The organism is Lactobacillus gasseri ATCC 33323 = JCM 1131, assembly GCF_000014425.1.
Taxonomy (GTDB): Bacteria; Bacillota; Bacilli; order Lactobacillales; family Lactobacillaceae; genus Lactobacillus; species Lactobacillus gasseri.
Window position 1 is genome coordinate 743,725 of record NC_008530.1, and the last position, 230,686, is coordinate 974,410.

Sequence of the window (230,686 nt, forward strand, 5' to 3'; positions counted from 1 at the left end):
TGGACATATAAAAATATTAAGAAATGGCAACACTATTTTAGATGAGGACGTTAATAAGTAATGAATAAAGCACAGGGAACTATTGTTAGCGCTATTTCTGGTTATTACGACGTTGAAATTGAGAACGAAGTAGTTAGAACTAGGGCACGTGGAGTTTTTAGAGATCGTAAGCAAAAGCCATTGGTAGGTGATAGAGTAGTAGTTCAATTAGATAATCAAGGGATGAATTACTTAATAGAAATACTACCTCGAACCAATGAGATTGGACGTCCTGCAGTTGCCAATGTATCAAAAGTATTATTAGTCATTTCAGCAGTCGAACCAGATTTTTCGCTTGAATTGCTAGATAGATATCTAACCTTTTTTGCTTGGAAAAATGTGGGAGTAGTCATTTATTTATCAAAAGCTGATATTACGCCTACTGAAAAATTAAAAGCAATCAAATGTAAGTTAGATTATTATCAAAAAATTGGCTATTCTGTTTTTGAAGATGCAGAAGAATTAGAACGTCAATTGCCTACTATGATTCAAAAAGATCAAATTTGGACTTTAGCAGGGCAATCTGGAGCAGGAAAGTCAACTTTGCTGAATAAGCTGGAAAACGAGGCAAATCAAGAGACAGGTGCAATTTCAACAGCTTTAAACCGTGGTAAGCATACAACAAGACAAGTTAAACTTTTTAAATATTCATCTGGGTTTATTGCAGACACTCCTGGATTTTCAGCAATTGACTTATTCAAAATTAAAGTTGATGAACTAGAAAATTATTTTTATGATTTAAAAGATGCAAGCGTTAAGTGCAAGTTTAGACGATGCCAGCATATAAAAGAGCCTGGTTGTGAGGTTAAAAAATTGATTGAAGAAGGAAAAATAGCTAAAAGTCGCTATGATTCCTATTTAAAGATTAGACAGGAAATTTCTGAAAACAGAATGCCTGAGTATTTAAAGAAATAGGTGAAAAAATGATAGCACCATCAATCTTAAATGCAGATAATATGCATTTAAGTCGTGATATTAAAGCAGCCATTGAGAGTGGCATTGAAAGGTTCCATATTGATATAATGGACGGCCATTTTGTTCCTAATTTATCTTATGGTCCAGAATTAGTAAAAGATTTTAAGCGTTCATTTCCTTTTACTAAGGCGGAAATCCATCTAATGAGTAATAATTTAGATACTACATTGCCGCTTTTCGTTGAAGCTGGAGCTGATATTCTAGAGTTTCATTATGAAGCCACAAATAAGCCTGATTACTGGTTAGATTATCTAAAAGACCATAATGTTCGTTGCGGAATGGCAATTAATCCTTCGACACCAGTTAATAAATTAAAGCCCTTTTTAAACAAATTAGACCAAGTTCTACTAATGACTGTGAAACCAGGTTTTGGTGGTCAGAAGTTTGAAGAAGCAGCAGTTGAACGTTTGGCTGAACTTCAAGATATGATTAAAGATGAAAATCTGGATTTACCAATTGAGGTAGATGGCGGACTAGATCGTGAAACTTTAAAATTAACGCGCGATGCTGGGGCTAAAATTTTTGTCGCTGGATCTTATATTTTTAAAAATGGCAGTATTGAAGATCAAGTAATCAAGTTGAAAAAAGAAGATAAATGAAAGCAATTGCATTATTAGGTGGCCCAAAAGAAGAATGGCCGCAAAATTTAGCCAATAAAATAAAATTAGCACAAAAAAAAGGCGCCCTAATTATGGCTAGTGACCGGGGCAGCCTTTTTTTGTTAGAACTAGGGATAGTTCCTGATGTTGCATTAGGAGATTATGATTCATTAACTAATCATGAAAGACAATTAGTGGAGAGTAAAGTAAAAGATATGCGCTACTCAAATCCTGTTAAGGATTTTACAGACTCAGAAATGCTGTATTATGCCGCATTTATTGATTATCGGGTCGATGATCTAATTGTATATGGTGCTACAGGTGGAAGATTAGATCATTTTTTAGTTAATATGTATGCTGTGTTAAAAGCTCCTTTTGACCAATTTAAGGAACAAATTAAGTTTGTTGATAAACAAAATATTGTGCGCTTTTTTGGTAAAGGAAGACATCTAATTTCTTATAATTCTGACTACAAATATTTGGGAATCGGGACTTTAACAGAGGTAAAAGATTTTAGTATTAGAGATGCTAAGTATGATTTAGCTCCGGTTGATTTGAAGGTGCCAACTATGTATTCTTCAAATGAATATTTACGTCAGCAAGCAGTAACAGTTTCTTGTAAATTGGGTGTTTTAATTGTAATTAATAGCCGAGATAAAAAATAAAAGGGATCAAGAATTAACTTGATCCCTTTTATTTTTTACTTCTTAATTAGGCACGTTTAACCTTACCGGATTTCAAAGCGCGAGCAGATACCCAAACACGCTTTGGCTTACCGTCAACAAGGATGCGAACTTTTTGAAGGTTTGGCTTCCATGAACGCCGCACGGAGTTCAAAGCCTTTGAACGCTTGTTACCAAAGACCGTCTTGCGGCCAGTAATAATGTCTTTTGCCATTTGTGCTAAACCCTCCTTTATTTGTGTTGTAGTACTTATCTAATTTATCACAGCTTTCAAATTTGTGCAATATTGTCTTTTCATTTTCTTAAAACTAACATTGTTGATATAAAAGCTTGCTGTGTTAAAATAAATTGAGAAAAAATTGTTCTTCGTTAATGGAGGAATACGATGGCTGTTAAAATTAAAACAAAGTATGGCTTAATTGATATTTCAAATAGTGTGATCGCTACTGTCGTTGGTGGCGCAGCAACTTCTAACTATGGTGTAGTTGGAATGGCTTCAAAGAACGCTTTGCGAGATGGAGCTTACACTATTTTAAATCGCGAAAATTATCGGCGCGGTGTAGTAATTAAAACTAATGATAATCAAATAGTCGTTGATGTATATATTATTGTGGGTTATGGTCTAAAAATTTCAGAAGTAAGTCACAATGTACAAGATAGTGTAAAATACAATCTTGAAAATCTTTTAGGCATTAAAACAAAATCTGTTAACGTCATTGTTCAAGGCGTAAAGATTTTAGACGATTAATGCAATCTGGAGGAGCTAATTGTGGTTTTAACTGAAATTAATAGTGATCAATTCAGAGATATGGTTCGTGCAGCAACTCATCGCATGGGCAAAAATGCTGAATTTGTGAATAAATTAAATGTTTTCCCAGTACCTGATGGTGATACTGGAACTAATATGAACTTAACCATCGAAAGTGGAGCTAAGGCAGTTAATGAAAACCTTAGTGAATCTGTTGGCGACTTAACCGAAAGTCTCTCAAAAGGAATGTTAATGGGGGCTCGTGGTAACAGTGGTGTTATTACTTCCCAACTCTTTAGAGGCTTTTATAAAGCTACAGAAGGTAAAAAGACCTTAACTGCACAAGATTTAGCTGATGCTTTTGCTAATGGTGTTTCAACTGCTTATAAGGCAGTTATGAAGCCTGTTGAAGGAACTATCTTAACTGTTGCTCGTGTTGCGGCTGAAGAAGGTAAAAACAAGGCAAATGAAACTGATGATGTCAGTGAAGTAATGAGAGCAGTAGTTGATGGTGCTAAAAAAGCTTTAAAGACTACACCAGATTTATTGCCAGTTTTAAAGCAAGTTGGAGTAGTTGACTCAGGTGGTCAAGGACTCGTATTTATTTATCAGGGCTTTTTAGAAGGAGTACTTGGTGAAAAAGATAATGATGATTATCAACTTGATGAAGGTGAAATGGATGAGTTAATTAATGCAGCTCACCATCAAGCTGAATCTGCACAAGTTCAATTGTCAACGAGTGATATTAAGAACGGTTACTGTACTGAAATAATGGTCGACTTGACTGCGGACATTCCAAACAAAGAGAAGTTTGACCTTGATCAATTCAGAGAGCATCTTTCTAATTTAGGTGATTCATTATTAGCAGTTTCTGATGGCGAAGTTGCTAAAGTTCACGTTCATACTGAACACCCAGGAGATGTCTTTACTTATGGCAAAAAATTTGGCCAATTAGGCAAAATTAAGATTGATAATATGCGAATTCAACACGAAACTATCTTAGAAAATAACGAAGAACAAGAAGAAAATGTTGATTTTGCAGTTATCGCAGTGGCTTCAGGTCACGGAATTCGTGAACTCTTTAAGAGTGAAGGCGTAAACAGAATCATTTCCGGTGGACAGACGATGAATCCATCCACTAAGGATATTATGGACGCAATCACTAAGTCAGGTGCTAAAAAAGCTATTATTTTACCAAATAACGGCAATATCATTATGGCAGCTAAGCAAGCTGCTGAGGTTAGCGATATTCCAGTTGGAATTGTGCCAACTAAGACAATTTCTCAAGGTTTAACTGCGATGCTTTCATTTGACCCTGACGCTTCAGTCGAAGAAAATGTTGAAGCAATGTCTGAAGACTTAGATACTGTTAAATCTGGTGAAGTTACGAAAGCAATTCGTGATACTAAGATCGATGATATCCAAGTTAAGAAAGATGATTATCTTGGAATTGTTGATGGTACAATTAAGGTTGATAATCCAGATCTAGTTGATACTACTGTATCGATGATTGAAAAGATGTTAGATGAAGATAGTGAAATAATCACTATTATGTATGGTAGCGATGCTACTAGAGAAGAAGCTGATGCAGTAGTTAAAAAACTAGAAGCAAGCCACGACGATTTAGAATTTGAAATTCATGATGGTGGCCAGCCAGTTTACTACTTCTTGGTATCCGTGGAATAAAATATGAATAATAAGCAGAGTAAGTTATTTGAACCAGTAACTGAGCTAAAGGGCGTAGGAGCTAAAACTGCTACGGCTTTAGCTGGTCTTGGCATCAATACAATTTATGATTTACTATTTTATTTTCCTTTTAGATATGATGACTTAGAGACTATCCCTCTTGATCAGATTGAAGATGGTCAAAAAGTCTTATTAAAGGGAATAGTGGTAACAGATCCGTTTGTTAGCCGATTTGGTTATCGAAAAACAAGGCTCAGCTTTAAAATGAAAATTGATCATGACATAATCATGGTCAATTTTTTTAATCAGCCTTGGTTAAAAGATAAGGTTGAATCAGGCAAGGAAGTTGCCGTTTATGGTAAGTATCAGGTGGCTAGACAATCACTAAGTGGCTTTAAGTTAGTAGCAGAAAAGAAAGAATCAGGCTTTGCCCCAATTTATTCTGTTAATCGGCATTTGAAGCAAAATAAGTTGCAAAAATTAATTGATCTTGCCTTAGAGGAAGTTTTACCTGAAGTTGGAGAAACAATTCCAGCAGCCTTACGAGAAAAGTATCGTCTGCTTTCTGACCAAATTTTAGTAGAAAAAATGCATCATCCTAAAAATGGTAATGAAGCAAAATTAGCGCGTAGAAGTGCTATTTTTAGGGAATTTTTTCTCTTTCAAGTGCAGCTTGCACAGCTTCTTTCTCAAAGGGATGAAGATGTGCCTGGGGTAGAAAAAAGATATGATTTAGCTGCTGTAAAAGAATTGATTCAAGCTATTCCTTTTGAATTATCAGATGATCAAAAAAAGGTAGTTAATGAAATTTTTGCTGATCTTCATTCTCCAAGGCAAATGAAAAGATTGCTTCAAGGAGATGTTGGTAGCGGTAAAACAGTTGTAGCAGTTTTTGCTATTTATGCCACAATTACTGCTGGCTTTCAAGCAGCTTTGATGGTTCCTACAGAAATTTTGGCTCAGCAGCATTTCGCTAAAGTGGACGAATTATTAAGGCCTTTGGGAGTTAGAGTTGCCTTATTAACTGGTGATACTAAAGAATTAGAAAAGAAAGAAATTTATCGTGAATTAGCTGACGGAACAATCAATGTAGTAATTGGAACACATGCTTTAATTCAAAAGGATGTCCATTTTAAGAACCTGGGTCTTGTAATTATTGATGAACAACATCGTTTTGGTGTTAATCAAAGAAATACATTAATCAAAAAGGGAGTTGCGCCAGACGTCTTAGCAATGACGGCAACGCCGATTCCGCGTACTTTAGCCTTAACAGTATATGGTGATATGGCAGTTTCAGAGATTCGTCATTTACCTAAAGGACGTAAACCTGTGGTTTCTTCATGGGCAACGTCGAGTAAGCTAAAAGAAGTTCTTGAATTAATGCGCTCACAGCTTGAAAAAGGTTTTCAAATTTATGTTGTAACTCCTTTGATTAGTGAATCAGAAAAAAGCGATTTGAAAAACGCTGAAGATCTGCAAGCTAGACTTGCTCATTACTTTAAAGATGAAAATGTAGTTTTACTTCATGGTCAAATGAAGGGCGATCAAAAGAATGAAATCATGGATAGTTTTGCAGCTGGAAAGATTGATATTCTTGTTACGACTAGTGTAATTGAAGTTGGCGTCGATGTTCCGAATGCAAATATGATGGTAATTTTTAACGCTGATCGCTTTGGTTTGAGTCAACTGCATCAGTTGCGTGGACGAATTGGGCGAGGCCAGACGCAAAGTTTCTGCGTTTTTGTGAGTGATCCTAAAACTGAAATTGGTAAAAAGCGGATGAATATAATTACATCTACCAGTAATGGTTTTAAACTAGCAGAAGAGGACTTGAAGCTACGAGGTGAAGGAGACGTTTTTGGTAAAGCGCAGTCTGGTTTACCTCAGTTTCAGGTTGGAGATGTGGTAAATGACTATAATACTTTGGTTACAGCTCAAAAAGAAGCTCGTGCATTAGTTAAAGCTGATCCTAATCTAGAAAGACCAGAAAATAAATTTTTACTAGAAGTGCTAAAATATAAGAAAGATTTGAATAATGATTGAAATTAAACGGAGTAAGTATGAAAAAGATTGCAATTGATGCGATGGGCGGAGAAAATGCCCCTAAGGCCATTATTGATGCTGTTTTAAAGGCAAAACCTAAACTAAAAGATATAGAATTTATTTTATTTGGGGATGCAGAGAAAATTAATCAATTGATCCCTAATGAGCAAAAAGAACGGATCGAAGTTGTCGCTACGAGTGAAGTTATTGTCGACAGCGACGAGCCTGTAAGAGCTATTAGACGAAAAAAAGACTCCTCGATGGTAGTTGCAGCTAACTATGTTAAAGCAGGAAAAGCAGATGCATTATTTTCATTAGGAAATACTGGAGCACTGCTTGCTTGCGGAATTTTTATTATTGGCAGAATTAAGGGTGTTGAACGTCCAGCGCTAATGCCAACGCTACCTAGTGCTAAGAGTGAACAAGGCTTTAATATTATTGACGTTGGTGCTAATGCGCAGAGCAAGCCTGAATATTTAGTCCAGTGGGCTCAAATGGCTAACTTTTATGCTCAAAAAGTTAGAAATATTCAAAATCCTACTGTTGCTTTGCTAAATAATGGTGCAGAAGATGATAAAGGAGATCCGCTTCATCAAGAAGCCTATAAGCTCTTAAAAGAGACTAAACTTAACTTTATTGGCAACGTTGAAGGAAATGACTTAATGGAAGGTAAGGCTGATGTAATTGTGACTGATGGCTTTACTGGAAATGCTACTCTTAAAGCTATTGAAGGAACTGCTAGTGTGATTCTACGTTTACTCAAAGATTCACTCTTAAATAATGGCTTACGTCCAAAAGTTGGCGCCTTGCTTGCTAAGCCAGGATTAACTGCCTTAAAGAAAAGATTTGATACAGCGAGATACGGTGGTGCGGTTTTATTAGGCGTTAATGCGCCTGTTGTTAAAACACATGGAAGATCTAATATTCGGCCCATCTACTACACTTTGTTACAAATTGATAAAATGCTTAGTCAAGATTTAGTTGGTGAATATAAAAAATACTTTAGTGAATCTCGCTAGACTTTAATAAAAAAATGCCTTAGAATTAAACTAAACTTTTTTGGAGGTTAAAGAAATGACCGAAGAGGAAATTTTTAATAAAATTGCTGATATGATTTCAGAACGTTTTAGCATTGATCGTGATAAGATCACTAAAGATTTGAATTTTCAGAATGATTTAGATGCAGATTCAATTGATTTCGTTGAGTTAGTAATGGATCTTGAAGATACATTTGGAGCAGAAATTCCAGATGATGACGCAGAAAAATTACAAACTGTTGGTGAAGCAGTAGAGTATATTAAGAATCACCAAAATTAAAATTTTAATCATTGAAATTTCAGAAGATACTGTCATTTTTCATTTACTTTTATAAAAGTTATTGAAATAGCAGTATCTTTTGTTTATAATAATGACATTAAATTGAAAATCTAATTGACTTTTAATAATGTCGTAAGGCTTGAGAGGAGAATGGCCTTTGGAAAAGCAAAGTGATCTTTTATTAGATATCGAACACTTGCATACCGCATATCGTTTGCACGGTAAGTTTTATGATGCCGCTGATGACATTAACTTAACCTTGAAACGAAATGAGATCTTGGCAGTTGTTGGTGAATCTGGTTGTGGTAAAAGTACAATTGCTTCAAGCATTATTGGTTTGTATGACCACAAAAATACGAGAGTAACCGGAGATATCTTGTACAATGAATTAAACTTAGTTAACTTAAATGAATCATTGTTTAACAAAATTCGTGGAAACAATATTGGAATGATTTTCCAGGATCCATTGGCATCTCTTAATCCTTTAATGAAGGTTGGAGATCAAGTTGCTGAGACACTTTACTACCATACTGATATGGACGAGAAAGCTCGTCATGCACGCGTAATTGAGCTCTTTAACCAAGTTGGTATGCCACGTCCTGAAGAAATGTATGAGATGTATCCACATGAATTATCTGGTGGATTGCGTCAACGTGTGGTAATTGCGATTGCAATTGCATGTAAACCAGAAATCATCATTGCTGATGAGCCAACTACAGCTTTAGATGTTACTATTCAGGCACAGATTTTGGATTTACTTAAGGAAATTCAAAAAGAGTCGCGTTCAGGAATTATTTTGATTACTCACGACTTAGGTGTTGTTGCTGAAACCGCTGATCAAGTGGCAGTTATGTATGCTGGACAAATTGTTGAAAAAGCAGATGTTAAAACAATTTTTGAAAATCCACTTCATCCATATACACGTTCACTTCTTCATTCAATGCCACAGACAGATGATGAAAGCCAAGATCTTCACGTGATTCATGGAACAGTTCCTTCGCTAATCAATATGCCTAGAACTGGTGACAGATTTGCCGCAAGAATTCCTTGGATTCCAGCTAGTGCTCATGAAGAGAACCCTAAGATTCATGAAGTTGAACCAGGACACTTTGTAAGATGTACTTGCTGGCAAAGCTTCCATTTCCAAGATGAAGAAAAGAAAGGATAGGAAATTATGGCCGATGAAATAATCGAAATAAAAAATTTAAAAGTTCACTATCCAATTCGTTCTGGCTTCTGGAATAGAGTTACTGGATATGTCAAAGCCGTAGATGGAATTAATCTTTCTATCAAAGAAGGAGAAACTTATGGCTTAATTGGTGAATCAGGTTCAGGTAAATCAACAACTGGTAAGGCAATTGTTGGGGTTGAAAAGGTAACCAGTGGACAAATTTTATACAAGGGCGTTGATGTAACTAAAGCCTCAAACCGTAAGAGACTTAACTATAACAAAGATGTTCAAATGATTTTCCAGGATTCTATGTCTAGTTTGAACCCTAGAAAACGTATTGAAGATATTATTGCTGAGCCAATTAGAAACTTCGAAAATTTAACTACTGATGAAGAAAGAAAGAGAGTTCAGGAACTCTTAGATATCGTTGGAATGCCTAGTGATGCAATTTATAAGTATCCACACGAATTCTCTGGTGGCCAACGTCAAAGAATTGGTGTAGCACGTGCTGTTGCTACTCATCCTAAGCTTATTGTGGCTGATGAACCAACCTCAGCCTTGGACTTATCAGTGCAAGCACAGGTTTTGAACTTTATGAAGCATATTCAACAAGAATACAATATTGCTTACCTCTTCATTTCACACGATTTAGGTGTTGTAAAGCACATGTCAGAAGACATTGCGATTATGCACCGCGGACGCTTTGTCGAAATAGGTAAACGTGATCAAATTTACAAGAATCCAATGCATATTTATACTAAACGTTTACTTTCAGCAATTCCTGTTGTTGACGTTGAACATAGAGAACAACACAAGGAAGAGCGTCAACGTGTAGAAAAAGAATTCTTGCAAGATCAAGACAAATGGTACGAAAAAGATGGTCGTGTCTTACCACTTCAAAAAGTTGGCGATCGTCATTTCGTTGCATTGCCTAAAGAAATGATTAAGCAAGAATTGAAGGAGGGAGAATAGGTATGTGGAAAACGGTTTTACGTCGAATCCTGATTATGATCCCCCAGTTACTTATCTTGAGTTTACTAGTCTTTATTTTGGCTAAAATGATGCCTGGTGACCCATTTACTGGAATGATTAATCCGAATTCAGACCCTAAGGAAATTGCAAGATTAAGACAAGAATATGGATTAAATGATCCAGTTTGGGTGCAATATACTCGCTGGCTAGGAAATATGTTCCATGGTGATTTAGGGCAATCATACATTCAGAAGGTTCCAGTTACTTCTTTAATTTGGGATCGTGCAGTTAATACCTTCTGGTTGTCTTTAATGACTGTTGTTTTAACTTACTTAATCGCAATTCCATTAGGTGTTACAGCAGGTCGTCACCAAGATGAATGGCAAGATCACGGTGTACAAATATTTAACTACATTACTTACGCTGTGCCTCCGTTTGTTTTCTACATTTTAGGTATTTGGCTATTTGGATTTACATTAGGTTGGTTCCCAATTTCTGGTTCCGTTAGTGCTGATGTTAATCCAGGAACTTTGGCTTACTTCTGGAGTAGGTTCTATCACTTGATTTTACCTTCAATTCTTTGTGCTTTGATTTCTACTACAGCAATCGTTCAATACTTGAGAACTGGTATTGTTGACAACAAGGTTGAAGATTACGTAAGAACTGCTCGTAGTAAAGGTGTTCCAGAAAATGTTGTCTTTAATAAACATATTTTAAGAAACTCACTTTTACCAATCGCTGCTTTCTTTGGTAACACTATTACTGGTTTATTGTCAGGTTCAATGGTTATTGAATCAGTCTTTAGTTACCCTGGTATGGGTAAGTTGTTCCTAGACTCTATTGGACAACGTGACTATACTACTTTGACAGCCTTAATTTTATTATTTGGTGTGTTAACTTTAATTGGTAACTTATTATCTGATATTATCATGAGTATCATTGACCCAAGAATTCGGATCAAGTAGGGAGGAGTAGAAAATTATGGCTAAAGATAAAAATACATCGAAAAAAGATCAAAATGCTAAAACCTCTCTACCACCATCTGGATTTAAGATTATCGTTCGCGAGGTTTGGCGTGATAAGGTAGCATTTGCTTCATTTTGTATTATCGTTGCTATCTTACTATTTACTTTTGTTGGCTCATTGTTCCTAAACAAGAGCCAAGTAACAGAAATTAATATTGCTGAGGCATATTATGGATGGGGTGAATCAGGTCACATCTTTGGTACTGATGACGGTGGTCGTGACATCTTGAAGTTATTAATGATGGGTGGACGTAACTCTATTTTAATTGGTCTATCTGTTACTGTACTTTGTGAAGGTGTTGGACTTTTAGTTGGTTTATTCTCTGGTTACTTTGGTGGAGTTACTGATGCAGTTATTATGCGTATTGTAGACTTTATCCAAATTTTGCCACAATTCCCAATTATCATTGTTTTGACTACTGTTATTCCTAACTACAATGCCGGAACTTTAGTATTATTAATTTCTATGTTTGGATGGACATCGACTGCTAGATACTTCCGTGCCTTTGTTCTTTCACAGAGAGAACGTGAGTATGTTTTAGCTTCAAAGACTTCTGGTTCGTCTAATTTAACAATTATTTTCCGAGAAGTTTTGCCAAACATTACTTCAGCGTTGGTTATCGATGTCGTATTGATGATCGCTGGTAACATTGGTATTGAAACTACCCTATCTTTCTTGGGATATGGACTACCAACTACTACGCCATCACTTGGTACTTTAATTGGATTTGCTAACGACCCAGTTAACGTTACTACTCGTCCATGGTTATGGATGCCAGCAACATTTTTATTGCTAATTATTTCATTGAGTATTAACTACGTTGGTCGTGCTCTTCAAAGAGCTGGAGACGCTCGTCAACGTGAAAATTAAATTTAATTGTATCAACATTAAAAAGCAACTCATAATTGAGTTGCTTTTTTTGTATATATAGCTAAAAATGCAGCTAATATACTAATTTATTTATTTAAATAATGGGCATAAGCTTAATTTTTGACTTTGAAAATAAAATTTTTATGGAATTGATAACAATTGCTTAACGTTGATATATCAAGATGTGTGGCTGAAAAGAATAAATTAAAATGAAGAAATATTAAAATTAATTGAGCAAAAGCGTTGTATTATGAGTTTGATGATGATACTATTAAACCATCAACTTGTCCCAAATAGATGGAGGAATATAACTATGAAGAAAGCCAAACTATTTGGAAGTTTAACTTTACTTTCTGGTGTTGCTTTAACATTAGCAGCATGTGGTAACAATTCAAATTCAAAAGTAGATAACCCAACTAAGAGTTTTAAAGAAGCTACTCCTAAGAAGGCCGTTAAGAAGGGCGGTACTGTAAGTGTAGCTCTTGAAACTGATACTCCAATTACCGGTATCTTTTTAAATGAACTTTCAGATACTCAAACTGACTCTGATGCAATGGCTCCTGGTAATGAAGCTTTATTTGATACAAATGATACTTATCAAATTAATGATAAGGGACCTGCTACCTTAAAATTAGATAATAAAAATAAAACTGCTACTATCACCGTTAAAAAAGGTGTAAAGTGGTCAGATGGCAAGCAAGTAACTGCTAAGGATATTGAATATTCTTATGAAATTATTGCAAATAAAGCAACAAAATCTTCTCGTTATACTGAATCACTTCAAAATATTGTTGGTTTAAGTGAATATCACGATGGAAAATCTAACACTATTTCGGGTATTGAAATGCCAGATGGTGAAAATGGTAGAACTGTAGTACTTCACTTTAAGGAAATGAAACCTGGTATGAAGTTTAGTGGTAATGGTTATTTCTGGGAAGCTGCAGCACCATACCATTACTTAAAGGATGTTCCATTTAATAAGTTACAATCCTCTGATCAAGTAAGAAAGAACCCACTATTCTTTGGCCCATATAAGATGAGTAAGGTGGTTCGTGGTCAAGCCGTAACCTTTGTACCTAATAAGTATTACTGGAGAGGTACTCCAAAATTGGATAAGGTTACTATTCAAGTTTTGAACCCTAACTCTGCTTCTCAAGCTATTAAGAGTCACAAGTATGATATTGCGGGTGTTGTTAACTCGCAATGGAAGAATGTGGCTAATACCAATAACGTTAACTGGATTGCAAATATTCCATTAGCTTACAGTTACTTAGGCTTTAAAGTAGGTAAGTGGGATGGAGCTAAAGGCGAAAACGTAATGAATAAGGATGCTAAGATGAACAATAAATCATTACGTCAAGCTATTGCTTATGGTATGAATGTTTCTGCTGTAACGAAACGTTATACTAATGGCTTAACTTTCCATATTCCAACTTTAATTCCAAAACAATTTGGTAAATATTACGATAAGAATGTTAAAGGTTACGACTACAATATCAAGAAAGGTAATGAAATTCTTGATAAAGCAGGCTACAAGAAGAAGGGTAAATATCGTGTACAACCAAATGGCAAACCTTTAACTATTCGTTTAGCCGCTATGACTGGTAACTCTACCCAAGAGCCAATCATTCAAAACTACATTCAACAATGGAAGAAGTTAGGCTTGAATGTTAAGTTAACTGGTGGCCGTTTGATGGAAATGAACTCCTTCTATAACAAGGTTCAAAATGATTCTAAAGACGTTGACATGTTCATGGGTGCATGGTCATTATCTTCAGAACCATCACCAAATGACTTGTACAGTGTAAAGGCTCCTTACAACTTTACTCGTTTTGTAACTGCTAAGAATACTAAGTTACTTCAGGAAATGGATTCTGAAAAGTCATTTAACACAAACTACCGTGTCAAGAAGTTCCATGAATGGCAAAAGTACATGAATGATGAAGCTTATGTTGTTCCAGTATCTAACAGTTACAATGTAAATGCTGTTAACAGCAAGATTACTGGTTACTCATTGAAACCTTCAGCTGCCAACAGTCTTTGGTACAATGTTGGAATTGCAAAATAACAATTTAAAAAAGATTTTCGAAAAGGTCGTCAAGTTGACGATCTTTTTTGTGATTTGTTAAAAATTTTTTCAGTGCTAAAATTAAATATATCAACTTGTCCAATATTATTGGAGGAAAATTTAATGAAGAAAGGCAAATTAATTAGCACATTAACTTTGCTTTCAGGTGTTGCCTTAACTCTAGCAGCCTGTGGTAATAACAATCAAGATACGAGTCACCCTAATTTTAAGGAGTATACTCCTAAGAAAGCAATTAAGAATGGTGGTAGCGTTAGTGTTGCTGTAGTTACGGATACACCTTTTACAGGAATTTTTAACGATGAGTTATCGACTAACAATACCGACTCAGAAGTTATGCAATATGGTGATGAGTCATTGTTTGCAACTAACGACACCTATAAGTATATTAAAGGTGGAGCTGCTGATATTAAGATTAATAAAAACGCAAAAACTGCAACAATTACTATTAATCCAAAAGTTAAGTGGTCAGATGGCCAGCCATTAGTTGCTAAAGATTATGAATATGCCTATGAAATTATTGCTAACAAGGCAACTCATTCTCAACGTTATACGTCAAGTTTGGCTGAACTTGAAGGATTAGAAGAATATCATGAAGGAAAATCTGATACTATTTCTGGTATTGAAATGCCTGAGGGTGAAAATGGTCGTACAGTAGTACTTCACTTTAAAGAAATGAAGCCTGGCATGAACCAAAGTGGTAATGGTTATATTTGGGAGGCAGCTGCTCCTTACCATTACTTAAAAGATGTTCCGTTTGACAAGCTGATTTCAAGTAATAAGGTTCGTAAGAATCCATTGTTCTATGGCCCTTACAAGGTAAATAAGGTTGTTCGTGGACAATCAGTATCATGGGTTCCAAATGAACATTATTACAAGGGTAAGCCACACTTAAATAAGATTACAGCTTCGGTAATTACACCAGCTTCAGTTGCTCAATCAATTAAGAGTAATAAGTTTGATGTAACTCAAGTAAGTAATTCGCAATGGCCAAATATTAAAGGAACTAAGGGAGTAAACTTCATTGCAAATATTCCACTTTCATATTCTTACTTAGGCTTCAAAGTAGGTAAGTGGGATTCGGCTAAGGGCGAAAATGTGATGAACAAGGATGCTAAGATGAATAACAAAGCATTGCGTCAAGCTATTGCCTACGGCATGAATGTTGATCAAGTTTACAAGAGATATTCATATGGTCTTTCATTTAGAATTCCTACTTTAATTCCAAAGCAATTCGGTGATTACTTCGATAAGGATGTTAAGGGTTATACTTATAACATTAAAAAGGGTAACGAATTACTTGATAAGGCAGGCTACAAGAAGAAGGGGACTTACCGTGTTCAACCAAATGGCAAGCCTTTGACTATTCGGTTAGCTGCGATGACTGGTAGTAAGGTTCAAGAACCAATTATTCAAAATTACATCCAGCAATGGAAGAAATTGGGCTTGAATGTTAAGTTAACTAGTGGTCGTTTGATGGAAATGAACTCTTTCTATGATAAAGTTCAAAATGACTCTAAAGACGTTGATATGTTTATTGGTGCATGGTCACTTTCTTCAGAACCTTCACCTCAAGATTTGTATGGTACTAAGGCTCCATTTAACTACAGTAGATTTGTTACTAAAGAAAATACTGATTTATTAAACGATATTGATTCTCAAAAAGCCTTTAATAACAGCTACAGAGTTAAGAAGTTCCACCAATGGCAAGCATATATGGACAAGGAAGCTTACGTTGTTCCAGTTTCAAATAGTTACAGTATTTATGCTGTTAACAACAAGTTAACTGGTTATTCATTAGCTCCATCTAAGAGTATGGGTGGCGGATTCCCTAACTGGTACTACGTTGGTTATGCTAAATAAATCAAATAAACAAAGGTGCGACTGATGATCGCGCCTTTTTCTTTAGCTTTTTTTAATAGCAGAAAATAGGTATAATTAAAGGGTTAAAGAAAGGAAGCAACTATGGTTTCAGTAGCTTTTAAAAAAAACTTAAAAGAAAAATACGGAATAAAGTTTAATAACGAAAATTTACTTGAAGATGCATTTACTCATTCTTCTTATGCAAATGAACATCCTGGAAGAAAAGATTATGAAAAGCTAGAGTTCTTGGGGGATGCTGTTCTTGAATTAGCTGTATCTGATTATTTGTATCGGCATTTTCCCAGATTAAATGAAGGCGAATTAACGAGAATGCGTTCTAATATTGTTAGAACTGAGGGATTTTCTGAATTTGCGATTGAATGTGGTTTCCCTGCAGAAATTAATCTGGGTAAAGGAGAAGAGAAGGCTGGCGCTAGAAAACGTAAGACCTTACTTGAAGATGTCTTTGAGGCCTTTAATGGAGCCTTGTTCTTAGATCAAGGAATGCCAGCTGTACAACATTTTTTGCATTTAACAGTTTATCCTTTGATTGCCGAAGGAGATTTTAATGCTTCACGTGATTATAAGACTGAGCTTCAAGAACGTCTGCAAGTAAATGGGCCAGTGAAGATTGAATATCAAGTAATTGCCGAAGATGAATCAAAGCCATCCTTTAAAGTACAATTACTTGTTAATGATAAAAAGATTTCTGAAGGACAAGGCCGCAATAAAAAAGCTGCCGAGCAGCAAGCAGCACAAGCTGCATTAGATAAAAATAAATAAGAAAAGGTGAGTCTGTGCCACTACAACAATTAGTTTTAAATGGGTTTAAGTCTTTTGCTGATAAGACGACAATTAGATTTAATAATGGTATTACGGGAATCGTTGGTCCAAATGGTAGTGGAAAAAGTAACATTACTGAAGCAATTCGCTGGGTAATGGGTGAAGGTTCTGCCAAATCTTTACGTGGCGAAAATATGAAAGATGTTATTTTCGCTGGTAGTCAAATGCGTGCGCCGATGAATCATGCTGAAGTTGAGCTGGTTTTTGATAACCGTGACCATCAACTTGCTTCTGATGACGAAGAAGTTGTTGTAACTAGAAAAATTTTGCGTAACGGCGAAAGTGATTATCTTTTGAATCATCATCCCGTAAGATTAAAAGATGTTAGGACCCTTTTTATTGAGTCGGGGATGTCCTCTGACAGTTTGGGTATTATTTCTCAAGGAAAAGTTGACGAGATTCTTAATTCTAAGCCGCAGCAGCGTCGCGGAATTTTTGAAGAAGCAGCTGGTGTGCTTCATTTTAAGCAACAAAAAGAAACTGCTTTAAAACAATTAGATAAGACCAATGCCAACTTGATTAGAATTAATGATTTAGTTAAGGAATTAGAAGGCAGAATTGAGCCACTTCATGAGCAAAGTTCTTTAGCCAAGGAATATAAGTTCCAAAAGGAACAATTAGATCATAAGTTGAAACAACTTTTAGGCTTAGAAATTGAAAGTCTAAATGAAGAGAAAAAAGATGTTGCTAAAAAAGCAAAGGCTAATCAGGCAATACTTGATAAGTTAGACGATGAAGTTAAGCAGTCGCAGGCTGACTTAGAAGAAAAACGTAAACAATCAAATGAACGTCATGCTGAAAAAGATGAAAAGCAACAAGAATTATTGTCTTTAACGCAAAAACTTGCTGCCCTTAATACTGATCTTCAGATGCATCAACAATCAAGAGAATATGATGTTGCTACCCAGAAAGAATATAATGCGCAGGCTGAAGAATTAAAAGAACGGCAAAAACATTTATCTAAGCAACTTACAGCTAATGAAGAAGATCTAAAGAGTCAGAATCAAGTTCTTGCAGAGTTTTTAAAGAAACAAAAGGAATTAAAGCAGGAGCTTAAACAAGGACCAGAGCAATTAAATAATCAATTAGAGAAAGTTCGATCTGACTATATTCAAACTTTGCAAGATCAGACTAGCAATAATAATGAAATTGTTTACCTAAAAAATGAATTGACGCGAAGCCAAAACTCAAGCAATAATCGTCAGCAAGAGGTTGAAGAGCAATTAGCAGCAACGCAAAAAGTTCTTGCAGAACTAAAGAAACAAGGACATGATCTTGTTTTAAAGCGTCAACAATTAAACGAAACTATTGCGTCCCTTGATCAAAAGATCGCTCAAGCAAGTAAGCTTAAAGATCAAAATGAACAAACGTATTTGAGTGTTAGAAATAAGTTACAACAGATTTCTGCACAAGTAGAAGGGCTAAAACGAATTAGAGATCGCCATGAAGGTTATTATTACGGAGTTAAATACGTTTTAAACCATCAAAGTGATTTTCATGGAATTGTTGGTGTTATTGGCGAGTTAATTTCTTTCCCAGCTGAATTAGAAGCAGCCTTATCAACTGCTTTAGGCGGTGGAGCCCAAGATTTAGTAACTATTGACCAGAATAGCGCAAGAGATGCAATTAATTTGCTGAAACAAACTCGAAGCGGGAGAGCTACCTTTTTACCTCTAGATGGCTTACGTCATAATGAAATTGCAACTTCTACATTAAATTCTCTTCAAAGCATCGAAGGATTTAAAGGCGTGGCAGCAGATTTAGTAACTGCTAAAACTAAAGTTAATATTTCAAATGCAATTTCCTATCTTTTAGGAAATGTTTTAGTAGTTGATACTATTGATACAGCATTACGTGTTCAACGCCGAATTGGTCGTTACTATCGGATCGTTACTTTAGACGGAGATATTATTAGTCCCGGTGGAAGTATGACGGGGGGAACGAGAAATACCAGAAATAATTCTCCACTTGCAACGAATGCAGAAATTGATAAATTAACCAAACAAGTTAAAGTTGGTAAAGAAAAATTTGCTGAATTAGAAGTGACTTTGAATGAGCTAAATCACAAATTATCTGATTTACAAACTGAATTAGCAGCCAAAAATACTGAATTGAGTTCTTTAAATCAAAAGATTAGTGAACAGACAATTAAGTATGAGAATGAAGAAAAGGAAGTAAAGCGGTTAAAACAGTTAAACGATCTACAACAAAAAGCTGAGCTTGAGAAAAAGCAAGAAGAAGCTGAACTTACTGGTCGTCTTGAAAAGGAACAGACTAAAAAAGTTCAACTTGAAGAGCTAGCTCAAAAACAAAGATCAAAGATGGATCAGTTAAAGCATGATTTGCATGATTTTGATGAAGCTTATCAAAAACTTCAGACTAAATTAAGTAACTTAAATTCTGACTTAGCTGTAGTCAAGAACAAGCTTGAAAATCTTAATGCTAAAAAAGCAGAATTAGCTGAACAATTGGTAAACACTAATTCTAGACTTAAAGATATTGATGAAAAAATTAAGGCTCTTGCTTTATCTCAGAATGGTCAAAGTGAATCTGAGATAGAAGAACAAGTCGCTAAATTAAGTAAAAAGAAAAAGCAGATGCAACAGGCTTTAGCTGAAATAAATCAGGATTTAGGTAAATTTGATGCCCAGATAAATAATCTTGATCAAGTAGCAACTAGAAACTATAACTTACGTAAAAACACAGCTGCTGAGCAAGAAGAATATTCTGCAAAACTTGGAGAATTAAAATCTCAAATTAACCAAAAACTTGGTACGTTGAGTGAAGAGTATTCTTTGACATTTGAAGCAGCTTTGCAGTTGTCTAAGGGACAAAATACAACAGAATTGCGTAAAAAGTTAGAACGTGAAGTTCACTTACATAAGATGTCATTAGCAGATATCGGCGAAGTAAATCTGAATGCTATTGAAGAATATGAAGATGTTAAAACTCGGTATGATTTCTTAAATGGGCAGCAAACTGACTTATTAAAGGCTAGAAAAGATATTGAGGAATCGATGTCTAAACTGGATGACGAAGTAAAGAATCGCTTTAGTACAACTTTCCATCAAATAGAAAAGAGCTTTTCAAAGATCTTTCCAATTATGTTTGACGGAGGACATGCAAGATTAGAACTAACTGATCCCAAGAACTTGCTTGAAACAGGAATTGAGATTATTGCCCAGCCGCCTGGCAAAAAGTCACAAAAATTAACTCTTTTGTCTGGTGGTGAAAGAGCCTTAACTGCTATTACCTTGCTATTTGCAATGTTACAAGTCAATCCGGTGCCATTCTGTATTTTAGATGAGGTAGAAGCAGCTTTAGATGAAACAAATGTTGATCGCTTTGCTCAATTCTTGAATCACTATGATATGAAGACTCAGTTTATTGTAATTACTCACCGTCGTGGGACAATGCAAAAGGCAGATAATTTATATGGAATTGTAATGCAGGAATCTGGTATTTCAAAGGTTTTATCGGTATCATTAAACGAAATTAAGAAAGAAGTGAATTAGCAGTGGGATTATTTGATAAGATTAAAAAATCTCTTTTTGGTCATAAGGATGAAGACCAAGAAGAGAAAGAAGAACATAAAGTAGATGAAGAAGCGACTAAGGAAACTCAAGATTCTGAAATAAATACTGAAACTGAAGTATCTGAAAATGAGTCAGACCTGGCTTCAAAAGAAACTAATAAGACCGATAAAGAAGAAACTGAAAGCTCTGACGAAACTCCTGGCTGGAGTGATGCTGGTAGTGCTTTTGAAGAAAGTCAAAATGAAGTAGCAGAAAAAACAGCCGAAGCTGAAGATACTTCCTCAGAAGAAGAGCAAAAATCTGAAGAATATGAAGATAAGATTTCAGAGTCTGAGACAGGAACTGAATTAGCTGCGAATACTGAAGAAGAATCCGATGAAAAAGTAGCTGAAAAAGAAGATGAGCAAGAGCGATATGATAAGGGTTTGGAAAAGACGAACCATTCTTTTGGAGCTCGTCTGAATGCATTTTTCGCTAAGTTTAGAACAGTTGATGAAGACTTCTTTGATGACCTTGAAGACTTATTGATTGAATCAGATGTCGGTTTTGAAACTGCTGAAGAATTAACCGATTCTTTGAGGGATGAAGCAAAACTTCAAAATGCTAAAAGTCATGACGATTTAAAACAAGTCATTGTTGAAAAATTAGTTGATATTTATGACAAGGGCGGCGAAGGCGAAGATTCAAAACTAGCTGATGATCCAGATGCAAAACCAAATGTCTACTTGTTTGTAGGGGTTAATGGTGCTGGCAAAACAACGACAATTGGTAAATTGGCTAAGAGAATCAAAGATTCAGGTAAGTCTGTCATGATGGTAGCAGCCGATACTTTTAGAGCTGGTGCTGTAGAGCAATTAGTTGAATGGGGACGACGTGATGGCGTTGAGGTAGTCACTGGACCCGAAAAAGCTGATCCTGCTTCTGTAGTTTACGATGGTGTTAAAAAAGCTAAAGACAGAGGAATCGACTTTCTATTAGTTGATACAGCTGGTCGTCTTCAAAATAAAGTAAACTTAATGAGCGAACTTGATAAAATTAAGCGTACAATAAAGAAAATTTTGCCAGATCAACCTAATGAAGTTCTTTTGGTTCTTGACGGTTCAACTGGTCAAAACGCATTGCTTCAAGCAAAAGATTTTGATAAAACTACAAAACTTACGGGTCTAGTTTTAACCAAGCTTGATGGTTCATCTAAAGGTGGAGTAGTTTTAGCGATTAGAAATGAAATGGATTTACCAGTTAAATTAGTTGGTTTAGGAGAAAAGGTTGATGATTTAGCAAACTTTGACGCAGAAAAATTTGCAATCGGTCTCTTCCAAGGATTAATCTAATCATAGGTGAAGCTATAAGTAATATAAAAGGAGTAAATAATGAAGCATTTAAGTGCATGTACAACTATCTTAGTTGGTAAAAAAGCCTCAATTGATGGCTCAGTAATGATTTCACGTAATGATGATACAGCAGGTGCAATTACACCACAAAAATTTATTATTGAACCAGCTGCTCATGGTGAAAAAGGACGTAAAATTAAGTCTTGGCTTAATAAATTTGAAATGGATCTTCCCGAAGATGCTCAACGAGTACCAGCTGTTCCAAACGTTGACTATAAAAAATTAGGTTACTATGACGAAAGCGGTATTAATCAAAAAAATGTCGCCATGTCATGTACTGAATCAACTTATGGTAATGAAAGAACTTTAGCCTTTGATCCATTAGTTAAAGATGGCTTAGATGAAGATTGTATGCAAACTGTAGTTTTACCATACATTGATTCTGCTAGAGACGGTGTTAAGCGTCTTGGTGTTTTAATTAAGAAATATGGATCTCCTGCTGGGAACTCAGTTTTATTTGGTGATAAAGATGAAATCTGGTACATGGAAATTGTTACTGGTCACCACTGGGTTGCTCAACGTATTCCAGATGATTGTTATGCAGCAACAGGTAACCGTGTAGCTATCCAACAAGTTAATTTTGATGATCCTGATAACTTTATGTGGAGTGAAGGAATTCAAGAATTTGTTGAAAAGCACCACTTAAATCCTGACCACGAAGGTTGGAATTTCCGTCATATTTTTGGAACATATACTGAACAAGACCGTCACTACAACACTAGTCGTCAATGGTATATTCAAAAACTTTTCAACCCAGAAATTGAACAAGATCCTGAAGATCCAGATATTCCTTTCATTAGAAAAGCTTCTAAGAAATTAGCTAAAGAAGATATTGAATTTGCACTAGGTTCTCATTATCAAGATACGCCATTTGATCCATTTGGTCATGGAACTGAAGAAGAAAAGCACCGTTACCGTCCAATTGGATTAAACAGAACTCAAAACTCACATATCTTGCAAATTAGAAGTGATGTTCCTGAAGAAATGGCGGGTATTATGTGGTTATGTATTGGTGGACCAACATTTACTCCATATATTCCATTCTTTGCTAATATGAATGAAACTGATCCATCATTTAACAATACTTCAATGACTTACAACAAAGAAGATGCTTGGTGGTATTACAAGTCTCTTGCTGCTTTGGTTGAAAGTCATTATCCACAATTTGTTCAACTTGACACTAAATACCTTGAAGAACTTAACCGTTATTACCGCGGTAGAGTTGAAGAGATTATTGAGAATGCCCAAGGTTTGAATGGTGAAAAATTAACTGACTACTTAACTCGTGAGAATCAAAAGACTGTTGCTCATACTAAGAAAGACAGTGAAGAATTGATGGGTCAAATGTTCACGGATGCTATTAAGATGTCTAAGTTAACATTTAAGATGGATCCAAATCTATAATTTTAGATCATTAGCTAAAGAAGGTTAGGCGATAATAGGTGCCTAACCTTCTTTTTTGAAAGAAATAAGCTAAAAGTTGATTTAAAAGTACATTGCTTTTATTTTAGAAAAACATTTTTTTTGCTATACTTGTTCAAGGTGAGGCAAAATGGATGAACTTGAAAAAAATGAAAGATTAGGCGACTTATTTGCTTACTATGGTCCATTATTAACTAAGGGCCAGCAAGATTATTTTGAGGATTATTATTATAATGATCTATCTTTAGGTGAAATTGCTGATAATCACCATGTCTCTCGTCAAGCTGTTTATGATAATTTAAAACGAAGCAGTAAGGCTTTAGAAAAGTATGAAGATAAACTTCATATGAAACGTGATTATACCAGAATAGAAGAAAAAATTACTGAAGCAGTGTATGAACTTGAACATGGCAAAATTAACCGAGCTCAGATTGAACTTTTAAAATTATTAAAACAAATGGGAGTAGAATAGTATGGCTTTTGAAAATTTAAGTGAAAGACTTCAAAAAGCATTAAAAAATTTAACAGGTAAAGGGAAAATTTCTGAAGCTGATATTAACGATGCAAGTCGTGAAATTCGATTGGCTTTACTAGAAGCAGATGTTAACTTCAAAGTTGTAAAAGACTTTATTAAAAAGATTAAGAAAGAAGCTTTAGGTAAAGAAGTTCAAGAAAGCTTAAACCCGGGACAACAAATTATCAAGATTGTTGATGACGAGTTAACTAAGATGATGGGAGAAGAGGCTGTTTCTCTTAATAAGTCTCAACATATTCCTACCATTATTATGATGGTTGGTTTGCAAGGTACTGGTAAAACTACTACCGTTGGTAAACTTGCAAATTATCTAATGAAAAACGAAAAAGCTCGGCCTTTGTTAATTGCAGGCGACATTTATCGTCCAGCTGCGATCGATCAGTTAAAGCAAATTGGTCAGCAGTTAAATGTACCAGTTTATAGTGAAGACAATCAAGATGTAGCAGAGATTGTCAAGCATGGTCTTGAAGAAGCAGATAAGAATAAAAATGATTATGTCTTAATTGATACGGCTGGTCGTCTTGAAATTGATGAACAGTTAATGGATGAATTAAAACGTGTAACAGCTGTTGCTCATCCAGATAATACTTTACTTGTTGTTGATGCAATGACCGGTCAAGCAGCTACTCAAGTTGCTGAAGGATTTAATAATGATTTAGATTTAACTGGTATTATCTTAACTAAACTTGATGGTGATACTCGTGGTGGTGCAGCTCTTTCAATTCGTGCTGTTACTGGGCTACCGATTATCTTTACTGGACAAGGTGAAAAATTAACTGATCTTTCAACTTTCCACCCTGATCGAATGGCGTCACGTATCTTAGGTATGGGGGATATGCTGACCTTAATTGAAAAGGCCCAACAAGACTATGACGCTAAAGAAGCCGAAAAAATGGCTGAGAAGATGCGTGAAAATACCTTTGATTTCAATGACTTCATTGATCAAATGGATCAAGTGCAGAAGATGGGCCCATTAGATCAAATTATTAAAATGATTCCCGGCTTAGGAAATAACCCTGCTTTAAAGAATATCCAAATTCCAGAAAAACAAATTTCTCATATTAAAGCTATTGTTTACTCAATGACTCCTGAAGAGCGTGAAAATCCTGATATTCTTAATCCATCAAGAAGACGCAGAATTGCTGCTGGTTCTGGTAGATCAATTGCCGAAGTTAACCGCATGATTAAACAATTTAAGCAATCAAAAGAAATGATGCAAAAGATGACTAAGGGAGATATGGGCGAATTTGCTAATTTGCCAGGCATGAATTCACCAATGGGTAAGATGGCAATGAGATCAATGAATAAACGTTTTAAGAAAAATAAAAAGAAGCGCATGAAGAAGATTAAACGCTATCGCTCAAAATAATTTTTAACTGTTAAGGAAAAACACTTTACACTTATTTGGCTTTATGCTATATTATTTAAGTCAAGAAATTTAGGAGGAATTAATTAATGTCTGTTAAGATTCGTATGCGCCGTATGGGCTCAAAGAGAAAACCTTTTTATCGTATCGTAGTTGCTGATTCACGTATGCCACGTGATGGTCGTTTCATCGAAGAAGTTGGTTACTACAACCCACTTACTAATCCTGATGAAGTTAAGCTTGAAGAAGACAAGATTTTTGAATGGCTTGAAAAAGGTGCTCAACCATCAGATACTGTAAGAAGCTTACTTTCAAAAGCTGGTTTGATGACTAGATACCACGACGCAAAGTACGGTAAGTAATTTACTATTGCAACTTAGAAGTTTGGGAAAGCTTTTCCCAAACTTTTTTTATTAGAAAGAACAAGTACAATGACTGAGTATTTTGAAGTTGGAAAGATATTATCTCCTCATGGCTTAAAGGGAGAAGTTAAGGTAAATGCGACAACTGATTTTCCTGAGGAAAGATTAGCTAATGGGAGCAGATTATTTATTAAGAATAGTGATCAGTACCAAGAATTAATTGTAGATGGTGCGCGTCGTCATAAACAGTTTTACTTAGTTAAATTTGAAGAAATTGATGGTATAGATCAAGCTGAAAAAGTTTGTGGTAAAGAATTATATGTAGCAGAAACAGATCAACAAGAATTACCCGAGGGTAGCTACTATTTCAAAGATATTTTGAATTGCCCAGTCTATGATGCTGAAACTGGTGAAAAGCTTGGAGTTTTAGCAAACATTGAAACCCCTGGTGCTAACGATATTTGGGAGATAAAACCAGAACATGGCAAAAGTTTCTGGATTCCAAATATTGAATCAGTCGTTAATAAGGTTGATCTAGCTAATAAGAGAATAGAAGTAACTTTACTTGAGGGATTACGAGATGAAAATTAATGTTTTAACCCTATTCCCAGATATGTTTACGCCTTTGCAAGTATCAATGTTAGGAAGAGGATTAGAAGATAAAAAATGGGAGTTAAATTTAGTTAATTTCCGCAATTTTACTACAGATGTCCACCATCATGTTGATGACACTCCATATGGAGGAGGGGCTGGCATGGTGTTACAAATTATGCCGATAAAAAAAGCATTGGATTCTTTAACTAATAAAGGAAAAGTAATTATTACAGCTCCTCAAGGAAAGACTTTTAATGAAAAGATGGCGCAAGATTGGTCTAAAGAAGAAAATCTAACATTTATTTGTGGCCACTATGAGGGATTTGATCAAAGAGTATATGACTTAGCTGATGAAACAGTTTCGATTGGTGATTATGTCCTTACTGGAGGCGAGTTACCAACGATGAGTATGATTGATGCAACTGTACGTTTATTGCCTGGGATTTTAGGAAATGCTGCTTCCCCAGTTGAAGAAAGTTTTTCTCATGGACTTTTAGAATATCCTCAATATACTCGTCCGGCTGATTTTGAAGGGCAAAAGGTGCCTGAAGTGTTAACATCTGGAAATCATCAAAAAATTGCTGAATGGCGCCATAAAGAAGCATTACGTGCAACCTATCTTCATCGTCCAGATATGTTAGCTGAACGAATACTAACAGATGAAGAAAAGAAGATGCTTGAAGAAATTAAACTTGAAAAAGAGAATTAGTATTTACAAGTTTTTTTCTATTTGGTAAACTAGTCGTTGTGGCATAAGCCACTTATTTATGGGTATTCCGCTGGCACTGAGTGTTGATGAATGCCGTAGAAGGAGAGAAAATAATGGATCCATTAATTCAAGAATTAACTAAAGAACAATTACGTGATGACATGCCTGATTTCCGTGCAGGTGATACTGTTCGTGTTCACGTACGTGTTGTTGAAGGTACTCACGAACGTATCCAGATGTTCGAAGGTGTCGTAATCAAGCGTAAGGGTGCTGGTATTAGCGCAACTTACACTGTACGTAAGATGTCATCTGGTATTGGGGTTGAACGTACTTTCCCAGTAAATGACCCACGTGTTGCTAAAGTTGAAGTTCTTCGTCACGGTCGTGTACGTCGTGCTAAGCTTTACTACTTACGTGAACGTCATGGTAAAGCAGCTAGAATTGCTGAAAAGCGTCGCGGTTAATTCGATTAATCAAAACAATATTAAGAGCTATCTCGAAAGAGATAGCTTTTTTTGTATAAAAAATAAGAGTTTCAAAAATGAAACTCTTAATTATTAATAAAATGTAATATGATTTAATGGCCAGTACCGCATTTTTACTACGCCAACAATTTTGCTTCTCGGAATTGTTCCGATGTAACGACTATCTTTTGAAACGCTTCTATGATCTCCCATTACAAAATAAGTATTAGCAGGAACTTTGTTAGTTTTCTGCATCTCTTTTAGCTGCTTAGAGGTATAGAATTGGCGGTAATCTTGTGTTTTAGCTAAAGAACTGAGGGTAAAGTTTTGGGTATTGGTATATTTAGTACCAGAAATGCCATCTTCACCATTGTCAATTAGTTTTTGACCAGCCTTCAACCAAGGTTGGTTAATTTTTTTACCATTGATATAGATTTGATTATTTTTACTTACAACGGTATCTCCTGGTAGTCCAATAACTCTTTTAATATAAAGAGCTCCAGGCTCATCAGGAGCATCAACAATTACAATATCGCCTTGTTTAATCTTAGCATGCCGAAGTGCAATAACACGGTCATTATTTTCAAAAGTTGGCTGCATTGAAATTCCAGATACTGTTAAATTAGCAAAAACAAATTTATTTAGTACAAAGAATATACCAAAAAATATCGCTACTAAAATTAGTACTTGGAGAATCCACTGCCCCCAACTTTCAGTTTGTTCTTGTTTTTTCAATTTTTTCACCTTATTTAATCTATTTCATCATAAAGTGTAACCTTAAATTTGCATTTTGTCGATTAAACTAAAAATAAGAGAGAAAAAATAGAAAAGTAATAAATCTCCAAAAGGTTTGAAATGATAATTTAGCTTATAATAAAGTAAACTGCAAATTAAAAGGAGGGCACATAATGAAGACAGTGCATGAGTACTCAGCAGGCAGCATTATCTATAGAATTAATAAGAATGAAATAGAGTTTTTACTAGTTCAAAGCATGCTAAATCGTACATGGGGCTTTCCTAAAGGACATCTTGAAGCTGGAGAAAATAATGTACAAGCGGCAAAAAGAGAAGTTTATGAAGAAGTTGGATTAAGGCCAAACTATGATTTTAGTTTTGAAGAAAGTCTTACTTATAAAATAGCTCGTGATCGTTTAAAGACAGTAACTTTGTTCTTAAGTGAATTTATTCCGAGTCAGAAAATTAAATTACAAAAAAGTGAAATAGGTGCTTTTAAATGGGTAAATTTAGAAGCGGCTAGTAGTTGTTTGCATTATGAAGAATTGAATGAGCTTTTAAGAAAAGCGCAGGACTATATTAAAAATGAAATATCCAGATAAGTTATTAGCTGAAGTCAAGGAAAGATCAAAAGGGATGAGATTAGAAGGAATCAATTTTGGAGCTGGTCCAGCTCATCCTAAATTAATGATTATTGGTGAAGCGCCAGGAAGAGAAGAAATAGAGTCACTGATTCCTTTTCATGGTGCTTCCGGAAAAGAATTAATGAAGTCGTTAGCTTCAATTGGCTTAAAACGAGAAGATGTCTATATTACTAGCGCAGTAAGAAGTCGACCTTATAGCGTGAAGAAGGTATTTAGTAAGAAAGAAAATAAAGAAGTCACAAAATACCCTAATCGAAAACCAACTAAAAAAGAAATTTTAGCGCATGCTCCTTTATTAGATTTCGAGTTGCGATATGCTCAACCTAAAGTTATTGTAACCGTGGGTACGACTGCTTTGAGCCGATTACTTGACCATAAATATGAAATTAGTAAAGTACATGGTAAAATTATTAAAAATACCTCGATTTTAGAATTAAACGATAAAAAGGATGGCTATGTTTGGTCTAAAGAAAAGTATACGGTAGTACCGCAGTATCACCCGGCAGCAGTTTTTTATAATCGAAAACTTACCGATATAATTGCTCAAGATTGGTTAAATGTAAAACCTTTAATTTAAGTTAGAAAAAATAAAAACTGGTAGGAATTAATTTCCTGACCAGTTTTTTTAATCAATATTGTTACGATATAGACCGACAACTTTACCTAAAATTTGAACCACAGGTAAAATAATTGGATCCATAGTGTCATTCTCAGGTTGTAAACGGTAATATCCATCCTCTTTAAAGAACCTCTTAACTGTTGCTTCGTTATCTTCAGTCATAGCAACCACTATTTCGCCATTATTTGCACTAGATTGCTTGCGCACAATTACATGATCACCGTTTAGGATCCCAGCATTAATCATTGATTCACCATGAACGCGTAACATGAAAAGTTCGCCAGCATCATTTTCAAGATCGGGTGGAAGAGGAAAATATTCATCGATATCCTGAACCGCTAAAATTGGCTGACCAGCAGTCACTACGCCAACAATTGGAATATCTTTAGGTTTAATTCCTAAAGCTTCTCGTCCTTTTTCAGTTACTTCAATTGCTCTTGGTTTAGTGGCGTCTTTTAAAATATATCCTTTCTTTTCAAGGCGAGCTAAATGACCATGAACAGTTGAAGTTGATGAAAGATCAACTGCACTACAGATTTCTCTAACTGTAGGTGGAAAAGCTCGTTCTTCAACAGTATCGTAAATAAAACGTAAAATTTCTAATTGTTTATTTGCATGTGGTTCAGTCATAATTTTTTCTCCATATAGTTACTTACTAGTATTCTAACAAAAAAACTTTATCTCAGCAAACAGGCGTTCTTGGTAGTTGAGTCTTTTTTTATTGCTATAATTAAGGTAAACTAACATTGTTTAGTGAGGTGTTTATTTATGGATAAAAAAGAAGAGGAAAAGCTGATTAAAAGAATTAATGAGCTAACTAAAATTAGTAGAGAACGTGAATTAACTCCTGGTGAAGTGGAAGAACGAAAGAAATTAAGATCCGCTTTTCTAGAAAACTTCCGTGCAGGCTTTAGACAGCAATTAGAAGACACGGTAGTTATTGATGAAAATGGTAAAGAAGTAACCTCAGAAAAAGCAAAAGAGGCACAACGTCGTAAAGGATTAAGAAAAGATTAATCTTCTACTTTAAAAATAGCTGTTTTTTTGGTATGCTGAAAAAGTACATTAATTTTCGGAGGTTTTTGGGAAATGAATTTAGGTTTAGCAATTTTTCTTATTATTATCGCATTATTAATCGGTCTTGTCGGCGGATTTTACGGTGCTCGTGCATACATGAAGAAGTATTTCCAAGACAATCCTCCTATTAGTGAAGATATGATTGCAGCTATGATGGCGCAAATGGGACAAAAACCATCCACTAAGAAGCTTAATCAAGTTATGAATATGATGAAGCATCAACAACAAAAGTAGTAGCTTACTTTACTAATATTTGGTAATAGACAGAGGACCGGTTTCCTCTGTTTTTTTGTATATTGTGAGGTGAAAAGATGAATATTTTCAGCAAATTGGGCTGGTTTTTTAAGCAAGAAAAAAAGAGATATATTATTGGAATTAGTTTTTTGGCTTTAACTTCGATCGCAAATTTAGTACCTCCGAGAATTTTAGGATTGATGGCGGATCAACTAGATAAGGGATCAATTAGTTGGGGCGAATACGGCGCTCTAATTTTAGCGGTTGTTGCAGCTGCAATTGTTTTGTATTTATTACGTTACTTTTGGCGTAAGCAGATTTGGGGTGGTGCTGCTGAATTAGAAAGGCAAATGCGGTCACGTTTATTTAAACATTTTATGGTAATGGATCGAACTTTTTATCAAAGACACCGGACTGGTGACTTGATGGCGCATGCAACAAATGATATTAATTCTATTCAAAATGTTGCGGGAGACGGTATTTTAACTTTAGTCGACTCATTAGTCACTGGTGGAACAACGATGATTGCAATGATTATCTTTACAGACTTTCGCTTAACAATTATTGCACTTTTGCCGCTTCCTTTTCTTGCTTTAGGTGCTTGGAAATTAGGAGATAAACTTCATTATAGTTTTGATAAGTCACAGGCGGCATTTTCTCGTTTAAATAATAAAACTCAAGAATCTGTTTCTGGAATTAAAGTATTGAAAGCATTTGGCGAAAGTAAGCAGGATTCTGCCGCCTTTAACAAAATGGTAGATGAAACTATTCAGATCAATAAGAAAGTTTTTAAATGGGATTCAATGTTTGATCCACTAGGAACCTTAATTATTGGGGCCACTTATGTAATTACAATTATTTATGGTGGTTTATTAGTAACAAATCATACTTTATCGGTCGGACAGTTAGTCTCATTTATTGCTTATATTTCCAATATGGTTTGGCCAATGTTTGCGATTGGTTATTTATTTAATATTTTAGAAAGAGGATCAGCTTCTTATGATCGTGTTGAACGTCTCTTATATGAAAGACCGCAAATTACAGATGAAAACGCTGATCAAAGTTTAACGGCTAAAGATATTCAAGGTGATCTGAAATATGATATTCAATCTTTTTCTTATCCTGATGAAAAGGAAATACCCGTCTTACAAAATATTGATTTCACCTTAAAACCAGGACAAACATTAGGATTAGTTGGTAAGGTTGGAGCTGGTAAAACTACAATTATTGAGCTTTTACTTAGAGAATTCGATCGCTATCAGGGCAAAATAACTTTAGGCGGACATGACATTCGAAATATTCCGCTAAAATTATTGTTAAATGAAATTTCTTATGTACCGCAGAATAACTTTTTATTTTCTACTTCAATTGAAAAGAATATTGCATTTTCAGATCAAGACGCAGCTAAAAGTAAAATAGAATCTGCAGCTCAAAAGAGTGATTTACATGATGATATTATGCAGATGCCAGCGGGTTATCAAACTTTAGTTGGAGAAAACGGTGTTTCCTTGTCTGGTGGACAAAAGCAACGGTTATCAATTGCTAGAGCATTATTAAAAGAAAGTCCGATTTTGATTTTGGACGATGCTCTTTCAGCAGTTGATGCGAAAACAGAAACTGCTATTTTGGATTCACTTAGATCTGAGAGAAAAGGAAAAAAGACATTGATTGCGGCACACCGTTTAACTTCAGTAATGGATGCTGATTTAATTCTAGTTCTAAAGAATGGAAAAATTGTTGAAAGAGGAAAGCATGATGAGCTACTGGCCCAAGATGGTTGGTATGCTGAAATGTGGCGTAAACAAGAATTACAAGCAAAGGTGGGTGAAGTAGATGGGCAATAATGAAGAAACTAAATCAGTTTGGTCAAAGGCAATACCGTTTAAAGAACAAGTTCAGATTTTTAAACGTGTTTTAAAATATGTTAAACCTTTTAAAGTTGAGATGGGGATCGCCGTTTTTGGGGCTTTCTTAGTAAGTGTAATTAATATGCTTTTGCCGAGAGGGCTGCAATTTTTCTTAGATAATTATTTGATTAAACAAAAAGCAACAGTTCAAATTATTATTTGGGCTGGCTTGTTGTATGGGCTAGGAACAATTATTAAGGCGCTTCTTCAATTCGTGTACCAGTATTTGTATGCCCTTGGTGCTGAAAAGACGCTTGAGAGTGTCAGAAAAGATTTGTATCATAAGCTTCACAGCCTAGGGATGCGATATTTTGATCAGACTCCAGCTGGTTCAATTGTTTCAAGAGTTACTAATGATACGATGACTTTGAGCGATTTCTTGGGAGTACTTTGTCAGGTAGTTATTGGGGTCTTCTCATTAGTAACTGCTTTTGTAGCAATGTATGTGACCAATAAAGTTGCCGCTTTGATCGTGCTATTATTTTTGCCAATTTTAGGTTTTGTTTTTTGGATTTATACGCAGAAAAGCTCAAAATTATATCGTGGTTTTCGTGAACGCTTAAGCCGGATTAATACGAATTTAAATGAGTCGATAGAAGGTGTATCCTTAATTCAGCAATTTAAGCAAGAAAAAAGAATGACTAATCATTTTGAAAATGAAAATGGCACATTGATGAAAACTCGCTTTAACATGATTAGGGTCAACTCACTATTGTTGTCTCCAATGACTAGTTTGCTTTATTCTTTAGCATTAGCACTAGTCTTAATGTACTTTGGCTTTCCACTTCAAAAGACCTTTGTTCCAGCTGGAATTGTTTATGCATTTTCTCAATATGTACAGCAGTTCTTTAATCCAATTTCTACTATGATGGATCGAATGACTTTCTTTCAAGATGGAATTGTGGCCGGAAAACGTATTTTTCGAATTATGGATGAAACAGAATATGAGCCTAAGCAAGAAGATGATAAAAATGCAGTAATCTCTAAAGGCAAGATTGAATTTAAAAATGTTAGTTTTTCTTATGATGGCAAGCATGAGATTTTGCATAATGTATCTTTTGTAGTTAATCCTGGTGAGACTCTAGGAATTGTTGGTCATACTGGATCAGGAAAAAGTTCGATCATCAACGTGATGATGAGATTTTATGAATTTGGTAGTGGACAAGTCTTAATTGATGATATTGATATTAGAAAGTTTTCGAAAAAAGAATTACGCAAAAAATTAGGGTTGGTTTTACAGGAACCGTTCATGTTTTATGGCGATATTTCTTCAAATATTCGTTTATATAATGATCAAATTACTGATCAACAAATTAAAAAAGCAGCTAAAGCAGTTCAAGCTGATTCTTTTATCGAAAAGATGCCTGGTAGGTATCATGCTAAAGTGATTGAAGGCGGATCAGAGCTTAGCCAAGGCCAAAGGCAGTTAATTTCTTTTGCTAGAACTTTAGTAACGGATCCTAAAATTTTGGTTTTAGATGAGGCAACAGCGAATGTTGATACTGAAACAGAAAATTTGATTCAAGAAGGGTTGAAGAAACTTCGTCAAGGAAGGACAACATTAGCAATTGCTCACCGACTCTCTACAATTGCAGATGCTGATCAAATTATTGTTTTAGATAAAGGAAGAATTGTAGAACGAGGAACACATACAGAGTTACTAGAAAAGAAAGGTTACTACTACAATCTTTATAAGCTACAACAAAATAGTAATAAATAAAATGCTCGGTCAACTGACCGAGCATTTTTACTGTATATTTTTTAAGTTATTATTTATCGTTTAACATGTATTGACGAGTCATTGGTAAGCTTTTACCTGATGGGCCTTTAGTTAAATAGATATTGAATAACATCAATGTTTCCTGATTCAAAAGATGCTGCACAAGCTTGAAGGTACATGTCCCACATTCTTGCAAAACGTTCACCCATCATTCCTTCAACTTCAGAACGGTGGTCATTAAAGTTCTTATCCCAGATTTCAAGAGTTCTTTGATAGTGACGACGAAGCATTTCCATATCAGCAATTTGCAAGTTAGCTTCTTCAATTCTTGAAACAATTTCTACTAAACCAGGAATGTAGCCACCTGGGAAGATATATTTATTAATCCAAGCATTAGTAGCACCGCCTTGTTGACGAGTAATACCGTGGATCAAAGCAACACCATGTGGTTTTAAATACTTAGCAACATCTTTGAAATATTCGCCTAAATTTTCTGAGCCAACGTGTTCAAACATTCCTACAGAAGTTACATAGTCAAAGTTACGATTACCTAATTCGCGATAATCTTCAAGTAAAACTTCTGCTTGGTCTTCGAGCCCCATATCTTTGATTTTTTTGTTAACTAGATCAAATTGTTCTTGACTCAAGGTAACACCAGTAACTTTTAATCCGTATTCTTTAGCTGCAGTTAACATTAGAGTGCCCCAACCACAGCCGATATCTAACAAGGTCTTACCTGGCTTGGGATCTAGCTTTTGAAGAATATGATGAACTTTTGCAATTTGAGCAGCTTCAAGGTCATCTGTATTTCCGTTAGTGAAGTAAGCGCATGAGTAGGTCATAGTTGGGTCAAGCCATAATTTGTAGAAGTTATTTCCAATATCGTAGTGGCTTTGAATATCTTCTTGACTTTGTTTTTCAGTATGCTTTTGCTTAGGTAAAAATTTTCTGAACTTTGAAGCACGCATGAAGGATTCGCTACTTTCATAAGCAGCTTCAATTAACTGTTGAATACTTCCCTTGATTTCAAGGTCCTTATTCATATAAGCTTCACCTAAAGCTAAAGATGCATTACTTGTAATATCTTTAAAAGGAATCTTTTTGTTAAAAATAACCTCCACTTCCGGTGTGCCATTTCCATAAACTTCTGATTTTCCATCCCAGTAAGTAACTTTTACTGGAATATTGAATGAATGACTAAGCATCATTTTATATAAAGGTTTTTCTAACATTACTGATTCTCCTTTTCTACATTAGACTATGTTATTCTAACACTAAAAATCTTAAATAATAAAAAATTATTTTGCAATATAATGAAAACTAGGGTTTTGTTCCTTATCTAGTTTATCCCATGCATCTTCTAATTGCTGATACAAGGCTGGCGTAGTTTCTTTGTTGACTTTCTCTTTACGCGGAATATAAATGGGATCGCCAAAACAAACCTCTAATGGTTGTCTTTTAAGTAATCCTTTAAAAGTGAGAGGCCCTTGATAGACAACAGGAACTAAGGGCTTATTGGCCATTTTAGCAATCACGAAGGCGCCACTTTTAAGTTCCTCAGAATGACGAGTTCCAGACGGAAAGATAATTAAAGAGAGGTCACTTTTTCGTAGTCCTTTAACTGGAATTTTAATTGCAGAAGGTCCGGGATTATCTCTATCTACTGAAAAAGCATGTGCATGAACTAAAATAAAGCGCAATACAGGGTTTTTAAAAAGTTCTTTTTTTGCCATAAACATAAATTCCATTGGGCTAGCAGCTAGAGCAAAAAGAATTGGCTCCCACCAAGTTCTATGCGGTGCAACTAAAATATAATTTCCTTTTGGAATCCGATCTTTGTGATGGACATGCAGATGTCCATTAAGTACCCATACAATAAAACGTGCAATTGGGCGAATAATTTTATAAAACATATTGTTTCCTCCAATTTTATGTATAGTATTATACAATACAGCAAAGAATTTTTAGAAGGGTATAGAAAATGGATCTATTAAAACCTAATGAACGAATTGACTATATGTATAATGATGATTTACGCATTATTCAAGAAAAAGATGCTTTTTCTTTTTCTTTAGATACACTTCTTCTTGGCTACTTTGCACAGATAAAAATACATGATAACTATAAAGTTGTTGATTTATGTAGTGGAAACGCCGCAGCCAGTATTTATATGTCTTATTTTAATCGAGCTCATTATGATGCTGTAGAAATACAAGCAGATATGGCTGATCAAGCAAGCCGTAGTATTAAGTTGAATAAGTTGGAAAATCGGATCGAAGTGCACTGCTTAAATGCTTTAGAGGCGCCTAAGAAGTTAGGCAAAGACAAATATGATATGGTGGTTGTTAATCCACCTTATTTTAAAGTTCCTAAGGGACATGTTATTAATCCAGATGAAAAGAAGGCTTTAGCAAGACATGAACTAGCAATTAATCTTGAACAAATAATAAAAGTTTCAAGCGATATGTTAAAGATGAAAGGAAAAATGTTTATGGTTCATCGCCCAGAACGTTTGGGTGAAATCATGCATTATTGCTTAGAAAACCATTTAAGTGTGAAATGGGTACAGCCATTTGTTTCAAAGAGAAATGCAGATGCAAATTTAGTGGTAGTTGAGGCAATTAGAAATACAGCTAGCGATGGTTTAACTTTAAGGGATGCAATTGTTGTTCACAATCCGGATGGATCATTTACACCTGAGATAGAGCAAATTATTTCTGAAAATAAAAAACAAAAGAAAGAAAGATACTATTTTTATTGCTTATTATGTAATGATGGCAGTTTCTACGGCGGTTTTACAAACGATTTAAAGCACCGATTAAAGATGCACAATGAGGGAAGGGGTGCTAAGTATACAAAAGCACGCCGACCGGTAAAGATGATTTACCATGAAGAGTTTGCTGATAAAAGGCTGGCTTTAAAAAGAGAATATTGGTTTAAGCATCATTCAAGAAAGTGGAAAGAAGAATTTTTAAAAGAACATAATGTAAAATTTTAATTGCATTTAAGAACTTTATTCGTTACAATATTCGAGTATGCATTTTGCATATTTAAATTTATATCACATCAAGAGCGATTAAATTCCTAGGTGCCAATTTTTGGTCAGAATTTAATACGACCTCTTGAGAGGAATTAACCAGGAGGAATTTTTTATGACAGTTGTTACTATGAAGCAATTGCTTGAAGCAGGTGTCCACTTTGGTCACCAAACTAGAAGATGGGATCCAAAGATGGCTCCTTACATTTTCACTCAAAGAAACGGAATCTACATCATTGACTTGCAAAAGACTATCAGGATGTTAGATGACGCTTACAACTACGTTAAGGCAGTTGCTCAAGACGGCGGTGTATTCTTATTCGTTGGTACTAAGAAGCAAGCACAGGACGCTGTTAAAGAAGAAGCTACACGTGCAGGTCAATACTATGTTAACCAACGTTGGTTAGGTGGTACTTTGACTAACTGGACTACTATCCAAAGCCGTGTTAAGAGATTAAAGCAATTAAAAGAAATGTCAGAAGACGGCACTTTCGATGTATTACCAAAGAAGGAAGTTGCTCTTTTGACTAAGGAAATGGAAAAACTTGAAAGATTCTTAGGTGGTATCGAAGATATGCCTAGAATTCCAGATGTTATGTTTGTTGTTGATCCTAAGAAAGAAAAGATCGCTGTTCACGAAGCAAACATTTTAGGTATCCCTGTAGTAGCTATGGTTGATACTAACACTGATCCAGATCCAATCGACGTTGTTATTCCTGCAAACGACGATGCAATTCGTGCAATTCGTTTAATTTCAGGTGCTATGGCTGACGCAATTATCGAAGGTAAGCAAGGTCAAGATGACAGCGAAGACGTTGAAAAAGAAATGGCTGACAAAGCTGCAGCTGAAAACGATGACGAAGAATCTATCGAAGAAGTTGTAGAAAAATCAGAAGACTAATTTGTTTTTACTGTTAGTTCTGTAGGAGGACATATTAATGGCAAAAATTACTGCTCAATTAGTTAAGGAATTACGTGAACGTACTGGTGCTGGTGTTATGGACGCTAAGAAAGCATTAGTAGAAGTTGACGGTGACATGGATAAAGCAGTTCAATATCTTCGTGATAAAGGCATGGCTAAAGCTGCTAAGAAGGCTGACCGTGTTGCAGCTGAAGGTTTAACTGGTGTTTACGTTGATGGTAATGTTGCAGCTATCACTGAGGTTAACTCAGAAACTGACTTTGTTTCTTCAAACGATAAGTTCGTTAACTTGGTAAATGCAGCTACTAAGACTATTGCTGAAGGTAAACCTGCCAACATGGAAGCAGCTGAAGAATTAAAGATGGCTGATGGTACTACTTTAGCTCAATCTTTTGTAGATGCAACTGCTACAATTGGTGAAAAGATTGTTTTGCGTCGTTTCGCTTTAGAAGAAAAGACTGATGATCAAGAATTTGGTGCTTACCAACATAATGGTGGCCAAATTGGTGTTATCACTGTTTTAGAAGGTGCTGATGCTGCTACTGCTAAACACTTAGCAATGCACATTGCTGCTATGAGTCCTAAGGTTATTTCACCTGAAGAATTAGATGATGATTTCATTACTGATCAATTGGCTGTGATGAACCACAAGATTGATCAAGATAATGAAAGTCGTGCTTTGGTAAACAAGAAACCATTGCCATACCTTGTTTATGGTTCAGAAAAGCAATTAAGTGATGAGATTTTAGCTAAGGCTAAGGAAGACATCAAGGCTGAACTTAAAGAAGAAGGTAAGCCTGAAAAGATTTGGGATAAGATTATTCCTGGTAAGATGCAACGCTTTATTGACGATAATACTCAAGTTGATAAGCAATTCGCAGTTTTATCACAAAACTACATTATGGACGACAGCAAGACTGTTGGTGAATTCTTGAAGGAAAAGGGAGCTAAGTTAGTTGCTTTCCAACGTTATGAAGTTGGCGAAGGTATTGAAAAGAAGCAAGAAGACTTTGCTGCTGAAGTACGTGAACAAATGAAGTAATTATTTACTTAAAAGGGAGTAACGCTAAAGCGCTGCTCCCTTTTTTTCTGTATAATATATTACAGTGATTTTATGGTAAAATGATAAAAGCATATGAGGAGGTAAATTTATGAGTCAAATTAAGTACAAGCGTATCATTTTAAAAGTTTCAGGTGAAGCTCTTGCTGGCGAAAAAGGTACTGGCATTAATCCAGAAGTTATTAAGCACTTAGCTGAGGAAATAAAGTCTGTACATGATATGGGCGTTGAAATCGGTATTGTTTGTGGCGGTGGAAACATGTGGCGTGGTGAAACTGGTGCAAACTTAGGTATGGAAAGAGCTCAAGCTGACTACATGGGTATGTTGGCTACAATTATGAACGGCTTAGCTTTGCAAGATGGCTTAGAAAATTTAGGTGTTCCAACTCGTGTTCAAACATCAATTGAAATGCGTCAAATTGCGGAGCCTTATATTCGTCGTAAAGCTATGCGTCACTTAGAAAAAGGTCGTGTAGTTATTTTCGGTGGTGGTACTGGTAATCCTTACTTCTCAACTGATACTACTGCTGCCTTGAGAGCAGCTGAAATTGATGCTGATGTCATTTTAATGGCTAAAAATGGGGTTGACGGAGTTTACTCAGCTGATCCAAAGGTTGATCCAAATGCCAAGAAGTATTCTGAATTAACCCAACTTGATTTGATTTCAAAGAACTTAAAGGTAATGGATAGTACAGCTAGTTCACTATCTATGGATAATAATATTCCTTTAGTTGTCTTTAATGTTAATAAGCCTGGTAACATTAAGAAAGTTGTTATGGGCGAAAATATTGGTACTGTAATTAAGGGTGATAAATAATGGCTAATGAAGTAATTGAAAAAGCAAAAGATAATATGAAAAAGTCTATCGCTGTCTTTCAAAAAGAATTAGGCGGTATTCGTGCTGGTGTTGCAAACGCAAGCTTACTAGAAGGAATTAAGGTTGATTATTATGGTGTTCCAACCCCTCTTACACAAATGTCTAGTGTAAGTATTCCGGAAGCACGTGTATTAATGGTGACTCCTTATGACAAGTCAAGTTTAGATGATATTGAACATGCTATTTTAGCTTCTGATCTTGGTATTACACCAGCCAACGATGGAACTGTAATTAGAATTGTTATTCCACAATTGACTGGTGAACGTCGTCAAGAAATTGCTAAGCAAGTAGGTAAGCTTGCTGAAAAAGGAAAGATTGCAGTTCGTAATGTTCGTCGTGACGCAATGGATACTTTAAAGCGTCAAGAAAAAAATGGCGATATTACTGAAGATGAACAACGTAGTTTAGAAAAACAAGTTCAAAAGGTAACTGATGATGCTACTAAAGAAATTGATAAATTAGCAGATCAAAAGAGTCAAGAAATTACTCAAGGTTAATCTAGGGCTTGATAAACTATGTCAGAATCAAAAAAATCACTTAATCATTTAGCCATAATTATGGACGGTAATGGCAGATGGGCAAAAAAAAGAAATTTACTTCGGTTTGTTGGTCATCGTCATGGAATGGATAATATTCGAAATATTGCTCTAGCAGCAAATGAGATGGGAATCAAAGTCTTAACTCTCTATGCCTTTTCAACTGAGAATTGGGCAAGACCCACGGATGAAGTAAATTATTTGATGCGTTTGCCAATTGACTTTTTTGATAAGTTTATGCCTGAATTAATGGAAAATAATGTTCGGGTAAATATCATGGGCTTTTTAGATGAATTACCTGAGAAGACTTATCTAGTAACACAAAAGGCAATGGCAGAAACGGCTAATAATACCGGTATGGTCTTAAATTTTGCCTTTAATTATGGATCTCGACGTGAGATAACTGCTGGTGTCCAAGAAATTGCTCGTCAAGTAAAAGCAGGAAAAATAAATCCTAGTGATATTGATGAAAAGATGGTTTCTGATCATTTATTAACTCATTCCTTAACTCCATATGACGATCCTGATTTATTGATTAGAACCTCAGGAGAGGAACGTTTATCAAATTTCTTGTTATGGCAGATGGCCTATACTGAATTTAGTTTTTCAAATAAATTATGGCCAGATTTTGATAAAAATGATTTGGAAAACTTAGTTAAAGATTACTACGGACGTAATCGTCGATTTGGAAAATTGTAAAATTATTAGAACTGTAGATTTTTAAATGAAACAACGTGTAATAACAGCTATTGTAGCTTTAATTTTATTTATTCCGATTGTTTTAATGGGAGGCATCTGGATTGATGTCCTTGCCTGTGCCTTTGCAGCAGTTGGAATTAGCGAAATTTTTATCATGAAGAAACAGATTATTGTTTCTTGGGATTTTATCTTGGCATTATTGGCCACTTTGACTATGGCAGTGCCTGACTCATTCTTTAAGTTTTTACCAGCTTTTTTGAATAAGTATAATGTTTTTTATATTTTTGTAATGCTAATGCTGGTAAGAACAGTTTTATCTAAGAATAGAGTAACTTTTGATGACGCTGGTGTTTATACTATTGCAGCGTTATATATTGGTACTGGTTTCCACTTTATGGCAGCTATTAGAAATGCTCATCTTGGATTAGCAATCTTAGGTTATGTATTTGCTGTAGTTTGGTCAACAGATATTGCGGCTTATATGGTCGGTCGTAAGATTGGAAAGCATAAGTTATGGCCAGTAATTAGCCCAAATAAAACTTGGGAAGGTTCCATTGGCGCAGTTATCTGTGCAGTAATTGTTGCAGCAGTTTATGTCGCTTTAGTTCCTACCGGTAGAAATAATGTTTTAATGATTATCTTGGCCTTTTTCTTGTCAATTATTGGACAAATGGGAGATTTAGTTGAGTCTGCCTACAAGCGCTTTTATGGTGTAAAAGATTCAGGAAAAATCTTGCCCGGTCATGGCGGAATCTTAGATCGTTTTGATAGCATGCTTTTCGTTTTACCTGTTGTTGCATTTATGGGTATTTTATAGGAGAACTGCTAAATGAAAGGTATTTTAATCTTTCTAGTTGTTTTTGGGATACTTGTTTTTGTTCATGAATTTGGACATTTTATTGTTGCAAAGAAATGCGGTATTCTAGTTCGTGAATTTTCAATTGGTATGGGGCCAAAACTATTCCAAAAAATGCGTGCTAAGACCACTTATACGATAAGATGGCTTCCATTAGGGGGATATGTTCGCTTAGCTGGCCCTGATGATGCTGCTAAGATTGATCCCGGTACTACCGTAGTTTTGCAGTTAGATAAGCAAAATAAGGTAAAGCGAATCGATGCTTCCGGATCTCAAATGCCTATTGAAGGTATTCCTGTGCAGGTTAATTCAGCGGATTTGGTAGATGATCTAACTATTCAAGGTTATGAAAATGGAAATGAAGATCAACTTAAAACATATGCTGTTGATCATGATGCAACGATTATCGAACAAAATGGTACTGAATTATTAATTGCGCCACGTGATACGCAATTTCAAGAAGCAAGTGTTGGAAAAAAACTAGCTACTAATTTCGCTGATCCCTTTATGAATATTATTTTGGGCTTTATTGTATTTATTATTTGGTCTTTAGCAGCTCCTGGTGCTCCGACTACAACAGTAGGAAACACAATTGCTAATCAACCAGCTCAGATTGCTGGTATTAAAGCTAATGATCAAATTATTGCAATTAATGACAAGAAAATTAGTAATTTCAATCAAATTGCTTCTGAACTTGCAAAAAGCAAGGGAAAGACTGTTGAAGTGACGGTAAAGAGAGAAAACAAAGTTAAAGATTTCTCAGTAAAACCCAAAGCTAGAAAAATAAATGGTCAAAGAATTTATCAATTAGGATTTTATGGCAAACCCGATAATAGTCTTGGAGCTAAGCTAAAGCGGGGCTGGGATACAAGTATTAGTACTACTGGTTTAATATTTAATGCAGTTGGAAATTTGTTTAGACATTTTAGTTTAAATAAGCTTTCTGGTCCAGTTGGAATTTACTCACAAACAGTTCAAGTTTCAAATATGGGTTTTACTTATTTGCTAGCATTTTTAGCAATGATTTCTATCAACTTAGGAATTGTAAACTTAATTCCAATTCCAGGACTAGATGGTGGTAAGTTGTTACTTAACCTAATTCAGCTAATTATTGGAAAACCAATTCCTGAAGATAAAGAAGCTATTGTAGATGTAATTGGTTTTGTCATTCTATTACTATTAATCGTTGCTGTAACTGGAAACGATATTTATCGATATTTTATTAAGTAAATTTTTGGAGGAATAAATGCGTCAATCAAAATTTTTTATGCCAACATTAAAAGAGGCACCTTCTGATGCTGTAGCAAAAAGTCACCAATTAATGCTTAGAGGTGGTTATATTCGTCAGGTAACTGCTGGAGTATATGCATACTTACCATTAGGTTATCGTGTATTACGTAAGGCAGAAAATATTATTGAAGAGGAAATGAACAATATTAATGTGCCTGAAATGATTATGCCTCATTTATTGCCTGCTACTTTATGGCAAGAATCTGGTCGTTATAAAAAATATGGCGCAGAAATGTTTAAACTTCAAGATCGTCATGGTCGTGAAAGTTTGCTTGGACCGACACATGAAGAAACTTTTACTGAAATTGTTGCCAAGAATTTGAAGAGTTACAAGCAAATGCCACTTGCTTTGTATCAAATTCAAACAAAATTCCGTGATGAAAATCGTCCTCGTTTCGGCCTTCTTCGTGGTAGAGAATTTGTGATGCTTGACGGATACAGCTTTGCTGCAACTCGTGAACAATTAGATGAACAATTTGATGATCAAAAGAGTGCATATTTAAAGATCTTTAATCGTGCTGGTGTGACTGTTCACCCAGTTATTGCTGACTCCGGTACAATGGGTGGAAAGAATTCAACTGAATTTCAAGCTCCTGCTGCAATTGGTGAAGATACAATTGCTACAAATGAAAAAGGAACATATGCCGCAAACCTTGAAATGGCTAAAAGTATTGATACCTTTAAGCAAGATCCAGAAGACGCAAAGGAATTAACTAAAGTCGCTACTCCGGGTATGGATACAATTGATAAATTGGCTGAATTTCTTAAAGTACCTGCTACCAGAATTGTTAAGAGTATTTTATATATTGCCGATGATCAAAAAGTCTTAGTTTTGATTCGTGGTGATAAAGAAATTAATGAAGTTAAATTGGGACACGTTTTAGATGCTGATGAAGTGAGAACTGCAAATGCAGATGAACTAGTAGAAATTACTGGTTCTGAAAAAGGTGGTGTAGGACCAATTGGTGCTGACTGGGCCGATAAGATTGTTGCAGACGAAACAGTTAAGGGCTTATACAATGTAGTTGTTGGTGCCAATGAAACTGATTATCAATATCAAAACGCTAATTTAGATCGTGACTTCAAGGTTGATGAATTTGCTGATATTCGTACAGCAAATGAAGGTGAACTAGATCCAGTTGATCATTTACCATTGAAATTTACTACAAGTATCGAAGTTGGTCACATTTTCAAGTTAGGTACTTACTACACGAAGACTATGGGCGCTGATTTCTTAGACAACAATGGTAAGGCAAAACCCGTAATTATGGGTTCTTACGGAATTGGTGTTACAAGAATGCTTTCCGCAGCGGTTGAACAACATTTAACTGAAAACGGAATTGCTTGGCCAAAAGAAATTGCTCCGTTTGATGTTCATTTAATTCAAATGAAGATGAAAGATGAAGCTCAAACAGAATTGGCTGAAAAACTTGAAAAAGAACTTTCAACTAAGTATGATGTTTTATACGATGATAGAAATGAACGTCCAGGTGTTAAGTTTAATGATGCAGATTTAGTCGGTGCGCCATTAAGAATTACAATTGGGCGTAAGGCAAAAGATGGAATCGTAGAAGTTAAGCGTCCAACTGATGAAAAGGCTATGGAAGTTAATATTTCTGATTTGGATGCGATGATTACAAAAGAGTTAGGATAATTTTTGTGGCAAATAAAAACGAACTTTTCAAAAAACTATTAGATCAAATCAAGTTTCCTGATAAGTTTGAAGATAACGATATTGTCCAAAATGGTGAAATTGAAAACGTGGATGTATACGCTAATGAAAGAAAGTGGAAAATCCACGTTTTTTTTGATACACCACTAGATTTTGAAACTTATCGTTCTCTTAATGAACTTATTCATCAGACATTTGAACCTTTTGTGAATGTTGAATTAATAGTCCGGACCAAGGATGGAAGTAGTAAGAATTTACCAGAATATTGGACATATGCAATTCAAAATTCGACTAATTTGAAACCTGCAGTTCGGGAATTTTTACAAGGACAAGCCCCATATTTAGAAAAAGAAAAATGGTTGATTCCAACTCAAAACAATGTTGTGAATGGGCTTCTTTCCGAGCAAGTTTTAGCAGAACTTAATAGTGAATTTAGAAGATATGGCTTTTTTAATATCAAGTTTACTACCAAGGTCGATGAAACAAATATTGATGAAAATCTAAAAAGCTTAGAACAAGTGCAGGCTCAACATGAATCAGCAATGCAAGAATTCTATGAAAAACAACCTGCTGAACCTAAGAAAAAGATGCCTGTTAAAAGTACAAGAATGGGTAGTAATAAAGTTGATAAAAAGGCTAAGTTTATTCAGATTAAAGATTTGGAAGATGGAAGCGGCAATGTAGCTATCGAAGGTCACATCTTTAATACCGATATTCATGAATTAAAATCCGGAAGCGTAATTTTTACAGGTGAAATAACTGACTATACTGATTCAATCAGCTTTAAAAAATTTGTTTCTGATAAGGAGCAGATTGATTATCTAAAAGAAATCAAGCCTGGCGTTTGGGCTCGTATGCAAGGTTATGCAGCTGACGACCAATATCAGCACGATGTTGTTTTTAATATTCGTAACCTAGAATTAATTGAACATAAGGGTCGAGAAGAAAAGTATGAGGGAGAAGAAAAACGAGTTGAACTGCACCTTCATACAAATATGAGTCAATTAGACGCAACTAGTACTGCTAGTGATTTTATTAAAACCGCTAAAAAATTTGGTCAAAAAGCAATTGCAATAACTGATCATGCTGATGTTCAAGCATTCCCAGAAGCATATCATACCGGTGCAAGTGAGAAGATGAAGATTCTGTATGGATATGAAGCTAATATGATTGATGATCATGCTTTGCTCGTGCTTAATCCTACTGAAATGGATTATCGTGATCGTGAATATGTGATTTTTGATGTTGAAACGACAGGTCTTTCATCTGTCTATGACACTATTATCGAAATTGGTGCTGTTAAGATGAAAAATGGTGAGGTGCTTGAAAGATTTGATGAGTTTATTAATCCTCATCATCCTTTAAGTGATACTACTATTAATTTGACATCAATTACCGATGAAATGGTTGGAGCAGCTGACGATGAAAAGGATGTAATCAAGAAATTCAAAGATTTCTATGGAGACCGTCCTTTATGTGGTCACAATGTTCAGTTTGACGTAGGTTTTGTAAACGCTGCTTTACGTCGTGCAGGCTTAGATGAAATTTCTCAACCTGTTGTTGATACCCTTGAAGTTTCAAGACTGTTGCATCCTGAGCAGACTCGACATACTCTTGATTCGCTAGCCAAAAAGTATAATGTTGTTTTGGAACATCACCACCGAGCTAATCAAGATGCCGAAGCTACAGGATATTTGATGTTTAAGTTACTTGATGCTTTTAATGCTCGCTTCCATGAAGCAGATTTAGGTAAAATGAATGACTATGCGAAGTATGGTCAAGTATACAAGAGAGCTAAGCCTAGCCATATGAGTGTTCTTGCTTTGAATCAAGAAGGCTTAAAGAATATGTATAAGCTTGTTTCACTAGCAAGTACGAAATACTTTTATCGTATACCTAGAACGCCTAAATCCGAATTAAGAAAATATCATAAAGGACTATTGTTTGGCAGTGGCTGCTGGCAGGGCGATGTGTTCATCTCAATGATGCAAAAAGGATATGATGAGGCGCGTGAGAAAGCCCGCTTTTATGATTATCTTGAAGTGCAGCCACCTGCAGCTTATCAAACGCTAATCGACGATGATTTGATTAAAGATGAAGATGAATTGCATGAGATTATTCAAAATATTTATAAATTAGGTAAAGAATTGAATAAGCCAGTTGTTGCAACTGGTGACTCGCATTATGTTGAACCCCATGAGGCCATCTATCGTAAAATTTTATTAGCTGCGCAAAAGTCAAATCCTAATCGTAATAAGAAATTACCTGATTTGCATTTTTATTCTACGCAGGAAATGTTGGATGCTTTCAGCTTTTTAGGAGAAGATGTTGCTAAAGAGATTGTAATTGAGAATACAAATAAATTAGCAGATCAAATTGAAGAAATTGCTCCTATTAAGAGTGGTTTATATCCGCCACATATTGAGAATGCAGATCAAGAAATGAAAGACCTGACTTACAACAAGGCTTATGAATTATATGGAAAACCACTACCTAAGATTGTAGAAGATAGAATTGAACTCGAATTAAATTCGATTATTTCTAATGGATATGCTGTTATTTATCTTATTTCTCAGCGTCTTGTTGCCAAATCAAATAAAGATGGTTATTTGGTAGGTTCTCGTGGATCAGTTGGTTCTAGTTTGGTAGCAACAATGTCTGGAATTACCGAAGTAAATCCTTTGGCTCCACACTATCGTTGTCCTAAATGTAAATATTCTAAATTTTTTGAAAATGGGGAATATGGTTCTGGCTACGACTTACCTGATAAAAATTGTCCGAAGTGTGGAACTCCTTTAGTAAAAGATGGGCAGGACATCCCCTTTGCCACTTTCTTAGGCTTCCACGGAGATAAGGTTCCGGATATCGATTTGAACTTCTCTGGAGACTATCAGCCAGTAGCTCATAACTATATTCGTGTGATGTTTGGTCCAGATAATTCATTTAGGGCTGGTACAATTGCGACTGTTGCTGATAAGACAGCTTATGGATATGTAAAGCATTATGAAGATGAAAATGAATTGCATTTAAGAAATGCTGAGCTTGATCGTTTAGCTGCCGGTGCTTCCGGGGTGAAGAGAACAACTGGTCAGCACCCAGCTGGAATTGTTGTTGTTCCCGATGATATGGATATTTATGACTTTACTCCTGTGCAGTATCCTGCTGATGATTTAAGTGCAGCTTGGCTTACAACGCACTTTGATTTCCACTCTATTCACGATAATATTTTGAAATTTGATATTCTAGGGCATGATGACCCAACTATGATCAGAATGCTGCAAGATTTATCAGGAATTGACCCATTAACTATTCCGCCTGATGATCCAGGAGTAATGTCCTTATTTTCAAGTCCCAAAATTTTAGGTGTTACTCCTGAGCAAATTCAGTCAAAGACTGGTACTTTGGGTGTTCCAGAATTTGGTACAAAATTTGTTCGAGGAATGCTTGAAGAAACAAAGCCAACCACTTTTTCAGAATTGTTGCAGATTTCAGGTTTGTCTCACGGGACTGATGTATGGTTAGGAAATGCAGAAGATTTAATTAATAACGGAACTTGCAAGTTAAAGAACGTAATTGGTTGTCGTGATAACATCATGATGGACTTAATTCACTGGGGAGTAAAACCAGAAGTTGCTTTCTTTACAATGGAATCTGTACGTCATGGTAAGGGAATTAGTGATGAAAACATGGAAATTCTGAAGAAAAATGATAAGATTCCTGACTGGTACATTCCTTCTTGTTTGAAGATTAAGTATATGTTCCCTAAGGCCCATGCTACAGCCTATATCTTAATGGCACTTAGAATTGCTTGGTTTAAGGTATATTATCCAGTAATTTATTATGCTTCTTATTTCTCAGTTCGGGCTGATTTGTTTGATTTAGTTGCAATGAGTCATGGAAAGAACACAGTAAAGGCTGCAATGAAGGAAATCCAAGATAAAGGAATGGACGTTTCTGCTAAGGATAAGTCGTTACTTACTGTTCTTGAAATTGCAAATGAATGTTTAGAACGTGGTATAAAGATTAAGATGGTCGATGTGAATGAATCTGAAGCAATGGACTTTAAGATTATTGATGATCATACTATTCTAGCTCCATTTAATGCAGTTCCAGGTTTAGGTGATAATGCTGCTAAGCAAATTGTTGCTGCGCGCGCAGAGCAGAAGTTTCTTTCAAAGGAAGATCTTGCAACACGAGGGAAAGTATCACAAACAATAATGGAATACTTTGAGAACAATGGAGTTCTTGAAGGGATGCCAGATCAAAATCAATTATCACTATTTTAGTGTGTTAATTTACAAATATTAGTAAATATGCTATTCTAAGAACGAAGTTCGAATAGCAAATTCGAGTGAGCAGTAATGCTCACTCTTTTTATTACGGAGGAAGAGATTTGACAAAGGTTACCGAATTGGTGGCAGACGTAGTTACGCCTTTAGCTGAAGCAAGAGGTGATGAACTGGTCGATGTTGAATATGTAAAGGAAAAGAAGCAATATTATCTTCGCATTTATGTTGATCGTCGCCCAGGCGGAATCGATATTGAAGAGATCGCAAATTTGAGTGAATTGGTATCAGAAAAGCTAGATGAATTAGATCCTGATCCTTTTCCTGAGCCGTATATTTTAGAGCTTTCATCTCCTGGTTTAGAGCGTCCAATTAAAAATGAAAAAGATTGGGAGCGCGCCAAAGGATCATACATTCATGTTAGTCTTTATCAAAAAATTGATGGAGAAAAGACTTATGAAGGTACTTTAAAAGATCTCAATCAAAATCAGATCGTCTTAGAAGTAAAGATCAAAACACGACGCAAAGAAATAACAATTCCTCGAAAGGTAATTGCTTCTAGTCGCTTTGCAGTTGAATTTTAGAAAGGATGATCAAAAACTTATGTCTAAAGAAATGGTGGAAGCTTTTGCAACCTTAGAAAAAGAAAAAGGCATCAAGCAAGAAATTATTGTTGATGCAATTAAGGCTGCCTTAGTAGCTGCATATAAGAAAAATTATAATCAAGCTCAAAATGTTGAAGTTGTTTTTGATGAAAAGAAGGGTAACTTCAAGGTTAATGCAATTAAGACAGTTGTTGATGAAGTTCAAGATAGTCGTCTTGAAGTAAGTCTTAAAGATGCACTTGAAATTAATCGTGCGTATGAAGTTGGCGATGAAATTCGCTTTGAAGTAACTCCTAAAGATTTCGGTCGTTTAGCTGCACAAACTGCTAAGCAAGTTATTATGCAACGTTTGCGTGAAGCTGAAAGAGAACATATTATTAGTGAATATTCTCAATATAAGGATGAAATCGTTACTGGTACGGTTGAAAGACGTGACAATCGCTTTGTTTACGTAAAGATCGGTAATGTTGAAGCCGTAATGACACATAATGATCAATTACCAGGTGAAAATTACAACCCTCAAGATAAAGTTCGTGTTTTAGTAACTAGAGTAGGGTCAGATTCAAAAGGAGCTCAAATTACAGTTTCTAGAACTGCACCTGATTTAGTAAAACGTCTCTTTGAACAAGAAGTTCCAGAAGTTTATGATGGAACCGTTGAGATTGTATCAATTGCTCGTGAAGCTGGAGACAGAACTAAGATTGCAGTTAAGAGTAATGATCCTGATATTGATCCAGTTGGGACCTTAGTAGGACCAAAGGGTACTCGTGTTCAAAATATTGTTAATGAATTAGGCGGAGAAAATATCGACGTTGTAAAATACGAAGAGAATCCATCTGATTTTATTGCCAACGCTTTGAATCCTGCAGAAGTAATTGCAGTTCAATTTAGTGGTGATGATGATGACAAGAATGCCCTAGTAATTGTTCCTGATTACCAATTGTCTTTAGCTATCGGAAAACGTGGACAGAATGTTCGCCTTGCTGCTCGTTTGACAGGTTATAAGATTGACATTAAGCCAGAATCTCAAGTTGAGTTTGTCGATTCTGAAGGCGATGACGTTGAAACAGATCAAGATATCGATGATAGTAATGTATCAAATGAAGAAGCAACAGAATCTACTGCTGAACAACTAGAAGAAGATTCAAGCGAAGATTTTCCAAATGGGGAAGATGTTGATTCAGCATTAGATGATGATGCAGATAAAGATGAGGAATAGGTGACTTTCTTTGAAAAAAAGAAAAATTCCAATGCGTAAGGATCTATTGACTAATACTATGCAACCTAAAAAAGAATTAGTCCGCGTAGTTGTTGACAAGGATAAAAATATTTCAGTGGATCCAACTGGAAAGAAGTCAGGTCGAGGAGCCTATGTATCTTTAGAGCCCGATAAGATCGCAGAAGCGAAAAAAAATCAGGTTTTAGAAAAGAGCCTAGGTGTTAAAGTTTCAGCTGACTTTTATGATGATCTTTATGCATATGTTGATCATCAAAAAGCAAGAAAAGAATTGTTTGGTGATAAATAATTTTGCACAACAAACAAAAAACTTTGAATTTACTTGGATTAGCGCAAAAAGCTGGAAAGCTAGCAACAGGATTTGATGCAGTAAAAATATCTTTAAGCAAAAATCAAGCAAAGTTAATTTTTGTTGGTAGTGATGTGAGTCAGAATACTAAAGATAAGCTTGCTTTTTTGATGCGTAAAAAAGATGTTAAATTAGTTGATGTATTTTCTAGCGCTGAAATAACACAGGCACTTGGAAAAGAAAGAAAATTAGTTTCTGTTACAGATGCAGGCTTCAGCAAAGCAATGATAAAGAATTTAAACGAAGGAGTGTGATTTGATGGCTAAAAAGCGTATTTATGAAGTAGCGAAAGAATTAGGCATTGAAAACAAAATTGTTGTAAAAAAGGCACAAGATTTGGGTTTTGATGTAAAGAGCCACATGTCCTCCCTAGATGATAAGCAAGTCTCTAAGTTAGTAGATAGTTTTAAGTCTGCTAATACTACTAAGCCATCTACTGAAAAGGATTCGAAAAATTCAAGTCGTAAAGAAAAAACAAAAATAAAGGTTTCTGTAGGTGCAATTCGTCGTCGTGATAATAAAAATGATCACGATAATCGCCATGGTAATAATAAACGCAGAAACAATAAATTTAAAAAACAACAAAATGATCGTCGTGCTGAACGAAATAAACCGCAAACAGAAGCTAAATCTGCAGCACGTGATTTATTGAATAAATTTAAGAAAAAGCAACGAGCTGAAGCTAGTGAATTAAACGCTCAGACTGAAGCTTCCCGCCGTAAATGGCATCAAGAACAAAATCCTCAAAGATCAAAGGTTAAAAAAGTGGAAAATACTCGTAAGCCAAAAGAAGAAAAACTTGAAGGAGCTGCAGCTGTTAAAGCTCGTGTACAAGCTTCACAAAAACCAGTTGGTCCAAAGATTATTAAACCATCGCCGGCAAGAAATAAGGCAAAGAGACCTACTGTGAAGAAGGTAGAACCAATTGCTCCAGTTGTACCTGCTCCTCAAAAAGAAGAAACAAAACCAACTCGCAAAAAAGACTTTACTCGTAAGAAACGTGAAGTGCCAGATTATGAACGCGAAAGAAGCGAACATTCTGATAAGGCACGTCGCCGTAGAAATAAGAAAAATAAGCGTATTAATCAAAGTAAAGAAATTAAAAAGCAACCAACGCAAAGAAAGGAACGTCCATTGCCAGAAACATTGGTTTATGAAGAAGGCATGAATGCTCAAGATTTAGGAAAACTTCTTCATAGGGAGCCTGCTGAAATTGTTAAGAAGCTCTTTATGCTTGGTGTCATGACTAACCAAAATCAGTCTTTGGACAAAGATACTATTGAACTCCTAGCAGCTGAATATGGTATTGAAGCACAAGAAAAAGTGCATGAAGATATTTCAGATATTGATACTTTGTACACTAAAGAAATGGAAGAATCAAAAGCTTCTAAGCATCAAGAAAAGCGTCCTCCAGTTGTTACAATCATGGGTCACGTTGACCATGGGAAGACCACTTTACTTGATAGATTACGTCATACTAATGTTTCTGAACATGAAGCAGGTGGTATTACTCAAAAGATTGGTGCTTACCAAGTACGAATCGATGATCGTTTGATTACTTTCTTAGATACTCCAGGACACGCAGCCTTTTCTAACATGCGTGCTCGCGGTGCTGAAATTACTGACATTGTTGTTTTAGTAGTTGCAGCAGATGATGGTGTAATGCCACAAACAATTGAAGCTATTGACCATGCTAAGAGTGCTGGTGTGCCAATTATCGTTGCTGTTAACAAGATTGATAAGCCAGGTGCAAATCCAGATCATGTAATGGAACAACTTATGAAATATGGCTTAGTTCCTGAAGACTGGGGCGGCGATACAATCTTTGTTAAGATTTCTGCTAAGACAGGTAAAAATGTTGAAGAACTCTTGCAAATGATCTTGCTTCAAGCCGATGTTATGGAACTTAAAGCTGATCCTGATCAAAAGGCGATTGGTACTGTAATTGAAGCTCGTCTTGATAAAGGACGCGGTTCAGTTGCCGATGTTTTGGTTCAACAAGGTACTTTGAAGGTTGGAGATCCAATTGTTGTTGGCGATACGTTTGGTCGTGTTCGTGTTATGACTAACGATAAGGGACGTAGAGTCAAAAAGGCAACTCCATCTGCTCCTGTTGAAATTACTGGATTGAATGATGTTCCAGAAGCAGCTGATAAGTTAGTAGTCTTTGAAGATGAAAAGACAGCTAGAAGTGTTGGTGAGCAACGCGCTAAGAATGCTTTAGAGAAACAACGTGAGAATGTCCAACATGTTACTTTGGATAATTTGTTTGACACAATGAAGAAAGAAAACATGAAGGAAGTTGACATCGTTCTTAAGGCCGATGTTCAAGGTTCAGCTGAAGCATTGCAACAATCTCTTGAAAAGATTGAAGTTGAAGGCGTAAGAGTTAACATTATTCACTCTGGTGTTGGTGCAATCAATGAATCTGATGTTACCTTAGCTGGTGCTTCAAATGCATTTATTGTTGGATTTAATGTTAGACCAACTAATACTGCTAAGAGTCAAGCAGATGCTGAAGGTGTAGATATTCGTCTTTATAACATTATTTACAAGGTTATGGACGATGTTGAAGCTGCTATGAAGGGTATGCTTGAACCTACATACGAAGAAAAGGTTACTGGAAACTTAACTGTACGTGAAACTTGGAAGGTATCTAAGATCGGAACAATTGCTGGTGCTTTTGTTGATAATGGATATGTTACTAGAGATTCCGGTATCCGTGTAATTCGTGACGGTATTGTTAAATATGATGGAAAAGTTGCATCTCTTAAGCGTTTCAAGGATGACGTTAAGGAAGTTAAGCAAGGATTCGATTGTGGTATCACCATTGAAAACTTCAATGATATCAAGGTTGACGATCAACTTGAAGCCTACGAAATGCAAGAGGTACCTGTTAAATAGGCATCTTTTTTCACAAAAAGGAGCTTAATTATGAAACATAGAATTGGTCGTGTAGAAGGCGAGATCTTACGTGAACTAACTAAAATTTTACGTAAAGATATTCGTGATCCACGTTTAAGTGATATTACTATTACAGCTGTAGAATGTACAAATGATTTGTCATATGCAACTATTTATTACAGCTTGTTGACCGAAGATCCAGCAAAGGAAAAGGAAGTAGCTGAAGGACTTGATAAGGCAAAAGGAATGATGCGTCACTTGCTTGGTCAAACTTTGACTGTTTATAAAGTTCCTGAGTTGATTTTTAAACGTGATACTTCTGTTGCTTATGGTTCAAAGATTGATAATTTAATCAACCAAGTAAAGAAGCAAGATCAAGAACGTGAAAATAAGAATAAGTAAAAAGGCGCCGAAAGGCGTCTTTTATTTTGGAGATTAAGATATGCTAAATGGAATTGTAGTAGTAAATAAGCCACGTGGAGTAACAAGCAGTGATTGTGTTTATAAATTAAGAAAGATACTTCAAATTAGAAAAATCGGACATGCTGGGACGCTTGATCCTGAAGTTAATGGCGTATTACCAATTGCTATTGGTCAAGCGACGAAATTGATTGAATTAATGCATGAAAAACCTAAATCCTATATTGGAAGCGGAATGTTTGGGCGAGCTACTGATAGTTATGATTTAGATGGTAAAACTATTGCTGAAGAAAAAATAAATACTCCGTTTACAAGTAATGAAATTATTGCTGGCATGGAAAAGTTGACAGGAAAGCTTGAGCAAGTACCGCCAATTTATTCAGCTGTAAGAGTAAATGGTAAAAGGCTTTATGAATATGCTCGGGAAAATATTCCAGTTGAACGTCCCAAGCGAAAAGTCAATGTTTATAGCTATGAATTAACACAAGATCCAGAATATGATCCATTGGAAAAAACAGAAAGCTTTAATTTTGCAATTCGCTGTTCTAAAGGAACCTATGTCAGGTCATTAGTAAATGATTTAGGTGAAGAATTAGGTGTACCTGCTGTAATGACTAGTCTTACGCGAACTAGTAGTTCAGGCTATGACTTAAATCAAGCTGTAGATTTAGAAACAATTGAAGCAGAAATAGATACTCCAGGAAAATGGCTTCAGCCAATTGATAGCTTTTTTGCTGAATTACCTCAACTTCAACTTTCGCCAGATCAATTTAAACGGGTTTCAAACGGTGCAAGCATTAGTTTAAATACCAGTTATGCTAAGGTCGCTTTGGTTTATAATGGTCATATAAAAGCTATTTATCGGCGACAAGGAAAAATCTATCGCCCTGAGATGATGCTTTTAAAAAATGAATAGCGAGAGTAAAAAATGAAAGTAATAACATTAGATTATCCGATCTCTGCACCTATCACAAAGCAAAAGGTAATCTTAACGTTAGGTTTTTTTGATGGGGTGCATATTGGACATCAGAAACTTATTAAGGATGCAAAATTAATAGCCAAGGAGAAGAAGTTGCCGTTAATGGTAATGACTTTTGATAAGCATCCTAAAGAGATATACAAAAATGATCATAAATTTGTCTATTTAGAAACAGCCCGCGAAAAAGAACAAAAGATGGAAAAGCTGGGGGTAGATTATTTAGTAATTATTAAATTTACTAAAAAATTTAGTCAGCTTAAACCGCAAGATTTTGTTGATCAAGTAATTATGAAACTCAAAGCAGATACAGTTGTTGTAGGTTTTGATTATACATATGGTCCAAAAGATATTGCTAATGTAGAAAATCTACCTAAGTTTGCACAAGGCAGGTTTCAAATTATGGTGGAGCCTAAGCAATCAATTGATAAGATTAAAGTTGGTTCCACCTATATTAGAAAGGCCATCCAACATGGAAATGTTGAATTAGCTGCAGCTTTACTTGGCCAGCCATATGAAACCTCAGGTATCATTGTTCATGGTTTTAGAAGAGGACATAAAATTGGATTTCCAACGGCCAATCTCGAAATTTCTGGTGCTAAAGTTTTACCTGCTGAAGGGGTTTATGCCACTAGAGCTAAAATAAATGGAAAATGGCATGATGCAATGACTAGTGTTGGCTATAATGAAACTTTTAAAACAAATCACGGCTTAACAATTGAAACCAATATTTTCAATTTTGATGAAGAAGCCTATGGTAAGCCATTGACTTTATCTTGGTACAAGTTTATTCGTTCAAATAAAAAATTTTCTGGAATAGAAGAATTATCACGTCAACTGGATCAAGATAAGCGAAATATTAAGCAGTATTTTTATGATTTAGAAAAATAATTATTTAAATTATAATTGATGTGATATAATATCTTTATCAATTGAAATCTAATATTGAAAGAAGGTTACGCCATTGCGTTTTTAATCTTGCAAAATAGCATAGTTGAATTTTAATAAATATTTTCTCTTTTATAAGGGACGACTGTGCGCTTTTGACAAGATTAAACGTAGATGGGATATCTTCTTTTTTGCTTAATGAGGAGAAAGTCTACACTTGTCAAGAGTGTAGGCTTTTTTCGTGAGGTGATTATATGAGCAATATTAAGATTTCAAACCTTTCTTTTAAGTATTCAGATAGTATTGAAAATATTTTTAATAATCTAAACTTAGATTTGGATAGTAGTTGGAAATTAGGGCTTGTCGGCAGAAATGGTAGAGGAAAAACAACTTTTTTGAATCTGTTACAAGGAAAACTGCAAGGAACAGGAGCAATTCAATCTAAACTTGAATTTAATTACTTTCCTCTTAATGTGAAAAATAAAGAACAATTGACTCTCTATGCTTTAGAAGAACACGTTCAATTTGACCAATGGGAACTTGAACGTGAATTGAATTTAATGCAAGTAGACACTAATCTTATTTGGCAACCTTTTAATACTCTAAGTGGAGGAGAACAGACCAAGGTGTTGTTAGCTCTATCTTTTATTAATAAGGATGCTTTTCCTCTTATTGATGAGCCAACTAATCATTTAGACGAAAAGTCGCGAATACAAGTGGTTAGATATTTGCAAAAGCATTCACAAGGCTATATTGTTGTAAGTCATGATCGAGATTTTCTAAATCAGATAACTAATCATATTCTTGCAATTGAACATACAGAGATTCATTTATATCAGGGAAATTATGCTAGTTATGAAGATACTAAAGAAAAGCGTGATAAATTTAATCAGGAGAAAAATGAAAAACTTCGTGGTCAAATCAAAGCTTTAAATGAAAGTAGACAGCGCATTAAAGGATATTCACTTCAATCAGAGAATAATAAAAAAGCTAGTGCCCATAAAAATGAGATTCATGCAGATATTAATAAAGGTTTTTTTGGTCATAAAGCGGCTAAAATAATGAAAAGATCTAAGAACATTGAAAGAAGAATGGATAAAGATATTCAGGATAGAAAGGGCTTAATGACAAATGTTGAATCTGTACCAGAATTAGAGATGAATTTTCAACCAAATTATCATTCGACTTTATTAGAGACTCGACATTTAGATCTAAAAGTTAAAGATAAAAAGTTATTTAAAGACTTAAATTTAATCATTAGAAATCGAGGGATTGTTTCCCTTGAAGGTAAAAATGGAGCCGGAAAGTCTACTTTTTTGAAAAGCATTTTAAATAAGAGTACAGATGTAACTTATCAAGGAATTTTAAATTTAACTAATGGCTTAAGGGTTTCCTATTTACCACAAGACTTCGTAGAGTATTCAGGTACTTTGGCAGAATTTTCTCAAAAGGAACATTTGTCTTATGAGAAAATACTTAATGTACTTAGGAAAATGGGCTTTCCTAGATCAAGTTTTGAGACGAGAATTGAAGAAATGAGCATTGGTCAGCAAAAAAGAGTATCCATTGCTAAGTCATTAGTTGAAGAGGCAGACTTTTATCTATGGGATGAACCAGCAAATTACCTGGATGTGTTTAACCAAGATCAATTAATTGATGTTTTAAGAAAGACAAAGCCAGCAATGTTGTTAGTTGAACATGATGAGTATTTTATTAGTCAAGTAGCAAGTAAACGGATAGAATTAAAGATAGTTGATTAGTAAACGATATAGAGAGAATAAAAATGGCATTTGATTATAAAAAAGAATATAAAAATTTGTATCATCCTAAAAAGCAGCCTGAAATTATTAGGGTCCCTAAAATGAATTATATTGCAGTTTCAGGAAGTGGAGACCCTAATCAGGAAGATGGGACTTATCAAAAGGCTTTAGGATTACTTTATGGACTTGCTTATACTATCAAGATGAGTAAAAAAGGTGAGCATAAAATTCCAGGATACTTCGATTATGTAGTGCCACCACTTGAAGGATTATGGTGGTCAAAAGATCAGCAGAAGATTGATTATGCTCATAAAGAAAATTTTGCCTGGATATCAATGATTCGATTGCCGGATTTTGTTACAAAGAAAGAATTTGATTGGGCAATTAAGACAGCTACTGAGAAGAAAAAACAAGATTTCTCTCAAGCCAAATTTTTTACTTATGATGAGGGACTTTGTGTTCAGATAATGCACACCGGTAGTTATGATAATGAGCCTGCCACAATTGAAGAGATGCATCAATTTGTAAAAAAAGAAAATTATCAGATAGATATTCAAAATCCACGTTATCATCATGAAATATATTTAAGCGATCCAAGAAGAACTAAGACTGAAAGGCTTAAAACTGTAATTAGATTACCAATTAAATAATTAAGGCAAGCACTTGTTGCTTGCTTTTTTTATAAAAAATAAATTTAATTAGCACTCTACTTGAACAATTGCTAAGTTATGGTATCATATTAATTGTTAGCACAAGAGAAAGAAGAGTGCTAATGATGGGGGCGAGAAAATGTTGACTGAACGGCAAGAACTTATTTTAAAGACTATTATCATGGACTTTACTCAGTCTCATGAGCCGGTAGGTTCTAAGACCGTGATGAATCAACTGCCTGTCAAGGTCTCAAGTGCTACAGTTCGAAATGAAATGGCGGCACTAGAAGAAAAGGGACTGCTTGAAAAGACTCACTCTTCAAGTGGGAGAATTCCTTCGACTGCTGGTTATCGATATTACTTAGATCATTTGATTAATCCAGTAAAGATACCAGCATCCGTCTATAACCGAATTATTTATCAATTAGACCAACCCTTTCAACAAGTTAATGAAATCGTACAAGAAGCTGCAAAAATTCTGTCTGATTTAACTAATTACACTGCTTTTGCCGCAGGTCCCGAAACTCGTTCGGTTAAAGTAACTGGTTTTAGGATCGTTCCTCTTTCAAGCCATCAAGTGATGGCAATATTAGTTACGGATGACGGTAATGTAAAGAATCAAATCTATACTTTACCGCATCATACAAATGGGGAAGAGATTGAAAAAGCAGTTCGACTAATTAATGATCAATTAGTTGGAAAGCCACTTAGTTCAGTTAATGAAGTGTTACTTAAGAGAATTGCAGATCATCTGGTTGCTGGAGGCTCAGCACCTGAAATTTTGGATTTGCTTCAAGATGTTATTAAGGATGCTGCTAGTGAGCAAATGTATGTAGATGGTCAGATTAATCTTTTGAGTAATTATGAGAGCGATGATTTAGCTAAAGTTAAATCTCTCTACAAATTAATTGATCAAAATGATGCTATTTCAAGCTTGATTGGTTTTAATCCTAAAGATGAAATTAAAAATGATTCAAAGTCGAAAGTTCAAGTTAAGTTAGGCTCTGAATTGCAATCAGATTTACTTGAAGATTATAGTTTGTTGACTGCACAATATAGCGTTGGTAAGTACGGTAAAGGAACAATAGCACTACTTGGACCAACTAACATGCCATACTCGCAGATGATCGGATTACTCGAGTATTTTAGGAACGAACTAGCAAAGAAATTGTTAGATTATTATGGTAGATTTAAGTAAGGAGGTTAGCTGTGAGTAAAGAAGAGTTTCCGCATGAAAAAGATTTAAAAGACGAGGTGACCCCGGATAAGGCACCAAAGAAAGATCCCAAAGCAGCTTCGAAAGAGGAAGTTAAGGAAGATCCAGCAAAAGATTATGAAAAAGAAATCGCTGAATTAAGTGCTAAGAACAAGGATCTTGAAGATAAATACCTACGTAGTGAGGCTGAGATCCAGAATATGCAGGCACGTTATGCAAAAGAGCGTGCACAATTGATTAAATATGAATCTCAAAGCCTTGCTAAAGAAGTTTTGCCAGCAATGGATAACTTAGAACGCGCGTTAGCTGTTAAGGCAGATGATGAGGCAGCTAAGCAACTCCAAAAAGGTGTTCAGATGACGCTCGATTCATTAGTTAAATCAATGAAAGATCAGGGAATCACTGAAATTAAAGCCGAGGGTGAAACTTTTGATCCTGCACTCCATCAAGCTGTTCAAACTGTTGCAGCAGAAAACGATGATCAGAAGGATCACGTAGTTAAAGTTTTACAAAAAGGATATCAATATAAAGATAGAACATTAAGACCAGCAATGGTTGTAGTGGCTCAATAAGAAAGGAAGTTACATATATGTCAAAAGTTATTGGTATTGACTTAGGTACGACTAACTCAGCTGTTGCCGTACTTGAGGGTAAAGAACCTAAGATTATTACTAACCCAGAAGGTAATCGTACAACTCCTTCTGTAGTTGCCTTTAAGAACGGTGAAATTCAAGTTGGTGAAGTTGCTAAACGTCAAGCTATCACTAACCCTAACACCATTGTTTCAATTAAGAGTCATATGGGTGAAGAAGGTTACAAAGTTAAGGTTGGCGACAAGGAGTATACTCCACAAGAAATTTCAGCCTTTATTTTGCAATACATTAAAAAGTTTTCTGAAGATTACTTAGGCGAAAAGGTAACTGATGCAGTTATTACAGTTCCCGCTTATTTCAATGACGCACAACGTCAAGCTACTAAAGATGCCGGTAAGATTGCTGGTTTAAATGTTCAAAGAATTATCAACGAACCAACTGCTTCAGCTTTAGCATATGGTCTTGATAAGGATGAAAATGATGAAAAAGTTTTAGTATACGACCTTGGTGGTGGTACTTTTGATGTTTCCATCTTGCAATTAGGCGATGGTGTCTTCCAAGTATTATCAACTAATGGTGATACTCACCTTGGTGGTGATGACTTTGATAAGAGAATTATGGATTGGTTAATCCAAAACTTTAAGGAAGAAAATGGCGTTGACTTATCTAATGATAAGATGGCATTACAACGTTTAAAGGATGCCGCTGAAAAGGCTAAGAAAGACTTATCTGGCGTTTCATCAACTAACATTTCACTTCCATTCATTTCTGCTGGAGAAGCTGGCCCTCTTCACCTTGAAGCTGATTTAACTCGTGCTAAATTTGATGAGTTAACTGATGACTTAGTTCAAAAGACTAAGATTGCTTTTGACAATGCATTGAGTGATGCTGGATTAAGCGTAAGTGACATCGACAAAGTTATTTTGAATGGTGGTTCAACTCGTATTCCTGCAGTTCAAAAAGCTGTTAAGGAATGGGCTGGAAAAGAACCTGACCACTCAATTAACCCTGATGAAGCTGTTGCTTTAGGTGCAGCCATTCAAGGTGGTGTTATTTCTGGTGATGTTAAGGATATCGTTTTACTTGATGTTACTCCATTATCACTTGGTATTGAAACTATGGGTGGAGTCTTCACTAAGTTAATTGATAGAAATACTACTATCCCAACTTCAAAGAGCCAAATCTTCTCAACTGCAGCAGATAACCAACCAGCTGTTGATGTTCACGTTCTTCAAGGTGAACGTCCAATGGCAGCAGATGATAAGACTTTAGGACGTTTTGAATTAACTGATATTCCACCAGCACCACGTGGTGTTCCACAAATTCAAGTTACTTTTGATATCGACAAGAACGGTATTGTAAATGTATCTGCTAAGGATATGGGTACTGGTAAGGAACAAAAGATTACCATTAAGAGTTCTTCTGGTTTATCAGATGAAGAAATCAAGAAGATGCAAAAGGATGCTGAAGAGCATGCCGAAGAAGACAAGAAGCGTAAGGAAGAAGTTGATTTACGTAATGAAGTAGATCAATTAATCTTCACCACTGAGAAGACTTTGAAGGAAACTAAGGGTAAAGTTCCTGAAACTGAAACCAAGAATGTTCAAGATGCTTTGGATGCTTTAAAGAAAGCTCAAAAAGATAATAACTTGGATGAAATGAAGGAAAAGAAAGAAGCTTTATCAAAGGCTGCCCAAGATTTAGCTGTTAAACTTTACCAACAAAATGGTGGTGCTCAAGGTGCTGCTGGTCAAGCAGGTCCTCAAGGAGCACAAGGTGGTCAACCAAACAATGATAACGGCTCAAGCAACGGTCAAGGTGGTTCAACTGTTGATGGAGATTTTCACAAGGTAGACCCTGATAAGTAAAAAGATTTATAATTGAATCAAACAAGAAAAGAACTGCGTGATTGTAGTTCTTTTCTTTTATGAATGAAGGAGTTTTCAGATGGCACAACGTGATTATTATGATGTGCTGGGTGTTGATAAGAATGCTAGTGAAAGCGACATTAATAAGGCCTACCGCAAACTGGCAAAAAAGTATCACCCGGACTTAAACCATGAACCTGGCGCTGAAGAAAAATACAAAGAAGTAAATGAAGCATACGAGGTTCTACATGATAAGCAAAAAAAGGCTCAATATGATCAATTTGGTCAAGCCGGCGTAAACGGTCAAGCTGGTTTTGGCGGTCAAGGTTATGGTGGCTTTGGTGGCCAAGGTGGCTATTCATCGCAAGGATTTGGTGATTTTGGTGATATCTTTGGTGATATCTTTGGCTCAGCCTTTGGTGGTGGACGAAGTCGAGTAGATCCAACTGCTCCTCAAAAAGGTCAGGACCTAGATTATACAATGACAATTGACTTCATGGATGCAATCAAAGGTAAGAAAACAGATATTACTTATACAAGAAGTGAAGTTTGCCCAACTTGTGATGGTTCAGGTGCTGAGAAAGGTACTCATCCAATTACCTGTGATAAGTGTCACGGAACTGGTGTCATGACTGTAACTCGTCAAACGCCACTTGGTGTCATTCAGCAGCAAACCACCTGTGATAAATGTGGTGGACGTGGCACGATCATTAAACATCCATGTCAGACTTGTCATGGCAAAGGAACCATTGATAAAAAGCAAACCCTCGAAGTTAAGGTCCCAGCTGGTATTGATAATGGGCAGCAAATTCGCTTAAGTGGCCAGGGTGAAGCAGGTAAAAATGGTGGTCCTTACGGTGATTTGTATATTGTCTTTAGAGTTAAACCAAGCAAGGAATTTAGAAGAAATGGTACTACTATTTATAGTGAAGCACCAATTTCTTTCGCTCAAGCAGCTTTAGGTGATAAAATCCGCGTAAATACCGTTCATGGACCGGTTGATTTAACCATTCCAGCTGGTACCCAACCTAATACTAACTTTAAGTTACGTGGTCAAGGTGTGCCTAAGATTAATGGTACTGGAAATGGAGATCAAGAAGTAACGGTTAAGGTTGTTATTCCAAAGAAGATTAATGATAAGCAAAAAGAAGCTTTAGTTGATTATGTTAAAGCCGGTGGAGGAAACATTTCACCTCAAGAAAAGAACTTTTTTGAACGTTTAAAAGATAAATTAAACGGAGAATAAAAGTTAAAAGCGTATATCTCTATGAAGGATGAGATATGCGTTTTATTTTTAGTAAAAATTATCTTCAAAAATATTACATTAAGAATTTTATCTAAGTATCAGCCTTTGATATAATTAATAGAGCGAAAAAGGTGAGAACATGGATATCAAAAAATTACAAGACTATCAAAAACATATTCGAAATTTTTCAATCGTTGCTCACATTGATCATGGTAAGTCAACGATTGCAGATCGTATTTTAGAATTAACCGATACTGTATCTGAACGTCAAATGAAAAACCAATTACTTGATGATATGCCATTAGAACGTCAACGTGGTATTACCATTAAGCTTAATTCGGTAGAAGTAAAGTATCATGCTAAAGATGGTGAAACTTATATTTTTCACTTGATTGATACACCAGGACACGTGGATTTTTCTTATGAAGTTTCACGTTCACTAGCAGCTTGCGAAGGAGCACTTTTAGTAGTAGATGCAACACAAGGTGTTCAAGCGCAAACTTTAGCTAACACCTATTTAGCAATTGATGATGATTTAGAGATTTTACCAGTCATTAATAAGATTGACTTGCCTTCTGCTGATCCTGAGATGTGCAAAAATGAAATCGAAGAAATGATTGGACTTGATGCGTCTGATGCTGTTGAAGTATCTGGTAAGACTGGTCAAGGTATTCCTGAACTACTTGAAGAAATTGTTAAAAAGGTACCAGCACCAAATGGAGACTTGAATGCTCCTTTGAAGGCCTTAATTTTTGATTCAAAATATGATGATTATCGCGGGGTTGTTTTATCGGTTCGAATTGAAGAAGGAACTGTAAAGCCAGGTGATAGGATTCGCATTATGAATACTGGAAAAGAATTTGAAGTGACAGAAGTTGGTGTTTCAAGCCCGCATCCTGTAAAAAAAGATATGCTTATTGCAGGTGACGTAGGATACTTGACTGCTAATATCAAGTCTGTTCGTGAAACACGTGTTGGGGACACGATTACTAGTGCTGAAAATCCAACTGAAAAACCACTTCCTGGTTATCGTCAAATTCCACCAATGGTTTATTCCGGTATGTATCCAGTTGATAATCAAAAATATGATGATTTAAAAGAAGCACTGCAAAAATTACAGTTAAATGATGCGGCCTTAGAGTTTGAACCTGAAACTTCTCAAGCCTTAGGTTTTGGTTTCCGCTGTGGCTTTTTGGGATTGCTTCACATGGACGTGGTGCAAGAAAGACTTGAGCAAGAATTTGGGATGGATTTAATTATGACTGCACCAAGTGTAGACTACCATGCAATTATGAATGATGGCTCAACTAAATTGATTGATAACCCAGCAGATTTGCCAGATGCTGGCGAATATAAAGAAGTTCAAGAACCTTATGTTAAGGCAGAAGTCATGGTGCCAAATGACTTTGTTGGTCCAGTAATGGAATTATGTCAACGAAAACGCGGAGAATTTGTAACCATGGATTATTTAGACAAATACCGTGTTAATGTTATTTACAATATGCCATTGGCTGAGATTATCTATGACTTCTTTGATGAATTGAAATCTTCAACGAAAGGTTATGCTTCTCTTGATTATGAGATAACAGGTTATCGTGCCACCGATTTGGTTAAGATTGATATGCTTCTTAATAAGGAACCAATTGATGCTCTTAGTTTCATTGCTCACCGTGAAGAAGCACAAAATCGTGCTCGTCAAATGACAACAATGCTTAAGAAGTTAATTCCTCGTCAAAACTTTGAAGTAGATATTCAAGGTGCTATCGGTGCTAAGATTATTTCTCGTGCAACAATTAAACCATATCGTAAAGATGTTACCTGGAAAATTCATACTGGTGACCCTGATAGAAGAGCTAAATTACTTGAAAAGCAACGTCGTGGTAAGAAGAGAATGAAAGCTGTCGGAAAAGTAGAAGTACCTCAAGACGCATTTATGGCTGTTCTTAAAATGAACGATGACGATATAAAAGGTAAATAATTGTAACTTCTAGACGTACCAAGTATTATTGGTACGTCTTTATTTGTTTTTTTAAATATATAGTAGTCTCTCAATAAATTATAGCTAACTTGATTTAGTATTTTTTTTGCAAAATGTGATAGAATTTATAACAGCATTAATAAAATTGAGGACAAAGACAATATGGCAAAAGAAACAAGAAATACTTCTAAAAAAGCTTGGATAGTTCGAATTGCTGCAATTATTTTATTAATCATTGGTTTAGGGATGATTTTTAATAGTCAAATCCGAGATTTGATGGTTCGACAAAATCAGACTACTGCTTTGAAGAAATTAAACAAAGAAACTGTTAAAAAAAATCAAGCAAAAAAAGGAATGTTCGATTTTTCAAAAGTTGAAGAAATTGATTTTGGAAAGGTAACTAAATCAAGGGTCAATAATACTGCTGATGCAATTGGCGCAATCGCAATTCCAAGTGTAAAAATGTATCTTCCAATTATGAAGGGACTAAGTAACGATGCCATGTCAACTGGTGGTGGTACAATGCGTCCAGACCAAGTCATGGGAAAAGGAAACTATCCGTTAGCAGGTCACTATATGACGGCCAAGGGTGTTTTATTTTCGCCACTTGAAGATACTAAATTGGGTGAAAAAGTATACTTGACTAATCTTGATAAGATTTATGTTTATCGAATTTATATGAAAAAGGTTGTAGACCCAACTGCTGTTTGGCTAGTTGATAATACTAAGCAAAATATTGTTACTTTAATTACTTGTGCAGATGGTGGTGTTAATCGCTGGGCGATTAGAGGAAAACTAATTGCTGAAAAGCCTGCAACAGATAAGAATTTACAAGTTTTCAAACTTAAATAAAGAGGATTTGCTTTTGTTGAAGAAGTAAATCCTCTTTAACTTTTGCTATAATAGAAACTTAGATGTTATAAATGATTTAGGTGAACTAAAAATAATGAAATGGCAACAAAGACAAGCAAGTAATTTAGATCAAGAATTAATTGAGGATTATGGATTAACAGATATTCAAGCTAAACTCTTTGCATTAAGAGGTATTAATACCGCAGAGAAGCTAGATTTTTGGTTAAATGCAGATGAAAATGATTTGGCTGATCCTTTTTTAATGCATGATATGGAAAAGTCTATTAATCGTATTAATCAGGCAATTGATAATGGTGAAAAAATAACTATTTATGGTGATTATGATGCTGATGGAATTACAGCAACTAGCATTATGATGGATACCTTAGAAATCTTAGGTGCCGATGTTCACTTTTTTATTCCGGATCGTTTTAAAGATGGATACGGTCCAAGTATGAGCCGTTACCAAGAAATAGTAGAAGATGGTACAAAATTAATTATCACAGTTGATAACGGTGTGACTGGCGTTGAAGAAGTTAAATACGCCCAAGAACATGGCGTTGATGTAATATTAACTGATCACCATACATTTCAGGATCAAAAACCAGCCTCTTTTAGTACAGTTCACTGTAACTATCCTGGTCAAAAATATCCTTTTGATGATTATTGCGGAGCCGGAGTTGCTTATACAATGTGTCGGGCATTAATGCAAGATGCAATGCCAGAACTATTAGACTTAGCCATGATCGGAACTATAGGAGATATGGTTAAGGTTACAGGTGAAGGACATATTATCGTTAAGCGTGGTTTAGATATTTTGAACCAAACAGAGCGTCCAGGCTTACGTGCTTTAATTAAGCAGGCTGGTTTAACCATGGGGCAAATTACAGCAACTGATGTCGGTTTTAATATCGCTCCTAGACTAAATGCTGTTGTTCGTCTGGCAGATGCTAGTTTGGCGGTTGAACTACTTTTGAGTGACGATGAAGAACAAGCTGAAGAAATAGCAACGAAAATAGAAGAATTAAATAATGAAAGAAAAGAGCTTACAGCTGAAGTTTATGAAAAATGTTTAGCCCAAGTTAAAGAAAAAGTTTGGCAGCATCGAAATACGCTAGTATTATATAGTCCAGACTTTCATGAGGGTGTGTTAGGCTTAGTAGCTAATAAAGTTGTTGAAAAGCTTCATAAACCGACTCTTGTTCTTACTAAGGATGAAAATGGTGAGTTAAAAGGCTCAGGTCGGTCAAGCAACGGCTTTAATTTATTTGATACTTTAGAGCCAATGAAAGATGATTTTTTAGATAAATTTGGCGGACATGATTTTGCCTGTGGCTTATCTTTGAAAGCTGATAAACTTGAAGAACTGCGTTCACGTTTTGAAAAAAGCTTTAAGCCAAATACGGATCTTGAAGTAAAAGATTTCGATTTTGAATTAAATTTAAGAGAAGTTACGCCAGATACATTAACGGAAATTAATTTGGTCGGTCCCTTTGGAACAGGAAATCCCGAACCAGTATTTAGTATCAGCGAACCGCACATCAAGAGCCTATTTAAGATGGGAAAAGATAAGAATCATGTGAAGTTTACTGCAGAAAAAAATAATGGCAAACTAACAATTGTAGGTTTTAATAAAGGTTTTTTGAATCAGAACTTGCTTCCGTTTATTAAAGAATTATATGTAACTTTATCTCTCAATAGCTGGAAAAACGTTTCTACTGTTCAAGGAATGCTGGCTGGAATTGAATATGGAGCACCTAAACTAGCAGTTTTTGACCAAGTGATTGACATGAGGCAAGAAGATTATGTGATGGGATTTGCTGACAGGTATTTGATTTTTGATAAGAATACTATTTCTTGGGCTAGAAATGGTTTAGGAATTCCAGAGGAAAAGCTTAGCCTTGCTAAAGATTATCATGGAAATTCTGAGATTGTAGCTTTATTAGATACTCCGCGTAATCAACTTGAATTAAACACAGCTTTAGAAAATAAATATCATCAGCTCTACCTACGTTTTTTATTTGATAAATTACCAATTAATAATTTGCCTAGTAGGGATGCTTTTGGTAAAACATTGAAATATATTTATGCTCACCCTAACTTGACTATTGATGATTATCAGGTGGTATCTTCTTATCTTGGTTTGGATTATCAAGCTATTTTGTTTATTTTAAGAGTATTTTTTGAATTACGTTTTGTTTCATTTATTGATGGAAAAATTATTGGCAATAAGAGTCCTGAAAGCAAAAAATTAACAGCTTCAAGATATTTTACTAGTGTAGCATCACAGATTAAATTTAAAAATCAGCTTAGAACAATGCCTAGTGATCAACTAATTAGTTACGTTAAACAATATTTAAAGTGATCATTACTAGTCATAAATTAATAAAAAGTTCGGTTTAAAACTGATTTTAATTTGAAAATTTGGTAAAATATACAGGTCAAAGGCCGTTAGGTCTGATTTTTCAATGAAAGTCTAAAATGGAGGTTTCTCTTTAAATGGCAATTGATTTTAAAGAACACATTGCAAGTGTAAAGGATTTTCCAAATAAAGGAATTATCTTTCGCGATATTACCCCAATTTTGCAAGATGGGAAGCTATATCGAGCTGCTACTCATGAATTAGCTGAGTATGCTAAGAGTCGTGGAGCAGAAGTAATTGTTGGTCCTGAAGCTCGTGGATTTATTGTTGGCTGTCCTGTTGCAACAGAATTAGGGATTGGTTTTGTACCGGCACGTAAGCCTCATAAGTTGCCACGCGAAGTAGAAAGTGCTTCTTATGATTTAGAATATGGTTCAAATGTCTTAGAAATGCATAAAGATGCAATTAAGCCAGGACAAAAAGTTGTTATTTGCGATGATTTGATGGCTACTGCAGGTACTTTACATGCAACTAAGGAATTAATTGAAAACTTAGGTGGAGAAGTAGTTGGTGCAGCATTTTATATTGAATTAACTGACTTGAAGGGAAGAGAACAATTCCCTGATTTAGATATTTACAGTCTTGTTAAGTACCACGGTGCTTAAGAGCTAAGAAGGCCAATTAAGGCCTTTTTATTTTGCTCAATTTTAATCGGTTTTGTATTAATTTAATAAAAAGCGCATAATAGTTAATGTTTGTTTGAAAGAGGGAGTGTTTTAGTTTTTTATGAAAAAAGACAAATCCGTCAAAATTGGATTAAAAACTCTAGTTTTGATGATCTTTTCAGCCATTTTTGGCTTTAGCAATTCATTAACTGCCTATTATCAAATGGGGTATGCAAGTATTGTTTGGTATATTATAACCGCAATTTTATTCTTTTTGCCTTCTGCACTTATTTTTGCGGAATATGGAGCAGCTTTTAAGGGAGTTAAAGGTGGAATTTTTTCTTGGCTTAAAGGATCAGTTAGTGAAAAAACTGCATTTATTGGTACTTTTATTTGGCTAGCTGCGTGGGTTGTTTGGCTGGTGTCATCGACTCAATTTTTCTTGGTATCAGTGTCGACTGCAATTTCAGGTCATGATACAACGCAAAATTGGCATTTTTTAAACTTGTCATCGACACAATTATTGGGAATTTTAGAAGTAATATTTTTAGTAGTAGTGACTTTTTTTGCCGCTAAAGGTGTCGATAAAATTGCTGCTGTAAGTAATGTTGGTGGCTTTTTTACTTTAGCTATTACAATTGGCTTTACTTTAGTATCTATTTTAGTTTTCTTTTTGAATCAAGGACATCTAGCAGAACCGTTGACTGTGCAATCATTAGTTCATTCTCCTAATCCGGCTTTCCAGTCTCCAATTGCTGTGGTGTCATTCATTGTTTATGCATTATTTGCTTATGGCGGTTTAGAAACTTCAGCGGGAGTAATTGATTCTGTTGATAAACCTGAAAAGACTTTTCCTAAAGCTTTGATTACAGCTATGGTCTGGATGACAGCTTTATATGTCTTGAATATTTTAATGTGTGGAGTTGCTGCAAATTGGAGTAGCGAATTAAGTGGCAAAAATGTTGATTTGGCCAATGTGGAATATGTTTTAATCAACAATTTGGGAGTAGAAACAGGAAAGGCTTTTGGACTTTCTCATTCAGCTTCCCTAACACTGGGTGCTACATTTTCTCGTTTTGCCGGATTAGCTGATGTATTGGCTGGAATTTCAGCAGCATTTTTAATGGTTTATTCACCTGTTAAATCGTTTATTGAAGGTTGTGATCCTAAACTTTTACCTAAAAACTTGGTTAAATTGAATAAACATGGCATGCCAGAACGTTCAATGTGGGTTCAGGCGGTGATTGTTAGTGTTATTATCTTATTTATTTCTTTTGGTGGTAATGCAGCAGGTCAGTTTTATACTATTTTGATGGATATGATGAATGTTTCATCGTCAGCACCTTACTTATTTTTGATTGGAGCTTATCCTTTCTTTAAGATGAAGCAAGGAATTGATCGTCCATTTGTATTTATTGAGGGAAAGAAGCGTGTCTGGACGGTAACAATTGTAGTTTGGCTTGTAGTTGCAATTGGTATTATCTTTACTTGTGTTGAGCCACTCTTTACTGGAGATTATGCAACATCCTTCTGGACTGCTATTGGACCAGTAGCCTTTGGAATTATTGCTTGGGTATATTATTCATATCAAGAAAGAAAAAGCATTACTGTAGTGGATGAAGAAGAATAACAAAAAAAGAAGCATCTATAGTTTAAAAACTAAGAAGCTTCTTTTATTTTGGTCATTTTTATAAAATTGGTGATAGTAATCTTGAGAAATATTGTTTAAACTTACGCCAATGAGATTGTTTATTAAAGTATTGCTTAGTTAATAATGTTGACTCTTTTAGATCTTTTTCAAATATTTCTTTTAATTCAGTTGCAAGGGCAGGATTGTATGTAAAAGCATTTACCTCAAAATTAAGCTGGTAACTCCGAAAATCTTGATTAGCCGAACCGACTGAGGCAATATTAGAACCACTTACAATAGTTTTAGCATGGATGAAGCCATTATCATACTTATATACTTTTACGCCATGATTAACTAAGTACTTAGCGTAATATTCGGTTGCTCGATAAACGAAAGCATGATCTGGCATAGATGGAATCATGATTCGAACGTCTACACCACTCTTTGCAGCAATAATTAAGGCCTCTAAGATGGAGTCACCTGGAATTAAATATGGTGTTTGAATGTAAACGTAGTTTTGTGCTTGCGCAATTATTTCTTCATAAGCTCGACGAATACCAAAATTACTGTTGTCAGGACCTGAAGAAACAATTTGCATTGGAACTAAATTTTTTTCCTGGACAACTTTTAATCTGAATTTTTCAATTAAATTATCGACACTATACGTAGGAAGATGGGATTTACGACAACTTGTATTCCAATCCATTGCAAACCTAATTTCCATCAGGAGAGCAGCTTGTCCTGTTACTCGTAAATGCGTGTCACGCCAATGACCGAATTTTTTGCTTCGATCAACATACTGGTCTCCAATATTAAAACCACCAATATAACCAATTTGATTGTCGATGATAACCAGTTTTCGGTGTAAATGATAGTTAGCACGAGGGGTAGTAAAGAAACGATTACCAGCTGTTGAAATGAATGGTTGAGCGTTTCCACCTAGTTGTCGAAGTTTATTGAAAAAAGAAGGTTTTGTACCGCGAGAGCCACTAGCATCGTACAGAACTCTAACTTTAACACCGCGATTAGCAGCTTTTTCTAGTGCTTTTAGAACTTGGTTACCTAATTGGTCATCATAAAAAGTATAAAATTCAATATTAATACTACTTTTTGCTTGGTCGATATTTTTGATAAGATTTTTAAATAAAACTTTTCCATCAATAAAAGTTTCTACTTCATTGTTAAAGGTCAGGAGGGCATCATCATTATTTAAATTTAATTCAACAAGTCTTCGTGCCCGGGGATTTTGATCTTTATTAGGTAATAGATCGTGTAATTTTAATAATTTATTTTGCTCATTTAAGAATTGGTCTCGGAATTTTTGCTGTTCAGCTTTAATTGAAAAAATATCATCATGAGATAGTTGACGACCAGTGAATAAATATAGAATAAAACCAATATATGGTAAGAGCGATAGAATTAAAAGCCAAGCCCAGGTTGAGGCAATATCACGATGGCTGCGAAAAACTGTCCAAATAGCTAAGCCAACATTAATTAACCAAAGTATTTCAATAATGCGTCTTATGATATCCCAGGTTAAAATCATTAAAATCCCTCCAAATTGTATAGATAATTAATTCTACCATATCTTAAAATATACAAAATATAGTATTTGTATTTACCAAAGCACTAAATATATGATAATTTAAGGTATAATATGCGCAATAGAAAGAAGAAAGATAATGGCAACTTTAGAGCAACCATACTTGGATTTACTAAATAAAATTATGATTGAAGGTCATGATAAGGAAGATAGAACTGGCACGGGGACAAGAAGTATATTTGGAGCTCAAATGCGGTTTAATCTGAGTGAGGGTTTTCCTATTTTAACTACTAAACGAGTTCCTTTTGGTCTTATTAAAAGTGAATTGTTGTGGTTTTTAAGAGGAGATACTAATATTCGGTTTCTATTAGAACACAATAATCATATTTGGGATGAATGGGCGTTCAAAAACTGGGTTGAAAGTGATGAATATCATGGCCCTGATATGACTAATTTTGGACTCAGAAGTCAAGAAGACGCCAAATTTAAGCAAGTCTATCAAGAAGAGATGAAGAAATTTGATGAGCGAATCTTAGCTGACCGGGATTTCGCAGTCAAATTTGGTAATCTTGGAGATGTTTATGGCGCTCAATGGCGTCACTGGCAAAAGCGAGAGGGTGGTTTTATTGATCAAATTCAAAATGTGATTGATCAAATTAAAAAGACGCCATATTCAAGAAGATTGATTGTTAGTGCCTGGAATCCAGAAGATGTACCAAATTCAGCACTCCCACCTTGTCATGTTTTATTTCAATTTTATGTTAATGATGGTCGTTTAAGCGTTCAGCTTTATCAGCGATCAGGAGATATGTTTTTAGGAGTTCCCTTTAATATTGCGAGCTATTCTTTACTAGTTAATTTAATTGCTCAAGAAACTGGTCTTAAACCAGGTGAATTTATTCATACTTTAGGGGATGCGCATATTTATCGAAACCATTTTGATCAAGTAAAAGAATTATTGACTAGAAAACCATATGACTCGCCAAAGCTTTGGCTAAATCCTGATAAGAAAAAGATTGAAGACTTTGAAATGTCAGATATTAAACTCGTTGACTATAAGCATCATGGTACTATTAAAGCTCCCGTAGCTGTTTAGTTTATATAATTGTGAGAGGGGAAGGATGAGAATGATAAGGTTTATTTGGGCTGAGGATGAAGATGGACATATTGGTTACCAAGGGACATTACCTTGGCATTTGCCTGCTGATTTAAAACATTTTAAGGATTTAACTTCTAATCATATAATTGTTATGGGAAGACGGACCTTTGAAAGTTTCCCTGGACTGTTGCCTAAAAGACAACATATTATTCTCTCAACTAGTCCAACTTTACAACGTAAATATCAAAATAACGCACATGTTAAAATTTTTTCTCAACTTAAAGAACTAAAGAATTGGATAAAGGACCATAGTGAACAGACAATTGATATTATTGGTGGAGCAAGAGTTTTTGAAGAATTCATGGATGAGGTTGATATGATTGAAAAGACTAAGATTCACCATGTCTTCAAAGGTGATACTTTGATGCCAAAGATAAATTATGAAGATTTTGAACTAATCAATACTAAAGCTCACCAAGCAGATGAGAAGAATAAATTTGCCTATGATTTTTTAGAATATGAAAGAAAAGAGAAATAATAGGCTTATAAAAGAGGCTGATAATCATTATATAGATGTAATGATTTTTGGCTTTTTTTGATACATTTAGTTACCGGTAACACTTTATTTACCGTTGAAAGCAGTTTCACCCTCACTTAATATAAAAATGTTGAAAGCGCTTGTGCGCTAATGATGAGGGAGAAAACTATGAATGAAAATGATAAAGTAGCGGGTTTACCAGAACTTGCTAAAAGCGTGATTTGGATGATTAATTTTGGATATTTAGGTATTCAAATTGCTTTTACGCTTGAAACATCGCAAATGAGTCGTATTTTTCAAACTTTAGGTGCAGATCCTACGAAGTTAGGCTGGTTCTTTATTTTGCCGCCTTTGGCTGGCTTAGTTGTTCAACCAGCCATTGGATCACTTTCTGATAAAACTTGGGCACCTAAGCTTGGGGGAAGAAGATTACCATATTTATTAATTGGAATGATTTTTGCGGTAATTATGATGCTACTCTTACCAAATATCGGAAATTTTGGCTTAGGCTATGGATCGGTTGAGGCTCTAGTTTTTGGTGCTATTGCCATTGCTATTTTAGATGTATCTGCCAATATGGCTATGCAGCCCTTTAAAATGATGATTGGTGATATGGTTAATGATGAACAAAAATCATATGCATATGGCATTCAAAGTATGCTTTCAAATTCTGGTGCAGTAATTGCAGCATTTTTCCCATTTTTATTAACAATTTTGGGAGTTGCTAATACTGCTAAAAAGGGTGTGGTACCACAATCAGTTGTAATCTCTTTTTATGTAGGAGCTGCAATCCTTGTTATTACTAGCTTGTTAACAGTAACAAAGGTACATGAATATGATCCTCAAACTTATGCACGTTATCATGGTATTAATGAAGAAGATAATAAAAAAGATGGAAATTGGTTTGTCTTATTAAAAAAAGCACCCAAAGTTTTCTGGGAAGTTTCATTAGTTCAATTATTTTGCTGGTTCTCATTTCAATATTTATCAACTTATGCTACTGGCGCAATTGCAGCTAATGTATGGAAAGCATTTGATCCAGCTTCTGTTGGTTACCAACTTGCAGGTAACTGGTTTGGCGTTTTGACTGCTGTACAATCAATTGCTGCCGTAATTTGGTCATATATTTTGGCAAAAGTACCAAATGACCATCATAAGTTAGGGTATGGAATTAGTTTATTGCTTGGAGCTGTGGGATATGGCTCGATCTTTTTTATTCAATCTCAAAATTTGCTTATCTTGTCATTTATTTTGATTGGAATTTCTTGGGCAGCTATGAATACTTATCCTTTAACTCTGGTTTCGAATGCTTTATCGGGCAAACATATGGGGACGTATTTAGGATTATTTAACTGTTCAATTTGTTTACCGCAGATTATTGCTTCATTATTGAGTTTCGTACTATTTCCACTCTTAAAATGTTCAATGCCAGCCATGATGCTGACGGCAGGAATTTCTGGAGTGTTGGGGGCAATTTCCGTTTTATTTATTAAGGAAACGTATGGAAACTAATTTAATTTATTGTTTTTCATTAAAAATTTATACTTAGAGAGCAAAAAAGAAGCAGCCTACTAAAAAATGGTAGACTGCTTCTTTTAATTATTTATTTTTCATAATTGGTTGATAGAACAAATCAATTATAATAGCAGCGATTAAAGCTACAATTATTGTTAATCCAAGATTGGCGAAGTTGATTTTAGTCATTGCTAAGCCCAGTATTGCGAGAGCGAAAGTTAGTAAAACATCAATAATTTGAACAGTCGCAACTGACTTTGATGGAGCTGATTGCCAGAAAAATTTTCTAGTTCTAGTGATTAAAACAATTAACATTGCGCTTAGAACGAGGTAAACGTAAACCATTGTTGATACTGTCCCTTGAGCATAATTATGAGAGACAAGGTACCAAACAAAGCCAAAACCAATTACAGTCCAACCAGCTGCTAACGAGAAAGCAATTTTAGCTAATTTCAGCATATTCCAGCTTTCTGGTTTATAAGTAATATAATATGCGTGTTATCGGTACCAATCATCATCGTTACCATGTTATTCATGATCGTGTAAATAACCATTGCATTTAGAGCCATTGGGATGTAGTTGAAACATAAGTAGCCAAATGTCAAAAGCATGGTTAATTCTGCTGTACGAGATAATTTGGTTAAAGACCAAGTTGTCATTCTTTGATAAACGCGGTGACCAGCATCTAGAATTTTAACAATTGGAGTAAGCCCATCTTCTAGGAGCACCATCTTACCACTTCGTTTGGCAACGTCGGCGGCATTTGAAACGGCAATTCCAACTTCAGCTTGTTTTAAGGCTGGTGCATCATTGACACCATCCCCAGTCATTCCAACAATATAACCATCTTGCTGGAAGAGTTTAACCATTTTTAATTTATCTTCAGGGAGTACATCAGCAATTCCAGCTAGGTCATTAACATCAGTTTTGTCATTAAAATCATGAATTGAAATAACTTTTCCGGTTAAACCGACTTCTTTTGCAACTGCTTCAGCTGTCTTGCGATTATCTCCAGTCAGCATAATTGGTTTAATTCCGCGTCTCTTAAGCTCCTCTAGAGCTTTTTTTGAATCTGATCTAACTTTATCGCGTAGGATAAATACACCTGCAAGTTTATTATTGATCAAAACAGCAACTGAGCGTCCAGCTGTAAAGTCAATATCTTTTGCCTCTTGATCAGCATTTTTATCGATTAAAGATAGTTGTTTAAAAGAGCCTAATTTAATGTTGTAGTTTTTAATCTCAGCCATTGAATAACCAGTATTAGAAGTAAAAGGCGTAAAAGAGTTAGGTGTATCAGGAGTAATTCCTTTTTCTGCTAGATATTCGTCAATAGCAGTATCAATAATGCTTGGACTACGCTTATCTGTTGCAGCTCCTACTAGAGCTAAGACCTCTTTATTTGGGAGGCTACTTAAGTTGTCCCATTGAGAAACAGCGGTTTTATTTTCAGTGATAGTTCCAGTTTTATCAAGTAAAAGTAAGTTTAAGTTAGCAGCATCTTGAATTCCTGTTAAGTCTGAAGTTAGAACTCCTTCTTTACTAAGGCGCGTTGCTTCAAAGGAATTAGATAGGGCAAAAGTAGATGGCATTGCAACTGGAATAGAAGCAATAAACATCATAGCCAAGAATGGTAACATTTCAATGACATTTTGTCCTCTAATTAAAGCTGCAATTACCAAAATTAAAGTTAAAACTCCATCTAATAAACAAAGGTAGTAAATAATTCTGGTAAGGAGTTGTTGCAAGTGACCAGGAGCTGCAGAATTGTTAATTAAATTGATAGTTTTACCTGAGCGAGAATTACTTCCAGTTGCAGTTACTGTAGCTAAAGCATCACCATCAACTACAGTTGTTCCAGCATAGGCAGTATCGCCAATAGATTTTTTAATAGCCTTTGACTCACCTGTGATAGAGCTTTCGTCAACTGTAATTTGACCTTGAACAATTTTTACATCAGCAGCTAAAACATCTCCGCGCTTTAAGCTAATTAAATCTCCCACAGCTAAAAACTTTGAATTAAGTTGTTTCCATTTTCCGTTTCGTTTTACTGAAACTGTAGGAGTTAATTCGTGAGAAATTGTATTTAAAACTCGGCGAGATTTTTTCTTTTGAGTTGCACCGTTAAAGGCCGCAAATAAAAGCATTAGTAAAACAAATAGGGACTGGATCCATTTGCCCAAAATACATTCTAAGATCAACGCAGCTTCTAAGATCCAAGCAGATAAGTTCCATAATTTTGACATGAATTCTTTAAAGAAATTGAATTCAGGTTCAGGTACCTCATTGAGACCGTCTTTTTCTAGACGTTCTTTTGCCTGGGCATCGGTTAGTCCGTGCAAGTCTTTAGTTTCCATGAAAATCCTCCATTAAATCTTTTTCTTAAAGTATTTTAGCGCAGTTCTTGCTATTAAGAAAATATCAAATTAAGATATAAGATATTAAAAAAATAGATATCAATTAAGAAGATGAACGATAATGAATCTAAAACAATTAAAATATTTTCTAGTGGTAGCTGAAGAAAGACAAATTACATCTGCTGCTAAAAAATTGTTTATTGCGCAGCCACCTTTAAGTTATCAGCTAAAACAATTAGAAAAAGAAATTGGAGCACAACTTTTTATTAGAAATGCTCATGGGATGGAATTAACTGAAGAGGGAAAGGTATTTCAAAAGTATGCTGAAAAAATTGTTGACCTTAGTTTGACTGCAACAAGCCAAATTCGGCAAATTAAAGCAGGCGAATTAGGTAAAATTCGGATTGGAGTTATTTCTTCCTGTGGAGGAGTTGTACCAAATAAGCAATTTAAGAAATTAATTAACTATTATCCAAATGTATCTTTTGAAATACACGAAGCAAATACTTTTGGAATTATTGAACAATTGCAGGATGGTATTTTAGATTTAGGAATTGTAAGAACTCCGTTTAACCTTGAAGGATTAAATTTTAAAGATTTTCATCAAGAACCGATGGTTGCAGTTACAAATGAAAATGATTTTGAGGGAGAGAAGATTGAACATTTAAGTCAATTAAAAGATAAGCCGATTATTTTATATCGTCGTTTTCAAGAAATATTCAATCGAAGTTTTCGTCATCAAGGGATTCGACCTTTCTACGCAGTAACTTGCGATGATGCTCGAACAGCAATTCACTGGGCTGATGAAGGACTGGGAGTTGCATTAGTTCCTAAATCAATAGCACAGGCATACGCAAAAAGTAATATTGTCTCAATTAAACATGCTCACTGGATCACGCATTTAAATATTGTATGGCGTAAAGATAGACAAGTTACACCATTGATGGAAAGAATTATTGAAATGTTTTAACTAAAAAAGCCAACCAAAACGGTTGGCTAGAAATTTAATTGTTTTTAATAATTTTATGGTTTAGGTAACGCTCAATAGCCTGGCGCATTAATTTGATTTTGCGGGGCTTGTAAATAATGATCTTTGCCATAATACGAGTCCTTTCATTGTCAATCAGTATATTTTTAAGATACAGGAAAAATATGAAAGAATAGTGACTTTTTAAAGACTAATTTTAGAATTGGCATTTTTTTATTTACCATTTATTTCTTAATTGCTATAATAAGAGCGTTGTAATTGGAGAGTTGGCAGAGTGGTAATGCACCGGACTCGAAATCCGGCGAACCGGCTTATACCGGCGCGCAGGTTCAAATCCTGTACTCTCCTTAATTTTATGTAGCTTTACGGTATATTAGTATTACTTAATATTGATATACCGCTTTTTTTATCTTAATTTGTTAAATAAATTTTAAAAACGTATGTCTTTTATTTATTTGCTGTTACAATGATCATTAGCACATTTGATTGAGGTTAGATAAAAGTGAAATTGCATTGTTTAATTCAATTAATGATTTCAGCAATAATTCTATTAGGATTAATATTTAATATTAGAAATTCGCGTCTCTTTAATTTTTATGATCATCTATTGCACCATAAACTTGTTAGAAATAGAGATAGCAAAATTTGGAAGATTATTACAGTTTTAAATGAACCTAAAGTGATTGTAGTTTGGGATTTTTTGCTAGCTGGACTTTTAGTTTTGCTTGATCATCCCTGGTTAGCAGTCTGGGCACTTGGTACTTTAGCTGTAACTGATGCAGTTGGCATTTTTTTGAAGCATTCAGTGAAAAGACAAAGACCTTTATCAATGAAAACTTATCGAGATGGATATAGCTTTCCGAGTGGCCATGTTTTAAGTGCCACGATAATGTCGTTGATGCTTTGGCAGATTTTCGGACATACTATGGGGATTTGGTTGCTAATTACTTTGATAATTGCTTGGGGACTAGTGGTTATTTCACGTTTAAACATGCGAGCACATTATCCATCTGACGTTTTAGGAGCGACTAGCTTAGCTCTATTTTGTTTTACAATTGCACAACAACTTTTGGGATTGGCCTTTTAAGGGTCAATCTTTTTTTACAAAAAAATAATTGCTTCTTTAGTTTACATACTCACAAAGTTGCTTTAAAATAAATCTGTAGTCAAAAGGGCTATGCCTAAAAGCGACGAAAGACACTGACTAGTGCCAATTCGGTTAGTTTGTATTTTTCGCCACAAATTTAAGGAGGATTTTTTTAATGCTCAAATCAGTTATTGAGAATGTACATGCACTTGAAATCTTTGATTCACGTGGTAACCCAACTGTTGAAGTTTTCGTTACCCTTTCAAACGGTGTCGTAGGTAAGGCTGAAGTTCCATCAGGTGCTTCAACCGGTGAAAACGAAGCTGTTGAATTACGTGATGGTGGTTCACGTCTTGGTGGTAAAGGTGTTATGAACGCTGTTAACAACGTTAACACTGAAATCAATGATGCTTTAAAGGGATTAGATCCACACGATCAACCAAACATTGACGCAACTATGATCGCTTTAGACGGTACTCCAAACAAGGGTCGTCTTGGTGCTAACGCTATCTTGGGTGTATCTATGGCTACTGCTTGTGCAGCTGCTAAGGATAACCACCAACCATTGTACCGTTACCTTGGTGGTACTGACCTTGAAATGCCTCAAACTTTCCACAACGTTATTAACGGTGGTGAACACGCAGACAACGGTATCGATATTCAAGAATTCATGATTACTCCAGTTGCTAAGACTTCATTCCGTGATGGTTTTGAAAAGATCGTTAACGTTTACCACACTTTGAAGAAAGTTCTTGAAGACATGGGTTACGAAACTGGTTTAGGTGACGAAGGTGGTTTCGCTCCTAACATGAAGAACTCAGAAGAAGCTTTAAAGGCATTACATGAATCAATCATTAAGGCTGGTTACAAGCCAGGTGAAGATATTGCTATCGCATGTGACTGTGCTGCTTCATACTTCTACAACAAAGAAGACGGCAAGTACCACCTTGAAGGTAAAGTTCTTACTGACGAAGAATTGGCAGATTACTACGACAAGTTACTTGATGAATTCCCAGAATTAATTTCTATGGAAGACCCATACGATGAAAACGATGTTGAAGGTATGGTTAAGTTCACTGAAAGCCACAAGGACCGTATTCAAATCGTTCTTGACGACTTCATTTGTACTAACCCTAAGCTTTTGAACAAGGCTATTCACGAAGGTGCTGGTAACGCTTCATTAATCAAGTTGAACCAAATTGGTACTGTTACTGAAACTCTTGAAACTATTCGTCTTTCACGTAAGAATGGTTACAACACTATGATTTCTCACCGTTCAGGTGAAACTGGTGATACCTTCATCGCTGACTTCGCAGTTGCTGTTAACGGTGGCCAATTGAAGTCTGGTGCTCCAGCTCGTTCAGAACGTGTTGAAAAGTACAACCGTTTACTTGAAATCGAAGAAGAACTTGGTAAGGGTGAACGTTTAGCATTCTTCCCAGACAACGTTGACTTAGATTAATTTAAGTTAATATTTCTTTAAAAAGAGATTGATTTTTGATCAATCTCTTTTTTTATGCTTGAGATAGTTATGGAAAGTAAGTAAACTAGATACTATAGTTATAGAAAGGAAGATTAGTTGAAAAAGAAAATTAAATCTTTTGATAATAAAACTGTATTAACAATTGGACGAATTGGATCTGTATTGTCTGTTTTGATGTATGTTTCTTATATTCCTCAAATTATGAATAATTTGCAAGGAAACTATGGAAATCCAATTCAGCCATTGGTCGCGGCTATCAACTGCCTTATTTGGGTTTTATATGCTCTTTTAAGAGAGAAGAAAGATTGGCCGTTATTTGTAGCTAATTTTCCAGGAATCTTATTTGGATTAACTACATTTATTACTAGTTTGCATTAATTCTTCAGTCGATCGCTTTCTATAAGAAAAATTAGATGTAAGAGGGGAAAATAATTTGATTACTGTCTCAGATTTAAGTTTGAATTTATCTGGTCGTACTTTATACGAAGATGTTAACTTAAAATTTACTCCCGGTAATTGTTATGGAGTAATTGGCGCTAATGGTGCAGGTAAGTCGACTTTTTTAAAACTTTTAGAAGGTAAAATTGAACCTACAACGGGAAATATCTCTATTGACGCTAATGAAAGAATGTCTAGTTTAAATCAAGATCACTTTGCCTTTGAAGATTTTACTGTTTTAGATACTGTGATTCAGGGTCATAAAGAACTTTATCAAGTAATGAAGGACAAGGATGAACTTTATTCTAAGCCAGACTTTAGCGATGAAGATGGGGTAAAGGCAGCAGAATTAGAATCAAAGTTTGCAGAACTTGATGGTTGGAATGCGGAAGCTGATGCGTCTAAGTTGCTGCAGTCTTTAGGTATTCCAGAAGACTTGCATCAAAGTAAAATGAGTGAGTTGCCAGAAGCCGAAAAAGTTAAAGTTTTATTAGCGCAAGCCCTGTTTGGTAATCCTGATATTCTTTTGCTTGATGAACCAACTAACGGTTTGGATGTTCATACTGTAAACTGGCTTGAAGATTTTTTGGCTGATTATCCAAATATTGTCATTGTTGTATCTCACGACCGTCATTTTTTAAACCAAGTATGTACGCAAATGTGTGATGTAGATTATGGCAAAATTCAGCTATATATGGGAAATTATGATTTCTGGTATGAATCAAGTAAACTTGCATCTGAATTAGCAGCTAACCAAAATGCTAAGAAAGAAGAAAAAATCAAAGAGTTGCAAGAATTTATTGCACGTTTTTCGGCAAATGCATCTAAGTCTAAACAAGCTACTTCAAGAAAGAAGCAGTTAGAAAAAATTACGCTTGATGATATTAAACCATCTTCTCGTAAATATCCTTATGTCAAGTTTGAAATGCACCGGGACTTAGGAAATGACTTATTGAAAGTAGAAGATGTGTCCTATAGTGTTGACGGTGAAAAGATTTTAGACCACGTTTCATTTATCGTTCGTCCTGGTGATAAAGTTGCTTTCTTGTCACGCAATACCTTGGCAACTACTGCTTTAATGGATATTATTGCTGGTAAAGTAAAGCCAGAAAGTGGTACTGTAACGTGGGGACAAACAACTGCGTTTAACTACATGTCTCGCGATTTGAATGCTAACTTTAACAATGATGAATTAACGATTTTAGATTGGTTGCGTCAATATGCTACTAAAGAACAAGACGATAACACTTTCTTACGTGGTTTCTTAGGCCGAATGCTCTTTTCTGGAGAAGAAATAGATAAAAAAATTAAGGTACTTTCCGGGGGAGAAAAGGTGCGCTGTCAGCTCTCTAGGATGATGTTAGAACCAGCTAATGTATTGGTAATGGATGATCCTACTAACCACTTGGATTTAGAGTCAATTACTTCCCTTAATGACGCATTAAAGGACTATCAAGGATCGATTCTATTTACTTCTCATGATCATGAATTTATTCAAACTATTGCTGATCATATTGTGGAAGTTGGACCTAAAGGAATTGTTAGCCGTGCTGATACGAGCTATGATGAATTTTTAAATAATCAAAATATTCAAGATCAAGTTGAAAAAATTTACTAATATTAAATAAAAGAAAAAACTTTGACAAATAGAACACAAAATTGCAATTCTAAATGTCAAAGTTTTTTATTTATCTTCTTTAGCAAAAGTATTAATTATAGTAATAAAACTCTTAGCTAAAGCTTCTTCCTGTTCAACAGGAAGTTTTTTCATATCATTTGTAAGCTTGTCAAGAAAAACACGGTCATTACTTAACTTATTTACAAATGTCTGTGATTCAGGAGTTTTTGAGGATTCATCAATTAAAGTAATTACGGATGTTTGTAGTGCCTTTGCAATCGTATCTAATTTTTGAATACTGATATTTTGGTTACCTGTTCTTTCAATTTTAGAGATGAAATTTACTGATAGACTACTGAATTCCGCCAGGTCTTCTTGAGTCATTCTCAAACTCCTGCGTCTTTTTTTGATCGCAGCTCCTAAGTTGTCTATCACTTCAATCACAATTCCTTTCACACAGATTTCTGCCTGCGCTTTTTAGAATAAAGTTAAACTGTAATTAAATGAAGAATTTATAATATTATCTTCCTTCATTTAGTATATTCATACACCAAAACCTGTTGGACAAACGCTAACCATACTGGCGCTATGAGCTATTAAAATATATTTAAACTTAGGAAATTTGAGAGAGGCGAAAAGCAGTATAACAAATATCAAAATTTTAATGTAGTTATTTTATTAAATTTTAAGAAATTTTGCTATTTCCAGTAGCATAATCTAGATTTACCCCATCTTGTACATTGAAAATATAAACATGAAAATGAACATCATTGGAATTAATCGATTGTCCTTCCATTTCGACTCCACGGGCGAGTAATTCATTATTTCTAAAAATTGGTGTTACGCGGTAGCGAACATAATTAGCCGGCGAGGATTTTAAGTAAGTGGCTACTTCATTTTCATACATTAGCATGTCGGGATCATTTAAGTGTCTAGTTCCAGTCATTAAGTTTTTCCAATTATTATTTTGACCGGTTAATTGGTAGCCAATTAAGTGTGAACGATTAAAGAGCCAATGGTGGTTAATCTTTTTATTGTGCCAGCCAGTTGGGTTAACATGAAGAGCTTCTCTTTTAGCCTTTGGCATTAATGATTTGTTTAAAAGTGCATTGGCAGCTGTTACTCGATTTTGAGAATCAAGATCACCATATTTTTGCCAAGCGCCATGGCTGGTATCCAAATCTTCTTTTGAAAAATCAGGATTATTATTATCAACATTAATAATACTTTTACCCTCGTAGTTGAGAGTAGATAGTTTTTGTTTACTTAAAGACTCAACAGCATTGGGGTTGGTGTAATGTTTTAATTGTTTTTGAAGATCAGCTATTTTTTTGTCCAAAGAGCTAATTTTCTTTTCAACTTTTTGGTTTTTATTTTTTAAGCGACTAACTTCTTTTTGATTACTATAGTCATACTTATATTTTTTAACAATCTTGATATCACTAGCTGAACTTGTCTGTGAGATATATGTTTGACTTGCACCTAACGAAAATAAGAGGGCAGCTGCTAAAAATTGAGTAAATTTTTTATTTATCATTATCTTTTTGCCTTTCTATAACCAGCATTAATAGCATCTTGTTCGCTGTTAAAATAGACTGCATTAGCTGAATGCATGTGGTAGCCTGCTTGTCCGGGAACGTGATAGATCATTGAATTGCGATTTCCGACAATTGTACCTTGATTTGCCGTATATAGATCGCCTTGACTGGATGAGCTATCATTATTGGTTTCTTGATTTTGCTGAGCTTTTTTCTGGGCTTCTTCAATTTCTTTCTTTTTAGCAGCAGCTTCTTTTTGAGCTTGGACTTCTGCGGCTTTTCTTTCTTGTTCAGCTTCTTGTTTTTGTTTTTCTTCTTTTTCTTGATAGTTATCAAGTTGCTTTTTTAATTTATCATATTCAGCTTGCTTGTTTTTTTCTTCCTGTGTGAGAACTTTAGCTCTAGCTTTTTCTTTATTTAGTTCATCCGTTCCCACTTTTTTAGTAATTGTCTCAGTAGCAGTCTTATGGGCTACTTTTTTGCTTTTAGTTAAAGTGGTTTTTTGAGCGGATTGATGGCTTGTAGTATGTGTATTAGGAGAGGTAGCCAGCCCTAATACGAAGAATAGGCCAAGCGTGACGCAATTTGCCCAAAGAATTGGGTGAGAGGTCTTTTTAAATAAAAATTTTTTAACAAGATAATATGGAATTAGGTAGAACCAAAAGAGGATCCACATGATTATTTTGACAACTTTATTTTTCATCTTACTTTCTCCATTCATAAATATCCTCATGTATCAGGATAATATAATGGTTTCGATAAGAAAATAAAAAATTAAAAAAAGACTTGACGAAAATTGCTTAAGATTATAATATATTTTTAACAATTAACTTAAACATTTTGCTAGTTGAGTAAATTAGGAATGTTCTTTTAGAGAGTCTACGTGTGGTGGAAGTAGATAGGACAGCTAATTGAAGATGGACTAGAAATTAAAATGGTGGTAATGAATTTTAATAATGAGTTATCAACGGAGTTGCGATCGTTAACAACGCAAGGTAATTCCTATTTGATTGTAGGAGCTACTTACTAAGGTTATTTATGTGAGTAAATAGCAAATTAAAGGTGGTAACGCGAGCACTCGTCCTTTTTAAGGATGAGTGCTTTTTTGTTTAGGAGGAAAGCACGATGCATAAGAAGAGAATTAGAAATCGGATAATTTGGTCAGTGGTAGCAGTTTTAATTGTCATTGCTGGTTGGTTTAGTTTTGGCCCCACGAGTACTAATACAAAAGATCAAAAAGAAGTAGTTGTTGGGGTAGTTGGTCAAACTAAACAAGACGCAGAGATTTGGAAAAGCGTCGCAGAAATTGCAAAAGAAGATTATGGTATAAAGATTAAGATTAAGAACTTTACAGATTATAATCAGCCAAATAAGGTTCTTCAAAATGGCGATATTGATCTAAATGCCTTTCAGCACTATACATTTTTAAACGCTTGGAATAAGGCAAATCATGGTTCACTAGTTGCAATTGGAAATACTTATATTGCTCCAATCAGATTGTATTCAAAGAAATATCAGAATATTAATGAGTTGCCACAAGGAGCTACAATTGCAGTTCCAAATGATGCTTCTAATGAATCAAGAGCTTTATATGTATTAAAGAATGCTGGTTTAATTAAATTAAGAAAAGGCGTTAAGTTAGCTACAGTTGCTGATATTACGTCAAACCCTAAGGGATTAAAGATTAAAGAAGTCAGTGCTGAGCAAACAGCAAGAGTAATTGATGATGTCGATGCAAGTATTGTTAATAATACCTACGCAGTTCCAGCTAAGTTAGGTGACAAGCAGACAATTTATATTGAGCCATTAAATAAGGATTCCGAACAATGGATTAATATTATTGTCGCAAATAAAAAGGATAAGAATAACAAGGTCTACAAGGATTTAGTTAAGGCATATCAAACTGAAAAAACTAAGAAGCTATCTGAAAAGCTTTACGGTAAAACTGAAGTTGCAGCTTGGGGATTGAAGTTGAAGTAAGAGAGGAGAAAGTCTAATGACAGCACAAATTAATTTAAAAGATATCACTGTTCAATTTGGACCAAATAAGGCAGTTAATAATGTGAATCTAGAAATAAATAAGGGCGATATTTATGGTGTGATTGGTTTCTCCGGTGCGGGAAAATCCACCTTGGTTAGAACAATTAATTTACTACAATATCCTTCGGCTGGTTCTGTCGAAGTTAACGGGACAATTTTATTCAAGGAAGGTAAACTTCAGGTTTCTAAAAAGCAGCTTCAAGAAAAAAGACGGAAAATTGGAATGATTTTCCAAAATTTTAATCTTTTAAATGAAGAAACCGTAATTGAAAATGTTGCTTTTGCGTTGCAGCATACGCATTTGTCTGACAAAGAATTAGAAGAAAAATCACTTCATTTATTAGAATTGGTAGGTTTAAAAGATAAATCTGACTTTTATCCAGCACAATTATCTGGTGGTCAAAGACAACGTGTCGCAATTGCGCGTGCTTTAGCTAATGATCCTGATATTTTGATTTCTGATGAAGCAACTAGTGCCCTTGACCCTAAAACTACTAATCAAATCTTAGATTTGCTTTATGATTTGAATAAAAAATTAGGATTAACGATTGTCTTAATTACACATGAAATGGATGCAGTAAAAAGAGTTGCAAACAAAATCGCTGTCATGGAAAAAGGAAAAGTAATTGAAAAGGGAGATTTGAGAGAAGTCTTCTTGCATCCTCAAAAGCAGCTTACACGTCAATTTGTAGGTGGCGCTTTGCAGGCTCAACATATTTTAAATACGTACAACTTTGATAAATTGGCAGATAATGCAGAATTATATCAGTTGGTTTATAGCATTAATGATGTTACTAAGTCAGTAGTTGCCGATTTAGATGTTTCATTAAATACTAAAGCAAGTATTTTGTATGGAAATGTAGAAGTCTTAAGTGGTGAACCAATTGGCACACTTGCTATTTTATTGAACCTTGATGAGCAGAAACAAAAAGAGGCAATTAAATTTTTAGAGAGTAAAAACGTTGTAGTAACGAAATTAGATAAAGGAGTGCTGACTAATGATTAGTTTTTTGACTAAAAACTTTCCTAATGTTGTGGCCCTAGGTTGGGGTGGAGATGCTGGTTGGGGAACAGCTATTTTCCAAACCTTATTTATGACTTTTTGGTCAGCTATTTTTGGAGGAATCCTTGGTTTGGTTTTTGGCTTACTTCTTGTTTTGACGAAACCAAAAGGAATTTTAGCCAATAAAGTTGTTTATTGGATCGTTGATAAACTTGTATCTATCTTCAGAGCCGTTCCATTTATTATTTTGCTGGCTTTCGTTGCTCCAGTTACTCAGAAAATCGTCGGTACTCAAATTGGAATGAAAGCGGCTTTAGTACCATTAACTTTAGGTGTTTTTCCATTTTTTGCTAGACAAGTTCAAGTTGCGCTTGAAAGTGTCGATAATGGAAAGATTGAAGCAGCTGAAGCTTTAGGTGCTTCAACTAAAGATATTATTTTTGATGTTTATTTAAGAGAAAGTAGATCCGAATTAGCTAGAGTGTCGACAGTAACTTTGATTAGTTTAATCGGCTTGACAGCAATGGCAGGTGCCGTTGGAGCTGGTGGTCTAGGTAATACAGCTATTTCTTATGGCTATAATCGATTTAATAATGATGTTACTTTAGTAGCAACATTATTAGTCTTATTGTTAGTGCTAATTGTACAAGTAGTTGGTGATTTAGTAGCAAAGAAATTGAATCACCAGGAACGTTAATCAGATGGCATTGAATAAGTATTTTTAGTATAATTTAATACAATTATATTAGCGAAGAATTATATTCTCCGCTTTTTGTATGCCCTTTCATTTAAATGTAGCTTATAATGAAGATAATGAAAACGGAGGACAAAAAATATGGTAAAAAAAGGTTATCGTGTTGAAAGTGATACATTAGGTCCAGTGGAGATTCCAGAAAAAGCATTATGGGGTCCACAAACTCAAAGAAGTAAAGATAATTTCCACACTGGAGCATTAATGCCAATTGGTATTATTCGGGCACTTCTTCAAATAAAACTAGCTGCGGCTCAAGCTAATATTGAAGCTGGTACTGAAACGGAAGAAAAGGGACGCGCAATTATTGAAGCAATTCATCAATTACTTGATTTAAATAATGAAGAGTTGCAACCATACTTTCCACTTCATGTTTATCAAACTGGATCTGGTACTCAGACCAATATGAACGTTAATGAAGTTGTAGCCAATTTAGCTAATCAAAATCATCCTGGCTTAAATATTTTACCTAATGATGACGTGAATATGGGACAATCTTCAAACGATACTTTTCCGACTGCAATGAATTTAGTTGCTACGCAAGCTCTGGATGATTTAAAGCCATCTGTCAAACACCTAATTAAAGAATTGAAGGCTAAGCAAGATGAATACTGGACTACAGTTAAAGTAGGTAGAACACACTTACAAGATGCTGTTCCATTAACTTTTGGTCAAGAACTATCCGGCTATGTTGCTGCGCTTAATCATGATTTGGCTTATATTAATGAACTGGAAGAAACTTTATATGAATTGCCAATTGGAGGAACTGCTGTTGGTACTGGACTTAACGCAGCTCCAGGTATGGCTGAAGATATTTCTGAGCGTTTATCAAGAAAGTATGGTCACCAATTTGATGTAAAAACTAATAAATTCTTCGGTTTAGCAAATCACTCAGGCTTAAATGTTGTTCATGGTGCTCTAAAAGCCTTAGCTGCTGATATGTTTAAAATTGCTCAAGATATTCGTTTCTTAGGTTCCGGTCCCAGAGCTGGTTTAGGAGAATTAAATTTACCAGCAAATGAACCAGGTTCTTCAATTATGCCGGGTAAAGTTAATCCTACTCAAGCAGAAGCAGTTACTATGGCCTGCTTGAGAGTATTTGGAAACGACACAACAATTACAATGGCAGCTTCTCAAGGAAACTTTGAAATGAATGTCTTCAAACTTGTTATGATTGCAGCATTCTTAGAGTCAGCAAATGTTTTATCAGGAACTATTTCAAGCTTTGCTAATAAGATGATTCATGGTATGACTGTAAACAAGGAAAGAATGGCAAAAGATGTCACGGATTCCTTAATGACCGTTACTGCACTTTCACCTCATATTGGTTATCACGAAGCAGCTACAATTGCACAAACTGCGGCTAAAGAAAATACAACTTTACGGACAGCAGCTTTAAAGAGTGGTCTAGTAACTAAAGAACAATACGATAAATGGATGAAGCCAATCACGATGACAAATGCAATGAATACTAAACCAATTGATGATTAAAAGAAGGGGGAAAGTATGGCATATAAATTTCCAACACAAACAGTAGATAATTTAAAGGAAGAATATGACGCAATTATCGTCGGTAGTGGCGGTACTGGTTTAGCAGCTGCAATCCAAGCACATCAATATGGTCTAAATGTTGCTATTTTAGAAAAAAATAGCTTTTTAGGTGGAAATACTATGAGAGCTAGTTCAGGGATGAATGCAGCTGAAAGTATCGTTCAAGCTCGTCTGGGAGTAAACGATAGTATGCAAAAGTTTTATGATGAAACGCTAAAAAGTGGCGGTTATATGAATGACCGTGAAATGCTCCATTATTTTGTTGAGCATGCACCTTTAGCTATTGCTTGGCTTGAAGATTTAGGCATTAAGGTAGATGATTTAACTATTACAGGTGGTATGTCTAAAAAGAGGACGCATCGTCCGTCTTCAATGGCTCCAATCGGTGCCTTTTTAGTTAATAATTTACTTAAGCTGGCAGATGAACGTCACATTCCAATTTTTATCGATTCAAAGGTTACTAACTTATTGCAAGATAAAAATAAGAAAATTACTGGTGTAGAAGTTAATAATGAACGTCGAATAAGAGCTAAAGCGGTTTTGCTTGCTACTGGCGGTTTCGGTGCTGCTAAAGATTTAATTGCTAAATATCGTCCCGATTTACGTGATTACAAAACAACTAATCAAGCAGGTGCTACTGGAGACGGTTTAAAATTAGCTGATAAAGTTGGGGCACAATTAGAACAATTGGAGTTAGTTCAAGTTCATCCAACTGTGCAGCAAGATACAGATCACGCGTATTTAATTGGCGAAGCAGTGCGTGGTGAAGGAGCAATTTTAGTTGATCACCAGGGTAAAAGATTTATTAATGAATTAAGTACTCGTAAGATTGTCTCTAATGCGATTACTGAAACTCCTGAGCATTCTGCATATTTAATTTTTGATCAAGGAGTTAGAGACAGAGTTAAGGCGATCGAATTCTATGACTCAATTAATTTAGTTGTTCATGGAAATACAATTGAAGAATTAGCTGAAAATATTAAAGTTCCAGCTGCAAATCTTACAGCAACCCTTCAAAATTGGAATGAAGCAGTTGAAAAGAATAGTGATGAAGAATTTGGACGTACGACTGGTATGGCTAGTTTAGATCATGCTCCATACTATGCTATTCATATTGCACCTGCTATTCACTATACAATGGGTGGAATTCATATTGCACCTGATACTAGAGTATATGATACTAATGGTAATTTTATTGCTGGATTATATGCCGCTGGTGAAGTTAGTGGTGGCTTGCACGGAAATAATCGAATTGGTGGTAATTCAATTGCCGAAACAATTATCTTTGGTCGTGAAGCAGGGAAAGCTATGGCAGAGTTAATCAAATAAAGCGCTTTCAATAGATAGCTTATTTGTGTATACTTAAAGTGTAAAATTTAAGTTTTCATTCAAAGGAGTTATATATAAAAATGAGTCGTAGAAAAGTATTTTTAGTTGGTGACGGTCGAGTTGGCTCAACTTTTGCAAATGATTTATTGCAAAATGTAAAAATTGATGAATTGGTAATTTGCGATGTAGTTAAGAAAATTACTGAAGGAGATGCCTTAGACTTAGAGGACCTAGCTCCATTTGTTGGTCAATGTACAGTAAAGAGTGGAGATTACAGTGATGCTAAAGATGCAGATATTGCCGTAATTACTGCTGGTGCTGCAAGAAAGCCGGGGATGACCAGATTAGACTTAGTAAATACTAATGTTAAAATTTTAGAATCAATTGTAAAGCCGATTGTTGATTCTGGCTTTAATGGTATTTTCGTGGTTTCTGCAAACCCAGTAGATATTTTAACTACTTTAACGCAAAAATTATCTGGGTTTCCTAAGAATAAGGTTATTGGAACAGGAACATCCCTTGATACAGCACGTTTGCGTGTAGCATTATCACACAAGACGGGTGTGAATGTTGATCACATTGATGCTTATGTTTTAGGTGAACATGGTGATACTTCCTTTGAAAACTTCGATGAAGCCATCATCGACCATAAACCACTTCGTTCTTATAAAGAATTAGATGAACAAACTTTAGCTGAATTAGAAACTGATGTACGCAAAAAGGGTGGCAAGATTATTGCTAACAAGGGTGCAACTTTCTATGGTGTTGCAATGTGCTTAACTCAAATTTGTAAAGCAATTTTAGAAAATACTGCGCGCGTTATGCCATTATCAGCTCCAATGACTGGCGAATATGGTATTCATGATCTTTATCTTGGAAGTCCAGCAGTTGTTACAGCTAACGGAATTAGTGATGTAATTGAACTTCATTTATCTGAAGATGAAAAGAAGAAAATGACTTATTCAGCAACAAAGATGAAAGAGGTTGTTGATGGAATCAATCTATAAACAATAGTTTATAAATAGAAAAAGGTCTTGCACTTACTTAAATTAAGAGTGCAAGGCCTTTTTTCTGTGATAAAATTTTAAAGGTATGATATTTAATCAAAGTTTGGGGACTATGAAAAGTGAAAAACAAGGAAAACAAAATTGAGCGTGTAAATCAATTACACCATCAGCATACTTTGTCGCATCACCATCATATGCGAATTCGTTGGCAAGAATTTTTTACGAGTGATAATATTACACCAGCTAAAAATGCTACTTTGGCTGAACGTTCTGTGATTGTAGGTCATATTGGAATGATGCTTTTGTCATATGGAACAGGAGCTTGGCGAGTAAGATCGGCAATGAATACAATTGCTCGCTGTTTAGATATGACTTGTAGTACTGATATTGGCTTAGTATCAATTGAGTATACTTGTGTTGACGCCGATGGTAAGAGCTATACTCAGGCCTTGAGTTTACCAACAACTGGCGTTAATACAACAAAACTGGACCGAATGGAAAATTTTGTTAATCAGTTTAAAGAAGATGATGGAAACTGGACTATTGGTCAAATTCATAATCGTTTAGAAGAAATTTCAACTATGAAGTCAAGGTATTCACCTTGGCAAGTTGGATTAGCAGCTGGTTTAGCCTGTGGAGGATTTATCTTCTTACTCGGTGGTGGAATTTTTGAAGTTATTTGTGCCTTTTTTGGAGCTAGCTGCGGAAATTATGTACGCCGTAAAATGGCAGACCGTCATCTCACTATTTTGGCGAATATTACTGTAGCTGTAGCGGTTGCTTGCGCAGTTTATGTGGGAAGTTTCTATTTAATCAGATTATTTTATCCAGTAAGTTTACATCATTTAGATGGATATATTGGCGCAATGCTATTTGTAATTCCAGGATTTCCATTTATTACATCAGGACTTGACCTTTCTAAGTTAGATATGCGGTCGGGTTTAGAGCGGATGGCTTATGCTATTATGATTATTGTTGTTGCTACAGCGGTTGGTTGGGTAATGGCTTTAGTTTTAAATTTGCACCCACAGAATTTTGAAAAGTTGAATTTAACGCCGGTAGTTTTGACGCTTTTAAGATTAATAGCTAGTTTTTGCGGGGTCTTTGGTTTCTCAATTATGTTCAATTCTAAGGTCTCAATGGCAACTGTAGCTGGCCTTTCGGGAGCTGTTGCTAATACCTTGCGTTTAAGCTTAGTTAATTGGTCAAACGTACCGCCAGCAGTTGCTGCTTTTATTGGGGCTTTCGTAGCAGGGATGCTTGCATCAATTATTAGACGTAAAATTGGTTTTCCAAGAATTGCAATTACTGTGCCTTCAATTGTGATCATGGTTCCAGGTTTGTATATGTATCGTGCAATGTTTAATTTGGGATTAACGTCATTGAATGCTGGTGCCTTATGGATGGTGCAGGCCTTAATGATTGTCATTTGCTTACCATTAGGACTGATTGCAGCTAGAATTTTAATGGACAAAGATTGGCGTCATGCAGGATAATTTTTCACAAAAAAGTTGTCATAGAATTTAAACTATGGCAACTTTTTTCGTATAATTAATAGAACAATAGGATAGTAAATAAAGAATGAGTGACGATTATGCAAAAGAAAATTTTATTGCTTTCTACTGGGGGAACAATTGCTTCTGTTGTGTCAGATGCAGGCTTAGTGCCTAAGGAATCTGGAGAACAATTGATCAATATGTTGGGTGAGCTGCCATATGATATTACGGTTGAAGATATCTTGCAACTTGATTCTTCTAATATTCAGCCTGAAGAATGGAAGTTAATTGCAGAAAAAATTTTTGAAAACAGAAATAAATATGATGGTATTGTAGTTTCTCACGGTACAGATACGATGGCATATACAGCATCGATGCTCGCTTTCATGCTACAAAATATTAATATCCCAGTTGTTCTAACTGGAAGTCAGGTTCCGATTAACGTGGTTTTAAGTGATGCGCCAGATAATTTAAGACTAGCCTTTGCAGCAGCAGCTACTTGTTGTCCAAATATTTATTTGGCTTTTGATCGAAAAGTAATGTTGGGATGCCGCAGTGTAAAGGTTAGGACGATAAACTTTGATGCTTTTGAAAGCGTGAATGTACCGCCTGTTGCTAAAGTTACATCCGATGGTCTTGTTTTTTCTGAGCAGAATTTGTCAAAAAATACTAGAGAATGTACTTTAAATACGGAAATTAATCCCCATGTTTCACTAGTAAAATTATTTCCTGGTTTTGATCCCAAGTTACTATTTGCAATGGTTAAAAGTGGATGTAAGGGAATTGTTATTGAGGCGTATGGCTTAGGTGGAATGAATTATATTAGACGAAATATGGTAGGAGCAGTTGGTGAATTAATTCGCCAGGGAATACCAGTAATTGCAAGTAGCCAATGCTTATATGAACGCAGTGACCTTACTAAGTATGAAGTAGGTAGAGAAGCTCTTCTTGAAGGCGCAATTAGTGCGCGTGATATGACATCTGAAAGTGCCATTACTAAGTTAATGTGGGGCTTAGGTCAAGGATGGGACGTTCATCAAATTGCTGAATTTTTTAATACTGATGTAGTTGGTGAAGTAACAATAGAAAAAGACGATACACTTCGTGTAGATTAGTTTTAGGGAAATAAATGAAAAATAATTTTAAACAACCAATTGGGTTAACAAGTGCAGAAGTTGATCAAAGAACTAAAGAAGGAAAAGTAAACCGTGCTGTTAATGATCAGGCTAAGACGACATGGCAAATTATCAAAGAAAACACTTTTACATATTTCAACTTAATTTTTCTAGTACTATCCATCTTATTAGTAATTGTTGGTGAGTATAAGGATTTAACTTTCTTACCAGTAATTATTGCGAATATGATCATTGGGATTGTTCAAGAATTACGCGCAAAAAGAGTTTTAGATAAGTTAAACGTAATGAATACAACTAAAATTGCTGTAATTCGCGATGGAAAAGAAGAAGTTATTCCTATTGAAAACCTAGTCTTAGGAGATGTAATTGTCCTTCAGACTGGTGATCAGATTCCGGCCGACGGACAGGTTATTTCGGGAACCTTACGTGTAAATGAGGCCTTGTTAACCGGTGAAGCAGATGAAATAGAAAAAGACGTTGGTAGCGAATTAATGTCTGGAAGCTTTGTAGTGTCTGGGAAAGCATACGCACGACTTGAAAAAGTTGGGAAGAATTCTTATGTTTCTAAGTTAACTTTAGAAGCTAAGTCAATGAATTCAAAAGAAGGATCAGAGATGGTCCGTTCGATCAATCGATTAATTAAGTGGGTTGGAATTATTATTATTCCATGTGGAATAGCACTTTTCATTGTTGCTCGCTATGTGAATCACTTGAATTTAGCTGATAGCGTGGTATCGATGGAAGCAGCGGTAATTGGGATGATTCCAGAGGGATTGTATTTGTTAACAACGATTGCTTTAGCCTTAGCTGCAATGCGCTTAGCGCGGTCCCAAGTAATGCTGCATGATATGAAGAGCGTTGAAACATTAGCTAGAGTTAATGTTTTATGCGTTGACAAGACGGGGACAATTACTGAACCAAAAATGGAAGTTGAAAAAATTATCCCGGTTAACACAAGTACAGATAATTTAGCAAAAAATATTTCTATTTTTGCCCAAAATATGCCCCATGATAATGCCACAATTAAGGCAGTAGCAGACGTTTTTAATCAAAAGTCTGATATCAAAGTAAAAAAGATCATTCCTTTCACATCAGTAAATAAGTATAGTGGAGCCGTTGTTGGTGAAAGTACGTTACTTATGGGTGCACCGGAGTTTGTATTACGTGATCAATTTAAAGATTATGAAAAAGAAATCAACCAATATACTAGTCAAGGCTATCGGGTTTTGGCTTTTGCTCAATATCCAGAAGCCTTGGAAGATGAAAAGCAAAATCTCTCTAAAGCAGTTGAATTACTCGGCTATATTTTAATTTCTAATCCAATTCGAAAAGAAGCTAAGAGCACCTTTAAGTACTTTGAACGGCAAGGGGTCGATGTCAAGGTTATTTCAGGGGATAATCCGCTAACAGTAGCTAGAGTAGCTAAGCAAGCTGGAATTAAGGATGCTGATAAACTAATTGATGCTACTGAAATTGGTGAAGGTGACTATGAAGAAGTTGTCAAAAAGTACAATGTTTTTGGCCGAGTTAAGCCTGATCAAAAGAAAAAGTTGATTAAGGCACTTCAAAAGAATGGTAATACAGTTGCCATGACTGGAGATGGTGTTAACGATATTTTAGCCATGAAGAGTGCAGATTGTTCAATTGCCATGGCATCAGGAAATAGCGCAGCTGTGCAAGCTTCTCAAGTAGTTTTACTTGATTCTGATTTTGCTAGAATGCCAAAAGTTGTTGATGAAGGTAGAAAAGTAGTTAACAATATTGAAAGATCAGCTAGCTTATTCTTGGTTAAAAATATTTTCTCGTTCCTGATGGCTATTTTCTCTTTGGTTTTTGCAATGTCATATCCATTAAGGCCGGCACAGATTGCCTTAATCTCGGCATTTACGATTGGACTACCATCATTTTTACTTGCTCTTGAAAATAATTACAACCGTATTCGCGGAAAATTTATTCCAAATGTTTTATCTCGCGCAATTCCAGGTGGAATTACAGACATGCTTGCTGTGTCGATCTTGGTAGTTGCTGATATGGTTTTAGCTCTAGGGCGACAAGAAGTCGCTACAACTGCCACGATGCTTTTAGTTGCAGTAGGGATGATGGTTCTATACCATATTTCAAGACCATTGAATAAGTTTAGATGGACAGTATTAGGTGGTTCATTCTTGGCTCTGGTTTTAGCAGTTATTTTCTTCCATAACTTATTTGCTCTTTCACGTATCTCGGCAACTGCAGTATTTTTACTGTTAGTGTTGTTCTTTGCAGAAATTACTATTTTCAGATTCTTGAGTAAATTTGCGGACGGAGTAAGGGAAGTCTTAGTTGTTTATGATCAAAAGGGAAAAGATTTGACTCTAAATGATATCAAGCATGCATATAGTAAGGGAAGAAGTTTGGTGAATATGCCATCAGGTAAATAAATTTTTAAATAAGTATAAATTTTTACTGCTTGAATGATACAATTAAAAAGTTAAGTCAATATTTATCTGAGGTTAAAAATGAAAAATAGTAATATAGAAAAGTATAAGAGTAAATTAATAGATTATCTTATTCCGATAATTTTAAGTTTAGTAATTGCAACTATCTTAATTTGGACGATATTGAGTACTCGATCAGGTCTTACTTTAGATGATACTGCTTTTCATTTTCATCGTTTTTATGATACTAATCAGCAAATTCAAAACCATAATTTTTCTTACTTTCAGATGAACTATGGAATGGGTGAAAGTGGTCGAATAGTTAATGCACTTTATGGACCTTTTTTTGCCTATATAATGGGATTCTTACTTCTGTTTTGTAGTTCTTGGCTTCGCTTTCAAGTTGTGATAACTTATTTGATTTTCCTAGTTGGTGGTCTGGGAATGTATCATTTAAGCCGAAAAGTAAAGATGACAAGGACTGTTTCTTCAGTAATTACTGCCTTATTTTTGACGACAGGTTATATTGCTTACTGGTTACGGTCGAATGCTTTTAATTCTTGGGGCGCGGTTTTAATTCCCTTTGTTTTAATTCAAGGAATTAATCTTCTAAATAATTATAAGAAGAGATTTAGCTGGATTAGTTTAGGCGTCGTGATGGCGATTGTGGCTCAAGTTCACTTATTGAGCACATTCTTTTCTATCTTAGCTTTAATTCCATTCTTTATTTATGGATTAGTCTTAAGTGAAAATAGACGTCAAATGTGGCTTGATGTCTTCAAGGCAGTTGGATTATTTGTTGTTTTAACAGCAAATGTGTGGGGAGCGTTCTTGCTTCTTTATCCGACAAATCAAATGGCATCTCCGATTGATTTTTCACCAGTTCTTACTTCTGTCAACCTGTCACTTGCTGGTACAAGTACTATGTGGACGTCAATTACAGAAGTCACTTTATTGCTATTTATTGTACAAATAATTTATGTAGCATTTAATTTTAAGTCTTCAAAAATCAACACTTTTGTTACTCTTGAAGGATTAGTATTCTTTTATTTAAGTTCTAATTTATTCCCTTGGCAGTTTGTTAAAGACAACTTCCCAGCCGTAACTGGCTATTTACAATTTCCAAATCGATTTACTGTTGTAGCTTATCCATTATTATTCCTTGGGGTAGGTTTAACAATTACAGAACTAGTTACAGAACATGGTAAAAAGCTCAGCTTGTTAGCTAGTGCATTAGCTGTAGTAATAGTTTTATTTAATGTCAGAGCTGATTTCAATGAAATTAATAATAATATTTCTTATAATAAAGGAATTATTAGTAATTCAAGAGAGATGCAAGAGAAAGGCTTAGAGGCATATATTAATAAAATTGACATTAATACTCCCGATTATCTCCCTGTCCAGAAGAAAATTAAATCTGCTGATGTTACAGGAATGTTAATGAACATGGCGCCACAAAGGAAAAACTTTAGTAAGAAAGTTTTATCAGGGGGACGCTTAGAAATTAAGTGGAATGGGAAAAATGCTAAGACAACTACACTTCCAGTTTTTATTTACCATCAATCTGAATTAACAGTAAATGGCAAAAAGATAAATCCAAAACTTAATGAAATTGGAATGCCAATTGTTCAATCAAAACGCGGTAAAAATACGGCAATTCTTTCATTTAAGACGCCAGCATGGTTTACGATTTTACTATACATTTCAATTCTTGGCTGGGTAATGATGTTGATTTACGGCGTGTTTAAATTAGTTAAAATAGCTAAAAAATAATACAAAAAACTTCCTAAAACTAGAAATTCTAGTCTAAGGAAGTTTTTTATTACTCTAATAAATCAACAAAAGTGGCTTCAGTGATTTTTTGTAGATCTTCTGGATTAATCATAATACTGCGTCCAACTTCACCGCTTGAAACAGCAATTTGATCATGTTCTTTCATACCGCTGTCGAGATAAATTGGAAAATGATGTTTTTGATAAATACCAATTGGTGTGTTTGCGCCATGAACATATCCCGTTGTAGCAACTAACTTCTTGAGAGGAAGCAGTTCACACTTTTTATTGCCAGAAGCTTTAGCGAGTTTTTTCATGCTCAAATGTTCAGTAACTGGCACAACGCCAACTACTGGACTATTTTTATTTCCTTCACATACTAAGGTTTTGTAGACCAAAGCCTCTTCATCGTCTAAAATGGAAGTATCCATTTGTTTAACATCACCCTTTTGAATGGTGTTAAATGATAGTTGTTTATATGGAATTTTTTGTTGGTCGAGCATTTTTTCGACTAACGTCTTATTAAGTTTTTTCTTTTTATTTTTTTTCGACATTTTTCTCACCTTTTAATATCATAAACGTGGAAAATTAACATGTCAAAAGGGGACAAGATTAGTGAAATTATTAGCAGTAAAAGTTGAATGTAGTCATGAACTTGAAGACGGATTAAGTTTTTTCATGCAAGATGAACTAGATGCACAAGGAATTGAAAGTCGTAAGCGAAGCGATTTTGTTGCTGAAGGCCAAAAGCATGATAGTAGTTTAGTTGAACTTGATGATATTGAAAACTTACCAAAGGATTTGGAGTTAACAGCATATTTTAATTACGAAAATGCTGATAAAAAAGAGCTAGTTAAAAAAATTACCGATAAGATTGCGGAGATGAAGGGTTATGGCTTAAATACTGGCGAAGTTTCAATCAGTACTAAAGAAGTGGCAGATGAAGATTGGAATACAGCTTGGCAGAAATATTATCACGTAATTGATTTTTCTCGTCATCTGGCTATTGTTCCTGAATGGGAAGATTACCACCCAGCATTTTCTGATCAAAAATTGATTCGCCTAGATCCAGGTCTAGCTTTCGGAACCGGTGGTCATACTACAACTCAACTTGTTTTACTTGCAATGGAGCGTGCTTTAGTTAAACCAATGTCAGTTTTGGATATTGGGACTGGATCAGGTATTCTAGCTATTGCTGCCAGTAAATTAGGGGCAAGTCATGTTTTAGGAACTGATATTTCTGACGAGGCAGTTACAGCTGCAAAAGAAAATATTGCGCTAAATGATGTAAATAATATTAATGTGCGCAAGGCTAACTTACTAAAAGACATTGATGATAAATATGATTTGATTGTAGCCAATATTTTAGCTGATATTTTGTTAGAATTAATTCCAGACTTAGATAGTCACTTAAATAAAGAAGGAAAGGTTATTTTCTCTGGAATTGACTATTTACAGCTACCTAAAGTTGAAAAAGCTCTTGCAGAAAATAATTTTGAAATTAAAATGAAAATGCAAGAAGGACGCTGGATTGGTCTATTAATTGCTAGAAAACCAGATTAAAAATATATATTAAAAGAAAAGGTAAGCAAAAAATGAAGAAAAATAGTGAAGAAAAGAAAAATTTTAATTTTAAGGCTTGGTGGAGTAAAATAAATGAAAAATCATTTATGCCACTCGTTTGGTTAACTTTATTAGGAGTAATTGTTTGGATTATTTGTCCATTAGTTCATTTAAGTCGTGTATGGCGAATTGGATTAGTATTCTTTATTTTTAATAGTTATTTAAGTTACCAAATTGGCCGGATTATGCAAATTAGAAAATTAAGCTATTGGTGGTTGCTTTTATTTCCAGTAGTGTTTGCAATTGCTGTTTTAATTCATTTTGCTAAATACAATTTTCTTCTTTGCCTAGTATATTTAAGCTTTGAGTTGTTTGGCCTCTGGCATGATGATTTTTACAAAGAAAAGAAATAAAGAATAGGTGATGCTTTATGTCAAAATATCGTGAGATGACTCATGAAGAAGTTCTTGCAGAATGCAAGAAATATATGAATGATGAACACTTAGCTTTTGTTGAATCAGCATATGAATTTGCTAAGAATGCTCATGAAGGTCAGTTTAGAGTTTCTGGACAACCATATATAATTCACCCAACTCAAGTTGCGGGAACTTTGGCTACTTTACGACTAGATCCTGATACAGTAGCAGCTGGTTATCTTCATGATACTGTAGAGGATACGCCGGTAACTAATGATGATATCAAGGAAAAATTTGGAAAAGATGTCGCCTTTATTGTTGATGGTGTAACAAAGTTAAGTAAGATTCAATATAAGTCGAAGAGCCACGAAGAATATCTAGCAGATAATCACCGTAAGATGCTAATTGCGATGGCTAAAGACTTACGTGTAATCATGGTTAAGCTTGCTGACCGCTTACACAATATGCATACTTTAGACCATTTACGTCCTGACAAGCAGAGAAGGATTGCTGATGAAACGTTAGACATTTACGCACCACTTGCAGACCGTTTAGGTATCGGAACTATTAAGTGGGAACTCGAAGATATGAGTTTGCACTATTTGAATCCTCAGCAATACTACCGAATTGTTAACTTAATGCAGTCTAAGCGTAGTGAGCGGGAAGGATACATTGCTGATGCAATTAAAACCTTGAAGCAAACGCTTGATAGCTTAGGAATTGAATATGAAATTTATGGACGCCCTAAGCATATTTATTCTATCTATAAGAAGATGGTTAATAAGCACAAAGACTTTAGCGAAATCTATGATTTATTAGCAGTTCGTGTAATTGTGAAGTCTGTTCGTGATTGTTACGCCGTTTTAGGTGCTGTTCATACCAAGTGGAAGCCAATGCCTGGTCGTTTTAAAGACTATATTGCTGTTCCAAAGGTTAACGGTTACCAATCTTTACATACGACGATTATTGGGCCTGGCGGCAAACCACTTGAAATTCAGATTAGAACTGAAGCAATGCATCAAGTTGCTGAATACGGTGTTGCTGCACACTGGGCATATAAAGAAGGCGTTAAGGGCGAAGTTGAGCAAACCGATGCAAACAAGAAGCTTAACATGTTCCAAGAAATTCTTGAACTTCAAAATGAAACTAAAGACTCGCATGAGTTCATGAAGAGTGTTAAGACTGATATCTTTTCAGATCGTGTTTATGTCTTTACTCCTAAAGGTGACGTTTATGAACTTCCAAAAGGTTCAGTACCATTAGATTTTGCGTACATGGTTCACTCAGAAGTTGGTGCGCATTCAGTTGGTGCTAGAATTAATGGCAAGATTGTTCCACTAGACTATAAACTTAAAAATGGTGACGTAGTTGAAATGCTTACTCAAACTTCAGCTCGTCCTTCCCGTGATTGGGTTAAATTGGTTAAAACTTCAAGAGCAAGAAATAAGATCAAGCGTTTCTTTAAAGCAGAAGACCGTGAAGAAAATATCGAAAAGGGTCAAAATTTTATTGAGCAGGAACTTCTTAACCGCGATTTAGCTCCCAAAGAGTTTATGGACAAGGAACATATTCAGAAGGTAATTAATCATTTCAATTACCATAATGAAGAAGAATTATTTGCAGCCGTGGGTTACGGAGAAATTTCCGCAGCTACTGTTGCTAATCGATTAACTGAAGACCTGCGCAAGAAGGCTGAAGATGAAAAGCAACGGCAACTTGAAGAAAAGATTATGAATGCTGGCCAGCAAAGTTCAACTGAAGAAGATGATAATTCTGATGCGCCAGCTGATATTATGCGTGTTAAGCATAATAATGGCGTAATGGTTCAGGGTGTTTCTGACTTAATGCTTCACTTAGCTAAATGCTGTAATCCAGTCCCAGGAGATCCGATTATTGGCTACGTAACTAAGGGACGCGGGGTAACAATTCACCGTGCTGATTGTCCTAACATTACTGAAGAAGCTAAGAAGCAAGGTCGATTAATTGATGTAGCTTGGGAGAACATTGCTAAAGATAAAGACAAAGAAAACTACAATGCAGATATTGAGATCTATGGTTTCAATCGTTCGCGTCTTTTAAGTGATGTAATCAATGCTTTAAACTCAAAGACCAAGAATATTGTTAATATTTCTGGAAAAGTAGACAGTAATAATATGGCACATATTTATGCTACTGTGTCAGTTAGAGATGCAGCACACCTGGAAGATATTTTGAGCCGGATGCGTGATGTGCCAAATGTTTATGAAGCAAAGAGGTCAATTAATTAATGCGTGTTGTTATTCAAAGAGTAAATAAAGCTCAGGTTACCATTGATAATGAAGTTGTAGGTAAAATTAAACGTGGCTTTCTTCTATTAGTTGGATTACGTGAAGGCGATGAGCTAGATCAGGTCAAAAAGGCAGCTAGTAAAATTGCTAAAATGCGTATTTTTGAAGATGAAAATGGTAAAACTAACTTATCTTTAAAAGATGTTAACGGAGAAATTTTAAGTGTTAGTCAATTTACTTTGCTAGCTAATACTAAAAAGGGTAATCGTCCGAGTTTTGTAGAGGCAATGCGACCTCCTAAGTCAAAAGAACTTTGGGAAGATTTTAACCAAGAATTAGAAAATAAAGACTTTCATGTTGAAACTGGTGAATTTGGAGCTGATATGCAGGTTAGCCTTGAGAATGATGGTCCATTTACAATTGTTCTTGATATTTAATTCTTTAAGTAAAGGCTTACAAAGGTTGACTTTACCGACTGAAAAATATAAGCTAAAAAGGAATTATCGATGACAAAGAATGTAGATTAGCATGATCTATTTCAGAGACCGCTCATTTGGTGAGAGAGCGGATAGGTTGCGATCTGTGACACCTTTAACAGATAATGGTTCGTTTCGCGAGCGTTAATCGCAGCAAGCAAAAGGTGGTACCGTGCTAGTTTACTGCGCCCTTGACTAAGTTCAAGGGCGCTTTTTTTATTAATATATTAAAGGATGATTAAATGAAAGTTCAAAGACCAAAAGGTACAGTCGATATTTTGCCAGCAGAATCTGGTTCATGGGAAAAAGTTGAAACAATCGCGAGAAATTTCTTCAAACGTGCAAATTATCGTGAAATTCGGACACCAAGTTTTGAAAATTATGAAGTCTTTTCTCGTTCATCTGGTGAAAGTTCAGATGTTGTAGAAAAGGAAATGTATGACTTTAACGACAAAGGTGGTCGTCACATTGCACTTCGTCCTGAAGGAACTGCTGGTGTAGTTAGAGCATATGTTGAAAATAAATTATATGGTCCTGATGTAGTAAAGCCATTTAATGTTTACTATATTGACAACACTTTTAGATATGAAAGACCTCAAGCAGGTCGTCAACGTGAATTTCATCAAATTGGTGTTGAAAGTTTTGGCTCAAATAGTCCTCTTGCTGATGTTGAGACGATTATGATGGGACACGATTTATTAGCTGAGTTAGGCGTTAAGAATTATGAATTGCACATTAATACTTTAGGTAATGCACAAGTGCGTAAAGATTATCACGATGCATTAGTAAATTACTTTACACCGCTTAAAGATCAGCTTTCAGAAGACTCCCAAAGACGTTTGTCTATGAATCCACTTCGGATTCTTGACTCTAAGGCGGAGGAAGACAAGCAATTTTTACCTGATGCTCCAAGAATCGTTGATTACCTAGATGAAGATTCTAAGAAAAATTTTGAAACTATTACTGATATGCTTGAACAATTGGGCATTAATTATGTATTAGATGATGATTTAGTTCGTGGTCTTGATTACTACACCGGTGTAATCTTTGAATTTATGGTTGAAGATAAAAACTTATGGGAATCAGCAACCACAATTTTGGGTGGTGGACGCTATAATCACTTAGTTGAAGAATTTGATGGTCCAGAAACTCCAGCTGTTGGTTTTGGTATTGGTGAAGAAAGATTAATGCTTGTTCTTAAGGAACAAAATCCAGCATTATTTGAAGATGAAGGCATTGATTTCTTTATCACTAATATTGGTGAAGGCACAGAAATGAAAGCCGTTGAAATTGCACGTTCTCTTCGCAAGCAAGACTTTAAAGCTCAATATGATGTTGATCAAAAGAAATTAAAGCAACAATTTAGAAAAGCAGATCGTGTGCATGCGAAATTTGTAATTACGTTGGGTGCTAAAGAGCTTGAAAATGGTGTGCTTAACATTAAGCGTTTAGCTGATGGTAAAACTTTAGATTTAAGTTTAGAAGATCTAAATGACATGAAATCTGTAATGGAAAAGATAGAGGATTAAGAATTATGATGAAGATGGAAAAAAGAACTGATTATGCTGGTAATATAACTAGCGAATACGAAGGACAAGAAGTAAACCTTTATGGTTGGGTACAACGCGTACGTAATTTAGGTAACTTGGTATTTATCGACCTCCGTGATCGTGAAGGTATTGTTCAAGTTGTTGTTAATAAAGATTCTGGTAAAGAATTAATGGATATTGCCGATTCTCTTAACAATGAAGACGTAATTGAAGTTAAGGGTAAGGTTGTTAAGCGTTCTAGCGTAAACCCAGACATGAAGACTGGTGAAGTTGAAGTTGACGCAACTGAAATTGATGTTTTAAATAAGTCAAAGGTACCACCTTTTGAAATCAAAGATGATATCAATGCAGCCGAGCAAACTAGATTGAAGTATCGCTACCTTGATTTACGTCGCCCAACTTTACAAAAAGCAATTATGCTTCGTTCAAAGATTTTAAAGGCAACTCACGAATATTTTGATGAAAATGGCTTTATTGATATTGAAACTCCAATCTTAGGTAAGTCTTCTCCAGAAGGTGCGCGTGACTACCTTGTTCCATCAAGAATTTACCCAGGTAGCTTTTATGCACTTCCTCAATCACCACAATTATTTAAGCAATTATTAATGGGTGCTGGTTTTGATAAGTATTACCAATTAGCACGTTGCTTCCGTGACGAAGATTTGCGTGGTGATCGTCAACCTGAATTTACGCAAATTGATATGGAAACATCATTCACTGATGAAAAACAAGTTCAAGACTATACTGAAGGTCTTTTGAAGAAGATCATGAAAGATGTAATGGGAATTGACTTGAAGACGCCAATCAAGCGTATTACTTGGGATGAAGCAATGAACAAGTATGGTTCTGATAAGCCAGATACTCGCTACGAAATGTTTATTCATGACTTAAGCCCAATCTTTAAGGATTCTGACTTCAAGGTCTTCTCTGGTGCAATTGCTGACGGCGGTTACGTAAAGGGAATTGCTGTTAAGAATGGTGCTAAGCAATATTCACGTAAGAAGATTGAAGAAAAACAAGATTACATCAAGCGTTACCACGCTAAGGGATTGGCATGGGTTAAATATGAAGATGGCGAGTTCTCAGGACCTGTTTCTCGTTTCTTAACTGATGAAAATAAAGAAGCTTTGAAGAAGGAATTTGACCTTGAAGGCGGCGAATTAGTAGTATTTGTTGCTGATAAGTGGAAGGTTGTAACTGATTCTCTAGACCATTTACGTCGTGAATTTGCGAAGGAAACTGGAATTATTCCAGAAAATGTTTACGACTTTGTTTGGGTTGTTGACTGGCCACTATTTGAATATGATGAAGGTCTAGGTCGCTGGATTGCTGCTCACCACCCATTTACTATGCCAGATGATGAAGGAATTAAGTTGCTTGATACTGATCCACACAAGGCTCATGCACGTTCATACGATATTGTTATGAATGGGGATGAAATGGGTGGCGGATCAATCCGTATTCACAAACGTTCAATTCAAGAAAAGATGTTTAAGGCACTTGGCTTTACTAAGAAGCGTGCTTATGAACAATTTGGGTACTTACTTGATGCTTTAGATATGGGATTCCCACCACATGCTGGTCTTGCAATCGGATTAGACAGATTTGCTATGATGTTAGCTCAAAAGGACAACATTCGTGACGTAACTGCCTTTCCAAAGAATGCATCTGCTTCAGAACCAATGATGCATGCTCCAGCACCGGTTGCTGATCAACAATTAGATGATATTGGTATCAAAGTAGAAGACAAGTATGAAGACAGCGTTAAAGAAATTGAAGCACGCCTTGAAAAGGAAGCTCAAGAAGACGCTGATAAGAATTCAACTTGGGATGAATAAAAACTAGTTTAATCAAAAAGAGTAAGGATTATTTTTGAGAGATAGTCCTTACTCTTTTTTGATTGGCTGAAACTAAATAAAAATGATAATATTAAACTTGAAGATTGTTGTAATGACGGGATTTGTTTAGTATTCTCCACGTATGTGGAGATGATCCTAGTGAAAAAACATTGATTAACGGTACTGTTGTTTATTCTCCACACCACGTAGATCCATCAAAAAAAGGATGTTTCCATGCACCAGAAACATCCTTTTTAAAATATCTATTTACCAATCAATTGCTGAAAATCGCTAACTAACTTTTGGAAAGTTGCATTCAAATTTTGCATAAATTCATTTTGATTATTTTTCATTTGATTCAACAAAGAATCAGCTTGATTTGGATTTTGCTTGATCTGATCAATTGTAGAACCTAATTGATCAATTTGATTTTGTAAAGCTTGATTATTAGCTGCATTATTTTTCAATTGCTGATTTTCATTCTTGATTTGATCTAATTGATTCTGTAATTCTTCCTTATTTTGATCCTGTTTATAATTATTGATAGCATTCTGCAACTCTTTATTTTGTTGCATTAGTTGCTTATTTTGCTCAGATAAATTATCTAGTTTGCTATTTGTATTATTGAGCGCATTACTTTGAGCTTGCTCATTTTGAACAGTGTCATTATGTGCTTGGCAAGCAGAAATCCCAAAAATAATTGCAATTAGTAATACAAGAACGCCAAGTACAATATAGACACCTTTTTTCTTACTTTTCTTTTTTGGACTAGGTGTTTGAGCTGGTGTCTTATATTGTGGAGCAGGAGTTGGACGGACCGGGGGTCTATCGTTGCTACTTACATTATTCTTATCAGTGACCCAGGCTTGAATTTTCTTAGTTGCATATTCATTATTAGAACCGATTGCAGTGATGATTATCGGATAAACGCCTGCTTCTGAACGGTTAACAGCCTTTTTATTAATACTTAAATTGTCATTTGAAATGAGCTGTCCATTTTCAGTTACAGTTAACTCTAATTGAGAAATTATCTCTTGGTTAGTTAAGTTTTGATTTAGTGGCCATGTGATAGAATCAACACGGGTATTAATTTGCAAAGTCATTTTTAATTTCCTTCTAAAACTCTAATCTATGTATATTAATTATACTAATAAATAAGTATTTAGAAAAATGAATCGATAGTAGTAAAATAAAATTTAATTATTATAGAAAGTGAAACCCTAAATGATGAAACGTTCTGAGCCCGTAACTTTAACTAACATGTGTATGATTAAGAAAAAAGATAAAATTTTAGTTCTTGATCGAAATGATCCTGTTTGGCCTGGTTTAACTTTTCCTGGTGGTCACGTTGAACCGCATGAGTCTTTTCATGATTCCGTAGTTAGAGAAATCAAAGAAGAAACAGGTCTCTTTATTAAAGATCCGCATTTAGTTGGAGTAAAACAATTCTTTGATAAAAATGATGAACGATATTTAGTCTTCTTTTATATAGCTACTGACTTTACTGGAACAGTAAAGGCTTCTGATGAGGGAAAATTGACCTGGATGACGAAGGAAGAATTGATAAGTAAAAAATTAGCCTATAATTTTGATCATGATCTCCCAGTTTTCTTTGATAAAAATTTAAGTGAACATCTATTAGACGGAAAAATAGATCAAACCTACTAAAAAAGACACTCAATCGAGTGCCTTTTAATATTAATCATTTTGAACGTCTTCACTTGATTCGTTTGAATTAGAATCATTATTTTGAGTAGTTGTTGATTGTTTTTCTTCGGTTGAAGTTGAAGTATCACTAGATGAAGAACTGGAAGTTGATGTACTTGGTTCTGATTTTGAGCTACTTACAGCTGAACTTTGATGGCTTGAATCAGTATTATTATTAGTTGACCAATTATTACTGTAATAGTAGTTACTTTTTGGAGTATAGTAGCTATAATTTTGACGAGGAATAGTGTATAAAGCAGTACCAAAATTCGATTTTAAACTTCTATTGGTTTCAGTACTGCTTTCACGCTTAGAATTATTTAAAGATGGAAGAGCTGAACTGGAACTTTGAGCTTCTGAGCTTGAGTTAGTTTCATTTTTATCAAGGGTGTCAATTTGATCATCCATCTTTTTATTTTCATCTTTTGACTTATCTTTTTTCTTTTTGTCTTCGTTCTTCTTTTTAGGTTGTTCCACTTTCTTATGTGACTTTTTATGAGAAGAAGATTGAATGATTGCATAATCCTCTGCGGAAGACTTATGTTTAGGTTCCACTAAGTTATTACGGCAACCGGCAAGTAACAAAAGACCACAACTTAAAGCACCAACAATTAACTTTTTCAAATTAAATTCCTCCACTTAAAACTCCTTTTATTATAACCAAAATTAGTGATATAAGATAGCAAAATTAAGCGATTTTAACTTTATATGAAAATAATATATTTTTTTCAAATTTAAAAGCTTAAAGAACAAATTTGGGGAGAGAAAAGATATAATAGAAAGTGTAGTTAATTAGTTTGTTAAATAAAGATGTTGGAGGTCAATCTTATGTATGATCTTGAAGATGTGATGATAAAATCTTTTAGAGATGATAATGGCATCAGTTCTGCATTTTCTATTGAACCTGTCGACGATAATGAGTACCGGGTTTCTACTAATGTTGTTGATGGATTAAATGATATGATCCACTTTAATTTGATTGTGTATCCTAATGGAACTTATGCTTTAAATGATCGTGTTTTCACCGCTAGAATGATTGATGATAATATTGGGAGTTTTTCAAGTATTGCGACTGATGTTGCACGTTTGGCTAGTGAATTTGGCGTTTTGCTTGATGATCGTGGTGAGTTAACTCGTGATTATATCGATAGTCGCGATTTGAGAAGTGAAGTTAATAACTTTACTCAATTATTGAATCGAGTAGTTCAGTTTGCTCAGCTTAACAGATAGGATACTAAAGGAGTCACTATAATCAGGCTTCTTTTTTTTTACCATTTTAGGTTATAATTTGTTGAAAATAGGGGAGTGATAAAAATGAAAAATTCTGAATTAAAATTAATTGAGCAAGCTTCACTTGACTGGTTAAAACAAAATATTCAATTTATTCAAGCTGGAGAGGACATTGAAGTTGTGACGCCGCTAATTGGTGCCTATGGTGATTTAGTGTACTGCTGGATTGAAAAAGAAAAAGATGGCTATCGAATTACTGATGATGGCGGAACATTATTCAAATTAGATCCAGCTCAAGAAAATTTTGATTTACTTGAAGAAGCTGCTGATATTGTGATTGGTGCTGGCTTTGAATTTGATGAAGATACTTCAGAAATTTATCAAATTGTAGCTCAAGAAAATATTGCACAGACTTTAAGTGACTTTACTCAATTGCAAGTTGCTTTAACTTATCTAGCTAGCTAAGAAAATAGTTCATCGTAATTTCAAGCGTAAACTTTTGGGTTTTAAAAGTAGATATGATATAAAGATAATGAAAGCGGTAAAAGTAGCGATTTCTTAAAATATTACAAAGAATGTAAAAAATCTATTAATTTGTAATATTTTTGTAAAACTACTGTATAATAAAAGTAAATAGAACAGCAAGTTAAAGTATAGCTTACCTTGCTGAGGAGCGTGAATTATGATGAGACAAATTAATAAAAGAAACATAATGACGGGGTTAGGAGCAGCAGCGTTGCTTGCTTCTTTAAGTTTGAACGGTACTGCTTTTGCAGCAACTACTGATAGTGCAAATGCAGGTGCTGAGCAAGCCAAGACTTATCAGACTCAGCTTGAGCAACATAAAAACTTACAAGCTTATACTAATCCTTTATCAGTCAAAACTTTGACCACTACCAAAGGTGTTTTACCAGATGCAACAAGTGGTATTTCTAATTGGAATACAGTTCCAGCAGGTACAGTTGCAAATTGGGATCAAACTCCTGAAATTAACAAGGTAGGAACTAGTTACGGAACTGTTTATGTGACTTTTCCTGACGGATCAAGATCAAGACTTGCAGTTTATGTAACTGTTAAAGATACTGCAGCACAAGATTCTAAAACAAATAAGTCTAATGTAAAAAGTAGCTCTTCAACTTCAATATCTTCATCTGATGCAAGTAAGCAAAGTAGCAGTTTAAAAGAAGATGTAGAAAAATCTACTGCTAAAGTTAATACAAACAAGAGTAGTGATGAAAAAGCGAATAAAGATGTAGTAGTCAAAGATCTTGGTTCTACTACGGTAACTGAAAAGAATGTCAGCGTAGTAAACAATTCTAAAGATAATAAGAAAAATAGTAAAAAAACTTCTAATCCTGTTTCAGTTGCTACGCAATTGCCAGAAACTGAAGGAAAGGCTGTTAACCCGTTAGTAGTAATTGGTGGGTTACTAGTAGCAGCAATTAGTGCAGTTGCTATCTTTGGCAAAAAAATAAAGAATAGACTTTAAAATTATTATAGAGAATAAAAAAAGAGCTTACGACTTAAAATCGTAAGCTCTTTAATTTATCCAAATTTTTATTTTATATGTCTTAGCTTAGCTAAGAAGTCGTCATGCTCTTTTTCTAGTTTTTCATCTTTATCAATAAAGAAATAACATGCAGCAGCAAGTACAGCAACTACCGCGCCTAAAAGCAATGTCTTAGGCGTAAAATTAGTTACCATGTAGCAAGAAATAATTAAAGCAATAATTGGAACAGTATATTTTCCAGGAAGAGAAAAGCCATGAGTTGGATATTCATTACTGTGTTTAAACTTGATAACGGCTAAAATTGATGGCACATACTGAACAAATGATGCTAAAACTGTACATGAAACAAGGAAGAGGTAGCTTTGAGTAGCCAATGCAGCAGATAAAATTGCTGTGAAAATAATACCTACCCAAGGTGCATCATGCTTGTTTTTCTTTCCAATCCATTTTGGCAACATTCCATGTTCATTAGCAAGAGAAGCAATTAATGATGGAGTATTAAATGAAGCACTAAAGGCAACGCCAAAAATTGAAATTAGCATGCCAATGATCATAAAGGCAAAGCCCCATTGACCAACGCCAGTTTTTAAGGCACTAGCTAGAGGATTAGAATAGGATCCTAATTTTTGACCACTCAAGCCAATTGCTACTAAAAGCATTAAGCAATCAAGAATTGTGACACTAGTCATTACGGCAATCAAAACTCGAGGAATATTCTTTTCAGGATTGTTCATTTGTTTTGCAGCGATTGGAATAAATGAAAAGCCAGTAAACAAATAAAAGATTGGTGTAAATGCATCGCCAAAATGTTTGAAAAATGGTGTAACACCAGTTAGTGCCGCATGTGGAATTACGGGAGTGAAGTTTGCTTTTTTAATAAAGAAAGCTCCGACGATAATAAAGACGATTAAAGTAATTATCTTTGCGGCTGCTGAAATATTATTGACAATTTTTACCCAAGATCTACCGAAGAAATTAATAACTGAAAACAATAAAATTAAGAAAATAATACTACCAATATAGACAGCATTATTTTTAAAAATCGGTAGAAAACTCTTGAGGACAGTAAGCAAAGCTACTACTTCAGCTGAAAGAGTTGTGCAACCTAAAAACCAAGTGAAAATGCCGAGCTCATAACCAGCAAAGCGACCAAAAGCATTATAAGAATAAAGCCATGCTGCTCCTGATTGTGTAAAACGGCTCGATAAGTCAGCATAGCACAAAGCAATCATGCTGACAGTGACAGCAGTACATAGAAGAACAAGAATTGCTGTTAAGTTCATGTAACGATAAATTACAGAAGGTAGCAGGAACGTTCCTGATCCAATGACCGCATTAATACCTAAGAAATATATTGATATAAAGGAGAGTTTCTTAGGTACAGAATTATTATTAGTCATGTTTTTACCTCTCTATCTAGTAACGTTCTCCTTTATCTATTGTAATGCTTTAAAAAAGTAAATCTATACGAAATTTGAAGAAAAGCTAATAAAATCAACATCACACAGTTGACTTATTAATAATAAGTATCACTATTAAATTGTAAGTAAGAGATAGCTAGGTAAGGAGAAAATTATGACTGAAATTATTCAAATTTGCACATTAGCTAAATAATAATTTGGGAAGTTTTTATTAGAGTGAAATTATGCTTTTTATAATGTGAGGAAAAAAATGACAAAAATTGCTATTTTAGGTGCTGCTGGTCAAATTGCTCAATTAGTTGAACCAATGCTATTAAAGAAAGACAACATTGATATGATTTTATATCTACGTCACCCAAATAAGTTAAAGCAAATTAATGAAGCTAGAGAAAAGGTAATTAAGGGAGACGCAAGTAATTTTAATGAGCTGAAAGAAGCTTTAACGGATGTTGATCTCGTTTATGCAAATTTAGCTGGGGCAAATATTGAAGAGCAAGCAAAAACTGTTGTTAAAGCAATGGACGCAAATAATATTAAACGTTTGATCTGGATTTCGTCCTTAGGAATTTATAATGAAGTCCCTGGAAAATTTGGAGAATGGAATAAAAATATTTTGGGCTCATATTTAACGACTTATCGGGCAGCTGCTGATCAGATTACGGCAAGTGATCTAGATTACACAATTATTAGACCAGCTTGGTTAACTAATAAAGATGAAATTAGTTATGAAAAGACTGTTGGTGCCAAAACTCCATTTAAGGGAACAGAGGTATCACGTTTAAGTGTAGCTGACTATATTGCTGATTTAATTGAAAATCCAACCAAGGATGTTAAGGCAAATGTTGGATTAGATAAAGCAGGTACTGACGGAGACAAGCCCGCTTGGTATTAAAATTTAAAGTTAATAAAACTTAAAAAGAACGGTCATGACCGTTCTTTTTGTGTATTGATCTACAGTAAAAATCTACTTCTTAATTCGAGTCTTATACCATTTAATTCCGAAGTAAATAAATAAAATTAATAAAAGGGCAATAATTACGAGCGTGTAGTCATCGAAGATTCTAACCACGACTTGCCAATTTTTCCCCATATAATGTCCTAAGCCAACCAAAACACTGTTCCAAACTAAACTTCCTAAAGTAGTTAAAACTAAAAATTTAGTCCAGCCAACATGAGCGATACCTGCGGGGATAGAAATCAAACTTCTAACGACTGGAATACAGCGACCATAAAAAATTGCGCCAATTCCGTGTTTGTCGAACCAGTCGATCGCCTTTTGTGCATCATCTTTTTTGAAACCTAAAAGTTTAAATAGTTTAGTTTCAAGTAGTTTCTCTAATCGCGGTAAGGTTAGATTCCGGCTAATTGAGAATAAAATTATGGCTCCGATAACTGAACCTAAAGTAGAGGCGAGGATAACTCCAATTAGAGTTAATTTTGTTCCACTAACTAAGAAACCTCCCAGTGTCAAAATTACCTCAGAGGGAATTGGAGGGAAAATATTTTCTACGGCAATTAAAAGAATAATGGCAATGTAGCCAAAGCTTTCGATAAATTGTGTTAACCAAGTTGTCATCTATATATTTATTGTCTTTCTAAAATTTTGTCTATTTTTTCAAAGAATGAATCTTTATCTGCTTTTGTCACTTCAGTAATTTCTTTTCCATTAGGATCAATGAACATTCGTCCGCTTGCTAAGCCTGAAGTAATTACATTGGCTTTAATCTGACGAGTTTCAACGAGTTCAGGATATAATGCAGACATAGTTGTTAAAACGTCCCACAAGTATAGTTCTGCATTAGGTACAGAGATAATTAGACTGTATCCTAAGCCAACTAAATCAATAGCTGGATATTTTCTTAAACTAGCCCAGTGCTGTCGAAGTTCATCGGTTAATGGCAATTCTTCAGTACTTTCAAGACCTACCATTTGAATGTCGAGGTCTGAATCTAGAACACGTCTTACAGCCTCTGGATCCCAGAAAGCATTCCATTCTTGCGTTTCGTCTGCATCAACACTCACTACATTGCCGTGCCCATCTAATGAACCACCCATCCAGTAAACTTTTTCGATTTTTGACTGAATAGAAGCATCTTCATCTAAAGCTCTTGCCAGGTCAGTAATTGGTCCGGTCATGATTAGAGTAACTGGACCATCTGCCTTTTTAATTTTATCAATCATATCTAAATGGGCAGGAAGTGGAGCTTCAGGTGTTTTAATTTCTCCGCTTTCATTCAAAATAGGGAAGTAATTAAAGGAATAAGTTGCCATGCGCCACTCTTTTGGAAATTGATGAATTGCACGTGAATTTGAGCGAGCTACTTCTAACTTATCACCGCGTAAGTTAAATTTATCGACCATTTTTCGACAAGCTTCTACTGCTGGATCGATATATCCATCACCATCAATTGCGCTGATTCCAATTAGTTTGATATCAGGTGCTTGCAATAGTAAAAGAAGTGAGACCAAATCATCGATGTTTCCATCATGATTAAAATAAATATTTTTCATTTATTTGCGACCTTTCTTTTTGTTTACTTAATTATTTTATAAAAAGATAGGGTAGAAGGTAAATAAAAAAGACATCTTACTTGGTTTTAAGAAGGAACGTGATAAAATACTATGGGAATTTTAATAGGAAGGAAAAATAATTAATGGCAACGGAACACATTGAAAATAAATTAAAGCTTCTACCGGACAAACCAGGTTGCTATTTAATGAAAGATATAAACGGCAACGTGATTTATGTGGGAAAGTCTAAGAATTTGAAGAACCGCGTTCGTTCCTATTTTAAGAGTAAACAAGTTGGTCGGCGTGCTGAACTTGTTCGTGAAATTCGTGATTTTGATATTATTACAGTTTCTTCTGACAAAGAATCTTTTTTACTAGAAATTACTTTAATTAAAAAATATCAACCATACTATAACGTTCAACTAAAACAAGGTACGGGTTATCCATATATTGAAATTACTAACGAAAGAGATCCGCAAACACGTTTAACTTCATTTGTTCATAAAGATCATGGCTACTATTTTGGCCCTTATCCAAATGTTTATGCAGCCCAAGCAACTTTAAAATTTATTCAAAAGGTTTGGCCGCTAAGAAGATGTTCAGGTCATCAGGGACGCCCATGTCTTTACTATCATATGGGACAGTGCCTCGGCGCATGCTTTAAAGAGGTGCCAAAGAGTGCTTATGATAAGCAAATTAGAAAAATAAAGCGTTTTTTAAACGGTGATATTTCTCAAGTTAAACAAGATTTAACTGAAAAAATGACTCAGGCTTCAATGAATTTGGAGTTTGAGCGGGCGGCTGAATTTAGGGATCAGTTAAAATATATTGAACAAACCGTTGAAAAGCAAAAAATTATTTCTAATGACCATACTCAGAGAGATATTTTTAACTTTTACGTTGATAAGTCATGGATTTCGATTCAAGTATTTTTCTTAAGACAAGCCAAGTTATTACGGCGGGAAACTAGATTGTTTCCACTAACAGATACTAATGAACCGCAGGATGCGTTTGTATCGTTTATTGCGCAATTCTATGGTCAAAGAAATCGTGTTTTACCAAAGGAAGTCTTAGTTCCAGCTGGAATTGATAATGAGGCTTTAGCTGAAGTTTTAGGCGTAGCGGTAAGAACTCCGCAAAGAGGTCAAAAACGGGCTTTATTAGAGATGGCACATGACAACGCTAAGCTAAAACTAGATGAAAAATTCCGCTTGTTAGAATTAGGTAACCGCAAGACCAAGGGTGCACAAAAAGAGATTTTTGATGCTTTGGGTTTGCCATATGGCCATCGAATTGAAAGTTTTGACCACTCTCATATTCAAGGTGCTGACCCTGTTTCTGCCTTAGTTGTATTTACTGATGGCGAACCAGATAAACATGAATATCGGAAGTATAAATTAAAAGGTGAAGTAGAACACCAAAATGCGGCTGACGAAGTAGGAAATACACGCGAAGTGGTTAGAAGACGCTATAGTCGTCTTCTGAAAGAGCACAAGAAAATGCCTGACTTAATTTTAATGGATGGTGGTCAAATTCAAGTAGATGCTTGCTTAGATGTTTTGAGAAATGAATTAAACGTCAATATTCCAGTAGCAGGGATGGTTAAAGATGACCATCACCGCACCAATCACTTGATTTTTGGTGATCCTACTCAAGGAGAAGAATTAAAACTCATTCCTTTAAATCCAAAATCAGAAGGTTTTTACTTAATGACAAGAATTCAGGATGAAGTTCACCGATTTGCAATTACTTTTCATAGAAGAACTCATGCTAAAAATGCTCTTTCAAGCAAATTAGATGAAATTAAAGGGATTGGTCCGAAATCTAGAAATAAGCTTTTGCGCAAGTTTGGATCTTTAAAGAAAATTAAAGAAGCTTCAATTGAAGAATTACGAGATGCGGGTTTAACTCTTCCGCAAGCACAAACTGTTAAATTGAGTTTGTAAAATAACGATAAAAGACCTGATTTAATAGGGCTTGATATGGTATCATAGTTAAGAAACTTTAAGAATTTTTTTAATTATAACTTGATATATAAAAGGAGGCATACTTAATGTTTGTCGACCAAACAAAAATAGATGTACAAGCAGGAAAAGGCGGCGATGGTGCAGTTGCTTTTCGTCATGAAAAATATGTTCCACTTGGCGGTCCAGCTGGTGGAGACGGTGGCCGAGGCGGCAGTATTATTTTAGTTGCTGATTCCGGTTTGAGAACTTTAATGGATTTTCGCTTTAGACGTAAGTTTAAGGCTGATAATGGTGAAAATGGTCGCATCAAATCTCAATATGGTCGCGGAGCTAAAGATGTCCGCTTAAAGGTTCCAATGGGAACAAGTGTCTATGACTTTAATACTGGTGAACTTTTAGGTGACTTGGTTAAAAATGGTCAAGAGCTTGTAGTAGCTCGTGGCGGTAAGGGCGGCATAGGTAATATTCACTTTGCTACTCCAACTAGAACAGCTCCAGAAATTGCTGAAAATGGTGAACCAGGAGAATTTCGTACCTTACGCTTAGAATTAAAGGTATTAGCAGATGTAGGACTAGTAGGGTTTCCATCAGTTGGGAAATCAACGCTTTTGTCTGTTGTAACTAAAGCAAAGCCAAAGATTGCAGCTTATGAATTTACTACTTTGACGCCAAACTTAGGAATGGTTGTTCTGCCGGATGGCCGCGACTTTTCAATGGCGGACTTGCCCGGATTAATTGAAGGTGCATCTAAGGGGGTAGGCCTTGGAATTCAATTTTTGCGCCACGTTGAACGTACAAAGGTAATTTTACACTTAGTTTCAATGGATCCAAATAATGGTAGAGATGCCTATGAAGATTATGAAACAATTCGCAAGGAATTAGCAGGCTACACTAAGGATTTAACAAGTAAGAAAGAACTTATTGTAGCAACGCAAATGGATATTCCTGGAAGCGAAGAAAAACTAGCTGAATTTAAGAAGAAATTAGGAGATAAGACTGTATATCCTATTTCTAGTGTTACCCATCAGGGTGTCAGCGAACTAATGGGTAAGACAGCAGATCTTGTTGAAGAAGTTGCAAAAGAAGAAGCTGAAAAACCAGCAGAAATTAAAGTTGCCGAAAAAGAATATGTTTATAAAAAGCCTGAAGATGATGGATTTAAGGTTGAGCGAACTGGCGAGCATAGCTTTATTGTTACTGGCAATAAGTTAGAGCGTCTTGTTCAAAGAACGAATCTGGATCATACTGATGGAATTATGCTTCTAGCTCGTAAATTAAAGCGGATGGGTGTAGATGATGCTTTAAGAGAAAAGGGAGCAGTAAACGGCGACGATGTATCAATAGCTGACTTTACTTTTGAGTTTGTAGATTAATAAAAATTAAAAGTTGGGAGTAAGACTTTTGAAAAGAAAGAACCGCTTTATTACAGGCTATGCCGGACTTCGTGCTTTAGCTGTTATTGGAGTAATTCTATATCACCTTAATCCAAATCGATTTATGGGTGGATATTTGGGTGTGCCGATATTTCTAGTACTGTCTGGATATTTAGTTACAGACCATATGTTTCATGCCTATGAAGAGCGGGGAAAATATGACTTTAAATCTTTTTATATAAGACGAATCAAGAAATTATACCCCCAAATGATTGCTCTGTTATGGGGATGTAGTGCCTATATCTTACTTTTTCAGCAAAATCTTTTAGCTAAGTTAAATCAGATAGTAGTTGCTAACCTCTTAAATGTTTATAATTTTTGGCAAATAAAGAATGGTCAGAGTTATTTTGAACGTTTTGCCTCCAATGAATCTCCATTCGTTCATTTATGGACAATGTCAATTGAAGGACAGTTTTATATTATTTGGCCTCTGGTAATTTTTCTATTAGTTAAATTAGCCAAAAAGAAAAAGATAATTTTTTGGATTATTACAGTCTTAACTGTATTTTCTGCTTTAGAGATGGCCTTTTTATTTAAGCCAGGTGTTGATACAAGTAGAATTTACTATGGAACAGATACGAGATTCTTTTCATTAGGCTTGGGTGCAATGTTAGCAGTATTTTGGCCAACATGGAAGTTAAATGCCAACCTTGAAAAGGGAGATAGACGACTCTTAAATATAATTGGGAGTGTAGCCCTAGTCGGTATTTTATTGATGGCTACTAGTCCAATCTTTAACCCGCAAAAAGCTTTTGCTTACCGTGGCGGGATGTTTTTATTCTCCTTAGTAACAATGATTTTTGTAGGCGTAATTGCTCATCCTGGTAGTAGTTGGAATAAATGGCTGACTAATCCTGTATTTAGCTGGATTGGGTCCCGGTCATACGGAATTTATTTATATCAGTTCCCAGTGATGATTTTCTTCGAAGATAAGGTCAAAGATATTGCAGACCATGTAATTTTGTACCATTTAATCGAAGTTGTTTTAATTTTAATAATTGCAGAATTAAGTTATCGTTTTATTGAAAAACCATTTGGACGGATTGATTGGGAAAAACTACGTCAATTTTTATCAAAAGCCTTAAATTTTCAAGCTAACCATTATCAATCAAAAGCATTATTTGCGACTGGAATAGTTGTCTTTATTTTAGGTAGTTTTGGAATTCTTAAGGCACCAACTGTAAAGGCCGAAAATCCCAATCATTCAGAACTAGCAACTCAAATTAAATCGAACCGAAATAAACAACTTAAGAAGAATAAAAAGTTAATTAAAGAAGCACAATCTAAAAAGAAAAAATCAGCAACTTCAAAATCAAAAATCCTAAAGCAAGCTAAGAAAGCAGCAGCAACCAAACCCGTAAATAAGGATTTTGAAAAATATGGCATTTCTCAAGTTGACTTGCAATTAGCGCAAAAAATCCAAGTAACTGCAATTGGGGATTCCGTGATGGCAGGCTCTAGTCAAAATTTGCAAAAGTTAATGCCGCATTTGATTGTTGATGCAGCTGTTTCTAGACAATTGGGTGACACAATTCCTCTTTTTGAACAGTACAAGAATAAAGGTGCTTTAAACAATAATGTATTGATCGGTTTAGGAACAAATGGTGCTTTTGCTCCTAAAGAACTTGATCGTTTAATGCAAATTATTGGACCAAAGCGGCATGTTTTTTGGATTAATACGCATGTTCCAACACGTGATTGGCAAGATCAAGTTAATAGTGAATTGGATGCAGCGGCTAAAAAATATCCTAACCTAACCATTATCAAATGGCATGAGTTTGCCGGGAGTCATCAAGATTGGTTCTATGATGATCATACGCACCCAACTACAGCAGGATCAAAATATTATAGTGCTTATGTAACTAAAATGTTAGTTACAAAAGGAAAGTATTAGAAATAGGGTTTTCATGGAAATACAATTTTTAGGAACAAGTGCTGGGCAGCCGTCAAAAAGCAGAAACGTTTCTTGTACCGCACTTAAATTATTAGATGAATTAAATGAAGTATGGTTATTTGATGTAGGTGAAGCTACACAGCATCAAATTTTAAAAACTAACATTAGACCTAGAAAGGTAACGCGAATTTTTATTTCGCATACTCATGGCGATCATATTTTTGGTTTGCCAGGTTTTCTTTCATCTCGTTCCTTTCAAGGCGACGGTGGTCCATTGACAATTTATGGACCTGCTGGAATTGAACAATTTGTGCAAACTTCTTTGAAAGTTTCAAGAACTCGCGTATCATATCCAATTAAATACGTTGTTTTGAAAGAAGACGGTTTAATTTTTGAAAACAATCTTTTCGCCGTTTATACTGCCCGTTTAGATCACCGCGTACCAAGTTTTGGCTTTCGTGTGGTTGAAAAGCCACGTCCTGGTGAATTATTGATGGATAAGGTTGCAGAATATAATGTGCCAAATGGGCCACTTCTTGGTCAATTAAAAGCCGGGAAGACAATTACATTAAGCGATGGTCAAAAATTAGATGGGCGAGATTTCCTTGGCAAAGAGCGTCCAGGACGAGTTGTTACAATTATCTATGATACACGTCCAACAGAAAACATTGGTAAGCTAGCTGATCATGCAGATGTTTTAGTTCATGAATCTACTTTTAATGGTGATGAAGAAAAGATGGCGCATCGCTATTTCCATTCAACTTGCTTAGATGCTGCTCGTATAGCAAGAGATCGTCATGTACGAAAGCTTTATTTGACCCATATTTCTGCGCGCTACACGGGAAAAGCAGGTAAAGAATTAGAACATGAAGCGAGAAAGATCTTTAAGCATACTCGTTTAGCTAATGATTTAGATAGTTTTGAAATTACATTGAGGGGATAATAATATGAGTAATTCGTTAAGGGATAAAGTCGTAGTAGTTACTGGAGCTTCAAGTGGTATTGGTCGCTCGATTGCGTTAGAGAGTGCTAGCCGAGGAGCAACTATCATTTTAATGGCTCGTCATCAAGATAAATTAGAAGAAATTGCCAATGAAGCTCGTCAACTTTCAGGAAACGAAGTATTTGTATTTCCAACTGATATTAGTAAAGCTGATCAAATCGACCGTGCCTTTAATGAAATTATTAGTCATGTTAACCACATTGATTATCTCGTTAATGCAGCTGGTTTTGGCGTCTTTAAAGAATTTTTAGAAACTTCACCTCAGGTAGTGACTGAAATGTTCCAAACTAATGTCTTAGGTTTAATGTACTTTACCCGTCTTGTTGCACGGGTAATGATTGATCAAAAAAATGGTCAAATTATCAACTTTGGCTCAATTGCTGGAATTGTACCTACTACTAAAACTGCAGCATATAGTGCAACTAAGGCAGCTATTATTCAATTTTCAAATGTTTTACGTTTAGAATTAAAGCCATTCGGTGTTAAGGTGATGACAGTAAATCCTGGACCAGTTTATACGAATTTCTTTAATACCGCAGACGAAAGTGGATCTTATGTAAATAATGTACAACGTTTTATGCTTGATCCTGATGATGTAGCTTGGCAAGTGGTTCATTTCTTTGGTTCTAATCGTCGTGAATTGAATTTACCATTAAGTCTAGCTACTTTAGCAAAACTTTATCAGATTTTCCCACGCATTGGTGATTGGGCAAGTTTGAAATTTGCTAGTAGAAAGTAGGGAAAAATAATGAATAAGCAAAGAAATTTAGTAATTGGACTAATAATCGTTTTAGTGCTTGTAATTTTCGCCTGTTTAAATACTGAACCAGTAGCAATCAATTTTGGCTTTTTCCAACCTAAAATGCCTTTAATAATTGTCTTAGTTATTATGCTTTTACTGGGAGCTTTAGTTTCACTTTTAATTGGAAGAGGAGAAAAAGTTTCTCCAGATGTAAAAAAAGCACTAGCAAAACAGAAGAAAGAATTAGATAATAAATATCGGAGTGAAATTGAATCTAAAGATAAGCAGATTGCTGAATTAAAGAAAGTTAACAATTCTGAAGCTACAAAATAAGATTGGACTTGATTTATCAGCTCTTAGATTGTATTATTGAAATACGTGAGTATTTAGTGAATTTGTTTATTCAAAGGTTCGCAAGTCTCAATTCTATAAAAAAGGAGATCTAACTAATGGCAGTTCCTGCAAGAAAAACTTCTAAGCAAAAGAAACGTTCACGTCGTGGTCATATTAAATTAGCCACACCAGCAATGCATTACGATGCTACTACTGGTGAATACCGTTTAAGCCACCGCGTTTCACCAAAGGGCTTTTACAAAGGCCGTCAAGTTGCTAACGAAAACAAGCAACAAAATAACGATTAATTAAAGACACCTTGGGGTGTCTTTTTTTATGTAATTTTTGATTAAAGGAATAGGTATTAATGAAATTAGTTATTTTACATTCAAGTGATACGCATGGCTTTTTAATGCCAACTGATTATCAAAATAAAGACAACTACGATGCTCCAATTTCTCTTAGTCGCGTAAGTAGCGTGGTTAAAAGTGAAAAAGAAAAATACGGTGCTGAAAATGTCTTAGTTACTGATAGTGGAGATTGTTTGCAAGGCTCTCCTTTAGCTAGCTACACTCAAAAGTTGCCTGAAGATGAAGGATTGCGTAAATTTACTGAAGCTTATAATGAAGTTGGATATGATGCACGTGCATTAGGCAATCATGACTTTAATTATGGTTTAGATTATTTATCCTACTACGTTGATAACAATCGTGCTCCATTTATCAATGATAATATTTTAGACGCAGCAACAAATGTACCTTTCTTTGGAAAAGAATATACGATTATTGAAAAAGCTGGTCTAAAAATAGGAATTATGGGAATTACTACCCAGTATATTTCTCATTGGGAATCAGAAGATCATATCAAAGGTTTAAAGTTTGTTTCTGGTTATGATGTACTTTCTAAATTAGCTAAAAAATTGCGCCCACAAGTAGATATTCTTTGTGCTCTATATCATGGTGGCTTTGAAAGTGACCCATTGACTGGAGAAGCAACTGAGCCTCATACAGGCGAAAATGAAGGTTATAAAATCTTAACTGAGATCCCGGAAATTGATGTCTTTTTAACTGGACACCAACATCGTCGCCTAAACTTAGTTACGCGTGATACGGCAATTGTTCAGCCAGGCTATCGCGGAGAAGCAGTTGGTAAAGTGGTCATTGATTTTGATAAGGATACGAATGGTAAAGTTAAAATCAATAATATGACTACTGAATTGATTGATAGTAAAGATTATGCACCAGATCCAGCAATTGAAAAGATCGTTAAGAATCTAGATGAAGAAACACAAAAATGGCTAGATCAACCTATTGCACACTTATCTGAACCAGCGCCAATTGAAGATGCTATTAAAGGAAGAATTGAGGGAGCACCTTTTATCAATCTTATTCAGCAAATGCAACTTTGGTTTACCGGAGCAGATGTTTCGGCAACAGCAATTATGTCTGAATCTGCTCATGGTTTTTCAAAGAATGTAACGATGCGAGAAGTATTATTAAACTATCCATATGCAAATCAACTCTGCATTGTTAAGTTGACTGGAAAAGAATTAAAGGAAATTATTGAATACTCAGCTGGATTCTTAGAAAAAGATAAAAACGGTAAAATTAAGTTTATTGATCGTTGGATTACGCCAAAGCCAATGCTTTATCATTTTGATCTTTTCTATCCAGTAAAATATGAAGCTGATCTTTCAAGACCAGTTGGTCATCGATTGACTAAAGTAATCTTAAATGGCAAAGATCTTGAAGATGATAAGGTATATAAGTTAGCCGTTAACAACTATCGTGCTTTAGGCGGAGGATTTTATCCAGCTTATAGTATGGATAAGATTGAAAAAATCTTTGATCAGGACTACGTACAAATGTTTAGCGAGTACTTAACTCATGGTGATATCAAAGTAGATACTACTAAGAACTATAAATTTTATTAATTATGGTACTAAAAAAGCTGTTTCATTATGAAACAGCTTTTTAAAATATTCAAATTTAATTCAATTAAAGTTTATTGTACTTACTCTTGTCTTTGTAACTCTTAGCAGTAATGGCGGGAATAATAATTGCGAATAGCAAGCCAAAGACTGCGCCAATAATCAAAGATTGCATAGGATTAAATTGCATCTGAGTTAAAGATGCAGCGATAAAACCGATAACTTCGCAAAAAATGCATGACCAAACCATAGTAATAATATAGCGCATAATTTCTCCTTCTTTCGCTAGGTATCTTAGCAAAAATAAGAGCTTTACGCAAGCCAAGAAGAGAGAATTTGCTATACTTAAATTATTAGAAAGGGTGAGCATATGGGAACAGTTAGTTTGCAAAACCTTAGTAGCTTTACATTATTGGAGAGTCCAACTAAAGTTAAGGATTTAGCTGAAAACGCAAAGAAAAAAGGTTATTCTGCACTTGCCTTGACGGATGTGAATATTACTTATGGCTTAGTTAACTTTTATAAAGCAGCCAAAGAAACTGGAATTAAGCCTCTATTAGGGATGCAGTTAAGAATTAATGGTTTGATTGATCAGGCGAATAAGTATGATTTAATTGTCATAGCTAAAGATGATCAAGGTTATAAAAATATCTTACGTTTATCAAGTGCAGTTAATCTTTTAACCGAAAATGGTGAAAAAGAAAATGTTTTAGAGCTTGAAGAATTAAAAAAATATCTTGGTCATTTAGTTATAATTACGCCTAGTAATTTACATAGTGAACTAAAGATGCTGCAAACTAATAATCCTAATATGGGGGCTAATTATGTTCGTATACTGAAGGATGCTGTTCCTACATCTTCATTAGTTTACTTAGGTGTTTATGCAGATCAAGGACAGCAAGAATATATAAATTATCTTCGTTCGTTAGCAACACAATTTGAACTGTCATTAGCTGCAGTCGAAGATGGACAATATCTTAATCGCAACGAGCAGTTCTTAAGAAGAACTTTGCAAGCTATTAAAAGTAACACCCATTTAGAAAATGTGGAGCAGTTAGCTAAGCAAGCTGGTTCGCACTACTTAAAGACTAGCGAAGAGTTACAGGTTAATTATCGAAAATTTGAAATCGAAGATGCTTTAGAAAATGCTGAAAAAATAGGTCAACTTTGCAATGCTAAGATTACATTTCAAGATCCACAGTTACCAAAATTCAAGCAAAATAAATTTCCAACATCAAAAGAGTATTTGCATTCATTGGCCCAAAATGGTCTTGCTAAAAGATTTAAGGGACAGATTCCGGAAAGATACCAAAAAAGATTAGATTATGAACTAAAAGTAATCAATGAGATGGGATTTGATGATTATTTTCTTATTGTGTGGGATGTGATGAACTTTGCCCATAGTGTCCATATTACAACTGGACCTGGTCGAGGCTCGGCTGCTGGCTCACTTGTCTCATATGCTTTAAGAATTACTGAAGTTGATCCGCTTGAATATAACTTGCTATTTGAACGTTTCTTAAATCCTGCTCGTCAGCAAATGCCAGATATTGACTTAGATATTCCAGATAATCGACGTGATGAAGTAATCAAGTATATGTTTGAAAAATATGGGATGAATCATGCCGCCCAAATTTTAACCTTTGGTACTTTAGCTGCTAAGCAAGTTTTAAAAGATGTTTGTCGTGTTTTTGGACTAAACAAAGTTGAAACATATCGTTGGTTAGATGCAATTCCGCATGCAAAAGGAAAAATTACTTTAGCAGAAGCATATCAAAAATCAAAAGAATTACAGCTTTTAGTTAATACAAATACTTTTAGCAAAATTTTGTTTGCAACTGCTGAGCATTTAGAAAATTTACCACGTCATTATTCAATTCATGCAGCCGGTTTAGTAATTACCGATGATTCATTAGCAGAGATCGTGGGCTTACAGGCAGGCCCTTTAGGAATACCAGTAACGCAGCAAACGAAATTAAACGTCGAGTCCTTAGGATTATTGAAAATTGACTTTTTAGGCTTAAGAAACTTAACTATTTTGGGCAATATTATTGCAGCATTAAAATCAGAGGGAGTTGAAATTGATCCTAATCAGATTCCGTTAAATGATCAAGAAACGCTTGCTTTATTTCAACGTGGTGATACAGATGCCGTCTTCCAGTTTGAATCTGATGGGATTAAACGTGTTTTAGAGCAGCTTCATCCAGATAGTTTTGAAGACATTGTTGCTGTAAACGCCTTGTATCGCCCAGGTCCAATGAATAATATTGGACATTTCATTAACAGAAAACATGGTAAGGAAAGAGTACAATATCCCGATCCTAGCTTGAAGAAAATCTTAGGACCAACTTACGGTGTTTTAGTTTATCAAGAGCAAGTTATGCAGACGGCTCAAGTCTTAGCTGGTTTTTCTTTAGGTGAAGCCGATCTGTTAAGACGAGCCATGTCTAAGAAAAATGCGGATGTAATACAAAAAGAAAGGGAGAAGTTCATCCAAGGCGCCGTTAAACTGGGCAGACGAAAAGAAGTAGCAGAGCAGGTTTATGATTATATTGCTCAGTTTGCTAATTATGGTTTTAACCGGTCGCACGCAGTTGCATATAGTAAAATTGCCTTTTGGCTTGCCTACTTTAAAGTTCATTATCCAGGTGCTTTTTATCTTTCTCTTTTAAACAGTAATATTGGTAATCGTAATAAGATTGCCCAATACTTGATGCAGGCTCAAGAAGCTGGAATTAAGACTTTGCCACCGGATATTGAGAACAGTCAGGCAGATTTTTCACTTGAAAATGGCAAAATTTTAGTCGGTTTGAAGGCAATTCGCGGATTAAGAAGTGATTTACTGAAGCAAATACTAGAAATTAAACGGCCAATTAAATCAATGACAGATTTTTTGTGGAAGATTGATAATAATTTACTGAGTGCTGATGCCATCGCAAATTTAATTAAAGCGGGCGCTTTTGATCGACTAGCTCCAAATCGCAATGAACTTTTGAAAATAAATAAAGACTTGGTTGAAAGTGTAAAAATGGCAGGTTCAAACTTATCTTTATTCGAAACATTGGAGCCAAAAATTGAAGAGGAAAAAATGCCGACTGCTGCTGAAAAATCTGCAATGGAAGTGGAAGCAATGGGCTTTAGTACTGGTATTAATCCAATCATTGCCGTTCAAAAATATGCTAGAAAGTATAACGCGAAAAGGCTGCAAGCTTTTGAGAGTAACGAGCAGGGAATTGCGGTCGGAAAATTAATGAGGATAAAGCAAATCACCACCAAAAAGGGTGACAATATGGCTTTTGCCGTTTTTAGCGATAGTAGTGGCGATAAAGATTTTACAATTTTTCCTCAAGTATGGAAGAAAGTAGAAGAAAACTTAAAGATTGGCGATATATATTTATTGCAGGTGAAGACACAAAGTGATCGTTTTAGTCCAACTAAGACGCAATTTTTACTTTCAAATGCTCGCAAAGTTAATTTTAAAGATTAATTTAAAACTTTTAAATTCTAGTAAAATAGATTCTGATAGGGTTGAAAGCGAAAACATTTATTTAGCAGGCTTTATTAACGAAAAAAATAGGATTATTTTTGAAGACAATGAGTTAAAAAAATGGTACGATAAAACCGATGTGAGTAAAACACAGAAAATCGTAGAGGTGAATTCATGAAACGGATTGGTATTTTAACTAGTGGTGGAGATGCCCCTGGTATGAACGCTGCCATTAGAGCTGTTACTCGTACAGCTTTGGCAAACGGTATCGAAGTTTGCGGAATTCGTTACGGATATGCTGGTTTAGTTGCTGGCGATATTTTCCAAATGACTTCTGAAACAGTTGCGGACAAGATTAACCGCGGCGGTACCTTTCTTTACTCAGCTCGTTTCCCAGAATTTAAGGAAGAAGAAGTTCAACTTAAGGGAATCGAACAATTAAAGAAGCATGGAATCGATGCTTTAGTTGTCATCGGTGGTGACGGTTCTTACCATGGTGCATTGAAACTTACAAGACATGGCTATAATGCTGTTGGTCTTCCTGGTTCAATTGACAATGATATTCCTTACACTGATTTCACAATTGGTTTTGACACTGCATGTAATACTGCAATGGAAGCCATTGATAAAATTCGTGATACTGCAACAAGTCACCAACGTGTATTTGTTGTAAATGTTATGGGTCGTGATTGTGGAGATATTGCAATGCACGTTGGTGTTGCTACTGGCGCAGATGCAATTGTTATCCCAGAAGAGCCTTATGACATTAAGGAAATTGCTGAAAACTTGAAGCAAGGATTTGCTAATGGCAAGAAGCATGGAATTGTTGTTTTAGCAGAAGGTGTTATGGACGCTAATAAATTTAAGGACGAACTTCTTAAGTATGGCGACTTTGATGCTCGTGCTAATATCTTAGGTCACATGCAACGTGGCGGAAGCCCAACAACTCGTGATCGTGTATTAGCAAGTGAAATGGGAGCTTATGCTGTTAAGTTGTTACTTGAAGGTAAGGGCGGCTTAGCTGTTGGTATTGAGAACAACAAGCTTTCTCACCATGACATTCTTGATTTGTTTGATGCAAAACACCACGGTAATTATGCGTTATACTCATTAAACAAAGACTTAGCCAAGTAGTTTTTGATTTTGTATTATAGGAGATTTTTTCAAGATGAAGAAAACTAAAATTGTTAGTACTTTAGGGCCAGCCTCAAACGATGTTGAGACTATTACTAAATTAGCTGAAGCAGGTGCAAACGTATTCCGCTTCAACTTCTCACACGGTGACCACGAAGAACACCGTGCACGTATGAACATGGTTCGTGAGATTGAAAAGAAGACTGGTAAACTTCTTGGCATTGCTCTTGATACTAAGGGTGCCGAAATTAGAACTACTGAACAAGAAGGCGGCAAGTTCACTATTAACACTGGTGACACTATCCGTATTTCTATGGATGACACTAAGAAGGGTAACAAGGATATGATCCACGTTACCTACGATGGACTTTACGATGATACTCACGTTGGCGGTCACGTATTAATCGATGATGGTTTAGTTGACCTTTTGATTAAGGAAAAAGATGACGCTAAGAGAGAATTAGTTTGTGAAGCTCAAAACACTGGTTTAATTGGTTCTAAGAAGGGTGTTAACGCTCCTGGTGTTGAAATTCGCCTCCCAGGTATCACTGAAAAAGATACTAACGATATTAAGTTCGGTTTAAAGGAAGGTATCAACTTCATCTTTGCTTCATTCGTTCGTAAAGCACAAGATGTTCTTGACATTCGTCAATTGCTTGAAGAAGCACATTGTGAATACGTAAAGATCTTCCCTAAGATTGAATCACAAGAAGGTATTGATAACATCGATGAAATCTTAAAGGTTTCTGATGGTTTAATGGTTGCTCGTGGTGACATGGGTGTTGAAATTCCATTTATTAATGTTCCATTTGTACAAAAGGAATTAATTAGAAGATGTAACGCATTAGGTAAGCCAGTTATTACTGCTACTCAAATGCTTGACTCAATGCAAGAAAACCCACGTCCAACTCGTGCCGAAGTTACTGACGTTGCAAACGCTGTTCTTGATGGTACTGACGCAACTATGCTTTCAGGTGAATCTGCAAACGGTCTTTACCCAGTTAAGGCTGTTAAGGCTATGGCTGAAATCGACATGCGTACTGAAAAGCAACTTGCTAAGCGTAACAAGTTAGCTCTTCAAAGATTTGAAGAATACAAGGGTTCAAACGTTACTGAAGCTATCGGTGAATCAGTTGTTAGAACTGCTGAAGAATTGGGCGTTAAGACTATTATTGCCGCAACTGAATCTGGTTACACTGCACGTATGATTTCTAAGTATCGTCCAAACGCTGACATCATCGCTATGACATTCGATGAAAAGATCGAACACTCATTAGGTGTTGTTTGGGGTGTAAAGCCAATGTTGGTTGAAAAGCCTAAGACTACTGAAGAAATGTTTGACAAGGCAGCAGAACTTGCTAAAGAAACTGGTCTTGCAAAAGACGGCGACTTAGTAATTATCGTTGCTGGTGTTCCTTTGGGCGAAACTGGTACTACTAACTTGATGAAGTTACAATTGATCGGTACCCAACTTGTTAAAGGTTTAGGTGTTGGTGAACAATCAGTTATTGGTAAAGCCGTAGTTGCAACTTCTGCTGAAGAAGCAAACAGCAAAGTTCAAGATGGTGACATCTTAGTTGCTAAGACTACTGATAAGGATTACTTACCAGCAATCAAGAAGGCTTCAGGTATGGTAGTTGAAGCTTCAGGTTTAACTAGTCACGCAGCTGTTGTTGGTCTTTCACTTGGTATCCCAGTTGTTGTTGGTGCTACTGATGCAGTTGAAAAGATCAAGGATGGTTCTAAGATTACTGTTGATGCTCGTCGTGGTGCTGTTTACCAAGGTGAAGCAACTAACCTTTAATCTAAATTGATTAGCTTATTAAAATAGTCAGCGAAAGCTGGCTATTTTATTTTTGTCTTTTTTTCCTTATACTATATAGTAATAGACAAATTAAAAAGATTGAGGCGCTGATATGTTAGGTGAAATAAGAAAAGGAAAAGTTATTGATGAAAATCAATCTGCTTTTTATGTACAGGTTGATGGCGTAACTTTTGAATTAAAAAAAATAGAAGTTACCCAAGATGAACCAATCCATTTAGGTGACGAAGTACAGGGCTTTATCTATGAAAATAAAGATAAAAAGAAGGAAATGACACAATTCTATCCTTTTGCTCAAAAAGATCAGTATGGTTGGGCTACGGTAACTGAAGTGCGTCGCGATTTGGGTGTATTTGTAGATATTGGATTAAATGATAAAGATGTTGTTGTTTCTTTAGATGATCTTCCGCTTGAAAAAGATCAATGGCCAAAGAAAGATGATCGTTTATTGGTACGCCTTGAGACTGATGATAAGGAACGTATTTGGGCTAAAATGGCAGAAGAAGACGTTTTTGAACAGTTAGCTGCCAATTTCCCAGCACATTTGGAAAATAAAAATATGTCTGGTACTGTGTACCGTAACTATGAAGTTGGATCTTTCGTAATTACTGATCAATATTATTTAGCCTTTGTCCATAAATCTGAAATGTTTCGTCCTTTGCGTCTAGGGCAAAAAATTAAAGCACGCGTTATCGGAGTTAGTCAATATGGTAGATTGAATTTGAGCGTTCTGCCTCGAGGGTTTGAGGAGATTGATGATGATGCTCAAATGATTTTGGTAAGTTTACGTCGCGAGGCAACTAAGACTTTGCCTTTTTATGATAAAAGCGACGCCCAAGAAATTAAGAATCACTTTGGCATCTCTAAGTCAGCCTTTAAGCGTGCTTTAGGTCATTTGTTAAAAAATAAATTAATTACTGAAGATAAAGATGCAGGAACAATTAGTTTGGTAGAAAAAGATGAATCAGACACAGACGATGAAGGATAATTTAGAAGATTATTTACGTTTCAGTCAAGTGGAACGTGGCTTAAGCCCTAATACCATTATTTCTTATCGAACTGATTTAGAAGAATATTTAGATTATTTACAAGATCAAAATGAAACAAGCTGGGAAGTCGATTATCTAGTTGTTGACGCTTTTCTTGCTACACAAAAAGACAAGGGAAAGGCAACAACTTCAATTAGTCGGATGATCTCTAGTTTGAGAAAGTTCTATCAATGGCTCTTAAGACAGGATATAATTGAACGTGATCCATTAGTAAAAATTGATTCCCCAAAAAGTGAACGGAGACTGCCAACCGCTTTAAGCGAAGAAGAAGTTGATAAACTACTTGCGGCTCCTGATACGAATACACCACTAGGAATTAGGGATCGTGCCATGCTAGAGGTACTTTATGCAACTGGGATGCGGGTTAGTGAATTAATAAATTTACGAACTGGTGATATTCATGCCGATTTAAAAATCATTAGGGTTCTTGGCAAAGGCTCAAAAGAACGACTTGTACCAATTACTGAAGTCGCTTTATCATGGCTTGAGAAATATCAAACAGATGTTAGGGATGCCCAAGTATTAAAAAGTGGTCAATTTACTGATGTAATTTTCTTAAATAATCATGGTCATCAACTAACTAGACAGGCTGTTTGGCAGAAAATAAAAAAGTATTGTCAGCTGATTGGAATAACTAAAAATGTTACTCCTCATACTTTGAGACATACTTTTGCTACTCATTTACTCGAAAATGGGGCAGATTTGCGTGTAGTTCAAGAAATTTTGGGTCATAGTGATATTACAACTACGCAGATCTATACTAATCTGACGCAGAAACATATTTTGGAGGTTTATAATCAAGCACATCCACGTGCTTAAATATTATGATCAGCAAATATAAAAAAGACTATGAAAAAACTGTAATGGGATATTTGTCTTATCTTCCAGATTTTAAAAACATTAAGAACTTACAAGAAGAGATGAAACTATATACTAGTGATTCTAATCAATTTGAAGTTCTTATTTATAAACAAAAGGGTAATGCCAGAGGTATTATTGGTATTCAAGAAGAGAAGGATTTTATAATTATTCGCTATCTTTCTCTTGATCCAACAATGCGTGATTCTGAGACTAAACGCTTGGTAATGAAAGATTTAAAGCATCTTTATCCTGATAAAATGATTACCACTTTACCTGACTGGGCTTTTTTATTAAGTTATTTAAAGGAAGATAAGACTGATGAATAATGCCGATGAATTAACTTTAGATCTTCCCAATTTTACAGGACCACTAGATTTACTTTTGCATTTGATTAGATCACAAAAGATAGATATTTACGATATTCCAATTGCGAAGATTACTGGGCAATACTTAGCTAATCTAGCTCGCTGGCAGACTTTAGATTTGCAAATTGCTGGCGAGTATTTTGTGATGGCGTCAACTCTGCTTAGAATTAAATCGCAATATTTACTTCCCAAAAATGATTTTGTAGAGGAAGACCAATATCAGGAAGATCCGCGTGCTGAATTAGTTGAGCAGTTAGTTCAATATTCGGTTTTTCAAAGAATTGCTGAATATTTCAAAAAGCGTGATGAAGAAATGCCAATTACTGTGGCTAAGGATCCGTCTGTTTCACCAAAAAAGAAAGTTGAGCCACTTCCCTTAGGAGAAATTACAAGTGATGAGCTTGCTAATACTTTTAAGGTAGTTTTAGAGCGCTTTAAATTAAGAAAACCACAAGTAGGGCAAATAGAAGTTCATGAGGCGTCTATTGAAGAAATGACGACATTTTTGAAGGATAAACTTCATCATCGAAAATCGACTAGTTTTTTTGACTGTATTAAAAATTTTCAGGATCTTGATCAAGTAATTGGTTTGTTTTTAGCAGTTTTAGAATTATGTCGTGATCATAAAATTTTAGTAAAGCAAAATAGAGATTTTGGTGACCTAGAATTAGAGAAAGTTGAGACCAATGGCAAGTAAAGAAGCACAATTAGAAGCTCTCCTTTATGCAGCAGGGGATGATGGTTTAGAAACAGATAATTTATTGCAATTATTGGAAATTTCACCATCGGCATTACGAGAGTTAGCAAATCATCTAAAAGATCGACTTAAAAATGATGAGAATTCAGGCTTACAACTGATCTGCATTAATCACACTTATAAATTAACTACCAGTGCAGAATGCGGGGACGTTATTTCTAAATTTTTCCAAAAGGATTTATCAAAGAACCTAAGTCAGTCAGCTCTTGAAATTCTCTCAATTATTGCATATCGTCAGCCGATAACAAGGGTTGAAATTGACGACTTACGAGGCGTTAACTCATCAGGAGCATTGCAGACTTTAGTTTGGCGTGGACTAATCAAAGTAAATGGTAAAAAAGATGTGCCTGGACACCCTAATTTATATGTGACTACAGACTATTTCTTACAGTATTTTAACTATGAGAGTTTAGCTGATTTACCAGTAATTGAAGAGTTTGAAGCAGATGACAATCCTGTGAACTTATTTGATCAAGATGAGCAAAATAGCAAAGAAATAAATTTTGATGAAGGAGAGTAAAATGGCTGAAAGATTGCAAAAAGTAATTGCCCAAGCTGGTGTTGCGTCAAGACGTAAAGCTGAAAAAATGATTTCAGCTGGACAAGTAACTGTTAATGGTAAAAAAATTACCGAACTTGGAACGAAAGTCGAACCTAGCGATAAGATTGAAGTAAATGGAGTTCCAATCGAGAAAGAAACACTCCACACATATTTGTTTTATAAACCTCGTGGCGTAATTTCTTCAGTAAAGGATGACAAGGGAAGAAAGACTGTTGTCGACTTTTTTGAAGATGTACCATATCGTTTATATCCAGTTGGACGTCTTGACTATGATACTTCTGGCTTATTATTGATGACCAATGATGGTGAATTAGCTAATAAATTGATGCACCCTCGTAATGAAGTACCCAAGGTTTATGTAGCCAAAATTAAAGGACTTCTTTCTCCAGAAGATATCCGTTCCCTTACTCATGGGGTTCGAATTGATGGTCGCAAGAGTGCGCCTGCAAAATTGAAGATTTTAAAGACTGATGAAAAGAAAAATACTCAGATTGTTCAGTTAACGATTCATGAAGGTCATTATCACCAAGTTAAGCGAATGTTTGAAGCAGTTCATCATTTCGTTGAAAAATTATCTCGTGAAAAATACGCTTTCTTGACATTGAAATCACTTACTTCAGGCGAATATCGTGAATTGACGCATGAAGAAGTCTTTCGACTAAATCACTTAGCTGACTAACGCTCCTTGTCAAGCTATGATAAAATAAAACTAATAACCTATAATTGTGGAGGATTTTGGAATGAAGGAAAATAAATCTCAGGACAATCAAGAACCTAAAGGTCCTTACAAGCATTTTGAACGTCCGACAACATCTAGAAGTGCGATGCATCATCGTCATCATTCAGAGCCTGCACCTGAACCAACTCCTAGTCGACCAGAAAAGAACTCTAAGGGCACAAAACATAGTCAGTTATGGGCTGGTTTGATTATTGTAGCAATAATTTTGATTGCCTTGATTCCGATTGTTTCTTCAAAATTGCACTCTAATTCTAATAATTTGGCTGAAAAGAGTGTTAAAGTTTCAAAGAGTTCTTCTAAGTCTCATAAATCTAAGAGTAAAAAGCCTAAGCGTAGCTCATCAAAGAAGAGTAAGTCTAAGAGTAGCGTAAAGAAAGAGGAGAAGAAATCTTCAAGTCAATCTCATGATGTGACTCCAGCTACAACTAGTCAATCACAATCTCAAAGTAGTCAAACTAGCCAAAGCAGTACACAATCTTATGCTTCTAGTGCTAGTCAAACTACCACTCAAGGCCAAACTCAACAAGCAAACCAAAATTCATACCAAAATAACCAAAATACTTGGCAGAATTACAGTGGAAACAGCTCATCACAAAATCAAGCTCCAAGTTCTTACACTGTTCAAGAAGGTGATTCTTTATCAAAAATTGCTCGTGAAAATAACACTTCAGTGCATCATTTAGAGCAGCTTAATGGTTTAGAATCAGCTGATAGTATTAGTATTGGTCAATCAATTAAACTTAAGTAATTAAAGAACATTATTATTTACAATTTAATTAAGAAGTATTATTATTTACTTGTAAAAAGTAAATAAAAGGATGTTGTCTTCAGGGCAGGGTGCAATTCCCGACCGGCGGTTAGAGTCCGCGAGCTACGATGTAGTTGAACCTCAGGTACCGATAGTTAAAGTCTAGATGGAAGAAGACAGACTTAAAACTAAACATGATTTAGATTAATAAGGTCTGTTGCTGAAGCAACAGGCCTTTTGTATGTTATGGAGGAATATATCATGCAAAGAAAAACTAGTTTAAGTCATGTAAGACTTGCTTATTGGCTCGCCTGGGCAATGATAGGTGCACTGGCATTTTTAATTATGAAAATCGAAGTCCCGATTATTCCAGGCTTTGATTATTTGAAGATGGACTTTTCAGATTCGCTCGTTGCCTTGAGCACTTTAGTTTTTGGACCTCTAGGCGGAACTATGATTGCACTCTTTAAGTCTTTATTGAGTCTGTTTATTTCTGGCTTTAACCCAATTTCAATGATTGGACAATTAGCTGCTTTTTTAGCAAGTTTAGCTTATATCTTGCCGTTTTATTTCATCAGTAAAAAACACGAGGATAAAGCCAAATATCAAATTTTTGGTTTAATTGTAGGTACATTAGCTTTAACAGTAGTAATGTCATTAGCAAATTATTTCGTTTTAACTCCAATGTATATTTCTTTAATGGGATTTAAGTTAAATTCCTCTCTTTTAACTTACGTTGTTTCTGCTATTATTCCTTTCAACTTGATTAAGGGTTTGATTAACAGTATTGTTGTTTTGATTTTAGCGAAAACTTTATTACCTGTTCTAGAAAAATTTGTAAAACGTAATTTCTAAAAGAATTATATTTAGCCAGAAGTCGAGTGACTTCTGGTTTTTGTTTTATGGTAGAATTTACTTTGAATGAAAAAGAAAGGACTCAATTTTTTAATGCAAGTAGCTATTGATGGTCCTGCATCAGCGGGGAAGAGTACAGTTGCTAAAATTATTGCGCATAATTTAGGCTATATTTATATCGATACTGGTGCAATGTATCGAGCATGTACATTAATTGCACACGACAATCACGTTGACTATGGGGATGAAAAGGCAATCTTAGACCTAGTTGACAAGAGCACAATTGAATTTAAGCAAGAAGATGGAGAACAGAAAGTTTATGTAAATGGCAAAGATGTATCAATCGCCATCAGAACGCCGGAAATTACTGAAAATGTTTCTCAAGTGTCAGCCTTAAAGTCAATTCGTGAGAAGATGGTTGAATTACAGCGTGAGATGGCTGGTAAACACGATGTTATTATGGATGGCCGTGATATTGGAACGACAGTCTTACCAGATGCTGAGGTAAAGATTTTCTTAATCGCTAGTGTTGCATCAAGAGCTAAGAGACGCTTTTTAGATTTTCAAGAAAAGGGAATTCACCAAGACTTGAAAGACATTGAACATGATATTGAAGTTCGCGATTATAAAGATTCTCATCGAGAAATTTCGCCATTAAAAAAAGCAGCGGATGCAATTGAATTAGATACAACAAACCTTACTATTGATGAGGTTGTAGCTAAAATAAGCGAGATAATTCAAAAAAAGCAAAAAAATTAAACAAAAGTGTGGAAAAAAGACATCAAGTACTTTAAAATAAAGTATGATATTGGGAGGTAATTATGACAGATAATAGTAATCAATTCTTAGATGCTCTAAAAGAAATGCAGGGAGTTGAAGTCGGCAACATTGTTAACGTTGAAGTTTTAAGTGTTGAAGATGGACAAATCGCTGTTGGTGTTGAAAATGCAGGTGTTGAAGGTGTAATCACTAAACGTGAATTCACTAACGACCGTAACGCAGATTTGAACCAATTGGTAAAACCTGGTGATAAGTTTGAAGCTTTAGTTCTTAGAAGAGCTGGTGGCGATAAAGAAAACGGTGAATTCTTCTTCTCAGTTACTCGTTTGAAGGAAAGAGAAGCCTACAAGGAATTAGAAAAGGTCTTTGAAGAAGGCAAGACTGTTGAAGGTACTGTAACTGGTGCTGTTCGCGGTGGCTTATTAGTTGACGTTGGTACACGTGGTTTCTTACCAGCATCACTTATTTCTAACCGTTACGTTTCTGACTTGAAGCCTTACATTGGCAAGAAGATGAACTTGAAGATCACTGAAATTGATCCTAACAAGAACAGATTAATTCTTTCAAGAAAAGACTTAATCGAAAAGGAACGTGAAGAAGCATTCGAAAACGTTGCTTCACAATTAGTTGTAGGTGATACTGTTGAAGGTAAAGTATCACGTTTAACTGGTTTTGGTGCCTTTGTTGACGTTGGTGGTGTGGACGGTTTAGTTCACATTTCAGAAATTTCTTACAAGCATGTTGACAAGCCAAGTGATGTATTGAAGGCTGGTCAAGATGTTAAGGTTAAAGTTATCGGTATTGATGACGATAGACACAGAATCTCCCTGTCAATTAAGCAAACTTTACCATCCCCATTTGAAGAAGCTACTGAAGGTTTACATGAAGGCGACATCATTGAAGGTGAAGTTAAGACTTTAACTTCATTCGGTGCATTCGTCGAAGTAGCTGATGGAATCCAAGGTTTAGTACACGTTTCAGAAATTGCTAACAAGCACGTTGATAAGCCAAGTGATGTTTTAAAGGTTGGTCAAACTGTTAAAGTTAAAGTTTTGAGCGTTGACCCAAGTGACAGAAGAATCTCATTGTCAATCAAGCAAGCTGATCCTAATGCTGCTAAGAGTGAAAACTCACGTCCACGTCGTCGTCAAGATTCTGTAGCTGATAAGTACATGAATGACAATGACAACGGTTTTGCTTTAGGTGACATTATTGGTGATCAACTTAAAGATAAGGATTAATCGTCATTCGTCTAAAAAAGCTGACTCCGGTCAGCTTTTTTTATTTCTTAGATAAATAGAAAGGGGTAGAAATAATATGTCATTACCCATCGTTGCATTAGTTGGACGACCAAATGTTGGTAAATCAACTATTTTTAACAGAATTATTAATTCTCGCGTCGCTATTGTCGAGGATAAAGCTGGCGTCACTAGAGATAGAATTTATGCTCGTGCTGAATGGATGGGCCATGAATTTATCCTAATTGATACTGGTGGTATTACTTTAGACTCTGGTGAGATCGAAGAGCAAATTAAGGCTCAAGCTGAAATTGCGATTGATGAAGCTGACGTAATCGTCATGTTGGGGGATGTTACTCAGCATATGACTAACATGGATGAAACAATTGCTAAAATGCTTTATCGAACTAAAAAGCCAATTATTTTAGCAGTCAACAAGGCTGATAATCCTGAACAAAGAACTGATATTTATGATTTCTATAGTTTAGGTTTGGGCGACCCAATTCCTGTTTCTGGTAGTCACGGAACTGGTATGGGAGATTTACTTGATGCAATTGTTGGTGAATTTGGCGATAAGGCTAACCAACATGAAGATGATTCAATTCGTTTTAGTGTAATTGGTCGTCCTAATGTAGGAAAATCTTCACTGGTAAATGCTATTTTAGGTGAACAACGTGTAATTGTTTCTAACATCGAAGGAACAACGAGAGACGCCATAGACACGACTTTTACTAATGATGGGCAAAAGTATACTATTGTCGATACTGCCGGTATTAGACGCCGTGGTAAGGTCTATGAGAAGACTGAAAAGTATTCAGTTTTAAGAGCGATTAGTGCCATTGAAGAAAGTGATATTACACTTTTAGTTTTAGATGCTAGCACAGGCATTCGTGAACAAGATAAGCACGTTGCTGGATATGCTCACGACGCAGGCCGAGGGGTAATTATCGTCGTAAACAAGTGGGATCTTCCTAAGAAATATAGCACAAGTATGAAGGACTTTGAGGACACAATTAGACAAGAGTTCCAATACTTAGACTATGCTCCAATTGTTTTCGTTTCGGCAAAGACTGGTCAAAGAGTTCCTGATATTTTGAAGCTAGTTAAAGAGGTTCACGATAATCAAACTCGCCGCATTAAGTCTAGTGTCTTAAATGATTTGCTCCTTGAAGCAACTAGAATCACTCCAACGCCACTTGTTAACGGAAAGAGATTAAGAATCTACTACATGACGCAAGTTGCAGTAACTCCGCCGACATTTGTTGTTTTTGTAAATGATCCAGAATTATTGCACTTCTCCTACCAGAGATTTTTAATTAATCAATTACGTCAGAACTTTGATTTTGGTAGGAACACCGATTAAAATTTTAGCTAGAAAGCGTAAATAGGCTTAAAATTTCAAAAAAAAGGGGATATATCTGCGAAAAAAGCTTGCAACTAAGCGTCTTAGTGTGCTAATTTTATTGCAGGGAATAATGAATAAATCATTTTTCTTATTTTTCAAAGGTTTTGTTTTAAAATACTATTAGTTCATTTCGGGAGGTGAAGTGGAATGGCAAACAAGGCAGAATTAGTTTCTGAAGTTGCTGCTAAAACTGACTTAACCAAGAAAGAAGTTGCTGCTGCAGTTGATGCAATCTTTAGCTCTATTCAAGAAGATCTTGCTAAGGGTGAAAAAGTTCAATTGATCGGTTTCGGTACTTTTGAAGTACGTCACCGTGCAGCTCGTAAGGGTCGTAACCCACAAACTGGGGCTGAAATCGAAATCCCAGCTTCTAAGGTTCCTGCATTCAAGCCAGGTAAGGCTCTTAAGGATGCTGTTAAGTAATTGTTCAGTTACTAGCAAAATAAAAACGTGCTAAGTTATATAGCTTGGCACGTTTTTTGTGTACAATTATTGTGTTAGCACAAACGAAAAGAGTGAAAAAATGACTTATTCTGAACAACTATTAGATGCAATTCAAAATCATGATTTTTCTGATAATCATATTCTTCTTAAAAAAGCACTAGAAAATGATGATCCAGAAGTTTTAGCTTCTTTAGCAGAAAATTTGACTGACCTTGGTTTTACTGATCTTTCTAAGGAAGTTTACCGCTATTTGATTGCTCAATTTCCAAGAGAAGACTTGTTTAAGGTATACTTAGCTGAGATTTTATTAAATGATGGCGATGAAGATGATGGCTTGCAGCTTTTATATGATGTAAAGCCAGAAAGTGATGCTTATATTGAAAGCTTGCTTGATTTAGCTGATTATTATCAAAGTAATGGTCTAATTGAAACAGCTCGTCAAAAGCTCTTAGAAGCTCATAAATTAGCTCCTGAAGAAGATGCAATCAACTTCGGCTTAGCAGAACTTGATTACTTAAGTGGCGATTATGGTGAAGCATTAGGACTATACCGCGAACTTGCAAAAGAAAATAAAACCTTTGGTGAAGTAGTCTTAAGTCAAAGAATTGCTGCTTGCCTCGCAAAATTAGGTGAGTACGAAGAAGCTGCCAACGAAATTAAGAGTCATGAAAATGATATCTTGAGTATTGATGCATTGTATGAAGCCGGCTTAATTATGTTATCTGCTGGCGATAATAAGGCCGCAATTAAATACTTAGATCAAGTGATTGAAACTCAACCAGATTATGTAAATGCCTATCCTTTGCTTGCTCAAGCTTATGCAGCAGAAGATAACAATGAAGAAGTATTGAGAACCGCCCAGACAGGACTTTCTTATAATGAACTAGATGAGGTCTTGTATAGCTTGGGTGCAAAAGCAGCTGCTAACTTAAACCAATTGGATGAAGCAGAGCGCCTACTCAAGAAGGGGCTAGAAATCGCTCCCGACAATAGTGACTTGCGCTTGCAGTTATCTAACTTGTATCTTCACCAGCACCAAGATGAGGCAAATATTGCCTTATTTAAGGATCTTGATGATGAGGAACTTGAACCACAAGCTCACTGGAATATGGCTATCTCATATCAAAGACTTGAAGACTATGATAAGGCGAAGAGCGAATTCTTGCTTGCTTATCCTGCCTTTCAAAAGAATGCAAGCTTCTTGAGACAGATGATTAGCTTGTTCTATGAATTGCGAGAGATTCCGACGACCAAGGAATTGATTAAGAAGTATCTGCAAGTTCAACCTGACGATATTGATATGCAAGATATGTTAGATGGATTGAATAGTGAAGAGTAGAAGAAAAGCTGGCTGTGAGGTCAGCTTTTTATTTTTGAAAAAGTTTATACAAAATTTATCTTCTTTCGTATAATCAATGATATAAGTTTTAATTAGAAGTTGGGTTTAATGGATAAATTTGAAGCAAAAAAATTATTACAAAAATTAGATACTATACAAAATTTTTTAAGTGAAAAAGATTTGCCTAGGTTGGAAAGAAAGTTAGATGCTGAAGCAGATAATTTAAAAAGAAATATGTTCGATGATTGGCTTAGATCTATTCCTAAGTCTGTTAAAGAAATTTTCTATGGCAAATTGACTTATGATCAGTTATATTCGAAGTTTTTTCCTTCTGTCTTGCACAGTTCATTTTCTAAGAACGAGATAGTTTTAGTGTTCTCCATTTTAAAATCAAGGAATAAAATGGAACAATACCAGCTAAAGTACTCAGAAAAATTAAGCAATTTAAAAGTATGTTTGCAGTTTATAAAAGAAAACGATCGATCTAAGTTTTTATCAATTTTTCAGAATCATGATATTAAACAAAAATTGCTTAAAGCTAAAGAATTTGCTGAGGAAAATAAGAATGTGCTTTCTAATATTCAATACAAAAGAGAAAATGAATGGGATGAAATAGCTGAATCATTTGAAGACTTAGATATTAGCTTAAAAAATAAACGATTTGAATATTTAAATCCATTTGTAAATTTAGATACAGAAAAGTCTAAAGAAGATATAATTTTTAAAATCATACGTGATTTCCTTAAAAATAAGATTTTATTTTTATCAGAACAGAGCAGAAATGGTGTAGAAGAAAGTATTCGTGGTATTTGGAAAAACTTGAAAGAAGAAGAGTTATCTAATCAATTAAATTCATTACCTATAGAAATGCTTAAAAAGCAAATTGATAATGAACAAATTGGAGATGTTCTCGATAATTTTGATAATGTTGGACAAGTAATCTCATTATCATTAGCAGAGGTTTCTGAGAGATATGGTTTAAATATGCAGCAAAGTGCTGAAATTTTGAAACAATCTAAAGAGATACTGAATGACCTAAAATCTAATGTTTATCCTAAGTTGACATTAGATAAGTTAAAAGGACAAAGGTTGCAACTGCTACATTTGTTAAATGCTTATAAAAATTATCCAGATGAACAAGCTATAGAAGAAAAAGTAGTTATAGAGAATTATAGAAAACTAGAAGAAAAACTAGGTAATTTAGAAGATATTGCTCCTAATAGATATCTAACTAATTTTATAGATAGCATCACTTTTAAATATTGGTGTGAGAGTGAAGCTGAAATCTATAGGATATTAGACGGCTGCATTCAAGTTAATAGTACATTTAGGGACTGTTTGAATGATAATTTGAATGATCAAGAAATTAAAGCTCTTTTTGAAAAAGATAGTGCAACATTCTACGCTTTAATCGAAGAAATTACTGGCAATAAAAAAAGTTATAATCCATCTGATCTACCAGATTATATTGTACATGAAGTTCAGAAGACTAAACTTAATCTTAAAGGATTTAAAGCGCATTTAAGATCATATCAAGCTTTTGGCAGTAAATATATTTTCTATTTTCAAAGGACCTTATTGGGAGATGAAATGGGACTAGGAAAAACTATTCAGGCGCTCGCAGTCGCGACGCATCTTTCAAATCAGGGACAGACTCATTGTTTAGTTATTAGTCCACTAAGTGTCCTTGAAAATTGGAAGAGAGAAATTGAAAAATGGACTAATATAAAATGCTTTGTGTTTAGAGGAGATAAAGCTATAAAAGAACAAAATTTGTCAAAATGGGAGGAATCAGGAGGCATATTACTTACTAATTATTCTCATTGCAGAATATTGAAAGAAAGTAGAAAAAATATAGATATTGATTTTGCAATAGTAGATGAAGCACATTTGATTAAAAATCCTGCAACAAAGCGTAGCAAAAATGTTAATGCTTTGATTAAAAATTGTAAATATAAGCTGTTAATGACTGGTACTGCTCTAGAGAATAGGCTTGATGAAATGATTAACTTAATTGACTTTCTTAATGAGTCTCTAGCGGAAAAAGTTGCCAATAATTTAAATAATAAAACTTATAAGACGGATATAGCTCAAGTTTACTTGAGACGAAAAAGAAAAGAAGTTTTACATGAACTTCCAGCATTAGGGCTTACAACAATGTGGTCAACTTTTAATGAAAAAGAACAAGACTTCTATGATCAAGCCGTGAGTGAAGGTATTGCAGGATTGATGAAGATGCGTAGAGCAGCATTTATTGATGAAGATAGTCAAAAGATAGAGCAAATTATTAATATTTGTGTTGATTCACATGAAAATAGTGAAAAAGTTATAGTTTTTTCATTTTTCAAAAATTATGTTTTGAAATTGTTAAAGAAGAAATTGCCGTTTCTTGCAGACGATATTATTAGTGGTGATTTATCATCTAATCAGCGTCAAGAAGTAATTGATAAATTCTCAGAAAATCCAAATCAGAATGTACTTTTAGTTCAAATAGATGCTGGTGGATTTGGACTTAATATCCAAGCTGCTAATAGAGTTATTTTGTGTGAACCGCAATGGAAACCTTCGACAGAAAACCAAGCTATAAGTAGAGCTTATAGAATGGGCCAAAATAGAAATGTTATGGTTTATCGTTTGTTAACTAAGGAAAGTGTCGATGAAACCATGATGGAAATTATTCATGAAAAAGAAGATATTTTTAATACGTATGCAAATGATTCTGTTGTTGCCGATGCATTTATGAATAATGATTCAGATAAAGAAGAAAATGAAGCTGTAATGAAGAAAAAAGTATTTCAGATTGAGCGAGACCGTTTAGAGAAAAAGCAGGAAGTGGTGAATGTAAGTGAATAACAATATTGATAATAAAGAAGTATATGTTAGAACAAAGACTTGTTTAATATGGAATATTGTAGGATTAGTAATCTTGCTATTATCTTTTACTATAATTGCTTTACCAGAAATAGTAATACTATTGATTACTCTAATAAAACGTAAAGTTAAAGTTTATTCGCTTAAAGAGAATAATTATCTGATAATTTCCAAAAAAGCATGGAAAGAATACAAAAGAATAAATAATATAGGTTTCTGGAAACAGTATTCTCTGGTTTCAGTAACAAAAATAATTCATCAGCATTATTCTAACGTTGTTTTAGGAAAAACAGATACAGCTATACAAGATAAAAGTGCTAGTGATGAAGTTAAAGATATAGCGCCTGTAAATACACTTCAATCCAAAAAAGATCTAAAAAATGTGAATATTAACATTAGTGAATGCCTAGATAAATCAATTGAAAATAAAAAGACAAATGAATTAAATGAGAATAATAGATTTAAATTTGTTAAAGCCAGACTTACTGATAGAGACAACAAACAAAATGCAGCGCAACTAAATAAGATAAAACTTTTGTCTAGTGAAAGACAAAAGTATAACGATTTACAAAATAAAATTAAGCTTGAGAATAATGGAGAAGCTAATTTTGGAGTGGATTTTAAAAATAAAGTAATTTTTATCGATAAATTATATGAATCGAAAGGCTTTGATGAATTTTTTTTTGAAGATTTATCTGATATAAAAGTAGATGAAAAAGACTTATCTAATATTAATTTTGTTAAGAAAGATGGGAGTGAAGTTCAAGCTTCTTTTATAAAATTCCCTGTTAGTGAGGAAGAAAAGAATTTAGACAGCATAATTTTAAAGAACTTAGTATTAAAAATTAAATCTGAAATTAGTTAACTGTTATTTATAAAATTGAATATAAGTGAGAGCGTTCTTATTAAAGATCGCTTTTTACTTAATTCATATTTTTTATTATGTAAACATCAAAGAACATGTATTCCTAATGAACTTGTTGTGAAATGACTATTCAGGGTAAAATATAAATATTATTTAAATTTGTTAAACATAGGAGTTAATAATGATCGCTGGAGAATTAAAAAGCAAAATTGATAATCTTTGGGAAACTTTTGCAACCGGTGGATTAACTAATCCATTGAACGTAATTGAACAAATTACATATTTAATGTTCATTAAGGATTTAGATGATTCAGACAATAGAAGAAGAAAAGATAATGCATTTCTAGGATTGAATGACTATAAATCTATTTTTGATGGCGAAGTTCAGATTGATGATGATGTAGTCGTAGATGGCGATGAACTTAGATGGTCTACTTTTAAAGACTTTGCACCAGAAAAGATGTTTACCGTAGTACAAACAGAAGTTTTTCCTTTTATTAAAAACTTGAAAAATGGTGAAGATAGTTCTTTTGCTCGACATATGAAAGATGCAACATTTTTAATACCAACACCAGGGTTGTTATCTAAAGTTGTAGAATCGTTGGATGAAATTTATCGCTTGATGGATGCAGATGTTTCAAAGAGAGCTGATATTCGTGGGGACGTTTATGAATATCTCTTAGGAAAGTTATCTACTGCTGGGCGAAATGGTCAATTCAGAACACCACGTCATATTATTAAGATGATGGTTGAATTAATGAATCCACAAGCTAATGATAGTATTTGCGATCCAGCCGCTGGTACGGCAGGCTTTTTAGTAGAAGCTGCTGAGTATCTGCAAACTAAAAAAAGTGCTGAAATTTATGATAGTAAAGAAAGTAAAGATTATTTTCATAATCAATTGTTTACTGGTTATGATACAGATCCAACAATGCTTCGTATTGGTGCGATGAACATGTTAACGCATGGAGTAGATAATCCTAAAATTGAATATCAAGATAGTTTATCTGATCAAAATAATGATAGAGATAAATATTCTTTGATTATGGCTAATCCTCCATTTAAGGGAAGTTTAGACTATGATTCAGTTTCAGATGATTTGCTTAAAACTTGTAAAACAAAGAAAACAGAATTATTGTTTTTAACCTTATTTTTAAAAATGCTTAGAGTAGGTGGTAGATGTGCATGTATTGTTCCAGATGGAGTTTTATTCGGTTCATCTAAAGCTCATAAATCAATTAGAAAAGTATTGGTTGAAGATAATAATTTAGAAGCAGTAATTTCAATGCCTTCAGGAGTATTTAAACCATACGCTGGAGTTTCAACTGCAATTTTGATATTTACTAAGACTGGTAATGGCGGAACTGATAAGGTTTGGTTCTATGATATGACCGCTGATGGCTTTTCACTTGATGACAAACGAACACCTGTTAAAGAAAATGATATTCCTGATATTATTGAACGATTTAAGCATTTAGACAAAGAAATTGATCGTAAAAAGACTGAAAAGTCATTTATGGTTGGTAAGAAAGATATTGTTGCTAATGATTATGATCTTTCAATTAATCGTTACAAAGAAATAGAGTATAAACCAGTTGAATATCCGCCAACTAAGGATATTATTGCTGAAATTGAAAAATTAGATAAAGAAGCAAATGATGCATTACAAGAGTTAAAAGCTCTTTTAAAGGACTAGAAAGGAAAAACAAATTCAGGTTTGTATGGAAGATATAAAAATAAAATTATTAGGAGAAATATGTGAATTTTATAGTGGGACGGGGTTCCCTAAAAAATTTCAAGGTAACTTAGAAGGAAAATACCCTTTTTATAAAGTTGGAGATATTTCAAAAAGTGCGGATGAAAACAAAAACTTTTTAACTAAATCTGATAATTACGTAGATGAGAGAATAGTAAAGACGCTTAAAGGAAAGATTGTTCCTCCAAAAACTATCGTTTTTGCGAAAATCGGTGAAGCTTTAAAGTTAAATAGAAGAATGATTACTAGTACAGAATGCTTGATTGACAATAATGTGCTAGGGATTAAGCCTAAAAACGATTCTATTTTAGCTGAATATATTTTTTATTTTATGAAATTTGTAAAATTAGAAAATTATTCTGAATCTACTACTGTACCGTCTGTTAGAAAAAGTGAACTTGAAAAGATAAAAATAAGAGTCCCTTCAATACAAAATCAACAAAAAATTATAAGTATTCTGGAAAATATTGATAAAACTAAAAAAAGTAAAACTGAAAGTTTAAAAAAATTAAATGAGCTGATCAAAGCCCGATTTGTCGAGATGTTTGGAGATCCAGAAATAAAAAATAAAGATAAAAGCTTAAAAAAATTATGTGATATTTGCTTAGTTAATCCTGATAAGAGAAAAGATCCCAGACTAACTAACAATGATTTAGAAGTATCTTTTGTCCCAATGTCTGCTGTATCTGAAAATGGAGATATAGATACCACTAATATCAAATTGTACTCAGAAGTAAGGAAAGGATTTACATATTTCAGTTCTAATGATGTCCTTTTTGCTAAAATCACACCTTGTATGGAAAATGGCAAGGGAGCAATTGCACAGAATTTGAAAAATGATATTGGTTTTGGTTCTACTGAATTTCATGTTTTACGACCACTGGAAAACTTATCCAATCCTTATTGGCTATATGTGTTAACTACATTTGATAGTTTTAGAAAAGTAGCTGAGATAAATATGACTGGGAGTGCTGGTCAAAAAAGAGTGCCAGTTAAGTTTCTTGAAAATTATAAAGTTAATATTCCTCCTCTTTCTCTCCAAAACGAATTTGCAAACTTTGTCCAACAAGTCGACAAATCAAAAGTTGCAGTTCAAAAATCACTTGATGAGACACAAAAATTATTTGATAGCTTAATGCAAGAATATTTTGGCTAAAAAGTGGTTTAATAGTGAAAAACTCTAAAATGGGAGATTCACTATGGATGAGAAGTTTGTTGAAATAATAAATGAAATGGCTGAAGTGCTTAATGCAGCACAATTAAAGCGACTTCAGGAAGTAATGCTAAAACATTTGGTCGAAAGAGAACCACGAAAAAGAAAAATTAGTAATAAGGAATACTTGGCTAAATTTCTTGAAGCTAAAAAGATGGAAGGTTGTTCTGACAGAACAATTAAATATTACAAAGTTACCGTTGAACAGTTGTTGGCTAAGGTAATCCGACCAATACGTAGAATTACTACGGAAGAAATGCGTGAATATTTAGTTGAGTATCAAAAAATCAATAATTGCGGAAAGACAACTATTGATAACATTCGCCGTAATATTTCTAGTTTTTTCTCATGGCTTGAGGAAGAAGATTATATATTGAAAAGTCCTATGCGACGTATTCATAAAATACGAGCAGAAAAATTGGTAAAAAATGTAATTACTGATGAAGATATTGAAAAGCTGCGTGATGGCTGTTCCTGTTTAAGAGATGTTGCAATGATTGATTTATTGTATTCAACGGGTATTAGAGTAGGTGAACTTGTTCGACTTAATAGAAATGATATTAATTTTTCTGAACGTGAATGTGTGGTATTTGGAAAAGGAGATAAAGAAAGACGAGTATATTTTGATGCCAAGTCAAAAGTACATCTTATTAACTATCTAAGAAGTAGAGAGGACGATAATCCAGCTCTTTTTGTTTCTTTAGACAAGCCAAATGACAGATTGAAAATTAGTGGGGTAGAGATTAGGTTACGACAACTTGGAAGAAAACTACATTTAGATAGAATTCATCCTCATAAATTTAGACGGAGTATGGCTACTAGAGCTATTGATAAAGGCATGCCAATTGAGCAAGTACAAAAAATTTTAGGACATTCTCAGATAGACACGACAATGCAATATGCAATTGTTAATCAAAATAATGTAAAAGCAGCTCATAGAAAATACATATCCTAGCAAATTCAGGTTTGTAGGGTGCAGTGTTGATTCAGAAGTTTACAACTTTATTTAAAGATGTAACTAGGCAGGGTACTAAAATTCCTAAAGAAGAATATTTAACTCATGGAAAAAATATAATAATAGATCAAGGACAAGATATTATTGCGGGTTATACAAATTGCGAAGATGGTATATTTAAAAAAATTCCAGCTATCGTTTTTGGTGACCATACAAGGATAATTAAATATGTTGATACTCCATTTTTCTTAGGAGCAGATGGAGTAAAAGTGTTGAAATGTACTGATAAAAATGCCAATTATAGGTATTTATACTATGCTTTAAAGAATGCACACATTCCAAATACAGGCTATAATCGACATTTTAAATGGCTTAAAGAAATAACTATAAATTATCCAGATAAAAATAGACAAAACGATATTGTTAATATTCTTGATAAATTAGAGTACATTATTAAAATGAAATCTCAAGAATTAGATAAGTTCGATGAACTAATCAAAGCCCGATTTGTCGAGATGTTTGGAGACCCGCAAGATAGTAAATCCAAGTGGAAAAAAAGTACTATTGAAAAATGCTGTACTCTAAAAAGTGGAAAGACATTACCTCGTAATATTGAAAATGAAGGCGGAAATATTCCTTATGTTAAAGTTAAGGATATGAATAGTTTAGAAAATACGACTTATATAACTACTTCAACTCGATTTGTATCAGATAAGACAGCAAATAAAAGTATTTTTCCAGTTGGAACAGTTATTTTTCCGAAGAGAGGTGGAGCAATTGGGACAAATAAAAAAAGATTAACAAAAGTTCCAATTTGCGCTGATTTAAATATTATGGGAGTTATACCAGATAATACTAGAATAAGCTCTTATTATTTATTTGAATATTTTAATATGGTTGATTTAAATACTCTAAATAATGGTTCGTCTGTTCCTCAGATTAATAACAAAGATATTAATCCCTTAAATATTAATATTCCACCTCTCTCACTCCAAAACGAATTCGCAAACTTCGTCCATCAAGTCGACAAATCAAAATTTGAAAATATAGTATACTTGAATAAAACGCTCTCAAGCAAAATTCTCAGTCAATTAGGAGATGCTATCCGTGACTAACTTTGATTATTTATTAGAAGAACCACAATTTAAAGATTTCGTGGAAATTGCAATAGCTGCTGAGAAAGTAGCTGTTATTGATCCTGCAACATCGGTTATTGACTGCCGCCGTGCAATGGAATTGGCAGTTAAGTGGATGTATTCGGTTGATAAAGATTTAAGAACGCCATACCAAGATAAATTGGTAACCTTGATAAACACCTTAGACTTTAAGGATATTGTTGATCCTAATACTTGGCAAGGTTTGGATCTGATTCGCCGATTAGGAAACGTGGCAGTACATACTAATCGAAAAGTATCTCTAGATGAAGCTGTTTTATGTTTAAAGGCTTTATTTAGTTTTTTTGACATGCTTGATTATTGCTATGGTAGTAATTATCAAAAGAAAGATTTTGATAAATCTCTTGTTGGAAAATATCGTTTGGAATTTATTCCAAAAGTAGTGTCAGCCGAAAAGGCTACGTTTTCTCTTGATAAACTGACGAAGAAGAACAAATCTTTGCAGGAATCTATGACTGCGCAAAGAAAGGCACAGGAAGATAGCTATAATCCCAAGCCTTTTGGAATATCAGAATTTAAAACCAGGAAAATCTACATTGATGCTATGCTAGCAGAAGCTGGTTGGGTTGAAGGACAAAATTGGTTAAACGAAGTAGAACTTAAAGGAATGCCTAATAAAGCAGGAATAGGATACGCTGATTATGTTCTATATGATGATGCACACCAACCTCTTGCACTTATTGAAGCCAAGAAAACATGCAAAGATGTTGCTGTTGGTCGTCAGCAAGCAAAACTATATGCTGATTTACTAGAGAAAAAATATGGACGTAGACCAGTTGTATTTTTAAGTAATGGTTTTGAAACGAGAATTATTGATAATCAATATCCCGAAAGACAAGTTTCATCTATTTATTCTAAGCGTGATTTAGAAAAATTATTTAATTTACAAAAAGTGCGTCAGCCATTAACTAATATCATAGTTGATGATAATATTGCTGGTCGGTATTACCAAAAAGCTGCTATTCAGGCAGTGTGTGAAAGTTTTTCAAAGGAAAATAGACGCAAAGCGTTATTAGTCATGGCAACGGGATCAGGTAAAACTAGAACTGCAGTGGGCTTGGTTAAGGTTCTTTTGAATGCTGGTTGGATTAAACATGTCTTATTTTTGGCTGATAGGGATGCACTAGTAACACAGGCTAAAAGGAGCTTTGTAAACTTGTTACCAGACTTATCTTCAACTAACTTAGTCGAAGATAAGTCAAATTATAATGCGCGATGTGTATTTTCTACCTATGCTACGATGATGAATGTTATCGATACTGCAACAGATGACGATAAAAAGAAGTTATATACTGCGGGACATTTTGATCTGATTATTGTCGATGAAGCTCATAGGTCAATTTATAACAAATATCGGAATATATTCACTTATTTTGATGCTCCATTGGTTGGTCTGACCGCAACCCCTAAAGATGATATTGATAAAAATACATATTCGATTTTTAATCTAGAAGATGGTGTTCCGACTTATGGCTATGATCTGGCACAAGCAGTTGATGATGGCTACTTAGTGCCATACAAATCTATCGAAACTCATTTAAAGTTTATGGAAAATGGTATTAATTACGATGATCTAAGTACTCAAGAGAAAGAAGAATATGAAGAAACTTTCACTGATGAAGATGGTGATTTACCAAAGAAGATAGACTCAGGAAAGTTGAATAAATGGTTGTTTAATAAAGATACAATTCGTAAAGTTTTGAATATTTTGATGAATCAGGGCCTAAAAATTGATTATGGCGAAAAAATAGGGAAAACTATTATTTTTGCTAAAAATCATCGTCATGCGGAAGAAATCCTAAAAGTTTTCAATGAAGAGTATCCTCAATTTAGTAGAAATACTCATGGACAACCATATGCAACCGTAATCGATAATTATACTAACTATTCTCAAAGTGCAATTGATGAATTTTCAGATCCAGATAAGTTACCACAAATAGCTGTTTCAGTTGATATGTTGGATACTGGAATTGATGTACCTGAATGCTTAAACTTGGTATTTTTCAAAAAAGTAATGAGTAAAGCAAAATTCTTCCAAATGATCGGACGTGGAACTCGATTGTGTCCACACTTACTAGATGGAAAAGATAAGCAAGAATTTTATATTTTTGATTTTTGTGATAATTTTCATTTTTTCCGCATGGGAAAAGGACATGAAGCAGGAGTTCAAGAAACTTTGCAAAGTGCTTTATTTAACTTAAAGATGGAATTAGTTCGGAAATTGCAAGAAGAACCTTATCAAACAGATGATTTTAATCAATATCGTAAAACATTGGTTGAAGATCTATGTAAAAAGGTTAAAGAATTAAATAGAAATAATTTTGCTGTTAAGCAACATATTGCTTATGTTGATAAGTTTTCTCAAATTGAAAATTATAATAATTTGACTTATGAAGATATTGTAAATACTAAGAAGGAATTATCTCCGTTGATTCTTCCTGATAATGATGAGCCTAATGCTCTAAGATTTGATGCTTTAGTTTATAAAATGGAACTTGCAAAAATGTCACAAGAATCATATGGGCGGCTAAAAATTGATCTATGTAATAAGGTTTCTAAACTCTCTGATTTAATGACTATTCCACAAGTTAAGGAAAAAAAGGATTTAATTAAAGAAATATTACAACCAGAATATGTTGAATCTACTGATGTTAAAGACTTAGAGTATATCCGGCAAAGTATTAGAGATCTTATTCAGTACCTTCCTAAAAAAGGAACGGTATATTATACAAATTTTGCTGACACTGTATTAGATTCGACTATTCATGACGCTGAACTTGAAACAGATACTTTAAAGAACTATAAGGCAAAGGCGGAATTTTATATTAAACAACATCAAAGTGAAAATCTTATGGTGAAGATTAGAGACAATGAACCTTTAAGCAGCCAGGATTTAAAAGAATTAGAATCTATTTTATGGCAAAAGCTGGGAAGTAAGGAAGAATATCAAAAAGAAATTGGTAATAAGGCACCAGGCGAATTTGTACGTAGCATAGTTGGATTAGATATGCATGCGGCTAAAAAGGCTTTTAATAAATACCTAGATACTGTTCCTTTAAATAAGCAACAAATCTATTTTATAAATGAAATTATCGAGTACATTGTTAAGAATGGAACACTGACTGATATGCATGTTCTACAGGAATCTCCATTTACAAATCAAGGTTCGATTTCTGAACTTTTTGAATCAGATATAACTATTTGGTTGAAAGTAAAAACAGCAATTGATGAAATTAATAGTAATGCTGGAGTAGTTGTAGCTTAATATTTGAGAAAATTATGTGAGTTAAAGGAGTAGGTATATATGAAAGCTGATACCTTTAATATCATTCAAAGATTATTTGATACATCGCAAATGATATTAAAAATCCCTGTATATCAACGAAATTACGATTGGACAGAAGGAAATGTTCGTAGATTATTAGAAGATGTTGAAAATGTCATCAAAAATAAGCAGCAATATTTTATAGGTGCCATTGTTTATATGGAATCAGACAATAATGATTTGGGAATGCCGGAATTTCTAATTATTGATGGGCAGCAACGCATTACGACATTGACAATACTTTTACAAGCATTAAAAGATCTATGTGTACAGAGTGATCAGCAAGTTTTGGAAATGATAGATTCTTTGCTAACAAATAAGTATTCATCAGATGAATATAAAATTAAACTAAAACCAATTAAGTCTGACAATATTCAGTATGAACGGCTATTGAATGGTAATTTAGATGATATGGATTATAATGGCCATATTTATAAAAATTATAAAATTGCAAAAAATATATTCTCAAATTGGATTAATAATGGTATTAAACCAATTGAAATTCTTCTAGCATTAAAGAAATTACAAGTAGTAGGAATTAGTCTTAAATCAGGAGAAGATGATCCCCAAATTATTTTTGAGAGTATCAATTCTACAGGGGTTGCTCTAACTAATACAGATTTAATTAGAAATTTCCTTTTAATGGGTGATCAAGATCAAGATAAACTCTTTGAAGAATATTGGCTTCCAATTGAAAATAAATTAAGAAAAAATAATAACAATGAAACTTTAGATTTGTTTTTCAGACAATATGTTATTACCAAGTCCAATTCAACTATTACAGAAAGAAAAGTTTATTCATCTTTTATAAATCTTTTTAGAGTAAATAATTTTACTCATGAGTCTCAGTTAAAAGAATTGAATATGTATGCTAATATTTATGCCACTTTTTTGTACCCGAATAATTCTAATTATAATGATAAAATAAAAGGGTATTTGCTAGATTTAAAACAACTTAAGCAATCTACATGCTATCCATTTTTAATGCATGTATTTAAAGATTATGAAAATAAGATTATTGATGAGGAAACTTTATCTAAAGTTTTATCTTTAATTACAATTTACTTAATAAGAAGATCAATTTGTAATGTTCCAACTAATTCCTTAAATACTTTATTTGCTTATCTTTATGTTCGTGTGTTTAAGGTTACTAATAATAAAAATAAATATTATGAGTCAATTAATAAATATTTGTTTAGTCAAAAGAATAAAGATGAAATTCCAAATGATGAAAATGTAAAGTATGCATTAGAACATGAAAATTTGTATCAAAATAAAGAATTATGTAGATTGTTAATGCTGGATATTGAAAATAATGACTTCAAAGAAAAAATTGATACTGATAATTTGACTATTGAACATATCATGCCACAAACATTAAGTAATAGTTGGAAACAGATTATTTCTGACGAAGAACATGATAAATATGTTCATACATTAGGAAACTTGTCTATTACAGGATATAATTCAGAATTATCTAATAAAAGCTTTAAAGAGAAAAAGAAATTAATCAAGGAGAATTCAAAAATTCAAATTTTAAATCAGGATGTGATAAATCAAGACAGTTGGACCATAAATAATATTAAGAAACGTGCAATACGATTAAGTAGAATTCTCTTAAATAAGTATTATTTATCGCGTATTACAGATCCGTCTATTGAATTTGAATTAGTAGATAAGCTTTCATTATCAGATCTTCAGAGAATTAAAGGTAGAAAGCCTGTGTCATTTACTTTACAAGGCGCAAATTATACGGCCAAAACTTTTAAACAATTATTAATAGAAGTAGTACAATTATTGGATCAAGATAATCCTAAAATTTTAGATAGTTTAATAGGTTTTCGATTTAGTGAAAGAGATATTTCTGTTCAAAATCCCCTCATTGGAAGGCTTCCATCTTCTAATCAATCTGGAATTAGTGAAATAAGAGATGGAATATACTTATATACTCATTTGTCAGCAGTAAATATTTTAAAAGAACTTAAACTATTATTTAAATTTTATAATATTTCAGAAAAAGATTTCACTATTTCCGTTAGAAAACAATAAGAACAATCAAGCTACTTTCCAAAACCACGGCAGGTAGCTTATTTTTACCCTAAATTAAATAACACAACCATAACTTAACACTGCTAATTATTATACAAAGTTCTTATCAAAGCCTATAATATTTCTTGTAAGCGATAACAAAAAGACGAGGAAATAAATATGGAACAAGAAACAAAAGCTCCAGTTATTGACTGGAAAGCAAATTATGATGTTGTTGTTTTAGGCTTTGGTGGAGCAGGTGCAACTGCTGCTAGATTTGCAGCTGACAATGGCGCTAAAGTATTAATTGCTGATGTTGCTCCTTACGGTCATGAAGGTGGTAACACTAGGTATTCTGCCCAGCTTCTTGGGACTGGAACCGACTATGACAAGTTAAAGGAATACTATCTTGGCTTAACGCGTCCGATGGATTTGCCAGAGGATATGGTTGAGACCTATGTTCGCGGAATGTGCAACATGCGGGAATATGTAAAGAAGTACTTGGGCGTTGAACCAGTTAGTTTTATCAATGACTTTAGCAAGATACCAAAGGAATACCGTGTTGGAGTTACTCAAGAATATCCTGAACTAAAGGGACATGAGACTTATGACTATACCTTGGTTCACAATGGTTGGTTCGACGCAGCACTTTGGAAACTTTTAAGACAAAAAATTCTAGACCGCAAAGACAAGATTGATGTCTGGTATGAGGCACGGGCTACCCACTTGATTCAAGATCCAGTTTCTAAAGTAATCAAGGGTGTTCAGATTGAAAAATTAGGCCAGAAGATCAATGTCTTGGCTAGACGAGGAGTCATTTTGACAACGGGCGGTTTTGAAAATAACAAGGAAATGATTCAAAACTACTTAGCTGCACCTAAACTTACTCCATTAGGTACTATTTACAATAAGGGTGACGGTATTTCGATGGCGCAAGAAGTCGGCGCTAAGATGTGGCACATGTATAATTACGAATCTCTTGGTTTACTGCATGGTTTATCATTTGATACACCAGAAGGCAAGAGATCTAAGTTAGTTCTCAGCTGGCCAGAGCTTAACCACGGTAGCGTCTTTATGGTGGCGGATGATGGTAAGCGGTACTTTAACGAAGCTGGTCCAAACCGTCACGGACACATTTTTGATCATGGTATTTGGCGCGTTCCACGTAGCCATGAGAAACCATATATTATTTTTGATCAAAAACAATATGAAACCATTGAAGCAGGGCAGATTCCATATGATAAATTTAATGAAAAATTGATTAAGGCTGATACGCTTGAAGAGCTAGCTGAAAAGACTGGTGTTGATGCAAACGGCTTAAAGGAACAAGTTGAGATGTTCAACCGTTTTGTAGAAAATGGTCACGATGATCAATTTGGTCGAGATGTTAAGTCAATGGCTAAATTTGCGGAAGATGGTCCATTTTATGCAATTAAGATGGCTTACAATGTTTTGAATACGCAGGGTGGACCGGAAAGAAACACTAAAGCTGAAATTCTGGATGTTAATGATAAGCCTATTCCGCACTTGTATGGTGCTGGTGAATTAGGTGGTATTAACGCAAACCAATATCAAGGCGGTGGTAACTTAGCTGAGTGTTTGATTTTTGGTAAGATTGCAGGCGAGCAAGCAGCTAATGTTACTGATGAGGTTACGGATGAAGCTTCTGACAAGTACAACGGCATTAATGAATTAGCAGATGGTGACAAGGTCAAGGACATTAAGCTTGATAAAGATCAATATATTGGCGAGTCTAATGCTGGTATTGGCGGCAAGCTTGTTGTACGCGTTACTTATGATAACGGGATTAAAAATGTCGAGATTGTACAGGATCACGAAAGTGAAGATGTCGGCAAGCAAGCACTAAAGGTCATTCCAGAGCGTATTGTTAAAGAAAATACTCCAGATGTTGATGCAGTTTCTGGTGCATCTGCTACAAGTCGGGCAATCAGCGAAGCCGTCCGCAAGGCCTTGAAGAATGTGAAGGAATAAAATAATTTACAACCGCAATGCGGTTGTAAAAACGGTCGAAAAGCTTTTCGACCGTTTTTTGTTGAGATGTCTAAAATAGATATGAGAGAATGGTATTATCAAAAAATGATTGAGGAGATGTAATGAAGAATAAAAAGATACCTAAAGTAGCTAGTATAATGATAGTTTCAACTTGTTAAGTTATTTTTGCCCCTAATCAAGTTGTTTTTGCTGATCAAAATGTCCAGCAGCAGAGTGAAAATGAAGAAGTAACTACACAAACTTTATATTGGCAATGCGTTGAACAAGATACTGGTAAGGTTTTAAAGATAATTAAGGCTGATACAGTAAAAGTAGTTAATGGAGTACCAGAGAAAAAATTCTTTTATATGGGACATTTGCCGGAAAAAATTGGTAAGCTCGAAATTGCAGGTAATCCATGGGGAGGACGCGACCTGGAAGTTGATCCGAATAATAAAAGTGGAGTTGTTTATCTTAAAGCTGGATATTGGGATGCAGAAGCTTTTAAAGAACGTTCAAAGAACAATTTTGGTTGGGGAGATCCAAGGCAACAAGGAATTATCAATACTACTTTGATGGAATATAAGGCTTATCATGGAACGCCTGATGGATATATAGCTCCAGGATATTACGATGATGATAATATGTTTCATGCAACAATGACAGTAGATGAGTGGATAAAGAAGAATCGTATGCCTTCAAGGGATGAGATGAAACGAAAAATGCAGTCTTCTATTGAAGATAGTGAGATAGAAGATAAAGATATTGATAGTGAAGATACAAATGGTGTAAGTTCTTCAAAAATAGAAAATTCAGGTACTTTTACAAGTAGTTCAAAATCTTCCAAGAGCAAAAGCAGCTATAAAAAATTAAAAATAGTTAATAAAAATGAAATCGATAAAGATAAGGCTGAAAAACATAGTCCTTGGATAATAGGTGGGCTTGCCGGAATAGTACTTGTTGGTGCAATGTTTTCATCCCTAAAAAATTTCGGCGAAAGATTTTTGGTGGAAAAGGACGGCATTCAAGATAAATTTTGCCTTATTTTTATCAATTAGTAGTTCTTTAACAATTTTACGCGCGCAATAAAAACGGTCGAAAAGCTTTTCGACCGTTTTTTAACCGCAAATAGATTGAAAAATAAATTTTTGCTTTTTGAAGTATAAAAACCTATTGATATCATAGGATTCTTATTTTAACTCTCGCAAGAGTTTAGTCGAAATGATTAAGTATATTCTAAAAATATATAAATAAGAAAAAGTTTGGAGTTAACTCCAAATCGCTACTTACATTTAGTAAATAAAATAGGATTTTAATAAAGCAATATGAAAGAAATAAATTTAGTCGGTGTCAATTTTTGGCTCGAAGCAGATAAAAGAAAAATAGATTTTAATGTTCTAGACGTAACTAGAAACGAGAATAGTAAACTTATTAATGAAGGATCACAGTATGTGATGGAAAAAGCATTAATAATTATTCCATCTCTCCCTGATATTTTTAAATATAATTATCTGTGCCTAAAAAACGATCAAGATATAATTGATAATTTTGATGAAGCGAATGGTGATGAATGGTTTGAGCGTGGAATATGGAATTGGAAAAATAAAGCTTGGGCGATAGGGATTCACCTTGGAACAAATGAAGATTGGTCCACCAATAGAATAGGAGTTGGTGAGGACGCAATAGCATCTTATTATGAAGTAGATAATAGATTAAAAGATAAATTATATTTTGAAATAATTTATAAAGATACGGATGAATATAGAGGGGCTAATGCAAAATATATTACCTATTTAGACAGTAAAATAGCTGATTCTAATTCTATACGTGAAGATAATTCGCTATTTTTTCCAATGAATGCGATGCATGAATTTATGCTTAAGTACAAAAAAAGGAACTAATCAAAACGACTAGTTTCTTTCCTAATTATCTTCTAAAGAAAATATGTCTCTTTTTTCTTTCGTAAGTAAAGCCTTGACCTAATGCTTCATGAACATCAACTACAGAAACAAAGGCATTGGGATCTTCACGCAAAATTAGTTCTTTGACTTGGCTAATTTCTCGAGGAGAAACTACACAATAAATCATTTTCTTATCGGAGCGATCATAGCCGCCTTCAGCATTTAAAAATGTATAGCCACGGTCTAGCTGCACATCAATCATCTTAGCAATTTGTTCATACTTATCAGAAATAATAAAGAGTCCGCGAGCTGCGTAAGCACCGGCTTGAATTGAGTCCGTGATCCGGGATAAAACAAAGCTAGCCAGTAAGGTGTAGATCATGTGCTTGATATCTAAGTAAGTTAAGGAAATTGTCAAAACAAATGCATCTAACGCAAGAAGCGACTTACCAACAGGTATACCTAATTTTAAATCTAATATCCTAGCAATAATGTCTGTTCCACCAGTGGTGCCGCCATATTTAAAGACAATTCCGATGCCAAAGCCAGAAAAAAGTCCTGCTAAGACACCGGCAATAAAAAGATCATGTTCTAAATTTAATTGGTTTATAATAGGAATGTGTAACCAAAATGATAAAAAGAAGGATAAACAAAGCGTACCCCAAATGGTCAAGGCAAGTAGCCGTTTGCCCATAAAACGATATCCGATTATAATTAAAGGGATATTTAGAAGTAACGTTGATAGACCAGGATTAATATGGAACCAATATCTAAGTAAAAGCGCAATACCACTTATTCCACCATCAGCTAGTTTGTTAGGGATGCTGATGGCATCTAAGCTAAAAGCATAAATACTACAACCAAGAGTGATAAAAAATAATTGCTTAAAGAGTTGTTTATTGAAAATCTTAGTCATGTTACTTCCTTCTTTCTTACAAAACTAAGGAATAAATAAGGGGAATAGGGAATATATGAAAATTACCAATTTACCGGAAGTTTTTACCGCCGCGCTTCCAGTTTTAAAACGAATTAATGAAGCGGGTTATGAGGCTTATTTTGTTGGAGGCAGTGTTAGAGACTTACTCTTAAATCGTCATATTCATGATGTTGATATAGCCACGAGTGCTTATCCGATGGAAATTAAGCAAATTTTCAAAAAGACAATTGATACGGGAATCAAGCATGGAACAGTGACAGTTCTTTATGAAGGTGAAAGTTATGAAATTACAACTTTTAGAACGGAATCAGGATACCAAGACTTCCGCAGGCCTGATCATGTGACTTTTGTGCAGAACTTGTCAGAAGACTTGAAGCGAAGAGACTTTACGATTAACGCTTTAGCTATGGGCGTTGATGGCAATGTCATTGATCACTTCGATGGCTTGGGCGACTTAGATAAGCATTTGATTCGCGCAGTTGGTAAAGCTGAGAATCGCTTCCACGAGGATGCCTTACGGATGATGCGGGCAGTTCGTTTTATGAGTCAACTGCAATTTACGCTTGAACCAGAAACTGAACGGGCAATTAGTGACAATCATGAACTGCTCAGTAAGATTTCTGTTGAGCGAATTCGCGACGAGTTTGTCAAAATGGGGATTGCCCCTGGTAGTCAAAAAGCCTTTCAGATCTTCTTAGACACCGGTTTATCTGAAGAAGTTCCGGGTTTTAAAGGTAAAAAAGATAATTTAGCTCTTTATCCTCAACTTAATTTTAGTCCTACTACTGAAGCTAATCTATGGGCTTTGATGATTATTTTACTAAAATTACCAAATGAAAAGATTCCTTCTTTTATGCGAATGTGGAAGAATTCTAATGCAATGGAGCGTCAAGTCGCTGATATAGTCACTTTCTTTGACTTGGTTAGTTCACGAGCTCCAAGTAACTATGATTTATATCAAGCAGGTTTAGAAACTATTGCTTCGACCATTGATTTAGCACATATTTTAGGTCAGCCAATTAACGGTAGTGCTTTAGTTGATCGTTATGAAGCTTTGCCAATTAAAAATAATCACGATTTAGTGATTGATGGACACTTTTTATTAAAAAATGGTGTTCCTGCTGGACCAAGAGTGGGACTTTTACTAGAAGAAATTAAAAAGGCAGTTCTTGAAGGAGTAATTAGCAACAACGAAGCAGCAATTACTGAATTTCTTTCTTTAAATAATTAAAATAGCTAGCAAAAAGGCGAGTAGTGAAACTAAAGATCACTACTTGCCTTTTTTTAAACGTAAAATAAAATTGAAAAATACATCAGGATTGATCCTAATAAAACAAACATATGCCAGATAACATGGATATAAGGAACTCCGCGCATTGAAAATAAAATGGCGCCGACAGTATAAGTAATTCCGCCCCAAACTAGGAGCCAAAAGCCAGTTGGCCCAAGAACTGGATAAAGGGTGCTAGAAGCAATAATTACAATCCAGCCCATTAATACGTACAAAATCGTATCTAAGACGACATGCTTTCCTTGGTTGAAAATATAAAACAAGATACCGAAAATTGCCAAAGCTAGAATAATACTAAACATTACCCATCCTTTAGCTCCGCCGATTGCAACAAGAGTATAGGGCGTATAAGTTCCAGTAATTAAAATGAAAATTGAAGAATGATCAAATATCTGGAAAACTCGTCTAGCCCTAGTAAAAATCAAACTGTGATAGAGCGTTGAAAAGAGATAGAGAATAATCAAGCTTGAGCCATAAAGAGTAAAGGCAGTTACTCTTACTGCACTTCCTGTATGGGCAGCTTTTACAATTAAAATTACTAATCCAGCTACTGCTAGGCAAAAACCAATTCCGTGAGTAATAGCACTAAAAATATTATTTAAAATGTTGTATGTTTTTGATCGATTTTTGGGCTCTTGCCACAATTGTTTAAAAGACATTCATTGATTCCGCCTTATATACTTTTATAATCTATTTAATAAATTTTAACTCATTTTTGTATTTTTGATATACTTGAGGTTGTACTTAATAAATTCTAACATAGAATAATAATTAAAGAAGAATAGGGGATAGGAGCTAGCATGGCTAAGATTAAAGTAGTAACTGATTCCTCAGTTCAATTAACTCCTGAAGAAATTGATAAATATGACATTACTGTGGTTCCATTAACCATTACCATTGATGGTCAAACTTATACAGATGGTGTTGACATTAGCCGCGAAGAATTTGTGAAAAAGATGGATACATCAAAAGAATTGCCTAAGACAAGTCAACCATCAATTGGAGTTTTTGAAAAAGTATTTAAGGATTTGACTGATGATGGCAGTCAAGTCGTCGGCATTTTTCTTGCTCGCTCTTTAAGTGGGACAATTGAAGCTGCTAGACAAGCTGCTGACTTAATTGGTAAGAGTAAAGAAGTAACTTTAATTGATTCTGACTTAACAGACCGCGCAGAAGCATACCAAGTATTAGCTGCAGCTAAAGATGCGCAAGAGGGTAAGAGTCTTGAAGAAATTGTTGCCCACGTTGAGCGACTTAAAGAGCAACAAAAACTCTATATGATGGTTGTTAACCTCAATAATTTAATTAAGGGGGGTCGTCTTGGCCCGCTTGCAGGTAAGATTGCTACCTTATTAAATATCAGAATTGAATTGCACATGCCTGGTGGTCATCTAGAAGTTGCTAAAAAAGGACGCGGTAAGAAGTTTTCTAAAAATTGCGATAAACGTGTTTTAAAAGATATTGAAGAACACAAGCATGAAATTAAAGAAGTAGCAATTTCTTATGTCGATACGCCTGAAGATATGAAAGTTTGGACTGAAAAGATTAAGGAGATCAATCCAGATATCAAAGTCTTAACCCGAGTAACTAGTCCGATTATTTCAACTCACGCAGGCAGCGGAGCATATGCAGTATTCTATACAATGGAGGACTATTAATGGCTTATCGTGAAAGCTTTTATCGCTTTTTAATGACGCAAAGAAATCCAGGATCAGCAGATGATATTGCTCAATTTGCTAATAATGCTCAACATGATAGTTCTTTTCCAAAACAAGAAGAAGACTATGAAAAATTATCAGACTATTTAGAATTAAATGCTGGCTATTTACCAAGCATGAGTGTTTTTGACAAGGCATATCAATTATATTTAGACAATATGAACTGAGGCTAATATGGCAGAAGTAGAACCCAATAATTCTCATCAAAAGAAGACTACAAAAAATAAAAAGAAACATCTTCCCAAATATGCTCAATTTTTGTTAACTGGTATAGCTGGTGCGGCAATTGGTGCAGGTTTGACCTTTGGAATTATGGAAGTTAAGGAATTAAAGTCGCCTTTTTATCAAGTTGAAAAAGTGTATGAGCAATTACAAGGTTCATATTATAAAAAAGTTTCATCGCAAACATTGCGCCAAGGGGCAATTAACGGGATGCTTGATAGTCTTAATGATCCCTTTTCAGAAGGATTAAGTGGTGCTAATCAAGAGCAAGTTAATAATATTTTAGAAGGCTCGACTTTTGGCGGAGTTGGTATTCAGATGGCAGTACGCAACAATAAAGTTGTTGTGGACTCTATTGTTGCCAATTCTCCAGCTTCAAAGAGTACTATTAAGCCTGGCGATGAGATTGTGGCTGTTGATAATAAAAAAGTCAGCGCGGCTCAGTTCACTAAAGTTGCCTCTTTAGTTAGGGGAAAGGTTGGCACCAAGGTAACACTGAAACTAAAGCGTGCTAATTCAACCTTTAGTGTTACTTTAAAGCGCGCTAAAATTTCACAATCGAGTCTAACTAAGCGCACAGAAGGTAATGCGACAATTATTACAATTACCCAGTTTGACGTGAATACTGCTAAAGACTTGAAGGTTGCTTTAAAGTCAATTAATACTAAAAAGTATCCTAAGTTAATTATTGATTTACAGGATAATCCGGGTGGCGAAATGAATGCGGCCTTAAAGTCGGCTTCTTATTTCTTGCCAAATAACAAGATTATTATGCAGTACAAGGATCGCAAAGAAAAAGAAGTGATTCGCTCTGATAAGAAACTTTCAGGAGGCTTTCATACTTCACTCAAGCCAATTATTTTGATTAATGGAAATACGGCTAGTGCGAGTGAAATATTTACAGCTGCTTTAGTGCAAAACCATTGCGGTGTCTCAGTTGGTCAGACAAGTTATGGTAAAGGAACTGTTCAACAAGTTGGACAAACTGAGGATTCAGAGTATAAATATACCGTTGCTAAATGGTTGACGCCAAATGGAACCTGGATCAATCAGAAGGGACTTAAACCAACTTATCCAGTTTCTGAATCGCCTTTAGCAAAATTGCCACAATTCCAAAGTATGAGTATTTTGAAAAGATCAATGACTGGTGTTGATGTTGCTACCTTGCAGCAATACTTAACTGCCTTAGGCTATTTACCAAAGCATGTTACTGGAGTTTTTGATGATGAAACCAAGAATGCTGTAATTAAATTTCAAAAAGAACATGACTTGACAACAGATGGTATAGTAAATGGGCAAGTACAAGCTCAACTTTATTTAGCAGTCGCTCAAAAATTGCAAGATGATAATCCTGCCTTAAAGAAAGCGTTGAGTTTAAATCTAAAGGATATGGAGGACTAAAAATGGCAACTATTCAGTGGTATCCAGGACATATGAATAAGGCTAAAAATCAACTTGAAGATAATTTAGATTTGATTGACGTCTTAATTGAAGTTTTAGATGCGCGCCTTCCAGTTTCTTCCCGTAATCCAATGATTGGACAGTTAACCAAGAAGAAACCTCATATTATTATCTTGAACAAGTCTGATTTGGCTGATCCAATTCAAACTAAAAAGTGGACTCGTTATTTTCAAGATGAAGGCAATTTTGTTATCTCAATGGATGCTCAGCATAATACCAATATGACGAGTTTGTTTAAGATTATTAAATTAGCTGGTAAGAAAAAGACAGAGAAGCTGATTGCAAAGGGTGCTTCTAACCCAATGATTCGTGTAGCAATTGCTGGAATTCCAAATTGCGGAAAATCAACGATTATCAATCGAATGGTTGGAAGAAATGCCGCAATCGTAGGAGATAAGCCAGGTGTAACGCGTGGACAAAGCTGGTTAAAGACCAAGACGAATGTTCAAATTTTAGATACACCCGGTATTTTGTGGCCCAAGTTTTCTGATCAAGAAGTAGGCTATAAGTTAGCAGCTTGTGGCGCAATTAAGGCCGATGTTTTCCATCCTGATGATGTTGCCTTATTTGTGATTGAATTTTTGAAGCAAAACTATAAAAAAGATCTTACCAAATTTGCCCAAGCAACAAATGAAGAGCTTGAAAATATGTCTAATCCGGATTTATTACTAGCTATGACTAACAAATATGGCATGCGGGATGATTATGATAAGTTTTCACTCTTTATGCTTCAACGTTTACGTAAAGGAAAATTGGGAAGGATTACGTTTGATCTTAGATGACCATTACTGAAATAAGAAACTTGCTTCAAGGAGAAGTAAGTAGTGAACAATTAGAAGAATTACGCGCTGATGAAAGAAAGGGCGTCCAAAAGCTCTTAATTAGCTATGAAAAAAGACAAGCTAAACGTGCGCAAGCAGTTGCCCAATTTCAAGATCGTTTTTCTTATGAGAAAAAATTTTGGCAAAAAAGTCAGCTCGTTGCTGGAGTAGATGAAGTAGGAAGAGGACCACTTGCTGGTCCTGTAGTTACAGCTGCTGTTATTTTGCCGCATAATTTTGATTTGATTGATGTTAACGATTCAAAGAAACTATCTCCTAAAAAAAGAAAGGAACTGTTTCCTAAAATTTTAGCCAAAGCAGTCAGCGTTAGCGTCGGTTTAGCTAATAATGATGTCATTGATCGGATTAATATTTATGAAGCTGACCGCCTGGCAATGGCGCATGCAGTTCAAGGCTTAAAAGTAAAGCCAGATGCTTTATTAGTTGATGCAATGAATGTGCCTTTAAATATTCCACAAGTTAAATTAATTCACGGGGATGCTAAGTCTAATTCAATTGCAGCTGCTAGTATTGTAGCCAAAGTTTTTCGTGACAATTTAATGGATGCTTATGGCGAGGTTTACCCAGAATACGACTTTAAGCATAATGCAGGATATGGAACGCGTGAGCACATGGAAGCTTTGAAAAAGTACGGTCCAACGCCAATTCACCGGCGATCTTTTGCACCAGTTAGCGAATACGAAAAATAAATAAAAAATAAACCTTCACTTTTGCGTACTTGATAGTGGAGGTTTTATTTTATGAATTTAAAAGAATTTTGCTTAAGATTAAAATTGCAACATGGCGTCGGTACTGCAACTTTGGGTAAAATAGCTGAAAATTTTACTGCTGGCGAAGAAGTAACAGTTGACAAAATAGAAAGTTTATCATTAAAATCAAATATCCAAAATCTTGTTTTAGCTGCGATGAAAAATGATAAGTTTAATTCTTGGATTGAGAGAATTGAATTACAGTGTGATGTAGTTACTATCTTTGATTCGATTTATCCAGACGAACTCCGTGAGATGTATAATGCGCCGACAATTCTTTTTGCTAGGGGAGATTTATCCTTGCTTAAAAAAGAAATTACGACTATAGTTGGCGCAAGACAGCCGACAAATTACAGCCGGTTTGTTTTAAAGCAGTTAATTCCGCAGCTAATAGAACAAGATTTTGTAATTGCTAGCGGTCTAGCTCGCGGAGTTGATGGAATTGTCCATCAAGAAACCTTAAAGAATCACGGTAAAACAATTGCTGTGGTTGGGAACGGGTTGAATCATTTTTATCCGCAAGAAAACAAGGAGCTGCAAGAAGAAATTGTGGCTAAAGGCTTATTAATTAGTGAATATTTGCCAGATACACCGCCGCGTCCTTATCGTTTTCCTGAACGAAATCGTATCCTGGCGGGTTTAAGTAAAAATATTATTGTCACTGAAGCTAGAAAAAGATCTGGTTCTTTAATAACTGCAAATATTGCTTTAGAAGAAAATCGAAATATTTTTGCAGTTCCTGGACCAGTCTCAAGTCCCTTGTCTGAAGGGCCTAACGAGCTAATTGCTGCTGGTGCATATCCACTAGTCAATGCCGATTTTAGAAACTTGCTTTAGTTGACAAGAGTGAAATTTTTGGTATTTTAGAATTTGGTAGAAATTGTGCAAGGAAGGGGCATTCTATGCCTACTAAACGAAAAAATAAAAAGAATTTAGTTATTGTCGAGTCTCCACATAAGGCTAAGACAATTGAAAAATATTTAGGTAGAAATTATCATGTTATTGCTTCAAAAGGTCATATTCGTGATTTACCCAAGTCCCAAATGGGTGTTGACGTCGAACACGATTATGAACCAAAGTATATTTCTATTCGCGGAAAAGGCGATACGATTAAAGAATTAAAGAGCGAAGCCAAAAAGGCAAAGTATGTTTATCTCGCTTCCGACCCCGATCGTGAAGGAGAAGCTATTGCCTGGCACGTTGCTCATGCTTTGAATTTAGATCCTAAAGAGCACAACCGTGTTGCTTTTAACGAAATTACTAAAGATGCGGTTAAAAATGCCTTTAAGAATCCAAGAACCATTGATATGGATATTGTAGATGCTCAACAAGCACGTCGTGTTCTTGACCGCTTGGTGGGTTATTCAATTAGTCCTATCTTGTGGCAAAAAGTTAAGAAAGGCTTATCCGCTGGACGTGTTCAATCAATTGCCTTGAAGTTAGTAATTGATCGTGAAAACGAAATTAAGAACTTTAAGCCAGAAGAATACTGGACAATTGATGCTGATTTTGAAAAAGGTAAGGAAAAGTTCAAGGGAGCCTTTTATGGCATTAAGGGTAAGAAACAAGACTTACCAAATAATGAAGCAGTTCAAGATATTTTAAAACAAATTGATAAACGTAAGAACTTTGAAGTTACCAAAGTAGTTAAAAAAGAAAGAAGACGTCAGCCTGCTGCGCCTTTTACTACCTCAACTATGCAGCAAGAAGCTAACAAGCGTTTAGGATATCGTACTCGTCGAACAATGAGAATTGCTCAATCTCTTTATGAAGGGGTTAACCTGGGTAAAGGATCAGTTGGTTTAATTACTTATATGCGTACTGATTCTAAACGTATTGCTAATGTTGCTAAGCATGAAGCTTCAAAATTCATCCATGAAGAATATGGTGCAAATTATGCAGCAATCAAGCCGCAACATTTTAAAAACGATGCTGATGCTCAAGATGCCCACGAAGCAATTCGTCCAACTTCAGCTTTCAGAACGCCAGCTTCAGTTAAAGAATATTTGACTACTGAAGAATATCGTCTCTACACCTTAATTTGGTCAAGATTTATTGCTAGTCAAATGACGCCAGCTGTTTACGATACAGTAAGAGCTGATATTGAACAAAATGACGTTACCTTTAGAACAACTGGTTCAAAACTTAAGTTTGCTGGTTTTACTAAGGTTTATGATAACCAAAAAGAAAAGAATAATGAATTACCTGAGTTAAATGAAGGCGATAAGGTTAAGCTTAAAAAGACCGATGATCGTCAGCACTTTACTCAGCCACCAGCAAGATATACTGAAGCCAGTTTAGTTAGAGCTCTTGAAGAAAATGGCGTTGGTCGTCCATCAACTTATGCACCAACAATTGATACGATTCAAAAACGTTATTACGTAAAACTTGAAGGAAGATCAATTGTACCGACTGAATTAGGTGAAATTGTCGATAAGTTAATCGAAGAATTCTTCCCAGATATTGTTAACGTCGATTTCACCGCTCAACTAGAAGATGATCTTGACGGCGTTGAAGTAGGAAAGAAGAACTGGATCAAAGTAGTAGATGAATACTACAAGCCATTTTCTAAAGAATTAGACAAGGCTGATCAACAAATTGAAAAAGTTCAAATTAAGGATGAACCAGCTGGTTTTAACTGCGACATTTGTGGTGCACCGATGGTAATTAAGATGGGACGTTATGGTAAGTTTTATGCTTGCTCGCGCTTCCCAGATTGCCGTAACACTAAGCCAATTGTTAAAAAGGTTGGCGTAACTTGTCCTAAGTGTGGTAAGGGAGAAGTTATTGAAAAGAAGTCTAAACGTAATCGTAAGTTCTATGGCTGCTCTCGTTATCCAGATTGTGACTTTGTATCTTGGGATCAACCAATTGGTCGTAATTGTCCAAATGATGGTCATTTCTTAGTTCAAAAGAAGAATAAGAAGGGCTTAGTTATTCTTTGCCCAAACGGCGATTATCGTGAAGAACCAGAAGAAAATTAAATTAGTATAAAAATCGATGATATCATTAAAACGAAAGCGGTTTAATGATATCATTTTTATATAGACTTGAAAGAGTCGAGCAGAAAGGAAAGATTGCATGGTAAAGAATGTAACTGTAATTGGCGGTGGCCTTGCAGGAAGTGAAGCTGCATGGCAATTAGCTAAGCGTGGCATTGAAGTAGAGTTATATGAAATGCGACCAAAGAAAACTACACCTGCTCATGAAACTGCTAATTTTGCCGAATTAGTATGTACTAATTCAATGAGATCTAACCAACTCTCAAACGCTGTTGGTTTGTTAAAAGAGGAAATGCGTCAGCTTGATTCTTTAATCATGAAAGCTGCTGATGAAACAGCTGTACCTGCTGGTGGAGCTCTAGCAGTTGATCGGGATAAGTTTAGTTCAGTGGTAACGCAAACTCTCAAAGACTTGCCAAATGTACATGTTCATGAAGAAGAGATTACTAAGATACCAAAAGATGGAATTACTATTATTGCGACTGGTCCACTTACTTCAGATACATTAGCAGAACAGATTAAGGATTTCTGTGGTACTGATTCACTTCATTTCTTTGATGCTGCGGCGCCAATTGTAGCTGCAAGCTCAATTGATCGCGACATTGTTTATAAGAAATCGCGCTATGACAAGGGTGAAGCAGCTTATTTGAACTGTCCAATGACTAAGGAAGAATTCTTTAATTTCTATAAAAACTTAGTCAGTGCAGAAACAGCTACTTTGCACGGCTTTGAAGATAAAAATGTCTTTGAAGGCTGCATGCCAATTGAAGTTATGGCTAAAAGAGGAGAAAAAACGATGCTCTTTGGACCACTTAAGCCTGTTGGCTTAGAAGATCCTAAGACCGGGAAAACTCCTTACGCAGTTGTGCAGTTGCGCCAAGATAATGCAGCAAGTACGATGTACAACATTGTTGGTTTCCAAACCCACCTGAAATATGGCGAGCAAAAGAGAGTCTTTTCAATGATTCCGGGTCTTGAGAATGCAAAATTTGTCCGTTATGGTAAAATGCATCGCAATACTTACATTGCTAGTCCAGAAGTTTTAAATGCAAATTATGAGGCTAGAAAACAAGCTGGTTTGTTTTTTGCGGGACAAATGACTGGAGTAGAGGGCTATGTAGAAAGTGCAGGTTCTGGACTAATTGCCGGAATTAATGCAGCTAGAGAAACCGTAGGCGAAGAAACATTAGTTTTCCCTAAGTCAACAGCCTTAGGCTCAATGGCTCATTACATCACAACTACTAGTGCTAAACACTTCCAGCCAATGAACGCATCTTATGCATTATTACCAAAATTAGATTATAAGGTTAGAAATAAACAGGAAAGACACTTGGAAATTTCTAAACGAGCATTGAAAGATCTTGAAACCTTTAAGGAAGAAAAGAAGCTTGATTAATAATGTCTAAAGAAAATGATAAGTTAATCAAACAATTTCAAGATTACTTGAACTATGAACGTAATTATAGTAAAAATACTGTAAGCTCTTACTTAAATGATCTAGATGAAGCAAAACAATTTTTTAAAGAAAATGGTGGCTTTGGCGGCTGGGATAAAGTTAAAAGTCGCGATGTCGAGATTTTCTTACAAAGTTTAGCTGCACAGAATAGGTCTAGAACAACCCAGGCACGTAAGATGTCGAGCTTGAGATCTTTTTATCGCTTTCTTGTTAAGCGAGAAGTGTTAGAAAATGATCCCATGCAGACAATTAGCTTAAGATTAGGAGAGAAGAAGCTACCACAGTTCTTCTATGAAAAAGAGATGCGACAAGTCTTTGATAGTCTTGCTGGTCATGATAAGTTGGTAGTGAGAAATCGCGCCATGTTTGAGCTTTTTTATGCGACAGGGATGCGGTTAAGTGAGATGGCATCTTTGAAGCTAGATCAGATTGATTTTGATTTAAAGATTATCTTAGTTCATGGGAAGGGTAATAAAGATCGCTATGTTCCTTTTGGAAAAGATGCACTTGATGCTTTAAGAGAATATCGTGATGATGTTCGGCTAGCTCTACTTGGTCAGAATGAAGATTTGGGCTATGTATTTTTGAATAATCGCGGTCAAAAATTAACTGGTCGCGGGATTGAATATATTATGCAACAAGTTTTCATTAAGGCTGGAGTTGGAGGAAAGGTTCATCCCCATATGCTTAGACACTCTTTTGCAACTGAAATGCTCAATAATGGGGCAGACCTGAGAAGTGTTCAGGAATTATTAGGGCATGAATCTTTATCTACGACGCAGATTTATACGCACGTTACGATGAAGCATTTACAAGCAGATTATCAAAAATTTTTCCCAAGAAAAGATAAGAAAGACGAGGCATAATAATATGACGACAATTTGTTCTGTTAGATACAACAATCAAACAGCCATCGCAGGCGATGGTCAAGTTACCTTAGGTGAAAAGGTAATTGCTAAGGCAACTGCAAAAAAAATCAGAAGAATTTACCACGATCAAGTAGTAATTGGTTTTGCCGGTGGTGTGGCAGATGCAGTTAGCTTACAAGATATGCTTGAAGGAAAGCTTGAAACTTATTCAGGTGATTTACGTAGAGCTGCTGTTGAAATGGCACAAAGCTGGAGAAAAGATCCAACTTTAGCTAAATTGCAGGCGATGGTAATTGCCTTTAATGACAAGGATTTATTATTGATTTCTGGTAATGGTGAAGTTCTTGAACCAGATGAAGATGTGGTAGCTATTGGTTCAGGTGGTAACTTTGCACAAGCAGCAGCAATTGCAATGACTCGCCACAGTAGCGGGATGAGCGCAAGTGAAATTGCCAAAGAAGCAGTTAAGATTGCTTCTGGAATTGATGTCTTTACTGATGACCACATTACTACTGATGAAATCTAGGTGAAATATTTTGACTGAAGAAAAAACTCCAAAACAAATTGTAGAATTACTTGATAAATATATTATTGGCCAAAATGAAGCTAAAAAGTCTGTTGCGGTAGCCTTATATAACCGTTACCGTCGTTTGCAACTACCTAAGCAAATGCAACAAGACATTACTCCCAAGAACATGTTAATGGCTGGTCCTACTGGCGTTGGTAAGACTGAAATTGCACGTCGCTTGGCTAAAATTGTTGACGCACCTTTTGTAAAAGTAGAAGCAACTAAGTTTACTGAAGTAGGTTATGTTGGACGTGACGTTGAGTCAATGGTTCGTGACTTAGTTGAAGAAGCAGTTCGCATGGAAGAAAAGGAACAATTCGATCGTGTTAAGTTGCAAGCAACTAAGAAAGCAAATAACCGTTTAGTTAAGTTAATTGTTCCAGGTATTAAGCGTGAAAACCGCGAAAATTCAATGCAGCAAATGATGCAGATGCTTTCTGGCAACTTCAACATGAATCAAGCTCAAGATAATGAAGAGGTAACTGACGATATTCGCAATGAACGTCTTAGCGTAGCTGATCAACTTAATAAGGGCTTACTTGAAAATCGTGAAGTAACAATTGAAGTTGAACAAGCACCTAAGGTTAACCCAATGGGCGACATGATGGGCCAAATGGGAATTGATATGTCGAGCTTGATGGGTGACTTAATGCCTAAGAAGACTGTTAAGCGTACTTTGAAGGTGTCAGATGCACGTGAAGTTTTAATTCAAGAAGAATCTAAGAAGTTAATTAATTACGATTCTCTCTACCAACGAGCAATAGAGCGTACTCAGCAAAATGGAATTATCTTTATCGATGAAATTGATAAGATTACTGCTGGTAACAAGAAGACTTCTGGAGAAGTTTCTCGTGAAGGTGTCCAAAGAGATATCTTGCCAATTGTTGAAGGCTCAACCGTTTCAACTAAGTACGGCCCTGTATCAACTGATCATATTCTCTTTATTGCAGCTGGTGCCTTTGCTGAAAGTAAGCCAAGTGATTTGATCCCAGAATTGCAAGGGCGTTTTCCAATCCGGGTTGAATTAAACGCCTTAACTCAAGAAGATTTTGTCAAGATCTTGAAGGATCCTCAAAATTCACTTTTGAAACAATATATTGCACTTCTTAAGGCTGATGGCATTAAGCTAGTCTTTACTCAAGAAGCAATTGATCGTATTGCTCAAATTGCCTTTGAAGTAAATCAAGGCACTGACAACATCGGTGCTCGTCGTTTAGCAACTATCTTAGAAAAGCTGCTCGAAGATGTGCTTTACGAGGGACCAGATATGAACATGGGCGAAATTACTATTACTCAAAAGTATGTTGACCAAAAATTGAGTGATATAATTATCAATAAGGACTTAACAAAATTTATTTTGTAATTTTAGTAGATAAAGAGAAGTTAAATTATGGATTATCAATTAAAAAATAATTTTTTAACGGTAACGCTTTCTGATCATGGTGCTGAAATTCAAAGCGTTAAAGATGTAAACAGTGGTCGAGAATATATCTGGCAAGCTGATCCTAAGATTTGGGGTCGTCATGCGCCAGTTTTGTTTCCTGTAGTTGGTCGCTTAAAGGGTGATCAATATACTTATGATGGTAAGACTTATCATATGGGACAACATGGTTTTGCAAGAGATTCGCAGTTTACTGTTGAAGAACAAGATGATAAGCACATTATTTTTCTTCTAACTTCTAATGAAGATACTAAAAAAATGTATCCATTTGATTTTGAGTTAAGAGTAACTTACAGCTTAGTTAATAACTTGTTATCAGAACATTTTACTGTAACTAATAAAGATACTAAGGAAATGATCTTTGGTATTGGTGGTCACCCTGGCTTTAATTTGCCAACTGATAATGGCTTGACTAAGAATGATTATTACTTCAAATTCGACCCGTCCATGGATCACGTGAAAATTCCATTGAAGGCACCTTACCTTGACTGGGATAATCGTTCATTGCTTGCAACAGACTCGTTGTTTGAAATTAGCGATGAGTTATTTAAAGATGATGCTTGGGTCTTTGAATTAAAGCAGCCTAATAAGATTTCTATTAGAACTGATAAGAGTGATTATCATATCAACGTTAAAATGGAAAATGCACCATTTGTTGGTTTATGGTCACAATATCCTAAGTCTGGTAATTACATTTGTATTGAACCATGGTGGGGTATTGCGGACACTTTAGATAGTGATGGTCAGTTAGAGCACAAGCGTGGAATGAATCACATTGCTCCAAATGAGGTTTGGGAGAATGGATTTACAATTGCTTTTCACGATAAGGCTAAGTAATTAAAGTTTTAAGACTTTGGTTGAGAAATCAAAGTCTTATTTTTATATAGGTGAAAAAATGAAAATCGGATATCTGAAGAATTTGGGTAGACATGAATTAGAGCAAGCGGCAGCTAAGTGGCAGGCTTTACATGAAAATGAAAAAGTCGAGTTAGAGCCAGTTGGTTTTGATGAAATCGAAACTAAGATTCAAGATGGCGAAGTAGATGCGGTCTTAGTTAATTCTAGAAATACCATTTATCAGACACTTGCAAGTTATGCAGTAAGTGATATTGCCTTACTTGCTTTAGTTCAGGCAGGTAATTTTAATAAGTATCAGCAAACTGTTGAATTAGGTGAGTTGAGAAATGTGCCATGTATTATAGTTGCTTCAGTAGCAGATGAGAAGAGCGAGTATCATTATCTAAAAGACATTTTGAGTATAAAGAACGATCTGATCGCAGTTGAAACTTTAGGTGAAGCCATTTTGATGGTTGAATCTGGGTCAGGTTACTTAATAATGAATGAAATGACAGCAAGTCACGTAGATGATGACCAGGTGCAGAAGCTGTTTTTGCTCAGGGATGGTAAGCAGTTGCGTGAAAAATACGTTTTGCTTGCTAAATCGGATGATTCACAAGTAGCAGAATTTAGTAAGATACTGCGAGAGAATATTAATTAAAGTAAAATAATTATGTAAAGTAGTTTAAAGTTAATCTTTAAAAAAACGTCCAGTGTAAAAAGCTGGACGTTTTTTCACACCTTGTGATATACAAGTTCCCATTCTATTGCGAAGTTTGGTACAATAGAATGTATGTTCTATAGAGAGGGTGAAAAGAAGTGCTAACAAAATCACATCGAATTTGTAGTATTGCAATCGTTGAGCTAAGTTTATTGTTAACTAATCGTTTGCTAATTGATCCAGTTAACAACATAATTATTCTAGCTGCAACTGCAATCGGCGCTTCTTTACCTGACATTGACGAATACAACAGTTCAGCAAGTAAGAAGTCAGTAATCAACTTCAGCCTTTTTCTTAGACATCGAGGGATTACTCATTCTTTTCTTGGCTGGGCCTTTTTTTCTGGTGGCTTATATTACTTAATGAATAAGTTCATTCCCATTCGAATCAATAATTTAACTTCGCAGAATTACTGGAGTGCACTTTGGTTTGGACTAGTAGTTGGCTATTTTTTGCATTTAATTCAAGATAGCTTCAGTAAGCAGGGAGTAGAGTGGTTAGCGCCGTTTTATAAGAAAAAGAAAAAATCTCCATTTCATTACAAAGTTGGTGGCTGTTTTGAAAAATTTTTGACTATCATGTCCTATTTAGCTGTCGTGACGATAACTTTTTACTGGATCTGGATTTCATTAACACCAGCGACGCAAGTCTTTTTGTTTTGAAAAGTCATTGACAACCTGTAAGATAAGTAGTGGGGGGAAGACTCCAAGAGAGGAGTCCTAGTATGTCCCAATTATTTGTAATAGCTGGTTTAATTAGTCTTTTGTCTGTTGCAATCGATCTTAAAAGTAAAGCTATTCCAGTTGAAAATGACACGGTCCACAAAGGACGATAATTGAAATTAAGTGACCAAGAGTTAAAATCGCTCTTGGTCATTTTTAGTTTAGCCAGTATACTGATAATAATAGAAACTTTTTAAAGGATACGAATAATGGATTCAAATAACTTGATTTTTGTAAAATTAGAGCACAAGCGATTGCTCTATAATCTGATTGCCGATGTTTTGCTTATTGTTGGAGCAATTTTAATCTTTAGACAGCCAGCTATGAGCTTGGTAGTTCAATTGCTAGGTTCTTTAATGATTATTGTTGCAACAATTTTTACAATTCTTTCTTTTAAGATCAGAAGCAGTAAGCAATATCGCGCTCTGTCATTATTAGTTAAAAACGAGCCGACCAGTCTTAAGGAAATTGTGAATTCGTTTGGCGCAGGGATGACTTTTTTAGCTCTGTTTATGGCTCTTAGCTTTATAGTAATAATAGTCATCTTCTTTTTCTTGCTTTGTCGATCATGGATTAAGGCGTTACTATTTTTTATTACTTTTGAAACGGTGATTGATCTAAAAAACTTTATGAATAATCTCACAAAATTGAAGGATGAAAGCATGATCTAAGCTTTCATCCTTTTTATATCAATGAAAATATTTGTGATTTCTTGAGCATATTGCTTTACTTTTAATTTTAAATCCGATAAGATATTATCTATAAGAAATTTTGCTTTCTAGAGAGAATCAATTTATAACACTATAAAATTGCAGATTCCGTAAATTTTCCTGGGTTGGAATAGGCAATTAAACTGGAGGTATTTTTTATTGATAAGTATTGTTAAAAGTAGATCATTTGGTTTAGCAGCAGTAATGACTTTAATTTGTTCTGTTGCTGGAATTTTTATTGCTAAATTGCCATATCTTAACTTAATTGGTGCTTTAGTAATTGCACTGTTACTGGGAATATCTTTGCAGGTTTTACCAGTAGGGGTTAGAGAAGAAGCAGCCCCTGGGATTGGATTTATTTCTAATAAGTTTTTGAGACTCGGAATTATCTTACTCGGCTTTAGGCTTAATTTAACCAAGTTAGCTGATGCCGGTATTAAAACTATTTTAGTAGCGATGTTGGGCGTTAGTGGCACAATCATCCTGACTTACTGGTTAAGTAAAAAATTCGGTGCCGAAGATGAATTAGCAGTTTTATCTGCTTGCGGTACTGGTATTTGCGGAGCAGCTGCTGTAATGGGTGTTTCTCCTCAAATTGAGAGCCGGGATGAAGAGCGCAAGAGAGAAAATGAAGTTCTTGCAGTTGCCGTTGTTTGCGTAATGGGAACAGTCTTTACATTATTTGAAATTGTGATTAAGCCAATGCTGGGATTGACTGATTCACAATTTGGAATTGTAGCTGGAGGTTCTTTACATGAAATTGCACATGCAGTTGCAGCAGGGAATGCCTTTGGTGAAGCTAGTTTAGATAGTGCCTTGATTATGAAACTTTCCCGCGTTCTGCTTTTAGCTCCTGTTGCTTTGATTGTTGGTTACTGGTATCAACGAAGACTGGTTAAAGAGAGTACGCAAGATCATACGCAAGCACCTAAAAAATTACCAATTCCATGGTTCTTAGGTGGCTTCATCTTGACTAGTATTTTAGGAACTTTCTTACCATTTCCACCAGTAGTTTTGGACGGTTTAGTTCAAGCAGCATACGTATTCTTAGGAATGGCAATGGCTGCTCTTGGAATTTCTGTTAACTTTAACGTGATTTTCAAGCGCGGTGGTACAGTCTTTGGCGCTGCGGCAATTAGTTCAACTTGTTTAATGATCTTCATGATTATCATGAGTAAATTATTCTTTTAAATATAGTAAAAAGACGATTGCACATTATTAATTGTGCAATCGTCTTTATTTTTGGTCATATTTACTCCATTGGTCTTGCAATTTTTCAATTAAAGGCTGGACTCGGTCTTTGTTTTGTTTTAGGTAACAAGCGTAAAATTTCTGATGCGCTACTTCATCTTTTAGTGGACGAACTCTGCGATTATCAGGTAAATTATGTCCCCATTGAGAATCTAAACTCGTTAAATTTGTCGTAAAGAAAGGTAAAACAGAGTATTGTAGAATCTCGCTGTATTCACTGGATTCATTTTGAAAAATGATTTTGCTATCTGGAATCTCGTCTTGGTAAATCTTAGTCCAAAAGCCAATTGGTGAAGGGCTTAAGATTGTTTTGCCTTTGAGCATCTTGAATGATAGTTCTTTATTTTTATTCAAGTTACATTCAGCTGGTAAGTTAACAGACATTGATTCTGTACCTAAGTAAGTTGAGGTAATATCGCGGTCTTCAATGGGAAAGTTAAGCAAAAGCGGGTTGCGTTAGCTAAGTCATTAGTTGAAAAGGCAGACTTATATTTGTGGGATGAGCCGGCTAATTACTTAGATGTGTTTAATCAAGATCAGTTGATTAAGTTATTGCGGGAAGTTAAGCCAGCTATGTTGTTGATTGAACATGATAAGTACTTTATTGAGCAAGTAGCAGATCAACGGATCGTTATATCGAATTAAACTGCATTTAAAAGGAGGATGATTTACAGCATTAGTGTAAAATCATCCTCTTTTTGAGTATAGTTAGAATTCTAGTCGCATTTGTTTGTTGCTGAAAAATGAACCAATGATTATTGTGCGATTCTTTTCGCTCACTCGGCAAAAAATTGCATATTTTTTGCCGATGGTTATTTTGTAAGTCGGTTTATCCAACTGATATTTTTGATGTACATCCTGATAAAGATAAGGGAAATCAGATAGTAATTGTATATTATGATAAATTAAAGAAATATATTTTGTTATTTCTTTATCGGAAAGAAGTAGATTATTCTTCCAGTAAGAAATTTCGTTAATTAGGGATGTAGTAAAATGGTCAGAATAAATGATAGTATACATTTATTTTCCCCAACCATATTTGCCAAACATAGCTTTCATTTCTTTCTCTGTAGCAAAGTTTCCAGTTTCAAAATCTTTAAAACTTTCTTCTATTAATGCACGATCATGTTCTAAATCATTTTTGCTCAAGTCGATAATTACTCGATGATTTTTTTTATCAATTGTATAGGAAAGTAGCTCTCCATCATGAACTCCCCAGTCTTTTGGAAAAATACTGCCAAGGGAATTTCCAATTTTTCTGACTTTTAGTTTTTTCATATTTGATCGTCCTTTCTTATTGTTTCTTTAGTATAACATGTTATAACTAAAACGAGATGTGCAAACTATTAGAAGATAAAAAGTATATAAAAAGATATGAAGAAAAATATGGGGTGAGATGATATGAGTAAGATCCAAAATTTTATTAAAAAAGATATTGAAAAGAATCCAAAGCTAAAGAAAAAATATGAACAAGCAAGCTTAAATCTCGACGCTGCTGTCTTAGTTAAAGATATGCGTAAAGATCTAGGAATGACGCAAGTAGAATTTGCTAAATATGTAGGGAAGCCCCAATCTACAATTGGAAGAATTGAAGCTGGAAATATGAATGTTTCTATAGGATTATTAAATGAAATTGCTAATAGGGCGCATAGGCAAGTAAAGTTAGTTTTGATTTAATTAATAAGCACAAAAGCCGGAGAACTCTAAAACTGAGTACTGTTTTTTTTTATGTTTACTAAAAATCTATTATTTTCTAAAAAATAACCGTCACGTTTGCGTAATAAATAGTGAGGATTGATTCCTTAAACTATTTATTAGGAGGATCTTTTTCGTGAAAGAAAAGAAAAAGCCAGATGTGGCGAAACTATTAGGTATCACAGACGATCTGATGTTTCAGAATGTGATGAAAGATCCAGTGAATTGCCAGATGTTTTTGCATGAAGTTTTACCAGATTTGAATATTCAAGATCTTACTGTGCGAACGCAGGAGAGAATTGCATTCAATAAGGAAGAGAAATTTTCAGTACTAGATGTTCTGATAAAAGACAGTAAGGGCAGAAGGTACGATATAGAAATGCAGGTCGCACCGCAAAAAGACTTGGATAAACGAGCACGCTACTACATGTATAAAATGATGGAAGCTGGATTTTTGCATCAAGGCGACGGGTATGGCGAATTGGCAGCTGTCTATGTAATATTTATTTTGCCTTTTGATCCTAAAGGCAAGGGGTTGAAAAGATACAGTTTCACTTACTCTGCTAGAGAAGATAAATCTGTTGAACTGAATGACGAATCTGAGGTAATATACTTAAGCAGCAAAGGAAAAAAGGGTGACGTGAGCCAAGGACTTGATGACTTTTATTCATTGATGGATGGTAAAAGTACTACAAATAGTAAATTTATCAAGCGAATCAAAAAGACGATGGATAATTATCGTAAAACCGAAGAATGGAGTGAACACGTGATGAATACGGAACAGATTAAAGAAATGGCACTTGCACAAGGTGTAGAAGAAGGAAAACGAGAAGCAACAGTTTCGGCTATCAGCAAAACAGTCAAGATGCTAAAAAGAATGAATCAAAGTAATGAGCAGATCTTGCAAGAACTAAAGCAAGATTATAGCGATGAGTTTTCTGATGAGGAGTTAGAAGAGTTTCTGAAGTAAGAGTACTTCTCTTCATAAGGAAAAAATTAATCGAAAAAGCACTGATTAATCAAGCTTTAATTAGAATGATTATCAGTGCTTATTTTGGTATGTTAAATAGTTTTCAAATAAAATCTTTAAGTAAGAAAATCGCAACCGACATCGCAATACTGAGCAGACATATTTACTTTTCTAGAACTCAAAGTTTGCTGAATTGATTACTGACCATATTTATTCCTCGCTTAAAAAAGACTATAGTTAATTATACGATGAAAACGTTAGGTTAATTTTATGATGGAGAAAATAGATGGCTATTTTAAAACTACGAAATGTAGCTTATCAAGCAGGGCAGAAGCAGATTCTACAAAATGTATCTTTTGAAGTTGAAGAAGGTGCTTTTTTGACGCTCATCGGGCCTTCAGGCGCGGGCAAAAGTACTATTCTCAAGCTAATTGCTAACTTAATTAATCCAACTAGTGGAAAGATTTTTTTTAGAGAAAAAGATATTATGAAAATCGATCCCTTAATTTATCGCAGAAGTGTTTCTTACTGCTTCCAGCAGCCATCTTTATTTGGAGAAAAGGTAGCGGATAATTTATCTTTTCCATATGAAGTTAGAAAGCAAGCAGTTGACCGAAAACGTTTATTGCAGTTATTGCATGAGGTAAGCTTAGAAGCAGATTACTTAGATAAGGACGTTACCAGCCTATCAGGCGGCGAAAAGCAACGAATTGCTTTGATTAGAAATTTGTTTTTTTTACCGGAAGTTTTGCTGTTAGATGAAGTGACCACAGGTTTAGATGAAGACAATAAGGCGATTGTGCATCAATTAATTGAGCGAGTTCATCAACAAGGTGTAACAATTATTCAAGTCACGCATGATCAGGATGAAATAACTGCAGCTCAAAATATTATTCGAATTAAAAAAGGTGGCATCCTCGAATGAAAAATGTCATGGTAAGTAATTGGTCGCTTGTCTTTGCTTTTGCATTGGTTTTAGTTTCGATTGCAATTTCTGCTAAAGAAAAACTTGGTTTAACTAAAGACATTCTAATCAGCGTAGTTCGAGCAATCGTTCAGTTAATAGTTATCGGCTATGTTTTAAAGTTTATTTTCCATGTAAATAATTATTGGCTAACCTTTGCATCAACCTTAATTATTATTTTTAATGCGTCGTGGAATGCTAATCAAAGAGACCCTAATCCCGATAAAAAGTTTTATAATTCTCTGATTGCGGAAGCTGCTGGTACATACGCCACTTTAGCGATCTTAATTCTTTCAGGCGTGATTAAGCCAATTCCAATGCAAGTTATTCCAATTACAGGAATGATTGCAGGCAACGAAATGGTAGCTATTGGCTTGTGCTATAAATCTTTAAATGAAAGCTTTCGTGATTTACGGCAGCCGCTATTAGAGAAATTAGCCTTGGGCAGTGATATTAAAACTGCTTCAATGCCAATTCTAAGAAGAAGCATAAAAACTGCGATGCAGCCAACGATCGATTCAGCTAAGACGGTTGGCTTAGTTAACTTACCAGGGATGATGTCAGGATTGATTTTTGCGGGAGTTAATCCCATTTATGCTATTAAATATCAAATTATGATTACATTTATGCTTTTAGGAGCAACAAGTTTGGGAGCAGTGATTGCTGGATATTTGGCCTACCGAAATTACTTTAATGAAAGAATGCAATTAAAAGGTTGAGTTGTTAGAATAGATGTTAAATTTGACACAGAAGGGGAAATTAATCTAATGAAAATCAGAAAAGCAAGCTTAGCCGATTTAACAAACTTATGTGATTTTTACCAGCAAGTTTGTGAAGACCAGAAGACTGATCAGTATAGTCCAGATTGGCATTGGGGCATTTACCCAAGTAAAGAAATATTGGCGAATTTCTTAAAAAATGCACAAATAATTATCGCTATTAAAGATGGTAAATTAGTTAGTGCTGGTGTTTTGACTGATGGTGAAGATCCTAACTATGCGCATGTTGCATGGAAGCATAAATTGGATGATAGGAAGATAACTGTGCTTCACTTGTTTGCTGTCAGTCAAAAAGAACGTGGTCAAGGAATTGCTGGCAAGATGCTGACTGAATTTGATAATTTTGCTAAAGATGCAGGGTATTATGCAATTCACTTGGACGTAATGAAAGGCAATCTCCCTGCTGAAAAGCTATATCAAAAACATGGTTTTGAATTTGCGGAAGAAGCTACAATTCATTATGAAGATGATGGCGACACTCAAGCCATGATGTATGAAAAAGTTTTATAGGGAAAGGTTTTAGACCATATTTTTAAAGAAAGTTGGCCGACAATTAGTTGATTATAGTTTCAATTAAACCTTAGGTAAGACGCTTTTAGAGGATCAGATTCATTAATTTTGAAAGGAAAACACGGTGGAAAAAGACTTAGATATAGCGAATATGCATGAGCAAATAAAAAAGCAGAAGGATAGATAAAAAGTGCGTATTATCAATGTTTTTTAGCGAAGATAATACGCATTTTTTATTACAATTTTTGATTTAATTTTTGAACTTGATTTTTTACTTGATGGTAAATACATAGCCAAATAATTAAGTAGCCGATAATGTAAAGAACTGTAAAAACAAGGAATGGTATCATTTGTAACTTGATCCAATCATTAAGGATATAGAAAAGAAGATAATCAAGGTAGATGACAATAGCATCAATCGTTGTTGCAAGACCGAATGGAATTCTTTCAACTTTAAAGATTGCGTTAATGCCACCAGCGATAAAAGCAAGTAAAAGACTGGAGATAATATTTTTATTTACATCTTGAACTGAAATAGTCTGAAATTTAATAGTAAATGAATAAATAGAGTAAAAGATTACAAGAATTAGAGGACCAAAGCCAGCCGCCTGTAGTCCACTTTTAACAAAGTTTTTGATAAAGTCTTTCATTTTAATTCAGTTCCTTTCTAATTTTGGCAAAGCAACGTCTTGAAACATAATCAGTTAGTCCATTTTTCATAATAATATTGACTCCAGAGTTTTTGGTTTCTTCAAAGTGGACAATATAGTGCCGATTGGCTATCGCTGATTTATTGATTTTCCAAAAGTTGGATGGAAGAAGATCAGTCAGTTGATACAGTCGCTTTCTAATATGATATTGCTTGTCATTAGTACAGATGGCTAGAACCTTATTTTCAACAATTGTAATCATGACAATATCTGAAAAGCTGACCATAGTTAAATCTTTATCATCGTAAGCTACAATTGTATTTGAATCGCCGTTTGATAAAACAAACTCTTTTAGTTGAGTTGAAAAATCACTTTTTTGATGTACATAAGCTTCCACTATTTCTGCTTTACTTGGTTCAATGAATAATTTGAATTTCATTTTTAACTCCTTTCAATTTTTATTATAGAGATTAGAAATAAAAAGACTTTATTTTGCTTGTTATCGGTTAAAAAGATGCATTAATCGGTAAAAAAAATAATAAATTAACGAATAATTAAATAAGATTTTTTGAAAAAATATAAAAAAGAACAATGATTTTCTATTTTGAAAAACTCATTGCTCTTTTTTTTGCATTTTGTTTAAGAAACTAAAATATTATACAAGCTAGTTATAAATACACATTTGATATAAAGGTTTGTAATTCAATCAGACTATTTTATTACGTTTAACAGGAAATAGAAATGAAGTAACCGGAATAACTAAGTACAGAATCATAGCTATTCTCGGAATAAATAATGACAGAACAATCAAGATTACATTTAAAAATAGAGTAACAGCAACCTTTCTAATAAATGATCTACTGATAATAATATTCATAATTTGTGAATATTTTGCTGTCTTTTTCGCACCAAAGTATTGAATTAAATATTCCAAAATTTTGGCAATTAAAAAAACAATCCCGAAGTTGGCAACTGCAAAGGTTGAGCTTTCAGCCATGATCCACTTAGTCATCACAGGTAGAAGAGAAAGGTCAGCTAGGAAAAAGAAATCTAGTATCGCAATCGTTTTTGTTGGTTTAAAAATATAGTAAGAAAAAGCCAAGTGAAGATCATACCAAAAGTCAGCGACTACAAAGAAAGTAATCAAAAAGACGATAATATTAGCAATAAATTGTTCATAATGAACTTCGTGAATTGCTGGCTGAATTTCTAAAACAATAATTGTGATAATAATCGCCATTACACCATCATTAAAGGCTTGTAAATGTTCCCAGAGTCTTTCGGGTTCTTTCTTTTGTGCCTGTGTTAATTCTTGTCGAACTGTTTTTAACTTTTCTTTTTCTTGATCTGAAAAATCGTTAAAATTGTGTTGGTGTTTATTTCTTCTCATTTTTATATTCCTATTCTATTAATCGATTTCTTCCCACTTATCTTGAATTTGTTCAATTAGTGGAAGGAGTCACTTTTTATTTTTCTTTCACAACAATACAAACAAATTAATAACATAATATATGAAGATTATTCAATATATTCATGAAAAAAAGTTACAATAGGAGTGAAAAGAAATAGTTATTTTAGGAAAATGTGATTGATTTGCTTAATATATTTTCAAAGAAAAGAAAAATAATTATCAATTTTGTAGATTCAGATACTAAAAATCAAATCATTACTAGCAAAACTTTTTTTTGTAAAAAGGGCAAAAAAATCAATATTGATTTAATTTCAATTATTGATGAGCTTCAAAATCATGGTTATCAAATCCCAGCTAGTTTTGACAGAAAGATGGCATTAACTTTTGGCAAAAAAGATAATAGTGTCAATATTAGTGTGTCACACCAAAAGAAGATTATTGATGTTAACCATATCACTAAGAATTTCCCGCTTAACCAAGTAAAAAGGACAATAAAACAAATAGTCCACTATTCTGGAGCAGGAAGCAGGACACCGATTGATAATGTTAATTCGGCCGAATTTTATCGAACTTTAGAAGTCGATGCAGTGACAAAAGAAATAGTATCGAAAACAACCTGGATTTCAGATACCAATACTTTTCTAAAAATTGGAGTTCCAACTTTACCGGGTTATGTTCCTGATAAAACTACAGTGGGTGGTAAGAAAATAGTACCCGATGATGGAAATCAAGAATATTTTGTAAAATATAAGCTAAATGAGCATCCCTCAACAAATAAACAAGCAGCTATTATTCAATATGTAAATTTAACGGCAAATAATGCTATCGTTAAAACTACTAAATTAGAAGGAGAACCAAATTTTCCTATTAATTACGATATTAATGATGATTTAAATGACTTAATAGCTAGGGGATTCAAGTTAGTTGACAATGGTTTTAATGGTAAAGGAATTCAATTCTTCGGCAATAATGATAGCTATGTTCCAGTCTTTATTGTGACACTTAGACGTGATGAAATAATTGTAGACTCGGCACATCCTTATCAAAAGGTAAACCCTGAAGAATACCAGAAAGATATAACTTTTACGATTAAGTTCGATGGTGCTGGCAAAAAGACACCAGAGAATATTATTAAAACCAAGCATTTGCAGCGAAAAGTATTATTTTCATTAGTCTTGAATAAAATAGTAGAAAACAATACCTATCCAACTGAATGGAAGACTATTCAGAAAGACTTTCCTAACAAGATTCAAGTTCCCGTCGTTAAAGGATATCATAGTAATCTTTCTCACATAGAAACTGAAAATATAAATAATAGCAAATCGGAGATCAAGGTATCTTATATTCGTAACAATAAAATAATTCCAGTTGATGAAAATGGAGAGTTGATACCTACAAAAGGAACTTTATATTTAGAAACAGATCCTAATGATCCAACTAAACTAAACACTAAACAGATAATTCCTCAAATTCCAGGCTACAGAAGTAATTACAAAATAATTACCCTATCTAATTCAAATAAAGATATTAAAGTTATCTACCAAAAAATTGCGAATAATTTTGAAAAAGATCAGTCTAATACTTACGTTCCTTCAAGTAACAACGATCAAATTGCAATTGTGAACTTTATTGACTTAGATAATGAAGGACAGCAGATAACTTCCTCAGGCCCCTTAATTGGCAAACCTAATGAAAATATCACAGATTTATATAGCACGTCGATTCCTTTAGCAGGGCTTGAAAAAGCAGGTTACCATGTTATTTTTAATAATTTTGACGGAAATAATAAAATTCAAAAATTTGATGGAAATGATTTAACAACACAAGTCTTTACGGTTGGAGTAAGTAAAAATTCTGAGCAAAATATGCAATTGCAACAATTGAAAAGCAGTGTTAATGAGCTTGTTAGTCAAAACAGTAATAATTTATCAAATCCAGTTGTTGCGAATTTAATGAATGTTCTTAAATCATTGATCGATTTGATTTCAATTTTGAATAAGGATAACAAGAACAAAAATTAAAAGAAAGCTGAATTTAAGAATGAATAAAAAGTGTCCAAATTGTGGTAAAGAAGTAAATCTTGGGGAAGCTAAATGTCCATTTTGTGGCTATGATTTTGTAAATAATATTAATGCCAAAATTCCAGCCGATTTGGGGATGATGGGCATAAGGCTAAATAATGTGCCAAAGAAGAAAAAGAAAGCTGAACCAGAAAATAAAAGGGTTGAAAAAAATACCACCCAAAAAGTAGCGGTAACAAAAGCAAAAGAATTAAAACATGCTAAAAAAAATAAAGTAGTTAAAAAGAAGAAAGGATGGCTATGGTTATTAGTTTGCTTAGCATTTTTGACTTTTGGCTATATTGGTTTTTATGTTGGAAGTAATTTTAATTCTACTCAGCATAGCATCTCTAGTGAAAGTAATCTTAATAGCAGTCATAATCATGTTAAAAAAAGTGCCACAAATGAAACTTCTTCTAAGCCACAAAATAAACAAAGTAAATCAGTTACGAAACAAGATCCTAATACAAAATTGTATACCCCTACGCAAGTCCAGCCTGTAATAAGCAATCAAGAAGAAATTAAAAACTTTTTAACGGGAGTATTTACTAAGCCGCAAGCAAATAAGTTTATTTCTGGTGAAAACAATTCTGATTTTCGTCAATTACGTGATGTAACTTTAAGTTGGGAACCCAATGATGTGAATATCAAAATTAAATTATTTAATGTTTCTCAAAAGGGTAATGATTACAATCTAAATTACCTAGTTTATTATAACTTTATTACGGGTAGAAAACAGATTATGGTTTATAACAATGGCTTGTTAACATGTGCTAATGGCGCTTTCCACATTGCAAGATTAGGATCTGGATGCCTGATCAAATAAATAACATATAGCATACTTTTCTATTTGTGTTATGATGAAATTGTGAATATATTATATGTGCCTAATTTCTTTATAATTGATGCTAAATTTAAATGAGATGGCTTTTATTTTTGGAGGAAAAGTTATGAATTTTAGGGATATGAAAAGGAAAGATCGCTGGAGTATTAGAAAATTGACTGTTGGAGCAGCAAGTGTATTATTGGGAACATACTTTGTTGCATCTTCTCAAGGCGTTGCTAAAGCTGATACCGTTAAGGACAATAATGTAAATAACAATACTGTTAATGAACAAACTAGTGAAAAGAAAATATCACAGCCAATTACACCAAATACTCAAGCTGTAGTTATTGCAAAAAACAATCATCAAAATAGTGAGAATAATACTGCCAATTTACAAAATAAGGCTGACCTAATTAGACAAAATAATCAAAAAATCATTAATAGGCTAACTGTACAAAAAAATACCATTCAAAAGGTTGAGAACAGCACTTTTTCTGAGATAAAAACTAGAGAAGCAGCTAATACTCAACCTTTTAATATTGCAAAAAATAGTTCAAAAGCAGTCACTACTAATTCTAATGATGGGCTTGATGAATCAACTTTTGGCAAAGTTGACGTTAGTAGTTGGGATACAGAAACTGTTAATAATGGGTTAGATATTACTGGCTACCATGGCAGTGATCAAGAACATCTAGTTATTCCAAACGCTGCTGATTTTACTAAGGCCGGAAAGTTAACTGATGAGAATGCAGTTATTACAGTAAATGCAGCTAAGTTTAAAAAGATTCTAAATACAATTAAACCAACTACTGTAGCTATCAGTAAAACAGATAATAAGAAAGTTCAAGTTTCAGATAAAACTGCTTTTGGTGGAAATTTAACTACTGAAAATGGAGTTAGCACAAATGATCCTAATTTGAAACAGATGGATCTTACCAATTTAGATACCAGCAATTTGACTGATATGAGTGGCATGTTTTGCGGAGCATATAAGGTTAAGTCATTAGGTAATTTAAGTGGCTGGGATGTTTCTCATGTTACCAATATGCAACAGATGTTTGACGAGAATACTTATGATAGTCCAGCTCTAGAGTCATTAGATGGCATTAACAAGTGGAATGTAAGCAATGTCCAAAATATATTGTGTCTTTTTAGAAACGATACTAATTTAAAAGATATTGATATTTCTGGCTGGGATTTAAGTAAAGCAACGGGAGGGTGGACGACTGGACAAGTGTTTGCCAGCTTTACTAATATTAGCAAGACAGTTATTAATCTTAATAATGTAAAGTTGCCTTCTGATTTTAATTTGGAAACCAGTTTTGCAAACGGCCAGGTTGTAATTACAAATAATGGTGATCTTTTACAATTAGATACCACTTCGAAGACTCCATTTAAAGACAACTTAACTTTTAGGCAATATAATAGTTGGGGATATTATGCTAATCCAACTGTCAAAACCTATAGTCACAGCATATTTTATGATTCAAAAGGTAGTTCTGATGCTAAAGCTATCGTTCAGGGCGTAATTGATACATTTTTACATAACAATTATGCAAATTATCAAAAAGTAACTATTCCTACCAATGCAGTATATCTTTCTACCAAGCCGAGTGATAGCGCAACTGCTATAGCAAATGAAACTTATGATATAGCTAAAACTGAAACTAGTGACACTACTTATCACGTATTCCGTGATGATGAAATTCCAATGCAATTAACGTATGTTGAGACGGATAATAATAAAAATCTCGGAACTGTTACTGTCGTCGGTAATGGAATAACTATTGTGACTCCTTATAATACTGGTCTGAATCCATTGCCTGTTACTAATCTTGCTGACTGGCTAGGTAACGATGATTATACAAAGTCAGATATGAGTATTACTGGGCAAAAACACTTTGGCTTTGACGGAATTGCAGAGCCAGTTAATGTAGAAATAAATTTAACTAAGAAAGTGATTACAGAGCAACGGACAGTTACTGTTCATTTGTATGAAAGAGACAGTAATGGCGATCCTGTTAAAGATAGTAATGGAAATTATGTATCTGTAGCTCCAGACCTTAAAGCAACTTTTAATTATCGACAGGATGAGTTTGTAAATTCTAAGGGTAAAGTTGTTAAGAAGAGTAATATTTGGTTATGGGATGAAAAAGCTCCTAAAACATATGATGGTGCAAATTCTCAAGAAGTAAATGTCGGATATATAGAGGGAGTTCAGTCAATTAGTAATGTGAAATGCTGGAAAGTTCCAATTAATAAAGAAGGGACAAGCTACATATTAGTTCCAAATGATGGAAATTGGTCGACAGTCGAATTTTCAACTCCTGCTGTAGATGGTTACTATGCAAATCCATTTATAGATAATATTGTAAACGGCTATCCATTGTTAGGTAGACCAGCTAATTTATTTGTAAATCCTAGGTTCAATAACTCTGTTCGTCCTGGCACGTCTGATACAAGTGATAGTAGTATTGCTTATACAAATCAAGATGGTATTTATGAAAATAAAAATGAACATATAATCTGGTATTTTCCTAAGGAAAATACAGCAACAATTAAGAGAACTATTAATTTTGTAAAAAATGATGCAAGTCATACTCAATTACAAGAAACAAGTACTCAGGATGTAAATCTTAATGGCTCCTTGGTGGCAGCTAATCCAAATGGTACTGGCAAAGATTACTTCACAATATATCCTGCAGAATATAATGATGCAAGTATTGTTACTGGCAGCCCAATTGCTGTGATAAATAATAGTAATAAACCTACATATAGTTGGAAAGCTAAAGATGGCCAAACAAGTGTAAATACTGATATAACCGGATATACAGTTTCAGCTGTTAAAATTGGGAACGCAGACTATTCAACGAATGAAAATGACATTAAATATGCCAAAGAAATTGCCCAAAATACTGCAACATTGGATTCTCCAGCAGATTTGAATATTTCTTTTGTATATGCACCTGCTAGCCTTACTAGTAGTTATGAATTTGTTGATGATGATAATAAAGAACAGGTGATAGAACCTGCTACGTCATTTTCAGGTAAGACTGGCGAAACTGTTGAACTTAATATTAAACTCCCAGCTAATTATGAATTAGCAAAAGGAAGCACATTACCAACTAGTTATACTTTTAAGCCTAGCGACAATGAACAGTTAAAAATTCATTTAATTCATCAAAAGAAAGTTTTATCGGATGATACTAGAACAATTAGACGTAAAGTAACTATTACTGATCCCGATGGTAAAGTTGATCCTAAGTCAACAACACAAAGTGTTTCATTTAGTAGAAGCGATACCTTAGATAAAGTAACTAATAAACACATTTATGGTAAGTGGAATAAGAATCAACAAACTTTACTAGCAATTGCTTTGTCAGTATTTGCTGGATATACACCATCTGGCAAGGTGGATGCAATTAATGTAACGGCTGATAGTAATAATCCTGCTGATATTAATATTAGTTACACTGCTGATAAGCAAAACAGTTTTTATCAGTTTGTAGACGATAATGAAGAGGGAGCTAAGGTTGGTACAAGTCATCCAATTTCTGGAACCACTGATGAAATGGTTGACTTAACTAAAGCAATAAAAGATTCAGTTCCAACTAATTATGATTTAGTTCCAGATCAAAGTATGAGTTATATCTTTAAAGCTAGTGATAATAAGCCACTTATAATTCATTTGACTCATCAAAAGAAAGTTTTATCGGATGATACTAGAACAATTAGTCGTAAAGTAACTATTACTGATCCTGATGGTAAAGTTGATCCTGAGTCAACAACACAAAGTGTTTCATTTAGTAGAAGTAATACCTTAGATAAGGTAACCAATCAGCATATTTATGGCGAATGGAATACAAAACAGCAAACGTTGCCTGCAATTGTTTTGCCTGTATTTCCTGGATATACACCATCTGGTAAGGTAGATGCAATCAACGTAACGGCTGATAGTAATGACCCCGCTGATATTAATATTAGTTACACTGCTGATAAGCAAAACAGTTCTTATCAGTTTGTAGACGATAATGAAAAGGGAGCTAAGATTGGTACGAGTCATCCGATTTCTGGAACCACTGATGAAATGGTTGACTTAACTAAAGCAATAAAAGATTCAGTTCCAACTAATTATGATTTAGTTCCAGATCAAAATATGAGTTATATCTTTAAAGCTAGTGATAATAAGCCACTTATAATTCATTTGACTCATCAAAAGAAAGTTTTATCGGATGATACTAGAACAATTAGTCGTAAAGTAACCATTACTGATCCTGATGGTAAAGTTGATCCTAAGTCAACGACACAAAGTGTTACATTTAGTAGAAGCGATACTTTAGATAAGGTAACTAATAAACACATTTATGGTAAGTGGAATAAGAATCAACAAACTTTACCAGCAATTACTTTATCAGTATTTGCTGGATATACGCCATCTGGTAAGGTGGATGCAATTAACGTAACTGCTGATAGTAATAATCCTGCTGATATTAATATTAGTTACATTGCTGATAAACAAAACAGTTCTTATAAATTTGTTGATGATAATGAAAATGAGGCTACGGTAGGTACAAGTCATCCGATTTCTGGAACCACTGATGAAACGATTGATTTAACCAAAGCAATAAAGGATTCAGTTCCAACTAATTATGATTTAGTTCCAGATCAAAATATGAGTTATATCTTTAAAGCTAGTGATAATAAGCCACTTATAATTCATTTAACTCACCATATTAGTGCAGTAACTAATGATTCCAACTTAACAAAGACGGTAAGTCGTACCATCAATGTTACAAAACCAGATGGAACAAAATTAGCACCAGTTGTTCAAAGGGTAAGCTTTATCCAAACAGCAACTAAAGACGATGTTACTGGAAAAGTTACATACAATAATGATTGGAAAGCAAATGGTAAAGATAGTTTTACAGAATATGATGCTCCAGTAGTTGATGGCTATACTGCTAATCCAGCTAAAATAGAAAAGTTTACTCCTAATGTTAATACTAAAGATTCAACTAAAAATATTGTTTATGAGGCTGGTTCTCAAAGTATAACTGTACGTTTTATTGATAAAGATAATAAAGATCAACAAGTGGGTGAAGCAATTTCTATTAATGGTGTTACAGGTAAGAGTGCTGATTTTTCTTCTGTTGTTGTTCCAGAAAACTATGTATTAGCAGAAGGGGAAAAATTACCAACTAATCATAAATTTACCGCCAATGATCAAACAGTTTATACGGTTGAACTAAGACATAAAACTGAAGATGCCAAGATTGATCCTAATGCTAAACTTAGTCAAAAAGTTAGTCGTACTATTTTAATTACCAAACTTGATGGTAGTGTCAATAAGATTATTCAAGAACATACCTTTACTCGTACTGGCGAGAAAGATATGGTCACTGGAAATATTAATTATGGACCGTGGTCAGAAAACGGAAGTTATACTTTCACAGCAATTATTGTAAAGAATATTGCAGGTTACGCAATTAGTGGCTCGGCTCCAAAAATGGTGGTAACACCGGAAACTAAGGACTCGACAGTCAATATTAGCTATGTTGCTAATGGACAGACTAATTATTACCAATTTATTGATGATGATTATCAAGCAGGAGATCCTGTAATTAATCAAAGACATGATTTTGCAGGAAAGACTGGTGAAGCGGTTAAGTTAAATATTTCAGTTCCTCAAAATTATGATCTGGCAAAAAGTAATGTTGTGCCGATTGCTTATACTTTCAAGACTAATAACAATCAACCAATTGTAATTCATTTAGTCCACCATCTTAGTGCAATCACTAATGATCCTAAATTAATGAAGCAAGTTACTCGTACCATCAATGTTACAAAACCAGATGGAACAAAATTAGCACCAGTTGTTCAAAGGGTAAGTTTTATCCAAACAGCAACTAAAGACGATGTTACTGGAAAAATTACATATCATCATGATTGGAAAGTAAACGGTGGAAATAGCTTTACAGAATATGATGCCCCAATAGTTGATGGTTATACTGCTAATCCAGCAAAGATTGAAAAGCTTACTCCTGATGTTAATACCAAAGATTCAATTGTAAATATCGTTTATAAAGCTGATTCTCAAAGTATAACCGTACGTTTTATTGATAAAGATAATAAAGACCAACAAGTAGGTAAAACGATTTCTATTAATGGTGTTACAGGTGAGAGCGCTGATTTCTCTTCTGTTGTTGTTCCAGAAAACTATGTATTAGCAGAAGGAGAAAAATTACCAACTAATCATAAATTTACTGCTGATGATCAAACAGTTTATACGGTTGAACTAAGACATAAAACTGAAAATGCAAAAATTGATCCTAATGCTAAGCTCAGTCAAAAAGTTAGTCGTACTATTTTGATTACCCAACTTGATGGTAGTGTCAATAAGATTATTCAAGAACATACTTTTACTCGTACTGGCGAGAAAGATATGGTCACTGGAAATATTAATTATGGACCGTGGTCAGAAAATGGTAAGTATACTTTCAATGATATTTCAGTGAAAGCAATTGCAGGTTATGCAATTAGTGGTTCAGCACCTGAAGTTGTAGTAACACCAGAAACTAAGGACTCGACAGTCAAGATTAGCTATGTTGCTAATGGACAGACTAGTTATTATCAATTTATCGATGAAGATTATCAAGCAGGAGATCCTGTAATTAATCAAAAGCATCCTATTGCAGGTAAAACTGGAGATAGAATTAATTTAAATATTACGATTCCTAAGAATTATGACTTAGCAAAGGGGAGCATATTACCAACTAGTTATACCTTTAAAGTTAGTGATAATAAGCCTCTTGTGATTTATTTAGTTCATCAAAAAGAAGCTTTGTCGGATGATACTAAAGCTGTTAGACGTAAAGTAACTATTACTGATCCTGATGGTAAAGTTGATCCTAAGTCAACAACACAAAGTGTTACATTCGGTAGAAGCGATACCTTAGATAAAGTAACTAATAAACACATTTATGGTAAGTGGAATAAGAATCAACAAACTTTACCAGCAATTGCTTTGTCAGTATTTGCTGGATATACACCATCTGGCAAGGTGGATGCAATTAATGTAACGGCTGATAGTAATAATCCTGCTGATATTAATATTAGTTACACTGCTGATAAGCAAAACAGTTTTTATCAGTTTGTAGACGATAATGAAGAGGGAACTAAGGTTGGTACAAGTCATCCAATTTCTGGAACCACTGATGAAATGGTTGACTTAACTAAAGCAATAAAAGATTCAGTTCCAACTAATTATGATTTAGTTCCAGATCAGAACATGAGCTATACTTTTAAAGCTACGGATAATGCACCAATTATGATTCATTTAACTCACCATATTAGTGATCTTGTTAATGATTCTAGCTTAACTAAGACAGTTAGTCGTACCATTTTAATTACCAATATTGCTGGTAAAATTGATAAAACTATTCAGAAGCATACCTTTACTCGTATTGGTAAGAAGGATATGGTTACCGGAAATATTAGTTATGGACCATGGTCTGATAATAGTAAGTATGCTTTTGCTGCAATGCAGGTGCAGGCAGTTAAGGGATACGCAATTAATGGTTCGGCTCCAGAAATGGTGGTAACACCAGAAACTAAGGACTCGACAGTCAATATTAGATATCTTGCTAATGGACAGACTAGTTATTATCAATTTATCGACGATGATTATCAGGTAGGAGATCCGGTAATTAATCAAAAACACACTATTGCAGGTAAGACTGGTGAAGATATTAAGTTAAATATTTCAATTCCTCAAAATTATGACTTAGTGCAAGGCGCTATTTTACCAACAAGCTATACATTTGGAGCAGATAATAATAAACCAGTTATTATTCATTTAGTTCATCAGCTTAGCAAAGTGGCTAATGATCCAAAATTGACTAAGGTAATTGCTAGAACGATTAATGTAACTAAAACTGATGGGACTACTAATTCTATTGTTCAAGCAGTTAAGTTTGTTCAGACGGCTATAAAAGATGCTGTTACAAATAATATTTCATTTATGAATGATTGGAAGAATGTAGGTTCAGATAGTTTTGCCGAATACAATGTGCCTGAAATTAAAGGTTACACTCCAAGTCAAAGCAAGGTAGAAAAGCTAACGCCGAAATTTAATAATCAAAATGAAATTATCAATATTTCTTACATTAAAAATAAACAGCTAAATCCTACAAAACCTGTTAAGCCAATTGTGACGCCGATTTCGTCAGATAATAAGGAACAATCTACTAACAAGCAACATATTTCAACTAATATTGCTGAGTCAAAAGTAATCACAGAAAATATGGAGCAACATATTTCTAAACCTAATAGAACTAATAATTTGATTTCTGAAAAAGAAAATGAGCCAAGATACATGTCTCATTCACAAGTAACTACTATGAAGAAAGTAGATGATGTAAAGAAACCAAAGCGTATCAATAAGATAAAGACTGAAAAAGCAACTTTACCGCAAACTGGTAATAATAATGAAAAAACGGCGGCTATAGTTGCAACTGGTTTAGCAGTTGATTTAAGTTTGATCGGTTTGGCTGGTTTAAAAAAGAAAAGATTAAATTAATCAATAGATATTTTAATTTCATAAAAAGAGGCAAGATAATAATGTTATCAAGAAATAATAATCATTTTAATGAACTTAAAGAAATAAGTCCTCGTTATTCAATTCGTAAGTTTACTGTCGGAGCAGCTTCTGTTCTTATAGGGATGTCAATTTTCGGGCTAAATTCTCAAACAGCTCAAGCAGATAGTGTTAATGAAAATGGTTCAAATAAACAAAATCCTGCTGTTGAACAGGAATCAAGCAAGGCACTTACAACTAGTCCATCAAGTAATATTAAAAACGTGGTTGTAACTACTAAGAATGTAGATGCACAAAATCAAGTATCTGCTGAAAAGTCAAAGGTTAATACAAGCAGTGAACAAAAAGCAACTAATACCAATAAAGAAAGCAATCAACGTGCCGAGCTACAGATAGAAAATACTAAAAAAGTTATTGCAGCAAATAAAGATCAAACTAAACAAGTTTCAACTGCTGATCAAGATCAAGCTAAACCAGTTGCCAAAGAAAATTATAGTGTTATCCAGCATGATGTGGTTGCAAATAACGGAAATACCCCACATGATAGTGGCTATGTTCAACTAAATTTAGGATTAAAAATAGAAAATACTAAGAACATTAATCCTGGTGATTATATTGATATTGATTTAGGCTTGCCACTACAATCTGGCCAGCAAAAAACGTATAGTGATGGTTTAGCAGAGAAAGATACACCAGTAACCGTTAAAGATAATGCAGGAAAGACGGATACAATAGGAAATATTGCCACAGTAGGAAATATTCCGAATGAATTTTACCGATTAAGTTTTAACGATCATATTCAAAAATATGGTGCCATACTTCTTAATCTTGATTTAAAGCAATATTCTTTAATTCAGCGTGCTATTAGTACTGTCGGCTATTCTCATGAAAAGAATGGCCCAACCAGTTATAGTGCTCAAAATGATCTAGTTATTGGGGATGGCGCTTATAAATTTACTTCTGGGTTAAGCGTTCCTGTTAAATATATTCCACAAGAAAGTAGTGGAGCGATTACTCCGCGGATTGGAGAAAACACATGGATTCAAGGAAGAAGTACTGGCATAAATTCTAGAGTATGGACTATTTATCCTGACGGATCATTTACTGTAAACGATAAATCTCCGCTTGGGTTAGATGGAATCGTATATTTTGCTAAGAATTTTGGTAATACTGCTACAGTAACGGTTTATAGTCCAAGTAATAATCCTTACTTTGATTATAATTATGCAAGCGACAACGAGATTAAAGAACAAATTGAAAGTGCATTTGCTCAACTAAAAGGGACTAACAATTTAGATCAAATTGCTCAAGATAATTCAAATGTCGGTTTTAGTTTAAATAAAATACCAGAAAATAATATTTCAATTGTTGTTACTCATAGTGACAATCCTGAAAAAGCATATAGCACAGTCTTGAAAGCCGATGGGTCGAAATACAGTTCAGATCAATTAATGACTTCACGTACATATCACATTACTGTTAATGGAGCTAATTTAGGTCAAATATATTCTTTACCAATTTCTTTTATTTCTGAAATTACTAAAGCAGGTGTTGATGTTTCAAAGCCTGACGATATTACTAAACCAGAAGAAGATAAGGCTCAGATATATCAAGATCAAGATAAGTATGAAGTACTTAATAACAATTTGAATAATGCTTATCCAATTTTATATAAGGGAATTAGAATCAATAATCCCGAATTAATGAATTATATGAAGAACAATCTTGCTACTTGGATTGATGTGAAAGATGATAATAATCCGAATAATGAATTAGTAGGTCCAGCAGCTTATACTCTTAATGTATCTGTTGTAAATCAGCCAACTAACTTAAAGCCACAAAATATTGCAAATGGTGATTCTTCAGGGCAACAATTAGATCAAACTATTCTTGTTATTTTCCAGGACTTAGATGAAAATAACAAAAATATCTTAAGTAAAGATTTAACTGGATTAAGTGGAGCTGATGCTAGATATTCAACTTTAAGTGATATTAAGGCTTTAGAAAATCAACATTATGAATTAGTTAGCGATGATACTAAGGGTCAAAATCTTAAGTTTGGTAATCAAAAACAAGTATTTTATGTCAAATTTAGACATGTTCTAAAGAAAGAAAAACAAGAAAGTAAGAGTGTTTCTAGAAATATTACTTATGTTGACGATAAAGGAAATCCTGTTAAGGGATCACCTGATGGCAAAGCTAGCTATGTACAAAGTGCAAGTTTTGTTCGTTTTCCAGTGAAAGATTTAGTGACTGGTGTGGTCGGCTATAGTATTAATAATGATGGTGCAATTGATACTCAGGATGGTACTCATGCATGGAAAGCAACTAGCAGTAATTATTTCGAAAAAGTAATTTCAAAAGATCCTGCATCATTAGGCTTTGAGCATGTTAACTATGCTGTTATTCCAGAAGAAACAGTAGATGCAAATACTAAAGATCAAGAGATCCAAGTTATTTATAGTGGTACTACTAAGAAGCCAGAACCAACTAAACCCGACAAGCCAAACAAGCCGGAGAAACCGGAAACCCCGAATAAACCTGACAAACCGAGTGAACCAAGTAAGCCAGAAATGCCAAGCAAACCTGATAAATCAAGTGAAAGCAAGTCAACTGAACCTGAGAAATTGATTCATCAAGCAACATCAGACACTTCAAAAAATCACAGTGAATCAACTGAAAAAGAAGATTTATCAAGATCAAAAGTTGCTTTAGATAAGACAAGTTTTTCACCTTTGGCTAGAAGAAATACTTCGTTAGTCAATGAGAAGATTAACACTTCTGAATCATCAAAAGATTCAACCAATCTGACTAAAAATAGAACAGCAAATTCAAATAAAGAATTGCCACAAACAAGTAGTAACGCTCAACAATCAATTGATGATGAAGTGATTGGTTCTGTTGCTTTATCAATAGGATTAATTGGTTTAGCTGGTGTTAAAAAGAGAAAAAAGGCAAGATAAGCTACACTAAAGAGAAAGGAGACCGACTTTAAGTCAGTCCCTTTTTCTTTTGTGAGTGCTAAAATTAAACTATAAGATACTTTTTATTTATATATAGAGGTTAAAAGATGGATGATAAGTTTAATCAGAATGAAAATATAGATGAACATGTGGTGATCGATGCAAATCATCCTGGATATGGTTTTACTAAAGAAAAACTATTAAAAAACAATTACGCAAACTGTTCATTATGTAGGTGCTGCTAGCCGAAATCCTCAAGATAATGTGACGAGGGTAAGTTTTAGTCATGTTTATATCATTAATAAAAAAAGTGGGAAAGTAGTTGAAGATCATGGCTTTCAGCCAAAAGAAAAGAGTATGCAATTAATTGGTACTCCAACACTTCCAGGTTATATTCCCGATCGAGTAGTAGTTGGTGGAGAAAAGGTAACGGTTAATGACTTAAATAAAGAATATATAGTTTCTTTTAAGCTCAACATGAAACCAACTAATACAATACAAAAGGCAAAAATTAGATATGTAGATTTAACTAATAATAATCAATTGCTGACAGAAGATACTGTTTCTGGTTTAGCAAATACACCAATTAATTATGATCCTCAACTTAAAATCAAGCATTTTGAAGAACAAGGCTATAAATTAGTAGCTAATGATTTTAATCATAACGGAGATGTCCAATTTTTTGGCAGTTTGGATGACTACTGCCCGGTTTTTATTATTACTTTTATATCTGCTATTGAAGCTGTAAACGTAAATAATCCTGTAGAATGGGTTGATCCATCTTTATATCATAGAAAGAGTAAGCTGATTGTTAATTTTGAGGGATGCTCAAATCCGCCCGAGAAAATTATTCAAACAACTAATTGGTTCCGAACGATTACGATTAATAAAGCTGCCAAAAAAGTAATTTCTCATGGTGTTTATGATAAAGCTTGGCATGCGGATAAAGAAAGATATCAAGAAATTAAAGTTCCCGTTGTTCAGGGTTATCACGCTGATTTAGATTTGATTAAACCAAAATCTATGACTTTAGATGATCAAGCCATTACAGTTCAGTACCACCCTAATGGTCATTTGATTCCAGTTGATGAAGCGGGAGTTGCTATTCCAGATGCACCAACGCCTCAGTTTGTATCAGACTCTAGTGATGCAAGTAAAGTTAAAAACAATCAAAATGTGCCGAAAGTAAGTGGCTATCAAGCAACTCTCGCTACAGTAACTCCAGCCAATCCAGGGCAAGATTTAACTGTAGTTTATGAAAAAATAAATAATAATGATGATACTTTATATATTAATCTAAATCACGATCATGAATCAGATTCTCAAACTACAGTAGTTCGTAAAAATATTGACCAAAAAACCGATTCGAAAAATAATAAAGTTCAAACAGCAATTATTAATTTTATTGATATAGATGATCATGGTCACTCTATTACTTCTTCTGGAAAACTTTCTGGACGAGTTGGAGAATCAATTAATGATTTATATAGTACTGAAATCCCATTAAAAGTATTGAAAGAACAAGGATATAAAGTTATATTTGATGACTTTAACGAAAATAGTGAAAAACAATACTTTAAAGACGGTGTTCTTCCTCAGATATTTACTATTGGACTAAGTAAAAAGCAAAGCGATAACCAGAGTAGTCAAGAAAGTTCAGATCTAAATGAAGAATATGAAAAATTACGTCAAACAAGAGAGCAGTTTAAACAAATAAAACCAACGATTATGGATAATTCTAACGAATTGAATTCTTCGCAAACTGTTAATAAACTCATTGATATTATTACAGGTTTATTAACTTTGATATTTATGCTTAATAGAGGGGATAAGAAATAAAAGATTATGGGTCTATATAATTAATTTTGCATTTTCTTGCAAGATTTCATTAAAAAGCGCATATTTTAATTATAGACTTTAAAGATAGAAGGTAAGTTAATGCTTAAAAATATTATCTTTGATTTTGGAAATGTCATCATGAATTATAGTCCCGATGAAATTTTGAATCATTATGAATTAAGTCCAGCAGACCATGATTTATTAAGAAAGAGTATTTTTGAATCTAAAGAATGGAGCGAGATTGACGCTGGAAAGATTTCAGAAAAAGAAGCAACTGAAATCTTTATGGATCGTGTACCAGATCGTCTAAAGGGTAAGGTTAAGCAAGTTATGGCAACTTGGCCAGAAAATGTTGATTTCTATGAACCAGTCTTTAATTATATGGAAAAATTGCGCCAAGATGGTTATAAGATCTATGGCTTATCTAATACAGGGATGCAATTTGCAAATTTTGTTAAAAACTCTGAAATGGGAAATTATTTCGATGGCTATGTTTTTTCTGCTCAAGAAAAACTAATGAAGCCAGATAGAAGAATTTATGAAAAATTAATTGCTCGTTATATGTTAAAGCCTGAAGAGAGTTTATTTATAGATGATTTGAAAGCAAATACTGATGCAGCAAAGAAGTTAGGCATGCAGGCTTTTACGTTTAAAATTGATAAGCTAGGCGAATTACAAGATTATGTCGCTAGTCATTAATTTAACTATAAAATTTTAGGTGATTAAAGAATGAAGACAAATGATCAAATTGCAAATTGGGCAATGGACTTACAAAGTTTAGCCCAAGCTGGATTAAGATATGGGCATGATGTTTTTGATCGTGAACGTTATGAAGAGATTCGTAGAATTGCTGGCGAAATGATGTCTGCTAGAACTGGAATTCCGGAAGAAAAACTTAAAACTCTTTTCTTAGGTGATGAGGGTTACCAAACACCCAAAATTGATACACGAGCTGCAATTTTTAAAGATAATAGAATATTGCTTGTTCGTGAAAAAAAGACACAGGAGTGGTCATTGCCTGGTGGCTGGAATGATTATGATCAAACCACTGCTCAAAATTGTGTTAAAGAAGCTCGTGAAGAAGCGGGAAGAATAGTAGAACCGATTAAGATTATTGCAGTGCAAGATCGGAATCATCATAATAAGCCTGTTATTGCGACTAATATTACGAAAATATTTTATTTATGTAAGGAAATTAGTGGAAAGTTTACGCCAAATGATGAAACGGATGCATGTGATTATTTTAATTTAGATAATTTACCTAAACTTTCACTTGGACGAAATACTAAAGAACAAATTGCAATGTGTTTTGATGCAAATAATGATCCTGACTGGGATACTCAATTTGAATAAGATTAGTAAAATTAAGAGTCAAGATAAAAGATGTACTTACTTTAACTAAAGAAAATGCTGGTATAGATGCAGTCTTAGAATATGTTGATATTGTCTCAGTAATTACTCCTGATAATGAGCAATCATGACTCAATTAAATTATTGACTATTATTAATTTTTAAATAGAATCGATAAAAAGACAGCTTAGGCTGCCTTTTTTTGCATGTTAGGTATAATTTTTAACCACTTAGTTAAATTTCATTGAAAAGCATCTCTATGATAGTAAAATTAAATTTAAATAAAGCTAATGAGTAAATAATAAAAAAGAGGCACATAAAATGTTTTTTAGTAAAAGTGATGAAAGTAAAGATAAAGTTATTAACGAGGTTTTGAGTAATGATAGTTTTAATAATTTAAATCTTGATTTAATTAATCTTGATCTTAAAGTTGAAACTGGTGATAAGTTTGAAGTTCACTTTTATGGCCCTGAAGATGAAAAGCCAAGCGTTGAGCTTAAAGATGATACTCTTCAAATTAAAGAACCAAAATTAGATCATCAGCACGGAAAGTTTTGGAGAAAAGGCTTTGTCGAAGTAAATATAGTTAGTCAAAGTGATAATGGTAACTTAATTGTTACAGTTCCTGAGGGTCATCATTTAAGTGCGATAAAAGTTTCTTCGGTAAGTGGCGATACCAATTTTAAGAGTTTAAGTCTTGATTCTTTAGCAATTTCTGTTGTAAGTGGAGATGTAAGTCTAAGAACAGTACAAACTGACGAAGTTAAATTAACTACAACTTCAGGAGATATTGGTCTCAAAGAAGTTACAGTAAAGCAAGGAAAAGCCCAACTAGTAAGTGGCGATTTTACACTGAAAAATAGTTTAGTCCTTGATAAATTTAAGGTTTCAACTACTTCGGGGGATAACTTAGTTGAAGATGTAAAAGCTGCTCAATATCAATTAAGTACTTTAAGTGGAGATAATTCATTATTCGGAAAAAATAAAACAGCTGCCGAAGGAGATAGTACAAATAATGCTGGCACTATTATTTTAAGTACCTTATCTGGTGATAATACAGTTAAGTAACTTGATTAAAAAAGTTGGTTGATTATTGAAGATTTAAAAAATCGCGTATTTTTAAATTATGAATATTGAATAGCCAAGAAATAAATTTATAAAAAATTGTTGACATTTATGATGTTTATATTAAAATGATTATTAACAAATTTAATTAATCTGAAAACAAAGAGAAAGAAGAGTAGCATAATCTTAATTTTCAGCGAGTCTCGTGAGGTGTGAGGAGATAAATACTAAGATTAAGTGAAAATCACTTTCGAGTTCTGATTCTTAATTTCTAAGTAATAAGAAGAAGTGGGAGCACCCATTACAGTGCCTGCGTATCGTCAAGCAATTGACTGCACGTGAAAGGTATTACTAGTGATAGCAATACAAACAAAGGGTGGTACCACGCTGAAGCGTCCCTCAACTAAGTAATTTAGTTGAGGGACTTTTTTGTATTCAGAGATATTTTTTTGGAGGGAAAGAATATGATGACAGATCATACATCACGGAAATTAACATGGAAGGATTATTTAGTAGTCGCTTCTTTGCTATTTGGTTTATTCTTTGGGGCTGGTAACTTGATTTTCCCATTGCACTTGGGACAACTTGCTGGAGCAAATTGGGGTACAGCTGCAGTTGGATTTTTAATCACGGGTGTATTACTGCCTTTATTATCCGTTTTAGCTGTTGCAATTACTCATGCTGATGGCGTTTATGATATCGGAAAACCGCTAGGTGCTGGTTTCGCAGTTGTATTTATGGTTTTGATCCATGCTACAATTGGTCCTTTATTTGGTACACCGAGAACTGCAACTGTTTCATTTACAGTTGGGATTGCACCATTTGTTCCTAAAAATATGCAAGGAACAGCCTTATTAATCTTTTCTGCTTTATTTTTCTTAGCAGCTTTTGGTTTCTCATATCATCAAAACAACATCTTATCTAATGTTGGTAAAGTATTAAACCCACTATTTTTATCTCTATTATTCTTAGTATTCCTTGTAGCTTTTGCTCGTCCATTAGGTAACCCGCAAACTGCAGCTGTAACTACTGCCTACAAGCACGGTGCTTTAGTTAATGGATTCTTAGAAGGATACAACACAATGGATGCTTTAGCAGGATTAGCCTTCGGTGTTACTGTTGTTACGGCAGTGCGCGGAATGGGACAAAAGAATGCTAAAAGTGTTTCAAAAGTTGTTGCTAAGTCTGGTTTGCTAGCTGTGCTAGCTATCGGTTTTATTTACTTATTATTGATCTTAATGGGTGCAATGTCCTTAGGTCGTTTTAAAGTTTCAGACAATGGTGGTGTTGCATTTAACCAAATTGTTAATGTTTATGGCGGTGTCTTCGGTCAAGCTTTACTTGCATTCTTATTAACTGTTACGTGCTTGACCACTGCTGTTGGTTTAGTTGCTGCTTTTGCGCAAGACTTCCATAAACACTTCCCACAAGTTAGCTACCATGCTTGGTTAGCACTTAGCTGTTTAGCTTCATTCTTAGCTGCTAACTTTGGTTTAGACACAATCATTGCATGGTCAACTCCAATGTTGATGTTCCTATACCCATTATCAATGGTATTAATTTTATTATCTGTCTGCTCGCCATTGTTTAAGACTGACGGAGTTGTTTACTTCTTTGTAATTGTCTTTACAGTTGTTCCAGCTTTGGGCGACATGGTTGTAGCCTTTCCAAGTGTTGTAAGTCAAAGTTCATTTGGTTTAGCAGTGGCTTCAGTAAGAAACCATTTACCATTAGCTAACATGGGGCTTTCATGGCTTGTTCCAGCTTTAGTTGGTTTGGCAATTGGATTAGTGGTTCATTTTGTTAAAAATAAAAGAGTAGCTTCTGCATTAGAAGAAGATTAAAGGAAAACTGGCTGTTTTGCAAATCCTGTTGATGAATAGTTTTGAATGAGAATCAAGCAACTTGAAAAAAGCTGTTTGGTTCTTTTTCTTTTATGATATTTTCTTCAAGTCTGATTCTAATTAATAAATGCTTAAAGTTACTGTATCCGTAAGCAGTTCGTTCGATTTGCTTAATCTTACGATTAACACCTTCAAGACAGCCGTTGGAGTAACTCGAGGAGAACACCGGTATAATTATGCTTAAAGGTTAATAATGTTTGATGCATTTGTTTACCGACAGCTTGTTTTGAGTGAAGCAAGTGAACAATCTGCTTTTCATCTTTGTTTTGAATAGCAGCCATAAAGTCCTGCATAACCCAATATGTGTTTTCAAGCTCTTCATTGCAGTCTAAGCCATCTAAAACAACGTGCTCTTGAGTCAGATAGTCTTTGAAATATCAGTCATAGTACGGCGTTTTCTTATTGAGCTTGTCATACTTCATGAGATAAAGCTTCCAGGTAGATTTTAATAGCTTATATTCACGGCTTTGCTTCTTAAAAAGCTTCATGTCTGAACTCGTAAGCTATTGAAAGATCTGGTAAGCATTTGAACCATGTGAAAGCGATCGATAACAATCTGAGCATTAGGAAAAAGCTCTTTGGCCACGATTGGATAATAGCAGTTAAGATCCATACTTACAGTCTTGACCATAGCTCTAGCCTTAGGGGAGAACTTATAGAAGTAGTCAGGCTTAAAACGCGTTCTAAGGATCTGGACGACTTGGTGAGAATCACCGTCTAAGCAAATAAAGTGCAGCTTCTTGCCAACGCCTTTAAATTCATCAAAAGCTAAATGCTCAGGAAATCATCGTAGAACTTAGAAGAACAAGATTCTAAGACTCTTTGAACCGTATTAACTGATAGGTTATGCTCACGAGCAATACTGGTCATAGAGCGATCTTCTGTAAGAGCAGCTAAGACCTTACGTTTAGATGCGTTGGAGATGTGACAATATTTATTAACAAGGTTAGATTGAGCCATAGATCTTTTAAGGCAGTCATTGCATAAAACACGCTGTTTATTAAGTCTGATAATAACTGGATGGCTAGCATCAGCAGTAATAAAACGCACGTTAGAAGTACAGTGGCTATTATGTTTAAGATTATTAGAATGGAAAAAAGGGACAAGAAAGCTGAATAAGCTGACCTAAATAAACGGTATGATATTTTCCGTCAATATATTTTTTTAAATAATCGAAAAAAAACAATATTTTGATCTTCAATATCAAGATGAAATTTAATACAATCATTGTTAGAGGACATAAGCAATCACCTTTATTCTTTAGAGTGGAATCGGAAGATTTAATGCAGTGAGGCTTATGGCCTCTTTATTTATGCAGTAAAAAATCCTGTCGATAGAATATCATAGATATCTATCAACAGGATTTATTATAGAGCCATTAAAATTTAGACACTCTATTTAGGAGCGTCTTTTTTGATGTAAATAATTTTCAAAATTAGAATTCATAATAATAAAATTGATTGAGATAGTTTTTTAATGTGAGAAAGACATGCTTCAAACACGTTATGACACTAGTTTGACATCCAGCTACAGGAATAGATATGAAAAAGCTAAGGTCTCGTATTTTGAAAAGGAAAATAAGTTATTATTAACTTATAATTATGGCGATAGCTGGGAGTTTGAAGTAGATCCTGAAATGATTGATTCGTTAATGGGTGGAGAGGCAATTGATTTAGATAAGTTTGATAAAGCAGAGTTTAATCAACGAATGGAACAATATAAAGAATAAATCTGCATTGTTTAAGATACCCAGTTGAAGTGTTTGAATTTTAAGTAGAAAATTCTATTTAAACAAGTCTTTATGCACATCCTCAAAATGAATCCCTTTATACATATCAGGGGTGCTATTTTTAATGGCCCAATTTGAAATTGTATTTAAAACTGGTAGCAGCGTTTTTCCCTTATTTGTTAATGAATATTCCACGCGAATTGGCATTTCATTATATTGCTTTCTTTCAATAATATTTTGTTGTTGCAATTCCTTGAGCGAATCTGCAAGTGCTGCATCAGAGATGTTTTCCATCTGATCTTTTATTTCTCTATATCTCATAGATTTTTTGTGACCTAAGATACATAAGAGTCTTGGTTTCCATTTTCCGCCAAAGATATCTAATGCATAATCAACTGTACAATAATATTCTTTTGGTAATTTTCTTTGATACATAATTAGCCTCACTCAATAATTTTTTAGTAGCTAAAACTCTTTTTAAAACATATAATTCTTTTCAGCTTTATCTTACTATAAAAATGTAAGTTGATTAAAGCAGAAAGGAAAATTGATATGGCAGTAAAAGCTTATTTAGAAGTTACGATGCAGATCCCAGCAGAAAATAGAAAGGCAGCTGCAAAGGTTTATAGTGATTACCGTAAATCATTTTTAGAAACAATTCCAGGCGCTGAAAGTAAGGCATTACTTGTTCGCGATGAAGATGTGCAGGTATTACACGGCTTTGATTCAGTAGAACATGCAGAAGACTATCTAAAGAGTGAAATGTTTACCAAGCATGTTTTTCCAGGTTTGAAACCTACTTGGACTGCTGATCCAGAAGTTAGAATCTTTTCAGTTGTAGGATAGAATATTAAAAATATCAAACGGTTTAGTTTGATATTTTTTTATTTATGTTAAGTAAAGAGAAAAAATGAAGATAACTAAAATTGATCTATTATATAGTGATCCAGTAGAAGATAATTGGCGACCGTCTTTTTGCCGTATTTATACTGATAATGGTATTTATGGCGATGGTGAAGTTGCTCTATCTTATGGCGGAGCAAAAGAAGCAGCTTTTGCTGAAATGAAAGAATTAGCTCACTTGTTAATCGGGATGAACCCATTAGAACATGAGATCGTTTGGCAGAAATTGTATAGAAATAGCTTTTTTGGTAAAAATGCAGGTCCTGTAATTTTTGGTGCTATTTCGGCTTTTGATGTTGCCTTATGGGATATTAAAGGGAAGTATTATCATGCTCCATTATGGGAATTACTTGGTGGCAAACAACGAGATCATTTAAAAGCTTATGCTAGTCAGCTCCAAATGGGATGGGGAGAGTCAAGAAGGCCAGCAGCGACGCCTCAAGACTATGCAAATAATACAAAAATTGCCTTAGAAAAGGGATTTAAGACTGTTAAAATTAACTTTTTAACATTTGATGAGCAGGGAAAACAAATTCCGTGGCAAAGACAGACAGCCTTTTTATCACCTAATTACTTAAACTTAGCCGAAGAGAGAATTAAGGCAGTTCGTAATGTTTTAGAAGAAAATGGTGAATTGATCTTAGAAAATCATGCTTTAACTGATAAATTATCAGCTGTTCAATATGGCAAGATGTTTTCAAAATACAATATCTTATATTTTGAAGAGCCAGTAAAGCCAGATCCCGATTTGTTAAGTTATGTTCATCAAGAAACAGGTTTAAATATTGCTTCTGGTGAGCGAATGTATTCTCGTTGGGATTTCAAACGTACTTTTTATCAAAATAGCATCCAAGTTGCTCAGCCAGATATCTGTACTGCAGGAGGTGTAACAGAAGTTAAAAAGATCTGCGATATGGCAGACACAAATGAGATTGGTGTGCAGATCCATGTAGCTGGAAGTAATTTAGCAACTTCCGTTTCATTAAACTTAGAAGCTGCAATTCCTAATTTTGTCATCCACGAATATAATATCAACACTGAAATGTCCAAAATGCTTAGCTTGACTAAGTATGATTATGAGCCTGAGAATGGTGTATTTACTGTCCCTGATCGACCGGGGATTGGCAATGAAATATCTGATTATGCTTTTAAACATAGCAGAGTAGTTACAATTAAGTGAAATTAAGGATACCTCTGATAATTTGCTAGCAAAGAACAACTTTTTGGTCTATAATTATTGCTAACAAAAAGTAAGTCAAAATACTGGAGGTAAATTATGGATCTTGGATTATGAGGAAAAGTAAGTTTAATAACCGGTTCAACTAACGGAATCGGAAAAGCAATTGCAATTGAAATGGCACGTGAAGGTGCTGATGTCATTATTAATGGTCGTAAAAAAAACACTGCTGATCAAGTCGTTAGTGAAATTAAAGAGAAATTTCCCGGTACTAATCCTCAAGGTGCAGCTTTTGATATTTCGATTGCTGAGGAGCGAGAAAAACTATTTAAATAGATTCCTCAAGTTGATGTATTAGTCAATAACATGGGAATTTTCAAGCCAATGAATTACTTTGATATATCAGAAGAAACTTGGCAACATTTATTGATGTCAATTTCTATTCTGGTAATGCTTTAGCAAAGTTTTATCTACCTAAGATGCTTAAGCAAGATTTTGGTCGGATTATTTTTATTGCTAGTGAAGAGGCTGTAATGCCATCTGGAGAAATGCCACAGTATAGCTTAACTAAGACAATGAACTTGTCTTTAGCTAAAAGTTTATCTAAGTTGACAGTGGGCACGCATATAACTGTAAATACAATTATGCCTGGATCGACTTTAACTGAAGGCGTAGAACAGATGCTTATCGATATGTACAAAGATTCTGATTTACCAAAGGACCAATGGGAAAGTGACTTTATGAAAAATCACCGTCCCTTATCTCGGATTCAACGTTTGATTAGACCAGCAGAAGTAGGAAGGTCTACTGCTTTTGTTGCGAGCCCATATTCATCTTCATTTTCTGGTGAAGCCTTAAGACTTGATGGTGGGTTGGTCCCAACTTTGTATTAAAAAGTATTTATCTAAAACTTAAAAGCAGAATTTAGTTCGAAAGTAATCTAAATTCTGCTTTTTTAATAGATTTAAATAGTTTGTCGTATTTCTAATATTTTTTAGAATATTGAAGTTGTAAGTGTGAAGTTATAAAATTTAATTAAAACATAATTAAATTTTACTTACTTGGAGATAGAAATGAGCATAAAAAAACTATTTAAATCAAATAAAAAATTATTTATTCTGATTTTCTTTATGGTTTTTATAGGAATGGCAATTGACTCATTATCACAATATTTAATGACGCCAGCATATAATTATTTAAGAAATATGAATTTATTAGGCTTTATTCTGTTTATGTGTTTAGCTTTAGGCTGTGACGCTGTCAGACTTGGGCTAATATCGGGATCAGATTATTTATATAGTAAAGAAACACAGAATTATTTACATCAAATACGTAAAAAAATTAGTCGCTATTTCTTTAAAAACGAGATTAGCCAGACTGCAAAAGTACAAAATAGTATGGTTGCCAATCTTGATCAACTGACTACTAAGTACTTAGTTCCGATTAAAAATAGTTTTATGTATTTTTTAGCGGTAGTTTTCTCAATTGGAATCCTATTTTCTTTTAATTGGATTTTAGTTGTTGTGACCATAATTTTAACTATTATTTCATTATTATTACCTAAAGTCTTTGAAAAAATGACTTCTTCGGCAACAGTTACTGTTACGAAGAAAAATGAAAAATTTCTCAATATCTTAGATAAGTGGATAAAAGGCCTAGATGAACTAAGAAGATATGCTAGTTTCGATATTTTTACCAATTCAATTAATAATGGCGCAAAAGAGTACAAGAAAGCTGCAATTCATCAGGGAGCGACCATTGCAATTGCTGATTTGGCTACAGCGCTTGTAAATATCGGCGGTCAAATGCTGCTTCTAGGTTTATGTGCTTACCTATATTTACAGGGGGAAATTGCTTTTGGTGCTGTAATTACTACTGGACAATTTAGTTCAACAATTATGGATGGTGTAGCAGCATTTGTTGCTCAATGGAATTTAATTAAGTCAGCTAAAGGATTAAATAAAGAAATTCTTGAACTAGAACAGCCAGTTGAAATAGCCCAGGACCAACATGATGCTCAAAAAGTTGCGAAGGTAGAGATAAAAGATTTAGCCTTACAATTTAAGAATGGCGAAAAGATTTCATATCCTGATTTAACTTTCAATAAAGGTGAAAAAGTTCTAATAACTGGCGATAGCGGAAGCGGAAAGTCTACCTTATTTAAATTGATCTTAAATAAACTCACTCCAAGTAAAGGTACAATTCGTTTTATTGATCAGGATGGTAAGGAAATACATTTAAATCCGGATGAAATTGGATATTTGGCACAAGACAGCACACTCTTTCCAGACACGCTTGAAAATAATATCACTATGTTTAATTCTGAGCTTAATAATCAAGTAAAACAAGCAACTGAAAAAGTTGATTTTGATAAGGATATTAAAAAATTCCCTGAGGGACTCGCTACACAAGTTGATTTAGATAAGAACAATCTATCTGGTGGTCAAAAGCAAAAATTAGTCTTAGCTAGAGCCTTAGTCCATAATTCTCCCTGGCTTTTTATTGACGAGGGCACTAGTGCAATTGATAGCAAATCTACGAAGCATATCTTGCAACATCTTTTAACTACAGATGGTTCTGTAATTATGATTGCACATAACTTTTCTAACGAATTAGTTTCAATGTTTGATCGGGTAGTAAAACTAGATGATGGGGGCACTAATCAATGAACTTTAAAGATTTTATAAAGACGAATTACTTCAGATTTATTTACATGAATATCTTGTCAGTAATTTCTGGTGCTGCTGTCATTGGCGCGGGATATGTACAAATGTACTTTTTAACCGATGTTAAAAACAAAGATTGGCGTGGAATATTGGTTACTGTCCTTTTGATGGGGCTTTTGTATATTGGCACTCAGGGGATGATCTACTACATTCAATTTGAAATTCGAATTCAAGAAGAAGAATATAATCAACAGATCCGCAATAAACTTGCCAGGCATTATTTCCTAGATCAAAGAAATCACAAAGTTGCTGATGTGCAAAATAGAATGACTAATGATCTTGAAATGGTTAGAACAAATTTCTTTGATTGGTATATTATAATTCCATTTTATGGGGCAATCTTTGTATCAGCTTTAATAGCACTATTGTCCATTAATTGGATGATTTTTCTAGTAAGTATTGTAGTTGATGTTATTTCTTATTTTATTCCAAAACTAATTCAAAAAAAGATGGAGCAAGCCACAACCAATGTTTCCAAGCAAAACAAATATTATCTTGATGTTTTGGCAAAATGGTTTTCTGGCCTTGAAGAATTAAGAAGATACTTTGCTGGTGCAAAACTATTTAAAATTGGTGAGCAGGCTTCAAATAAAGTAGAGAACGCACATATTAAACAAACAGCTGCTCAGCAAGAATTAATTGTTTTAAGTGGTTTTTGTAACTTAGTTGGACAAATGTTATTACTTTCATTAACTGCATTTTTTATTACAAAAAATGCTATTATCTTTGGTGCTATCATGTCCGTTCAGAACTTTGCAGCTAATGTTTCAATTGGTTTGCAGCAAGTAATTGAAGGTTTAAGTTTTATGAAATCTTCTAAAGAGTTGATGGGAGAAATTAGTCGTTACTCTTCTGTCATTAATAAGAATGAAGCAGATGGGGAAGAACCCCCTCTTGCCTTTACTACTAAAAATTTGTCATTAAATTTTCCAAATGGAGAAAAGCTAACATTTCCAGATATTAATGTTAAGCCTGGAGAAAAGATCTTATTAAGTGGAGATTCTGGTGCTGGAAAATCAACCTTGTTTAAGCTGATTTTAGGTGAATTAAAAGCAAGTACGGGTAAAGTTGAATTTCAAAACGCAACCGGAGACACAATAATCCCCGATATGTCGAGAATCGGTTATATCCCACAAGACCCGAATCTATTTCCTGGTACAATTAAAGAAAATATTACTATGTTTAATGATCAATTAGATAGTCGAGTGGAGAAAACTGTCAATGAAGTTAATTTCAATAAAGATATTAAAAAATTTAAAAATGGAATTAATGAAGAACTTGATTTAGATAAAATTAATATTTCGGGTGGTCAAAGACAAAAGATCGTTTTGGCGAGAGCAAAAATTCATGATAGTGATATCATCTTGATTGACGAAGGAACTAGCGCAATTGATCAAAAAGCAACAATGAATATCTTGGAAAAATTGCTTAATAGTAAAGCAACACTTGTATTTATTGCTCATAATTTTAACGAACATATGCGGCAGATGTTTGATCGAGAAATTTATTTAAGTAAAGAGTAAATTCTTTTAGACTACCTACTTGACGCAGATTCCTTTCTAATGGAATTCAAGGAATTGAACTTTCGTCTAATTCTGATTTACCCAAGCCAACTATTGATCCCAAAGATTATGAATAATTATCATCCATACCTTAAATGTATAATATAATATTACAAATAAATATTTTGCATGACGTTATTTCTATTCTAAAATAAAAGCAAAGTTAGAAATGGGGGTAATAACATAGCAAAAAATGAAGAAGAAGTAAAAAATAGTGTTTTTGGCTTTGGTGATTCAAATGAGGCCTTTGCTAAGTTTTTTAAGGGAACTAGTTATCTTAAGCCATTAGCAGAAAGTAAAGAAGCTAAGACTGCGGTTCATAATGTGAGCTTTGAACCAGGATGCCGCAACAATTGGCACATGCACTCAGTTCCACAAATTTTAATTGCAGTTGCTGGTGAAGGGTGGTATCAAGAAGAAGGTAAGCCTGCACAAAAGTTGGTTCCAGGTGATGTTGTAATTGTAAACCCTAATACTAAGCATTGGCATGGAGCTACTAAAGATTCGTGGTTTGCACACTTAGCAATCATGGTAGGAGATAGTAAGAATACATGGCTTAAACCGGTTTCTGATGAAGAATATGACAAACTAAATTAAGGGCTTGATGTGAAAATCAGCCTTTTTTTCATGTAATCGAAATATTATATTTTGATATTCTTTGGGATTAGAATATGAAGTGAAATGATTACTTTAATCAGAGGAGAAATCTAATATGTGTACATCAATTTTATATAGTCCCAAAGACCACTATTTTGGTAGAAACTTAGATTATGAAATTGCTTATGGTCAAAAAGTGGTTATTACACCAAGAAATTATGAATTTAAGTTTGCCAATTTACCAGCTGAAAAATCACATTATGCAATGATTGGCATAGCTGCTGTAGCAAATAATACCCCACTATATTGCGATGCGATTAATGAAAAGGGTTTGGGAGTAGCTGGTTTAAGTTTTGCTGGACAAGGAAAGTATTTTCCAGTAGTAGAAGATAAGAAAAACATTGCTTCATTTGAATTTATTTCTTATATATTAGCTACTTATGAAACTGTTGATCAGGTTAAAGAAAATTTGACTGATGTTAATATTTCTGATGTGAGTTTTTCTAAAAATACACCAGCTTCAGAACTTCATTGGCTAGTAGGAGATAAGACCGGTAAGAGTATCGTTGTTGAGTCAGATGAAAAAGGTTTACATGTTTATGATAATCCAGTTAATGCTTTGACGAACGCACCGTTATTCCCGCAGCAGTTAACTAATTTGGCAAATTATGCTGCAGTTGTTCCCGGCCAACCTAATAATGATTTTTTACCTGGAGTTGATCTTAAGATGTATAGCCGCAGCTTAGGAACTCATCATTTACCTGGTGGAATGGATTCAGAATCACGTTTTGTTAAAGTATGTTTTGCTTTGAATCATGCACCAAAAGATAGTGATGAGGTAGAAAGTGTTACTAATTTTTTCCATATTTTGCAGTCTGTTGAACAGGTAAAAGGGATGGATGAAGTTGGTCCTAATATTTTTGAATACACCATGTATACTAGTTGTATGAATCTTGAAAAGGGTATTTTGTACTTCAATTGTTATGATGACAGTAGAATTAGTGCTGTAGACATGAACAAGGAAGATTTGAGTTCATCAGACTTGATCGTGTTTGACTTGTTCAAGAAACAGGATATTAGTTTTATAAATTAAAATTAGCTAGAAATTTGTATCAAAATTAAAAAATTGCGTTCATAATTAAATAATCGATATCAAATGTGCTAAAATGATATCGATTATTTTGATTGAACACGATTATTTGTAACAACTAAAATATTAATTTAGTTGTTGCCATCTCTTTTTCAAGGTAAAGGCAATATCTTTAAGTTCACGATCGCGAGTAAAAATTCCTTTATCGTTGCCACCAACACGCATAATTCCTTTACTCGTCTTAAAGTCAGCAAAGTTCCAAACTAATTCGCCACAAATAAATGGATATTTCTTAAATATATCAAAATACATTTGATAATATTCATTTTGATATTCTTGGCTCCACATTTCATCTGGAAGGCGATGAGAAGAAGATAATGTATCAGCGCCAAACTTGCTGGTACTACCAGACGAACTTTAATTTTTTATGATCAAAAAGATATTTTTAAACCAATGAAGACTAAGAAAAATGGCTATCGTTATTATAGTTATAAGTAGTTATATCAAATTAGTTTTATCTTAGGACTGCGTGATTTAGGACTTTTATTAGTAGAAGAAATCAAAGATTACTTGAGCGATTCGAGCAGGGTTGCCTTGAATAGAAAATTAATCCCTTTAAAAAATAAAATTGAATTGCGCATTCAAAGTTTGAAGCAGATTTATCCATTTTACGTCAAAAAGAAAATGATAACTTTCAATTAACCAATGTCGATTTTTATATGGTAAAGAAATGTTTTTTACCTGATCATGATTTTGGGTGTTCGGATTTTAAAGTCGATTGTTCTGAAACTGAAATTGCTTCGACATATAGTCAGTTTTATCAAGAATTAGGTGTGCGTATAATGGCAAATAAAAATTTATCAAGTTTTCTTACAGATTTACCGCAGGCAAAAGCTGATACCTATGCAAATTTAGGTTTTAGAATTATTAAGAAAAAATCATACAATCCAAAAGTTAATATCCCGATAATTACTCAAACTGATGGCAATTATTTGATGTATGGATTTAGAGTAAAAGTAAAGAATTTATAAAAATGCTTGAATAATAAAGAATAATTGTTTAATCTATTAACCGTTAGTTGAATAAAGAAGCAAATGAACTGTTAGGTGAGACTCCTACGTAAATATACGCTGATGCCCAGCAACATCTAGAGATGCCAACGGGTTAAACAGGAATTGTCAACTTAAGGCTTTTCCCAGTCAGCTAGTTAAAAAACTTCACGTTACGTAGTGTTAAAACTGAACGACGAGTATAAATCGCTAAGTTAAGACCAATGCAGTTTTTGCGTTGGTCTTTTTGTTTGTTTGCCGATTTTTTAGAGGGAGAGATTACTATGTTAAAATTCAACTCTAAAGATCGCGTAGTAACTAATGCGACTTTGGCTAAGCAAATTGCTAGACAAGAAAAAAATGAAGTCTTAAAGCAATTGCATACAACAATTAATGGATTAAATCCAGTTCAAGCAAAGCAACGTTTAGGGCAAGATGGCTTAAATGAGGTCTCGAATAAAGAACATCATCCAAAATTACATTTTCTAATCGATGCTTTTATGACACCTTTTACAGGCGTGTTGTTATTTTTAGCAGGTTTATCTTTTTTAACTAACTATGTCTTTGTGCCAGCTGATCAAAAAGATCTGAGTACCGTAATTATCATGATTATGATGGTTCTGATTTCAGGAATTACTAGTTTTATTCAAAATGTAAAAACAAGTGATGCGGTTGATTCATTGCTAAATATGGTTTCTGTAACTACAAATGTTAAACGAGCTGGCGAAGATAAAGAATTACCAACTAAAGATGTAGTAGTTGGCGATATTATTAATTTAGCTGCTGGAGATTTAGTGCCAGCAGATATGTATTTGTTAAAGAGTAAAGACTTATTTTGTTCAGCGAGCTCATTAAATGGTGAGTCAAGTCCAGTTGAAAAGATGGCAGATCAGAAGCCAAAAGAAAGTGATAATTACTTAGATTATCCAAATATCCTTTATGAAGGAACAAATATTGTTTCTGGTTCTGGAATGGGCGTCGTTTTTGCTACAGGTGATAAAACCGTTTTTGGAAATCTGGCCCGTACTCTTGCTCAGAATAAAAACAAAGAGACAACTTTTGACATTGGAATTAAAAATGTTTCTAAAATATTACTAATCATGACAGCTGTAATTGCACCACTAGTGTTTTTGATTAATGGTTTAACTAAAGGCGATTGGCTAAATGCATTAATTTTTGCTATCGCAACGGCTGTTGGTCTGACGCCGGAAATGTTGCCAGTTATCGTGACTAGCAATTTAGTTAAGGGGTCTATTGAAATGGCTAAGCATGAAACCATTGTTAAAAGAATGAATTCAATCCAAAACTTTGGCTCAGCTGATATTCTTTGCACTGATAAGACTGGTACCTTAACACAAGATAAAGTGGTTTTGGAACGACACTATAATTTAAACTTAGAAGAAAAGTCAAAAGTATTAGAGCTTTCATACTTGAATAGTTATTATCAAACAGGGATGAAAGATTTAATTGATAAAGCAGTTATTGACGCTGCTCAAGGAGAACTAGATACAAAGAAAATTAATCAAAACTACCAAAAGATTGATGAAATACCTTTTGATTTTAAGAGAAGACGCATGAGCGTTGTCGTTATGAACCAGCAACACGAACATATTTTGGTAACTAAAGGTGCTGCTGAAGAAATGCTTGCTTGTTCTAATAGAGTAGAAATAGATGGTTCAATAAGTCCACTTGATGAAGATCAACGTCAGAAAATTTTAACTGAAATTGATGAGATGAATCAGGATGGTTTACGTGTTGTTCTTTTAGGATATAAAGAAAATCCAGCTCCTGTTGGTGAATTTAGCATTGATGATGAGAATGAATTAATCTTAGTTGGATTTTTAGCATTTTTAGATCCACCAAAAGACAGTGCTAAAGCAGCATTGACTGCCTTAAAAGAAGATGGCATTGCAGTCAAAATTTTAACTGGAGATAATGAAGCAGTTACGCGAAATGTAGGAAAGCAAGTAGGTTTAAATATTGATCGAGTTTATCAGGGAAAAGACCTTGAAAATAAGACTGACGCTGAATTAAAACAAATGGTGCAAGCATGCAATGTTTTTGTGAAATTATCCCCACAACAAAAAGCTCAAATTATTGACTTACTTAGACAAGATGGTCATACCGTAGCTTATATGGGAGATGGAATCAATGATGCTCCTGCAATGAAAGCGGCAGATGTTGCTATCTCAGTTGATACAGCGGTGGACATTGCTAAAAAGTCAGCAGATATAATTTTGCTCCACAAAGATTTAATGATTTTAGAAAAGGGAGTACAAATTGGCCGTCAAGTATTTGGCAATACGATGAAATATATTAAAATTACGCTTTCTTCTAATTTTGGTAATATTTTATCAATTTTAGTAGCTTCTTCATTTTTGCCATTCCTACCAATGCTTCCAATTCAACTTTTAATTTTAGACTTGATGTATGGAACTAGTTGCCTATCTATTCCATTTGATACTATGAATAAGCATTATTTATCAGAGCCTAGAAAGTGGAGTACAAAGAAGCTACCGAAGTTTATGTTCTACTTTGGTCCAACGTCCTCTATTTTTGATATCATAACTTTTGCTTTGCTTTTCTTTGTGGTTTGTCCGCAAGTAATTGGAACTAGTTATGTAGCAGCTGGCGCAACGCAAAAATTAATTTTCTCAGCCATCTTTTGTACAGGGTGGTTTATTGAATCACTTTGGACCCAAGAAATGGTTATTCATGCACTTAGAGATCCCAAATTACCATTTATTAAGCAACATGCTACAGCAATTGTTACTTGGGCAACAATCGGTATGGCAGTGGTGGGAACTGTCTTACCATTTATTACACCAATAGCTAAAGCAATAAAATTTGGCCCAATTCCAATGTACTTTTTAGCAATTGTATTTCTTTTGTTAATCTTATATATTGCTTTAACTACTTTAGTAAAGAAGTGGTATTTGAATTCAGAAAAATATTTGATTTAATTAACAAGAAATATTTTCTTTTGAGAATCATGGGTTAATTCCTTGATGCAACCAATTTCTAACATGTTAATGATGATTTTGGTAATCGGGATTTTAACCTATGGTGCAATTCGGGTAATGCAAGGCAGTGGGTGCCCTCATTTCATTTTTAATGTACTTGTTCCAATTAATGGGACCAGTAATTATGGTTAGCTAATTCTTTAACGAATTAGCCAAGACATCAGGCTCAACTGAACGTATTCGTGAAATGCTCAATGAACCCATTGAAGAATCTGCTGCTGATCAAAAAGTTGATGTTGCTTGTAAAGAATTGCAATTGCAAAATGTCAGCTTCTCTTATGAAAAAGATAAGCAAATTTTGCATGACATTAATGAAGTGGCTAAACCAAATACGGTTGTCGCTTTTGCTGGACCATCTGGTGGTGGTAAATCAACAATTTTCTCATTGATTGAACGTTTCTATAAACCAACTTCAGGTAAGATTACGATTGGTAATGAAAATATTGACAATATCGATTTAACTAATTGGCGTCATCAAATTGGTTTAGTCGGTCAGAATTCTGCAGTAATGCCAGGAACAATTCGTGAAAACTTAGTTTATGGATTAGATCATGAAGTAAATGATGACGAACTATGGCGTGTACTAAAGATGGCATATGCTGATAAATTCGTAAAAGAATCAGAAGATGACTTGGGTACTCAAATTGGTGAACGAGGGGTAAAACTTTCTGGTGGTCAAAGACAGAGAATTGCGATTGCTCGCGCATTCTTACGTGATCCAAATATCTTAATGCTTGATGAAGCAACTGCTAGTCTTGACTCAGAATCTGAAGCAATGGTGCAAAAAGCTTTAACCAGCTTAATGAAGAATAGAATGACTTTAGTCATTGCACACCGTTTAAGTACGATTGTTGATGCAGATAGAATCTACTTCATTGATCATGGTACAGTTTCCGGTTCTGGTACGCACGAAGAATTAGTTAAGTCAACACCGCTTTATGCTGAGTACGTTCATAATCAATTTAAGAAATAATATATAGAAAGAAGCTGATTTTATATCTAGGATTTCCAATTGTTAGTTTTATTGTTTCAATGGGACCTAAGCCTGGTCCTAGACCGGAGAATAAAAAATAAATTTAAGGAGTTGCTTGAGAAAGCAGCTCTTTTTTGTGTATAAGTTAAAAAATGGATGAAATTGGGTAAAAGTTTAACTATAGTTAAACTTTCGAGATAAATGGGACATAATTTAACTTATAGTTAAACTTTTGATATTCGAATGCTTAATAGAAATAAATAATCATTTTTAGTATATGATTGATTATAGAAATAAACTGAAAAAATATATTGAGGTAACTTTGATATGAAGCAATTAACATTAAATAATGACGTTAAAATTCCAATTTTTGGTTTTGGAACTTATGAAATTAGTCCTGATCAAACAAAGCAAGCAGTATTATCAGCTTTTGAAGAAGGTTATCGCTTAATTGATACGGCGCAATATTATCAAAATGAACAACAAGTTGGCGAAGCGGTGAAAGCAAGCGGTCTAAATCGTGATGAGGTGTTTATCACAACTAAAACGATGACTGATGGTTATGAAGATACTAAGATTGGTTTAGATGAATCATTGAGAAGAATTGGACTAGATTATTTTGACCTGGTTTTAATTCACTGGCCGATGGGACATGATATTGATACTTGGCATGCACTGGAAGCAGCATATAAAGCAGGAAAGACGCGCGCAATTGGAATTAGTAATTTTAATAGTCGCCAAACTTTAGATCTAATTCACCAAAGTAGTGTCCGTCCAATGGTTGATCAAATTGAAACTCATTTATTTTTGCAGCAATGGAAGATGCACGAATTTTTAGAAAAAGAAAATATTGTGCACGAAAGTTATAGTCCGCTTGGTAATGGTCAGCAAAATCTAATAAGTAATCCAGTTTTAAAAGAAATTAGCGAAAAATATGGGAAATCACCAATTCAAGTAATTTTGCGTTACTTGGTTCAAAACGATGTTGTAACTATTCCGCGTTCAACTAATCCAGCTCATATTAAGTCAAATATTGATATCTTTGATTTTGAATTAGATAATGATGATCTTAAGAGATTACGCGTTTTAGACGAACGTAAGCCAATTGATGGTTGGCCTGCAGAAATGCGTGAAGATGAAGATTATTAAGTCAAAATTGAACTAAAAGTTCAAAATAAAAGCCGCATTTTGGTAAAGTGGTGAACATTTTTACCAAAATGTGATTTTTATTCAGTTCAAGTATAATAATTTAACCCTGATTTAAATGATGGGGTTAATAAATACTCAAATGTTGGGAGCTGTACGAGCGTATTAGCTTTTCAACTAGTTATTGTTGATGAGGAAGATCCATTATATGAAATTGAGCTAGAAAATAAGTTTAACCTCCCTTTATTTACTGGAGAAAGAGAAATTAGCATGCTAGCCTCTGGTTTAAAATTAAAGGCGAAAAATAATGTTTTGAGTTTAGTTAGTGATGAAGGCGTGATTGATGATACAATTAGCATTAACGATATAACTAAAGATAAACAATCATTCGTTTTAAATAAAATTTAGTTTAGTAGTTAAATACCCACTCACTAGAATTGAAAGTTTTGCTTTCAATTCTTTTTTTGTAGAAGTGCACTATAAATCATATTCATACTACCAATAATTATTTTAATTTTTAATATATTTTCTGCAGTAATATATTAATCAATGAGAAATGTCATTAAGTTAAGACATGACTACTTAGCTTTGTATTTTAAGACATTGATTCAATATTGAATCAGCGTTTTTTCCATGTTTTTGATTAACTTAGTTTTGTTAATTCTCCGTTTCGCATTTTAAAGAAAAAAGTAGCCATTTCTTTGGCTGAATAGTTGGGGTGGATAGTCCAAAAACGAATAATTCCAATTAATGCAGAAATGCTGTAATAAGAAAATAGTTCTTGTAAGTCATTATTTGCTTGTAAATGCATCAATGAATGTGACAATCCTTCCATTTCTAACAAATGGTCCATTAACTTGGTTGAGAAACTTAGGTCACCATGACTGGAAATCAGAATACGAATTGTTACTAAGTTGTCTTTGAAGACCTGTAAAAAATTAGTTAGATATTCAATACCATTATCAGATTTTAATGCTAGTTGATCGAGCATTTTCTGATGTGGTTTTTTTAATGCCGTAAAAAGCCTAGCTTCAATCTGCTCAATAATTGCCCATTTATCGTTGAAATGGCGATAAATAGTAACACGATTAATATTTGCCATGTCAGCTAATTCATTCATCGTAATTTTATTTAAATCACTTGAATCCATTAATTTTAATAGTGCAGATTCTATTATTTGATCAGTTTTTTTGCTTTTCTTATGATATTTATTCAAAATGCAACACTCCATCTCATTTTGTAGTTAAATTATAGTCCTTTTTTCTCTAAGATTGAATCAACAATTAAGAAGAGAGGTAATAACCCATGACAGAAATCTTTAAGAAACATTGGTCAGAATATAAATATAGTAAAAACATGTTGCAAGATGCATTAATCAAGCATGTGATGGATTTAATGCCATATCGCATGAGCGATGAAGGTGAAGTCTTAGAAATCATTATGAATATTAAAGAAAGTGATGAACAAAGCTGGATTAATGCCTGGAGTAATATGGCAGCAAACTTACAGAACCGTGCGCATAAGTTTGAAAAAGCCGGCAAATTAATTAGTGCTGGTAGTAGTTATCTGCGGGCTTCTACTTATTGGCGTGTATCCCTAATGTATTTTGGTGATTGGCAGGACCCTAGAATGCAAGAATTTTCTCAAAGAAGTAAAGACTGTTATGACCGTGCTTTAGAGTTAAATGGTTATCCTGGTGAAGCAATAAGAATTCCTTATGAAAATACTTATTTACCAGGTCATTTTTACCGCTCGCCGTTTGCTAAAAATAAAAAGGCACCATTATTAATCGTAATTCCAGGACGGGATACTTGGGCAGATGATACAATTTGGGTTACTGACGCGGCAATTAAGCGCGGAATTCATGCCCTAACTTTTGATGGACCTGGACAAGGGATGGCATTAAGACTGCAAGACTTAAAGTTTAGACCAGACTTTGGAAATGTTTTAGGACCAGTTATTGATTTCGCTCAAAAACAAGAGGAAGTTGATTCAGAACAAATCGGAGCAATGGGTATGAGCTTTGGCGGCTTTTTAGTAGCGCGTGGTGCAGCTTTTGATAATCGATTAAAGTTTATTATTTCAGATCCTGGTAATATGAATTGGGGTGGCATGATTGCTAAACGGTTAGAAAAAGCACTTAAAATACCAGCGATGATTCGACCTAATATGATTGACTTTGTTTTAAAAGACTATGAATGGAAGCATGGAGCAAATAATAAAACTATAATTAACGAATTAAAGAAATTTGATAATACAAAAATTGTACAAAATATTAAAACTAAAACTTTAGTTTTAGATGGTTCCGCAGAGGTTACTCATGGAGCAGCGAAAAAGTTTTATGATGCTTTAACCTGTCCTAAGGACTACTTACTGTTTGATGAAAATTCAACTGCTCAGCAACATACGCAAATGGGTGGCTATGCAACTGGAACTGAATATATTATGAATTGGATTGAAGACAATTTTTAGTTAATAGGAAGGAGAAGCTAATGAAACTCTTTTTAATTGGTGCTACAGGTAGAACAGGATCTGAAATAGTTAAACAAGCTTTAACACGTAATGATGAATTAGTTGCTTACGTTCGAAATCCGTCAAAGTTAAATATAAATGATCCTGAGCTAACAGTAATTAAAGGACAACTTGATGATGTTGCAAAAATGGCTTCTGAAATGAAGGGATGTAACGCTGTATTAGTAACGTTAGGTAATCCAATTTCTAACAGTAGTGGTAAATTATTTAGTTTTGCAATACCTGATATTATTAAGGCAATGGATCAAGCAAAAATCAAACGATTAATTAGTCTTTCTGCATTAGGTGTTGGTACAACTTTAGCCAATACCAGTTATCCTTACCGTATGGGAGCCAAAGGATTTTTGAAAGGTAATTTTTCTGACCATGAAGCGGGTGAAAGTCAACTTAAGAATTCTGATTTAAACTGGACTACCGTTCATCCTGGTCCGTTGTTTAATGGCAAAAAGACTGAAAATCCTTTAGTTAGGGATGCTGATTCGGGATACAAGATGCCAGGTGCACCTCGAACTTATCGTAGTGATGTAGCGCAGGTGATGTTAAGAATTATCAAGGATCGTAAAACCTTTGGTAAACAGTTAATCATGTGTTCAAAGCAAGATAAATAGCCCTCTTTAATATTAATACCTATTGGTACATTTTTAATTTTAGAGGGCGAAAAATCTACTTTTGATTAAATGAAAATAAGGCTTTGCGTTAAAAACTTATTGTATATTTTTTGTTTTATGATACTATGCTTAATAACATAGCGAAAAAAATAGTGATTAAGTTTACTACGCGTATACCTTGGAAAACTCCAAGCAGTTATGTTCTCAAATTTAACTGTAAGGAGTTTTTTTCATGCACAAAAATATATATTATTCATGGGCTAGTAACTTTTATCGATTATTTATTGGCCAAGGGCTAGCTACTATTATTTCAGAAACTGTCAATTATAGTTTGCTTTTTTATCTTACCTCAATTTCGAAATCAGCCACTATTTTATCTATTTCTGAAATAATTTCTTTATTACCAATCGCATTATTTGCTCTCTTCGCTGGCGTAATGGCAGATAGAGTTAGTAAGAAAAAGATACTTATTTTTTCTGATACAATCAGCCTTATTGTTACTCTTTTACTATTTTTGCAGGCAATCAATAGCCACAATAATCTAACGATTGATCTAATTCTGATTTCAAATTTACTTAGATCAACTACTATTAGTATTCAGAATCCGACTATTCAATCTGCTGTACCTGAACTTGTACCTGATGATAAGCTTTTAAAAATAAATGGACAATATAGTTCGCTTCAAGCACTTAATCAATTCTTTCCGCCGATTTTAGGTGGAATATTATATGGATTGCTGCCAGTAGACTATATTCTTTTACTATCAGGACTTGCAAACGTAATAGGTATTTGTGCCGTAATAATTACATGCTTTCCGAGGAATGAAGTTAATAATGCAAATCAACGAGGCTTTCACCTTCTGTTCGAATTAAAACAAGGTCTTCATAGTATTATTCAAGTTACTGGCCTGAATAGGGTGATTATTTACAAGGCTTTTTCCGTAGCTATTATTGTGCCATCAACTGCTTTATATCCACTTATGATTAGTGAACATTTTCATGGATCTTTAAAATTTGATGCGCCGTTAGTGGAAGTTTCAATTGCATTAGGTATGACATTAAGTGGTCTGTGTATGGGAAATTTAAATAATTTATCATATCGACTTATACCTGCAGGTATTGGAGTGCTAGGAATCGGATTAAGTTTGTTTATTTCTGGTATACTTCCCGGCAATCATTATGGTTTTATAATCTTTATTATTATTAATTTTATTGCTGGGTTATGTATTCCTTTGATTGATGCACCTGTTCAAACATTGCTTCAAGATAAGGTTGAACATAAAAACTTAGGAAAGGTAATTAGTTTTTATTTAATGATGATCGGATTGGCCAGACCTGCGGGTCTAAGTTTAAGTAGTGTGATAAGTAAATTTATGTCTACTGCTGAGATTTTTATTGGATCAGGAATACTACTTATTTTGATGCTTTTAGTTGCTTTATTTGATAGGAAGCTTAGAAGTATTTAAGCTAGTTGAATATATGAATTTAACTAACTACATAATTTATTTCTCTTCTAGATATGGAAACTTACTTACATTCATTGTCTTTTTACTTTTATTCAGAGATTAGGAGTAACCAAATAATCAAATTAGAAAAAGCGAGCAATGCATTTTAAAATTGAAAATCATTGCTCGCTTTTATAAACTAGAAACTTTTTTAGATACTTTTAGGTATAGCTATTTCTTGAAATTTTGATATCCGGCTTCGGTAAATTTATTTAATAATTTTACATCATGAGACCATTTCTGATCTTTAACAAAATGATGGGCACGGTTAACTGCAAATGAACCATGAATAATATAAAGGAAAATATTGTTTTAGCTTTCTTTGTAGGTTTATTTTTAGGAGCCATTTCGATCTTTCTGGCTATTGGTGGTGGACCACTTAATGTGTCTCTATTCGTAATAATTTTTCACTTCACAATGAAGCAATCTTCGGTTTATTCAATTGCAACGGTCTTTTTCTCACAAATTACCAAAATCATTTCGATTGTTGCTAGTGCACAATATCATATGTTTGATATGAAAATGATTCCTATGTTGATCATTGCTTCAATTATTGGCGGTTATATTGGTACAGTTTGGAACCAGAAAATTTCATCAGCAAAATTGGAAAATCTTTATACAGTTTTCATGATTGCTATTACAGCAATTACTTGCTTTAATGTAATTCATTTTATATAAAAAAAGCAGGTAATAAACCTGCTTCAATTAACTATCTATTTTTGTAGCTCTTTACAAAACGCGTAACAGTAATTATTCAGCTGTTGCAGCGAATATCAGAGCAAAGATGAAGGCAATATGTAAACCGGACATAAATAATTGATTTTGTCCTACTGGATAAGTGGTGATATTTTTACCAGCTTTAAAACTCATTGAGCTATAAAAGGATAATGGTTGATAGACTTACTCCAAGTTCCATCCCGAAATTACGAGCTAAGGAATTAACACTACCAGCAATCCCTAAGAATTGCTGGTCAACGGAAGACATAATAACTGAATTGTTTGGCGATTGAAAGAGTCCCATTCTGACTCCGTAAAATAGGGAAGTAACTACGAAGAGCCAAAGTGGTGAATTTAAGTTAAAGGAAGTCATAAAGGTAAAAATCGCAATTGCAATTAAAGCAGCAATTCGTTTGTTTTTCATGGAATTATCTCTTTCCCTACTTTTTACAAGTTACAGATGAATGGTAATGCTTGCGTTTACAGATGTCAACATTCATTTGATTTTTGTCCATTAGTTTTGAGCAAAATACGATGGATATTAAATAATAAGTGTTACCATTAAAACTGTAAAGAAGAAACTATTGTGTTAGGAGGATTTTATGGATAAATGTAAAATTGTAATTGTTGGTGCTTCACATGGTGGTCATGAATCAGCAATTGAGCTGTTAGATAAATATAATGATGTAGATGTAACTGTTTATGAAGCTGGCGACTTTATTTCATTTATGTCCTGTGGGATGCAGCTGTATTTAGAAAATAAAGTTACAGCAGAAGATGACGTTAGAAACTTTGCCCCAGAAGATGTTGAAAAGAAGGGCGGTCATGTTTATGCCAACCATGAAGTAACTGCTATTCATCCTGAAAATAAGACTGTTACAGTTAAGGACTTAACTAATAATTCTGAAGAAGAAGTCCAATATGATAGGTTGATTCTTTCTTCAGGCGTAACTCCTAAAGTTTTACCTGTGCCAGGTAATGATCTCAAGAATATCTATTTGATGCGTGGACGTGACTGGGCTTCTAAGTTGATGAGTGCTGTTAACGATCCAGCAATTAAAAATGTTGCTATTGTTGGTGCTGGTTATATCGGTACTGAAGCTAGCGAAGTATTTGCTAAAGCTGGCAAGCATGTAAC

The 230,686-nt window shown here is 34.5% G+C and carries 196 protein-coding genes, 1 tRNA gene, 8 pseudogenes, 2 riboswitches and 1 other annotated feature (2 of these 208 running past the window's edge); of the genes and pseudogenes, 176 read left to right on the forward strand and 29 right to left on the reverse strand.

The window, feature by feature from the left end; translation table 11 throughout:
• The 4 genes in view from pknB to LGAS_RS03770 are tightly spaced (at most 8 nt apart) and all read left to right on the forward strand, a layout consistent with a single transcriptional unit that may run on beyond the window.
• On the forward strand, nucleotides 1–61 hold the 3' end of the coding sequence (pknB, locus tag LGAS_RS03755) for a Stk1 family PASTA domain-containing Ser/Thr kinase (protein ID WP_003647526.1). 1,928 nt of this gene lie to the left of the window's left edge; 61 of the gene's 1,989 nt are visible here — the last part of the coding sequence; its start codon lies off the left edge, out of view; it ends in the stop codon at nucleotides 59–61.
• Nucleotides 61–954 carry a ribosome small subunit-dependent GTPase A gene (gene rsgA / locus LGAS_RS03760; protein WP_003647525.1) on the forward strand — a complete coding sequence of 298 codons (894 nt, stop codon included), beginning with the start codon at nucleotides 61–63 and terminating at the stop codon, nucleotides 952–954. The genes pknB and rsgA overlap by 1 nt, the downstream gene beginning before the upstream one ends.
• Before the next feature lie 8 nt (nucleotides 955–962).
• On the forward strand, nucleotides 963–1,613 hold the full coding sequence (gene rpe, locus LGAS_RS03765) for a ribulose-phosphate 3-epimerase (protein ID WP_003647524.1): 651 nt from the start codon (nucleotides 963–965) through the stop codon (nucleotides 1,611–1,613).
• Entirely contained in the window at nucleotides 1,610–2,278 is a 669-nt protein-coding gene (locus LGAS_RS03770; RefSeq protein WP_003647523.1) for a thiamine diphosphokinase, read from the forward strand. Before rpe ends, LGAS_RS03770 begins: the two co-directional genes overlap by 4 nt.
• Nucleotides 2,279–2,324: 46 nt before the next feature.
• On the opposite strand, the gene rpmB is transcribed toward LGAS_RS03770, so the two are convergent.
• A complete protein-coding gene (gene rpmB, locus LGAS_RS03775; protein WP_003647522.1) occupies nucleotides 2,325–2,510 on the reverse strand; it encodes a 50S ribosomal protein L28 in 186 nt (61 codons plus the stop codon).
• Nucleotides 2,511–2,681: 171 nt separating this feature from the next.
• On the opposite strand from rpmB, the gene LGAS_RS03780 reads away from it, so the two are divergent.
• The 21 genes from LGAS_RS03780 (at nucleotide 2,682) to rplS (ending at nucleotide 27,300) form a co-directional block, all read left to right on the forward strand.
• Nucleotides 2,682–3,044 (forward strand): Asp23/Gls24 family envelope stress response protein, encoded by a 363-nt coding sequence (locus LGAS_RS03780; protein WP_003647521.1) that lies wholly within the window; start codon nucleotides 2,682–2,684, stop codon nucleotides 3,042–3,044.
• A gap of 21 nt (nucleotides 3,045–3,065) precedes the next feature.
• A complete protein-coding gene (locus LGAS_RS03785; RefSeq protein ID WP_003656372.1) occupies nucleotides 3,066–4,730 on the forward strand; it encodes a DAK2 domain-containing protein in 1,665 nt (554 codons plus the stop codon).
• Nucleotides 4,731–4,733: 3 nt separating this feature from the next.
• Nucleotides 4,734–6,773: an ATP-dependent DNA helicase RecG gene (recG, locus tag LGAS_RS03790; RefSeq protein ID WP_011678864.1), complete on the forward strand. Its 2,040-nt coding sequence runs from the start codon at nucleotides 4,734–4,736 to the stop codon at nucleotides 6,771–6,773.
• 17 nt (nucleotides 6,774–6,790) lie between these two features.
• The gene (gene plsX, locus LGAS_RS03795; RefSeq protein ID WP_003647519.1) at nucleotides 6,791–7,792 is read left to right on the forward strand and encodes a phosphate acyltransferase PlsX; all 1,002 of its coding nucleotides are present in this window, start codon (nucleotides 6,791–6,793) and stop codon (nucleotides 7,790–7,792) included.
• Between the two features lie 55 nt (nucleotides 7,793–7,847).
• Complete coding sequence (gene acpP / locus LGAS_RS03800) at nucleotides 7,848–8,090, forward strand: acyl carrier protein (RefSeq protein ID WP_003647518.1); 243 nt, start codon at nucleotides 7,848–7,850, stop codon at nucleotides 8,088–8,090.
• Nucleotides 8,091–8,247: 157 nt separating this feature from the next.
• Nucleotides 8,248–9,258 (forward strand): ABC transporter ATP-binding protein, encoded by a 1,011-nt coding sequence (locus LGAS_RS03805; protein WP_025012232.1) that lies wholly within the window; start codon nucleotides 8,248–8,250, stop codon nucleotides 9,256–9,258.
• A 6-nt stretch (nucleotides 9,259–9,264) separates the two neighbouring features.
• On the forward strand, nucleotides 9,265–10,233 hold the full coding sequence (locus LGAS_RS03810; protein WP_003647516.1) for an ABC transporter ATP-binding protein: 969 nt from the start codon (nucleotides 9,265–9,267) through the stop codon (nucleotides 10,231–10,233).
• 2 nt (nucleotides 10,234–10,235) lie between these two features.
• On the forward strand, nucleotides 10,236–11,198 hold the full coding sequence (gene opp4B / locus LGAS_RS03815) for an oligopeptide ABC transporter permease (protein WP_003647515.1): 963 nt from the start codon (nucleotides 10,236–10,238) through the stop codon (nucleotides 11,196–11,198).
• Nucleotides 11,199–11,214: 16 nt separating this feature from the next.
• Entirely contained in the window at nucleotides 11,215–12,129 is a 915-nt protein-coding gene (locus tag LGAS_RS03820) for an ABC transporter permease (protein WP_003647514.1), read from the forward strand.
• 313 nt (nucleotides 12,130–12,442) lie between these two features.
• Complete coding sequence (locus LGAS_RS03825; protein ID WP_003647513.1) at nucleotides 12,443–14,197, forward strand: oligopeptide ABC transporter substrate-binding protein; 1,755 nt, start codon at nucleotides 12,443–12,445, stop codon at nucleotides 14,195–14,197.
• 123 nt (nucleotides 14,198–14,320) lie between these two features.
• Nucleotides 14,321–16,078, forward strand: a complete 1,758-nt coding sequence (locus tag LGAS_RS03830) for an oligopeptide ABC transporter substrate-binding protein (protein ID WP_003647512.1) — start codon at nucleotides 14,321–14,323, stop codon at nucleotides 16,076–16,078.
• 102 nt (nucleotides 16,079–16,180) lie between these two features.
• Nucleotides 16,181–16,861 carry a ribonuclease III gene (gene rnc / locus LGAS_RS03835; RefSeq protein WP_003647511.1) on the forward strand — a complete coding sequence of 227 codons (681 nt, stop codon included), beginning with the start codon at nucleotides 16,181–16,183 and terminating at the stop codon, nucleotides 16,859–16,861.
• A 14-nt stretch (nucleotides 16,862–16,875) separates the two neighbouring features.
• On the forward strand, nucleotides 16,876–20,436 hold the full coding sequence (gene smc, locus LGAS_RS03840; RefSeq protein ID WP_003647510.1) for a chromosome segregation protein SMC: 3,561 nt from the start codon (nucleotides 16,876–16,878) through the stop codon (nucleotides 20,434–20,436).
• 2 nt (nucleotides 20,437–20,438) lie between these two features.
• A complete protein-coding gene (gene ftsY, locus LGAS_RS03845) occupies nucleotides 20,439–21,788 on the forward strand; it encodes a signal recognition particle-docking protein FtsY (protein WP_003647509.1) in 1,350 nt (449 codons plus the stop codon).
• A gap of 39 nt (nucleotides 21,789–21,827) precedes the next feature.
• A complete protein-coding gene (locus LGAS_RS03850) occupies nucleotides 21,828–23,252 on the forward strand; it encodes a C69 family dipeptidase (RefSeq protein ID WP_003647508.1) in 1,425 nt (474 codons plus the stop codon).
• Between the two features lie 148 nt (nucleotides 23,253–23,400).
• Entirely contained in the window at nucleotides 23,401–23,742 is a 342-nt protein-coding gene (gene ylxM / locus LGAS_RS03855; RefSeq protein ID WP_003647507.1) for a YlxM family DNA-binding protein, read from the forward strand.
• A 1-nt stretch (nucleotide 23,743) separates the two neighbouring features.
• Nucleotides 23,744–25,174: a signal recognition particle protein gene (gene ffh / locus LGAS_RS03860; RefSeq protein ID WP_003647506.1), complete on the forward strand. Its 1,431-nt coding sequence runs from the start codon at nucleotides 23,744–23,746 to the stop codon at nucleotides 25,172–25,174.
• 86 nt (nucleotides 25,175–25,260) lie between these two features.
• Nucleotides 25,261–25,533, forward strand: coding sequence for a 30S ribosomal protein S16 (gene rpsP / locus LGAS_RS03865; protein ID WP_003647505.1), 273 nt, complete (start codon nucleotides 25,261–25,263; stop codon nucleotides 25,531–25,533).
• Nucleotides 25,534–25,602: 69 nt separating this feature from the next.
• The gene (gene rimM / locus LGAS_RS03870; protein ID WP_003647504.1) at nucleotides 25,603–26,124 is read left to right on the forward strand and encodes a ribosome maturation factor RimM; all 522 of its coding nucleotides are present in this window, start codon (nucleotides 25,603–25,605) and stop codon (nucleotides 26,122–26,124) included.
• Nucleotides 26,114–26,836 carry a tRNA (guanosine(37)-N1)-methyltransferase TrmD gene (trmD, locus tag LGAS_RS03875; protein WP_003647503.1) on the forward strand — a complete coding sequence of 241 codons (723 nt, stop codon included), beginning with the start codon at nucleotides 26,114–26,116 and terminating at the stop codon, nucleotides 26,834–26,836. Before rimM ends, trmD begins: the two co-directional genes overlap by 11 nt.
• 113 nt (nucleotides 26,837–26,949) lie before the next feature.
• Nucleotides 26,950–27,300: a 50S ribosomal protein L19 gene (gene rplS, locus LGAS_RS03880; RefSeq protein WP_003647502.1), complete on the forward strand. Its 351-nt coding sequence runs from the start codon at nucleotides 26,950–26,952 to the stop codon at nucleotides 27,298–27,300.
• A gap of 93 nt (nucleotides 27,301–27,393) precedes the next feature.
• On the opposite strand, the gene lepB is transcribed toward rplS, so the two are convergent.
• Nucleotides 27,394–28,035: a signal peptidase I gene (gene lepB / locus LGAS_RS03885; protein ID WP_003647501.1), complete on the reverse strand. Its 642-nt coding sequence runs from the start codon at nucleotides 28,033–28,035 to the stop codon at nucleotides 27,394–27,396.
• 173 nt (nucleotides 28,036–28,208) lie between these two features.
• Here lepB and LGAS_RS03890 point away from each other — a divergent pair, with 173 nt between their 5' ends.
• Both LGAS_RS03890 and LGAS_RS03895 read left to right on the forward strand, forming a co-directional pair.
• On the forward strand, nucleotides 28,209–28,637 hold the full coding sequence (locus LGAS_RS03890; protein ID WP_003647500.1) for a bis(5'-nucleosyl)-tetraphosphatase: 429 nt from the start codon (nucleotides 28,209–28,211) through the stop codon (nucleotides 28,635–28,637).
• Nucleotides 28,621–29,256, forward strand: a complete 636-nt coding sequence (locus LGAS_RS03895; protein WP_003647499.1) for a uracil-DNA glycosylase — start codon at nucleotides 28,621–28,623, stop codon at nucleotides 29,254–29,256. Before LGAS_RS03890 ends, LGAS_RS03895 begins: the two co-directional genes overlap by 17 nt.
• Nucleotides 29,257–29,304: 48 nt before the next feature.
• Here LGAS_RS03895 and lexA read toward each other — a convergent pair whose 3' ends face one another.
• Nucleotides 29,305–29,928 (reverse strand): transcriptional repressor LexA, encoded by a 624-nt coding sequence (lexA, locus tag LGAS_RS03900; protein ID WP_003647498.1) that lies wholly within the window; start codon nucleotides 29,926–29,928, stop codon nucleotides 29,305–29,307.
• A gap of 138 nt (nucleotides 29,929–30,066) precedes the next feature.
• Here lexA and LGAS_RS03905 point away from each other — a divergent pair, with 138 nt between their 5' ends.
• The 4 genes from LGAS_RS03905 (at nucleotide 30,067) to LGAS_RS03920 (ending at nucleotide 34,236) form a co-directional block, all read left to right on the forward strand.
• Nucleotides 30,067–30,315, forward strand: a complete 249-nt coding sequence (locus LGAS_RS03905) for a DUF896 domain-containing protein (RefSeq protein WP_003647497.1) — start codon at nucleotides 30,067–30,069, stop codon at nucleotides 30,313–30,315.
• A 72-nt stretch (nucleotides 30,316–30,387) separates the two neighbouring features.
• Nucleotides 30,388–30,609, forward strand: coding sequence for a YneF family protein (locus LGAS_RS03910; protein ID WP_003647496.1), 222 nt, complete (start codon nucleotides 30,388–30,390; stop codon nucleotides 30,607–30,609).
• Between the two features lie 77 nt (nucleotides 30,610–30,686).
• The gene (locus LGAS_RS03915) at nucleotides 30,687–32,453 is read left to right on the forward strand and encodes an ABC transporter ATP-binding protein (protein ID WP_003647495.1); all 1,767 of its coding nucleotides are present in this window, start codon (nucleotides 30,687–30,689) and stop codon (nucleotides 32,451–32,453) included.
• Nucleotides 32,443–34,236 (forward strand): ABC transporter ATP-binding protein, encoded by a 1,794-nt coding sequence (locus LGAS_RS03920; protein WP_003647494.1) that lies wholly within the window; start codon nucleotides 32,443–32,445, stop codon nucleotides 34,234–34,236. Before LGAS_RS03915 ends, LGAS_RS03920 begins: the two co-directional genes overlap by 11 nt.
• Before the next feature lie 49 nt (nucleotides 34,237–34,285).
• On the opposite strand, the pseudogene LGAS_RS03925 reads toward LGAS_RS03920, so the two are convergent.
• Both LGAS_RS03925 and LGAS_RS03930 read right to left on the reverse strand, forming a co-directional pair.
• Nucleotides 34,286–35,468, reverse strand: a pseudogene (locus tag LGAS_RS03925) (class I SAM-dependent methyltransferase).
• A 66-nt stretch (nucleotides 35,469–35,534) separates the two neighbouring features.
• Nucleotides 35,535–36,149 carry a lysophospholipid acyltransferase family protein gene (locus LGAS_RS03930; protein WP_003647492.1) on the reverse strand — a complete coding sequence of 205 codons (615 nt, stop codon included), beginning with the start codon at nucleotides 36,147–36,149 and terminating at the stop codon, nucleotides 35,535–35,537.
• Nucleotides 36,150–36,217: 68 nt separating this feature from the next.
• On the opposite strand from LGAS_RS03930, the gene LGAS_RS03935 reads away from it, so the two are divergent.
• The 29 genes from LGAS_RS03935 (at nucleotide 36,218) to yjeM (ending at nucleotide 71,670) form a co-directional block, all read left to right on the forward strand.
• Nucleotides 36,218–37,234, forward strand: a complete 1,017-nt coding sequence (locus tag LGAS_RS03935) for a GIY-YIG nuclease family protein (protein ID WP_003647491.1) — start codon at nucleotides 36,218–36,220, stop codon at nucleotides 37,232–37,234.
• Between the two features lie 154 nt (nucleotides 37,235–37,388).
• Nucleotides 37,389–38,174, forward strand: a complete 786-nt coding sequence (gene rpsB / locus LGAS_RS03940; RefSeq protein WP_003647490.1) for a 30S ribosomal protein S2 — start codon at nucleotides 37,389–37,391, stop codon at nucleotides 38,172–38,174.
• 37 nt (nucleotides 38,175–38,211) lie between these two features.
• Nucleotides 38,212–39,237: a translation elongation factor Ts gene (tsf, locus tag LGAS_RS03945; protein WP_011678871.1), complete on the forward strand. Its 1,026-nt coding sequence runs from the start codon at nucleotides 38,212–38,214 to the stop codon at nucleotides 39,235–39,237.
• Nucleotides 39,238–39,346: 109 nt separating this feature from the next.
• Nucleotides 39,347–40,072, forward strand: a complete 726-nt coding sequence (gene pyrH, locus LGAS_RS03950; RefSeq protein WP_003647488.1) for a UMP kinase — start codon at nucleotides 39,347–39,349, stop codon at nucleotides 40,070–40,072.
• The gene (gene frr, locus LGAS_RS03955; protein WP_003647487.1) at nucleotides 40,072–40,629 is read left to right on the forward strand and encodes a ribosome recycling factor; all 558 of its coding nucleotides are present in this window, start codon (nucleotides 40,072–40,074) and stop codon (nucleotides 40,627–40,629) included. The genes pyrH and frr overlap by 1 nt, the downstream gene beginning before the upstream one ends.
• An 18-nt stretch (nucleotides 40,630–40,647) precedes the next feature.
• Nucleotides 40,648–41,367: an isoprenyl transferase gene (locus LGAS_RS03960; RefSeq protein WP_003647486.1), complete on the forward strand. Its 720-nt coding sequence runs from the start codon at nucleotides 40,648–40,650 to the stop codon at nucleotides 41,365–41,367.
• A gap of 25 nt (nucleotides 41,368–41,392) precedes the next feature.
• On the forward strand, nucleotides 41,393–42,184 hold the full coding sequence (locus tag LGAS_RS03965) for a phosphatidate cytidylyltransferase (protein WP_003647485.1): 792 nt from the start codon (nucleotides 41,393–41,395) through the stop codon (nucleotides 42,182–42,184).
• A 12-nt stretch (nucleotides 42,185–42,196) separates the two neighbouring features.
• Nucleotides 42,197–43,453 carry an RIP metalloprotease RseP gene (rseP, locus tag LGAS_RS03970; protein ID WP_011678872.1) on the forward strand — a complete coding sequence of 419 codons (1,257 nt, stop codon included), beginning with the start codon at nucleotides 42,197–42,199 and terminating at the stop codon, nucleotides 43,451–43,453.
• Between the two features lie 16 nt (nucleotides 43,454–43,469).
• Nucleotides 43,470–45,167 (forward strand): proline--tRNA ligase, encoded by a 1,698-nt coding sequence (locus LGAS_RS03975; RefSeq protein ID WP_003647483.1) that lies wholly within the window; start codon nucleotides 43,470–43,472, stop codon nucleotides 45,165–45,167.
• Between the two features lie 5 nt (nucleotides 45,168–45,172).
• Nucleotides 45,173–49,471, forward strand: a complete 4,299-nt coding sequence (locus LGAS_RS03980; protein ID WP_011678873.1) for a PolC-type DNA polymerase III — start codon at nucleotides 45,173–45,175, stop codon at nucleotides 49,469–49,471.
• Between the two features lie 107 nt (nucleotides 49,472–49,578).
• Nucleotides 49,579–50,055 carry a ribosome maturation factor RimP gene (gene rimP, locus LGAS_RS03985; protein ID WP_003647482.1) on the forward strand — a complete coding sequence of 159 codons (477 nt, stop codon included), beginning with the start codon at nucleotides 49,579–49,581 and terminating at the stop codon, nucleotides 50,053–50,055.
• Nucleotides 50,056–50,074: 19 nt separating this feature from the next.
• Complete coding sequence (nusA, locus tag LGAS_RS03990) at nucleotides 50,075–51,295, forward strand: transcription termination factor NusA (RefSeq protein WP_025012233.1); 1,221 nt, start codon at nucleotides 50,075–50,077, stop codon at nucleotides 51,293–51,295.
• 10 nt (nucleotides 51,296–51,305) lie between these two features.
• Nucleotides 51,306–51,602: an RNase P modulator RnpM gene (gene rnpM / locus LGAS_RS03995; RefSeq protein ID WP_003650351.1), complete on the forward strand. Its 297-nt coding sequence runs from the start codon at nucleotides 51,306–51,308 to the stop codon at nucleotides 51,600–51,602.
• A gap of 2 nt (nucleotides 51,603–51,604) precedes the next feature.
• Nucleotides 51,605–51,916 (forward strand): L7Ae/L30e/S12e/Gadd45 family ribosomal protein, encoded by a 312-nt coding sequence (locus LGAS_RS04000; protein ID WP_011678875.1) that lies wholly within the window; start codon nucleotides 51,605–51,607, stop codon nucleotides 51,914–51,916.
• A gap of 4 nt (nucleotides 51,917–51,920) precedes the next feature.
• Nucleotides 51,921–54,566 carry a translation initiation factor IF-2 gene (infB, locus tag LGAS_RS04005; RefSeq protein ID WP_003647479.1) on the forward strand — a complete coding sequence of 882 codons (2,646 nt, stop codon included), beginning with the start codon at nucleotides 51,921–51,923 and terminating at the stop codon, nucleotides 54,564–54,566.
• 30 nt (nucleotides 54,567–54,596) lie between these two features.
• Nucleotides 54,597–54,968 (forward strand): ribosome-binding factor A, encoded by a 372-nt coding sequence (locus tag LGAS_RS04010; protein ID WP_003647478.1) that lies wholly within the window; start codon nucleotides 54,597–54,599, stop codon nucleotides 54,966–54,968.
• Nucleotides 54,969–55,008: 40 nt separating this feature from the next.
• Nucleotides 55,009–55,902, forward strand: coding sequence for a tRNA pseudouridine(55) synthase TruB (gene truB, locus LGAS_RS04015; RefSeq protein ID WP_003656341.1), 894 nt, complete (start codon nucleotides 55,009–55,011; stop codon nucleotides 55,900–55,902).
• Nucleotides 55,903–55,914: 12 nt separating this feature from the next.
• On the forward strand, nucleotides 55,915–56,853 hold the full coding sequence (gene ribF, locus LGAS_RS04020) for a riboflavin biosynthesis protein RibF (protein ID WP_003647477.1): 939 nt from the start codon (nucleotides 55,915–55,917) through the stop codon (nucleotides 56,851–56,853).
• A gap of 251 nt (nucleotides 56,854–57,104) precedes the next feature.
• A complete protein-coding gene (gene abc-f, locus LGAS_RS04025; RefSeq protein ID WP_003647476.1) occupies nucleotides 57,105–58,610 on the forward strand; it encodes a ribosomal protection-like ABC-F family protein in 1,506 nt (501 codons plus the stop codon).
• A 23-nt stretch (nucleotides 58,611–58,633) separates the two neighbouring features.
• The gene (locus tag LGAS_RS04030; RefSeq protein ID WP_003647475.1) at nucleotides 58,634–59,260 is read left to right on the forward strand and encodes a GyrI-like domain-containing protein; all 627 of its coding nucleotides are present in this window, start codon (nucleotides 58,634–58,636) and stop codon (nucleotides 59,258–59,260) included.
• Between the two features lie 139 nt (nucleotides 59,261–59,399).
• On the forward strand, nucleotides 59,400–60,458 hold the full coding sequence (gene hrcA / locus LGAS_RS04035; protein ID WP_003647474.1) for a heat-inducible transcriptional repressor HrcA: 1,059 nt from the start codon (nucleotides 59,400–59,402) through the stop codon (nucleotides 60,456–60,458).
• Between the two features lie 11 nt (nucleotides 60,459–60,469).
• Nucleotides 60,470–61,048, forward strand: coding sequence for a nucleotide exchange factor GrpE (grpE, locus tag LGAS_RS04040; RefSeq protein ID WP_003647473.1), 579 nt, complete (start codon nucleotides 60,470–60,472; stop codon nucleotides 61,046–61,048).
• 17 nt (nucleotides 61,049–61,065) lie between these two features.
• Nucleotides 61,066–62,937 carry a molecular chaperone DnaK gene (gene dnaK / locus LGAS_RS04045; RefSeq protein ID WP_003647472.1) on the forward strand — a complete coding sequence of 624 codons (1,872 nt, stop codon included), beginning with the start codon at nucleotides 61,066–61,068 and terminating at the stop codon, nucleotides 62,935–62,937.
• 79 nt (nucleotides 62,938–63,016) lie between these two features.
• Complete coding sequence (gene dnaJ / locus LGAS_RS04050) at nucleotides 63,017–64,183, forward strand: molecular chaperone DnaJ (protein ID WP_003647471.1); 1,167 nt, start codon at nucleotides 63,017–63,019, stop codon at nucleotides 64,181–64,183.
• Between the two features lie 139 nt (nucleotides 64,184–64,322).
• Entirely contained in the window at nucleotides 64,323–66,161 is a 1,839-nt protein-coding gene (gene lepA / locus LGAS_RS04055; RefSeq protein WP_003647470.1) for a translation elongation factor 4, read from the forward strand.
• Between the two features lie 162 nt (nucleotides 66,162–66,323).
• Nucleotides 66,324–67,013, forward strand: a complete 690-nt coding sequence (locus tag LGAS_RS04060) for a class A sortase (protein ID WP_003647469.1) — start codon at nucleotides 66,324–66,326, stop codon at nucleotides 67,011–67,013.
• Between the two features lie 94 nt (nucleotides 67,014–67,107).
• Nucleotides 67,108–69,378: a single-stranded-DNA-specific exonuclease RecJ gene (recJ, locus tag LGAS_RS04065; RefSeq protein WP_003647468.1), complete on the forward strand. Its 2,271-nt coding sequence runs from the start codon at nucleotides 67,108–67,110 to the stop codon at nucleotides 69,376–69,378.
• Nucleotides 69,379–69,512: 134 nt separating this feature from the next.
• Nucleotides 69,513–70,040 (forward strand): adenine phosphoribosyltransferase, encoded by a 528-nt coding sequence (locus tag LGAS_RS04070; RefSeq protein ID WP_003647467.1) that lies wholly within the window; start codon nucleotides 69,513–69,515, stop codon nucleotides 70,038–70,040.
• 121 nt (nucleotides 70,041–70,161) lie between these two features.
• Nucleotides 70,162–71,670, forward strand: a complete 1,509-nt coding sequence (gene yjeM, locus LGAS_RS04075) for a glutamate/gamma-aminobutyrate family transporter YjeM (RefSeq protein WP_003647466.1) — start codon at nucleotides 70,162–70,164, stop codon at nucleotides 71,668–71,670.
• A 58-nt stretch (nucleotides 71,671–71,728) separates the two neighbouring features.
• Here yjeM and cls read toward each other — a convergent pair whose 3' ends face one another.
• The gene (cls, locus tag LGAS_RS04080) at nucleotides 71,729–73,216 is read right to left on the reverse strand and encodes a cardiolipin synthase (RefSeq protein ID WP_003647465.1); all 1,488 of its coding nucleotides are present in this window, start codon (nucleotides 73,214–73,216) and stop codon (nucleotides 71,729–71,731) included.
• 136 nt (nucleotides 73,217–73,352) lie between these two features.
• Here cls and LGAS_RS04085 point away from each other — a divergent pair, with 136 nt between their 5' ends.
• The 3 genes from LGAS_RS04085 (at nucleotide 73,353) to LGAS_RS04095 (ending at nucleotide 76,362) form a co-directional block, all read left to right on the forward strand.
• The gene (locus LGAS_RS04085; RefSeq protein ID WP_003647464.1) at nucleotides 73,353–74,309 is read left to right on the forward strand and encodes a thymidylate synthase; all 957 of its coding nucleotides are present in this window, start codon (nucleotides 73,353–73,355) and stop codon (nucleotides 74,307–74,309) included.
• A 31-nt stretch (nucleotides 74,310–74,340) separates the two neighbouring features.
• Nucleotides 74,341–74,850: a dihydrofolate reductase gene (locus LGAS_RS04090; protein WP_003647463.1), complete on the forward strand. Its 510-nt coding sequence runs from the start codon at nucleotides 74,341–74,343 to the stop codon at nucleotides 74,848–74,850.
• A gap of 168 nt (nucleotides 74,851–75,018) precedes the next feature.
• Nucleotides 75,019–76,362 (forward strand): SLC45 family MFS transporter, encoded by a 1,344-nt coding sequence (locus tag LGAS_RS04095; protein WP_003656328.1) that lies wholly within the window; start codon nucleotides 75,019–75,021, stop codon nucleotides 76,360–76,362.
• A gap of 87 nt (nucleotides 76,363–76,449) precedes the next feature.
• On the opposite strand, the pseudogene LGAS_RS04100 reads toward LGAS_RS04095, so the two are convergent.
• Nucleotides 76,450–78,722: pseudogene (locus LGAS_RS04100) on the reverse strand (HAD-IC family P-type ATPase).
• 121 nt (nucleotides 78,723–78,843) lie between these two features.
• On the opposite strand from LGAS_RS04100, the gene LGAS_RS04105 reads away from it, so the two are divergent.
• From LGAS_RS04105 to LGAS_RS04130, 6 genes are all read left to right on the forward strand, one after another.
• Entirely contained in the window at nucleotides 78,844–79,692 is an 849-nt protein-coding gene (locus LGAS_RS04105; RefSeq protein WP_003647460.1) for a LysR family transcriptional regulator, read from the forward strand.
• Nucleotides 79,693–79,970: 278 nt separating this feature from the next.
• Nucleotides 79,971–80,058, forward strand: a tRNA-Ser gene (locus LGAS_RS04110).
• A gap of 154 nt (nucleotides 80,059–80,212) precedes the next feature.
• Nucleotides 80,213–80,797 (forward strand): phosphatase PAP2 family protein, encoded by a 585-nt coding sequence (locus tag LGAS_RS04115; protein WP_003647459.1) that lies wholly within the window; start codon nucleotides 80,213–80,215, stop codon nucleotides 80,795–80,797.
• Nucleotides 80,798–80,972: 175 nt separating this feature from the next.
• Nucleotides 80,973–82,259 carry a phosphopyruvate hydratase gene (eno, locus tag LGAS_RS04120; protein WP_003647458.1) on the forward strand — a complete coding sequence of 429 codons (1,287 nt, stop codon included), beginning with the start codon at nucleotides 80,973–80,975 and terminating at the stop codon, nucleotides 82,257–82,259.
• 117 nt (nucleotides 82,260–82,376) lie between these two features.
• Entirely contained in the window at nucleotides 82,377–82,658 is a 282-nt protein-coding gene (locus LGAS_RS04125) for a membrane protein (RefSeq protein WP_003647456.1), read from the forward strand.
• Between the two features lie 55 nt (nucleotides 82,659–82,713).
• Nucleotides 82,714–84,336 carry an ABC-F family ATP-binding cassette domain-containing protein gene (locus tag LGAS_RS04130; protein WP_003647455.1) on the forward strand — a complete coding sequence of 541 codons (1,623 nt, stop codon included), beginning with the start codon at nucleotides 82,714–82,716 and terminating at the stop codon, nucleotides 84,334–84,336.
• A 66-nt stretch (nucleotides 84,337–84,402) separates the two neighbouring features.
• Here LGAS_RS04130 and LGAS_RS04135 read toward each other — a convergent pair whose 3' ends face one another.
• From LGAS_RS04135 to LGAS_RS04145, 3 genes are all read right to left on the reverse strand, one after another.
• Complete coding sequence (locus tag LGAS_RS04135) at nucleotides 84,403–84,792, reverse strand: helix-turn-helix domain-containing protein (RefSeq protein WP_011678878.1); 390 nt, start codon at nucleotides 84,790–84,792, stop codon at nucleotides 84,403–84,405.
• Nucleotides 84,793–85,021: 229 nt separating this feature from the next.
• Nucleotides 85,022–85,873, reverse strand: coding sequence for a DNA/RNA non-specific endonuclease (locus tag LGAS_RS04140; RefSeq protein WP_003647453.1), 852 nt, complete (start codon nucleotides 85,871–85,873; stop codon nucleotides 85,022–85,024).
• Nucleotides 85,873–86,607 carry a sunset domain-containing protein gene (locus LGAS_RS04145; RefSeq protein WP_003647452.1) on the reverse strand — a complete coding sequence of 245 codons (735 nt, stop codon included), beginning with the start codon at nucleotides 86,605–86,607 and terminating at the stop codon, nucleotides 85,873–85,875. The genes LGAS_RS04140 and LGAS_RS04145 overlap by 1 nt, the downstream gene beginning before the upstream one ends.
• A 392-nt stretch (nucleotides 86,608–86,999) precedes the next feature.
• On the opposite strand from LGAS_RS04145, the gene LGAS_RS04150 reads away from it, so the two are divergent.
• The 10 genes from LGAS_RS04150 to LGAS_RS04195 all read left to right on the forward strand — a co-directional run bounded on the left by LGAS_RS04150 (nucleotide 87,000) and on the right by LGAS_RS04195 (nucleotide 100,377).
• On the forward strand, nucleotides 87,000–87,854 hold the full coding sequence (locus LGAS_RS04150; protein ID WP_011678879.1) for a MetQ/NlpA family ABC transporter substrate-binding protein: 855 nt from the start codon (nucleotides 87,000–87,002) through the stop codon (nucleotides 87,852–87,854).
• 16 nt (nucleotides 87,855–87,870) lie between these two features.
• Entirely contained in the window at nucleotides 87,871–88,920 is a 1,050-nt protein-coding gene (locus LGAS_RS04155) for a methionine ABC transporter ATP-binding protein (RefSeq protein ID WP_003656320.1), read from the forward strand.
• Nucleotides 88,913–89,614, forward strand: a complete 702-nt coding sequence (locus LGAS_RS04160) for a methionine ABC transporter permease (RefSeq protein WP_003647450.1) — start codon at nucleotides 88,913–88,915, stop codon at nucleotides 89,612–89,614. The genes LGAS_RS04155 and LGAS_RS04160 overlap by 8 nt, the downstream gene beginning before the upstream one ends.
• Nucleotides 89,615–89,752: 138 nt before the next feature.
• On the forward strand, nucleotides 89,753–91,159 hold the full coding sequence (locus LGAS_RS04165; protein WP_011678880.1) for a class II fumarate hydratase: 1,407 nt from the start codon (nucleotides 89,753–89,755) through the stop codon (nucleotides 91,157–91,159).
• A 15-nt stretch (nucleotides 91,160–91,174) separates the two neighbouring features.
• Nucleotides 91,175–92,548, forward strand: a complete 1,374-nt coding sequence (locus LGAS_RS04170) for a flavocytochrome c (RefSeq protein WP_003647448.1) — start codon at nucleotides 91,175–91,177, stop codon at nucleotides 92,546–92,548.
• 80 nt (nucleotides 92,549–92,628) lie between these two features.
• On the forward strand, nucleotides 92,629–93,555 hold the full coding sequence (locus LGAS_RS04175; RefSeq protein WP_003647447.1) for an L-lactate dehydrogenase: 927 nt from the start codon (nucleotides 92,629–92,631) through the stop codon (nucleotides 93,553–93,555).
• A gap of 119 nt (nucleotides 93,556–93,674) precedes the next feature.
• Complete coding sequence (locus tag LGAS_RS04180; RefSeq protein WP_003647446.1) at nucleotides 93,675–95,051, forward strand: threonine/serine exporter family protein; 1,377 nt, start codon at nucleotides 93,675–93,677, stop codon at nucleotides 95,049–95,051.
• A 98-nt stretch (nucleotides 95,052–95,149) separates the two neighbouring features.
• A complete protein-coding gene (locus LGAS_RS04185; protein ID WP_003647445.1) occupies nucleotides 95,150–96,166 on the forward strand; it encodes an asparaginase in 1,017 nt (338 codons plus the stop codon).
• A 14-nt stretch (nucleotides 96,167–96,180) separates the two neighbouring features.
• The gene (locus LGAS_RS04190; protein ID WP_003647444.1) at nucleotides 96,181–98,607 is read left to right on the forward strand and encodes a cation-translocating P-type ATPase; all 2,427 of its coding nucleotides are present in this window, start codon (nucleotides 96,181–96,183) and stop codon (nucleotides 98,605–98,607) included.
• Between the two features lie 78 nt (nucleotides 98,608–98,685).
• Nucleotides 98,686–100,377 carry a hypothetical protein gene (locus tag LGAS_RS04195; protein ID WP_003647443.1) on the forward strand — a complete coding sequence of 564 codons (1,692 nt, stop codon included), beginning with the start codon at nucleotides 98,686–98,688 and terminating at the stop codon, nucleotides 100,375–100,377.
• Between the two features lie 49 nt (nucleotides 100,378–100,426).
• Here LGAS_RS04195 and ybaK read toward each other — a convergent pair whose 3' ends face one another.
• Nucleotides 100,427–100,930 carry a Cys-tRNA(Pro) deacylase gene (gene ybaK / locus LGAS_RS04200; RefSeq protein WP_003647442.1) on the reverse strand — a complete coding sequence of 168 codons (504 nt, stop codon included), beginning with the start codon at nucleotides 100,928–100,930 and terminating at the stop codon, nucleotides 100,427–100,429.
• Between the two features lie 61 nt (nucleotides 100,931–100,991).
• Here ybaK and prmA point away from each other — a divergent pair, with 61 nt between their 5' ends.
• From prmA to aspS, 6 genes are all read left to right on the forward strand, one after another.
• Nucleotides 100,992–101,939 carry a 50S ribosomal protein L11 methyltransferase gene (gene prmA / locus LGAS_RS04205; protein ID WP_003647441.1) on the forward strand — a complete coding sequence of 316 codons (948 nt, stop codon included), beginning with the start codon at nucleotides 100,992–100,994 and terminating at the stop codon, nucleotides 101,937–101,939.
• Between the two features lie 32 nt (nucleotides 101,940–101,971).
• Nucleotides 101,972–102,352 (forward strand): hypothetical protein, encoded by a 381-nt coding sequence (locus LGAS_RS04210; RefSeq protein WP_003648989.1) that lies wholly within the window; start codon nucleotides 101,972–101,974, stop codon nucleotides 102,350–102,352.
• Between the two features lie 17 nt (nucleotides 102,353–102,369).
• The gene (locus LGAS_RS04215) at nucleotides 102,370–104,622 is read left to right on the forward strand and encodes a RelA/SpoT family protein (RefSeq protein ID WP_003647440.1); all 2,253 of its coding nucleotides are present in this window, start codon (nucleotides 102,370–102,372) and stop codon (nucleotides 104,620–104,622) included.
• Nucleotides 104,622–105,059 (forward strand): D-aminoacyl-tRNA deacylase, encoded by a 438-nt coding sequence (gene dtd, locus LGAS_RS04220; RefSeq protein WP_003647439.1) that lies wholly within the window; start codon nucleotides 104,622–104,624, stop codon nucleotides 105,057–105,059. Before LGAS_RS04215 ends, dtd begins: the two co-directional genes overlap by 1 nt.
• Before the next feature lie 281 nt (nucleotides 105,060–105,340).
• Nucleotides 105,341–106,627 (forward strand): histidine--tRNA ligase, encoded by a 1,287-nt coding sequence (hisS, locus tag LGAS_RS04225; protein ID WP_003647438.1) that lies wholly within the window; start codon nucleotides 105,341–105,343, stop codon nucleotides 106,625–106,627.
• A gap of 5 nt (nucleotides 106,628–106,632) precedes the next feature.
• The gene (aspS, locus tag LGAS_RS04230; protein WP_003656307.1) at nucleotides 106,633–108,486 is read left to right on the forward strand and encodes an aspartate--tRNA ligase; all 1,854 of its coding nucleotides are present in this window, start codon (nucleotides 106,633–106,635) and stop codon (nucleotides 108,484–108,486) included.
• A gap of 263 nt (nucleotides 108,487–108,749) precedes the next feature.
• Here the strand turns inward: aspS and LGAS_RS04235 are convergent, their stop codons facing one another.
• Nucleotides 108,750–109,589, reverse strand: a complete 840-nt coding sequence (locus LGAS_RS04235) for a hypothetical protein (RefSeq protein WP_003647436.1) — start codon at nucleotides 109,587–109,589, stop codon at nucleotides 108,750–108,752.
• Nucleotides 109,590–109,713: 124 nt separating this feature from the next.
• Here LGAS_RS04235 and LGAS_RS04240 point away from each other — a divergent pair, with 124 nt between their 5' ends.
• Nucleotides 109,714–110,154, forward strand: coding sequence for an 8-oxo-dGTP diphosphatase (locus tag LGAS_RS04240; RefSeq protein ID WP_003647435.1), 441 nt, complete (start codon nucleotides 109,714–109,716; stop codon nucleotides 110,152–110,154).
• A 30-nt stretch (nucleotides 110,155–110,184) separates the two neighbouring features.
• Here LGAS_RS04240 and LGAS_RS04245 read toward each other — a convergent pair whose 3' ends face one another.
• Nucleotides 110,185–110,832 carry a hypothetical protein gene (locus tag LGAS_RS04245; RefSeq protein ID WP_003647434.1) on the reverse strand — a complete coding sequence of 216 codons (648 nt, stop codon included), beginning with the start codon at nucleotides 110,830–110,832 and terminating at the stop codon, nucleotides 110,185–110,187.
• Between the two features lie 189 nt (nucleotides 110,833–111,021).
• Here LGAS_RS04245 and LGAS_RS04250 point away from each other — a divergent pair, with 189 nt between their 5' ends.
• From LGAS_RS04250 to LGAS_RS04260, 3 genes are all read left to right on the forward strand, one after another.
• On the forward strand, nucleotides 111,022–111,423 hold the full coding sequence (locus LGAS_RS04250) for a hypothetical protein (RefSeq protein WP_003655033.1): 402 nt from the start codon (nucleotides 111,022–111,024) through the stop codon (nucleotides 111,421–111,423).
• Nucleotides 111,424–111,507: 84 nt separating this feature from the next.
• Complete coding sequence (locus LGAS_RS04255) at nucleotides 111,508–111,888, forward strand: DUF1828 domain-containing protein (protein ID WP_025012236.1); 381 nt, start codon at nucleotides 111,508–111,510, stop codon at nucleotides 111,886–111,888.
• A gap of 217 nt (nucleotides 111,889–112,105) precedes the next feature.
• The gene (locus tag LGAS_RS04260; protein ID WP_003647431.1) at nucleotides 112,106–112,912 is read left to right on the forward strand and encodes a Rib/alpha-like domain-containing protein; all 807 of its coding nucleotides are present in this window, start codon (nucleotides 112,106–112,108) and stop codon (nucleotides 112,910–112,912) included.
• A gap of 68 nt (nucleotides 112,913–112,980) precedes the next feature.
• Here the strand turns inward: LGAS_RS04260 and LGAS_RS04265 are convergent, their stop codons facing one another.
• Entirely contained in the window at nucleotides 112,981–114,333 is a 1,353-nt protein-coding gene (locus LGAS_RS04265; RefSeq protein ID WP_003647430.1) for an APC family permease, read from the reverse strand.
• 271 nt (nucleotides 114,334–114,604) lie between these two features.
• Here LGAS_RS04265 and LGAS_RS04270 point away from each other — a divergent pair, with 271 nt between their 5' ends.
• Nucleotides 114,605–115,246, forward strand: coding sequence for an NAD(P)H-binding protein (locus LGAS_RS04270; RefSeq protein WP_003647429.1), 642 nt, complete (start codon nucleotides 114,605–114,607; stop codon nucleotides 115,244–115,246).
• A 72-nt stretch (nucleotides 115,247–115,318) separates the two neighbouring features.
• Here LGAS_RS04270 and LGAS_RS04275 read toward each other — a convergent pair whose 3' ends face one another.
• Both LGAS_RS04275 and LGAS_RS04280 read right to left on the reverse strand, forming a co-directional pair.
• Nucleotides 115,319–115,930 (reverse strand): DedA family protein, encoded by a 612-nt coding sequence (locus LGAS_RS04275; RefSeq protein WP_003647428.1) that lies wholly within the window; start codon nucleotides 115,928–115,930, stop codon nucleotides 115,319–115,321.
• 8 nt (nucleotides 115,931–115,938) lie between these two features.
• Nucleotides 115,939–116,865 (reverse strand): nucleoside hydrolase, encoded by a 927-nt coding sequence (locus tag LGAS_RS04280; RefSeq protein WP_003647427.1) that lies wholly within the window; start codon nucleotides 116,863–116,865, stop codon nucleotides 115,939–115,941.
• 143 nt (nucleotides 116,866–117,008) lie between these two features.
• On the opposite strand from LGAS_RS04280, the gene uvrC reads away from it, so the two are divergent.
• The 8 genes from uvrC to LGAS_RS04320 all read left to right on the forward strand — a co-directional run bounded on the left by uvrC (nucleotide 117,009) and on the right by LGAS_RS04320 (nucleotide 126,170).
• Nucleotides 117,009–118,811 (forward strand): excinuclease ABC subunit UvrC, encoded by a 1,803-nt coding sequence (gene uvrC / locus LGAS_RS04285; RefSeq protein WP_003650438.1) that lies wholly within the window; start codon nucleotides 117,009–117,011, stop codon nucleotides 118,809–118,811.
• A 107-nt stretch (nucleotides 118,812–118,918) separates the two neighbouring features.
• Entirely contained in the window at nucleotides 118,919–120,205 is a 1,287-nt protein-coding gene (gene obgE / locus LGAS_RS04290) for a GTPase ObgE (RefSeq protein ID WP_003647426.1), read from the forward strand.
• A 28-nt stretch (nucleotides 120,206–120,233) separates the two neighbouring features.
• Nucleotides 120,234–122,159, forward strand: a complete 1,926-nt coding sequence (locus LGAS_RS04295) for an acyltransferase family protein (RefSeq protein ID WP_003655020.1) — start codon at nucleotides 120,234–120,236, stop codon at nucleotides 122,157–122,159.
• A gap of 13 nt (nucleotides 122,160–122,172) precedes the next feature.
• Nucleotides 122,173–123,102, forward strand: a complete 930-nt coding sequence (rnz, locus tag LGAS_RS04300; RefSeq protein WP_003647424.1) for a ribonuclease Z — start codon at nucleotides 122,173–122,175, stop codon at nucleotides 123,100–123,102.
• 4 nt (nucleotides 123,103–123,106) lie between these two features.
• Nucleotides 123,107–123,901, forward strand: a complete 795-nt coding sequence (locus LGAS_RS04305) for an SDR family NAD(P)-dependent oxidoreductase (protein WP_003647423.1) — start codon at nucleotides 123,107–123,109, stop codon at nucleotides 123,899–123,901.
• A gap of 9 nt (nucleotides 123,902–123,910) precedes the next feature.
• Entirely contained in the window at nucleotides 123,911–124,237 is a 327-nt protein-coding gene (locus tag LGAS_RS04310; protein WP_003647422.1) for a lipopolysaccharide assembly protein LapA domain-containing protein, read from the forward strand.
• 116 nt (nucleotides 124,238–124,353) lie between these two features.
• On the forward strand, nucleotides 124,354–124,545 hold the full coding sequence (rpmF, locus tag LGAS_RS04315) for a 50S ribosomal protein L32 (RefSeq protein ID WP_003647421.1): 192 nt from the start codon (nucleotides 124,354–124,356) through the stop codon (nucleotides 124,543–124,545).
• A 59-nt stretch (nucleotides 124,546–124,604) separates the two neighbouring features.
• The gene (locus tag LGAS_RS04320; protein WP_003647420.1) at nucleotides 124,605–126,170 is read left to right on the forward strand and encodes a bifunctional metallophosphatase/5'-nucleotidase; all 1,566 of its coding nucleotides are present in this window, start codon (nucleotides 124,605–124,607) and stop codon (nucleotides 126,168–126,170) included.
• Nucleotides 126,171–126,234: 64 nt separating this feature from the next.
• On the opposite strand, the gene LGAS_RS04325 is transcribed toward LGAS_RS04320, so the two are convergent.
• Nucleotides 126,235–126,435: a YjzD family protein gene (locus LGAS_RS04325; protein ID WP_003650447.1), complete on the reverse strand. Its 201-nt coding sequence runs from the start codon at nucleotides 126,433–126,435 to the stop codon at nucleotides 126,235–126,237.
• A gap of 102 nt (nucleotides 126,436–126,537) precedes the next feature.
• On the opposite strand from LGAS_RS04325, the gene LGAS_RS04330 reads away from it, so the two are divergent.
• From LGAS_RS04330 to LGAS_RS04465, 27 genes and pseudogenes are all read left to right on the forward strand, one after another.
• Nucleotides 126,538–129,654: a DNA polymerase III subunit alpha gene (locus LGAS_RS04330; protein WP_003647418.1), complete on the forward strand. Its 3,117-nt coding sequence runs from the start codon at nucleotides 126,538–126,540 to the stop codon at nucleotides 129,652–129,654.
• Nucleotides 129,655–129,828: 174 nt separating this feature from the next.
• Nucleotides 129,829–130,788 (forward strand): 6-phosphofructokinase, encoded by a 960-nt coding sequence (gene pfkA, locus LGAS_RS04340; RefSeq protein WP_003647416.1) that lies wholly within the window; start codon nucleotides 129,829–129,831, stop codon nucleotides 130,786–130,788.
• Nucleotides 130,789–130,822: 34 nt separating this feature from the next.
• Nucleotides 130,823–132,592, forward strand: a complete 1,770-nt coding sequence (gene pyk, locus LGAS_RS04345; RefSeq protein WP_003647415.1) for a pyruvate kinase — start codon at nucleotides 130,823–130,825, stop codon at nucleotides 132,590–132,592.
• A 112-nt stretch (nucleotides 132,593–132,704) separates the two neighbouring features.
• The gene (locus tag LGAS_RS04350; protein WP_003647414.1) at nucleotides 132,705–133,598 is read left to right on the forward strand and encodes a CvfB family protein; all 894 of its coding nucleotides are present in this window, start codon (nucleotides 132,705–132,707) and stop codon (nucleotides 133,596–133,598) included.
• Nucleotides 133,588–134,478, forward strand: coding sequence for a site-specific tyrosine recombinase XerD (xerD, locus tag LGAS_RS04355; RefSeq protein ID WP_003655000.1), 891 nt, complete (start codon nucleotides 133,588–133,590; stop codon nucleotides 134,476–134,478). Before LGAS_RS04350 ends, xerD begins: the two co-directional genes overlap by 11 nt.
• Nucleotides 134,479–134,483: 5 nt before the next feature.
• Nucleotides 134,484–134,846: a hypothetical protein gene (locus tag LGAS_RS04360; protein WP_003647412.1), complete on the forward strand. Its 363-nt coding sequence runs from the start codon at nucleotides 134,484–134,486 to the stop codon at nucleotides 134,844–134,846.
• Nucleotides 134,839–135,582, forward strand: a complete 744-nt coding sequence (locus LGAS_RS04365) for a segregation and condensation protein A (protein WP_003647411.1) — start codon at nucleotides 134,839–134,841, stop codon at nucleotides 135,580–135,582. The genes LGAS_RS04360 and LGAS_RS04365 overlap by 8 nt, the downstream gene beginning before the upstream one ends.
• A complete protein-coding gene (gene scpB / locus LGAS_RS04370; RefSeq protein ID WP_003647410.1) occupies nucleotides 135,572–136,162 on the forward strand; it encodes an SMC-Scp complex subunit ScpB in 591 nt (196 codons plus the stop codon). Before LGAS_RS04365 ends, scpB begins: the two co-directional genes overlap by 11 nt.
• Before the next feature lies 1 nt (nucleotide 136,163).
• A complete protein-coding gene (locus tag LGAS_RS04375) occupies nucleotides 136,164–136,883 on the forward strand; it encodes a pseudouridine synthase (protein ID WP_003647409.1) in 720 nt (239 codons plus the stop codon).
• Between the two features lie 61 nt (nucleotides 136,884–136,944).
• On the forward strand, nucleotides 136,945–137,691 hold the full coding sequence (locus LGAS_RS04380) for a LysM peptidoglycan-binding domain-containing protein (protein ID WP_003647408.1): 747 nt from the start codon (nucleotides 136,945–136,947) through the stop codon (nucleotides 137,689–137,691).
• Nucleotides 137,692–137,762: 71 nt separating this feature from the next.
• Nucleotides 137,763–137,873, forward strand: a riboswitch (FMN riboswitch).
• A gap of 79 nt (nucleotides 137,874–137,952) precedes the next feature.
• Nucleotides 137,953–138,546: an ECF transporter S component gene (locus LGAS_RS04385; protein WP_025012237.1), complete on the forward strand. Its 594-nt coding sequence runs from the start codon at nucleotides 137,953–137,955 to the stop codon at nucleotides 138,544–138,546.
• Nucleotides 138,547–138,639: 93 nt separating this feature from the next.
• Nucleotides 138,640–139,305 carry a (d)CMP kinase gene (gene cmk / locus LGAS_RS04390; RefSeq protein WP_035424223.1) on the forward strand — a complete coding sequence of 222 codons (666 nt, stop codon included), beginning with the start codon at nucleotides 138,640–138,642 and terminating at the stop codon, nucleotides 139,303–139,305.
• A 62-nt stretch (nucleotides 139,306–139,367) separates the two neighbouring features.
• Complete coding sequence (rpsA, locus tag LGAS_RS04395) at nucleotides 139,368–140,567, forward strand: 30S ribosomal protein S1 (protein WP_003647405.1); 1,200 nt, start codon at nucleotides 139,368–139,370, stop codon at nucleotides 140,565–140,567.
• A gap of 76 nt (nucleotides 140,568–140,643) precedes the next feature.
• Nucleotides 140,644–141,952 (forward strand): annotated as a pseudogene (gene der / locus LGAS_RS04400) (ribosome biogenesis GTPase Der).
• Between the two features lie 164 nt (nucleotides 141,953–142,116).
• Entirely contained in the window at nucleotides 142,117–142,392 is a 276-nt protein-coding gene (locus LGAS_RS04405) for an HU family DNA-binding protein (RefSeq protein ID WP_003647403.1), read from the forward strand.
• Between the two features lie 100 nt (nucleotides 142,393–142,492).
• A complete protein-coding gene (locus LGAS_RS04410; protein WP_025012238.1) occupies nucleotides 142,493–143,752 on the forward strand; it encodes a tetratricopeptide repeat protein in 1,260 nt (419 codons plus the stop codon).
• 108 nt (nucleotides 143,753–143,860) lie between these two features.
• Complete coding sequence (locus LGAS_RS04415) at nucleotides 143,861–146,605, forward strand: DEAD/DEAH box helicase (RefSeq protein WP_021314825.1); 2,745 nt, start codon at nucleotides 143,861–143,863, stop codon at nucleotides 146,603–146,605.
• Nucleotides 146,598–147,488: a hypothetical protein gene (locus tag LGAS_RS04420; protein ID WP_003647396.1), complete on the forward strand. Its 891-nt coding sequence runs from the start codon at nucleotides 146,598–146,600 to the stop codon at nucleotides 147,486–147,488. The genes LGAS_RS04415 and LGAS_RS04420 overlap by 8 nt, the downstream gene beginning before the upstream one ends.
• Nucleotides 147,489–147,669: 181 nt before the next feature.
• Entirely contained in the window at nucleotides 147,670–149,184 is a 1,515-nt protein-coding gene (locus LGAS_RS04425) for a type I restriction-modification system subunit M (protein WP_003647395.1), read from the forward strand.
• Between the two features lie 25 nt (nucleotides 149,185–149,209).
• Nucleotides 149,210–150,400: a restriction endonuclease subunit S gene (locus tag LGAS_RS04430; protein WP_003652684.1), complete on the forward strand. Its 1,191-nt coding sequence runs from the start codon at nucleotides 149,210–149,212 to the stop codon at nucleotides 150,398–150,400.
• Between the two features lie 43 nt (nucleotides 150,401–150,443).
• Nucleotides 150,444–151,412, forward strand: coding sequence for a site-specific tyrosine recombinase/integron integrase (xerA, locus tag LGAS_RS04435; RefSeq protein WP_003652682.1), 969 nt, complete (start codon nucleotides 150,444–150,446; stop codon nucleotides 151,410–151,412).
• Between the two features lie 23 nt (nucleotides 151,413–151,435).
• Nucleotides 151,436–152,527 (forward strand): restriction endonuclease subunit S, encoded by a 1,092-nt coding sequence (locus LGAS_RS04440; protein WP_011678885.1) that lies wholly within the window; start codon nucleotides 151,436–151,438, stop codon nucleotides 152,525–152,527.
• Nucleotides 152,511–155,852: a DEAD/DEAH box helicase family protein gene (locus tag LGAS_RS04445; RefSeq protein ID WP_003647388.1), complete on the forward strand. Its 3,342-nt coding sequence runs from the start codon at nucleotides 152,511–152,513 to the stop codon at nucleotides 155,850–155,852. Before LGAS_RS04440 ends, LGAS_RS04445 begins: the two co-directional genes overlap by 17 nt.
• Nucleotides 155,853–155,891: 39 nt before the next feature.
• Nucleotides 155,892–157,961, forward strand: a complete 2,070-nt coding sequence (locus LGAS_RS04450; RefSeq protein WP_003647387.1) for a DUF262 domain-containing protein — start codon at nucleotides 155,892–155,894, stop codon at nucleotides 157,959–157,961.
• Between the two features lie 159 nt (nucleotides 157,962–158,120).
• Entirely contained in the window at nucleotides 158,121–159,932 is a 1,812-nt protein-coding gene (locus LGAS_RS04455) for an FAD-binding protein (protein ID WP_003647386.1), read from the forward strand.
• A gap of 368 nt (nucleotides 159,933–160,300) precedes the next feature.
• Nucleotides 160,301–160,990 carry a hypothetical protein gene (locus LGAS_RS04460; protein WP_003647385.1) on the forward strand — a complete coding sequence of 230 codons (690 nt, stop codon included), beginning with the start codon at nucleotides 160,301–160,303 and terminating at the stop codon, nucleotides 160,988–160,990.
• A 267-nt stretch (nucleotides 160,991–161,257) separates the two neighbouring features.
• Entirely contained in the window at nucleotides 161,258–161,833 is a 576-nt protein-coding gene (locus tag LGAS_RS04465; protein WP_003647384.1) for a hypothetical protein, read from the forward strand.
• 25 nt (nucleotides 161,834–161,858) lie between these two features.
• Here LGAS_RS04465 and LGAS_RS04470 read toward each other — a convergent pair whose 3' ends face one another.
• Nucleotides 161,859–162,749 (reverse strand): YitT family protein, encoded by an 891-nt coding sequence (locus LGAS_RS04470; RefSeq protein ID WP_003647383.1) that lies wholly within the window; start codon nucleotides 162,747–162,749, stop codon nucleotides 161,859–161,861.
• A 55-nt stretch (nucleotides 162,750–162,804) separates the two neighbouring features.
• On the opposite strand from LGAS_RS04470, the gene LGAS_RS04475 reads away from it, so the two are divergent.
• Complete coding sequence (locus LGAS_RS04475) at nucleotides 162,805–164,001, forward strand: CCA tRNA nucleotidyltransferase (protein WP_003647382.1); 1,197 nt, start codon at nucleotides 162,805–162,807, stop codon at nucleotides 163,999–164,001.
• A 53-nt stretch (nucleotides 164,002–164,054) separates the two neighbouring features.
• Here the strand turns inward: LGAS_RS04475 and trhA are convergent, their stop codons facing one another.
• Entirely contained in the window at nucleotides 164,055–164,720 is a 666-nt protein-coding gene (trhA, locus tag LGAS_RS04480; protein WP_003647381.1) for a PAQR family membrane homeostasis protein TrhA, read from the reverse strand.
• Between the two features lie 141 nt (nucleotides 164,721–164,861).
• Between trhA and LGAS_RS04485 the strand changes: the two genes are divergently transcribed.
• From LGAS_RS04485 to LGAS_RS04560, 16 genes are all read left to right on the forward strand, one after another.
• Complete coding sequence (locus LGAS_RS04485) at nucleotides 164,862–165,719, forward strand: DegV family protein (RefSeq protein ID WP_003647380.1); 858 nt, start codon at nucleotides 164,862–164,864, stop codon at nucleotides 165,717–165,719.
• Nucleotides 165,719–165,946, forward strand: coding sequence for a YozE family protein (locus LGAS_RS04490; RefSeq protein WP_003647379.1), 228 nt, complete (start codon nucleotides 165,719–165,721; stop codon nucleotides 165,944–165,946). The genes LGAS_RS04485 and LGAS_RS04490 overlap by 1 nt, the downstream gene beginning before the upstream one ends.
• Nucleotides 165,947–165,953: 7 nt before the next feature.
• Nucleotides 165,954–167,402: a S41 family peptidase gene (locus LGAS_RS04495; protein ID WP_003647378.1), complete on the forward strand. Its 1,449-nt coding sequence runs from the start codon at nucleotides 165,954–165,956 to the stop codon at nucleotides 167,400–167,402.
• A 2-nt stretch (nucleotides 167,403–167,404) separates the two neighbouring features.
• Entirely contained in the window at nucleotides 167,405–168,244 is an 840-nt protein-coding gene (gene ylqF, locus LGAS_RS04500) for a ribosome biogenesis GTPase YlqF (RefSeq protein ID WP_003647377.1), read from the forward strand.
• Entirely contained in the window at nucleotides 168,241–168,993 is a 753-nt protein-coding gene (locus tag LGAS_RS04505; protein WP_003647376.1) for a ribonuclease HII, read from the forward strand. Before ylqF ends, LGAS_RS04505 begins: the two co-directional genes overlap by 4 nt.
• 51 nt (nucleotides 168,994–169,044) lie before the next feature.
• Nucleotides 169,045–169,890, forward strand: a complete 846-nt coding sequence (gene dprA, locus LGAS_RS04510; protein ID WP_003647375.1) for a DNA-processing protein DprA — start codon at nucleotides 169,045–169,047, stop codon at nucleotides 169,888–169,890.
• A 65-nt stretch (nucleotides 169,891–169,955) separates the two neighbouring features.
• Nucleotides 169,956–172,037, forward strand: a complete 2,082-nt coding sequence (topA, locus tag LGAS_RS04515) for a type I DNA topoisomerase (RefSeq protein WP_003647374.1) — start codon at nucleotides 169,956–169,958, stop codon at nucleotides 172,035–172,037.
• 97 nt (nucleotides 172,038–172,134) lie between these two features.
• Nucleotides 172,135–173,451 (forward strand): methylenetetrahydrofolate--tRNA-(uracil(54)-C(5))-methyltransferase (FADH(2)-oxidizing) TrmFO, encoded by a 1,317-nt coding sequence (gene trmFO, locus LGAS_RS04520; protein ID WP_003647373.1) that lies wholly within the window; start codon nucleotides 172,135–172,137, stop codon nucleotides 173,449–173,451.
• A gap of 2 nt (nucleotides 173,452–173,453) precedes the next feature.
• Nucleotides 173,454–174,377: a tyrosine recombinase XerC gene (gene xerC, locus LGAS_RS04525; protein ID WP_003654973.1), complete on the forward strand. Its 924-nt coding sequence runs from the start codon at nucleotides 173,454–173,456 to the stop codon at nucleotides 174,375–174,377.
• A 4-nt stretch (nucleotides 174,378–174,381) separates the two neighbouring features.
• Nucleotides 174,382–174,906, forward strand: a complete 525-nt coding sequence (hslV, locus tag LGAS_RS04530; RefSeq protein ID WP_003647372.1) for an ATP-dependent protease subunit HslV — start codon at nucleotides 174,382–174,384, stop codon at nucleotides 174,904–174,906.
• A gap of 10 nt (nucleotides 174,907–174,916) precedes the next feature.
• Complete coding sequence (gene hslU / locus LGAS_RS04535) at nucleotides 174,917–176,311, forward strand: ATP-dependent protease ATPase subunit HslU (RefSeq protein ID WP_003647371.1); 1,395 nt, start codon at nucleotides 174,917–174,919, stop codon at nucleotides 176,309–176,311.
• A 27-nt stretch (nucleotides 176,312–176,338) separates the two neighbouring features.
• Nucleotides 176,339–177,226, forward strand: a complete 888-nt coding sequence (locus tag LGAS_RS04540) for an aldose 1-epimerase family protein (protein WP_003647370.1) — start codon at nucleotides 176,339–176,341, stop codon at nucleotides 177,224–177,226.
• 58 nt (nucleotides 177,227–177,284) lie between these two features.
• Nucleotides 177,285–177,887, forward strand: a complete 603-nt coding sequence (locus LGAS_RS04545) for a LysR substrate-binding domain-containing protein (protein WP_003654965.1) — start codon at nucleotides 177,285–177,287, stop codon at nucleotides 177,885–177,887.
• A gap of 158 nt (nucleotides 177,888–178,045) precedes the next feature.
• Nucleotides 178,046–178,609, forward strand: coding sequence for a metal-dependent hydrolase (locus LGAS_RS04550; RefSeq protein WP_003647367.1), 564 nt, complete (start codon nucleotides 178,046–178,048; stop codon nucleotides 178,607–178,609).
• Between the two features lie 269 nt (nucleotides 178,610–178,878).
• Nucleotides 178,879–179,340, forward strand: coding sequence for a hypothetical protein (locus LGAS_RS04555; RefSeq protein ID WP_003647366.1), 462 nt, complete (start codon nucleotides 178,879–178,881; stop codon nucleotides 179,338–179,340).
• Between the two features lie 198 nt (nucleotides 179,341–179,538).
• The gene (locus LGAS_RS04560) at nucleotides 179,539–180,570 is read left to right on the forward strand and encodes a YeiH family protein (protein WP_003647365.1); all 1,032 of its coding nucleotides are present in this window, start codon (nucleotides 179,539–179,541) and stop codon (nucleotides 180,568–180,570) included.
• 45 nt (nucleotides 180,571–180,615) lie between these two features.
• On the opposite strand, the gene LGAS_RS04565 is transcribed toward LGAS_RS04560, so the two are convergent.
• Nucleotides 180,616–181,074 carry a hypothetical protein gene (locus LGAS_RS04565; RefSeq protein ID WP_003647364.1) on the reverse strand — a complete coding sequence of 153 codons (459 nt, stop codon included), beginning with the start codon at nucleotides 181,072–181,074 and terminating at the stop codon, nucleotides 180,616–180,618.
• Here LGAS_RS04565 and LGAS_RS09420 point away from each other — a divergent pair.
• A pseudogene (locus tag LGAS_RS09420) lies at nucleotides 181,069–181,275 on the forward strand (P-loop NTPase family protein); the annotation flags it as partial. The gene LGAS_RS04565 and the pseudogene LGAS_RS09420 sit on opposite strands and share 6 nt — an antisense overlap.
• 375 nt (nucleotides 181,276–181,650) lie before the next feature.
• Here the strand turns inward: LGAS_RS09420 and LGAS_RS04575 are convergent.
• Nucleotides 181,651–181,908, reverse strand: coding sequence for an AbrB/MazE/SpoVT family DNA-binding domain-containing protein (locus LGAS_RS04575; protein WP_003647361.1), 258 nt, complete (start codon nucleotides 181,906–181,908; stop codon nucleotides 181,651–181,653).
• Nucleotides 181,909–182,031: 123 nt separating this feature from the next.
• Between LGAS_RS04575 and LGAS_RS04580 the strand changes: the two genes are divergently transcribed.
• The 5 genes from LGAS_RS04580 to LGAS_RS04600 all read left to right on the forward strand — a co-directional run bounded on the left by LGAS_RS04580 (nucleotide 182,032) and on the right by LGAS_RS04600 (nucleotide 185,548).
• Entirely contained in the window at nucleotides 182,032–182,307 is a 276-nt protein-coding gene (locus LGAS_RS04580; protein ID WP_003647360.1) for a helix-turn-helix transcriptional regulator, read from the forward strand.
• Nucleotides 182,308–182,461: 154 nt separating this feature from the next.
• Entirely contained in the window at nucleotides 182,462–183,295 is an 834-nt protein-coding gene (locus tag LGAS_RS04585; RefSeq protein ID WP_003647359.1) for an Rpn family recombination-promoting nuclease/putative transposase, read from the forward strand.
• 286 nt (nucleotides 183,296–183,581) lie between these two features.
• On the forward strand, nucleotides 183,582–184,220 hold the full coding sequence (locus tag LGAS_RS04590) for an ABC transporter ATP-binding protein (RefSeq protein WP_003647358.1): 639 nt from the start codon (nucleotides 183,582–183,584) through the stop codon (nucleotides 184,218–184,220).
• Complete coding sequence (locus LGAS_RS04595) at nucleotides 184,217–184,978, forward strand: ABC transporter permease (protein ID WP_003647357.1); 762 nt, start codon at nucleotides 184,217–184,219, stop codon at nucleotides 184,976–184,978. The genes LGAS_RS04590 and LGAS_RS04595 overlap by 4 nt, the downstream gene beginning before the upstream one ends.
• Before the next feature lie 48 nt (nucleotides 184,979–185,026).
• Entirely contained in the window at nucleotides 185,027–185,548 is a 522-nt protein-coding gene (locus LGAS_RS04600; RefSeq protein ID WP_003647356.1) for a GNAT family N-acetyltransferase, read from the forward strand.
• Between the two features lie 236 nt (nucleotides 185,549–185,784).
• Here the strand turns inward: LGAS_RS04600 and LGAS_RS04605 are convergent, their stop codons facing one another.
• The 3 genes from LGAS_RS04605 to LGAS_RS04615 form a co-directional block, all read right to left on the reverse strand.
• Entirely contained in the window at nucleotides 185,785–186,198 is a 414-nt protein-coding gene (locus tag LGAS_RS04605) for a DUF3021 domain-containing protein (RefSeq protein WP_003647355.1), read from the reverse strand.
• 1 nt (nucleotide 186,199) lies between these two features.
• Nucleotides 186,200–186,637, reverse strand: coding sequence for a LytTR family DNA-binding domain-containing protein (locus tag LGAS_RS04610; RefSeq protein ID WP_003647354.1), 438 nt, complete (start codon nucleotides 186,635–186,637; stop codon nucleotides 186,200–186,202).
• A 267-nt stretch (nucleotides 186,638–186,904) separates the two neighbouring features.
• Nucleotides 186,905–187,588 (reverse strand): TMEM175 family protein, encoded by a 684-nt coding sequence (locus LGAS_RS04615; protein ID WP_003647353.1) that lies wholly within the window; start codon nucleotides 187,586–187,588, stop codon nucleotides 186,905–186,907.
• Nucleotides 187,589–187,782: 194 nt separating this feature from the next.
• On the opposite strand from LGAS_RS04615, the gene LGAS_RS04620 reads away from it, so the two are divergent.
• The 9 genes from LGAS_RS04620 (at nucleotide 187,783) to brnQ (ending at nucleotide 208,152) form a co-directional block, all read left to right on the forward strand.
• Entirely contained in the window at nucleotides 187,783–189,630 is a 1,848-nt protein-coding gene (locus tag LGAS_RS04620) for a mucin-binding protein (protein ID WP_003656282.1), read from the forward strand.
• Nucleotides 189,631–189,649: 19 nt separating this feature from the next.
• Nucleotides 189,650–190,495 carry a zinc ribbon domain-containing protein gene (locus LGAS_RS04625; protein WP_003647351.1) on the forward strand — a complete coding sequence of 282 codons (846 nt, stop codon included), beginning with the start codon at nucleotides 189,650–189,652 and terminating at the stop codon, nucleotides 190,493–190,495.
• Between the two features lie 124 nt (nucleotides 190,496–190,619).
• Nucleotides 190,620–199,073 (forward strand): mucin-binding protein, encoded by an 8,454-nt coding sequence (locus LGAS_RS04630; protein WP_229036287.1) that lies wholly within the window; start codon nucleotides 190,620–190,622, stop codon nucleotides 199,071–199,073.
• A 41-nt stretch (nucleotides 199,074–199,114) separates the two neighbouring features.
• Nucleotides 199,115–202,054 carry a mucin-binding protein gene (locus LGAS_RS04635; RefSeq protein WP_011678888.1) on the forward strand — a complete coding sequence of 980 codons (2,940 nt, stop codon included), beginning with the start codon at nucleotides 199,115–199,117 and terminating at the stop codon, nucleotides 202,052–202,054.
• Between the two features lie 264 nt (nucleotides 202,055–202,318).
• Complete coding sequence (locus LGAS_RS04640; RefSeq protein ID WP_003647347.1) at nucleotides 202,319–203,893, forward strand: mucin-binding protein; 1,575 nt, start codon at nucleotides 202,319–202,321, stop codon at nucleotides 203,891–203,893.
• A gap of 99 nt (nucleotides 203,894–203,992) precedes the next feature.
• Nucleotides 203,993–204,592, forward strand: a complete 600-nt coding sequence (locus LGAS_RS04645) for an HAD family hydrolase (protein ID WP_003647346.1) — start codon at nucleotides 203,993–203,995, stop codon at nucleotides 204,590–204,592.
• A gap of 30 nt (nucleotides 204,593–204,622) precedes the next feature.
• Complete coding sequence (locus LGAS_RS04650) at nucleotides 204,623–205,246, forward strand: NUDIX hydrolase N-terminal domain-containing protein (protein ID WP_003647345.1); 624 nt, start codon at nucleotides 204,623–204,625, stop codon at nucleotides 205,244–205,246.
• Between the two features lie 318 nt (nucleotides 205,247–205,564).
• Entirely contained in the window at nucleotides 205,565–206,311 is a 747-nt protein-coding gene (locus LGAS_RS04655; protein ID WP_003647344.1) for a DUF4097 family beta strand repeat-containing protein, read from the forward strand.
• Between the two features lie 150 nt (nucleotides 206,312–206,461).
• Nucleotides 206,462–206,711: a binding site (T-box leader), on the forward strand.
• Nucleotides 206,712–206,775: 64 nt separating this feature from the next.
• Complete coding sequence (gene brnQ / locus LGAS_RS04660) at nucleotides 206,776–208,152, forward strand: branched-chain amino acid transport system II carrier protein (protein WP_035422809.1); 1,377 nt, start codon at nucleotides 206,776–206,778, stop codon at nucleotides 208,150–208,152.
• Nucleotides 208,153–208,204: 52 nt separating this feature from the next.
• Here brnQ and LGAS_RS09430 read toward each other — a convergent pair.
• Nucleotides 208,205–209,453, reverse strand: a pseudogene (locus tag LGAS_RS09430) (ISL3 family transposase).
• A gap of 248 nt (nucleotides 209,454–209,701) precedes the next feature.
• On the opposite strand from LGAS_RS09430, the gene LGAS_RS04670 reads away from it, so the two are divergent.
• Nucleotides 209,702–209,941: a hypothetical protein gene (locus LGAS_RS04670; protein WP_003647342.1), complete on the forward strand. Its 240-nt coding sequence runs from the start codon at nucleotides 209,702–209,704 to the stop codon at nucleotides 209,939–209,941.
• Nucleotides 209,942–209,995: 54 nt separating this feature from the next.
• Here LGAS_RS04670 and LGAS_RS04675 read toward each other — a convergent pair whose 3' ends face one another.
• Nucleotides 209,996–210,376: a winged helix-turn-helix transcriptional regulator gene (locus tag LGAS_RS04675; RefSeq protein WP_003653075.1), complete on the reverse strand. Its 381-nt coding sequence runs from the start codon at nucleotides 210,374–210,376 to the stop codon at nucleotides 209,996–209,998.
• A gap of 117 nt (nucleotides 210,377–210,493) precedes the next feature.
• Here LGAS_RS04675 and LGAS_RS04680 point away from each other — a divergent pair, with 117 nt between their 5' ends.
• The 7 genes and pseudogenes from LGAS_RS04680 (at nucleotide 210,494) to bsh (ending at nucleotide 217,999) form a co-directional block, all read left to right on the forward strand.
• Nucleotides 210,494–210,787 (forward strand): hypothetical protein, encoded by a 294-nt coding sequence (locus tag LGAS_RS04680; protein WP_003653073.1) that lies wholly within the window; start codon nucleotides 210,494–210,496, stop codon nucleotides 210,785–210,787.
• 64 nt (nucleotides 210,788–210,851) lie between these two features.
• The gene (locus LGAS_RS04685; RefSeq protein WP_003647339.1) at nucleotides 210,852–212,024 is read left to right on the forward strand and encodes a mandelate racemase/muconate lactonizing enzyme family protein; all 1,173 of its coding nucleotides are present in this window, start codon (nucleotides 210,852–210,854) and stop codon (nucleotides 212,022–212,024) included.
• A 129-nt stretch (nucleotides 212,025–212,153) separates the two neighbouring features.
• Nucleotides 212,154–212,914: pseudogene (locus LGAS_RS04690) on the forward strand (SDR family NAD(P)-dependent oxidoreductase).
• A 180-nt stretch (nucleotides 212,915–213,094) separates the two neighbouring features.
• Nucleotides 213,095–214,690, forward strand: coding sequence for an ATP-binding cassette domain-containing protein (locus LGAS_RS04695; protein ID WP_003653066.1), 1,596 nt, complete (start codon nucleotides 213,095–213,097; stop codon nucleotides 214,688–214,690).
• A complete protein-coding gene (locus tag LGAS_RS04700; RefSeq protein WP_011678890.1) occupies nucleotides 214,687–216,270 on the forward strand; it encodes an ATP-binding cassette domain-containing protein in 1,584 nt (527 codons plus the stop codon). The genes LGAS_RS04695 and LGAS_RS04700 overlap by 4 nt, the downstream gene beginning before the upstream one ends.
• A 222-nt stretch (nucleotides 216,271–216,492) precedes the next feature.
• Entirely contained in the window at nucleotides 216,493–216,906 is a 414-nt protein-coding gene (locus tag LGAS_RS04705; protein WP_025012215.1) for a cupin domain-containing protein, read from the forward strand.
• A 115-nt stretch (nucleotides 216,907–217,021) separates the two neighbouring features.
• Nucleotides 217,022–217,999 carry a choloylglycine hydrolase gene (gene bsh, locus LGAS_RS04710; RefSeq protein WP_003647335.1) on the forward strand — a complete coding sequence of 326 codons (978 nt, stop codon included), beginning with the start codon at nucleotides 217,022–217,024 and terminating at the stop codon, nucleotides 217,997–217,999.
• Between the two features lie 123 nt (nucleotides 218,000–218,122).
• On the opposite strand, the gene LGAS_RS04715 is transcribed toward bsh, so the two are convergent.
• Nucleotides 218,123–218,344 carry a glycoside hydrolase family 2 TIM barrel-domain containing protein gene (locus tag LGAS_RS04715; protein WP_003653060.1) on the reverse strand — a complete coding sequence of 74 codons (222 nt, stop codon included), beginning with the start codon at nucleotides 218,342–218,344 and terminating at the stop codon, nucleotides 218,123–218,125.
• 72 nt (nucleotides 218,345–218,416) lie between these two features.
• On the opposite strand from LGAS_RS04715, the gene LGAS_RS09435 reads away from it, so the two are divergent.
• The 6 genes and pseudogenes from LGAS_RS09435 to LGAS_RS09645 form a co-directional block, all read left to right on the forward strand.
• Complete coding sequence (locus LGAS_RS09435) at nucleotides 218,417–218,494, forward strand: MerR family transcriptional regulator (RefSeq protein ID WP_230577966.1); 78 nt, start codon at nucleotides 218,417–218,419, stop codon at nucleotides 218,492–218,494.
• 344 nt (nucleotides 218,495–218,838) lie between these two features.
• Nucleotides 218,839–219,027, forward strand: coding sequence for a hypothetical protein (locus LGAS_RS04720; protein ID WP_003653057.1), 189 nt, complete (start codon nucleotides 218,839–218,841; stop codon nucleotides 219,025–219,027).
• A gap of 60 nt (nucleotides 219,028–219,087) precedes the next feature.
• A riboswitch (M-box (ykoK) riboswitch) is annotated at nucleotides 219,088–219,254 on the forward strand.
• Between the two features lie 75 nt (nucleotides 219,255–219,329).
• Nucleotides 219,330–222,008: a magnesium-translocating P-type ATPase gene (mgtA, locus tag LGAS_RS04725; protein WP_025012214.1), complete on the forward strand. Its 2,679-nt coding sequence runs from the start codon at nucleotides 219,330–219,332 to the stop codon at nucleotides 222,006–222,008.
• Nucleotides 222,009–222,032: 24 nt separating this feature from the next.
• Nucleotides 222,033–223,041 (forward strand): annotated as a pseudogene (locus tag LGAS_RS04730) (ABC transporter ATP-binding protein); the annotation flags it as partial.
• A 327-nt stretch (nucleotides 223,042–223,368) separates the two neighbouring features.
• Nucleotides 223,369–224,190, forward strand: coding sequence for an aldo/keto reductase (locus LGAS_RS04735; protein WP_003647332.1), 822 nt, complete (start codon nucleotides 223,369–223,371; stop codon nucleotides 224,188–224,190).
• A gap of 120 nt (nucleotides 224,191–224,310) precedes the next feature.
• Nucleotides 224,311–224,595, forward strand: a pseudogene (locus LGAS_RS09645) (iron-sulfur cluster biosynthesis family protein); the annotation flags it as partial.
• A 235-nt stretch (nucleotides 224,596–224,830) separates the two neighbouring features.
• On the opposite strand, the gene LGAS_RS04740 reads toward LGAS_RS09645, so the two are convergent.
• Complete coding sequence (locus LGAS_RS04740) at nucleotides 224,831–225,403, reverse strand: TetR/AcrR family transcriptional regulator (protein WP_035424203.1); 573 nt, start codon at nucleotides 225,401–225,403, stop codon at nucleotides 224,831–224,833.
• An 89-nt stretch (nucleotides 225,404–225,492) separates the two neighbouring features.
• On the opposite strand from LGAS_RS04740, the gene LGAS_RS04745 reads away from it, so the two are divergent.
• The 4 genes from LGAS_RS04745 to LGAS_RS04760 all read left to right on the forward strand — a co-directional run bounded on the left by LGAS_RS04745 (nucleotide 225,493) and on the right by LGAS_RS04760 (nucleotide 229,509).
• Complete coding sequence (locus LGAS_RS04745; protein WP_003647329.1) at nucleotides 225,493–226,659, forward strand: alpha/beta hydrolase family protein; 1,167 nt, start codon at nucleotides 225,493–225,495, stop codon at nucleotides 226,657–226,659.
• A gap of 20 nt (nucleotides 226,660–226,679) precedes the next feature.
• The gene (locus tag LGAS_RS04750; protein WP_003647328.1) at nucleotides 226,680–227,327 is read left to right on the forward strand and encodes an NAD(P)-dependent oxidoreductase; all 648 of its coding nucleotides are present in this window, start codon (nucleotides 226,680–226,682) and stop codon (nucleotides 227,325–227,327) included.
• A 232-nt stretch (nucleotides 227,328–227,559) separates the two neighbouring features.
• Entirely contained in the window at nucleotides 227,560–228,792 is a 1,233-nt protein-coding gene (locus LGAS_RS04755; RefSeq protein ID WP_003647327.1) for an MFS transporter, read from the forward strand.
• A gap of 324 nt (nucleotides 228,793–229,116) precedes the next feature.
• Nucleotides 229,117–229,509 (forward strand): sulfite exporter TauE/SafE family protein, encoded by a 393-nt coding sequence (locus LGAS_RS04760; RefSeq protein ID WP_003654877.1) that lies wholly within the window; start codon nucleotides 229,117–229,119, stop codon nucleotides 229,507–229,509.
• A gap of 196 nt (nucleotides 229,510–229,705) precedes the next feature.
• Here the strand turns inward: LGAS_RS04760 and LGAS_RS04765 are convergent, their stop codons facing one another.
• A complete protein-coding gene (locus LGAS_RS04765) occupies nucleotides 229,706–229,972 on the reverse strand; it encodes a hypothetical protein (protein WP_003647326.1) in 267 nt (88 codons plus the stop codon).
• 178 nt (nucleotides 229,973–230,150) lie between these two features.
• Here LGAS_RS04765 and LGAS_RS04770 point away from each other — a divergent pair, with 178 nt between their 5' ends.
• Nucleotides 230,151–230,686: the 5' portion of an FAD-dependent oxidoreductase gene (locus tag LGAS_RS04770; protein ID WP_003647325.1), read on the forward strand. It continues 829 nt past the right edge of the window; the window shows 536 of its 1,365 coding nt (coding positions 1–536); it begins with the start codon at nucleotides 230,151–230,153; its stop codon lies off the right edge, out of view.

Bases quoted from the DNA above. Each gene is read 5' to 3' on its own strand.
- LGAS_RS04160 (WP_003647450.1), top strand. From the start codon at position 88,913: ATGATTAGTTTTTTGACTAAAAACTTTCCTAATGTTGTGGCCCTAGGT.
- LGAS_RS04615 (WP_003647353.1), bottom strand. From the start codon at position 187,588: ATGAGAAGAAATAAACACCAACACAATTTTAACGATTTTTCAGATCAA.
- tsf (WP_011678871.1), top strand. From the start codon at position 38,212: ATGGCAAAAATTACTGCTCAATTAGTTAAGGAATTACGTGAACGTACT.
- LGAS_RS04600 (WP_003647356.1), top strand. From the start codon at position 185,027: ATGAAAATCAGAAAAGCAAGCTTAGCCGATTTAACAAACTTATGTGAT.
- lepA (WP_003647470.1), top strand. From the start codon at position 64,323: ATGGATATCAAAAAATTACAAGACTATCAAAAACATATTCGAAATTTT.
- hslV (WP_003647372.1), top strand. From the start codon at position 174,382: ATGACGACAATTTGTTCTGTTAGATACAACAATCAAACAGCCATCGCA.
- LGAS_RS04540 (WP_003647370.1), top strand. From the start codon at position 176,339: ATGGATTATCAATTAAAAAATAATTTTTTAACGGTAACGCTTTCTGAT.
- LGAS_RS03915 (WP_003647495.1), top strand. From the start codon at position 30,687: ATGAATATTTTCAGCAAATTGGGCTGGTTTTTTAAGCAAGAAAAAAAG.
- rpsA (WP_003647405.1), top strand. From the start codon at position 139,368: ATGACAGATAATAGTAATCAATTCTTAGATGCTCTAAAAGAAATGCAG.
- LGAS_RS03890 (WP_003647500.1), top strand. From the start codon at position 28,209: ATGAAGACAGTGCATGAGTACTCAGCAGGCAGCATTATCTATAGAATT.
- LGAS_RS04425 (WP_003647395.1), top strand. From the start codon at position 147,670: ATGATCGCTGGAGAATTAAAAAGCAAAATTGATAATCTTTGGGAAACT.
- ybaK (WP_003647442.1), bottom strand. From the start codon at position 100,930: ATGTCGAAAAAAAATAAAAAGAAAAAACTTAATAAGACGTTAGTCGAA.
- LGAS_RS04010 (WP_003647478.1), top strand. From the start codon at position 54,597: ATGAAACATAGAATTGGTCGTGTAGAAGGCGAGATCTTACGTGAACTA.
- pyrH (WP_003647488.1), top strand. From the start codon at position 39,347: ATGAGTCAAATTAAGTACAAGCGTATCATTTTAAAAGTTTCAGGTGAA.
- dprA (WP_003647375.1), top strand. From the start codon at position 169,045: ATGAATTTAAAAGAATTTTGCTTAAGATTAAAATTGCAACATGGCGTC.
- LGAS_RS04485 (WP_003647380.1), top strand. From the start codon at position 164,862: ATGGCTAAGATTAAAGTAGTAACTGATTCCTCAGTTCAATTAACTCCT.
- LGAS_RS04735 (WP_003647332.1), top strand. From the start codon at position 223,369: ATGAAGCAATTAACATTAAATAATGACGTTAAAATTCCAATTTTTGGT.
- LGAS_RS04430 (WP_003652684.1), top strand. From the start codon at position 149,210: ATGGAAGATATAAAAATAAAATTATTAGGAGAAATATGTGAATTTTAT.
- plsX (WP_003647519.1), top strand. From the start codon at position 6,791: ATGAAAAAGATTGCAATTGATGCGATGGGCGGAGAAAATGCCCCTAAG.
- LGAS_RS04680 (WP_003653073.1), top strand. From the start codon at position 210,494: ATGGCAGTAAAAGCTTATTTAGAAGTTACGATGCAGATCCCAGCAGAA.
- LGAS_RS04460 (WP_003647385.1), top strand. From the start codon at position 160,301: ATGGGACATTTGCCGGAAAAAATTGGTAAGCTCGAAATTGCAGGTAAT.
- LGAS_RS03825 (WP_003647513.1), top strand. From the start codon at position 12,443: ATGAAGAAAGCCAAACTATTTGGAAGTTTAACTTTACTTTCTGGTGTT.
- LGAS_RS04465 (WP_003647384.1), top strand. From the start codon at position 161,258: ATGAAAGAAATAAATTTAGTCGGTGTCAATTTTTGGCTCGAAGCAGAT.
- hisS (WP_003647438.1), top strand. From the start codon at position 105,341: ATGAAAGTTCAAAGACCAAAAGGTACAGTCGATATTTTGCCAGCAGAA.
- rpsB (WP_003647490.1), top strand. From the start codon at position 37,389: ATGACAGTTGTTACTATGAAGCAATTGCTTGAAGCAGGTGTCCACTTT.
- LGAS_RS04755 (WP_003647327.1), top strand. From the start codon at position 227,560: ATGCACAAAAATATATATTATTCATGGGCTAGTAACTTTTATCGATTA.
- LGAS_RS04625 (WP_003647351.1), top strand. From the start codon at position 189,650: ATGAATAAAAAGTGTCCAAATTGTGGTAAAGAAGTAAATCTTGGGGAA.
- LGAS_RS04415 (WP_021314825.1), top strand. From the start codon at position 143,861: ATGGATAAATTTGAAGCAAAAAAATTATTACAAAAATTAGATACTATA.
- ylqF (WP_003647377.1), top strand. From the start codon at position 167,405: ATGGCAACTATTCAGTGGTATCCAGGACATATGAATAAGGCTAAAAAT.
- hrcA (WP_003647474.1), top strand. From the start codon at position 59,400: ATGTTGACTGAACGGCAAGAACTTATTTTAAAGACTATTATCATGGAC.
- LGAS_RS04700 (WP_011678890.1), top strand. From the start codon at position 214,687: ATGAACTTTAAAGATTTTATAAAGACGAATTACTTCAGATTTATTTAC.
- LGAS_RS04170 (WP_003647448.1), top strand. From the start codon at position 91,175: ATGGCATATAAATTTCCAACACAAACAGTAGATAATTTAAAGGAAGAA.
- LGAS_RS04720 (WP_003653057.1), top strand. From the start codon at position 218,839: ATGGCAAATAAAAATTTATCAAGTTTTCTTACAGATTTACCGCAGGCA.
- LGAS_RS04105 (WP_003647460.1), top strand. From the start codon at position 78,844: ATGAATCTAAAACAATTAAAATATTTTCTAGTGGTAGCTGAAGAAAGA.
- LGAS_RS03895 (WP_003647499.1), top strand. From the start codon at position 28,621: ATGAAATATCCAGATAAGTTATTAGCTGAAGTCAAGGAAAGATCAAAA.
- opp4B (WP_003647515.1), top strand. From the start codon at position 10,236: ATGTGGAAAACGGTTTTACGTCGAATCCTGATTATGATCCCCCAGTTA.
- LGAS_RS04765 (WP_003647326.1), bottom strand. From the start codon at position 229,972: ATGAAAAACAAACGAATTGCTGCTTTAATTGCAATTGCGATTTTTACC.
- rnc (WP_003647511.1), top strand. From the start codon at position 16,181: ATGGTTTCAGTAGCTTTTAAAAAAAACTTAAAAGAAAAATACGGAATA.
- LGAS_RS04750 (WP_003647328.1), top strand. From the start codon at position 226,680: ATGAAACTCTTTTTAATTGGTGCTACAGGTAGAACAGGATCTGAAATA.
- LGAS_RS04375 (WP_003647409.1), top strand. From the start codon at position 136,164: ATGGCTGAAAGATTGCAAAAAGTAATTGCCCAAGCTGGTGTTGCGTCA.
- LGAS_RS04165 (WP_011678880.1), top strand. From the start codon at position 89,753: ATGGTAAAAAAAGGTTATCGTGTTGAAAGTGATACATTAGGTCCAGTG.
- LGAS_RS04145 (WP_003647452.1), bottom strand. From the start codon at position 86,607: ATGAGGATATTTATGAATGGAGAAAGTAAGATGAAAAATAAAGTTGTC.
- LGAS_RS04685 (WP_003647339.1), top strand. From the start codon at position 210,852: ATGAAGATAACTAAAATTGATCTATTATATAGTGATCCAGTAGAAGAT.
- LGAS_RS04505 (WP_003647376.1), top strand. From the start codon at position 168,241: ATGACCATTACTGAAATAAGAAACTTGCTTCAAGGAGAAGTAAGTAGT.
- LGAS_RS04260 (WP_003647431.1), top strand. From the start codon at position 112,106: ATGATGAGACAAATTAATAAAAGAAACATAATGACGGGGTTAGGAGCA.
- xerC (WP_003654973.1), top strand. From the start codon at position 173,454: ATGTCTAAAGAAAATGATAAGTTAATCAAACAATTTCAAGATTACTTG.
- LGAS_RS04410 (WP_025012238.1), top strand. From the start codon at position 142,493: ATGACTTATTCTGAACAACTATTAGATGCAATTCAAAATCATGATTTT.
- abc-f (WP_003647476.1), top strand. From the start codon at position 57,105: ATGAGCAATATTAAGATTTCAAACCTTTCTTTTAAGTATTCAGATAGT.
- ffh (WP_003647506.1), top strand. From the start codon at position 23,744: ATGGCTTTTGAAAATTTAAGTGAAAGACTTCAAAAAGCATTAAAAAAT.
- dnaK (WP_003647472.1), top strand. From the start codon at position 61,066: ATGTCAAAAGTTATTGGTATTGACTTAGGTACGACTAACTCAGCTGTT.
- LGAS_RS04350 (WP_003647414.1), top strand. From the start codon at position 132,705: ATGTTAGGTGAAATAAGAAAAGGAAAAGTTATTGATGAAAATCAATCT.
- mgtA (WP_025012214.1), top strand. From the start codon at position 219,330: ATGTTAAAATTCAACTCTAAAGATCGCGTAGTAACTAATGCGACTTTG.
- LGAS_RS04650 (WP_003647345.1), top strand. From the start codon at position 204,623: ATGAAGACAAATGATCAAATTGCAAATTGGGCAATGGACTTACAAAGT.
- LGAS_RS04495 (WP_003647378.1), top strand. From the start codon at position 165,954: ATGGCAGAAGTAGAACCCAATAATTCTCATCAAAAGAAGACTACAAAA.
- rimM (WP_003647504.1), top strand. From the start codon at position 25,603: ATGACTGAGTATTTTGAAGTTGGAAAGATATTATCTCCTCATGGCTTA.
- infB (WP_003647479.1), top strand. From the start codon at position 51,921: ATGGCTAAAAAGCGTATTTATGAAGTAGCGAAAGAATTAGGCATTGAA.
- ribF (WP_003647477.1), top strand. From the start codon at position 55,915: ATGAAAGTAATAACATTAGATTATCCGATCTCTGCACCTATCACAAAG.
- LGAS_RS04310 (WP_003647422.1), top strand. From the start codon at position 123,911: ATGAATAAGCAAAGAAATTTAGTAATTGGACTAATAATCGTTTTAGTG.
- LGAS_RS03965 (WP_003647485.1), top strand. From the start codon at position 41,393: ATGAAACAACGTGTAATAACAGCTATTGTAGCTTTAATTTTATTTATT.
- LGAS_RS04445 (WP_003647388.1), top strand. From the start codon at position 152,511: ATGCTATCCGTGACTAACTTTGATTATTTATTAGAAGAACCACAATTT.
- trmD (WP_003647503.1), top strand. From the start codon at position 26,114: ATGAAAATTAATGTTTTAACCCTATTCCCAGATATGTTTACGCCTTTG.
- LGAS_RS04210 (WP_003648989.1), top strand. From the start codon at position 101,972: ATGAAGAAAAATAGTGAAGAAAAGAAAAATTTTAATTTTAAGGCTTGG.
- LGAS_RS04240 (WP_003647435.1), top strand. From the start codon at position 109,714: ATGAAACGTTCTGAGCCCGTAACTTTAACTAACATGTGTATGATTAAG.
- LGAS_RS04360 (WP_003647412.1), top strand. From the start codon at position 134,484: ATGATCAGCAAATATAAAAAAGACTATGAAAAAACTGTAATGGGATAT.
- LGAS_RS03975 (WP_003647483.1), top strand. From the start codon at position 43,470: ATGCGTCAATCAAAATTTTTTATGCCAACATTAAAAGAGGCACCTTCT.
- lexA (WP_003647498.1), bottom strand. From the start codon at position 29,928: ATGACTGAACCACATGCAAATAAACAATTAGAAATTTTACGTTTTATT.
- LGAS_RS04060 (WP_003647469.1), top strand. From the start codon at position 66,324: ATGGCAAAAGAAACAAGAAATACTTCTAAAAAAGCTTGGATAGTTCGA.
- LGAS_RS04670 (WP_003647342.1), top strand. From the start codon at position 209,702: ATGCTTCAAACACGTTATGACACTAGTTTGACATCCAGCTACAGGAAT.
- LGAS_RS04155 (WP_003656320.1), top strand. From the start codon at position 87,871: ATGACAGCACAAATTAATTTAAAAGATATCACTGTTCAATTTGGACCA.
- LGAS_RS04175 (WP_003647447.1), top strand. From the start codon at position 92,629: ATGAGTCGTAGAAAAGTATTTTTAGTTGGTGACGGTCGAGTTGGCTCA.
- LGAS_RS04475 (WP_003647382.1), top strand. From the start codon at position 162,805: ATGAAAATTACCAATTTACCGGAAGTTTTTACCGCCGCGCTTCCAGTT.
- rplS (WP_003647502.1), top strand. From the start codon at position 26,950: ATGGATCCATTAATTCAAGAATTAACTAAAGAACAATTACGTGATGAC.
- rpmB (WP_003647522.1), bottom strand. From the start codon at position 2,510: ATGGCAAAAGACATTATTACTGGCCGCAAGACGGTCTTTGGTAACAAG.
- LGAS_RS04590 (WP_003647358.1), top strand. From the start codon at position 183,582: ATGGCTATTTTAAAACTACGAAATGTAGCTTATCAAGCAGGGCAGAAG.
- LGAS_RS04605 (WP_003647355.1), bottom strand. From the start codon at position 186,198: ATGAAAGACTTTATCAAAAACTTTGTTAAAAGTGGACTACAGGCGGCT.
- LGAS_RS04030 (WP_003647475.1), top strand. From the start codon at position 58,634: ATGGCATTTGATTATAAAAAAGAATATAAAAATTTGTATCATCCTAAA.
- yjeM (WP_003647466.1), top strand. From the start codon at position 70,162: ATGAAAAAAGACAAATCCGTCAAAATTGGATTAAAAACTCTAGTTTTG.
- LGAS_RS04305 (WP_003647423.1), top strand. From the start codon at position 123,107: ATGAGTAATTCGTTAAGGGATAAAGTCGTAGTAGTTACTGGAGCTTCA.
- cls (WP_003647465.1), bottom strand. From the start codon at position 73,216: ATGATTTTAACCTGGGATATCATAAGACGCATTATTGAAATACTTTGG.
- LGAS_RS03905 (WP_003647497.1), top strand. From the start codon at position 30,067: ATGGATAAAAAAGAAGAGGAAAAGCTGATTAAAAGAATTAATGAGCTA.
- LGAS_RS04070 (WP_003647467.1), top strand. From the start codon at position 69,513: ATGGCAATTGATTTTAAAGAACACATTGCAAGTGTAAAGGATTTTCCA.
- ylxM (WP_003647507.1), top strand. From the start codon at position 23,401: ATGGATGAACTTGAAAAAAATGAAAGATTAGGCGACTTATTTGCTTAC.
- LGAS_RS04610 (WP_003647354.1), bottom strand. From the start codon at position 186,637: ATGAAATTCAAATTATTCATTGAACCAAGTAAAGCAGAAATAGTGGAA.
- bsh (WP_003647335.1), top strand. From the start codon at position 217,022: ATGTGTACATCAATTTTATATAGTCCCAAAGACCACTATTTTGGTAGA.
- cmk (WP_035424223.1), top strand. From the start codon at position 138,640: ATGCAAGTAGCTATTGATGGTCCTGCATCAGCGGGGAAGAGTACAGTT.
- LGAS_RS04655 (WP_003647344.1), top strand. From the start codon at position 205,565: ATGTTTTTTAGTAAAAGTGATGAAAGTAAAGATAAAGTTATTAACGAG.
- nusA (WP_025012233.1), top strand. From the start codon at position 50,075: ATGTCTAAAGAAATGGTGGAAGCTTTTGCAACCTTAGAAAAAGAAAAA.
- LGAS_RS04235 (WP_003647436.1), bottom strand. From the start codon at position 109,589: ATGACTTTGCAAATTAATACCCGTGTTGATTCTATCACATGGCCACTA.
- LGAS_RS04675 (WP_003653075.1), bottom strand. From the start codon at position 210,376: ATGTATCAAAGAAAATTACCAAAAGAATATTATTGTACAGTTGATTAT.
- LGAS_RS04380 (WP_003647408.1), top strand. From the start codon at position 136,945: ATGAAGGAAAATAAATCTCAGGACAATCAAGAACCTAAAGGTCCTTAC.
- rnz (WP_003647424.1), top strand. From the start codon at position 122,173: ATGGAAATACAATTTTTAGGAACAAGTGCTGGGCAGCCGTCAAAAAGC.
- LGAS_RS03960 (WP_003647486.1), top strand. From the start codon at position 40,648: ATGTCAGAATCAAAAAAATCACTTAATCATTTAGCCATAATTATGGAC.
- LGAS_RS04555 (WP_003647366.1), top strand. From the start codon at position 178,879: ATGGATTCAAATAACTTGATTTTTGTAAAATTAGAGCACAAGCGATTG.
- LGAS_RS03830 (WP_003647512.1), top strand. From the start codon at position 14,321: ATGAAGAAAGGCAAATTAATTAGCACATTAACTTTGCTTTCAGGTGTT.
- pyk (WP_003647415.1), top strand. From the start codon at position 130,823: ATGAAGAAAACTAAAATTGTTAGTACTTTAGGGCCAGCCTCAAACGAT.
- dnaJ (WP_003647471.1), top strand. From the start codon at position 63,017: ATGGCACAACGTGATTATTATGATGTGCTGGGTGTTGATAAGAATGCT.
- LGAS_RS04255 (WP_025012236.1), top strand. From the start codon at position 111,508: ATGAAAAATTCTGAATTAAAATTAATTGAGCAAGCTTCACTTGACTGG.
- LGAS_RS04185 (WP_003647445.1), top strand. From the start codon at position 95,150: ATGCAAAAGAAAATTTTATTGCTTTCTACTGGGGGAACAATTGCTTCT.
- LGAS_RS04385 (WP_025012237.1), top strand. From the start codon at position 137,953: ATGCAAAGAAAAACTAGTTTAAGTCATGTAAGACTTGCTTATTGGCTC.
- uvrC (WP_003650438.1), top strand. From the start codon at position 117,009: ATGGCAACGGAACACATTGAAAATAAATTAAAGCTTCTACCGGACAAA.
- LGAS_RS03910 (WP_003647496.1), top strand. From the start codon at position 30,388: ATGAATTTAGGTTTAGCAATTTTTCTTATTATTATCGCATTATTAATC.
- LGAS_RS04095 (WP_003656328.1), top strand. From the start codon at position 75,019: ATGAATGAAAATGATAAAGTAGCGGGTTTACCAGAACTTGCTAAAAGC.
- LGAS_RS04760 (WP_003654877.1), top strand. From the start codon at position 229,117: ATGAATAATATAAAGGAAAATATTGTTTTAGCTTTCTTTGTAGGTTTA.
- LGAS_RS04365 (WP_003647411.1), top strand. From the start codon at position 134,839: ATGAATAATGCCGATGAATTAACTTTAGATCTTCCCAATTTTACAGGA.
- LGAS_RS03920 (WP_003647494.1), top strand. From the start codon at position 32,443: ATGGGCAATAATGAAGAAACTAAATCAGTTTGGTCAAAGGCAATACCG.
- LGAS_RS04330 (WP_003647418.1), top strand. From the start codon at position 126,538: ATGGGAACAGTTAGTTTGCAAAACCTTAGTAGCTTTACATTATTGGAG.
- LGAS_RS04455 (WP_003647386.1), top strand. From the start codon at position 158,121: ATGGAACAAGAAACAAAAGCTCCAGTTATTGACTGGAAAGCAAATTAT.
- pfkA (WP_003647416.1), top strand. From the start codon at position 129,829: ATGAAACGGATTGGTATTTTAACTAGTGGTGGAGATGCCCCTGGTATG.
- LGAS_RS04405 (WP_003647403.1), top strand. From the start codon at position 142,117: ATGGCAAACAAGGCAGAATTAGTTTCTGAAGTTGCTGCTAAAACTGAC.
- LGAS_RS04580 (WP_003647360.1), top strand. From the start codon at position 182,032: ATGAGTAAGATCCAAAATTTTATTAAAAAAGATATTGAAAAGAATCCA.
- trhA (WP_003647381.1), bottom strand. From the start codon at position 164,720: ATGTCTTTTAAACAATTGTGGCAAGAGCCCAAAAATCGATCAAAAACA.
- truB (WP_003656341.1), top strand. From the start codon at position 55,009: ATGCTAAATGGAATTGTAGTAGTAAATAAGCCACGTGGAGTAACAAGC.
- LGAS_RS04215 (WP_003647440.1), top strand. From the start codon at position 102,370: ATGTCAAAATATCGTGAGATGACTCATGAAGAAGTTCTTGCAGAATGC.
- LGAS_RS04470 (WP_003647383.1), bottom strand. From the start codon at position 162,749: ATGACTAAGATTTTCAATAAACAACTCTTTAAGCAATTATTTTTTATC.
- LGAS_RS03935 (WP_003647491.1), top strand. From the start codon at position 36,218: ATGGATCTATTAAAACCTAATGAACGAATTGACTATATGTATAATGAT.
- LGAS_RS04450 (WP_003647387.1), top strand. From the start codon at position 155,892: ATGAAAGCTGATACCTTTAATATCATTCAAAGATTATTTGATACATCG.
- LGAS_RS04275 (WP_003647428.1), bottom strand. From the start codon at position 115,930: ATGACAACTTGGTTAACACAATTTATCGAAAGCTTTGGCTACATTGCC.
- LGAS_RS04195 (WP_003647443.1), top strand. From the start codon at position 98,686: ATGAAAAATAGTAATATAGAAAAGTATAAGAGTAAATTAATAGATTAT.
- eno (WP_003647458.1), top strand. From the start codon at position 80,973: ATGCTCAAATCAGTTATTGAGAATGTACATGCACTTGAAATCTTTGAT.
- xerA (WP_003652682.1), top strand. From the start codon at position 150,444: ATGGATGAGAAGTTTGTTGAAATAATAAATGAAATGGCTGAAGTGCTT.
- LGAS_RS04695 (WP_003653066.1), top strand. From the start codon at position 213,095: ATGAGCATAAAAAAACTATTTAAATCAAATAAAAAATTATTTATTCTG.
- rpmF (WP_003647421.1), top strand. From the start codon at position 124,354: ATGGCAGTTCCTGCAAGAAAAACTTCTAAGCAAAAGAAACGTTCACGT.
- LGAS_RS04630 (WP_229036287.1), top strand. From the start codon at position 190,620: ATGAATTTTAGGGATATGAAAAGGAAAGATCGCTGGAGTATTAGAAAA.
- LGAS_RS04250 (WP_003655033.1), top strand. From the start codon at position 111,022: ATGTATGATCTTGAAGATGTGATGATAAAATCTTTTAGAGATGATAAT.
- recJ (WP_003647468.1), top strand. From the start codon at position 67,108: ATGAAATGGCAACAAAGACAAGCAAGTAATTTAGATCAAGAATTAATT.
- LGAS_RS03850 (WP_003647508.1), top strand. From the start codon at position 21,828: ATGAAGCATTTAAGTGCATGTACAACTATCTTAGTTGGTAAAAAAGCC.
- LGAS_RS04490 (WP_003647379.1), top strand. From the start codon at position 165,719: ATGGCTTATCGTGAAAGCTTTTATCGCTTTTTAATGACGCAAAGAAAT.
- LGAS_RS04150 (WP_011678879.1), top strand. From the start codon at position 87,000: ATGCATAAGAAGAGAATTAGAAATCGGATAATTTGGTCAGTGGTAGCA.
- topA (WP_003647374.1), top strand. From the start codon at position 169,956: ATGCCTACTAAACGAAAAAATAAAAAGAATTTAGTTATTGTCGAGTCT.
- rpsP (WP_003647505.1), top strand. From the start codon at position 25,261: ATGTCTGTTAAGATTCGTATGCGCCGTATGGGCTCAAAGAGAAAACCT.
- LGAS_RS03810 (WP_003647516.1), top strand. From the start codon at position 9,265: ATGGCCGATGAAATAATCGAAATAAAAAATTTAAAAGTTCACTATCCA.
- LGAS_RS04545 (WP_003654965.1), top strand. From the start codon at position 177,285: ATGAAAATCGGATATCTGAAGAATTTGGGTAGACATGAATTAGAGCAA.
- LGAS_RS04645 (WP_003647346.1), top strand. From the start codon at position 203,993: ATGCTTAAAAATATTATCTTTGATTTTGGAAATGTCATCATGAATTAT.
- LGAS_RS04715 (WP_003653060.1), bottom strand. From the start codon at position 218,344: ATGTGGAGCCAAGAATATCAAAATGAATATTATCAAATGTATTTTGAT.
- LGAS_RS04575 (WP_003647361.1), bottom strand. From the start codon at position 181,908: ATGAAAAAACTAAAAGTCAGAAAAATTGGAAATTCCCTTGGCAGTATT.
- obgE (WP_003647426.1), top strand. From the start codon at position 118,919: ATGTTTGTCGACCAAACAAAAATAGATGTACAAGCAGGAAAAGGCGGC.
- LGAS_RS04270 (WP_003647429.1), top strand. From the start codon at position 114,605: ATGACAAAAATTGCTATTTTAGGTGCTGCTGGTCAAATTGCTCAATTA.
- LGAS_RS04635 (WP_011678888.1), top strand. From the start codon at position 199,115: ATGTTATCAAGAAATAATAATCATTTTAATGAACTTAAAGAAATAAGT.
- LGAS_RS03930 (WP_003647492.1), bottom strand. From the start codon at position 36,149: ATGTTTTATAAAATTATTCGCCCAATTGCACGTTTTATTGTATGGGTA.
- LGAS_RS04745 (WP_003647329.1), top strand. From the start codon at position 225,493: ATGACAGAAATCTTTAAGAAACATTGGTCAGAATATAAATATAGTAAA.
- rpe (WP_003647524.1), top strand. From the start codon at position 963: ATGATAGCACCATCAATCTTAAATGCAGATAATATGCATTTAAGTCGT.
- LGAS_RS04280 (WP_003647427.1), bottom strand. From the start codon at position 116,865: ATGAAAAATATTTATTTTAATCATGATGGAAACATCGATGATTTGGTC.
- rseP (WP_011678872.1), top strand. From the start codon at position 42,197: ATGAAAGGTATTTTAATCTTTCTAGTTGTTTTTGGGATACTTGTTTTT.
- LGAS_RS03780 (WP_003647521.1), top strand. From the start codon at position 2,682: ATGGCTGTTAAAATTAAAACAAAGTATGGCTTAATTGATATTTCAAAT.
- frr (WP_003647487.1), top strand. From the start codon at position 40,072: ATGGCTAATGAAGTAATTGAAAAAGCAAAAGATAATATGAAAAAGTCT.
- recG (WP_011678864.1), top strand. From the start codon at position 4,734: ATGAATAATAAGCAGAGTAAGTTATTTGAACCAGTAACTGAGCTAAAG.
- rsgA (WP_003647525.1), top strand. From the start codon at position 61: ATGAATAAAGCACAGGGAACTATTGTTAGCGCTATTTCTGGTTATTAC.
- LGAS_RS04320 (WP_003647420.1), top strand. From the start codon at position 124,605: ATGAAATTAGTTATTTTACATTCAAGTGATACGCATGGCTTTTTAATG.
- LGAS_RS04265 (WP_003647430.1), bottom strand. From the start codon at position 114,333: ATGACTAATAATAATTCTGTACCTAAGAAACTCTCCTTTATATCAATA.
- aspS (WP_003656307.1), top strand. From the start codon at position 106,633: ATGATGAAGATGGAAAAAAGAACTGATTATGCTGGTAATATAACTAGC.
- LGAS_RS04190 (WP_003647444.1), top strand. From the start codon at position 96,181: ATGAAAAATAATTTTAAACAACCAATTGGGTTAACAAGTGCAGAAGTT.
- LGAS_RS04325 (WP_003650447.1), bottom strand. From the start codon at position 126,435: ATGCGCTATATTATTACTATGGTTTGGTCATGCATTTTTTGCGAAGTT.
- trmFO (WP_003647373.1), top strand. From the start codon at position 172,135: ATGGTAAAGAATGTAACTGTAATTGGCGGTGGCCTTGCAGGAAGTGAA.
- LGAS_RS03820 (WP_003647514.1), top strand. From the start codon at position 11,215: ATGGCTAAAGATAAAAATACATCGAAAAAAGATCAAAATGCTAAAACC.
- LGAS_RS04090 (WP_003647463.1), top strand. From the start codon at position 74,341: ATGATAAGGTTTATTTGGGCTGAGGATGAAGATGGACATATTGGTTAC.
- acpP (WP_003647518.1), top strand. From the start codon at position 7,848: ATGACCGAAGAGGAAATTTTTAATAAAATTGCTGATATGATTTCAGAA.
- LGAS_RS04085 (WP_003647464.1), top strand. From the start codon at position 73,353: ATGGCAACTTTAGAGCAACCATACTTGGATTTACTAAATAAAATTATG.
- dtd (WP_003647439.1), top strand. From the start codon at position 104,622: ATGCGTGTTGTTATTCAAAGAGTAAATAAAGCTCAGGTTACCATTGAT.
- scpB (WP_003647410.1), top strand. From the start codon at position 135,572: ATGGCAAGTAAAGAAGCACAATTAGAAGCTCTCCTTTATGCAGCAGGG.
- LGAS_RS03770 (WP_003647523.1), top strand. From the start codon at position 1,610: ATGAAAGCAATTGCATTATTAGGTGGCCCAAAAGAAGAATGGCCGCAA.
- xerD (WP_003655000.1), top strand. From the start codon at position 133,588: ATGAAGGATAATTTAGAAGATTATTTACGTTTCAGTCAAGTGGAACGT.
- LGAS_RS04595 (WP_003647357.1), top strand. From the start codon at position 184,217: ATGAAAAATGTCATGGTAAGTAATTGGTCGCTTGTCTTTGCTTTTGCA.
- brnQ (WP_035422809.1), top strand. From the start codon at position 206,776: ATGACAGATCATACATCACGGAAATTAACATGGAAGGATTATTTAGTA.
- LGAS_RS04140 (WP_003647453.1), bottom strand. From the start codon at position 85,873: ATGATAAATAAAAAATTTACTCAATTTTTAGCAGCTGCCCTCTTATTT.